The sequence below is a fragment of the Tundrisphaera macrotermitis genome (assembly GCF_051175315.1).
Classification (GTDB): Bacteria; Planctomycetota; Planctomycetia; order Isosphaerales; family Isosphaeraceae; genus Tundrisphaera.
Window position 1 is genome coordinate 859,070 of record NZ_CP195100.1, and the last position, 230,686, is coordinate 1,089,755.

192 protein-coding genes and 1 tRNA gene (2 of these 193 cut by a window edge) are annotated in these 230,686 nt (G+C 69.3%); 99 read left to right on the forward strand and 94 right to left on the reverse strand.

All coding sequences use genetic code 11. From position 1 onward, the window contains the following. The 3 genes in view from TA3x_RS03775 to TA3x_RS03785 are tightly spaced (at most 35 nt apart) and all read right to left on the reverse strand, a layout consistent with a single transcriptional unit that may run on beyond the window. On the reverse strand, positions 1-100 hold the start of the coding sequence (locus TA3x_RS03775; protein ID WP_435018770.1) for a rhodanese-like domain-containing protein. The gene continues 233 nt to the left of window position 1, outside the view; only the first 100 of its 333 coding nucleotides appear in the window; its start codon is at positions 98-100; its stop codon lies off the left edge, out of view. After that, entirely contained in the window at positions 97-1,599 is a 1,503-nt protein-coding gene (locus TA3x_RS03780) for a PQQ-dependent sugar dehydrogenase (RefSeq protein WP_435018771.1), read from the reverse strand. The genes TA3x_RS03775 and TA3x_RS03780 overlap by 4 nt, the downstream gene beginning before the upstream one ends. Before the next feature lie 35 nt (positions 1,600-1,634). Next, a complete protein-coding gene (locus TA3x_RS03785) occupies positions 1,635-4,391 on the reverse strand; it encodes a PA14 domain-containing protein (protein ID WP_435018772.1) in 2,757 nt (918 codons plus the stop codon). Between the two features lie 259 nt (positions 4,392-4,650). On the opposite strand from TA3x_RS03785, the gene TA3x_RS03790 reads away from it, so the two are divergent. From TA3x_RS03790 to TA3x_RS03815, 6 genes are all read left to right on the forward strand, one after another. Further along, positions 4,651-5,574 carry an NAD(P)-dependent oxidoreductase gene (locus TA3x_RS03790; protein ID WP_435018773.1) on the forward strand — a complete coding sequence of 308 codons (924 nt, stop codon included), beginning with the start codon at positions 4,651-4,653 and terminating at the stop codon, positions 5,572-5,574. Positions 5,575-5,605: 31 nt separating this feature from the next. Beyond that, positions 5,606-6,025, forward strand: coding sequence for a response regulator (locus tag TA3x_RS03795; protein WP_435018774.1), 420 nt, complete (start codon positions 5,606-5,608; stop codon positions 6,023-6,025). A 148-nt stretch (positions 6,026-6,173) separates the two neighbouring features. Then, positions 6,174-7,697: an ascorbate-dependent monooxygenase gene (locus TA3x_RS03800; RefSeq protein WP_435018775.1), complete on the forward strand. Its 1,524-nt coding sequence runs from the start codon at positions 6,174-6,176 to the stop codon at positions 7,695-7,697. A gap of 173 nt (positions 7,698-7,870) precedes the next feature. After that, positions 7,871-8,269 carry a BlaI/MecI/CopY family transcriptional regulator gene (locus TA3x_RS03805; protein ID WP_435018776.1) on the forward strand — a complete coding sequence of 133 codons (399 nt, stop codon included), beginning with the start codon at positions 7,871-7,873 and terminating at the stop codon, positions 8,267-8,269. A 51-nt stretch (positions 8,270-8,320) separates the two neighbouring features. Next, a complete protein-coding gene (locus TA3x_RS03810) occupies positions 8,321-9,430 on the forward strand; it encodes a M56 family metallopeptidase (protein WP_435018777.1) in 1,110 nt (369 codons plus the stop codon). Between the two features lie 78 nt (positions 9,431-9,508). Then, on the forward strand, positions 9,509-11,662 hold the full coding sequence (locus tag TA3x_RS03815; protein ID WP_435018778.1) for a HEAT repeat domain-containing protein: 2,154 nt from the start codon (positions 9,509-9,511) through the stop codon (positions 11,660-11,662). 102 nt (positions 11,663-11,764) lie between these two features. Here the strand turns inward: TA3x_RS03815 and TA3x_RS03820 are convergent, their stop codons facing one another. Then, a complete protein-coding gene (locus TA3x_RS03820; RefSeq protein ID WP_435018779.1) occupies positions 11,765-13,327 on the reverse strand; it encodes a hypothetical protein in 1,563 nt (520 codons plus the stop codon). A gap of 80 nt (positions 13,328-13,407) precedes the next feature. On the opposite strand from TA3x_RS03820, the gene TA3x_RS03825 reads away from it, so the two are divergent. The 5 genes from TA3x_RS03825 (at position 13,408) to accC (ending at position 18,243) form a co-directional block, all read left to right on the forward strand. After that, on the forward strand, positions 13,408-13,722 hold the full coding sequence (locus TA3x_RS03825; protein ID WP_435018780.1) for a hypothetical protein: 315 nt from the start codon (positions 13,408-13,410) through the stop codon (positions 13,720-13,722). Between the two features lie 140 nt (positions 13,723-13,862). Beyond that, positions 13,863-14,957: a TPM domain-containing protein gene (locus TA3x_RS03830; RefSeq protein ID WP_435018781.1), complete on the forward strand. Its 1,095-nt coding sequence runs from the start codon at positions 13,863-13,865 to the stop codon at positions 14,955-14,957. A gap of 106 nt (positions 14,958-15,063) precedes the next feature. After that, complete coding sequence (locus tag TA3x_RS03835) at positions 15,064-16,161, forward strand: M24 family metallopeptidase (RefSeq protein ID WP_435018782.1); 1,098 nt, start codon at positions 15,064-15,066, stop codon at positions 16,159-16,161. 132 nt (positions 16,162-16,293) lie between these two features. After that, positions 16,294-16,797 (forward strand): acetyl-CoA carboxylase biotin carboxyl carrier protein, encoded by a 504-nt coding sequence (gene accB, locus TA3x_RS03840; RefSeq protein WP_435018783.1) that lies wholly within the window; start codon positions 16,294-16,296, stop codon positions 16,795-16,797. A gap of 93 nt (positions 16,798-16,890) precedes the next feature. Next, the gene (gene accC / locus TA3x_RS03845; protein ID WP_435018784.1) at positions 16,891-18,243 is read left to right on the forward strand and encodes an acetyl-CoA carboxylase biotin carboxylase subunit; all 1,353 of its coding nucleotides are present in this window, start codon (positions 16,891-16,893) and stop codon (positions 18,241-18,243) included. Between the two features lie 127 nt (positions 18,244-18,370). On the opposite strand, the gene TA3x_RS03850 is transcribed toward accC, so the two are convergent. Next, positions 18,371-18,946, reverse strand: a complete 576-nt coding sequence (locus TA3x_RS03850) for a PEP-CTERM sorting domain-containing protein (protein WP_435018785.1) — start codon at positions 18,944-18,946, stop codon at positions 18,371-18,373. A gap of 412 nt (positions 18,947-19,358) precedes the next feature. Then, a complete protein-coding gene (locus TA3x_RS03855; protein ID WP_435018786.1) occupies positions 19,359-19,922 on the reverse strand; it encodes a PEP-CTERM sorting domain-containing protein in 564 nt (187 codons plus the stop codon). A 700-nt stretch (positions 19,923-20,622) separates the two neighbouring features. Between TA3x_RS03855 and lipB the strand changes: the two genes are divergently transcribed. The 5 genes from lipB (at position 20,623) to TA3x_RS03880 (ending at position 26,566) form a co-directional block, all read left to right on the forward strand. Continuing rightward, on the forward strand, positions 20,623-21,351 hold the full coding sequence (gene lipB / locus TA3x_RS03860) for a lipoyl(octanoyl) transferase LipB (protein ID WP_435018787.1): 729 nt from the start codon (positions 20,623-20,625) through the stop codon (positions 21,349-21,351). After that, complete coding sequence (gene lipA / locus TA3x_RS03865; protein ID WP_435018788.1) at positions 21,326-22,249, forward strand: lipoyl synthase; 924 nt, start codon at positions 21,326-21,328, stop codon at positions 22,247-22,249. Before lipB ends, lipA begins: the two co-directional genes overlap by 26 nt. Before the next feature lie 107 nt (positions 22,250-22,356). Beyond that, the gene (leuC, locus tag TA3x_RS03870) at positions 22,357-23,769 is read left to right on the forward strand and encodes a 3-isopropylmalate dehydratase large subunit (RefSeq protein ID WP_435018789.1); all 1,413 of its coding nucleotides are present in this window, start codon (positions 22,357-22,359) and stop codon (positions 23,767-23,769) included. A gap of 4 nt (positions 23,770-23,773) precedes the next feature. Further along, positions 23,774-24,439: a 3-isopropylmalate dehydratase small subunit gene (gene leuD / locus TA3x_RS03875; protein WP_435018790.1), complete on the forward strand. Its 666-nt coding sequence runs from the start codon at positions 23,774-23,776 to the stop codon at positions 24,437-24,439. A gap of 114 nt (positions 24,440-24,553) precedes the next feature. Further along, positions 24,554-26,566: a DNA/RNA helicase domain-containing protein gene (locus tag TA3x_RS03880; RefSeq protein ID WP_435018791.1), complete on the forward strand. Its 2,013-nt coding sequence runs from the start codon at positions 24,554-24,556 to the stop codon at positions 26,564-26,566. A gap of 5 nt (positions 26,567-26,571) precedes the next feature. Here TA3x_RS03880 and TA3x_RS03885 read toward each other — a convergent pair. The 7 genes from TA3x_RS03885 to pdxH all read right to left on the reverse strand — a co-directional run bounded on the left by TA3x_RS03885 (position 26,572) and on the right by pdxH (position 31,536). Next, a tRNA-Gln gene (locus TA3x_RS03885) sits at positions 26,572-26,642 on the reverse strand. 50 nt (positions 26,643-26,692) lie between these two features. After that, positions 26,693-27,370 carry a redox-sensing transcriptional repressor Rex gene (locus tag TA3x_RS03890; protein WP_435018792.1) on the reverse strand — a complete coding sequence of 226 codons (678 nt, stop codon included), beginning with the start codon at positions 27,368-27,370 and terminating at the stop codon, positions 26,693-26,695. A 70-nt stretch (positions 27,371-27,440) separates the two neighbouring features. After that, positions 27,441-28,577, reverse strand: a complete 1,137-nt coding sequence (gene ribD / locus TA3x_RS03895; protein ID WP_435018793.1) for a bifunctional diaminohydroxyphosphoribosylaminopyrimidine deaminase/5-amino-6-(5-phosphoribosylamino)uracil reductase RibD — start codon at positions 28,575-28,577, stop codon at positions 27,441-27,443. Between the two features lie 11 nt (positions 28,578-28,588). Then, complete coding sequence (locus tag TA3x_RS03900) at positions 28,589-29,596, reverse strand: hypothetical protein (protein ID WP_435018794.1); 1,008 nt, start codon at positions 29,594-29,596, stop codon at positions 28,589-28,591. Between the two features lie 52 nt (positions 29,597-29,648). Next, positions 29,649-30,146, reverse strand: coding sequence for an anti-sigma factor family protein (locus tag TA3x_RS03905; protein ID WP_435018795.1), 498 nt, complete (start codon positions 30,144-30,146; stop codon positions 29,649-29,651). A 44-nt stretch (positions 30,147-30,190) separates the two neighbouring features. Next, on the reverse strand, positions 30,191-30,733 hold the full coding sequence (locus TA3x_RS03910) for a hypothetical protein (protein ID WP_435018796.1): 543 nt from the start codon (positions 30,731-30,733) through the stop codon (positions 30,191-30,193). Positions 30,734-30,897: 164 nt separating this feature from the next. After that, positions 30,898-31,536 (reverse strand): pyridoxamine 5'-phosphate oxidase, encoded by a 639-nt coding sequence (pdxH, locus tag TA3x_RS03915; RefSeq protein WP_435018797.1) that lies wholly within the window; start codon positions 31,534-31,536, stop codon positions 30,898-30,900. 144 nt (positions 31,537-31,680) lie between these two features. On the opposite strand from pdxH, the gene TA3x_RS03920 reads away from it, so the two are divergent. From TA3x_RS03920 to TA3x_RS03930, 3 genes are all read left to right on the forward strand, one after another. After that, positions 31,681-32,625, forward strand: a complete 945-nt coding sequence (locus TA3x_RS03920) for a sugar phosphate isomerase/epimerase family protein (protein ID WP_435018798.1) — start codon at positions 31,681-31,683, stop codon at positions 32,623-32,625. A 466-nt stretch (positions 32,626-33,091) separates the two neighbouring features. Next, positions 33,092-34,114, forward strand: coding sequence for a DUF1559 domain-containing protein (locus tag TA3x_RS03925; protein WP_435018799.1), 1,023 nt, complete (start codon positions 33,092-33,094; stop codon positions 34,112-34,114). 157 nt (positions 34,115-34,271) lie between these two features. Beyond that, positions 34,272-34,649, forward strand: coding sequence for a hypothetical protein (locus TA3x_RS03930; RefSeq protein WP_435018800.1), 378 nt, complete (start codon positions 34,272-34,274; stop codon positions 34,647-34,649). Between the two features lie 98 nt (positions 34,650-34,747). Here the strand turns inward: TA3x_RS03930 and TA3x_RS03935 are convergent, their stop codons facing one another. The 6 genes from TA3x_RS03935 to TA3x_RS03960 form a co-directional block, all read right to left on the reverse strand. Then, complete coding sequence (locus tag TA3x_RS03935) at positions 34,748-36,046, reverse strand: DUF1501 domain-containing protein (protein WP_435018801.1); 1,299 nt, start codon at positions 36,044-36,046, stop codon at positions 34,748-34,750. A gap of 46 nt (positions 36,047-36,092) precedes the next feature. Continuing rightward, the gene (locus tag TA3x_RS03940; protein WP_435018802.1) at positions 36,093-38,744 is read right to left on the reverse strand and encodes a DUF1549 and DUF1553 domain-containing protein; all 2,652 of its coding nucleotides are present in this window, start codon (positions 38,742-38,744) and stop codon (positions 36,093-36,095) included. After that, entirely contained in the window at positions 38,741-39,340 is a 600-nt protein-coding gene (locus tag TA3x_RS03945; RefSeq protein ID WP_435018803.1) for a hypothetical protein, read from the reverse strand. The genes TA3x_RS03940 and TA3x_RS03945 overlap by 4 nt, the downstream gene beginning before the upstream one ends. Before the next feature lie 3 nt (positions 39,341-39,343). Then, positions 39,344-39,847 (reverse strand): hypothetical protein, encoded by a 504-nt coding sequence (locus TA3x_RS03950; protein ID WP_435018804.1) that lies wholly within the window; start codon positions 39,845-39,847, stop codon positions 39,344-39,346. A gap of 4 nt (positions 39,848-39,851) precedes the next feature. Next, complete coding sequence (locus TA3x_RS03955) at positions 39,852-40,403, reverse strand: RNA polymerase sigma factor (RefSeq protein ID WP_435018805.1); 552 nt, start codon at positions 40,401-40,403, stop codon at positions 39,852-39,854. A 102-nt stretch (positions 40,404-40,505) separates the two neighbouring features. Beyond that, a complete protein-coding gene (locus TA3x_RS03960) occupies positions 40,506-41,777 on the reverse strand; it encodes an SGNH/GDSL hydrolase family protein (RefSeq protein WP_435018806.1) in 1,272 nt (423 codons plus the stop codon). 183 nt (positions 41,778-41,960) lie between these two features. On the opposite strand from TA3x_RS03960, the gene TA3x_RS03965 reads away from it, so the two are divergent. Further along, a complete protein-coding gene (locus tag TA3x_RS03965) occupies positions 41,961-42,599 on the forward strand; it encodes a PHP domain-containing protein (RefSeq protein WP_435018807.1) in 639 nt (212 codons plus the stop codon). A 27-nt stretch (positions 42,600-42,626) separates the two neighbouring features. Here TA3x_RS03965 and TA3x_RS03970 read toward each other — a convergent pair whose 3' ends face one another. The 10 genes from TA3x_RS03970 to aroE form a co-directional block, all read right to left on the reverse strand. Continuing rightward, entirely contained in the window at positions 42,627-43,913 is a 1,287-nt protein-coding gene (locus TA3x_RS03970; protein WP_435018808.1) for a rhomboid family intramembrane serine protease, read from the reverse strand. Then, positions 43,906-44,505, reverse strand: coding sequence for a DUF1802 family protein (locus TA3x_RS03975; protein ID WP_435018809.1), 600 nt, complete (start codon positions 44,503-44,505; stop codon positions 43,906-43,908). The genes TA3x_RS03970 and TA3x_RS03975 overlap by 8 nt, the downstream gene beginning before the upstream one ends. After that, positions 44,502-45,500, reverse strand: coding sequence for an NAD(P)H-dependent glycerol-3-phosphate dehydrogenase (locus tag TA3x_RS03980; protein WP_435018810.1), 999 nt, complete (start codon positions 45,498-45,500; stop codon positions 44,502-44,504). Before TA3x_RS03980 ends, TA3x_RS03975 begins: the two co-directional genes overlap by 4 nt. A gap of 36 nt (positions 45,501-45,536) precedes the next feature. Further along, entirely contained in the window at positions 45,537-46,220 is a 684-nt protein-coding gene (locus TA3x_RS03985) for an HAD family hydrolase (RefSeq protein ID WP_435018811.1), read from the reverse strand. Between the two features lie 89 nt (positions 46,221-46,309). Continuing rightward, positions 46,310-47,245: a hypothetical protein gene (locus TA3x_RS03990; protein WP_435018812.1), complete on the reverse strand. Its 936-nt coding sequence runs from the start codon at positions 47,243-47,245 to the stop codon at positions 46,310-46,312. Between the two features lie 342 nt (positions 47,246-47,587). Further along, complete coding sequence (locus TA3x_RS03995; RefSeq protein WP_435018813.1) at positions 47,588-48,178, reverse strand: hypothetical protein; 591 nt, start codon at positions 48,176-48,178, stop codon at positions 47,588-47,590. Between the two features lie 52 nt (positions 48,179-48,230). Continuing rightward, a complete protein-coding gene (locus tag TA3x_RS04000) occupies positions 48,231-48,614 on the reverse strand; it encodes a lipopolysaccharide assembly protein LapA domain-containing protein (protein ID WP_435018814.1) in 384 nt (127 codons plus the stop codon). Between the two features lie 58 nt (positions 48,615-48,672). Beyond that, positions 48,673-49,608: a prepilin peptidase gene (locus TA3x_RS04005; protein WP_435018815.1), complete on the reverse strand. Its 936-nt coding sequence runs from the start codon at positions 49,606-49,608 to the stop codon at positions 48,673-48,675. Then, positions 49,605-50,174, reverse strand: coding sequence for a shikimate kinase (locus tag TA3x_RS04010; protein ID WP_435018816.1), 570 nt, complete (start codon positions 50,172-50,174; stop codon positions 49,605-49,607). Before TA3x_RS04010 ends, TA3x_RS04005 begins: the two co-directional genes overlap by 4 nt. Beyond that, positions 50,171-51,667: a shikimate dehydrogenase gene (aroE, locus tag TA3x_RS04015; protein ID WP_435018817.1), complete on the reverse strand. Its 1,497-nt coding sequence runs from the start codon at positions 51,665-51,667 to the stop codon at positions 50,171-50,173. The genes TA3x_RS04010 and aroE overlap by 4 nt, the downstream gene beginning before the upstream one ends. Before the next feature lie 249 nt (positions 51,668-51,916). Here aroE and TA3x_RS04020 point away from each other — a divergent pair, with 249 nt between their 5' ends. Together TA3x_RS04020 and TA3x_RS04025 are read left to right on the forward strand one after the other, a co-directional pair. Then, the gene (locus TA3x_RS04020; RefSeq protein ID WP_435018818.1) at positions 51,917-52,201 is read left to right on the forward strand and encodes a hypothetical protein; all 285 of its coding nucleotides are present in this window, start codon (positions 51,917-51,919) and stop codon (positions 52,199-52,201) included. Then, positions 52,198-52,797 (forward strand): dCTP deaminase, encoded by a 600-nt coding sequence (locus tag TA3x_RS04025; RefSeq protein ID WP_435018819.1) that lies wholly within the window; start codon positions 52,198-52,200, stop codon positions 52,795-52,797. The genes TA3x_RS04020 and TA3x_RS04025 overlap by 4 nt, the downstream gene beginning before the upstream one ends. Before the next feature lie 5 nt (positions 52,798-52,802). On the opposite strand, the gene TA3x_RS04030 is transcribed toward TA3x_RS04025, so the two are convergent. Then, entirely contained in the window at positions 52,803-53,186 is a 384-nt protein-coding gene (locus TA3x_RS04030; RefSeq protein WP_435018820.1) for a hypothetical protein, read from the reverse strand. A 27-nt stretch (positions 53,187-53,213) separates the two neighbouring features. Further along, positions 53,214-55,214: a DNA mismatch repair endonuclease MutL gene (gene mutL, locus TA3x_RS04035; protein WP_435018821.1), complete on the reverse strand. Its 2,001-nt coding sequence runs from the start codon at positions 55,212-55,214 to the stop codon at positions 53,214-53,216. A 122-nt stretch (positions 55,215-55,336) separates the two neighbouring features. On the opposite strand from mutL, the gene TA3x_RS04040 reads away from it, so the two are divergent. Together TA3x_RS04040 and TA3x_RS04045 are read left to right on the forward strand one after the other, a co-directional pair. After that, positions 55,337-55,639 (forward strand): Rieske (2Fe-2S) protein, encoded by a 303-nt coding sequence (locus TA3x_RS04040; RefSeq protein WP_435018822.1) that lies wholly within the window; start codon positions 55,337-55,339, stop codon positions 55,637-55,639. A gap of 62 nt (positions 55,640-55,701) precedes the next feature. Further along, positions 55,702-56,037 (forward strand): hypothetical protein, encoded by a 336-nt coding sequence (locus TA3x_RS04045; RefSeq protein ID WP_435018823.1) that lies wholly within the window; start codon positions 55,702-55,704, stop codon positions 56,035-56,037. Between the two features lie 24 nt (positions 56,038-56,061). On the opposite strand, the gene TA3x_RS04050 is transcribed toward TA3x_RS04045, so the two are convergent. Further along, positions 56,062-56,949 (reverse strand): MBL fold metallo-hydrolase, encoded by an 888-nt coding sequence (locus tag TA3x_RS04050; protein WP_435022283.1) that lies wholly within the window; start codon positions 56,947-56,949, stop codon positions 56,062-56,064. 107 nt (positions 56,950-57,056) lie between these two features. On the opposite strand from TA3x_RS04050, the gene TA3x_RS04055 reads away from it, so the two are divergent. From TA3x_RS04055 to TA3x_RS04065, 3 genes are all read left to right on the forward strand, one after another. Beyond that, the gene (locus tag TA3x_RS04055; RefSeq protein ID WP_435018824.1) at positions 57,057-58,163 is read left to right on the forward strand and encodes a PfkB family carbohydrate kinase; all 1,107 of its coding nucleotides are present in this window, start codon (positions 57,057-57,059) and stop codon (positions 58,161-58,163) included. A gap of 89 nt (positions 58,164-58,252) precedes the next feature. After that, positions 58,253-58,939 (forward strand): hypothetical protein, encoded by a 687-nt coding sequence (locus TA3x_RS04060; protein WP_435018825.1) that lies wholly within the window; start codon positions 58,253-58,255, stop codon positions 58,937-58,939. After that, positions 58,917-60,155, forward strand: coding sequence for a hypothetical protein (locus TA3x_RS04065; RefSeq protein ID WP_435018826.1), 1,239 nt, complete (start codon positions 58,917-58,919; stop codon positions 60,153-60,155). The genes TA3x_RS04060 and TA3x_RS04065 overlap by 23 nt, the downstream gene beginning before the upstream one ends. Before the next feature lie 210 nt (positions 60,156-60,365). Here the strand turns inward: TA3x_RS04065 and TA3x_RS04070 are convergent, their stop codons facing one another. Both TA3x_RS04070 and dusB read right to left on the reverse strand, forming a co-directional pair. After that, the gene (locus tag TA3x_RS04070) at positions 60,366-60,863 is read right to left on the reverse strand and encodes a hypothetical protein (RefSeq protein WP_435018827.1); all 498 of its coding nucleotides are present in this window, start codon (positions 60,861-60,863) and stop codon (positions 60,366-60,368) included. Positions 60,864-60,905: 42 nt separating this feature from the next. Beyond that, complete coding sequence (gene dusB, locus TA3x_RS04075; RefSeq protein WP_435018828.1) at positions 60,906-62,000, reverse strand: tRNA dihydrouridine synthase DusB; 1,095 nt, start codon at positions 61,998-62,000, stop codon at positions 60,906-60,908. A gap of 83 nt (positions 62,001-62,083) precedes the next feature. On the opposite strand from dusB, the gene TA3x_RS04080 reads away from it, so the two are divergent. Continuing rightward, positions 62,084-63,283, forward strand: coding sequence for a class I SAM-dependent methyltransferase (locus tag TA3x_RS04080; RefSeq protein WP_435018829.1), 1,200 nt, complete (start codon positions 62,084-62,086; stop codon positions 63,281-63,283). Positions 63,284-63,392: 109 nt separating this feature from the next. Further along, complete coding sequence (locus tag TA3x_RS04085) at positions 63,393-64,430, forward strand: LLM class flavin-dependent oxidoreductase (protein WP_435018830.1); 1,038 nt, start codon at positions 63,393-63,395, stop codon at positions 64,428-64,430. Here the strand turns inward: TA3x_RS04085 and TA3x_RS04090 are convergent. Together TA3x_RS04090 and TA3x_RS04095 are read right to left on the reverse strand one after the other, a co-directional pair. Beyond that, entirely contained in the window at positions 64,388-66,034 is a 1,647-nt protein-coding gene (locus TA3x_RS04090; protein ID WP_435018831.1) for a serine/threonine-protein kinase, read from the reverse strand. The two genes, TA3x_RS04085 and TA3x_RS04090, sit on opposite strands and share 43 nt — an antisense overlap. An 89-nt stretch (positions 66,035-66,123) precedes the next feature. Continuing rightward, positions 66,124-69,138, reverse strand: coding sequence for a sigma 54-interacting transcriptional regulator (locus TA3x_RS04095; RefSeq protein WP_435018832.1), 3,015 nt, complete (start codon positions 69,136-69,138; stop codon positions 66,124-66,126). Positions 69,139-69,609: 471 nt separating this feature from the next. Between TA3x_RS04095 and TA3x_RS04100 the strand changes: the two genes are divergently transcribed. The 4 genes from TA3x_RS04100 (at position 69,610) to TA3x_RS04115 (ending at position 75,728) form a co-directional block, all read left to right on the forward strand. Beyond that, a complete protein-coding gene (locus TA3x_RS04100) occupies positions 69,610-70,470 on the forward strand; it encodes an alpha/beta fold hydrolase (protein WP_435018833.1) in 861 nt (286 codons plus the stop codon). Between the two features lie 94 nt (positions 70,471-70,564). After that, a complete protein-coding gene (locus TA3x_RS04105; protein WP_435018834.1) occupies positions 70,565-71,950 on the forward strand; it encodes a 3' terminal RNA ribose 2'-O-methyltransferase Hen1 in 1,386 nt (461 codons plus the stop codon). After that, entirely contained in the window at positions 71,947-74,514 is a 2,568-nt protein-coding gene (locus TA3x_RS04110; protein ID WP_435018835.1) for a polynucleotide kinase-phosphatase, read from the forward strand. The genes TA3x_RS04105 and TA3x_RS04110 overlap by 4 nt, the downstream gene beginning before the upstream one ends. A 194-nt stretch (positions 74,515-74,708) precedes the next feature. Beyond that, complete coding sequence (locus TA3x_RS04115) at positions 74,709-75,728, forward strand: DUF1559 domain-containing protein (protein ID WP_435018836.1); 1,020 nt, start codon at positions 74,709-74,711, stop codon at positions 75,726-75,728. 86 nt (positions 75,729-75,814) lie between these two features. On the opposite strand, the gene TA3x_RS04120 is transcribed toward TA3x_RS04115, so the two are convergent. Next, entirely contained in the window at positions 75,815-76,213 is a 399-nt protein-coding gene (locus TA3x_RS04120) for a hypothetical protein (RefSeq protein WP_435018837.1), read from the reverse strand. Positions 76,214-76,612: 399 nt separating this feature from the next. Here TA3x_RS04120 and TA3x_RS04125 point away from each other — a divergent pair, with 399 nt between their 5' ends. Further along, positions 76,613-77,680, forward strand: a complete 1,068-nt coding sequence (locus TA3x_RS04125; protein WP_435018838.1) for a DUF1559 domain-containing protein — start codon at positions 76,613-76,615, stop codon at positions 77,678-77,680. A gap of 94 nt (positions 77,681-77,774) precedes the next feature. On the opposite strand, the gene TA3x_RS04130 is transcribed toward TA3x_RS04125, so the two are convergent. The 3 genes from TA3x_RS04130 to TA3x_RS04140 form a co-directional block, all read right to left on the reverse strand. Next, on the reverse strand, positions 77,775-78,179 hold the full coding sequence (locus TA3x_RS04130) for a hypothetical protein (RefSeq protein WP_435018839.1): 405 nt from the start codon (positions 78,177-78,179) through the stop codon (positions 77,775-77,777). Between the two features lie 385 nt (positions 78,180-78,564). Then, positions 78,565-80,730 (reverse strand): glycogen debranching protein GlgX, encoded by a 2,166-nt coding sequence (gene glgX / locus TA3x_RS04135; protein WP_435018840.1) that lies wholly within the window; start codon positions 80,728-80,730, stop codon positions 78,565-78,567. A 127-nt stretch (positions 80,731-80,857) separates the two neighbouring features. After that, positions 80,858-81,841 carry a PmoA family protein gene (locus TA3x_RS04140; RefSeq protein ID WP_435018841.1) on the reverse strand — a complete coding sequence of 328 codons (984 nt, stop codon included), beginning with the start codon at positions 81,839-81,841 and terminating at the stop codon, positions 80,858-80,860. 246 nt (positions 81,842-82,087) lie between these two features. Here TA3x_RS04140 and TA3x_RS04145 point away from each other — a divergent pair, with 246 nt between their 5' ends. Continuing rightward, positions 82,088-83,242 carry an aldose epimerase family protein gene (locus TA3x_RS04145; protein WP_435018842.1) on the forward strand — a complete coding sequence of 385 codons (1,155 nt, stop codon included), beginning with the start codon at positions 82,088-82,090 and terminating at the stop codon, positions 83,240-83,242. 38 nt (positions 83,243-83,280) lie between these two features. After that, the gene (locus TA3x_RS04150; protein WP_435018843.1) at positions 83,281-84,195 is read left to right on the forward strand and encodes an alpha/beta hydrolase; all 915 of its coding nucleotides are present in this window, start codon (positions 83,281-83,283) and stop codon (positions 84,193-84,195) included. Between the two features lie 118 nt (positions 84,196-84,313). Here TA3x_RS04150 and TA3x_RS04155 read toward each other — a convergent pair whose 3' ends face one another. Then, on the reverse strand, positions 84,314-85,702 hold the full coding sequence (locus TA3x_RS04155; RefSeq protein ID WP_435018844.1) for a DUF1552 domain-containing protein: 1,389 nt from the start codon (positions 85,700-85,702) through the stop codon (positions 84,314-84,316). Then, positions 85,699-88,089, reverse strand: a complete 2,391-nt coding sequence (locus TA3x_RS04160; RefSeq protein ID WP_435018845.1) for a DUF1592 domain-containing protein — start codon at positions 88,087-88,089, stop codon at positions 85,699-85,701. Before TA3x_RS04160 ends, TA3x_RS04155 begins: the two co-directional genes overlap by 4 nt. 290 nt (positions 88,090-88,379) lie before the next feature. Between TA3x_RS04160 and TA3x_RS04165 the strand changes: the two genes are divergently transcribed. From TA3x_RS04165 to TA3x_RS04180, 4 genes are all read left to right on the forward strand, one after another. Next, positions 88,380-88,763, forward strand: coding sequence for a hypothetical protein (locus TA3x_RS04165; RefSeq protein ID WP_435018846.1), 384 nt, complete (start codon positions 88,380-88,382; stop codon positions 88,761-88,763). Positions 88,764-88,824: 61 nt separating this feature from the next. Continuing rightward, positions 88,825-89,751, forward strand: coding sequence for a DUF1559 domain-containing protein (locus TA3x_RS04170; RefSeq protein ID WP_435018847.1), 927 nt, complete (start codon positions 88,825-88,827; stop codon positions 89,749-89,751). Beyond that, positions 89,748-90,026 (forward strand): PepSY domain-containing protein, encoded by a 279-nt coding sequence (locus TA3x_RS04175; RefSeq protein ID WP_435018848.1) that lies wholly within the window; start codon positions 89,748-89,750, stop codon positions 90,024-90,026. Before TA3x_RS04170 ends, TA3x_RS04175 begins: the two co-directional genes overlap by 4 nt. Positions 90,027-90,196: 170 nt before the next feature. Further along, complete coding sequence (locus TA3x_RS04180) at positions 90,197-91,396, forward strand: hypothetical protein (RefSeq protein WP_435018849.1); 1,200 nt, start codon at positions 90,197-90,199, stop codon at positions 91,394-91,396. Positions 91,397-91,423: 27 nt separating this feature from the next. Here TA3x_RS04180 and TA3x_RS04185 read toward each other — a convergent pair whose 3' ends face one another. Both TA3x_RS04185 and TA3x_RS04190 read right to left on the reverse strand, forming a co-directional pair. Further along, entirely contained in the window at positions 91,424-91,588 is a 165-nt protein-coding gene (locus TA3x_RS04185; RefSeq protein ID WP_435018850.1) for a hypothetical protein, read from the reverse strand. Positions 91,589-91,643: 55 nt separating this feature from the next. Next, a complete protein-coding gene (locus TA3x_RS04190; RefSeq protein WP_435018851.1) occupies positions 91,644-92,765 on the reverse strand; it encodes a DUF1559 domain-containing protein in 1,122 nt (373 codons plus the stop codon). 441 nt (positions 92,766-93,206) lie between these two features. Between TA3x_RS04190 and TA3x_RS04195 the strand changes: the two genes are divergently transcribed. Together TA3x_RS04195 and rdgB are read left to right on the forward strand one after the other, a co-directional pair. Further along, complete coding sequence (locus TA3x_RS04195; RefSeq protein WP_435018852.1) at positions 93,207-94,370, forward strand: hypothetical protein; 1,164 nt, start codon at positions 93,207-93,209, stop codon at positions 94,368-94,370. A 38-nt stretch (positions 94,371-94,408) separates the two neighbouring features. After that, entirely contained in the window at positions 94,409-95,062 is a 654-nt protein-coding gene (gene rdgB / locus TA3x_RS04200) for an RdgB/HAM1 family non-canonical purine NTP pyrophosphatase (RefSeq protein ID WP_435018853.1), read from the forward strand. A 121-nt stretch (positions 95,063-95,183) separates the two neighbouring features. Here the strand turns inward: rdgB and TA3x_RS04205 are convergent, their stop codons facing one another. After that, positions 95,184-97,439 carry a hypothetical protein gene (locus TA3x_RS04205; RefSeq protein WP_435018854.1) on the reverse strand — a complete coding sequence of 752 codons (2,256 nt, stop codon included), beginning with the start codon at positions 97,437-97,439 and terminating at the stop codon, positions 95,184-95,186. Positions 97,440-97,806: 367 nt separating this feature from the next. Here TA3x_RS04205 and TA3x_RS04210 point away from each other — a divergent pair, with 367 nt between their 5' ends. After that, positions 97,807-99,135: a Gfo/Idh/MocA family protein gene (locus TA3x_RS04210; RefSeq protein WP_435018855.1), complete on the forward strand. Its 1,329-nt coding sequence runs from the start codon at positions 97,807-97,809 to the stop codon at positions 99,133-99,135. A 41-nt stretch (positions 99,136-99,176) separates the two neighbouring features. On the opposite strand, the gene TA3x_RS04215 is transcribed toward TA3x_RS04210, so the two are convergent. Continuing rightward, on the reverse strand, positions 99,177-100,073 hold the full coding sequence (locus TA3x_RS04215; RefSeq protein WP_435018856.1) for a YfaP family protein: 897 nt from the start codon (positions 100,071-100,073) through the stop codon (positions 99,177-99,179). Between the two features lie 194 nt (positions 100,074-100,267). On the opposite strand from TA3x_RS04215, the gene larB reads away from it, so the two are divergent. The 3 genes from larB to TA3x_RS04230 all read left to right on the forward strand — a co-directional run bounded on the left by larB (position 100,268) and on the right by TA3x_RS04230 (position 102,584). Further along, positions 100,268-101,098: a nickel pincer cofactor biosynthesis protein LarB gene (larB, locus tag TA3x_RS04220; protein WP_435018857.1), complete on the forward strand. Its 831-nt coding sequence runs from the start codon at positions 100,268-100,270 to the stop codon at positions 101,096-101,098. Beyond that, positions 101,088-101,960, forward strand: coding sequence for an NAD(P)H-hydrate dehydratase (locus TA3x_RS04225; protein ID WP_435018858.1), 873 nt, complete (start codon positions 101,088-101,090; stop codon positions 101,958-101,960). The genes larB and TA3x_RS04225 overlap by 11 nt, the downstream gene beginning before the upstream one ends. Before the next feature lie 162 nt (positions 101,961-102,122). Continuing rightward, on the forward strand, positions 102,123-102,584 hold the full coding sequence (locus tag TA3x_RS04230; protein WP_435018859.1) for a hypothetical protein: 462 nt from the start codon (positions 102,123-102,125) through the stop codon (positions 102,582-102,584). Positions 102,585-102,611: 27 nt separating this feature from the next. On the opposite strand, the gene argJ is transcribed toward TA3x_RS04230, so the two are convergent. Next, entirely contained in the window at positions 102,612-103,811 is a 1,200-nt protein-coding gene (gene argJ / locus TA3x_RS04235) for a bifunctional glutamate N-acetyltransferase/amino-acid acetyltransferase ArgJ (RefSeq protein WP_435018860.1), read from the reverse strand. 239 nt (positions 103,812-104,050) lie between these two features. On the opposite strand from argJ, the gene TA3x_RS04240 reads away from it, so the two are divergent. Together TA3x_RS04240 and TA3x_RS04245 are read left to right on the forward strand one after the other, a co-directional pair. Continuing rightward, on the forward strand, positions 104,051-104,260 hold the full coding sequence (locus tag TA3x_RS04240) for a hypothetical protein (RefSeq protein ID WP_435018861.1): 210 nt from the start codon (positions 104,051-104,053) through the stop codon (positions 104,258-104,260). A 236-nt stretch (positions 104,261-104,496) separates the two neighbouring features. Continuing rightward, positions 104,497-104,913, forward strand: a complete 417-nt coding sequence (locus TA3x_RS04245; RefSeq protein ID WP_435018862.1) for an HU family DNA-binding protein — start codon at positions 104,497-104,499, stop codon at positions 104,911-104,913. A 79-nt stretch (positions 104,914-104,992) separates the two neighbouring features. Here TA3x_RS04245 and TA3x_RS04250 read toward each other — a convergent pair whose 3' ends face one another. The 3 genes from TA3x_RS04250 to TA3x_RS04260 form a co-directional block, all read right to left on the reverse strand. Beyond that, positions 104,993-106,714, reverse strand: coding sequence for a M3 family oligoendopeptidase (locus TA3x_RS04250; RefSeq protein ID WP_435018863.1), 1,722 nt, complete (start codon positions 106,712-106,714; stop codon positions 104,993-104,995). A gap of 125 nt (positions 106,715-106,839) precedes the next feature. Beyond that, complete coding sequence (locus TA3x_RS04255) at positions 106,840-107,451, reverse strand: hypothetical protein (RefSeq protein WP_435018864.1); 612 nt, start codon at positions 107,449-107,451, stop codon at positions 106,840-106,842. Positions 107,452-107,533: 82 nt separating this feature from the next. Further along, positions 107,534-107,833 carry a hypothetical protein gene (locus tag TA3x_RS04260; protein ID WP_435018865.1) on the reverse strand — a complete coding sequence of 100 codons (300 nt, stop codon included), beginning with the start codon at positions 107,831-107,833 and terminating at the stop codon, positions 107,534-107,536. A 143-nt stretch (positions 107,834-107,976) separates the two neighbouring features. Between TA3x_RS04260 and TA3x_RS04265 the strand changes: the two genes are divergently transcribed. Beyond that, positions 107,977-108,450 carry a hypothetical protein gene (locus TA3x_RS04265; protein WP_435018866.1) on the forward strand — a complete coding sequence of 158 codons (474 nt, stop codon included), beginning with the start codon at positions 107,977-107,979 and terminating at the stop codon, positions 108,448-108,450. A 59-nt stretch (positions 108,451-108,509) separates the two neighbouring features. Beyond that, complete coding sequence (locus tag TA3x_RS04270) at positions 108,510-109,361, forward strand: phytanoyl-CoA dioxygenase family protein (RefSeq protein ID WP_435018867.1); 852 nt, start codon at positions 108,510-108,512, stop codon at positions 109,359-109,361. Between the two features lie 76 nt (positions 109,362-109,437). On the opposite strand, the gene TA3x_RS04275 is transcribed toward TA3x_RS04270, so the two are convergent. From TA3x_RS04275 to TA3x_RS04290, 4 genes are all read right to left on the reverse strand, one after another. Further along, a complete protein-coding gene (locus tag TA3x_RS04275; RefSeq protein WP_435018868.1) occupies positions 109,438-109,776 on the reverse strand; it encodes a hypothetical protein in 339 nt (112 codons plus the stop codon). Then, positions 109,773-110,156: a HEPN domain-containing protein gene (locus TA3x_RS04280; RefSeq protein WP_435022285.1), complete on the reverse strand. Its 384-nt coding sequence runs from the start codon at positions 110,154-110,156 to the stop codon at positions 109,773-109,775. The genes TA3x_RS04275 and TA3x_RS04280 overlap by 4 nt, the downstream gene beginning before the upstream one ends. Positions 110,157-110,360: 204 nt before the next feature. Further along, positions 110,361-110,903 (reverse strand): cysteine hydrolase family protein, encoded by a 543-nt coding sequence (locus TA3x_RS04285; protein ID WP_435022287.1) that lies wholly within the window; start codon positions 110,901-110,903, stop codon positions 110,361-110,363. Positions 110,904-111,030: 127 nt separating this feature from the next. Next, on the reverse strand, positions 111,031-111,735 hold the full coding sequence (locus TA3x_RS04290; RefSeq protein WP_435018869.1) for a hypothetical protein: 705 nt from the start codon (positions 111,733-111,735) through the stop codon (positions 111,031-111,033). A 297-nt stretch (positions 111,736-112,032) separates the two neighbouring features. Between TA3x_RS04290 and TA3x_RS04295 the strand changes: the two genes are divergently transcribed. Continuing rightward, a complete protein-coding gene (locus TA3x_RS04295) occupies positions 112,033-113,124 on the forward strand; it encodes a hypothetical protein (RefSeq protein WP_435018870.1) in 1,092 nt (363 codons plus the stop codon). A 160-nt stretch (positions 113,125-113,284) separates the two neighbouring features. On the opposite strand, the gene TA3x_RS04300 is transcribed toward TA3x_RS04295, so the two are convergent. After that, positions 113,285-113,530 (reverse strand): hypothetical protein, encoded by a 246-nt coding sequence (locus TA3x_RS04300; RefSeq protein WP_435018871.1) that lies wholly within the window; start codon positions 113,528-113,530, stop codon positions 113,285-113,287. A gap of 155 nt (positions 113,531-113,685) precedes the next feature. Between TA3x_RS04300 and rsmG the strand changes: the two genes are divergently transcribed. Beyond that, positions 113,686-115,146, forward strand: a complete 1,461-nt coding sequence (gene rsmG / locus TA3x_RS04305; RefSeq protein WP_435018872.1) for a 16S rRNA (guanine(527)-N(7))-methyltransferase RsmG — start codon at positions 113,686-113,688, stop codon at positions 115,144-115,146. Positions 115,147-115,163: 17 nt separating this feature from the next. Here rsmG and TA3x_RS04310 read toward each other — a convergent pair whose 3' ends face one another. After that, positions 115,164-115,673, reverse strand: coding sequence for a MogA/MoaB family molybdenum cofactor biosynthesis protein (locus TA3x_RS04310; protein WP_435018873.1), 510 nt, complete (start codon positions 115,671-115,673; stop codon positions 115,164-115,166). 150 nt (positions 115,674-115,823) lie between these two features. On the opposite strand from TA3x_RS04310, the gene TA3x_RS04315 reads away from it, so the two are divergent. Together TA3x_RS04315 and TA3x_RS04320 are read left to right on the forward strand one after the other, a co-directional pair. Continuing rightward, positions 115,824-117,185: a HEAT repeat domain-containing protein gene (locus tag TA3x_RS04315; protein WP_435018874.1), complete on the forward strand. Its 1,362-nt coding sequence runs from the start codon at positions 115,824-115,826 to the stop codon at positions 117,183-117,185. Positions 117,186-117,199: 14 nt separating this feature from the next. Then, a complete protein-coding gene (locus TA3x_RS04320) occupies positions 117,200-118,213 on the forward strand; it encodes a uracil-DNA glycosylase (RefSeq protein ID WP_435018875.1) in 1,014 nt (337 codons plus the stop codon). A 4-nt stretch (positions 118,214-118,217) separates the two neighbouring features. Here the strand turns inward: TA3x_RS04320 and TA3x_RS04325 are convergent, their stop codons facing one another. The 3 genes from TA3x_RS04325 to TA3x_RS04335 form a co-directional block, all read right to left on the reverse strand. Continuing rightward, positions 118,218-119,738, reverse strand: coding sequence for a protein kinase domain-containing protein (locus tag TA3x_RS04325; RefSeq protein ID WP_435018876.1), 1,521 nt, complete (start codon positions 119,736-119,738; stop codon positions 118,218-118,220). 276 nt (positions 119,739-120,014) lie between these two features. Further along, positions 120,015-120,449, reverse strand: a complete 435-nt coding sequence (locus TA3x_RS04330) for an RNA recognition motif domain-containing protein (protein ID WP_435018877.1) — start codon at positions 120,447-120,449, stop codon at positions 120,015-120,017. Positions 120,450-120,609: 160 nt separating this feature from the next. Further along, on the reverse strand, positions 120,610-121,839 hold the full coding sequence (locus tag TA3x_RS04335; RefSeq protein WP_435018878.1) for an ArnT family glycosyltransferase: 1,230 nt from the start codon (positions 121,837-121,839) through the stop codon (positions 120,610-120,612). Between the two features lie 179 nt (positions 121,840-122,018). Here TA3x_RS04335 and TA3x_RS04340 point away from each other — a divergent pair, with 179 nt between their 5' ends. Continuing rightward, positions 122,019-123,041: a hydroxyacid dehydrogenase gene (locus TA3x_RS04340; protein WP_435018879.1), complete on the forward strand. Its 1,023-nt coding sequence runs from the start codon at positions 122,019-122,021 to the stop codon at positions 123,039-123,041. Between the two features lie 6 nt (positions 123,042-123,047). On the opposite strand, the gene TA3x_RS04345 is transcribed toward TA3x_RS04340, so the two are convergent. Both TA3x_RS04345 and TA3x_RS04350 read right to left on the reverse strand, forming a co-directional pair. Beyond that, positions 123,048-125,363: a DUF4159 domain-containing protein gene (locus TA3x_RS04345; RefSeq protein ID WP_435018880.1), complete on the reverse strand. Its 2,316-nt coding sequence runs from the start codon at positions 125,361-125,363 to the stop codon at positions 123,048-123,050. Between the two features lie 84 nt (positions 125,364-125,447). Beyond that, entirely contained in the window at positions 125,448-126,569 is a 1,122-nt protein-coding gene (locus tag TA3x_RS04350) for a hypothetical protein (protein WP_435018881.1), read from the reverse strand. A gap of 780 nt (positions 126,570-127,349) precedes the next feature. Here TA3x_RS04350 and TA3x_RS04355 point away from each other — a divergent pair. From TA3x_RS04355 to TA3x_RS04375, 5 genes are all read left to right on the forward strand, one after another. Beyond that, positions 127,350-128,387: an AAA family ATPase gene (locus TA3x_RS04355; RefSeq protein ID WP_435018882.1), complete on the forward strand. Its 1,038-nt coding sequence runs from the start codon at positions 127,350-127,352 to the stop codon at positions 128,385-128,387. A 48-nt stretch (positions 128,388-128,435) separates the two neighbouring features. Further along, complete coding sequence (locus TA3x_RS04360) at positions 128,436-129,335, forward strand: DUF58 domain-containing protein (protein ID WP_435018883.1); 900 nt, start codon at positions 128,436-128,438, stop codon at positions 129,333-129,335. 97 nt (positions 129,336-129,432) lie between these two features. Beyond that, positions 129,433-131,619, forward strand: a complete 2,187-nt coding sequence (locus TA3x_RS04365; RefSeq protein ID WP_435018884.1) for a BatA domain-containing protein — start codon at positions 129,433-129,435, stop codon at positions 131,617-131,619. A gap of 39 nt (positions 131,620-131,658) precedes the next feature. Next, complete coding sequence (locus tag TA3x_RS04370) at positions 131,659-133,878, forward strand: glutamine amidotransferase (RefSeq protein WP_435018885.1); 2,220 nt, start codon at positions 131,659-131,661, stop codon at positions 133,876-133,878. 285 nt (positions 133,879-134,163) lie between these two features. Continuing rightward, positions 134,164-134,910, forward strand: coding sequence for an Npun_F0296 family exosortase-dependent surface protein (locus TA3x_RS04375; RefSeq protein ID WP_435018886.1), 747 nt, complete (start codon positions 134,164-134,166; stop codon positions 134,908-134,910). Positions 134,911-134,994: 84 nt separating this feature from the next. Here TA3x_RS04375 and nadB read toward each other — a convergent pair whose 3' ends face one another. Further along, complete coding sequence (gene nadB, locus TA3x_RS04380) at positions 134,995-136,659, reverse strand: L-aspartate oxidase (protein ID WP_435018887.1); 1,665 nt, start codon at positions 136,657-136,659, stop codon at positions 134,995-134,997. An 86-nt stretch (positions 136,660-136,745) separates the two neighbouring features. Further along, on the reverse strand, positions 136,746-137,222 hold the full coding sequence (locus tag TA3x_RS04385; RefSeq protein WP_435018888.1) for a hypothetical protein: 477 nt from the start codon (positions 137,220-137,222) through the stop codon (positions 136,746-136,748). An 87-nt stretch (positions 137,223-137,309) separates the two neighbouring features. Here TA3x_RS04385 and TA3x_RS04390 point away from each other — a divergent pair, with 87 nt between their 5' ends. Further along, on the forward strand, positions 137,310-140,288 hold the full coding sequence (locus tag TA3x_RS04390) for a hypothetical protein (protein WP_435018889.1): 2,979 nt from the start codon (positions 137,310-137,312) through the stop codon (positions 140,286-140,288). Between the two features lie 45 nt (positions 140,289-140,333). Beyond that, entirely contained in the window at positions 140,334-141,977 is a 1,644-nt protein-coding gene (locus TA3x_RS04395; RefSeq protein WP_435018890.1) for a hypothetical protein, read from the forward strand. Between the two features lie 427 nt (positions 141,978-142,404). Here the strand turns inward: TA3x_RS04395 and TA3x_RS04400 are convergent, their stop codons facing one another. The 4 genes from TA3x_RS04400 to TA3x_RS04415 all read right to left on the reverse strand — a co-directional run bounded on the left by TA3x_RS04400 (position 142,405) and on the right by TA3x_RS04415 (position 146,404). After that, on the reverse strand, positions 142,405-142,848 hold the full coding sequence (locus TA3x_RS04400; protein WP_435018891.1) for a hypothetical protein: 444 nt from the start codon (positions 142,846-142,848) through the stop codon (positions 142,405-142,407). A gap of 95 nt (positions 142,849-142,943) precedes the next feature. Beyond that, the gene (locus TA3x_RS04405; protein WP_435018892.1) at positions 142,944-143,990 is read right to left on the reverse strand and encodes a DUF1559 domain-containing protein; all 1,047 of its coding nucleotides are present in this window, start codon (positions 143,988-143,990) and stop codon (positions 142,944-142,946) included. A gap of 337 nt (positions 143,991-144,327) precedes the next feature. After that, positions 144,328-145,176, reverse strand: a complete 849-nt coding sequence (locus TA3x_RS04410) for an IS5 family transposase (RefSeq protein ID WP_435022289.1) — start codon at positions 145,174-145,176, stop codon at positions 144,328-144,330. Between the two features lie 130 nt (positions 145,177-145,306). After that, positions 145,307-146,404, reverse strand: coding sequence for a sugar-binding protein (locus tag TA3x_RS04415; protein WP_435018893.1), 1,098 nt, complete (start codon positions 146,402-146,404; stop codon positions 145,307-145,309). 187 nt (positions 146,405-146,591) lie between these two features. Here TA3x_RS04415 and TA3x_RS04420 point away from each other — a divergent pair, with 187 nt between their 5' ends. Next, positions 146,592-147,446, forward strand: a complete 855-nt coding sequence (locus TA3x_RS04420) for a sugar phosphate isomerase/epimerase family protein (RefSeq protein WP_435018894.1) — start codon at positions 146,592-146,594, stop codon at positions 147,444-147,446. A 6-nt stretch (positions 147,447-147,452) separates the two neighbouring features. Beyond that, entirely contained in the window at positions 147,453-148,337 is an 885-nt protein-coding gene (locus tag TA3x_RS04425) for a UbiA family prenyltransferase (protein ID WP_435018895.1), read from the forward strand. On the opposite strand, the gene TA3x_RS04430 is transcribed toward TA3x_RS04425, so the two are convergent. Continuing rightward, a complete protein-coding gene (locus TA3x_RS04430; RefSeq protein WP_435018896.1) occupies positions 148,325-149,155 on the reverse strand; it encodes a TatD family hydrolase in 831 nt (276 codons plus the stop codon). The two genes, TA3x_RS04425 and TA3x_RS04430, sit on opposite strands and share 13 nt — an antisense overlap. Before the next feature lie 260 nt (positions 149,156-149,415). Further along, complete coding sequence (locus tag TA3x_RS04435) at positions 149,416-152,019, reverse strand: hybrid sensor histidine kinase/response regulator (protein WP_435018897.1); 2,604 nt, start codon at positions 152,017-152,019, stop codon at positions 149,416-149,418. A 322-nt stretch (positions 152,020-152,341) separates the two neighbouring features. Here TA3x_RS04435 and TA3x_RS04440 point away from each other — a divergent pair, with 322 nt between their 5' ends. Beyond that, positions 152,342-152,818 carry a DUF4385 domain-containing protein gene (locus TA3x_RS04440; protein WP_435018898.1) on the forward strand — a complete coding sequence of 159 codons (477 nt, stop codon included), beginning with the start codon at positions 152,342-152,344 and terminating at the stop codon, positions 152,816-152,818. 207 nt (positions 152,819-153,025) lie between these two features. Here TA3x_RS04440 and TA3x_RS04445 read toward each other — a convergent pair whose 3' ends face one another. Next, complete coding sequence (locus tag TA3x_RS04445) at positions 153,026-153,310, reverse strand: hypothetical protein (protein WP_435018899.1); 285 nt, start codon at positions 153,308-153,310, stop codon at positions 153,026-153,028. 406 nt (positions 153,311-153,716) lie between these two features. On the opposite strand from TA3x_RS04445, the gene TA3x_RS04450 reads away from it, so the two are divergent. Beyond that, the gene (locus tag TA3x_RS04450) at positions 153,717-154,934 is read left to right on the forward strand and encodes a carboxypeptidase regulatory-like domain-containing protein (RefSeq protein ID WP_435018900.1); all 1,218 of its coding nucleotides are present in this window, start codon (positions 153,717-153,719) and stop codon (positions 154,932-154,934) included. Positions 154,935-154,981: 47 nt separating this feature from the next. Continuing rightward, positions 154,982-156,196 (forward strand): glycosyltransferase family 4 protein, encoded by a 1,215-nt coding sequence (locus TA3x_RS04455; RefSeq protein ID WP_435018901.1) that lies wholly within the window; start codon positions 154,982-154,984, stop codon positions 156,194-156,196. A 55-nt stretch (positions 156,197-156,251) separates the two neighbouring features. Here TA3x_RS04455 and TA3x_RS04460 read toward each other — a convergent pair whose 3' ends face one another. After that, positions 156,252-157,235, reverse strand: coding sequence for a DUF1559 domain-containing protein (locus TA3x_RS04460; RefSeq protein WP_435018902.1), 984 nt, complete (start codon positions 157,233-157,235; stop codon positions 156,252-156,254). A gap of 66 nt (positions 157,236-157,301) precedes the next feature. Continuing rightward, positions 157,302-157,745, reverse strand: coding sequence for a hypothetical protein (locus TA3x_RS04465; RefSeq protein ID WP_435018903.1), 444 nt, complete (start codon positions 157,743-157,745; stop codon positions 157,302-157,304). A 237-nt stretch (positions 157,746-157,982) separates the two neighbouring features. Here TA3x_RS04465 and TA3x_RS04470 point away from each other — a divergent pair, with 237 nt between their 5' ends. Next, complete coding sequence (locus TA3x_RS04470; protein ID WP_435018904.1) at positions 157,983-158,837, forward strand: esterase/lipase family protein; 855 nt, start codon at positions 157,983-157,985, stop codon at positions 158,835-158,837. 10 nt (positions 158,838-158,847) lie between these two features. Here TA3x_RS04470 and TA3x_RS04475 read toward each other — a convergent pair whose 3' ends face one another. Both TA3x_RS04475 and TA3x_RS04480 read right to left on the reverse strand, forming a co-directional pair. Continuing rightward, entirely contained in the window at positions 158,848-160,173 is a 1,326-nt protein-coding gene (locus TA3x_RS04475) for a dicarboxylate/amino acid:cation symporter (RefSeq protein WP_435018905.1), read from the reverse strand. A 147-nt stretch (positions 160,174-160,320) separates the two neighbouring features. Beyond that, positions 160,321-161,253 (reverse strand): nucleoside hydrolase, encoded by a 933-nt coding sequence (locus TA3x_RS04480; RefSeq protein WP_435018906.1) that lies wholly within the window; start codon positions 161,251-161,253, stop codon positions 160,321-160,323. 209 nt (positions 161,254-161,462) lie between these two features. Between TA3x_RS04480 and TA3x_RS04485 the strand changes: the two genes are divergently transcribed. Beyond that, positions 161,463-162,725 carry a type II secretion system F family protein gene (locus TA3x_RS04485; RefSeq protein ID WP_435018907.1) on the forward strand — a complete coding sequence of 421 codons (1,263 nt, stop codon included), beginning with the start codon at positions 161,463-161,465 and terminating at the stop codon, positions 162,723-162,725. On the opposite strand, the gene TA3x_RS04490 is transcribed toward TA3x_RS04485, so the two are convergent. The 4 genes from TA3x_RS04490 to TA3x_RS04505 form a co-directional block, all read right to left on the reverse strand. Beyond that, positions 162,700-164,058 carry an MFS transporter gene (locus tag TA3x_RS04490; protein ID WP_435018908.1) on the reverse strand — a complete coding sequence of 453 codons (1,359 nt, stop codon included), beginning with the start codon at positions 164,056-164,058 and terminating at the stop codon, positions 162,700-162,702. The genes TA3x_RS04485 and TA3x_RS04490 overlap by 26 nt on opposite strands. Positions 164,059-164,080: 22 nt before the next feature. After that, the gene (locus TA3x_RS04495; RefSeq protein WP_435018909.1) at positions 164,081-165,613 is read right to left on the reverse strand and encodes a purine-cytosine permease-like transporter; all 1,533 of its coding nucleotides are present in this window, start codon (positions 165,611-165,613) and stop codon (positions 164,081-164,083) included. 82 nt (positions 165,614-165,695) lie between these two features. Then, positions 165,696-167,312: an MFS transporter gene (locus TA3x_RS04500; protein WP_435018910.1), complete on the reverse strand. Its 1,617-nt coding sequence runs from the start codon at positions 167,310-167,312 to the stop codon at positions 165,696-165,698. A gap of 134 nt (positions 167,313-167,446) precedes the next feature. Continuing rightward, positions 167,447-168,586 carry an acyl-CoA dehydrogenase family protein gene (locus tag TA3x_RS04505; protein WP_435018911.1) on the reverse strand — a complete coding sequence of 380 codons (1,140 nt, stop codon included), beginning with the start codon at positions 168,584-168,586 and terminating at the stop codon, positions 167,447-167,449. Positions 168,587-168,796: 210 nt separating this feature from the next. On the opposite strand from TA3x_RS04505, the gene TA3x_RS04510 reads away from it, so the two are divergent. Continuing rightward, positions 168,797-169,192: a hypothetical protein gene (locus TA3x_RS04510; protein ID WP_435018912.1), complete on the forward strand. Its 396-nt coding sequence runs from the start codon at positions 168,797-168,799 to the stop codon at positions 169,190-169,192. A 69-nt stretch (positions 169,193-169,261) separates the two neighbouring features. Here TA3x_RS04510 and TA3x_RS04515 read toward each other — a convergent pair whose 3' ends face one another. Further along, on the reverse strand, positions 169,262-169,984 hold the full coding sequence (locus TA3x_RS04515) for a polysaccharide biosynthesis/export family protein (RefSeq protein WP_435018913.1): 723 nt from the start codon (positions 169,982-169,984) through the stop codon (positions 169,262-169,264). A 272-nt stretch (positions 169,985-170,256) separates the two neighbouring features. Here TA3x_RS04515 and TA3x_RS04520 point away from each other — a divergent pair, with 272 nt between their 5' ends. Beyond that, positions 170,257-170,508, forward strand: a complete 252-nt coding sequence (locus TA3x_RS04520; RefSeq protein WP_435018914.1) for an acyl carrier protein — start codon at positions 170,257-170,259, stop codon at positions 170,506-170,508. Between the two features lie 133 nt (positions 170,509-170,641). After that, positions 170,642-173,671 (forward strand): tetratricopeptide repeat protein, encoded by a 3,030-nt coding sequence (locus TA3x_RS04525; RefSeq protein WP_435018915.1) that lies wholly within the window; start codon positions 170,642-170,644, stop codon positions 173,669-173,671. Between the two features lie 21 nt (positions 173,672-173,692). Here TA3x_RS04525 and TA3x_RS04530 read toward each other — a convergent pair whose 3' ends face one another. From TA3x_RS04530 to TA3x_RS04540, 3 genes are read right to left on the reverse strand one after another with little or no spacing between them, the layout of a single operon-like run. Further along, entirely contained in the window at positions 173,693-175,279 is a 1,587-nt protein-coding gene (locus tag TA3x_RS04530; RefSeq protein ID WP_435018916.1) for a GH3 family domain-containing protein, read from the reverse strand. Then, entirely contained in the window at positions 175,279-175,857 is a 579-nt protein-coding gene (olsG, locus tag TA3x_RS04535) for an ornithine lipid N-methyltransferase (RefSeq protein ID WP_435018917.1), read from the reverse strand. The genes TA3x_RS04530 and olsG overlap by 1 nt, the downstream gene beginning before the upstream one ends. Positions 175,858-175,876: 19 nt before the next feature. Then, complete coding sequence (locus TA3x_RS04540; protein WP_435018918.1) at positions 175,877-176,752, reverse strand: alpha/beta fold hydrolase; 876 nt, start codon at positions 176,750-176,752, stop codon at positions 175,877-175,879. Positions 176,753-177,047: 295 nt separating this feature from the next. Between TA3x_RS04540 and TA3x_RS04545 the strand changes: the two genes are divergently transcribed. Both TA3x_RS04545 and TA3x_RS04550 read left to right on the forward strand, forming a co-directional pair. Beyond that, entirely contained in the window at positions 177,048-178,061 is a 1,014-nt protein-coding gene (locus TA3x_RS04545) for a TIGR01777 family oxidoreductase (protein ID WP_435018919.1), read from the forward strand. A 1-nt stretch (position 178,062) separates the two neighbouring features. After that, positions 178,063-179,262 (forward strand): pyridoxal phosphate-dependent aminotransferase, encoded by a 1,200-nt coding sequence (locus TA3x_RS04550; RefSeq protein ID WP_435018920.1) that lies wholly within the window; start codon positions 178,063-178,065, stop codon positions 179,260-179,262. A 9-nt stretch (positions 179,263-179,271) separates the two neighbouring features. Here the strand turns inward: TA3x_RS04550 and TA3x_RS04555 are convergent, their stop codons facing one another. The 5 genes from TA3x_RS04555 to TA3x_RS04575 form a co-directional block, all read right to left on the reverse strand. Continuing rightward, positions 179,272-180,552, reverse strand: coding sequence for a serine/threonine-protein kinase (locus TA3x_RS04555; RefSeq protein WP_435018921.1), 1,281 nt, complete (start codon positions 180,550-180,552; stop codon positions 179,272-179,274). Positions 180,553-180,747: 195 nt separating this feature from the next. Beyond that, positions 180,748-181,056, reverse strand: a complete 309-nt coding sequence (locus tag TA3x_RS04560; protein ID WP_435018922.1) for a hypothetical protein — start codon at positions 181,054-181,056, stop codon at positions 180,748-180,750. 66 nt (positions 181,057-181,122) lie between these two features. Continuing rightward, a complete protein-coding gene (locus tag TA3x_RS04565) occupies positions 181,123-181,482 on the reverse strand; it encodes a hypothetical protein (RefSeq protein ID WP_435018923.1) in 360 nt (119 codons plus the stop codon). A gap of 11 nt (positions 181,483-181,493) precedes the next feature. Next, on the reverse strand, positions 181,494-182,393 hold the full coding sequence (locus TA3x_RS04570; RefSeq protein ID WP_435018924.1) for a hypothetical protein: 900 nt from the start codon (positions 182,391-182,393) through the stop codon (positions 181,494-181,496). Further along, positions 182,390-182,797: a hypothetical protein gene (locus tag TA3x_RS04575; RefSeq protein ID WP_435018925.1), complete on the reverse strand. Its 408-nt coding sequence runs from the start codon at positions 182,795-182,797 to the stop codon at positions 182,390-182,392. The genes TA3x_RS04570 and TA3x_RS04575 overlap by 4 nt, the downstream gene beginning before the upstream one ends. A gap of 503 nt (positions 182,798-183,300) precedes the next feature. On the opposite strand from TA3x_RS04575, the gene TA3x_RS04580 reads away from it, so the two are divergent. Beyond that, entirely contained in the window at positions 183,301-184,203 is a 903-nt protein-coding gene (locus tag TA3x_RS04580) for an HAD family hydrolase (RefSeq protein ID WP_435018926.1), read from the forward strand. A gap of 75 nt (positions 184,204-184,278) precedes the next feature. Next, on the forward strand, positions 184,279-185,742 hold the full coding sequence (gene gnd, locus TA3x_RS04585) for a decarboxylating NADP(+)-dependent phosphogluconate dehydrogenase (RefSeq protein ID WP_435018927.1): 1,464 nt from the start codon (positions 184,279-184,281) through the stop codon (positions 185,740-185,742). Here the strand turns inward: gnd and TA3x_RS04590 are convergent. After that, a complete protein-coding gene (locus tag TA3x_RS04590; RefSeq protein WP_435018928.1) occupies positions 185,730-186,839 on the reverse strand; it encodes an acyltransferase family protein in 1,110 nt (369 codons plus the stop codon). The two genes, gnd and TA3x_RS04590, sit on opposite strands and share 13 nt — an antisense overlap. Positions 186,840-187,034: 195 nt before the next feature. Here TA3x_RS04590 and TA3x_RS04595 point away from each other — a divergent pair, with 195 nt between their 5' ends. The 7 genes from TA3x_RS04595 to TA3x_RS04625 all read left to right on the forward strand — a co-directional run bounded on the left by TA3x_RS04595 (position 187,035) and on the right by TA3x_RS04625 (position 206,870). After that, positions 187,035-188,471, forward strand: a complete 1,437-nt coding sequence (locus TA3x_RS04595; RefSeq protein ID WP_435018929.1) for a serine/threonine protein kinase — start codon at positions 187,035-187,037, stop codon at positions 188,469-188,471. Between the two features lie 19 nt (positions 188,472-188,490). Then, on the forward strand, positions 188,491-188,961 hold the full coding sequence (locus TA3x_RS04600; protein WP_435018930.1) for a hypothetical protein: 471 nt from the start codon (positions 188,491-188,493) through the stop codon (positions 188,959-188,961). Between the two features lie 323 nt (positions 188,962-189,284). Continuing rightward, positions 189,285-190,121 (forward strand): DUF1559 domain-containing protein, encoded by an 837-nt coding sequence (locus TA3x_RS04605; RefSeq protein WP_435018931.1) that lies wholly within the window; start codon positions 189,285-189,287, stop codon positions 190,119-190,121. 143 nt (positions 190,122-190,264) lie between these two features. Then, positions 190,265-190,894, forward strand: coding sequence for an HAD family hydrolase (locus TA3x_RS04610; RefSeq protein ID WP_435018932.1), 630 nt, complete (start codon positions 190,265-190,267; stop codon positions 190,892-190,894). Positions 190,895-191,636: 742 nt separating this feature from the next. Then, positions 191,637-202,763: an Ig-like domain-containing protein gene (locus tag TA3x_RS04615; RefSeq protein ID WP_435018933.1), complete on the forward strand. Its 11,127-nt coding sequence runs from the start codon at positions 191,637-191,639 to the stop codon at positions 202,761-202,763. A 218-nt stretch (positions 202,764-202,981) separates the two neighbouring features. Then, entirely contained in the window at positions 202,982-205,450 is a 2,469-nt protein-coding gene (locus tag TA3x_RS04620) for a DUF1549 domain-containing protein (protein ID WP_435018934.1), read from the forward strand. A gap of 25 nt (positions 205,451-205,475) precedes the next feature. Next, positions 205,476-206,870, forward strand: a complete 1,395-nt coding sequence (locus tag TA3x_RS04625; protein ID WP_435018935.1) for a DUF1501 domain-containing protein — start codon at positions 205,476-205,478, stop codon at positions 206,868-206,870. On the opposite strand, the gene TA3x_RS04630 is transcribed toward TA3x_RS04625, so the two are convergent. Then, positions 206,859-207,113 carry a hypothetical protein gene (locus TA3x_RS04630; RefSeq protein WP_435018936.1) on the reverse strand — a complete coding sequence of 85 codons (255 nt, stop codon included), beginning with the start codon at positions 207,111-207,113 and terminating at the stop codon, positions 206,859-206,861. The genes TA3x_RS04625 and TA3x_RS04630 overlap by 12 nt on opposite strands. A gap of 95 nt (positions 207,114-207,208) precedes the next feature. Between TA3x_RS04630 and TA3x_RS04635 the strand changes: the two genes are divergently transcribed. Then, on the forward strand, positions 207,209-207,520 hold the full coding sequence (locus TA3x_RS04635) for a DUF971 domain-containing protein (protein WP_435018937.1): 312 nt from the start codon (positions 207,209-207,211) through the stop codon (positions 207,518-207,520). Positions 207,521-207,549: 29 nt separating this feature from the next. Here TA3x_RS04635 and TA3x_RS04640 read toward each other — a convergent pair whose 3' ends face one another. Next, positions 207,550-208,203, reverse strand: a complete 654-nt coding sequence (locus TA3x_RS04640) for a hypothetical protein (RefSeq protein ID WP_435018938.1) — start codon at positions 208,201-208,203, stop codon at positions 207,550-207,552. 144 nt (positions 208,204-208,347) lie between these two features. On the opposite strand from TA3x_RS04640, the gene TA3x_RS04645 reads away from it, so the two are divergent. Then, complete coding sequence (locus tag TA3x_RS04645; protein WP_435018939.1) at positions 208,348-209,355, forward strand: glycosyltransferase family 2 protein; 1,008 nt, start codon at positions 208,348-208,350, stop codon at positions 209,353-209,355. Here the strand turns inward: TA3x_RS04645 and TA3x_RS04650 are convergent. Continuing rightward, entirely contained in the window at positions 209,324-209,872 is a 549-nt protein-coding gene (locus TA3x_RS04650) for a Uma2 family endonuclease (protein ID WP_435018940.1), read from the reverse strand. The genes TA3x_RS04645 and TA3x_RS04650 overlap by 32 nt on opposite strands. 215 nt (positions 209,873-210,087) lie before the next feature. Here TA3x_RS04650 and TA3x_RS04655 point away from each other — a divergent pair, with 215 nt between their 5' ends. Beyond that, a complete protein-coding gene (locus TA3x_RS04655) occupies positions 210,088-212,010 on the forward strand; it encodes a YgiQ family radical SAM protein (protein ID WP_435022291.1) in 1,923 nt (640 codons plus the stop codon). 482 nt (positions 212,011-212,492) lie between these two features. Here the strand turns inward: TA3x_RS04655 and TA3x_RS04660 are convergent, their stop codons facing one another. Further along, positions 212,493-214,154, reverse strand: coding sequence for a glycosyltransferase family 39 protein (locus TA3x_RS04660; protein WP_435018941.1), 1,662 nt, complete (start codon positions 214,152-214,154; stop codon positions 212,493-212,495). Between the two features lie 1,010 nt (positions 214,155-215,164). Here TA3x_RS04660 and TA3x_RS04665 point away from each other — a divergent pair. The 4 genes from TA3x_RS04665 to TA3x_RS04680 all read left to right on the forward strand — a co-directional run bounded on the left by TA3x_RS04665 (position 215,165) and on the right by TA3x_RS04680 (position 219,051). After that, positions 215,165-216,517, forward strand: a complete 1,353-nt coding sequence (locus tag TA3x_RS04665; protein WP_435018942.1) for an RsmB/NOP family class I SAM-dependent RNA methyltransferase — start codon at positions 215,165-215,167, stop codon at positions 216,515-216,517. Positions 216,518-216,580: 63 nt separating this feature from the next. Then, entirely contained in the window at positions 216,581-217,123 is a 543-nt protein-coding gene (locus TA3x_RS04670) for an RNA polymerase sigma factor (protein WP_435018943.1), read from the forward strand. Then, the gene (locus tag TA3x_RS04675; protein WP_435018944.1) at positions 217,120-217,791 is read left to right on the forward strand and encodes a hypothetical protein; all 672 of its coding nucleotides are present in this window, start codon (positions 217,120-217,122) and stop codon (positions 217,789-217,791) included. The genes TA3x_RS04670 and TA3x_RS04675 overlap by 4 nt, the downstream gene beginning before the upstream one ends. Positions 217,792-217,839: 48 nt before the next feature. After that, positions 217,840-219,051: a PDZ domain-containing protein gene (locus TA3x_RS04680; protein ID WP_435018945.1), complete on the forward strand. Its 1,212-nt coding sequence runs from the start codon at positions 217,840-217,842 to the stop codon at positions 219,049-219,051. Positions 219,052-219,067: 16 nt separating this feature from the next. On the opposite strand, the gene TA3x_RS04685 is transcribed toward TA3x_RS04680, so the two are convergent. Continuing rightward, complete coding sequence (locus TA3x_RS04685) at positions 219,068-220,657, reverse strand: amidophosphoribosyltransferase (RefSeq protein WP_435018946.1); 1,590 nt, start codon at positions 220,655-220,657, stop codon at positions 219,068-219,070. A 260-nt stretch (positions 220,658-220,917) separates the two neighbouring features. Between TA3x_RS04685 and proB the strand changes: the two genes are divergently transcribed. After that, entirely contained in the window at positions 220,918-222,054 is a 1,137-nt protein-coding gene (gene proB / locus TA3x_RS04690) for a glutamate 5-kinase (protein ID WP_435018947.1), read from the forward strand. A 10-nt stretch (positions 222,055-222,064) separates the two neighbouring features. Here proB and TA3x_RS04695 read toward each other — a convergent pair whose 3' ends face one another. Beyond that, complete coding sequence (locus TA3x_RS04695) at positions 222,065-223,390, reverse strand: hypothetical protein (protein WP_435018948.1); 1,326 nt, start codon at positions 223,388-223,390, stop codon at positions 222,065-222,067. A 585-nt stretch (positions 223,391-223,975) separates the two neighbouring features. Between TA3x_RS04695 and TA3x_RS04700 the strand changes: the two genes are divergently transcribed. The 8 genes from TA3x_RS04700 to TA3x_RS04735 all read left to right on the forward strand — a co-directional run. Next, a complete protein-coding gene (locus TA3x_RS04700) occupies positions 223,976-224,755 on the forward strand; it encodes a hypothetical protein (protein WP_435018949.1) in 780 nt (259 codons plus the stop codon). A gap of 234 nt (positions 224,756-224,989) precedes the next feature. Next, entirely contained in the window at positions 224,990-225,406 is a 417-nt protein-coding gene (locus TA3x_RS04705; RefSeq protein ID WP_435018950.1) for an NADH-quinone oxidoreductase subunit A, read from the forward strand. Between the two features lie 65 nt (positions 225,407-225,471). Then, positions 225,472-226,110: an NADH-quinone oxidoreductase subunit B gene (locus tag TA3x_RS04710; protein WP_435022293.1), complete on the forward strand. Its 639-nt coding sequence runs from the start codon at positions 225,472-225,474 to the stop codon at positions 226,108-226,110. Positions 226,111-226,161: 51 nt separating this feature from the next. Continuing rightward, positions 226,162-226,695 carry an NADH-quinone oxidoreductase subunit C gene (locus tag TA3x_RS04715; RefSeq protein ID WP_435018951.1) on the forward strand — a complete coding sequence of 178 codons (534 nt, stop codon included), beginning with the start codon at positions 226,162-226,164 and terminating at the stop codon, positions 226,693-226,695. A gap of 61 nt (positions 226,696-226,756) precedes the next feature. Beyond that, a complete protein-coding gene (gene nuoD / locus TA3x_RS04720; RefSeq protein WP_435018952.1) occupies positions 226,757-227,977 on the forward strand; it encodes an NADH dehydrogenase (quinone) subunit D in 1,221 nt (406 codons plus the stop codon). A gap of 60 nt (positions 227,978-228,037) precedes the next feature. Further along, positions 228,038-228,592: an NAD(P)H-dependent oxidoreductase subunit E gene (locus TA3x_RS04725; RefSeq protein WP_435018953.1), complete on the forward strand. Its 555-nt coding sequence runs from the start codon at positions 228,038-228,040 to the stop codon at positions 228,590-228,592. Positions 228,593-228,679: 87 nt separating this feature from the next. After that, positions 228,680-230,074 carry an NADH-quinone oxidoreductase subunit NuoF gene (gene nuoF / locus TA3x_RS04730; protein ID WP_435018954.1) on the forward strand — a complete coding sequence of 465 codons (1,395 nt, stop codon included), beginning with the start codon at positions 228,680-228,682 and terminating at the stop codon, positions 230,072-230,074. 106 nt (positions 230,075-230,180) lie between these two features. Further along, a protein-coding gene (locus tag TA3x_RS04735; RefSeq protein WP_435018955.1) for a molybdopterin-dependent oxidoreductase crosses the window boundary here: on the forward strand, positions 230,181-230,686 show its 5' end (the start). It continues 1,279 nt past the right edge of the window; 506 of the gene's 1,785 nt are visible here — the first part of the coding sequence; its start codon is at positions 230,181-230,183; the stop codon falls past the right edge of the window.

A 230,686-nucleotide genomic window follows, 5' to 3' on the forward strand; every position in this document is an offset into this window, starting at 1 on the left:
GTTTGATCGAGCAGTAGGCCCGCTCGTCGTCCTCGCGGACGTCCAGGAGCGCCAGCCGGGCGCCCTCGTCGAGCCGGGCTTTCAATTCGGTCGGTGTCATCGGCCCACTTCCGGAGCTTCGGGGATGGTGTTGGCGGTATAGTACGCTTCGGGGTGGAGCAGCGGGCGGCCGTCGGCCGATCGGACCCCGTCCAGGTTGAGCGTGTGGACGTGCCCCTTCTGGAGCGGGCCCACCACCAGCCGGACGGATCGGCCATCTTCGGAGACCGTCGCACGCTCGACCTTCGGGGCGGTCGGGTCGACTTCGGGGCTGCCGTAGGCGGACTGGTAGATGTAGGTGTGGGTCGTCGCCGCGTAGGACGCCGGGTCGCCGGCCGTCTTCGGGTCGACCGGCTCGGTGAAGCGAAGGTCGAACCCGTCGGGCCGGATCCGGATGTCCAGGATCTCGAACGGGGTCTTCCCGGTCCAGACCACCCGTTCGAGCCCGAACGTCCGCCCTCCGCGCGAGCCCCATCCCCGGTTGGTCTCGCCCACGATCATCGACCCATCCGGGGCGAACAGCAAGGGCAGGCAGCCCGAGGCGAACCCCTTGCGGAACGGGATGCACGCCCCCTGATACCGGCCGCCGACCACCTCCAGCGGCACCCGCATCACGAAGCTCGACGCCTGGTCGCCGACGAACATCTGGCCGGCGAACGGGCCGAACTTGCCCCCGGTCTCGTCGCAGGCGATGCCGCTGGCCGACTGGCCCATCTTGGGGTACGGGAAATAGACGGCCGGCGGGACCAGTTCCGGGATGCGGGCGGCCTCGATGGCCATCCGGCTGCCGCTCTTCGGTTCCGCCGGGGCGGGTCCGAGGTTGCCGGCCGCGTCGTACCAGCGATTGCCGGCGGGGTGGCCCTGGAACGATCCCGGCTTGAGGTGCTTCAGGCTGCACGCCCCGTTCCACGGCCCCTGGTTGTCGGTCATGAACATGTCGCCGGCGGCGTTCATCCCCATCCCGCCCGGCGACCGGATGCCGCCGCAGGTCGGGGTCAGCTTGCCGTCGGGGCCGATCCGCAGGGCCCAGCCGCGATACAGGTTCTTGCTGCTGAACGACCCGGTCAGGCAGAGCGTCGCCCAGAGGTTGCCCTCCCGGTCGAACTTCGAGCCGAAGGCGTATTCGTGATAGTCGCCGTCAATCCCCCAGCCGTCGGCCACGGTTTCGAAGCGGTCGGCCACGCCGTCGCCGTCCTCGTCCTTGATCCGGGTGATCTCGCCGCGCTGGGTGGCATAGAGCCAGCCGTCGCGGTGGGCCAGGCCCAGGACCTCGTGGAGCCCGTGGGCGAACCGGACGATCTTCGCCTCCCGGGCCGGGTCGGGGCTGAGGGCATTCTCGACCAGGTAGATCTCGCCCCGGCGGGTCGACACGGCGAGCTTGCCGTCGGGCATCCACTCCAGGGCACCGACCTCCAGGGCCATCCCGGCCGGCGGCTCGAAGGTGAGGATCCGGTAGTAGTCCTCCTCCGCGGGCGGGGCCGCCCCTTCGGCGTGCTGACCCCAAGGGATGGCGATGAGGCAGAGGATCAGCCAACCGGCCGACGCCCGGGTGCGGATCATGGGGAGGGTTCCTCGCTTGCTCGGGTGTCGGTCCATCACCAGGCGAACTCCTCGACGATCCGGGTCCGGACGCCGCCCGGCCCGATCGGCACGATCAACTCGGCCTTGCCGCCCGATGCCCGGACGACGGGGGCGGCATCGGCGACGATCCGGAGCTTCCACTCGCCGTCGATCGCGAACCAGCCGTCGCCCGCGGGCTCGATCTTTCCCGCGACCGCCGCCCGGAAGGCCAGCCCCTCGGCCCGGGGTCCGGCCACGTCGATGGTCCGGCGGAGGGTCGGGGATCCGCCCCCGGGGGCGGGCTCGGGGTGGTCCTCGATCGCGGCCCCGGCGACCTCATAGAGGAACACCGGCCGCTTGCCCCCGGCCAACCGATAGCCCCGGAAGCGGTCGCCGGGCCCCGGCGCCCCGGGCCACGGATCGGCCGGGCCGGCGAGTCGGGCGAAGCCAGGTCCGTCGCCGAGGGAAAGGACATCGTCGCCCAGCGGGGGCTCGAACCCCTCGCCGCGCCCGGTCCAGTGCCGGGAGGCGTCGATGAACCCGCCGCGCCAGATCAGGGCCAGCCGGAGTGCCTGGGCGTCGAAGGCGAGGTTGGCCTTCTCGGGATAGCCGACGCCGATGGCCCGGGGCCCTGCCCCCTGGATGAAGTTGCGATAGAGGATCGGCTCGGACACCGCGATCAGGGGCATCGGGTTGCGGCCGATCCCGGCGGGGACCTCGGCCTTCGGGCCGTCGGAGAGGTAGGTCCAGATCGCCTCGACTTGCTTCGCCGGGTCGCCGTCCAGGACCGATTCGAGGGTGCTCTTGCCGTCGGGGAACGACGTGGGCATCCGCGTCCCCGGGCGGAACCGCTGGGGGTCGATGACATACGGGGCGAACCACTCGCGGCGGAGCCTCGCGGTCATCCGCGTCATGTCGATCGCCTGGATCCCGCTCGCCTCGATCCCCTTGAAGGTGTGGCAACTGCCGCAGCTAAAGCCGGTGTTTCCCACCAGGGACCGTCCGATCGCCCGGGCCTTCCGGGGGGTGACGCCGAGGTCGACCGCCGCGACCGGCGGGAGGGCGTCGGCGGCCTCGAACAGCCCGGCGAGGTGGCCGACGTTCGCGGCCCCGAACCGGGGCATCCGGGTGAGCATGTAGGGGCGGTCCTTGGCCCCTTCGGCGAGGATCTGCGCGAGCCAGGCCGCGGTGAGCTTCCCCCCCACGCCGTCCAGGCCGGGCGGGATCCGCCCCTCGTCCCCCATCTCGGTCTGCGTGGTCTGGAACGCGGGGTTCAGGGCCTCCTCGACGCCGCCCCGGCCGTCGCGGCGATGGCAGGCGTAGCAGTTGGCGGCGAGCATCGTCGAGGCGATCCGCTCCGGGCCGGTGGGCTGTGCGGCCGGGTCCGAAGACAGGGCGATCGCCGATCTCAATGCCTCCCGCTGGCCCGCGTCGAGGTGGAACGCCGGGACGGAGGCGGGAGGCTCGTCGGCCAGGCAGCCGGCCTCGGGCCGGAGCCGGGACAGGGGGGTCGCCGGGGGGCGGGCCTCGATTATCGGCGACTCATCCATGCGGAGGGCATGGCACGAGGCACATCCGAGCGATGCGAACGCGGCCCGGCCCCGGGTCGCCCGTTCGGGATCGACCACGAATCGGGGTGGCGCCGGCCGGGCGGGGGCATCCGGGGCGGATCCCTCGGGCGGCAGCAGCAGCGGGCCGAGGGGCTGGCGGGGCATCCCCGGCCCCTCGATCTCGGCCTCGAACTCGACCTGGCCGCCGCCATCGAAGTAGGTGGCGACCAGCGTGTTGCGGCCCGGCTTCATCCGGGTGATCCCGGTCGCCTCGGAGGTCGGGTGGATCCCGTCATTGTCGAAGACCTTGGTGCCGTTCAGGGTGATCCGCGAGCCGTCGTCGGACCGGAACCGGAAGGTGTAGTCCCCTTCCCGGAGGATCTCCAGGATCCCCTCGAATCGGAGGGCGAAGTTGTTGCGACGCCGGGCCACGTCGATGTCGAAGCCGGACGCCATGCCCGAGGCGACGGGCGTGAGGGCGTCGAAGTCCGGGAGGTTGGTCCAGGACCCCTCGTAATAGCGGTAGGCCACGTTGGGGGACGAAGCCACCTGGACATCCTTGAGCAGATAGGCGGCGATCCCGGTCGCCTCGTCCGGGGTCAGCCCCAGGCCGGGCATCCGCCCCGACGGCCGGACCGCCAGCGGGTCGCGGAGGAACGCGGACAGGGACGCGACGGTGTACTTGGCGGCCGGGTCGCCGAGCGGCACGATCCCCCGGGCTTCGGTCGCCTTCCCCTCGCGAGGCCCGTGGCAGGCGACGCAGCCGACCCGGGCGTAGGTCCCCCGGCCGGACCGGACCGCCGCCCGCGACGGGGGCGTGTCCGTCACCTTGCCGGTCCCGGCCAGGAAGTGGACGAGGTCCTCGACGACGGCCTGCCGCCCCGGTTCGGGAAGGCCGGCCACCAGGTCGGGCATCGTGGTTCCCGGCCTGGTCGCGTGCGGGGCGGCGAGGAACTGCCGGAGATGCTCGACCCGGACCCGAGATCCGACACGGTCGAGGATCGGGGCCTGCTTCCGGCCCGCCGCGTCGGCCCCGGGTCCCTGGTGGCATGACGTGCAGTTCAGCTCGCCCAGCAGCAATCGCCCGGCCGCGACCGGGCCCGGCCCCGGGGCGCTCCCGGTGTGGAACCGCTCATATCCCGCCACAACCGGGCGTTGGGGCAGGCTTTCGGCCCGGGCGCGGGCCGCCAGGGTGAGGCCGAGGGCGAGGAGCAAGGCCGGACGGCGGATCGCGTCTGACATTCCCGGCGGTCTCCGACTCGGGGGAGAGGATTGGCCGCTCGGCCCTCGAACCGGGCCGGTCGACCGGATATGGTATCGCGACCGGGAGGCGCCGTGTCCGTCTATTTTTGGCGACGGTCGCACGCAATTTGCTGGACCTCCCTTGTCATCCCCCGGTCGCCGCGGGAGACTTCACGATCGAGCCTCCCCAATTCCACGCCGGGAATGGGACGGTCGTGGGGTGCGAAGCGGCATCCGAACAACCGAGGTAGTCAACGCGATGCAGAATTTCGTCCCCGGCACGACCAAGGTCGGCTGGATCGGCACCGGGGTCATGGGATCGTCGATGTGCGGTCACCTGATGGCGGCGGGATACCCCGCGACCGTCTACAACCGCTCGCGCCCGCGGCTCGAAGCCCTGGTGGCCAAGGGGGCGTCCGAGGCCAAATCGCCCCGGGCCGTCGCCGAGGCGTCCGACGTGATCTTCACGATCGTCGGCTACCCCGCCGACGTCCGCCAGGTGATCCTGGGCGAGGACGGCGCCCTGGCCGGGGCGAAGCCGGGCAGCGTCCTGGTGGACATGACCACCAGCGAGCCCGAGCTGGCCCGCGAGATCTTCGAGGCGGCCAGGGCCAAGGGGGTCCACGCCGTCGATGCGCCGGTCTCCGGCGGCGACGTCGGGGCCAAGGAAGCCCGGCTGTCGATCATGATCGGCGGCGAGCCCGAGGTCGTCTCGGCCCTCCAGCCGCTGTTCGAATGCATGGGCAAGACGATCATCCACCAGGGCCCCGCCGGCTCGGGCCAGCACACCAAGATGGTCAACCAGATCCTGATCGCCACCGGGATGATCGGCGTCTGCGAGGCCCTGCTCTACGGCGCCAAGGCGGGCCTGGACCTCGACACGGTGCTCAAGAGCGTCGGCAGCGGCGCCGCCGGGTCGTGGAGCCTGAACAACCTCGGCCCGAGGATGATCGCCAACAACTTCGACCCCGGCTTCTTCGTCGAGCATTTCCTCAAGGACATGGGGATCGCCCTGGCCGAGTCCCGGCGGATGAACCTCTCCCTGCCCGGCCTGGCCCTGGCCGAGCAGCTCTACCGGGCCGTCGCGGCCCAGGGGCACGCCCGTAAGGGGACGCATGCCCTGATGCTCGCCCTGTCGCAGCTGTCCGCGACCGACTGGTCGCAATTCGCACGGACACCCTAAGTACTGGCCACGCAGCCGATCGGCAACGCCCATGAGTACCCCCCAGCCCCCGGACCCGGCCCCCGGCCGCCCGAGCATCCTCCTCGTCGACGATCACGCCGCCGGTCGGGTGGCCCTGGCCCGGATGCTGACCGCTCATGGGTTCGCCGTGACGGACGTCGAGGATGGCACCTCGGCGTTCGCGCTGCTCAGGGACGGCCCGCCCCCGGATTACCTGCTGACCGACCTCCGGCTCCCCGATTTCGACGGCCGCGAGGTCATCTCCGCCGCACGCCTCCTCCATCCCACGCCCCGGATCGCCCTGATGACCGGCTGGGACGTGGATCCCGACGAGCGGGACCGCCTCGGCATCGACTGGGTCTTCCTCAAGCCGCTGGACATCGGCCAGATCGTCGCCAACTTCCGCGAGAAGGCCCCGCACCCGGCCGACCGGCGATCCGAGGCCGGTTGATCGGCCGGGGCCGACCCGGGGCCCAGGCCCGGATTTCTGGAACCGGCGGGAGGCCGCCGCGGGTAGTGTGGGCGAGGGCGGGTCGGCGGGACGCGATCGGGCGATCCTGCATCGACCCCCTCACCCGGCCCGACCCGCGAGGTTTTCGATGAGGATGTGCGTCGCCGCCTTGACTGTGATCTTGCCGGGCCTCCTCACGCCGGACGCCGGCGCGGCGGCACCGACCTATGCCAGGGAGGTCGCGCCGATCCTCTGGAAGAACTGCGCCGGGTGCCACCGGCCAGGCGAGGTGGGCCCGTTCTCGCTGCTGACCTACCCGGATGCCGCCAAGCGGGCGGACTTCCTCAAGCAGATCACCGCCGAGCGGGCGATGCCCCCCTGGAAGCCCGAGCCGGGCTTCGGCGAGTTCCACGACGTCCGCCGCCTGACCGACGGCGAGATCGCGACGATCGCCGCCTGGGCCGATGCCGGCGCCCCCGAGGGGAACCCCGCCGACCTGCCCACCCCGCCGACATTCCCCGACGGCTGGCAACTGGGGACGCCCGACCTCGTCCTGGAGATGTCCGAACCGTTCGAGGTGCCGGCCGGCGGCCGCGACGTCCAGCGTTGCTTCGTGATCCCGATCCCGACCGACTCCGACCGCACGGTCGCCGCCGTCGAGTTCCGGCCGGGCAACGCCCGCGTGGTCCATCACGCCATCTTCTATCTCGACAGCAACGGCGCCGCCCGGCGTAAGGACGAGGCCGAGCCGGGGCCGGGCTACAAGGCCTTCGGCGGGCCGGGCATCATCCCCACCGGCGGGCTGGGCGGCTGGGCCCCCGGCGCGATGGTTCGGCGCCTGCCCGAGGGCACCGGCAAATACCTCCGCAAGGGGAGCGACCTCGTCCTCCAGGTCCACTACCACCCGGACGGCAAGCCCGAACTCGACCGCTCGACCGTCGGGATCTACTTCACCAGGGAGCCGGCCCGCACCATCGTCGGCGGCCTCGCCGTCCGGAGCCGGGGGATCAACATCCCGGCCGGGGCGAAGGAGCACAAGGTCCACGCCGAGAGCCAGCCCTTGCCGGTGCCCGTCTCGGTGATCGGCCTGTTCCCCCACATGCACAACCTCGGCCGCGAGATGAAGGTGGTCGCCGAGGTCCCCGGCGCCGATCCGATCCCCCTGATCTGGATCAAGGACTGGGACTTCAACTGGCAGGGCCAGTACCAGTACGTCGAGCCGGTCCGCCTGCCCCGCGGGACCGTCATCAAGCTCGACGCGGTCTACGACAACTCCGAGGGGAATCCCAAGAACCCGTCGAGCCCCCCGATCGCGGTCCATTGGGGCGAGCAGACCACCGACGAGATGTGCCTCCTCGGCATCCAGGTCACGGCCGACACCCCGGCCGACCTCCGCAAGATCGTCGCCTCCGCTGCCGGCCGCCTGGGGGCGATCCTGGTCGGCGGGCCTCCCCTCGGCGGCGACGAGAAACCAGGGGCGAAGGGGGACAAGAACGGCCTGCCCGACCTCGGCCCGGGGTTCCCGATCCCCGAACGGTATCGGGCGATCCTGGGCCGGTTCGACAGCAACAACGACGACCTGATCTCGTCCGCCGAGATCGACGCCATGCCCGAGCCCATCAAACAACGCGTGGTCCAGGCCCTCAAGTCGGTCCTGCCCGGCTCGGACTGACCGGCCCCGCCCGCAACCCGGCCCGATCCGCCGCCCCCGCGGCCGCCCCATCGGCGATCGCGGGGGCGGTCCCATTTCGACCGATCGGGAAAAACGTCGCATTGGATTTGATTGCTATCTACGGGTCGAGTAGTATGATCGAAGCCGTAGGAGCTAACCCCGGGGGTTCAACCATGTCCGACGTCACGCCGACGGGCCGCGAGCTGGAGGCATTGAAGGTCCTCTGGGGCCGGGAGAAGGCCACCGTCCGCGAGGTCTATGACGCGCTCCGCCCGAGCGACGGGGAACTGGCCTACACGACTGTGCTGAGCCTGTTGCAGACGATGGAGCAGAAGGGTCTGGTCGGGCACGAATCGGCCGGCAAGGCTTATCGCTACTTCCCCCGGGCCCAGCGCGACGGCGTGTTCCGCCGGATGGCGGGGGCTTTCCTCGATCAGGTCTTCGACGGCGCCCTGGGCGAATACGTGGCCCGGGCCCTCCAGTCGCGCCGGCCCAGCCCGGAGGAACTCGACGAGCTAGAACGGATGATCGCCGAGGCCAGGCGGCAGGCCCGGGGCGAGACCGACTCATAATCATTCGCCGCCGCGTGGCTCGACCGGAAACTGCCGAGTGGGGGCACACCGATGACAGGGGCGATCGGGGCGTGGTTGGGCGGGATCTATCTGGTCGCGACGGCGGTCCTGATCGCGACGTGGGCGGCGATGCGGGCCCTCCGACAGCCGGCGCGTCGCCTGTTCGTGGCGAGGTGCGGGGCCGTCGCGCTGGCCGGGCTGGTCCTCGCCTCCGCGGTCGCGGCCCTCCCGATGCGAGATCGCGCCGGGCGGGACGGGTTGCGGCCCGTCCTGGCCGCGTCGGATCGGCGTCCAGCCCCGGCGTCGATCTCCGCGGCGGTTTCTTGCTCCCGGCCCGCCCCGGCATCGGACCGGGCGATTTCGGGTTGCGAGGTCCCCCCGGCCGTAGATCCGCCCGGAGATTCCGGATCCCTGGCCGGTGCGGTCGTGGTGGCCTTCCTGATCGGTTCCGGGGTGACGGGCCTGTGGTTGCTCGGGGGGGCCTGGGCGGCGTGGCGATTCGTGGCCCGGACGATCGAGGCCCCCGGATCGCTGCGGGACCAGCTGGCGGGCGTGGTGGGGCCGGGTCGGCGTGTCCCGGCGCTGCGGGTCGGGCCGGCGAGCGGCCAGCCGTTCGCGATCGGGGCCTTCCGACCCACGATCGTCCTGCCGGGCCGGTTCGCGGGCGGGGTCGGGCCGGATCGCCGGGTCGAGGCCGCGCTGAGGCACGAATGGGCCCACATCGGCAACGGAGACCTCGCGCTCCTGGCCCTGCTCCGGTGGCTCATGCCCGTGCTGTTCGCCCACCCGGCCTACTGGTGGCTCCGCCGTCGGGTCCGGGCCGACCAGGAGGCGATGGCCGACGCCGTGGCCGTGCGGGGCTGCGATCGCGTGGGCTATGCGGAGGCCCTGCTGGCCTGGGCCCGGTCCGCGTCCCCCGGTGCCTGCCGGGCCTGCGCCGGCTCCCTGGGGTTGTGGGATCGGCCCGGCGAGCTTCGCGAGCGGGTCGCCCTGATCCTGGACGCGGGCCACCCGGTGGAGATCCGATCCCCGCTCCGCTGGCGGCTCCTGGTCGCCTCGGCCGCCTCGGCCGGTGGCCTCGCGCTGGCCGGGTTCGCGATGCCGGCCGAGGCTCCCGCGCCCCCGCCTGCCGATTCCCTGGTGCTTTGCTGCCCGTCGTGATCCCGATCAGGCCCTGGCCCCGAAGCTCGCACCGTCCGTCCGACGATTGACCCCGATCCCCGACGAGGAGTCCCGACCATGAACCGGATGAGTCGCCGATCCCGCACGTCCCCAGCGAATCGGGCCGCATGGCGGGCGGCGCTGGCCGCCGTGTTCTGCCTGGCCCCGGCCGTGGCGTCTCCCGCCATCGCGGCCGACCCGAGGACCGTGTCCCGGCCGGCGGTCCTCGACCTGGAGGCGGCCGTCTCCCAGGCGGAGTTGATCCTGGCGGTGCGGCTGGCGGACGTGACCGAGACCCGCATCGTCCACGGGGGGCAGGTCGAGGAGGTGACCGAGCAGTACCGGCTCGAACCGGTCCGGGTCCTCAAGGGGATCTTCGCCCGCGAGTCCCTGCTGATGACCGGCGCCGACCTGGGCGTCTACCGGTTCGCCGAGAAGGCCGACGCCCTCCAACGCGGGCAGATGCTGCTCGTCTTCCTGGAGCGGAGGAACGGCTCCCAACTCGTCAACTGCAACACGGCCGCCACGTTGGGCCAGTCGATCCCGAGGCTCGGCGGGGCCGATGATCCCCTCCTCTCGGCCGTCGATGTCCTGATCGCGGCGGCCCAGCGGCGCGACCGGGCCGAGCGAATCGCCCTGCTCCGCGACGGCCTGAAGACGGCGACGGGACGCGACGCCGTCCCCCTGATGCTGGCCCTGCAACGGCGGGCCCTGGTGGCGGCGCAGACGCCGGGGACCGTGGCGACGATCCTCCCCCGCCTGCAAGAAGGATCGCCCGTGGTCCGCGAGATCGCCGCCCGGACGATCGCGGTCCTCCTCGATGCCGACGACCGGGGCCGGGCCACCCGGGCGCCGGGGCCCGCCGGCGAGCGGCCCGAGGATCGGGACGACGTGCGCATTGAAGCGGTCGGGGCCCTGGCGACGGCCCTGGCGACGTCCGGGGACGACTACCGGTCCCGGGTGGCGATCCTCGACGCCATCGGTGCGGCGGGTCCGGCCGCGGCGGAGGTCGCGCCGGCCGCGGCCGCCCTAAGATCTGACCGGCCGGCGGCGACCTTCGCCGAGAGGGCGGCGCTCCTCCGGGCCGTGGGGCGGGTCGGCCTCCGGGATCAGGCCGAGAGGGTGGCGAAAATCCTCCAGGATCTGCCCCTGGACGCCCCGGCGGAGTACGAGGCCGCCGCCGCCGAGTCGTTGATTCGCCTGGGGAGCCGGCCCGGGAAGGACGCCGACCTGCTCACCGACCGGCTCCAGAGGAAGTCCGAGGCCGGGCTCAGGATCGCGGCCGACATCGCCCGGCTCGATCGGCTCCCCCGGATGCTCCTGACCCACCCCATCGAGTTCCCGGCGGTCGATGCCCTCCTCAAGGCCTTCGCTCGGCCCCTGGACTATCAGGAGCAGCTCGCCTTCGCGACCGCCGCGCGGAACGTCGCGGATGCCAGGCTGGTCCCGGCGTTGGGCACCCTGCTGGCCCCCGGCAAACCCCAGGTGCGCCACGAGGCGATCGAGGCCCTGCGGCGGATCGACACGGATGAGGCGGCCAGCGTGCTCTGGCCGCACCTGGACGAGGAGCCCAACGTGGCGAGGAAGCTCGAACTGATCGCCTTCCTCGGCCGGCACGGCTTCAAGGACCGCTATCCGGTCGCCATCGAGCACCTGTCCCAGCCCACGCTCCGCGACCTCGCCGTCGAGGCCCTCGCCGCGCTCGGCGACCCTCGGGCGATCCCCGAGTTGAGGCGGATCTGGGCGACCAGCCATGACCTGGCCTGGAATGCCGCCGCGATCCGGGGGCTGGCCCGGCTCGGCCAGGCCGACATCATCCCCCGCCTCCTGGAAATCGCCGCCAACCCGGCGGACCCGCTCGCCGAATCGGCCCTGATCGGGCTGGGCGACCTGGGCGCCCCCCGGGCGCTGGCCCTGGTCCGCGATGGTCTGGCCTCACGGAGCGATGCCATCGCGATCGCCTCGGCGCGGGCCGCGACGAAGCTGCTCGCCCGACCGGACCCCGGCGCGGACCCCATCCGCGACCGCCTGGCCGCGCTGCTCGCCGACCCGATGGCCTCGAACCAGGCCCGCGTCGCGGCCCTGTCCGCCCTGGCCACGCTCGATGATCCGAGGCTCGGCCCCGCGCTCGCGGCCGCGGTCCGCGACGTGTCACTCGAAGGGACGGACCTCGGGGCGCGGATCGAGGCGGAACTGGGGAAGCGAACCGGACGGCCCGGCCCGGAGCGTTGAGGGTCATGTCCCGGCCGCCGGCCGCCCGGGATCGACGAAAACGGCCCGCCCGCCCCAGTTGCGGGGAGAGCGGGCCGTGTGATCCGATCGCGGGGGCGGAGGTCAGGGCGTGCCGTTCCGCTGCTTGATCATGAGTTCGAGCAGCTTGGGGTCGACCTTGGTCCGGGGCGCCTTGCCGTCTTCCGCGGCCGGATTCTTGGGCGGGTAGCGCGGCAGATTCATGCCGGGCAACTGGGTCGAGTCCTCGGTGGGGGCGACCAGCACCGTACGCTCGTCGACCTTGGTGGCGGTCGTCGGGACCACGGCGGGGGCGGCGGCCATCGCCGGGTTCGAGCCCTGCGGAGGCGGTGCCTGGCGGTTGGCGTTCGCCTGCTTCTGGGCGGCCTGGACGGCCGGGGGGAGTGCGCCCCCGGCCGCGAACGGGACCTGGAACTCCGAGTCGGGCACCCCGCCCGAATAATCCTTATTGATCCGGTAATTGTCGCCCGGCAGGTAGCCCGGCGGCGGGTTGAACACGGCGTTCGGGTCGGCGGTCGGGGTCCCGGGCAGGGGCGGGAAGCCATCGCCCCGGGGGACCGGGACGACCGGGGTCAGCGGCATCCCCGGGGCGGCCGGGCGATTCTGGCGATCGGCGGCGAAGCCGTCCTGCGGCGGGGCCGCCGGCTGCGGGCCGGCATATCCGGCCTGCGCGACCGATTCGCCGGGGACCGGTGCCGGCCTGAGGGCCCGGACCCAGAACTCCAGCTTCCGGTAGTCGTAGTCGTTCGGCCCCTTGAAGATGGCGTTCTTGCTGTTGCCGTGGGGCACCAGCCCGGCCGAGAGCAGTGAGCTACGCGGCAGGTCATCGGGGTTGACCAGCTGGAGCGTGGCGTCCAGGTTGGCCCGGGCCACGTCGGGGTTCATGTCCCGTCGCCCCTTGGCCACCACCAGCTGGAAGCTGCCCTGGTACCGCTCGTTGTGGCAGCCGGCGCAGCGATTCTGGAGGATCGGGTGGATCTGCTGGGTGAAGTCTCGCGCCCGCGAGACCGCCTGGGCGGTGGGCAGGTCGAAGATCACCGGAGGGGCGTTGCTGCTGCCGAAGTCCCTCCGCAGCCGCTTGATGGCGGCCTGGTTGAGCGGGGCGGGCTCCCCCCCCTCCGGCATGCTGCCGCTCGTGCGCCGGACCTCGGGATCGACCGGCGACGGCCGATCGGCGGCGGCCGCCATGCTATATTGCATCCGGATCGCGTCGGTGTGGCCCGGGCTCAGCTCCAGGATCGCGGCGATCTGCTCCTTGGCCCGATCGGTCAGGCCCTCGGTCAGGCACCACCTCGCCAGCTTCATCCGCTCGTCCTCGTCGCGCTCGGCGAGGCGTGAGAGGCGGTATTGATAGAGTTCCTCGATCGATCCGGCGGCCTTCTCGACCACGACGGACGGGTAGGCGATCGGGACGCCCTGGTCCTTCAGGATGTAAGTCAAGCCCGCGGCATCGCGCGTGATCGCCCCGCGGACGACCTTGCCGTTGGTCAGCAACATGACCGAGAATTTCGACGGCTCGGGGGCCGCCTGTGACGACGAGGGAGCCTGGGGGGCGGGTCCGCCCTGGCCCATGACGACGGGAGTCGTCAGCCAGAACAGCCCGGACGCGGCCAGGCCGACGAGGATCGGTTGGGTTTGGGTTGACATGGTGGCGGGACCTTAGTCCCGGGCCTACAATCCGTCAAGGCGAACCACCCCGCGGCCTCCTTCGTAGTTGCGGGGGTGACATGCTCCCGATCGGAGTGGACGCGATCATGGATCCCACCGAGACCCCTGGCAGCCTGTCCGGCCTGATCGGCCAGGTCGTCGTCCTCGACCTGAAGGCCAATTATGTCTGCCTGGGGACGCTGGCCGGGGTCGACGCCCTGTTCTATGAATTGACCGACGCGGACTTCCACGACTTCCGCGACAGCCTGGCCACCCGCGAGGTCTATGTGTTCGACTCGGCCCGGCTGGGGATCCGGAGGAACCGGGCCCGCGTCCTGGTCCTCCGCGATGAAGTCGTGGCGGTCACGCGATTCGCCGACATCTCAGAAAGTTAGGGCGATTCTCCGGGCCTGGCACGCCGCATGCCGGCTTGAAGACTAGCCCTCAATAAACTCCCGCGCCGGCCGAATCCCTGTTTGGGGTCGTCTGGCCCGGATCCAGAGAACCGACCTGGCCTCACCGAGGTGCCCAAGCCATGAGACGTTCCCGCTGGTTGCTCGCCTTGCCCGCCTTCTTGATCGCGACCTCGGGAGCGTCGTTCGCGTCCGAGATCCGCGATAAGGCCGGGATGTTCGCCCCCGACGTGGTCAACAAGGCCCAGGCGGACCTCGACCGGATCGAGCGCGAATATCAGGTGCCGGTCACGATCGAGACCGTCGAATCCCTCGGCGGCAAGGAGATCCTCGCCGTGCTGAGGCAGCACGCCGAGGCCTCCAATTCCCGGGGGATCTACGCCCTGATCGCTCGCCGAGAGCACAAGACGCAGATCGCGGCCCACCCGTCCATCAGCAAATTCCTGACGCCCCCGCGCCTGGGGGGGGTGGTCGGTTCGATCGATGATCAGTTTCGCAAGGGGAATTTCGACGTCGGTTTGACCGCCGGCGTGGCCAAGCTCGACGCGACGCTCGCCGAGGCCCGCGCCGATGCCGGCGGCTCGCTGAAGCCGGCACCCGCGCCCGCTCGTCGCGCGGCGGAGGCCCCCGTCCCGGCCCGTCGACCCGCAGCACGCACTTCAACCTGGGGGGGTGGATCCTTGCTCAAGATTGTCCTCATGATCCTGGCGGGCCTCCTGGTCTTCCGGGTCATCGGCGGCCTGTTCTCGGCGGCCCGTGGCGGTGGTTACGGCGGAGGCCCGGGTTATGGCGGAGGCCCCGGACGCATGGGCGGCCCCGGCTACGGCGGGCCCGGTTATGGCGGAGGCCCCGGCTACGGCGGCGGCGGTGGCGGGTTCATGTCCAGCCTGTTCGGCGGCATCGGCGGAGCCATGGCCGGCAACTGGCTCTATGACCGTCTCAATGGGGGCGGGCATCACCAGGGCGGCTACACGGACCAGGCCGGCTATGGCGCGAACCCCGAGCCCGGCGTCCCCGACACATCGGCCGGAGGCTGGGATCAGGCGACCGGTGTGGGCGATGATTGGGGCTCCGCCAATGCGGCCGACGCCGGCGGTGACTGGGGCACGGCCGGTGGCGGCGACTGGGGCGGCGGCGGCGGTGGCGACTGGGGTGGCGGCGCCGGCGACGCGGGTGGCGACTGGGGCGGCGGCTCCGACAACGGCGGTAGCTGGTAATCGACTCCCGGCACCATTCCGGTAGAATCGGCCGCGACCATCCCACGGGGGGTGGCCGCGGCCTCTTTGTTCCCCGATCCCGGTTCGACCCAGGGCGTAATCATCTATGCGACGCACGGAAAGCCGGCTGGAAGACCTGCGTCGGATGATGGTCGGCGATGGGCTGGATGCCCTGGTCGTCTCCTCCGAGACCAATGTCCGCTACCTGACCGGGTTCCGTGGGGAACAGACGGCGCTGCTCGTCACGCCCGAACGTGCCCTGATGATCTCGGATGCGAAGTACACCGCGCAGCTCGCCGCGGATTGCCCCGAGTTGGAGGCGCACATCCGGCCGATCGGCCAGTCGGTCTTCGGGGGCATCGGCGAGGTCGTTTCTGGCTTCGGTGCGCACCGGGTCGGGTTCGAGCCCGCCTCGACGACCGTGGCCCAGTTCGAGGTCTTGAAGGCCCGGGGCGGGCCGGCCGAGTGGATCCCGTACGGCGGCCGGGTCGAGGCCTTGCGGGCGATCAAGGATGCCGGGGAGATCGAGGAGATTCGCCGGGCCATCGACCAGGCGGAACGGGCCTTCCTCCTGCTCCGCGAAGGGCTTCGGGTCGAGGATTCGGAGAAGGATGCGGCCGACTCGCTGGAGGCCCATCTCCGCCGCTGCGGGGCGTCCTACGCCAGCTTCGCGCCGATCGTCGCGGTCGGGGCCCATGCCGCCCTGCCCCATGCCAAGCCCCGGCCCGAGGCCAGGATCGGCGACGCGGATTTCACCCTGGTGGACTGGGGGGCGTCGCACGGGCCCTACAAAAGCGACTTGACGAGGATGGTAGTCACAGGTAAGGTCACTCCCAAGTTCGAACGGGTTTACCGGACGGTCCTGGCCGCCCAGGAGCGGGCCATCGCCGCTCTCAGGCCGGGCGTGACCGCCGGGGAGGTCGACCGGGTCGCCCGTTCGACCATCGAGGAGGCGGGATTCGGGCCGTTCTTCACCCACGGGTTGGGCCATGGGGTGGGCATGGAGATCCATGAAGACCCCTTCTTCCGCCGCGACAACCCGCTCCTGCTCCGAGCGGGGATGGTCGTCACGATCGAGCCGGGGGTCTATCTGCCCGATTGGGGCGGGGTTCGGATCGAGGACGACGTGCTAATCACGCCCGATGGGACGGAAATCCTGACCCACGCCGCCAGGACGCTCGAATCGACCATCCTTTCGCTTTGATCCGAACCCGACCGTATTGAACCTCACGGATTGGGTCCCGCATCGCCGCGGTCGCCCGGTGGCGCCCCTCCCGCCCCGCGAAGACGCGACGGTCCCCAATCCTCCCGACGTCCGTTCGAAAGGCGTGCAGGTATGCCGGAGCCGGAGAAGACCGAGGAAGCCCCCAAGACGCCGGACGTCCGGGCGATCCAGCACCTCGTCAAGCTGATGAAGCGCTATGACCTGACGGCCATCGACCTGGTCGAGGGGCCGACCAAGATCCGGCTCCGCCGCCAAGGCGCCGGGTCGCCGGTCGTCTATGCGGCCCAGCCGGCCGCCCCCCAGCCGATCGCCGCCGCGCCGGCCGCCGCTGCGACGCCCGCCCCGGCGGCAGGGGCGACCCCGCCGGCCCCCGTCGGCGTGGTGATCGAGAGCCCGATGGTGGGGACCTTCTACTCCTCAAGCTCTCCCGACGCCGCCCCGTTCGTCACGGTGGGGACCTCGGTCCACCCCGAGGCGACCGTCTGCGTCATCGAGGCGATGAAGGTGTTCACCGACATCCCGGCCCGGGTCGCCGGCACGATCACCGAAATCCTGGTGAAGAACGGCCAGCCGGTCGAGTTCGGCCAGCCGATGTTCCGCGTCAACCCCGCCTAACCACCGGATGCGGGGTGGGGCCGGGGGCATGGGCCATCCCGCTCGCTCGACGGCCGCCTGGCCCCGCGTCCCGAGTCTTCCCGGGAACCGTCGATGTTTGAGCGCATCCTGGTGGCCAATCGCGGCGAGATCGCGCTGCGGATCATCCGCGCGTGCAAGGAGTTGGGGATCCAGGCGGTCGCCGTCTACTCGCAGGCGGATCGCGATGCCCCCTACCTTCAGCTTGCCGATCGCGCGATCTGCATCGGCAAGGGCGTCAGCTCCGACAGCTATCTGAACATCCCCCGCCTGATCGCCGCGGCCGAGGTCGCCGACGTCCAGGCGATCCACCCCGGATATGGCTTCCTGAGCGAGAACCCCTCGTTCGCCGAGATCTGCCGGAGCTGCAACTTCGAGTTCATCGGGCCGCCCCACGACGCCATCCGCCGGATGGGGCTGAAGACCGAGGCCAAGATCGTCGCCAACGCCGCCAACGTCCCGTGCGTGCCCGGGTCCGACGGCCCGGTCGGGGACGATTCGGAGGCCCTGAGCCTGGCCCGCGCCATCGGCTTCCCGGTCCTGATCAAGGCGGCCGCCGGCGGCGGCGGCAAGGGCATGCGGGTCTGCCGCGACGAATCGACGCTGGTCGCCTCGCTCCGGGCGGCCCGCTCTGAGGCGGAGTCGGCGTTCAAGAATCCGAGCGTCTACCTCGAGAAATTCATCGACCGCCCGAGGCATGTCGAGGTCCAGATCCTCGCCGATGCCCACGGCCACGTCGTCCACTGCTGGGACCGCGACTGCTCGCTCCAGCGCCGGCACCAGAAGCTCGTCGAGGAAGGGCCCGCCCCCACCCTCCCGCTCGACGTGCGGGTCCGCCTGGGCGAGGCGGCCGTCCGCCTGGCCCTGGCCGTCGGCTATGTCAATGCGGGGACCTGCGAGTTCCTGGTCGACTCCGACAACAACTTCTATTTCATCGAGGTCAATGCCCGCATCCAGGTCGAGCATCCGGTCACGGAGTCGATCACGGGCATCGACCTGGTCAAGCAGCAGATCCGGATCGCCGCCGGCGAGCCCCTGCCCTTCACCCAGGCGGATATCCATTCGACCGGGCACTCGTTCGAGTGTCGGATCAACTCCGAAGATCCCGACAACGACTTCCGGCCCTCGCCGGGGCGCATCACCCGGCTCAACGTACCGGGCGGGCCCGGAGTCCGGTGGGATTCCCATGTCCAGGCGGGCTACTCCGTCCCGCCCAACTACGATTCGCTGGTCGGCAAGCTCATCGTTCATGCCCCGACCCGGGACGAGGCGATGTCCACGATGCGTCGGGCCCTGGATGAGCTGGTGATCGAGGGGATCCAGACCACGATCCCGCTGCATCGCCGGATCTTCCGCAACCGCGACTTCATCGAGGGACGCGTCGATACTACCTGGGTCGAGCGTGTCCTGATGCCCCCCAAGGCCTGAGCCGCGCGGGGATCGGTGGACATCGGTTCGAGCAGGGCGGAATCAGAGACGCCCCGACCTCGCCAGGTAGGCGGGGCCGGGGCGTCTTTCATTGGCGAGGTGTCCGCAAGTGCGGTGGCGACCGGTCTTACTTCGCGGCGCGACGGCGTCGGGCCGTCACCAGCCCGAGGGTGCCCAGGCCGAGGCCGACCATCGCGATCGAGGCCGGCTCGGGGACCACGTTCGGAGAGATAGCGAAGCTGATGTTGCCCGCGGTCACGCTGCCGGCCTGCGAGCCCGCCGAAGGCGGGGCGTAGGAGATGGTGCCGATCGAGAGGGGGGCGGCGCCGGTCAGGTTGGTGACGGTGCCCGTGAACGAGCTGAGGGCCCCATTGACGGTGAAGGTGCCGGTCAGCGTGCCGGACAGGGAGCCGGGGGTCGAGCCCGAGCCGGTGATCGTGAAGTTCTGGCTCAGGGTGACGGTGCCGGAGCCCGACCCCGAGAGGTTCGGCAGGCCGACGTTGATGACATTGAACGTCTGGGGGAAGCCGGCGACGACTGTCTGGGACGCGGCGGCGGTCGCGAAGGTGAACGTGGACCCGCCGAGGGGGGTATACTGCGCCACGGACGGGTCGCTCAGGGTCAGTTGGTAGTCGGCCTTGGCCTCGCCGAACGAGAAGAAGGCGGTGACGGCGAAGGCGAAGAACAGGGACTTCTTGCTCATCGGGATGCATCCTCTCAAGGGGGGAAGCTCCTGGCCATCCGGCGGAACGAGCCAGTAAGCGGATCGCGCCTTCTCATGCCAAACCCACGGAACGGAGCTGGTCATAAGAAAGCAAAAGCAATCCTTTCGCATCAGCCGAAGCGAATGTAGCAACGATTAAGCGTGCGTGGATAGAGTGTTGATAAATTTCATCATCCCGGCCCGATTCGTCTTGACTATCGTGTCAAGGTGCTAACGAATTAATGAGGTTGATTTGCATGAGGATGTCTATTTGTTCTATGGTGTCGGGCACGCTTCCATGGCGATCTCCGGCCGCTTCGAACGAAAAAACCCCGACCTCGCAGGGAGCGAGGTCGGGGCTTCGTGAGCCATCGCCGGCCCTGGAGGGCCGGTGGACTCCGCGGAGATCAGCTTAGTTGGCGCGGCGGCGGCGGAGGGCCAGGCCACCGACGCTGGCCAGGCCGAGGCCGACCATCGCGACCGAGGCGGGCTCGGGGACGGCGGTCGGGGTGATGATGAAGCTGACGTTGCCCGAGGTGGCCGAGCCGATCGTCGAGCCGGCCGAGGGGGCGGCGTAGCTGATGCCGCTGACCGTGAACCCGGTGCCGACCAGGTTGGTGAAGCTGCCCGAGAACGAGCTGAGGGCGCCGCTGACGGTGAAGGTGCCGGTCAGCGTGCCGGTCAGGGAGCCGGGGGTGGAGCCCGAGCCGACGATCGAGAAGGTCTCGCTCAGGGTGACGGTGCCGCCGCCGGCACCGGTGGCGCTGGGCAGGGCGACGTTGATGACGTTGAACGTCTGGGCGACGCTACCCGTCTGGGTCGCGGAGGGGATCGCGAAGTCGAACCTGGAACCGCCGGCGGGGGTGAAGGTCGTCGGGTTCAGGCCGCTCAGGGTGAGCGTGTAGTCGGCCTTGGCCACGCCGGTGAACGACAGGCAGGCGAGGGCAGCGGCAGCGAGGAAGGAGCGCTTGAGCATCGAGTCGAATCCTCTCATGGTTGTGCCGAACCGCCGAGCTAGGCACTCCCATCGCATGGAACTAAGTCACTGGGCTACGAACACCGCGATCCTGAATCCGGTCCGATCGCAATTCGGCGATATTGCGAGTCATCCCAGATTCGCATCTGATAGCATGATGTCGCGGAGACCCCGCGATCGAGAGGCTAAAGTAGCAGAATGAAGACGGATTGCAACGATGATGTCGGAAAGTGACAACGTCCGAGGTGACTTCTCGCATCGAACGCAAGGGCCAAGTTTCCCATTTCCCGAAAACCAGGGAATGCTGACAAACTGGGCATGGTGCATCCTCGCGAGAAAAAAGAGAAGGCTTCGGTGGGACGACGATTCGCCATCTGTAGAACAGGCGGCGGAATGCGTAGAATGAGAGAAGCCTTCAGCTCGACATCGCTCCATCGGTCGAGCGGTAGTATGACATAGTGCCCAAATCGAGTGCAAGCATAACCGACGGTTACGTTCACAATTGCCAACATTGATCATCGATCCGGCGCAAATCAATAACCTTGCAAGATTGACCGGTCTGCAATCCAAGGGCGGCAGGGGTCGGTCGGCCGGGGTCGGACCCCTTGTCGTCCCGTCGTGCCGACCTGTACATTGATGGAGGGCGGTGCATCGCCCGGGTCGCGCCCCGCAGCGGTGAAGAAAGGGAGATCGGACCGCGATGAATTCGACCCCGCCATTGGAGATTTACCTGCTCGGGCGGGTCGATTTCGATGAGATCCAGCAACTCCAACGCCGCCTGGTCTACGATCTGGGCGATGGGGAGAGTCGGGGTGGCGTCCTGATCTTATGCGAACACTCCCCGGTCATTAGTGTTGGGAGATCGGGCAGTCGTGCCCATATTCTGGTCGACGACGACGAATTGCGGTCGCTGCGCCTCCCCGTCCGTTGGGTCAATCGCGGCGGTGGGTGCCAGCTCCATGCCCCGGGCCAGCTTGCGGGCTACCTGGTCCTGCCCCTGGGCCAGCGGGATCTCCTGCTCCAGGGTTATCTGGATGGGTTGGAGCGCGTCCTGATCGAGGTCCTGGGGGAGTTCGATCTCCGAGGGTCGACCCGCCCCGGCGTCCCGGGGGTCTTCATCGACCAGGCCCGGGTCGCGTCGATCGGCGTGGCGGTGAAACGCTCGATCGCCTATCATGGATTCACGCTGAACGTGTCCACGTTCCTGGGGCCGTTCGGGCTGCTCCGCGACCCGTCCGCGGACGGGCCGATCCGCCAGACCTCGATGGAGTCGCGTCGCCAGCGGCCGACGCCGATGGCGAAGGTCCGCGAGGCGGTGATCCGCCGCGTCGAGTCGGTGTTCGGCCTGGAACGGCACCACCTGTATACGCACCATCCTTCGATCCGCCGGAAGGTCGGCTCTCATGACTTCGCTCCGAGTCTTGGATGATGCCCCCGGCCTGCCGATCCTGGGCGCCGACGAAGTGGCCGCCGCCCCCCGGAAGCGGCTCCCGCCCTGGCTCAAGCGGCCGATCCCGGCCGCCGGCGGGACCTACTTCACCAAGGATCTGATCGGCGAGCTCGGGCTGGAAACGATCTGCGAGAGCGGCAAGTGCCCGAATCGATCGGAGTGCTGGACCCGCCGCACGGCCACGTTCATGGTCCTGGGCGAGACCTGCACCCGCCCGTGCGGCTTCTGCGCCGTGAAGCGGGGCAAGCCCGAGGCCGTGGCCGAGGATGAGCCGGACCGCCTGGCCGAGGCCTGCGCCCGGCTGGGCCTGAAGCACGTCGTGATCACGTCGGTCACCCGCGACGACCTGCCCGACGGCGGGGCGGATCATTTCCGCCGCTGCATCCTGGCGGTTCGAGAGCGGACCGGCGCGACCATCGAGGTCCTCACGCCCGACTTCGACGGCAACACCGAGGCCATCGACATCGTCCTGTCCGGCGAGCCCGAGGTCTTCAACCACAACATGGAGACCGTGGCCCGGCTCCAGCAGTACGTCCGGCGCAAGAGCCAGTATGCCGTCAGCCTCGCCGTCCTGGGCCACGCCAAGAAATCGGCCCCCCGCATCAAGACCAAGAGCGGCCTGATGCTCGGGCTGGGGGAGACGACCGAGGAGATCCTGGAGACCCTGGCCGACCTCCGCGCCGTGGGCTGCGACTTCCTCACGCTCGGCCAGTACCTCCAGCCCTCCGGCCGGCACCTGCCCGTGGTCCGCTACCTCCCCCCGGAGGAGTTCGACGAACTCGGGCGGATGGCCCGCGCCCTCGGCTTCCTCGAAGTCGCCTCCGCCCCGTTCGTCCGGTCCAGCTACCACGCCGACGAGATGGCGGCGCACGCCTGACCCGATCCCCGGCTATCGCCGGGGCCCCGCCACGAACTCGCCTCGCCCGTCCCCTGTCCGACCCGCACACCGAACGCTGCCGCGTCGCCTCGCCAGGAGAACCGTCCGTGCCCGAGACCCTGTTCGAGAAAGTCTGGAACCGACACGTCGTCAAGGCCACGGACGAGGCCACTCTCCTCTATATTGACCGGCACCTGGTCCACGAGGTCACCAGCCCCCAGGCGTTCGACGGCCTCCGCCTCGCGGGCCGGAAGGTGCGGCGGCCCGACCTGACGTTCGCCACGGTCGACCACAACGTGCCGACCGAGAATCAACTCCAGATCCACGAGCCGATGTCCCGGCGCCAGGTCGAGACCCTGCGGGCCAACTGCAAGGAGTTCGGCGTCCCCCTCTATGACATCAAGAGCGGTCGCCAGGGCATCGTCCACGTGATCGGCCCCGAGTTGGGGATCACCCTGCCGGGCAACACGATAGTCTGCGGCGATAGTCACACCAGCACCCATGGCGCGTTCGGCGCCCTGGCCTTCGGCATCGGCACCAGCGAGGTCGAGCACGTCCTGGCCACCCAGACCCTGGCCCAGGGACGCCGGCCCAAGTCGTTCGGCATCGAGGTGACCGGCAAGCTCGCCCCGGGGCTGGAGCCCAAGGACATCATCCTGGCGATCATCCGGGCCATCGGCACCGGCGGCGGCACCGGGACGGTCCTCGAATACTACGGCCCGGCCATCGAGGCCCTCTCGATGGAAGGCCGGATGACCATCTGCAACATGTCGATCGAGGCCGGGGCCCGCGCCGGGCTGATCGCCCCCGACGACGTGACCATCGACTATTTGACCAAGGTCGACCGCCCGTTCGCCCCCAAGGGCAAGGCCCTGGAAGCGGCCATCCGCGACTGGAAGACCTTGAAGACCGACGACCCGTCGGCCTTCGATCGCCACATCACGATCGACGCCGGGTCGATCGTCCCGCAGGTCACCTGGGGGACCACCCCCGCCATGACGATCGACGTCACCGGCACGGTGCCCGACCCCGATCAGGTCCCGTTCGCCAGCGCCGAGGACGCCCGCCGGGCCCTGGCCTACATGGGCCTGAAGCCCGGCACGCCGGTCACGGACATCGCCGTGGATGTCGTCTTCATCGGCTCGTGCACCAACGGGCGGATCGAGGACCTGCGCATCGCCGCCAACGTGCTCAAGGGGCGGAAGGTCGCCCCCAGCGTCCGGGCTCTGATCGTGCCGGGCAGCGAGCAGGTCCGCCACCAGGCCGAGGCCGAGGGGCTCGACCGGGTCTTCCGCGAGGCCGGCGCCGAGTGGCGCGAGGCCGGTTGCAGCATGTGCCTGGCCATGAACCCCGACAAGCTCACCCCCGAGCAGCGTTCGGCCAGCACCAGCAATCGCAACTTCGAAGGCCGGCAGGGCCCCGGCGGGCGGACCCACCTGGTCAGCCCGGCCATGGCCGCCGCCGCCGCCGTCGCGGGCCACTTCGTCGATGTCCGCCAGATGATGCCGCAGGGAGCCTGATCCGATGCAAGCGTTCACCGTCCACCGCGGCAAGGCCGTCGTCCTCGACTGGACCGACGTCAACACCGACCTCATCATCCCGGCCCGCTACCTCAAGCGGGTCGAGCGGGTCGGCTATGGCCCCCTGCTCTTCGCCGACAAGCGCTACGTGGCCGGTGGCTCGCCCCAGCCCGATAACCCCGAATTCCATGGGGCCCTCGACCCCGAGTTCCCCCTCAACAAGCCGGAGGCCCAGGGGGCCACGATCCTGGTCGTCGGGCGCAACTTCGGCTGCGGGTCGAGCCGCGAGCACGCCGTGTGGGCCGTGGCCCAGGCTGGCTTCCGCGCCCTGATCGCCCCCGGCAAGGGGGAAGGGTTCGCGGACATCTTCGAGGGGAATGCCTACGGCAACGGCCTGGTCCCCCTGGAAGTGCCCGAGAGCGAATGGGCCGAGATCGCCGAGGCCGTCCGCGCCGGGGCCGAGCTGACCTTCGACCTCCACGACCTTCGCCTCACCGTCCACCCGGCCGGCGGCGGCTCCGGGAAGTCCTACGCGATCGACATCCCCGAAGACCAGCGGCATCGCCTTCTGCACGGCCTCGACGCCATCGCCGAGACCCTCCTGGATGAGCCCGCGATCCGGGCCCACGAGGAGAACGCCCCGATCTGGATCACGCCCCAGCCGGCCTGATCGGGTCCGCGTGGCGGATGAAAACCCGGCCCGATCCCATCGGACTCCCCTTGGTCCGGTGGGATCGGCGTCGTCGTGCGATCGGGCTGCATCGTCCGGGGACCGGGGGACGCGATGCCCGCCTACTATCGCCGGACGATCCTTGACTTCCTCGCCGACGACGAGGATCGGATCCTGGGCCGGCTCACGGATGCGCACGCCGGAGCCGGATTCCATCAGCAACGGCACGCCCAGACCGCGGCCTGGCGGGTCGAGATCGGCCTGCTCAAGGCCTGCGTCGGCCGGATCCTCGCCGATCCCGACGCGGCGACCTGGCAGATCCTACTGGAGTACCCGATCCCGAGGCGCGGCCGGCGGATCGACGCCGTGCTCGTCGCCGGGGGCGTCCTGATCGTCCTCGAATTCAAGTGCGGGGCGAAGGATTACGCCCGGGACGCCATCGTGCAGGTGGAGGACTATGCCCTCGACCTCGCCGACTTCCACGCGGAAAGCTCGGGCCGGCCGATCGTGCCGGTGCTGGTCGCGACGAAGGCGGGCGACGCGCCGGCGCCGGACGGGCCGGCGGTCGGATGGGTCAAGCCGACCTGGCGAGCCAATGCCTCGGACCTCGATGCGAAGGTCCGGTCGTGTGTCGAGCGTTATGGGGCGACCGACCGAGGGCCCATCGATCCGGCGCTCTGGGATCGGAGTGCCTACGCGCCGACGCCCACGATCATCGAGGCGGCCCAGGCGTTGTATGCCGGCCAGAACGTGCGGGAGATCTCCCGCAACCAGTCCGGGATCGAGAACCTGACGCGGACCACCGACGCGGTGATCGCCGCGATCGAGGAGGCTCGGGTCGGGCACCGCAAGCGGATCTGCTTCATCACGGGGGTGCCCGGCGCGGGGAAGACCCTCGCGGGGCTGAACATCGTCCACAATGGTGGCCTGCACCAGGGAGACCTGGGCGTCTTCCTCTCGGGGAACGTGCCGCTGGTGCGGATCCTGAACGAAGCGCTGGCTCGGGACGCGGCGCATAGGCTCGGCCAGACGCTTCAGCAGTCTCGCCGTCAGGTTGCGACGTTCATTCAGAACGTCCATCGGTTTATCGACGCCTATTTCGCCGATCCGGGCCGGGTGCCGGTCGATCGGGTGGTCGTCTTCGACGAGGCGCAGCGAGCCTGGGATGCCGCCCAATCGGCGAGGAAGTTCAACCGCCCCTTCTCCGAGCCCGAGATCCTGCTGGAAGTCATGGATCGGCACCCGGATTGGGCCCTGGTGGTCGCGCTCGTCGGCGGCGGGCAGGAGATCAACCGGGGCGAAGCAGGACTTTCGGAATGGGGGAGGGCCATCGCGGACCGATTCCGCCATTGGGACGTCCACGTGTCGCCGGAACTCAAGTCTGGGACCCACGCGACCGGCGCCTGCCTGTTCCCCGAGGTGCCCGACGGGGTCGCCATCACCGAGGACCGGTCGCTCCACCTGAGCGTGAATCTCAGATCCTACCGGGCGGAGGTCCTCTCGGAGTTCGTCGACGCCGTCCTGCGGCCCGACCCCGATCGGGCGCGAGAACTGGCGGCCCGCCTCGACGCGTTCCCGATCGCCTGGACCCGGGATCTCGCCCGAGCCCGGTCATGGCTCCGGGAACGCCGGCGGGGCTCCCGGCGCATCGGCCTGGTGGCGAGCAGCGGCGCGAGGCGGCTCCGGGCCCACGGGCTCGACGTCACGGCGGAACTCGACGTCGAAGCCTGGTTCCTGAACGAGGCGACGGACGTCCGCTCGTCGCATGTCCTGGAAGTCCCGGCGACCGAGTTCGGGATCCAGGGCCTGGAACTCGACTGGACCGGGGTCTGCTGGGGCGGCGACCTCACCCCCGAGTCGGGCGGCTGGGCGTGCCGCTCCTTCCGGGGCACCCGCTGGCGGCAGGTCCGCGATGCCGGGACGCGGCAGCATGTCGTGAACAAGTACCGGGTCCTGCTCACCCGGGCCCGGGAGGGGATGGTCATCTGGGTCCCGCCGGGCGACCCCGACGACCCGACGCGGCCCCCGTCCATCGGCGATGCCGTCGCCGATCACCTGAAGCGATGCGGGATCCCGACCCTGGATGAAGGCGGCGATCGGGCTGGTTTGAGGGGGGACGGATCGTGAGAGGATTACCCGGCCAGGATTCGAACCTGGAAAGACAGGACCAAAACCTGTCGTGATACCGTTTCACCACCGGGTAGGCGGGGTCCGCGAGGATCTCCTGCATTCTAGCGGCCATCGGCGGGATCATCAACCGAAGAACGAGAGGCCGCCGCCCTGGGTCGCCTGGATCTTATAGGCCAGGTGTTCGAGCTGCACGCTCAGGTCGACTGCAACGACACTGACGGCGGGCGGGACGTTCAGGGGCATCGGGGCGAAATTGAGGATCCCCAGGACCCCGCAGGCCACCAGCTGATCGGCCACGCCCTGGGCCGACTCGGCCGGGACGCTGAGGATGGCCAGGCTGATGTGGCGGGACCGGATGGTCTCGGCCAGCGCGTCGGTCGACTGGACCTCGATGCCGTCGAACGTCTGGCCGACCTTGTGCGCGTCGTTGTCGAACAGGGCGACGATCTGGAACCCGCGGTGGCGGAAGCCCCGGTACTTGAGGAGGGCCCGGCCCAGGTTGCCCAGGCCGATCAGGGCCAGGGGCCAATCCCGGTCGATCCCCAGGATGCGCCTGAGGGTGGCGATCAACTCCTCGATCCGATAGCCGATGCCGGGATGGCCGAACTGGCCGAAGAAGGCGAGATCCTTGCGGACCTGCGCGTCATTGATCGAGAGGGCCGCGCCGAGGCGATTGCTCGAGATCGTGGTCTGGCCCTCCCGCTGGAGGGCCTCCAGTTGCCGGAGATACAGGCTGACCCGGCCCACGACGGCCTTGGGAGCCATTTTCTCTCCCGAATGCTCGCGTCGAGATTCCCCCACGCGCTGAACACTCCGGGGCCATGGGGCGGGTAAAATGCGGCACGCCTGACTATCTAACGCATGATATCACTTAGTCTTGCGGATCGTCAAGCTCGATGGCCGATCGCCAGGGCCGTGGAAGCACCCCCCGAAGCCGCAGGTCCCCGTCGATCTCGCTCCATTCCCGCTCCTCGACCGCCAGGGCATCGGACATGGCGGCCACGCCGAGCCCCCGGGCGGGCCCGAAGTCGTGCGAGCCCCCTTCGATCTTGGGGGCGATGAAGACGTCGATCGCGTCGACTTCCCCGGCGTCCAGGAAGGCCCCCAGGACCTTCCCCCCGCCCTCGACCAGGATGTTGGTCAGGCCGCGACCGCCCATGATTTCGAGCAGGGGGCCGATCGGGACCGGGCCTTCACCCGGGAAACGGAGGATTTCGCAGCCGAGGGACTCGATGATCCGGAGGCGACCGGCCGGGGCGCGATCGGTCACGGCCAGCCAGACCGGGATGTCGCGCGCGGAGCGGGCCAGGCGGCCATCGAGGGGGAGCCGGGCCTCGCCGTCGAGGATCACCCGGATCGGGGTGCGCGGGCCGGCGGGGCGTGCGGTCAGTTCCGGATCGTCGGCCAGGACCGTGCCGATGCCGGCGACGATCGCGTCCATCCGGCCGCGGACCTCGTGGACCAGGGCGCGGGACCGGGAGCCCGAGATCCATCGGCTATGGCCGGAGGCGGCCGCCGTCCGGCCATCGAGGGTCATCGCCCACTTGGCGGTCACGTAGGGGCGGCCGGTCGCCAGGCGTTTCAAATAGGGGGCGTTGAGCCGGACGGCGGCGAGCCGCTCGACGCCCACCGCGACCTCGATTCCGGCCTCGCGGAGTTCGCGGAACCCCCACCCGGCCACCCTGGAGAACGGGTCGCGCATCGCCGCGACCACGCGGGCGACGCCCGAGGCGATCACGGCCCGGGTGCAGGGCGGGGTCTTCCCGTGGTGGCAGCAAGGTTCCAGGGTGACATAGAGGGTCGCCCCGGCCGCGGCCTCCCCCGCATGCCCCAGGGCGACGACCTCGGCATGCGGACCGCCGAACCGCTCGTGATGGCCGACGCCCACCGCCACGCCGTCCCGCACCACCACGGCGCCGACCATGGGGTTGGGCTCGACGGCCCCTCGGCCCCGGGCCGCTTCGGCCAGGGCCCGGCGCATCCAGTAGTGGTCCGTATCGAGGCTCATGGCTGGTCCCGTCAGAGCGGAACCGGGGTGCCGGTTCGGGGTGCGGTGCCGGGCCGAGGGGTCGGCTTCGCCGTGCCGGGGGTATTCGAGGCCGGCGCCTTGGCCGGCATCTCGCGCGGGAAGGGATAGATCAGGCGATACAGGATCGTCATGTAGGCCCGCGCATCGTCGGGGGCGAGCGGGTCGGTCATCGCCAGGAGCCAGGGGGGGCAGGACGCCTGGAACCGCTGGAGATGATCCCCGTCCACGGGCCGCGGCCGATGCTCGGGATCCTCGAAATAGAGGAATTCGGCGAGCGGCTGCGAGGGCCGCTTCGGCGATGCATCCGGACCCTCGGCCGGCTGGTCGATCGCCCCGACCAGGGACTTGAGGGCCGGATCGGCCTCGATTCGCGTCCGTCCGATCCGGTCGAGTTCGGGAGGTCTAGGCAGCGGGGCGATCTTGGCCCGATCGGCCTCGGCACGGAGGGCGGCCAGGAGCTTGCCGCCCCGGAGCGTCGCGAGATCTTTGCGGCGCTCGGGCGTCAGCGAGTTCCAGGCCTGGAGCAGGAAGGCCATCTCATAGGGCCCGATCTGGCCCAACTCGCCGAGCCGGAGGCCCGACAGCTTCGGGCCCTCGGGCTCGTCGCGGGCGGATTTCTCTCGAATCTTGCGGGCCAGGGCCAGGCGAGCCTCCGGGGATCCGGCGGCCCGGAGCGATTGGCGTTGTTCCTCGGTCAGTCCGTTGAGCCAGAGGTGGTAGCGGCGCATCAGGGCCAGATACCGCGCCTGATCGATCTGATCGCGCCGGGACAGCTCGCGGTCGAGGCGTCGAATCGAGGCCTTCTCGCCGGCATCCAGTCGATCGAACTCGGCGAGGTTCTCGGCGAGTGCCGCCCTCCGCTCGCGCGGCATCGCTTCGAGCCGACGGTAGACCTCGGCCTCATCGCCGCGCACGGGGCCGCAGGCCAGGGAGAGCCAGGCGGCGACCAGGATAGGCCGGGCGGTCGCCAGACGGCGAGATCGCGGGCGGTCGAGCATCGGGGGGGAGGCTCCAACGGATCGCGGGCCGAGACCGGGCCGGCCCGCCGGCTCAGTTTGCATCCTGGTTGAAATCCGGATCCCGGTCGAGCAATTCGAGGAATTCGATCGAGCCGGCGTCCCGCAACTCGTCGAGATTCTCGGCGATCGAGAGGTCGCGGGCGAGGCGGGCGGTGGGATTGGGCCAGGCGAACAGGACGGCGGAATAGCCCACCCCGAACAGGGCGGCCCCGGCCAGGAGCAGGGCCAGGACCATGCCCACGCGGCGGGCCAGGCCGGAGGCGGCCGAGGCGATCCGATCCCCCCGACCCGACGCCAGGTCGGCGATCGACAGGGTCCGCTCGGTGAAATCCTCCGAAGCCTGGGGGCGATGCAGGAGGTCGAGCATCTCCCAGGTCTTCTGGAGCGCGTCCAGCTCCCGTCGGGCGGTCATGCTCTGGGTCAACTTGGTGGCGATGACCCGGGAATCGGCGTCGTCCAACTCCCCGTCGAGGTAAGCGACCAGGTTGGATCGCTCCTCGGAGGAAAGCCGTTGGTGATCCGGAACCATGCGACCTCCACCCCCGCATCACCGCCCTCGGGCCGGGCCGAGATTCAACGGCCCACCATCCCCGGGCTGCCGGTCGGCACCGACGCGCCCGCGAATCCGCCCTGCGCCATGTTGCCGCGACCCCGGACCACCGCGACGTTGGCGTTCCGGCTCTGGCCGGATCGAAGAGTCGGGTGGTAGGTGCCGACCCGATTGTACCGGGAGGCCGCGTTCGTCGTCACGCCGCGACCGTTGAGATTCCCGCCATGGCGGGCCGCCTGGAACGTCGTGCTGCCCGGGCGGCGGGTCCCGCCGCTGGTGCCGGAAAGGAAGTCGGTATCCATATCGAATCGGTTGAACCCCGCGCCGGCGGGATCGAACATGTCGGATCGATTGGTGGAGGCGTAGGATTGGCGGGCCGCCGTGATGGCGTTGATCGTCGCCTCCGGGCCTGCCTGCATCGATTGGGCCTGCTGGCGCGGCAGGTAGAAGCCGTAATACAGGAAGAAGGGGTCGTTCACGTTCGTGAACGGGACCTGGGCGCGAGCCTCGGGACCCAGGGCCGAGAAGCCCAGGGCGAGAGTCAGGCCGATGAAGAGACGTCGCATGGTCGACAAGCCTCCGTGAATGAAGCGACCGCGACGGGGCCAGGCATCGGGGTCGAAGGTCGGCCTCCGACGATTGCCCCATCGGTCAAACCTGTAACTATACCTCGCACTCGGGGCGAGGCAAGCGAGGCTGCGACGGATCAACATCGGGCCGCCCCCGGATCTCAGGGGGCGAGTCGCTCGATCTTCCAGGCCCCGGCCGGGTCGCGGCGATAGATCACCCGGTCGTGGAGCCGGCTCCGGCGACCCTGCCAGAACTCGATCGAGGTCGGGATGACGCGATAGCCGCCCCAGTGGGGCGGGCGGGGGATCTGATCCTCCGGGAATCGCCCGATGACCGCCTCCATCTCCGCTTCGAGGTGGGCCCGGCCCGGGACGACCTCGCTCTGCCGGGAAACCCATGCGCCCCGCTTCGAGCCGACCGGCCGGCCCCGGAAGTAGTCGTCGGACTCGGCGGTCGAGACCCGTTCGACCCGACCTTCGACGCGGACCTGGCGCTCCAGCGGCTGCCAGAAGAACACCAGGGCGGCGAGCGGGTTGGCGTCGAGTTCTTTGCCCTTGCGCCCGTCGTAGTTCGTGAAGAAGACGAAGCCCCGATCGTCGGCGCCGCGGAGCAGGACGATCCGCGCCGAGGGGATGCCGTCGGCGCTGGCGGTGGCCACCGTCATGGCGTGCGGCTCGGGGATCTCGGCCTCGCTGGCCTGGTCGAGCCACGCCTGGAACTGGCGGATCGGGTCGCGGTCGACGTCGCGTTCGTCGAGGCGGGCCTTGGTGTATTCCTGTCGCGCGTCGGTCGGCGTCATGGCGGCGGTTCCTGGCCTCGAAGGGGCGGCGAACCCTGATTTTATCATGAGGGGGCCGGGGCGTGGAGTCGGCCCAGCCCTCGCGATACGATCGTGGCCCGGCATGTACCGGGCGGTTCGGCGGGGTCGATGGGGGGCGGGATCGTGGAACGGTCACTCAGCAGGCGGGGATGGATGGCGGCCGGCGCGGGGATGGTCGGGGTCGCGGCGGCGGGCGGTCCCGCGCGGGTCATGGCCGCCGAGAGGCCGCCGGGCGAGCCCTTCGGGTATTGCCTGAACACCAGCACGATCCAGGGCCAGGCCGTCCCCCTGATGGAGGAGATCGCGATCGCCGCCGAGGCGGGCTACGACGGCATCGAGCCCTGGATCCGCGAGATCGACAAGCACGTCCAGTCGGGCGGGTCGCTGGCGGACGTCGGCAAGAAGGCCCGGGATCTCGGGCTGTCGATCGAGGATGCCATCGGCTTCTTCGACTGGGCCGGGGACGATGACGCCCGCCGCGCGAAAGGGTTGGAGGAGGCCCGGCGGAACATGGAGATGGCCCGGGCCATCGGCTGCACGCGGATCGCCGCCCCGCCGTTCGGCGTGACCGATCGCACCGACCTCGACCTGCGCCGGGTCGCCGAACGCTACCGGGCGCTCGCGAAGCTCGGCGCCGAATTCGGGGTGACGCCGCTCGTCGAGGTCTGGGGCTTCTCCAAACCCCTGGGCCAGCTCGGCGACGCCGCGATGGTGGCGGTCGGGTCGGGAGTCCCCGGCGCGGCGATCCTGCCCGACGTCTATCACCTCCGCAAGGGAGGAACAGAGGTGGGCGGACTCGGCCTGCTCCGGGGCTCGGCCATCGGGATCTTCCACATGAACGACTATCCGGACACGCCCATCGGCACGCTGACCGACGGCGATCGGGTCTATCCCGGCGATGGCATCGCCCCGCTCGGCCGGATTCTCCGCACCTTGAGGGAGGTCGGCTACCAGGGCATGCTCTCGCTCGAACTGTTCAACAAAACCTACTGGAAACGGGACGCCCGCGAGGTGGCCAGGACCGGGCTCGCCCGGATGAGAGCGGCGGTGAACTCCGCGTTCGCCTGACTTCGTTGGTACGCTGTTGTTTTTTCGCGACATGAGGTCCGGATGGCCGCCGGGAGGCTGGCGGCCCTCTGACCCATCTTGCCAATCGGAGTGGTGTCCGGAGCGACCCATCCTAAGTCTCGATTGGAATGAAATTTCGATGAAAGTCGTCGTGCCGATTCGGTCGGTGCGAAACGCTTGGAAGCCGACATGGATGCTGGCGAGATGTGTCAAATCTGCGAGACACCGAACGTAGGGAAGTTCTCGGGCTGAGCTTGCAGGTTCGTGCCCCGCTGGGCGAGTCTGGAGAAGCCAGGAGCCTACCCCGTCCGCGGGATTGCCCTCCCGGCGAAGAGTCGACCATCCATCACACTTCCTTCCCGATGGCTCGCACTCGACCGGCGTGTCCCCTCGCGCCGTCTCTTTCCGCCCACGCACGTCGTCATCCATTTCGCTCGAAACCGTCCGTTTCGACAGGAGCTCCCTCATGCGCAGCTCGCGATCCTCTCGCGGCTTCACTCTCATCGAGTTGCTGGTGGTCATCGCCATCATCGCGGTCCTGATCGCCTTGCTGCTGCCCGCCGTCCAGGCCGCGCGTGAGGCCGCCCGGCGGAGCCAGTGCGTCAACAACCTCAAGCAACTCGGGTTGGCCCTGCAGAATTACAACGACACGGTCCAGTCCCTCCCGACCAGCAGCCGTGGCTGGTGGGGGCAGTATCCCATGATGCTCCCGTACATGGAGCAGACGCCGCTGTTCAACGCGATCAACTTCAGCGTCAACGAGAACCTCAACGGCCGCACCATCAGCGGCGGCTCGCTGAACGGCACCGTGCACCAGACCACGCTGAACGTGCTCAACTGCCCTTCGGACATCGACCGGCTGACCAACATCCAGGGCCACCACAACTACGCGGGCAACTGCGGGTCCAGCTCCAACGCCTACTACGGGGCGACCATCTACGACGGGCCGTTCAGCAACCACCGCGGCGGGGGCGGCGAGGAGACGGGCAAGCCGAGCCAGTTCCGCGACATCATCGACGGGCTGAGCAACACGGTCGCCTTCAGCGAGCGGGTCAAGGGCTTGGGCGCCAACAACCCGGGGAACCGCGACCTGCTCAAGCCGGCGGCCACCTTCGTGGCGGTGAACATGAACGACGGCAGCGAGGCGTCGCGCACCCCGGCGGGCGGCAATGCCATCTGCAAGGGCGCACCGATGACCCCGACCGCGACCCTCGCCCCGGGCGATGCCAGCGGGATGTTCTGGACCAACGGGGCCCCCTGCACCAACCTCTACAACCACGTCATGACGCCCAACAGCTGGAGCTGCGCGACGTCGAACACGTGGAATGACTGGTCCGCCGCCACGGCGTCGAGCCGCCACTCAGGCGGCGTCAACTGCGCCATGCTGGACGGCTCGGTCAAGTTCATCAAGAACACCGTCGCCCCGGCCACCTGGTGGGCTCTGGGCACCCAGGCCGGTGCCGAGATCATCTCTAGCGACTCGTACTGATCCGGATGCCCGATCGGCCGCCCGCCGCGCCCGATCGCGCGGTGGGCGGGCCCGCGACGTTCCGTGACCCACCTTCGGCAATTCGAAGATCCCCCCGGGCCCGGCCGATCTCGGCCCGCCCGGCGGTCGGATCATTCAAGGCGATCCAGCGGAGCCCATGATGCGGACTCGGGACAGGGGACTGATTTTTCTGGCGACGGCGGCCGTCCTGGCGTCGACCTGGGGGTGCGGCGATGGGACGCCATCGGTCTCGTCGTCGAACGAGAAGGTCAAGGTCAAGGGGGTCGTCACCCTCAAGGGCAAGCCACTCGATCGGGGCACGATCCTCTTCGATCCGGCCAACGTCAACCGCCGGGACGCCCCGGCGGCGAACCTGGAGATCGGCAAGGACGGGACCTACAGCGGCGAGACCCTGGCCGGCGAGAACTCGATCATCGTCAACAACCCGACCATCGCGAAATCGCCCGCCCTCTCGGCCAATCGCACGGTGAAGACGCTGGATTCGGGCGAAAACACCGTCAACATCGAGCTGTAGGCGGCCCCGAAGCGAAACCCAGGTGAGAACGACGAAGGCCCGACCCATCGGCAATTGCGGATGGGCCGGGCCTCGTCGATCGTCCTGGCGGGAACCGCTCAGGCGAACAGTTCGGGGATGACCTTGCCGTTGCGGACGATGGCGATCGGCCGGCCGGACGTGGTCTTGTATTCCTTCTGAACGTCGATGCCGAGGGCGTGGTAGAACGACGCGGCCACGTCGTCCGGGGCGATCCCGTCGCCGGAGGCCGGGCCCATCGCCTTCGCGTCGCTGGCGCCGACGACCTGGCCGCCGGTGATCCCGCCGCCGCCCATCAGGACGCACATGGCCCGCGGGAAGTGGTCGCGGCCGGCTCGGGGGTTGATCTTGGGGGTCCGGCCGAACTCGCCGGTCACGAAGACCGCCGTGGTCTCCAGGATGCCCTTCTGCTCCAGGGCGTGGAACAGGCCGGAGAGGGCGGAATCGAGGTCGGGCAGGAGCTTCGTCTTGAGCCGGTCGAAGACCGACTCGTGGGTATCCCACCCGCCGCTGGACAGCGTGACGAACCGGACGCCCGACTCGATCAGGCGGGCCGCCAGCAGGCAGCTCTGGCCGATCGGGCTGGGGCCGAACGGCTCGACGATCGCGGGCGACTCCTTGGCGATGTCGAACGCGTTGCGGGACCGGGGGGAGCTGATGATGTCGTAGGCCCTCTGGGAGAAGCGGTCGAGGCCGTGGACCAGGTCGCTCTTCTCCTCGAAGCCCTGGAACGTCCGGTCGAGCTTCTTGAGCAGGTCGCGGCGCTTCTCGACCTCCTCGACGGTCAGGCCGTTGCGGAGCGTGATCCCGCGCACCGAGAACGGGACGCCCGCCTTGGGGGCCACCGCCGTGCTGAACGGGGCATACTCCACGCCGAGGTAGCCGGCCGTCTGCGGGGTGTCCGGGATCGCCACGAAAGGGGGCAGGTCGGGCGGGCCCCCCTTCTCCTTGGAGACGACCGGGCCGTAGCCGGGGAACTCCAGCGAGGGGATCGGCCGGTTCCCCGTGTTCATGTACTTGGTGCCGAACTCGTGCGCCGCCAGGCTGTGACTCACGCCCCGGAGGATCGCGAACTTGTCGGCGCACTTCGCCAGCTTGGGCAGGTGCTCGGAGATCTGGATGCCCGGGACATTGGTGTCGATCGGGTTGAACTCGCCCCGGAACTCGGACGGGGCGTCGGGCTTGAGGTCGAACGTGTCGATGTGCGACGGCCCGCCGCCCAGGTTGATGAAGATGGCGGAGGTCGCCTTGCCCGGCCGGACCGCCCCGGCCTCGGCCATCCGGAGGAATCCGGGCAGGGATAGCCCGGTCGCCCCCAGGACCCCGAGCCGGAGGAAGTCGCGCCGCCGCACGCCGTCGCAATACTGGTTCATGGACATGAGTCATCTCCCCTTCGAGAAGGATGCGATTCGTTCGGGCGGCGGATCAGTGGTTGGTCACGAATTCCTTGGTGTTCAGCAGGGCCCAGAGCACGTCGCGGAGCCCCCGGGCGGGGTCGGCCGCCCCGGCGATGTGGGCGTCGGCGGTGGCCGCTTCCTCGGGGGTCGGCGGCCGGCTCAGGGTGCGGAGGTAGGCCTCGCGGGCCCAGGCTGCCCGGGTGGCCTCGGACACCTTGGGCTTCGCCGCCGCGTTGTCGCGCGGCTCGCCCTTCCTCTCCCGCATCTCGTCGAGCCGGGCTTGCAGGACCTCGGCCCGCTTCGCCTTGCCCTCGGCGCGGAACTCCTTGATTTTCGTCTCGATCTCCCGGGCCGCCAGGTCGGCCCGATTCATCGGGGCGTTCGCCCCCGGGCGGGAGCCTCGGGCCAGCCCGGCGACCCAGCCGTCGCCGCGATCGATCCGGCTCCACAACTCGTTGTCGTTCTGGAGGAAGATCGACTGGAGCAGGTTGGGTTCGTTTGAGCGGTTACAGTCGCAGTTGGTCTCGCGGGTCGAGCCGCCGAAGACCCGGGCGGCGTAGTCGATCGCATTTTTCCCCTTGCCGGCGACCGAGCGGGATCCGATGGCGCGGCCCTCGATGTTGGTGGCCGCGGCGGCCAGGGCGGACTCGCCGGCGGTCGCCTGGGTCATGGCGTCGATCACGACCTCGGCCGGCATCCGGCGGATCACCGAGCGGCTGAAGTTGCGCTCATCGAGCGTGTTGGTCTCGTTGGCGTGCCAGCTCCGCTGATAGGCCTGGGAGTTGGCGATCTCGCGGTGGAGCCACTTCATGTCGAAACCGTGATCGACGAAGCCGTCGGCCAGGTAGTCGAGCAGCGGGGCGTTGCTGGGGGGATTGGCCAGGTTCATGTCGTCGGGCGGGTTGACGATCCCGGTGCCGAAGTAGGTCGCCCAGACCCGGTTGACGAAGGCGCGGGCGAAGTACGGGTTGTCCTTGCGGCGGAGCCACTCCATCAGCAGTTGGCGGGGGTCGCCGGCCCCGGCCAGCGAGACCTCGTCGCCGCCCAGCACCCGGGCCGAGACCACCCGGCCGGCCGGCACGTTCTTCTTGTTGATCTTGGCGGGGTCGACCGGGCGATTGGGCCGGCCGGCGATCGGGGCCACGAACACCTCGGTGAAGGGGACGACCTTCCCCTCGCCCGCCAGTTCCAGCAGCTTTCTCTGGCGCTGGCCGCCCATCAGCTTGTCGAGGCCCAGTTCCTCGGCCATCTCGCGGGTCTTCTGGCGGCCGTCGGGGGCGACGCCGTAGCCGACCGCCGTGAAGAAGTTGCCGAACTGGGTGAAGTCGTCCTGGGTCCACTGGTCGAACGGGTGCTTGTGGCACTGGGCGCATTCGAGCCGGACGCCCAGGAAGGCATAGCTCACGCCGATGGTCCGGTCCTCGGGCTTGCGGAAGTTGGTCCGCTCCCAGTAGTGGGCCATCGTCTCGCGGGCGGCGTAGTCGGCGGGATCCTTGTCGCGATAGTAGCTGGAGGTCTCGCGGACGAAGTCCTCGAAGCTCTGCTTGGGGTCGGTGCGGCTGGTGGCCAGGATCATGCCGGCGGCCAGGCGATCATAGGGGAGGTTGTCGCCGATCTTGCGGGCGAGCCAGCGATACCAGTCGTCGGAGAACTTCACCGGGCTGAAGTTGTTGATGATCGTCTTGGAGGTGTTGCCGGTGAAGTCGCCGATCTTGGTCGCCCACCACGCGGCGTAGGTCGGGCGGGCGAGCAGCTCGTCGATCTTGGCGGCCCTTTTCTCGGTCGAGGGGTCGGACAGGAACGACTCGACCTCGTCGGGCGTGGGCAGGGTGCCGGTCATGTCCAGGCTGACGCGGCGGAGGAATTCGGCGTCGGTGCAGAGGTCCGACGGGACGATCCCCAGCTTGCGGAGCTTGGCCACGATCAGCTCGTCGACCCTGGTGGCGGTCGCCACGGCCGGGTAGCGGTCGCCGACCTTGTCGGACACGGCCCGGAGGACCGGCACGGCGGCCACGCCGTTGTCGTAGAAGGCGACGACGTGGGTGTCGCCGGGGCCGACCGAGGTCATCACACCATTCTCGTCGACCTCGGCGATCGACTCGTCGTTGGTGCGGAACCGCGAGATGCAGGTCACGTCCTCGCTGGATCCGTCTTCCCAGTGGGCCACCACGCGGAGCGGCACCTTCTGGCCGGCCTTCTCGAAGACGACCTCGGCGGGGGTCACTTCCAGATGGTCGAACTGGGACGCCTTCTCCACGCCCTTGGCGCCGGACTCGATCCAGCGGGCGAGCAGGCGGTACTGCCAGCTCCCCTCTTCGAGCCGCTTGCCCCCCTTGTGGGGGATGCCCAGGGTCGCCTTCTGGAGGATCTTGCTCCCCTCCGGATCGTCGAGGCTGACGCGATCCGAATCCTTCTTGAGCAGGGTGTCGTGGTCGGCCTTGAAGTCGTAGCCGAACAGGGAGAGCCGCAGCCCCCCCTGCCCCTGGAACGAGCCGTGGCAGGACCGCGTGTTGCAGCCCACCCGGCCCATCAGGGGCAGGACGTGGCGCTGGAAGTCGGGATCTTCGGTCCCCTTGTCGTTGGCGTATCGCTCGGACACGGGGGCCAGAAGCTCGCCCCCGAAGGCCGGGAGCGGCAGGAGCAGGAGCAGCGGGCCGAAGATGGCGAGGCGACGGGTCATCGACGATTCCCCCCGGGGGCGGGTGCCTTGGCGGACGGGACGGGGGCGGCATTGCCCTCGGCCCCTTTCTTGGCGCGTTGGATCTTCTTCCTGGGCAGGGCGGCGCGGTAGCGGGCTTCCAGCGTGGCGTCGCGGTCGGACTCCAGCCGCTCCAGGTTGCGGCGGTGGTTGCGGGCGGCGGCCTCGGCCTGCTCGATCTCGAACCGTTGCAGGCGGATCTCGACGTCCAGCCCATCGGCGATCGCCTCGCGGAGCTTCGCCTCCGCCTCGGAGGACGGCTCGCCGGCCAGCCGGGCGGACAGCAATTCGACCCGGGTCCGGGCCTTCCAGGCGTCGAGCAGGAGCGGGTAGCGTGGGGCGTTGCGCTTCTGAAGCTCGACGAGGCGGTCGCGGGCCGGTGCCAGATCGCGGATCGCCTTGCGGTACTCCTTGGCGTTCATCGGCTTGAGGGCTTGCAGGAGCTTGGCCAGCTCGGGCTGGTGCTCGCCGACGAACGCGAGCACGTCGGCCTCGCGCTCCAGCCCGTCCTCCGCCCCCACGCCGGTCGCGGCGGGGACCAGGAGGCAGAAGGCCACGAGGGGGGCGGCGAGCTTCATGGCTCAATCCTCCTGCGAGAGTGATTCGGTGGGGTCGGCCGTGCCGTCGCCCGAGGCGGCGATCAGCAGCCACGAGGGGGGGGCGGCCGATGTCTCGACCTCCGCGTCGGCCGGCTCGGCGACGACGGCGAGCAGTTCCGCGTCGATCGGGCCGGGCTCGCGTCCCCCGCGCAGGTCCGACCAGGCCTGGACGATCTCGGCGATCGGGGGCCGATCCGGGGCCGGCGCCGGGGCGGGACGCAGTGCGATGAGCGAGGCCCCGACCAGTCCGGCCGCGGCGGCCAGGCCGGCCAGGCGGCGGGTCGGGAGGCGGAGGGGAGACGGGCGCGAGGCGGCCGTGGGGGCCATCGCCACGACCTGGGCCATCCCGATCGCCCCGGCGACGGCCTCGCGGGCCGATTGGTCCCGATCCAGGCGATCTTCGAAGGCGGCCCGCCCGGCGTCGTCCATCTCGTCGGAGACGTAGAGGAAGGCCAGCCAGTCCAGGTCATCGATTGCGGGCCGCATGGATTCAGGCTCCGGGGCTCATGGTTCGCTTCAACTTCTCCAGGGCCCGCCGCATCCGGGTCAGGACCGTCCCCAGGGGGAGGCCGAACTCTCCGGCGATCTCGGCGAACGTCTTGTCCTCGTACATCCGGGCCCAGACCACCTTCCGTTGTTCCTCGGGGAGGGCGTCCAGGGCGTCCCGGACCCGGGCGACCGTCTCGCCCTGGATCAGCGGATGGTCGGGGCCCGACTGGTCCGGGGGGCGGAGCCCCGCCAGCCGGAGCCGCCCCCGGTCGCGCGAGGCATCCTTCCGCCGGGCCGCCAGGGCCTCGTGATAGGCGACCCGGAACACCCACCCCTTGAAGGTCTCGGCCCGGGCCAGGTGTCCCGCCTCGGCGGCCTTCAGGTAGGTCGTTTGGACCAGGTCGTCGGCCAGGGCCGGGTCGCGGACCACGCCCAGGACGAACCGCCGAAGCTCATCGCCGTGGGCCTGGTGGAACGCGGCCATCCGCGAAGGGCCATCGCCCGCCGCCGCGTCGGCCTGCTCCTGCCCGGCGATCGCCTCCCGTTCCGCCATCGGCGACCCACCTTTCCCACCATCTACGATGCGCGGGGGGGCCGGATTATTTCGCGGGCCATCGGCCACGGGGAGGAAGAGGCTCCCCGTGGCTCGTTCGGCTCAGCCCTTCGGCTTGAGCGTGAAGGTGTGGGGCCTGGGCTGGGCGGCGGCACGCTGATCGTCGACGATCGCCGACTCCAGCCTGTCGAGGCCCCGGAGCGCCTCGCCGAGCCGGGGATCCTTGATGTCCTGGTTGGGCACCTCGACCTGCCTCCAGCGGAGGTTGTGCAGCGCCGAGTGCCGGAGCGTCAGATTGTGGACGTCGGCCGCCTGGCGGGCCATCGGCGTGGGCAGCGTCGCGAGGTTCACGCCCTGGGCCAGGGCCGCCCCGGTGAAGGTGCCGACGGGCGCGCCGTCGATGGACAGGGTGTATTCCTTGGCTCCATCCCAGCCCTTGACCTGGACGATCTGCCGGTCGAGGGCCTCGACGATGTCGGACGACTGGACGGCCAGCGCGGTGGCCGGGTCCTTGAGGTCGATCGGGAACGGGAGCGCCTCGTCCTTCTGGGTCCAGCGCAGGCCATCCCCTTCGGCGGCGAGGTCCGTGACGACCGTGTTGTTCGCCTGGACGTCGGCGGGGGCTCCCGGCTTCGCCTCGATCGTCACGGTCGACACGACGGCCGGGGCGTTCCACGCCTTGAGCAGGGCGGCGGCCATCAGCAACTGGCCGCCGAGGCCGGGGTGGACCCGGTCCGGGTTGAGCTTCTCGGCCCCCTTGGGGTCGCTGGCGAACGCCTTCTTGGTCGCCTCGACGACCGGGGCGTTCAGGTCGGCCACGCCGGCCCCTTCCTTCTCGGCCAGCTTCGCCACGAAGTCGCCGTAGCGGACCAGGACCTGGTTGTAGCCCCCCTCGAACTTCGGCTCTCGGGTCACGTCATCGAACGGCGAAGGCCGGATCAGGGTCAGCCGGACGCCCGGCAGGTCGGCCTTGAGCTTCTCGACAATGTGTTCATAGCCCTTGGCGTAGGTATTGAAGATCTCGTCGCGGAACTGCTGGTAGCTCGCGTCGTTCATCCCGAGCATGACGGTGACCACGGTCGGCTTGTAGGCCACCACGTCCCGATTCAGCCGGAGGTCGATCGGGCCTCCTAACCCGCCGCCGACGCGGTCGCCGCCCCATCCCGAGTGGATGAACGACACGTCGGATTTGGGGAACCGGGTCACGACGAAGGTCTCGGCGAACGTCGTGTAGAGCCTCTGATCGGTGATGCTGTCGCCGTAGAACACGACGCGGTCGCCGGGCTTGATGGCGAACGGCTTCGGGCCGTCCTCGGCGGCGGCCAGGGTCGGCCAGGCCAGGGCCGAAAGGACGGCGAGGTGGGCGAGTCTCATGCGGATCTCCGGGTTGTCGATGCGGGGTGGTTCGGCAGGAACGTCGATGATAGGGGGGCGGGGTGCCGGTTCCAAGCGGCGAATGGCCCGGCGGGATCACTTGCGGTTGACCTCGACAATCCCGGGCGGATCGACTTAGTCTGGATCCCTCGGACGACCCCCCACCCCGCGAGCTGCCCCGTCATGGCGAAGATCGACCACCACCTCCACACCACCCGCCACTCGCCCGACAGCATCATCGAGCCCGAGGTCCTGATCCGGAGGGCCCGCGAAGCCGGGCTGGACGGGGTCGTGATCACGGAGCACGACCGCCAGTGGGCGCCGGACGAGCTGGCGGACCTGGCCGCGCGGGCCGAGGGGCTGGTCGTGCTGTCCGGCGTGGAGGTCTCGGCCCGCGAGGGGCACTTCCTGGTCTACGGGCTGCCCGACACCCGGGACGTCGGCCCGGGGATCGGGCTCGCGGAACTCCTCGCGGTGGTCCGCCGCCACGAGGCGGCGATCGTCGCGGCCCACCCGTTCCGCTGGGATCAGGACTTCGCGGGGATCGTCTCCGCCCACGGCCCGGCCTTCGATGCCGTGGAACTGGCGAGCAACAACGTGTCGGTGGAGACGCGGCGCAAGGCCGAAGAATTGCTCCGGGCCATCCCCATGGGGACGACCGGATCCAGCGATGGGCACGAGCCCGACGCGATCGGCTGCTACTACACCGAGTTCCCGGGGCCGATCCGGACCATGGCCGAGTTCGTGGCCGCGATCCGCCATCAGACCGGCCGCCCGCGCCATCGCGCCGGGGCCTGGCAGGCGTGCGGCCCGATCGACTGAGCGATCCGGTCCGATTTGACGGCCCGGTCAGGGCTGCTGCAGGCCGGCCCTGAGCCGGGCATTCTCGCTCGCCGATCGCTCGTTGTCGTCGCTGAGGGCTCGGATCACCGCGCCCGCCGACGTGGCGAAGTCGAAGGTCTCGGCGTAGGTCGGGGGGGATTGGAGCGACCGGCGTCCCAGCTCGCGGAGGCGGGCGAACTCGCCGGCGACGTCCGGCCCCCACAGGTCGATCGGGATGCTCTCCAGCAGGGGGAGCATCTTCGCCATCGCCGCGTGGTCCTCGACGGCCTGCCTGGCCTCTTCCCCGGGGTCTTCGCCCGGCGATGGGGCCGTGGGCGGGATGCCGAACCAGTCGCGGATCGCCCACTCATCCAGGGGTTCCGGTCCCGCCCGCAGCGCATCCCGGGCGTAGAGCTGGGAGAAGTTGGGCAGCAGAGGCAAGACCGTCTGCTCCGCCTGGAGCCGACCGGTGACCGCTTCGATCCTCCGGTTCAGCCGGATCTCGGCGAACGCGTCGCGGGCCTGCGCCGTCGCGCACCAGGCGACCAGTGCGATGCTTCCCGCCCAGGCGGCCCGGCGGAACCATCGCGCCTCGACGAGCCGGAGCAAGGGCCGATGGACGAAGCCGAGCAGGATGCCGACGATGGCCCCGCCGGCATGGCCATAATTGTCGATGTACTGGGGCAGGAACGCGCCCAGCAGCGCCGTGGCGATCAGCAGAATCGCCATCTGGTCGCGGAGGTAGGAGCCCATCCGGGTGCGGGACCGCCACCCGACCACCAGGATCAGGCCCATCAGGCCGAGCAAAATCGTCGAACCGCCCAGGCTCTGGGCGTTGACCCCGCCGCCGGGCGGCCCGCCGAAGAGTTGATGGACGGCGTTGGGCCAGAGTCGGGCGACCGCGGACCCCTCGATCGCCGGGCGGATCGAGACCATCCCCTGCCGCATCAGGCCGCTGAGCAGATTTCCCAGCCCGCCGATGGCCAGACACGCCGCCAGGAACGGGCCCGACCGATACCACGGCTCGATCAGGCGGCCCAGTTGCACGAGGCCCAGCAGGTTCAGGCCCAGGTGGATCAGGCTGCCGTGGAGGAACGTCGCGGTCAGGGCACGCCAGACCTCGCCCCGGCGGATCTCCCCCCAGGATTGGGCCCCGAAGTAATGGCTGGCCTCCCCGCCGACCGGCCAGGGGCCGAGCAGGGAGCTGGGCGGGGCGTGGCCCCACTGCGCCTGGAACAGGTGCATCGCCACGAAGACCACGACCCAGGAGCCGGCCAGCGCCATCGTGGCGGGGCACTCGCGAAGGTCATCCACCACGGGACACCGTCGATCCCAGGGGCGGGTCCAGCAGGGATCTCAGCCGGCCCAGCCGCTCGGCCGAGGCCCGGTCGTCCAGGACGGCGACCAGCCCGGCGGTCGAGGGCGGGTCCTCCAACGGGACCCAGGTCTTGCAACCCAGGTGGGCCGGGGTCACGGCGACGGTCGCGGGCTCGGGCCGGCGATAGGCCCGGACGGCCAGCGCCCAGAGGCCCGGCCTGCGGTAGTGGAACCGGCCGAGGATCGTCGACTCGGTCCAGTCGTGGAACGGCTCCAGTTCGGCCAGCTGCTCGATCCGCTCGACCCGCCCGACCCATTCGACCACCGCCAGGGTGTCGATGGCCACCGACGCCGGGTCGGGCGCGTGGCGCGGCCGGGCGGGGGTGCGGAGCCCCTGCTCGGCCTCGTGGACGTGGGTCGGGTAGAGCCAGAAGGCCGGATGCTCGGGCAGGAAGCCGCCCGGCCCCTCGGACACGCCCCCTTTTCGGAGGATCAGCGATTGGCGTCCCTCGGCCAGGGCGTCGCAGACCCCGGCCCACTCCTTGAAGGCGATCGCGCAGGCTCCGGGCAAAGGCGAGGCGGCGGTCACGACGGCCACTCCTCCTTGGGGTAGCGGTCCAGCAGGTCGACCACGGCGGTCTGGGGCGGCTTGCCTTCGAACAGGATGGCGTGGAGCTCGTCGGTGATCGGCATCACCACTCCCCGTTGACGCGCCCAGAGGTGGACGTTCCGCGTCGTGGGGACGCCCTCGGCGACGTTGGCCGATCCGGCGAGGATCTCGCCCAGGGACAGGCCCCGCCCCAGCCCTTCGCCCACCGCGCGGTTGCGGCCGAACGGGCTGTAGCAGGTGGTCACCAGGTCGCCGACCCCGGCCAGGCCGTAGAACGTCGATTCCCGGGCCCCCTGGTCGACGGCGAATCGGGTCATCTCGACCAGGCCCCGCGTCAGCAGGGCCGCCTTGGCATTATCGCCGAACCGGAGCCCGTCGCAAATCCCCGCGGCGATCCCCAGGATGTTTTTCAGGGCCCCGGCCAACTCCACGCCGATGGCGTCGGGGTTGGTGTAGACCCGGAGGGCGTCCCGGTTCAGGGCGTCGCGGACCTGGACGTTGAGCGCCGCGTCGGGGCCGGCCACGACGACCGAGGCGGGCAGGCCCCGCGCCAACTCCTCGGCATGGCTCGGGCCGCTCAGGATGGAGACGGGCCGGGGGCCGAGCGCCTCGGCGATGATCTGGCTGGGCCGGGCCAGGGTCTCGTTCTCGATCCCCTTGATCACGCTGAGCACGGGGACGCCCCCCGGCACGCGCTCCCGGAGGTCGGTCATCCTGGCGCGGAGATAGGCCGAGGGGATCGCCGCGACCAGCAGGTCGGCGCAGGCCGAGGCGTCGCAGGCGTTGGGGGTGATGCCGACCTCGGGCGGGATCTCCACGCCCGGCAGGTGCCGGTCGTTGCGGCGGGTCCGGGCCATCTCCGAGGCCCGATCCGGGTCGCGTGCCCAGACCTGGACCGCGAGCCCGGCCCGGGCGAACAGGATCGCCAGGGCCGTGCCCATCCCACCCGCACCCAGGATCGCAACCCGTTTCATGATGCGTCCATCCGTCGTGAGCCGCGGGAGCGTCGATCAGCCGCGAGCCCGGAGCTCGCGGGCCAGGGCGTCGGCATCGATGCCGGCCAGGGTATCGACCACCCGATCGGCCCCGGCCTCGCGCAAGGCCTGGGCATCGGTCGTGGTCGTCACGCCGATGGCGAGCATCCCGGCCGCCTTGGCCGCGCGGATGCCGACCGGGGCGTCCTCGAAGACCACCGTCCGGGCCGGGTCGACCCCCGCCCGGCTGGCGGCGAGCAGGAAGACCTCGGGGTCGGGCTTGCCCCGGCGGATGTCCTCCAGGGCCGCGATCGCCGCGAAACGCCCCGAGAGCCCGGATTCGGCCACGGTCAATTCGAGGTTGGCCCGGGTCGCGCTCGACCCGATCGCCAGCAGGACACCGGCCCGGGTCAGCCCGTCGATGAGGTCGCGGACGCCGTCCATCAGGGCGATCTGGCCGGTCGCCAGCTCGCGATAGTGGACCTCCTTGAGGTCGCCGTAGCGGGCGATGTCGGACTCGGCGGCCTCCTCCCCCAGGAGCTTGCGGAAGATGCTGGGGTTGGTCATCCCGAAGGTCTCGCGGACGAAGTCGGCGGTGATCGGGAGCTTTTCCCGCCGGCCCAGCTCGACCCAGGATTGCTGGTGCAGGTCGAGCGAATCGACCAGGACGCCGTCATGGTCGAAGATGGCCAGCACGGGAGGCTCGGAGGTCGGCGGCACGGTCGATGGTCCTTCGCGGGGCCTCGCGCCGGGTGACGGGCCGGCTTCGGGGCCGGGATTATACCAGGTCGGCCGGGCGGAAGGGAGCCTCACGACGCGGGATGGGGCCGCCAGTCGCCGTGGGCGAGTTGGATCGCGATCAGGAGGGGCCCCTGGGCGGGGGCCGCGTCCCTGGCCTGTGCGCGCAGCCGATCCGCCTCGGCCCGGGCCTTCCTGGCCTCCAGCCCCATCGAGAGCCCGAGGACCAGCGACGGGACGATCGTGCCGACCGCCGCGGCCACGGCCCAGAACCAGGACCGGCCGATCGCGTGGGTGTTGGCGGCCGGCGTGTTCAGGCCGCCCAGCCGGGCCAGGTCGATCTCCGCCGCGACGGGCCTGGCCTGCTCCGCCTCCGACTCCAGGATCCGCGTCCGGACGGCGACCCGCTCGGCCGCCAGGCCGCGGAGGTCGACCTCATCGAGGTGAGGGTCCAGGGCCCCCTCGGCCTTCCGCTCCGCGTACCCCCTCCAGGTGCGTTCGATTTCGTCGGACCGCGCCCGAAGCTCGACGAGGCGGATCCCCGCCTGATTGCGGACCTCCGCCTCCGAGGCCAGGATCGCGCTGGCTCGGCGGCGGCCGATCGATGCGGCCACGGCCTCGACGATCCGGGGGGCCTGATCGGGCGTGCCCCGCGCCGACAGCCGGATCAGGGACATCGCGGGGATGGGCTCGACCCGCAGGGCGTCCCGGAACCAGGGGATGTCCCCCAGCGCCGGATCCTCGGCGGCCCCGTTCATCACGTCGTCGGACGCGACCAGATGGGCCAGGGTGACCAGGGACTCGGCCGATTCGCCGGGCTGGGCGGCCACCTTCAGGAGGAGCGACGACTCGTAGGTCGACATGGCCAGCACGTAGGCCGTGGACAGGATGACCCCGACCAGCAGGAGGGACCAGGTCATCACCTCCAGCCCGCGATGGCGGAGGGTCCGCAGGAGCAGGCCCGCGGTTGCGGGGCGCCGGCCCCGGATCGTCGTTCGCCTCGTCATGGGCATCTGGCCCCCGAAGCCTGGTCCTTCCGAAGATCCGTCCCGACGCCGCAGCGGCCCGGACCGATCTTATCGCGGCGATCGCCACGGCGGAAGGGGCTCGGGCCGGGGGGTCAGCGGGGGCCCATTGATTCCGGAGTTCTGGGCTCCGGGTGGCTGTGGTTGGCTTGCCAACCACGGCGCCGACGAGCCCGCCCGGCGATCGATGGCCGGCGTCGATGATCCCTGGCCCGGTGCCGCGATGGCCATCATCCCAGGATCGCGTCGCCGGCGCCGTGGTTGGCAAGCCAACCACAGCCACCCAGGACCGCCGGACCAAAGGCCAAATGAGAAGGCATAACCTCAGCGGACCCGGGCGGTCGAGGCGGCCTTGCCCCGGGCGACGGGCAGCCACCGGCCGTCCTCCGGCTCGTCGCGTCGTCCCTGGGGGCCGAGGTCGCGCTCGCGGTCCCGATCCCGATCGCCGCGACGGGTCGGGGGGCCGAGGTCGAGGATGTCCTCGGAGGGCCGACTGGTCGATGGCCGGGGTATCGAGGCGGCGGGCGGCTGGCGGCGCCGGGAGTTGTTGATCGTCTTGACCGGCGGCGGGATGTCGTCATCGAGCGACGACCGCGACGCCCGGCCCAGGGCGGTGGTGTCCCCCCCCTGGCGGGTGATCAGCTCCTTGGCGTCATCGAGGCGGGCGGCCATCTCGCCGTTGGCGGCCTCCTCCTGGACCAGGCGATCCTCGATCCGGGTGTTCTCCGCCTTCAGCTGGGCGATCTCCCGCCGCAGGGTCTGGTTGTCGCCTTCGAGCTGGGCCACGCTGGTCTTCAGGGTGCCCATCATCCCCTGCCTCGACGCGATCGGGCCGGGGTTGGCGCAGCCGCCCAGGACGAGCAAGATGCCCAGGACGGCGCCGAGGTTGAGCAGGCGGGCAGGAGGGGTCGCCATGTTCAGAGCCATCCTCGGGTCGGATCGAGACGAGACGGGGCGTCGGACTCGGTCAAGGCCACGGGTTGTTGTGATGGAGACCGTCGCCGGTCTTGGCCGCATAATCGGGCGGAGGCAGGTCGTCGACCGGCGTCGGCTTCCCGTCCTCGGGCGGAGGCAGGTCGGGCTCGGCGCGGGCGTGGCGGATCGCCAGGACGACCGCGAAGACCAGGGCCGTCGCCACCGAGCCGACCAGGGCACTCAGCAGGATCACCAGCCCGGTCGTGCTCCGCAGGTTGCCCAGGCCGAACGGGAAGGCGATCGTCACCTGCTCGTTGTTGGTCAGGACGAACCAGAGGATCAGCCCCAGGACCACGGCCAGCGCCACGATCCGGCGATAGATCCAGAGGTTGCGGATCAGGGAGCGGCGACGTCGTCGATAATAGGGAGAGCCCACGACCGTCCTCCGTCCGTCGATCCGCCCGACCTTCGATCCGTCGCGGGACCGGCCCGCCTCAACTCACTTCTCGGCCCATCAGGGTCCAGAATAGCATGGAAAATTCGGTGAAGTAGAATTTCAGCGCCAGGGGCCAGATCCAGATCCAGGAATACATCAGGGCCAGGGCCGCCATGCTCAGGTAAGGACCGAACGGAAGTTCTCGATCCGACTGGAGATAGGGGCGTCCCCGCAGGCGTTTGCCCAGGTAGACCGTCAATTTGGCCAGCGCCGGGACCAGCCCGAAGAACGGGGCGAGGAAGAAGGTGACGATCGCCGCCTGCCAGCCCATGTAGACGCCGATCATGGCGAGGATGTGGATATCGCCGGCCCCCATCGCCTCGCGGCGGAACACGATCCCCCCCACGACCCGCACGACCCCGATGAGCAGGCCCCCGACCAGCATTCCATAAACGCCGGCCCAGGCCCCCCCCTGCCAGGTGGTCGCCGCATTCGGCACGGGCCGGACTTCCGGGAAGATCGCCCCGATTGCCAGCCCGAGCACGATCCCGAGATTCGTCACCGAGGCCGGCACGATCGTGAGATCGGCATCGATGAACGTGACCGTGACCAGGAACGAGATCAGGAGCAGGTGGTAGAACACCTTGGCCAGCAGCAGCCCGTCGTCGCGGATGTACCCCCGGGGCAGGACGGCCTCGACCAGATAGGCCCCGACGAACAGGAGCCCGACCAGCAGCTCGATGGCCGGGTAGCGGGCCGGGATCGGGGTGCGGCAGGTCCGGCACGACCCGCCCAGGAACAGCCAGCCGAGGATCGGGATGTTGTCCCGGGCCTCGATCTCCGCCAGGCAGATCGGGCAGTGCGACCCGGGCCAGATCACGCTCTTTTCCCACGGGATGCGGTAGATGCAGACGTTCAGGAAGCTGCCCACCACGGTCCCGATCAGGAACAGGCCCACGACATAGATCAGGTGGATCTGCCAGAGGTAGTTCACCGCCCCTCGCTCCCTTCGGTGTCGGCCCGACGCCACGCCTCGATCACGGCGTCGGCCACCTGGTCGGCGGTCTTGCGCACCGTGTCGATCGCCCGGTCGGCCGTCTCATCATAGAGGGGCGTCCGCGCGGCCAGGACCTCGGCGATCTCGCCCAGGGTGCCCGAGGCCGTCAGCGCCGGGCGGTCGGCCACGCCGTGCCGGCCCGAGCGGAGCCGCCGGGCCAGGGTCTCGGGGTCGGCGGTGAGCCAGGCCACGAAGCCGAACCCCTTGAGGATCTCCCGGTTGGCCGGGGCCAGGATCGCCCCGCCCCCGGTCGCCAGGATGCCCCCGGCGTGGGAGGTCGCCAGGTCGGCCAGGATGCGGGACTCCCACTCGCGGAACGCCGGCTCCCCCTGCTCCTCGAAGATCCGCCGGATGGTGAGCCCGGCGCGGGCCTCGACCGCCTGGTCGGCGTCGACGAACGGCCGGCCGGTCCGCGCCGCGACGATCCGCCCGACCGACGTCTTGCCGGTCCCGCGATAGCCGATCAGGGCCAGCCCCCCCCGCCTCGGCAGGTCGGCGGTCATTGGCGGATCGGCCCGAGCTTGCGCCGGACGACCTGGCGCATCAGCTCCTCGGGGGCCTCCTGCCCGGTGTAGAGCCGGAACTGGTGGGCCGCCTGGCGGATGAACATCTCGACGCCGGTCACGGTGCGGCAGCCCCGCTCGCGGGCGAGCTTCAGGAACATGGTGTTCTCGGGGTGGTAGACCGTGTCCATGACCACGGTGCCGTCGCGGAAGCCGGCCGGGGGCATCGGCGTGCTGTCGACGTCGGGGTGCATGCCGACCGGGGTGCAGTTGACGATCACGTCGGGCAGGAGGCCGGCCCGCATGGCCCAGCTGGTGGACCGGCAGCCGACGGCCTCGGCCAGCTTCAGGGCCTTCTCGTCGTTGCGGTTGACGATGGTCACGCCCGCGTCGCGCCGGGCCAGCCCGAAGGCGATCGGCCGGGCCACGCCGCCGGCGCCCAGGATCAGCACCTGCTTGCCCGCCAGGGGGCTGGGGGCCCCCTCCTCGCCCGAGGTCTCGTAGGCCGATTCGAGCGCATCCAGGGCCGCGCGGTAGTCGGTGTTGTAGCCGACCCTCGTCCCGTCCGGCTTGGGGATCACGGTGTTGCAGGCCCCGGTCCTCTCGACGGCGCCGTCGGCCTGGTTCAGCAGGGGGATCACGTCCTCCTTGTGGGGGATCGTGACGCTGAACCCCTTGATCCCGACCCAGGACAGGGCCTCGAACGATTCCTTCAGCTTGCCGGCCGGCATCAGGATCGGCACCAGCACCTTGTTCAGGCCGAGCTGGCGGAACGCGGCGTTGTGGATCGCCGGGCTGAGGCTATGGCCGATCGGGTCGCCGATCACCGCGTAGACCTCGGTGTCCTTGTCGACCTGGTCGTAGAGGTAGTCGCGCTTCAGGGCGTCGTAGCCGATCATCCCCGGGGCGAAGTTGCGGTCGGGGTTGAAGTTGGCGTAGGTGAACGGGGCGCCATACTTCCGGTTCAGGACGCGGGTGAAGGTGCCGGCCTCGCCCATGGCGATGGCGATGGTGGGCGTCTCCATCTCCGAGGCGACCTGGAGCATCCGCGTGGCGTCGGCCAGGTTGTGGGCGCGGCAGGCGATCTTGACGATGTCCGCGTCCATCTCCTCGCACTGCTCGGCGATCGACTTGATGTCGTCGGGCACCTGCTTGAGGTTGTGGTAGCTGACGATCCGCTTGGTCTTGCCGAACCGGCGGACCTGCTGGGCGATGTCCATCTCCAGGTCGACGTAGTCGACCCCGGCGACGATCGCCTCGCGGATCAGCCGTTGCCGCTTGTCCTCGGGCCCGCGCCACAGGCCGCCGTCGGCCCCCCGGCGGACCGTGAACAGGAACGGAGTCGGCCGGCTCGCCAGGATCCGCTTGAGGTCCGGGTCGCGGCGCAGGCAATCGACCCGCAGCTCGACCAGCTCGACGCCGCCCTCGGCGGCCTGCTTCCACTCTTCGGCGAGCGCGGCGTGCCGCCCCCGCCCCAGGATTGCACAGATCATCGGACCACCCCAACCCTCGACAGCATACCGACCCCCGCGACCGGGACGAAGTCGGCAACCTCGCCGGCCCGACCGTCGCCGATTGTAAGCCCCCCGGCCGGGCTCGCGAAAGGGGGAGATGGCCGGCCCCGCGATTCGCTCATGGCACCCGGCTTGCCTGGCCGATCCTCCGAGAATCCCTTGCCCGCCCGCGAGGGGCCGTGATAGTGTACACTCATCAAGGCCGCCCACGACGAATGGAGGTGACTCATGGCCCTCGTCGCCTGCGAGATCTCGGACGGCCTGCGTGCCTCCGAGGCGACCGTGGCCGTGCGCGAGGTGGTCGGCGACCGCCAGTACCTCCGGGTCGAGCGCGACTTCCTGACCGAGGACGCCGGCCGCTACTACCTGTCGGTCGCCCTGATCCAGATGGACCCGACCGGTGCATCGGCCCTGATCGAATTGCCCCAGGAGGCCGATTCGGGCACGTCCCGCCTCTGGGTACCGGCCTCCGACCTCCGGCAGAAACGCTCGGCGGAACCGGTGGCGTCATGATCCTGTCGGACCGGGAGATCCGCGCCGCGATCGCCCGGGGCGCCCTGCGGATCTCCCCCCTGCCCGCCATCGATTCCCCCCGCTGGTCGAGCACCGCCGTGGACCTCGCCCTCGACGCCGAGATCCGCCAGTGGTCCCCGCCCGCCGACGGCCCCCGGCTGGTGATCGAGCCCGGCCGCCGCGACTTCAGCTTCACCAAGGTGGCCGAGTCCCACTGCCAGACCTTCTCGTGCGAGCCCCCGGTCGGCTACCTGCTCACCCCCTCGGCGTTCATCCTGGGCTGGACCATCGAGAAGATCAAACTGCCCTATGCGTCCCGCCTCGCCGCGCGGGTCGAGGGCAAGAGCAGCCTGGCCCGGCTGGGCGTGGGCGTCCACGTCACCGCCCCCACCATCCACGCCGGCTTCGGCGACAAGTCCGACGACCCCGCCTACCCCGGCACCCCGATCCAGCTCGAAATCTGGAACGCCGGCCCCCTGCCGATCCGCCTGGTCAAGGGGCTGCGGATCTGCCAGCTGATCGTCGAGGAAGTCCACGGCACCCCGGACATCGGCTACACCGGCATCTTCGCCGAGCAGGGCCCGCGGGGGTCCTGAGCCGCTCAGACCATCTTCCACCAGGACAGGTCGCGCAGGGCCTCCGCCGTCAGGATGGTCGAGAGCGTCGTGCCGACGATGAACAGGAGCCAGCCGACCGCCCGGCTCGGCAGGCCGATCAGGATGGCATACGCGTGGACCACCGGCGCGGTGGAGAAGCAGACGTTCGCCGCGAACGCCAGGACGATCACCTCCGGCTTCCAGAGCGAGGCCGACATCCCCATCCCGGCCAGGATCAGCACCTCCGCGACCAGGATCGCGTTGTAGGCCACCCGAAGCTTCTCCCAGAACAGGAATAGCTCCAGTGACGGTCGGCTTCCCGAACGGGCCGGGGCCATCGAGGAGGGGGCCGCGTAGGGATTGTCCGGAGTCATCGTTTCGGGCGTCATGGTCGGGCCTCGGGGGGCGGCGTTCGATCAGATCCGCCCGAACTGGCGTTCCAGCTCGGTCTTGCTGAAGACCAGGGCCGTGGGGCGGCCGTGGGGGCAGTGGTGCGAGTCGCCGACGAGGTGGCGGCGTTCCAGCAGGGCGGTGATCTCGTCGGGGGCGAGCTTCTGGTTGGCCTTCACGGCGGCCTTGCAGGCGATCATGCTCAGGACGTCTTCGAGCATGGCGTCGGGCGTGGGCGGGATCGGCCGGGAGCGGAAGTGGTCGGCGAGGTCGCGGATCAGCCGCTCGGGCGGGACGCCGGGGAGCATCGCCGGGGTGGAGCTGACCAGGATCGTGTCGCCGCCGAACGGCTCGACCTCGATGCCGAGTTTTGCCAGGGCGTCGCGACGCTCCAGGATCGCCGCCGCCTCGGGGGCGCCCATCTCGATCGGCTCGGGCACCAGGAGGCGCTGGGACTCGACCCCGCCGCGCTCGATCCGGGCCCGCAACTCCTCGTAGAGGATCCGCTCGTGGAGGGCGTGCTGGTCGATCACGACCATGCCGTCGGAGGTCTCGGCGATCAGGTAGGTGTCGTGGACCTGGATGGCCCGCACTGGCAGGTCGTCGGCCACGGCCTCCCGCGTCCCGGCCTCGGGGCGGAACCCGGCCAGGGGCGGGGCACCGGCGGCCGGCGGGGGCATTGGGTTCGTTTGGAATTCCGCGCCGGGGGGCGTTGGGTTCGTTTGGGATCCCGCGCCGGGGGGCGGTGCGAACTCGTCGAAGTCCAGGCTCGGCGGCGGGGCCGGGGCCGAGGGGGGCGGCGGTCCGTAGGTCGAGGCGTAGTTGGACGCCGTCCGGGACCAGTCGGGCGAGGCGGCCGGGGGGCCGCCGGCATAGCCGGGCGTCGGGAAGTTCTGGAAGGTCGAGGGGGTCGACGGGGTGAACCAGGAGGCGACGTCCTGCCGCTCCGACGGCCGCTCGGCCAGGGCGAATTCGGGGGCGCCGGGCCGGCTTGGGTTCGTTTGGGATTCCGCCGGGACCTGGAGCCGGGAATGCAAGTCGCTGGACAGGAAGGTCTGGCGGAGGGTCGCGAGCAACTGGCTGTAGATCTTCTGGCCGTCGCGGAACCGGACCTCGACCTTGGTCGGGTGGACGTTGACGTCGACCTCGTCGGGCGGGACGTCCAGGTGCAGGAATGCCACCGGCGACCGGCCCACCATCAAGAGGCCCCGGAACGCCTCGGACAGGGCGTGGCCGAGCGAGCGGTCCCGGACGTAGCGGCCGGAGATGAACAGGAACTGCCCCTTGTTCGACGACCGGCTCTGCGACGGGTGGCCGACGTAGCCCCACAGGTGGGTCCGGTCGAACTGGCTTTCCACCCAGAGCAGCGAGTCCGACAATTCGCGTCCGAAGAAGACGCCGATCCGGTCCTTCACGCCGGTCACGGCGGGCAGGTCGTGGAGGACCTTGCCGCCCGACCGGTAGGTGAGGTGGACGGTCGGGTGGGCCAGGGCGATCCGGGTGAACATCTCGATGACGTGCCCGGCCTCGGTCGAGTCGCTCTTGAGGTAGGTGCGCCGGACCGGCGTGTTGTGGAACAGGTGGCGGACCTCGATGACCGTGCCCACCGCGCAGCCGCACGGCTTGATCGGCGCGGCGACCCCGGCGTTGATCGACAATTCCGACCCCGCCTCGGCGTCGGCCGTGCGGGTCTGGCAGCAGACCTTGGACACCTCGGCGATCGCCGCCAATGCCTCGCCCCGGAACCCCAGCGTGCGGATCCGGAACAGGTCGTCGGCCTCGACCAGCTTGCTGGTCGCGTGCGGGGTGAAAGCCAGAGGCAGGTCCTCGGGCGACATCCCCTTGCCGTCGTCGGCCACCCGGATCAGGTCCTTGCCGCCGCGCTCGACCGTGACGTCGACCCGGGTCGCCCCGGCGTCGATGGCGTTCTCCAGCAACTCCTTGAGCACGCTCGCCGGCCGCTCCACGACCTCGCCCGCCGCGATCTGGTTGATCACCGACGCCGGCAATTGTCGGATGATCCCCATCGGCCCCCCTTCGATCGATCTCGCCGAGAAAAAACAGACCCACCGCCGTCCCCACCTCGCCCCGACTGGGGTCCCCCTATAATATCATCGCAAAGCCCGAGGGTCTGGGGAGTCCGCGACCGATGGGACGATTCGTCGACGCCTGCGACGCCGGCGAGGTCGCCGACGGCCGCGGCCACGCCTTCATTCTAGAGGGGCTGTCCATCGCCATCTTCCGCGATGGCGACCGCCTCCACGCCCTCCAGGGCACCTGCCCCCACGCGGGCGGATCGATGGGCGGGGGATGGGTCGAGGACGGCGAGGCCGTCTGCCCGCTCCACCGCTGGCGGTTCAAGCTCGCCTCCGGTCGCTGCACCACCGGCGGCGGGTCGCTCCACCGATTCCGCTGCGAGGTCCGCGACGGGCGGGTGTGGGTCGAGGTATGATCCCCGGTGCTTCGGCCGTGCCGTGATTTTCGCCTCGCTCACTTTCGCCGGGGAGTGCCGCCATGAAAGCCGTGATCCTCCAGGATGCCGACGGGGCCCATCTCTCCTTCGTCCTGTTCAGCCCGGGCCTCGGCGCGGACTCGGGGGACTGCGTGTTCATGGCCGTCCCCGGCCAAGTTGAGAGTTTCGGCACCCCGGTGTTCGAGGACATCTATCAGCGTCGCCAGGCCGGCGAGAGCACCTGGGAAGTGACCCATCGCGAGCCGATCGCGGCGCTCATCCGGACCCCCGGCATCCCGGCCGAGCTGTTCATCGAGCTGGGCGAGCCCGGCCAGTGGGGCACCGGCGTCGGGACGGCCCGGCAGGTGCTTGGGAAGGCGGCCCTGGCCCATAAGTGACCGGCCGGGGTCGCGTCGGGCCGGTCAGAGCCAGATCTTGAGCCGCCGCCTGAGGTTGTCGGGCAGCCGCTTCTCCACGATCCGCTGGATCTGCTCCGGGTGGAGGCGGGTGCTGAAGTGCGAGGCGATGACCCAGTCGTTCTGGAACCGGTCCGCGCGGGCGAGGATGTCGTCGAGGTGGGTGTGGCCGTACTTGTGGATCTTCTCCGGCCGTTCCTGGGGGGCGACGAAGGTCATCTCCAGGATCAGGATCTCGGCGCGGTAGATGTCCGGGTGGGCGTCGATGCCCGGCGGGGCGGTGTCGCCCAGGTAGGCCACCTTGGGCACGCGGATCTCGCCCGACACCTCGACGCCCGACATCCGGAGGTCGCGGATCGCCAGGTCGTCGCCGATCAGGTGCTGGTACTCCGGCTTGAGCTTGCGGCGACGCTCGTAGACCAGGAAGCCGACCGACGGGATCGTGTGCTTGGTGGCGAACACCGTGGCCACCAGCTCGCGCGAGATCGACAGCTCATCGCCCGGCTTCACCCCGACCAGCTTCGCCGGCAGGCGGCCCCGGTCGAGCTTCTGGAAGGCGCGGAGGAGTTGTTCCACCGCCTCGACCCCCTCGGCCGGGAGGTAGATGGTGGGCGGCTCCATCTTCATCATCCGGCGGCGGGCGACGTAGACGGGCAGCGCGGCGATGTGGTCCAGGTGGGTGTGCGACACGAACCAGGTGGGGGTGGCCATGAACGACCAGGGCTGGGCGCCCAGGTCGAACCCGATCTTGAGTTCGGGGACCCGCCAGTAGGTCTGCACCGCGGCGCGCGAGTAGCCTTCCACGGTCAGGCCGTTGTGCTCCATGGTCCGCACCGGGGCATTGTCGACCGGGTGGTCGAGCGAATCCACGGTCGTGTCCATCCCCATGTCCATGTCCGACGCCAACCCCGCCTCCCGTCTCGATTTCGTCCCCGTGCGCCCGACCCGGCCGATCCGCGATTATCCCCGGAACGGCCGCCGATCACCAGTGGAACCCCCCCATGCCCCGGACATCCCCCAGGACGCTCGTGTTCGGGCCGGCCTACCTCGATCGCGTCCTCCGGGTCGATATTCCGCTCGTCGACCCGTCCCGGGGCGAGCCCCCGCTCGACGGCAGCGTCGACGGTGCCTGGGCCGAACCCGGCGACGGGCTGACCCTCCGCGATCCGGCCGGCGGCCAGATCACCGTCGAACTCCCGGCCGATTGGCCCGGCCCGACCGGGACGATCGCCCTGGGCCGGCCGTTGTCTTCCGTCCAGGGGGATTGGACCCGGGAAGTCATCGGGCGATCCTGGGGCGACGATCTGGGCGGGATGGGGGCCGGCTACGCGTCGGCGCTGGGCGGGACCCTGATCCATGCCCTCGGCCCGGAAGCCGACCCCGTCGGCCGCTCGATCGAGGGCTTGCTGGCCTCGTCCGGGATCACGCATCGCCCGATCCGCGTCGCGGGACACGGGGCCGACTGGACCCTGCTGATCAGCGGGGGGGCGACCGGCGACAAGCTGCCGATCGGCTTCCGGGGCTGCCACGCGGCCGTCGATTCCTTGGGCTCCTGGAAGGATGAGCCGTGCGAGGTCCGGGTGGCCGCCGCGCTGCCCAACCGCCTCATCGCCGAGGCGCTGGCCGGCCCGGCCGAGGTCCGGGTGTTCGCCCCGTCGCTGCGGAACATGCTCGACCGCGACCCGCCGGTCCTCGCCTTCGCGGACCACGTCGACCTGCTGGCCTGCAACCGCGCCGAGTGGGAATCGCTCGACGACCGCGAGCAGGTCGCCTGGCGGATCCCGGTCCTCGTCGTGACCGACGGCGCGGACGGGGCGACGGTCCGGTTCACCACGCCCGAGGGGGAGGCGGGCCGGGTCCGGGTTCCGACCTTCCCCCGTGACCGCCCCCCGCGCGACACCAACCGCGCCGGCGAGGCGTTCGCCTCCACCTTCCTCCTCCACCTCCGGGACCACGGCTGGACGCCGGGCGTGGCCGAGATCGACCTGATGCGAGAGGCCACGGCGCGGGCCTCGGCGGCGTCGGCCCTGGTGATCGACCGCGAGGGGTTCGGCTTCCCATCGGGCGACGAGATCGATGCGGCCCTCCGCGCCGGCCGGGTGGACTGAAGGCGATGACGGCTGGCAACCCCGGGCGATCCGATGTAGTGTGGCTGCTTCGTGCGACGGGCCGGCCACGCGGTCGAGGGATGACTTCCATGAGGTTCGGGCACAAGCTGTGGGTGGTCATCGCGGTGGTCGTCGGCCTGGCCGCCTCGGCGCGCTGGACGCTGAGGGCCCAGGAGCGAGGCAACCGCGCGGGCCGTCCCCGCCCCGAGGCCGCCGCCCGGCCGGCCCCGGCCTCGGTCCAGGATGCCCTGATCCAGCCGTTCGACTTCCCGTTCGCCGAGCCGATCGCCCTGGTCGACGCCTGCACGGCGATCGGCCGGGCCCTGAACGTCGCCGTCGCGATCGACCAGGCGGCCCTGGATCGCCAGGAGATCGGCGACGACGAGGCGGTGAAGCTCGACCTCAAGGGGGTCCGGCTCAAGGTCGGGCTCAAGCTCCTGCTCGACCCGCTCCGCCTCACCTATCGCGTCGTCCCCGAGGACAACCTCCTGATCGTGACCGACGCCGAGGGCTCCGAGGACCCCGCCGCGCAGGCGCTGGTCGAACTTAAGGCGATGCACAAGGAGATCCACGACCTCCAGGACGCCGTGGACGACCTCCGGTCCCTGGTGGAGGAGGAACTCGGATTCGGGCCCGAGGAGGAGGGGGACGGCACCAGTTTCGTCTCCCATCGTGCCCCGCGTCGGCCCCAACCCCTGCGCCGCCCGGCCCGGTCGGGATCGGCGCCGAACCGCGACCCCAGGCCCCATCGCGATGCCGCCACCCCAGGCCGTTAGCCCGGTCAATCCAAGTAGCCCGGTCCGGAAGGTCTCCCGCTCCCGGGGCGAGCGGACCCCCTGGGGCTGGGGCCGCTGGCTCGCCGACCCCCGGGGGATGGTCCTGGTGGCCCTGGGCTCGGCCCTGGTCTTCGGCGGCGGGCGCCGGTGGCTCATGGCGATCCGGTCCCGGCGGGCGATCGCCGCGATCGCCGCCCCGAGGCCGACCCCGGAGGAGGTCGAGGCCGCCGCCGACCACGGCCGCGCCGGCCTGATGGACCTGTTCCGCCTGCTCGGCACGTCCGATGATCCCGCGATCCGCGATGCCGCCGGCCATGCCCTGGCCGCCCTCTGGAAACGGGATGACCTGATCGCCGAGGAGGAGAAGGCCCTGGTGCGCCGGGGCTTCGACGTGGCCTGGCGGGCCCGCAAGCGCTACCCCCGGGGGCTGAAGGCACCGATCCCGGTCGGGGTGGCCTACGGCGTGCCGTTCCTCCGCCCCGACCGCGCCGAGGTCGGCCCCGACGACCTCTCCTGGTCGCACCGGATCACCGGCGCCGAGAGGGCCGGCCTGGAAGTCCCTTCCTCGCCGATCGCCGGCCCCGGCTCGTTCACGTTCGCGATCGACCCCGGCGACTTCCCCGCCAACGGCCCGCACCGTCTGGTCCTCCACGCCCGGGTGCACGCCGCCGGGCCGACCTCGTCGTGGGACCTCGACCTGCCGCAGATGCCGTTCACCTTCGAGTTCGACCCCCGGCTGGCGGTCGACGCCCTGTTCGCCCTGCCCGACGAGGTCGAGGCGGCGCGGATCGCCTCGGCGGTCCGCCTGGTCTCGCCCGTCGCATCGGAGGACGAGGCCGGCCCGACCTATCTCGACCTCGGCCCCGATCTGGTCCTCCGCGACCCTCCCGTGCTGGAGGTCGCCACCCCCCTGCCCCGCGACCTGGCCCACGCCGTCGCGATCGAATTCGAGGGTGTCCCCGGCCGGTTCCGCGCCGGGTCGGTGGTCGCGAGCGGGCCTGGTGCGAGCGCATCCTCGGCCCCGGGCCGGCTCCGGATCCCCCTCGGCCCGATCATCGGCATCCCGGCCGACGCCTTCGACCGGCCCGGCGAGATCCGCCTCCGCGCCCACCTGACCGCCGACGCCGACCTCGGCTGGGCCGACCCCGACGTCCGGTCGCTCTGGCCCGGGACGATTACCACCGACTGGACGACGGCCCGGGCCATCCGCAGGTGATCGCCGCGAGACCTGATATCACACGGACCGGCCGACCCCCGAACCGAGAGCATTTGAGGGTTGAGCGTCGAGGTTTGACCTTTGAGTCGATGACCGATGAGTGTTGAAGCGACATCGGCACCAAGAAAAGGTGGCGGCCCATTCGGCCGCCGGAGCGGCTTACGACCGCCCTCGCCCCCGCCCCGAAGGGCCGACCGGCCGTGTGTGCGATCAACGAGCCAGGTCGAGCACCGCCGTAGGGAGCTCGACCCGCGTCGTGTTGTTGTAGTGCGTCAGGAGATCTTGGATGGCATCGATCTCCGACTCCAGGCGTCGGATTCGTTCCAGGGTGTCGGGCTTGGTGAATGCCGCCTCGAAGCGATATTCCGCCCCTCCGTATCCGGGTTCGACGCCGTGCTTCGTGTTGAGCCCCTGGAACATCTGGACGAGGGCCTTTTTCTCGGCCAGTCTCAGGATGTCGCGATAGATCGGGATGTTCCCTTCCTGGATCGTCGCCTTGACGATGACCATCGCCTCCTGGAGCGTGAGGAGGCGGTCATACTCGGCGTGGACGTCGAGCGAGGTCCCCGCCTCGTTCCGGCCGGCCAGGACGCTGTTGTATGTCTCGATGTTCGAGCGAGCCTGCGACAGACGGCCGGCCAGGCGATTCTTGATCGCGAGTGCCTTGGCCAGCGTGACGGACTCGGCGGTACCCGCCCCTGTGGTCATCGAAATCTCCCCAAGTGGTTTCGGCCGAGAGCAGGGTGCCGATCACCATTTGTCGATCGGCCCGGCCGGCACCGGGATCTTGGGCTCGAAGTGGCCGGGGATCGGCGAGGCCGGGCCGGACGAGCGGATCGAGGCGACGGTCTCGTCGAACAGGGTGACGCTCGACAGGTTGATCAGGCGGTGATACAGCTCCTTGGGCGGGCGGATCGAGTGGCTGTACCACTTGATGATCTTGCGGAACTGGAAGCAGGCGTTGCGGTCGCCCCGGCGGTCGACCAGCCGGTGGAAGTGGTCGGACATGGTGTCGACCCGTTCCTCGAAGGTCGGCTCGGGCCCGGGGTGGCCGTGCTGGGCCCAGTGCTGCAACTGGCGGAACAGGAACGGGTTGGACAGGGCCCCCCGGCCGATCGACACCGCCGCGCAGCCGGTCTCGCGGAACATTCCCTCAACATCGGCCAGGGTCCGCAGGTCGCCGTTGCCCACCACCGGGATCGACTCGACCGCATCGACCACCGCGCGGATGCCGTCGCGGTTGACCCCGCCCTTGAAGCCCTGCTCGCGGGTCCGCCCGTGGATGATGACCGCCTTGGCCCCGACCTTCTCGAACGAACGCGCCAGCGCCGGGGCCGACAGGTTGGCGTCGTCCCAGCCGAGCCGCATCTTGACCGTGACCGGCACGGGCACGGCGTCCACCACGCCGGCGACCAACTCGGTCGCGGAGTCGGCCTGGCACATCAGGGCCGAGCCGCCCCCCGTCTTGACCACCTTGTTGACCGGGCAGCCCATGTTGATGTCGACCAGGGTCGCCCCCTGGTCCACGACCCACCGAGCGGCCCGGCGCATCTCCTCGACGACGTGGCCGTAGATCTGGATCGCGATCGGGCGGTCCTCGGGGCAGGTCTCGGCCAACTCGAACGACCGGGGCCGCTTCTCCAGGATCGCGCGGGCGTTCACGAGGTCGGTCGTGGCCATGCCCAGCCCGCCGCGCTCGCGCACGGTGAGGCGGAACGCCAGGCTGGTGTAGCCCGCCAAAGGGGCGAGGAAGAACCGCGTCGGGATCGGCACGCCGCCGATCGACAGGGGCTCGCCGACGATCGGCGGGGGGGCGGGGTGTGCGGGGTCGGGTCGGTCGAGCAAGGTCGGCCCCTTGAATTCGGACAGGGTCTGGGTTGATCATTCTACCGTCCCGACGCCCCGATCCGCGAGAGATCCCGCCCCCGATGCGCACCCCCGCCGATGCCGGGCCCGAAGCCCTCGTGCTCACCACCGACGCCGGCCTCGCCCTGCTGGCCGAGGTCGCCGACGTGCCCCGCCCCGCCCCGGCCGACCTGGCCCGGTGGCGGAAGCGGGCCGAGCCCGAACTGGTCGCGGCGGCGCTGCGGATCGCCGAGGGCCGCCGCAAGGCCCGGGGCAAGTTCTCGCGGGCCGACCGGATCTGGCCCGAGGCCGTCGCCGTCGAGCAGGCGACCGCCGAGCCGGTGGCGAGGCACAAGGCCCTCCGCTTCGCCCGGATCCCCGACGCCCCGGTGGCCGACCTCTGCTGCGGGATCGGCGGCGACGCCGTGGCCCTGGCCGCGACGAATGCGGTGGTCGCGGTCGACCTGGATCCAGGCATGACCCGGCGGACGGTCTGGAATGCCGGCGTCTACGGCGTCGGAGATCGCGTCCAAGCCGAATGTTCGCGAGCCGAGACGTTCCCGGTCGCTCCGGCTTCCCTCGTCCACATCGACCCGGATCGCCGAGTCGGTTCGAAAGGGCGGGCCCGCGAGGTCCGGGATTACGTCCCCTCGACCGATTTCCTCCTCGGACTGGCCGGGCGGGTCCGGGGCGGCGCGATCAAGCTCGGGCCGGCGAGCGACTTCGAGACGATCGGCCTGGGGCACGAGTTGGAACTGGTGAGCCTGGGCGGCGAGTGCAAGGAGGCGACCGTCTGGTTCGGCGACTTGGCCGAGCCCGGCGTCGGCATCCGCGCCACCCACCTGCCATCGGGGGCGACCTGGACCGACCGCGACGGGCCGGCGTCGGCCCCGCGCCGCACGGCCCCGCTCGACGCCTGGGTCTTCGATCCCGACCCCGCGCTCTCGCGCTCGGGACTGCTCGACGGCTACGTCGCCTCGGTGGGCCTGGCTCGGGTGGGCTTCGGTGTGGACCTCCTCACCGGGCCGGGGCCGGTCGACTCCCCCTGGCTGGCGGGCTTCGCCGTGGTCGAGTCGTACCCGCTCGACATCAAGACCCTCCGCCGGGTGGTCGCGACCCGGGGCCTGGGGCCCCTGGAGATCAAGACGAAGGGGGTCGAGCTGCTGCCCGAGGCGGTGCGCCGCCAGCTCCGCCCCGAGGGCCCGAACCCGGCGACCTTGATCCTTTTAGGCGGCCGGGACATCCCCTCGCGGGCGATCCTGGCGGCCCGCCCCCCGGCCTGATCGCCGGGGTGGCCCGAGTTGCCCGGAGGGTCCGGCGTCCCTACCATTCGTGGGTGATCCCCGGCAGGGTGCGGGATCGTCGATCTGAACCCCAGGGCGGGCGGGACTCATGGCACCATCGACCGGATTCTCGATCCTCGACCTCTCGCCGATCCGCGAGGGGGGCACGGCGGCCGAGGCGCTGGCCAACTCGCTCGACCTGGCCCGGCACGCGGATCGGTGGGGCTATGACCGCTACTGGGTGGCCGAGCACCACAACATCCCGGGCATCGCCAGCGCCGCGACCTCCGTGGTGATCGGCCACATCGCGGGAGGCACGAAGCGGATCCGGGTCGGGTCGGGCGGGATCATGCTGCCCAACCACGCGCCGCTGGTGATCGCCGAGCAGTTCGGCACGCTGGAGTCGCTCTATCCCGGGCGGATCGACCTGGGGGTGGGCCGGGCGCCCGGGGGCGACCAGCAGACGGCCCTGGCGCTGCGGCGAACCTTGCGGGGCGGCGACACGTTCCCCCAGGACCTCGAAGAACTCCGGTCCTACTTCCGGCCGGCCGAACCGGGCCAGGCGGTGCGGGCGGTCCCGGGCGAGGGGCTCGACGTGCCGATCTGGCTGCTGGGGTCGAGCGACTTCAGCGCCCGTTTGGCCGCCGAGGAGGGACTGCCCTTCGCCTTCGCCTCCCACTTCGCCCCGGACTACCTGTTCGCCGCCCTGCGGATCTACCGCGACACCTTCCGCCCTTCCGCGTCGCTCGACCGGCCCCGGGTGATGGTCGGCGTCAACGCCTTCGCCGCCGACACCGAGCGCGAGGCGCACCGGCTGTTCACGTCGCTCCAGCAGGCATTCCTCAACCTGATCCGGGGCAAGCCCGGCCCGCTGAAGTCGCCGGTCGACGGGATGAACGGCCGCTGGTCCCCCGCCGAGCGTGCCCACGTCGAGCGGATGACCCGGATCACCGTGGTCGGCTCGGCCGACGCGGTCCGGTCCGGGCTGGAGGCGATCCTGGAAGCCACGGGCGCCGATGAGCTGATGCTGACCGGGCCGATCTACGACCACGCCGCGCGGCTGCGGTCGTTCGAGATCCTGGCCGGGGTCCGCGAGGACATGCGTCAACCCCGGCCCGAGCCGGCCGATTGCGTGCCGCTGGGCTGAGGGCCGGCCGGGAGGGTGGCCCGGTGTGTCGAGGTGAGCAGGTAAGCCATGTAGGCCAGCCAGAGCACGAACAGGGACAGGATGGTTATGGTGCCGACGCGGAAGCCGAACTCGGCCCCCTTCTGGGCGCCGTGGGTGGGTTTCCCCTGGAGCACGCCCACGATCGCCCCCACGCCGCCGCCGACCAGGGCCAGGCAGAGCGCCAGGGGGGCGACCAGCAGCGACGAGAACAGGAAGACCGTGACGATGGCGATGCTGGCGGCGCCGATCATGGCCGCGACCCAGCGGTTGCGGCGGCCCCACCTCCAGAGGCGGCGTCCCATCGGCTCGCGATAGGCCGACACCGGCTCTCCGGCCAGCCAGCGCTCGACCTCGTCGGCCAGCGTCCCCGCCGTCTGGTAGCGGTGGGCGGGCTTGAGCGCCATCGCCTTGAGGCAGATCGCTTCGAGCGAGCGCGAGGCATCCCGGCGGATCTCGCGGGGCCTGGGGAACTGCCCGCGTCGGACATCCGCGAGGATCTGCTCCAGGTCCTTCCCCTCGAACGGGGCCCGGCCGGTGAGCAGGCTGTAGAGAGTGGCGCCCAGGCTGTAGACGTCGCTGGTCGGCCCCACCTCGGCGGTCCTGCCCGTCGCCTGCTCGGGGCTCATGTAGGCCGGGGTCCCCATCGGCGATCCCGACTGGGTGAGCGACGGGTCGACCGGGCCGGCCCCGCCCATCGTCTTGCCCAGCCCCCAGTCGACCACGATCGCCTCGCCGAAACGCCCGAGCATGATGTTGGCGGGCTTGATGTCGCGGTGGATCACCCCCCGGGCGTGGGCGAAGTGGATCGTGTTGCAGACGTCCACGAACCGGCCGAGCAGGCGGCGGAGTTCGAGCGATCGCGCGCCCGGGTCGGGGTTCGCCCGGTCCTCCGAATGGAACGCGACCAGGGCCTCCTTGAAGGTCGTCCCGTCGATGAACCGCATCGTGTAGAACGGGCGGCCGCCGGGATGGCAGCCCAGGGTATAGATCGGGACGATCCCCGGGTGTTCCAGGCTGCCGGTGATCCGGGCCTCGCGGACGAATCGGGAGCGGGAGTCGGCGTCGTCGGCGTACCGGGGCTGGATCTCCTTCAACGCCACGTCGCGCCCCAGGGACTCGTCGCGGGCCAGGAAGACCTCGCCCAGCCCGCCCCGGGCGTGGAGCTTCAGCGAGTGGAACCGGGAGGAGGCCGCCGGATCGCGGGACGGGTGCGGCTCGGCGACGGTCGCCAGGCTATCGATCGCCGTCAGGTTCGACAGGCCGAGGAGGTCGATCGTGGAGCGGAGGGTCGGGTCGAGGGCCCGCTCGTGGAGCGGCCCGAGGGCGTCCTCCGGGTTCAGCGAGAGGAGCGCCTCGCGGGTCCCGCCCTGGAGCAGCGCCAGGCGATCGGCCAGGTCTTGCAGCATCTCCAGCGACGGGGCCGAGACGAGGGTCGACTCCACCAGGAGGCCTGCGAACGATCGGCCCGGCTGCTGGGACCAGGCGTTGTACGCGGAGATCAGGGCGTCCTGGCGGGCCAGCCCCAGCCGGAGGGCGAGCACGCCCAGCAGGAGCGCCGCCTCTCCGTCGCCTCGTGTGTTCATGGGGGGACGTGTCCGGTTGACCTGGTCGCGAGCCGAGCCCGGGATCGATGCGATCGCCAGGAGTTTAACACGCCCCGGGGCGTTCGGGCTCACGCCGGATCGGCCAGCCCGTGCTTCTTGAGCTTGCTGAAGAAGGTGGACCGGGGCAGCCCGAGCAGGCGGGCCGCCTCGCTCTTGTTGCCCCGGGCCTCGTCCAGCGCATCGATCAGTCGATGACGCTCATAGGCGTCGGCCTCGGGATCCGAGGGGGCCAGCCCGACCCCGGGGCCGGTGGGCGAGGCGGGACGCGGGAGGATCGAGGGGCGCCCGGGCCGTCGCGACGGCTTCAGGGCCCGGACGGCGACCCGCCTTCGGCCCGGCTCGCGGACCTCCAGGGGGAGGTCGTCCAGGGTCAGGGCCGGGCCGTCGGCCAGGACCACGGCCCGCTCGATCACGTTCTCCAGCTCGCGGATGTTGCCCGGCCAGTCGTAGGCCAGCAGGGCCTCGACCGCGTCGTCGTCGATGTGGCCCACCGCCCGGTTCGCCTTCTCGGCGTGGCGGGCGAGGAAGTGCACCGCCAGCTCGAACAGGTCTTCCTTCCGCTCGCGGAGCGACGGGGTGCGGATGCTGATCACGTTGAGCCGGTAGTACAGGTCCTCGCGGAACCGCCCGGCGCGGATCAGGGCTTCGAGGTCCTGGTGGGTCGCCGCCAGGATCCGGACGTCCACGGCCATCGTCTGCGACGAGCCGACCCGCTCGAAGGCCATCTCCTGGAGGACGCGGAGCAGTTTGGTCTGCACCTCCAGGTTGATGTCGCCGATCTCGTCCAGGAACAGGGTCCCGCCGTGGGCCTGTTCGAAGCGTCCCACGCGGTCGCGATCGGCGCCGGTGAAGGCCCCCTTCACGTGGCCGAACAGCTCGCTTTCCAGCAGCCCCTGGGACAGGGCCGCGCAGTGGACCTGGACGAACGGGCGGCTGGCGCGGGGGCTGGCGGCGTGGATCGCCTGGGCCAAAAGTTCCTTGCCCGTGCCGCTCTCCCCCCGGATCAGGACCGCCGACGGGCTGGCGGCGACCTTGCGGGCGACGTCGAGCATCCGCCGCACGGCCGGCCCCGACCCCCGGATTTCGTCGAATACCCCCGGGTCGGACTCTGCGATCGATCGCTGCGCGTTGCCCTGGCCGCGCTCGGAGGTGAGCTGCTCCTGGAGGACCAGGATCCTCCGCCTCTGCTCGGCGATCTTGTCGACCTTGTCGCGCAGCTCCAGGTTGAGCCGCTCCAGGGTCTGCTGGATGCCCGCCGAGTGCAGCGCCAGCATCGCGACCGAGCTGAGGGCGCGCAGGAAGGCGATCTCCTCGTCCTCGTAGGGCATGCCGCTCCGCTTGGGGCCGAGGATCATCACCCCGGCCAGCCCGCCGTCGGATTCGAGGGCACGGGCCAGCTCGCCGCCGAGCGCGATCATGGTGTCGGCGGCCGGGTCGGACGCCGCCAGGCCCATCGTGTCGGGGACGCGCAAGGTCGGCTCGCGCCCGAGGCGGGCGATCAGCGGGTTGTCCAGGGCCAGGACGCGGTCGTCGGGCTCGGGGCCGTGCCAGGCCGCCAGGCGGAAGCCGCCCCGGGCCTCGTCGGCCAGGTAGATCGTCCCCCACTCGACCCGGAGGACCTCGGCGGCCGCCTCCAGGAGCCTCTGGCCCAGCGCCGAGCGGTCGACCAGGCTGCCGACGGCGAGGTTCATCTTCTCCATCGCCTGGTCGAACTTCCCCTTCTCCCGGTGGAACCGGCGGTCGATGGCCCTCTGGAAACGGTCCCGGGTCGCCCCGGAGAGGATCAGGATCGCCAGGGCCACGCCTCCGGCCGCGGCCGCCATCGGCCCGCTCGACGCATTGGTGAGCAGGTTCTTCTGGATCAGGAGCGTCGTGCCGACCAGCACGGCCGAATAAAGGAGGCCGACCGAAAGGGTGACGAAGACGTAGACCTTGCCACGGTTGTAGATCTCCTCCGCCCGCATCAGCTGATAGCGGGTGATGCTCAGGGCGTAGGCCGACGTATACAGCAAAGACACGACGTACATCGGCCATGCGGCGCTGGACTGGCCGAGCCGGGCCGGGTCGTTCCAGGCGGCCCAGAGCAGGTAGCCGATCGGGAGGGTGCCCAGGAGCGATGCGAGCAGGATCCACAGGGACTGGTTCCGCTCCGCCTGGTTGGCCGCCGCGCGATAGCTGGCCCGCAGGCAGGCGATGCAGGCCGCGAAAATCCCCAGCGCCAGGCCGATGTAGCCGATCGCCAGCACCTTGATCCATCCCAGGGCCGCGACCATGGTCGCGTCCGAACCCGGGACGTTGCGGAGCAGGCTCACCGCGTACATGAACCCCCAGATGACCGCCGTGTAGAGGCCCGGGATCCCGTACAGGCAGGAGAGGACCGCCCGGCGATGGGCCATGAAGGTCGGGTTGACGCGGGGGAAGACCAGGTAGAAGTGGAGGCTCACCACCGGGACGAAGATCGCGAAGGCCGCGAACAGGTAGATCAGGATCGGCTCGACCACCACCTCGGCCCAGTGATAGCCCCCCATGTAGGCGCCCACGGTCACGATGCAGAGCCAGAAGAAGAGCCGGGCCGACTCGTCGCGCGGCCTTTTCCAGTAGACGCGGGTGCCGACCGCCAGGATCACCATCTCCTGGAGCAGCCAGAGCAATGACCAGCCGTACTGCCTCCAGGGGCGATAGCGGACCGTCGCCGTCGAGGATTTCACATCGCCCGAAGGCGTCCGCCAACTGACCGAGATCTGCGCCCCGGGCCGGTCGCGGATCCTCCGCATCGCCTCGACGTAATCGGGGTAATGGACGATGGGCCTGCCGTCGATCCGGACGAGTTCATCGCCCACGCCTGGGCGAGCGGGGGTCCACTCGTAATCATCCGGCACCGCCTCCCGGACCACGGTCCCGATCACGCAGTTGAGGCCGAGATCCCCGGTCCACGCGACGACCCAGGACACCCACAGAGAATAGGCGACCGGGACCAACGCCAGCATCGCCAGGACGATCGAGCGCGACCAGGCTCTCGGATGATCCGGCCGCGTGCGGATCGGGCGAGGAAATCCCACGCCGGACGGATTGTTCTGGGCCATTCCGGATCCTGCTCTGGCAGTGGCTTCATCCCGATGCTGTCGAGTGTCTCTAGCTTATCGCTTCGGCGCCGAAAAACAATGAATCGACGATCTGCATCGGCGCCGACAATCGATAGCTCGAAGTTTGACAGGCTTATGAAACCCCGGATCCGCAAACTGGCCGGGAAAAGTGCGAAACCTGCAAATTGCCCTACCTAACATTGGTTTCGGCCACAACAGCGTTTGCGTTGCATGAAGAGTCTCCTAAAGGGCTATCGAAACCCCCCTATGTACCCCATCTCAACGCGTTCGGCGCCGATTGCCGTCGGTGTCGAAAACCCTTGTCAGCTTTGTCGCCAGTGGCTGTGATCATCGACAAAGGAATTCTTGTCCGCTTCCGTGCCGGGTACGGGGTGTGCCTTAGGACAATCCCCACACGACCTGGATTCTGGATACATGCGACGGCCCCTGGATGGTCATTGGGGAGGAACGATGCGGATCGCTGATCAGAGGCGGGCAGCCTGGTTGATGTCCGATGCCGCTTTCGAGGGGAATCGTCATCAGGTCCGCGTCGATGGGGCCTGGCTGGATGTGGTGGAGATGGGCGAGGGGGACCCGATCGTCCTGGCCCCCGGCCTGGCGGGCGGATGGAAGCTGCTGATCCCCTTGGCCCGGGTGCTGTCCCGCTGGCATCGGGTGATCCTCTTCAACTATCGCGATGAGCACGACACCCTCACGGCTCGCCCGGCGGAGAGCCTGGGCGATTATGTCCGCGACCTCAACGCGGTGATCGGGGCGATGCGGCTCGAACGGCCGACGGTGTTCGGCGTCTCGTTCGGCGCCGCGGTGGCCCTGGAGTACGCCATCGAGTTCCCCCAACGTTGCGGGGCATTGATCCTGTCGGGGGTCGAGGCCAGGTTCCGGACGACGATGGGCTCGACGGTCGCCCGCCGCGTCCTGGAACGGTTCCCCCTGCCGATCGACAACCCGTTCGTCAATCAGTTCTTCAACCTCCTTCATGCCGGGAAGCCGGCCCCGGGCCCCCTGCCCCGGTTCGTGATCGAGCGATGCTGGGAGACCAACCAGGCGATCATGGCCCGCCGCCTTTCGCTGCTCGACGGGTTCGACGTCTCCGAGCGGCTCTGGAACCTCGACCAGCCGACGATGATCCTGGCCGGCAGCCGCGACGTGATCGTCCCGCATGCCCGCCAGAAGGCGCTGGCCTCCCTGATCCCCGACTGCCGGTTCGAGACGCTGGACGCGGCCGGCCACATCGGCTTCCTGACCCATGCGGCCGACGTGGCCCAGCACGTCGAGCGGCTGCACCACGCCTTCCGCCCGTCGTTCACCTGAGGTCGGGCCGGCCCGGGCCGGGGCGCCCGGCGAACCCGCGAGGCCCGGGCGACGTCCGATCGGAGATGTCCCCCGCGTCCGACTGGGCCCGCCCATGCTGCTCACGATCTCGACGGTCGCCGCCGAGGCGACCGACCTCGGCTATCTGCTCCACAAGCACCCCGACCGGCTCTACGAGCGCGACCTCGGCTTCGGGGTCGCCCGGGTCTTCTTCCCCGAGGCGGGGGCGACGCGATGCACCGCGGCGCTGGCCGTCGAGGTGGATGCGGTGGGGCTGGCCCGGGGATCGATGCGGGACGACGGCTACGTGACCGATCGGCCCTACGTCGCCGGCAGCCTGCTGAGCGTCGCGATGGGCCGGACGTTCCGGTCGGCCCTGGCGGGCCGGACCCCGGAGCGGCCGGATCGCGTCGATGAAGCCATGCCTTTGGAGGCGACCCTGTCGGCGGTCCACTCGCCCGGGGGCGAGGCCGCGATCCGCCGGGCCTTCGAGTCGTTGGGCTATGAAGTCGAATGCCGGTGGCAGCCGGTCGACCCCCGGTTCCCCGAATGGGGCGACCCCCGCGTGGCCACCGTCACGCTGCGGGGGACGAAGACGGTCCGCGACCTGCTGCGCCACATCTATATCCTGGCCCCCGTGGTCGACGGCTCGAAGCACTACCACGTCGGTCTCGACGAGGTGGACAAGCTGATCCGCCACGGGTCGGGCTGGCTCGCCGATCACCCTCACAAGGATTGGGTGGTCCGCCGCTACCTCCGGTTCAAGGCGGCGCTCGCGCGCAAGGCCCTGTCCGCGCTGGTCGTGGAGCAGGCCGAGGCCGACGTGGCGGCGGAGGCCGAGGAGGAGACCCTCGAAACGCCGGTCCGGCTCAACGACCAACGCCACGCCGCCGTCCTGGCCGCACTCCGCGACCCGGAGGCCGCGATCCGGTCGGTCGTGGACCTGGGTTGCGGCGAGGGGAAGATGCTGATCGACCTGGCCCGCGACGCCCGATTCGACCGGATCCTCGGGATCGACGTCTCGGGGCAGGCCCTGGAGCGGGCCGAGACGCGCATCGAGCGCCAGCACCTGCCGGCGCACCGGCGGGGGGCCCTGACGCTGGCGCAGGGATCATTGGTGTATCGCGACGACCGGCTCCGCGGGTTCGACGCCGCGACTTTGGTCGAGGTGATCGAGCACGTCGACCCCGGCCGCCTGCCGGCCCTGGCCCGCGCCGTGTTCGGCCACGCCCGGCCCAGGCGGGTGGTCGTCACCACGCCCAACGCCGAGTACAACGTGACCTGGGAGAGCCTGCCCGCCGGCAAGTTCCGCCACCGCGACCACCGCTTCGAGTGGACCCGCGCCGAGTTCCGCGACTGGGCGGCCCGAGTGGCCGGCGATCACGGCTATGCCGTCCGCTTCCTGCCCGTCGGCCCGGTCGATGAGGCGGTGGGGTCGCCCACGCAGATGGCCCTGTTCGATCGCGAGGCCCGCGCATGACCCCGTTCCACATCAACCTGCCCGACCCCTCGCTGGTGGTGCTGGTCGGGGCGTCGGGCTCGGGCAAGTCCACGTTCGCCGCCCGCCACTTCCGGCCGACCGAGGTGATCTCGTCGGACCGCTGCCGGGGGATGGTCTGCGACGACGAGAACGAGCAGGGCGTCAACGAGCAGGCGTTCAGCGTGGTCCACGCGATCGCGCGGGCGCGGCTGGCGCTGGGCAAGCTCGCGGTGATCGACGCGACCAACGTCCAGGAGTCGGCCCGCGCCTCCCTGATCGAGCTGGCGCACCAGGCGGACCTGTTCGCCGTGGCGGTGGTGCTCGACGTCTCGGTGCGGACCTGCGAGGACCGCAACGCCGCCCGCGCCGATCGCCAGTTCGGCCGCCACTTGATCCGGGGCCATGCCGACCAGCTCCGCCGGTCGCTCCGCAACCTCCGCCGCGAGGGGTTCAAGCAGTCCTGGATCCTGCGGGAAGACCTGATCGACGCGGTCGAGTTCCACCGCCGCCCGCTCTGGACCGATCGCCGCGGCGAGATGGGGCCGTTCGACATCGTCGGCGACGTGCACGGCTGCATGGACGAGCTGCGCGAGCTGATGGCGCGTCTGGGCTACGTCCCGGACGCGGACGGGCTCCCGGCGCATCCCGAGGGGCGTCGCCTCATCTTCGTCGGCGACCTGGTCGATCGCGGGCCGGACTCGGTGGGAGTGCTCGAACTGGCCCGCCGGATGGTCGCCGCCGGGACGGCGTTGTGCGTGCCGGGGAACCACGACGAGAAGCTGCTCAAGAAGCTCCGCGGGAAGGAGGTCCGGATCGCCCACGGGCTGGCCGAGACCCTGGCGCAGATCGAGGCCCTCCCGGAAGACGAACGCACCCGGTTCGAGGCCGACGCGCGGGCGTTCCTGGATAGCCTGGTCTCCCACTACGTCCTCGACGGCGGCAAGCTGGTGGTCGCCCACGCCGGGATGAAGGCCGAGTATCAGGGGCGGTCGTCGAGCCGGGTCCGGTCGTTCGCCCTGTACGGGGAGACCACGGGCGAGACCGACGAGTTCGGCCTCCCGGTCCGGCATCGCTGGGCCCAGGATTATCGCGGCAAGCCGCTGGTGGTCTTCGGCCACACCCCGGTGCCCGAGCCCGACCGGCTCAACCACACGGTCAACATCGATACCGGGTGCGTCTTCGGCGGGGCGTTGACGGCGCTCCGCTATCCCGAGGATGAGCTGGTCTCGGTCCCGGCTCGCCGCGCCTACGCCGAGTCGTCGCGGCCGTTCCTCTCCCCGGATCGGCTCCCGGCCGACGGCCCGGCCCCCCGGCCCAACGACGATGTCCTGCGGATCGAGGACGTGGCCGGCAAGCGGATCGTCCACACCCGGCTGATGGGGAACCTGACGATCCGCGCCGAGCAGTCGGCCCCGGCGCTGGAGGTGCTGACCCGGTTCGCCGCCGACCCGCGCTGGCTGGTCTACCTGCCGCCGACGATGGCGCCGAGCCCGACGGCACCATCCGGCCCCTATCTGGAGCATCCCTCGGGCGCCTTCGCCCAGTTCCGCCACGACGGCGTCCCGGTGGTCTCTTGCCAGGAGAAGCACATGGGGTCGCGGGCCGTGGTCGTGGTCCTGCGCGACCCGGCCGTGGCCGTCGCTCGTTTCCGGTTCGAGGGGCCGGCCCCGGGGGTCGTCCTGACCCGGACCGGCCGCCGATTCTTCGACGACGAGGCGGTCGAGGCGACGTTCCTCGCCCGGGTGGCCGCCGCGATGGAGGACTCCGGGCTCTGGGACGAGCTGGACGCCGACTGGGCGGTGCTGGACGCCGAGGTGATGCCCTGGAATGCCAAGGCGGGGGGCCTGCTCCGCGACCAGTACGCGCCGGTCGGTGCCGCCGCGCGGGCCGACACGGGCCTGCTTGCCGAACTGATCGGCCGTGCCGCCGCGCGCGGCGTGGAACTGGGCGATCTCGCCGCCCGGACCGAGGCCCGCGCTGCCGAGGTGGCCGGGTATGTCGAGGCGTATGGCCGGTACTGCTGGCCGACCTCGGGCCTGGACGGGCTCAAGCTGGCGCCGTTCCACCTGCTCGCCGCCGGCTCCCGCACGTTCTTCGATCGCGACCACGCCTGGCACATGACCCTACTGGCCCGGCTGGCCGGGGGCGATCCCGACCTGATCGTGGCCACCCCCGCCCGGGTGGTCAACATGCTCGACGAGGCGGACCAGGAGGCGGCGATCGCCTGGTGGGAGGGGCGGACCGAGGCCGGCATGGAAGGGATGGTCGTCAAGCCGCTCGACTTCGTGGCCAGGGGGCCGAATGGCCTCACCCAGCCGGCGGTGAAGGTCCGGGGCCGGTCCTATCTGCGGATCATCTACGGCCCCGAGTACGCCCTGCCCGGGAACCTCGACCGTCTCCGCGCCCGGGGCCTGGGGCGGAAGCGGTCCCTGGCCCTCCGCGAGTTCGCGCTCGGGGTCGAGGCCCTGGAGCGTTTCGCCCGGGGAGAGCCGCTCTATCGGATCCATGAGTGCGTGGCCGGGATCCTGGCGCTGGAGGCCGAGCCGGTCGACCCGCGCCTCTGAGCCGGGACGGTCGGGAGGCCGGGCCAGGGCGCGTGGCGATCCCGCGACGCTCCGCACATTTTTGCATTGATTCATCCCCCCGATCTTTCATATCCTGGAGATGCAATTCCGCGGGAAATCATCGAATTCTCCTCAGGCAAGTGAGCTTTTCAATGCCCGAAATGAAGGGAAATGCGCAGCGCGCCAGGGGCGTCGTGCGACGAGGCTTCACGCTGATCGAGCTGCTGGTGGTGATCGCCATCATCGCCGTGCTGATCGCCCTGCTGCTGCCGGCGGTCCAGGCCGCGCGCGAGGCCGCTCGCCGCAGCCAGTGCGTCAACAACCTCAAGCAGTTCGGGATCGCCCTCCACAACTACCACGACACGGTCGGGTGCATCCCGCTCGGGTCCTCCGATTTCATCAACAGTTGCATGCAGTTTTCGCCCCATGTGATGCTGCTCCCGCAACTGGAGCAGGCGAACGTCTTCAATTCCTTCAACTTCTCGCTGGGCCTCGCTGGCGCCTGCCCGGAGCGTCCTTCGAACTCCACGTCCCACCGCATCGCGATCAACGTCTTCAATTGCCCGTCCGACGTCGACCGGCTGGTGAACCTCGAAGGGCATGTGAGCTATTGTGCCAACTGGGGCTCGAAGCCGCTCCGCTACTCGACGTCGCCCAGCGGGCCGTTCGCCACGGCCGCGAATGCGAACAACACCTACGGGATCACCCGCCCGATCAGCTTCGCCTCGATCCTCGACGGGACGAGCAACACGGCTGCCTTCAGCGAGCGGGTCAAGGGGATCGGCGAGGGCCGCGTCCTGAGCGCGGCGAATACCCGCGACCCGAACCGTCCGACCTCGCTCCCGATGACGCTGGCGGCCACCTCCGATGCGGACACCAGCCCCCAGCTCTACTACACGGCCTGCCTGGCCTTGAACCCCGACACCGCCGCGTTGAACCCCGGCGTCGTCGGCGGCTGCTGGGGCCAGACGCTCAAGGGCGACACCTGCTACAACCACACCATGACGCCCAACGGCAATAGCTGCGTCTACGGGGCGCCGGACGGCAACCACCAGCAGGGGGCTTTGACGGCCTCCAGCCGCCACTCGGGCGGGGTCAACGTCTGCTTCGTCGACGGCTCGGTCCGGTTCATCAAGAGCACCATCGCCCGTCAGACCTGGTGGGCCGTCGGCACCCACGCCGGCGCCGAGGTCATTTCGGCCGACGCCCTTTGATCGATCCGCCGAGTCTCTCTGATGCGGAAGATTCAGGCCGTCGCCGGCTCCATGATCGGAGCTGGCGACGGCCTTTTCTTTTCCCGTCAGGGGTTGTTCAACTCGATGTCGTAGGTCGAATCGCCCGACGGGGCGGAGTACGAATAGCTGCGGGTCATCACGGATTGGTCTTTTTTCGAGACCGTCGGGACGTCGAAGCTGACCACATTCTCCCCATACAGGGTCTTGATGGTGTAGGTCCCATCCGGGCCGATGTCGGCCCCGACCGGCTTGGCGTCGCGGCGGTTGATGTTGCCCGGGTCGAACTGGATCTTGCCGCCCTTCACGGGCTCACCCTTGTACTTGACGACGCCGTGGACCGTCACCTCCGTGCTCGAGCCGGAGACCGAGGGGGGGGATCCCCCGCCGCACCCCGACAGGACCAGCGAAGCGGCCATCCACAGGCCCAAGGTCAGACGGCCGAAGCCCTTCGCGCATCGTTGCATGCAAGTCTCTCCGAGGTGTCGAAGGTTGATCTCGTCGATCGATGTCCGGGCCAAGGTTCGCAGATCGATCGGAGATCCGCAACCGAGGAATCCACCTGGATTTGAAGGCGGCGAGCACGGACATCGCGGCGCGACCCGAATCGCGTCCTCCGCCCGGATCCTCGCGCCGCCGGTGGTGTCAACCCGGCCGGGGCGTTCCCCGGGGCCGGGCGTGTTCGCGTCGGGATGCGCGGGATCACGGCCAATGGATGCTGATTCGTGAGGGAGGCAAGACGGGGGAGGAACTCGGAATTTTCAGGGTGCAGTCCATTGAAAATATGGCATCGTTCCATATAGAGTGACTCAACTCCCTTTTCTCGCCATTCTCCATCCGATCGAGGATTTCTCATGACCCTTCTCATGGGTGCTCGCAGTCGCGCGAGCCGACCGATTCGACGTGGATTCACGCTGATCGAGCTGCTGGTGGTCATCGCCATCATCGCCGTGCTGATCGCCCTGCTGCTGCCCGCCGTGCAGGCCGCCCGCGAGGCCGCCCGCCGCAGCCAGTGCGTCAACAACCTCAAGCAGTTGGGCATCGCGCTGCACAACTATCATGATGCCCTGGGCTGCATCCCGCAGGGCGTCACCAACATGATCAATGGTTGCAATCAGTACTCGGTCCTGGCGATGATCCTGCCCCAGATCGAGCAGACTAACATCTACAACGCCTTCAATTTCCAGGTCGCGACCAACGGCGCCTGCTTCTCGACGGATGGGCCGAACACGACGGCCCAGCGGATGACGATCAACGTCTACAATTGCCCGTCCGACGTCGACCGGCTCACGAACGTCGAGGGCCACCATAACTACGCCGGGAACTGGGGCTCCAAGCCCTTCCGCTACTCGTCGAACCCGAGCGGCCCGATGGTCTGCGACTATCGCAGCGCCACGATCGGCGTGGCGAAGCCGAGGACCCTGGCCAACGCCCTGGACGGCACCAGCAACACGGCCGCCTTCAGCGAGCGGGTCAAGGGGATCGGCAATGGCGGGGCGCTCCAGCAGAGGATGGCCGTCGACCCCAACAAGCCGTCGTCCGCCCCCTATGTGCTCGCCCGGACCACCGATTCCGACACCGGCCCCCAGCTCTACTACGCGGGCTGCAACGCGATCAACCCGCAGACCGCGACCGTGGAATCGGTCGGCATCCCGGGCGGGGCTTGGTGGCAGCACCTGATGGGCGACGGCGGGTACAACCACGTCATGCCGCCCAACGCCATCTCCTGCGTCTATGGCAGCCTGGATAACAGCAATGGCGACAACAATCATCCGATGGGGGCGCTGACGGCCTCCAGCCGCCATCCCGGCGGCGTCAACGTCTGCATGCTGGACGGGTCGGTCCGGTTCGTGAAGGGCACCGTCAACTACCAGACGTGGTGGGCCGTGGGCACGATGGCCGGCGCCGAGGTGATCTCCTCGGATGCATACTGATCGGCCGACCGATCGAAACACCTGATGAGACGGGGCCCGCCCGAGTCCAAGGTGACTCGGGCGGGCCCTTCGTTTTGGGGTCGGTCGTCGATCCTTACTTGTTGCCCAGGTCGATGTCGTAGGTCGATTCCCCGGCGGGGGCGTCGTAGAGCAACGTCGTGGACATGGCGCTCATGTCCTTCTGGACGTTCGCCGGCAGGTCCTTGAAGGTGACCCGGTTCTCGCCGATCAGGGTCTTGACCGTGAACTTGCCTTCCTTGTCGATCGGCCCGTTGACGCCCTTGGCGTCGCGGCGGTTGATGTTGGCCGGGTCGAACTGGACGATGCCGGAGGTCACCGGCTGGCCCTTGTACTTCACGGTGCCATGGACGGTCACCTCGGTGTTCGACCCGGAGACGGAGGGGGGCGCCCCGCCGCCATCGCATCCGGCCAGGGCCAGCAGGGCCGCGAACGGCAGGATTCGGGCCGAACGACACAGGCGAGTCGCGATGCTTCTCATGTCAGCCACTCCAGAAAAGGCCGTCGAATGCCCCGGGCCGCCGGCCGTCGGCGTCACCGACCGCGTGCCGCGTCCCGGAACGCAACCGAAGAATGTAATAGGGTTTGAACTCGTCTCATGTTAAGAATTCGGGCCCTCGTTGGCCATGAGCTTCCGGACAAATCGAAGGATTCATCCGGCGCAGGCCGCCGGGTCTCCGGGTGCATCTCGTCGCCGCGGCCTCGCCATTTCCTCTCCCCGCCCGGCCCCGGGTCGGCCGGCTGGGATGTGGTGCGTCGGGATGTGCCGAGCCGGGGCTCTGGATCCGCGGAAGCTGGCATGACAAGGCCCGCGGCCCCCCGATCGCTCGGGGGACGCGGGCCTCTTCGTCCGGCCGGGAGGGCGATCAATCCTTGGTCAGGATGGCCTGGCTCTGGGCGGCGGACAGGGCTTCGCCGGCCTTCTCGTGCCGCTCGCGGAGGCGGAACAGGGCGACCGTGCGGCCCTGGAGGGCATAGGGCTTCTCGCCGTCATGGAAGCTGGCCTCGGCCTCGGCATCGGCCGTGTCGAAGAGCATTTCCCAGTGGCGGGAGTCGTCGGGCGCGGGCAGGGTGAAGTCGATCGCCTCGTCGTGGGCGTTGAGCAGGATCACCAGCGTCTCGCCGACGATCCGGTCGCCTTCCTCGTCCACCTCGTCGATCCGATCGCCGGCCAGCCGGATCCCGACGCACTTGACGAAGCCGGCGTTCCATCCCGCCTCGTCCATCTCCTCGCCCGACGGGGCCAGCCAGGTGATGTCCTTGACCCCCTTGATCGGGCGGCCCTTGAAGAACCGACGGCGCTGGAAGACCGGCTGGGTGTGCCGGATCCGGATCACCTTGGCCACGAAGTCGAGGAACTTCTGCTGGTTCTCGTTGAGGTCCCAGTCGAACCAGGTCAGGTCGTTGTCCTGGCAATAGGCGTTGTTGCTGCCGCTCTGGCTGTGGCTCAGCTCGTCGCCGGCGCAGATCATCGGCACGCCCTGGGAGAGCAGCAGGGTGGCGATCAGGTTCCGCTTCTGACGCTCGCGGAGGTCGTTGATGGCCGGGTCGTCGGTCGGCCCCTCGACGCCGCAATTCCAGCTCCGGTTGTCGTCGGCGCCGTCGCGGTTCTCCTCGCCGTTGGCCTCGTTGTGCTTCTCGTTGTAGCTCACGAGGTCCTGGAGGGTGAACCCGTCGTGGCAGGTGATGAAGTTGATCGACGCGTAGGGCTTGCGGCCGTCGTCCTGGTAGAGGTCGCTGGAGCCGCTGAACCGGGTGGCGAACTCGTTGATCTCGCCGCCCTCCCCCTTCCAGAAGCTTCGGACGCAATCGCGGTACTTGCCGTTCCACTCGGTCCAGAGGACCGGGAAATTGCCGACCTGATAGCCGCCGGGGCCGACGTCCCAGGGCTCGGCGATCAGCTTGACCTGCGAGATCGTCGGGTCCTGGTGGATGATGTCGAAGAACGTCCCCAGGCGGTCGATCTCGTGCAGCTCGCGGGCGAGCGTGCTGGCCAGGTCGAACCGGAACCCGTCGACGTGCATCTCCTCCACCCAGTAGCGGAGGCTGTCCATGATCAGCTGGAGCACGCGGGGGTGCGACATGTTGGGGACGTTGCCGCAGCCGGTGAAGTCCATGTAGAACCGGGGATCTTCGGGCGACAGCATGTAGTAGGCGGCGTTGTCGATCCCCCGCATCGACAGGGTCGGCCCCTTCTGGTTCCCCTCGGCGGTGTGGTTGTAGACGACGTCGAGGATGACCTCGATCCCGGCCGCGTGGAGGGCCTTGACCATCGTCTTGAATTCGCGGACGGGGTCGTCCTGCGCATAACGATAGTTGGGCGCCAGGAAGCCCAGCGTGTTGTAGCCCCAGTAATTGACCAGCCCCTTCTCTTCGAGGTGGCTGTCGTCCAGGTGGTAGTGGACCGGCAGCAGCTCGATGGCGGTCACGCCCAGCTTCTTGAGGTGCTCGATCGAGGCTTCCGAAGCGATCGCGGCATAGGTGCCGCGGATCTTCTCGGGGATGCCCGGGTTCTTCTTGGTGAACCCCTTGACGTGCGCCTCGTAAATTACCGTCTTGTGCCAGGCGGTGTTGGGGTGGCGGTCGTCGCCCCAGTCGAACGCCGGGTCGATGACCCGGGCCAGCGGGGCGAAGGCCGCGCCATCGTCCTCGTTCCGGGACAGGTCCTCGGCCTCGTCGTCGAAGTTGTAGCCGAACAGGGACTTGTCCCACTTGACGTCGCGGCCGATGGCCTTGGCGTAGGGGTCCAGGAGCACCTTGCTCGGGTTGAAGCGGTGGCCGTTGACCGGGTCGAACGGGCCGTGCACCCGGTAGCCATAGAGCTGGCCGGGCCTGATGTCGGGGAGGTAGACGTGCCAGACCCGGTCGGTCTGCTCGGGCATGACGATCTTGCGGGACTCGACCTTAGCGTCGGGCGAGTCGAACAGGCACAGCTCGACCTTGGTGGCGTTCTCTGAGAACAGGGCGAAGTTGACGCCCCGGCCGTCCCAGGTGGCGCCCAGGGGATTCGGATGACCCGGCTTCGTCTTCATCAAGGACCTTTGGGGGAGGGAGTTTGCGAGCCTGGGCGGGGGAAATTGGGACGCATCTCGCCGCCGCGAACGGGGCGGGGGCGGGCGGACGTCGGGGATCCGTCAAAGCAATTGCGGTGCCGGGATGTCACTTCGCGGGAAGGTCGACGATCGGCTCCGCGGCGAACGCCTTCCAGTGCCGATCGACGGCCTCGGGAGCGGGCACGCCGGCATGGACCAGCAGCCCGTAGCGGAGGCGGAGCGGGGACTCGCGCGTGATCGTGATGGCGTCGTCCATGGTCAGGCTCGCCCCCATCCAGCCGTCCCCCCGGACGTGGAACGCCGTCGGGTGGTGGGGATTCGCCGGGTGGTCCAGGAGGGTGATCCCCTCGGCCACCCCGTTGGCGATCGGCCCGGAATAGTCGAGCCAGCGGGCCCGGGTCCGGAAGGCGTTGTTGGGGCCCTTCTCCCCCTCCTGCCCTTCCGAGTTGCGGATCCGCCCCCCGCCGTCGTTGATCCCGATGGTCTTGGCCATCCGCACCCCGATCAGGCCGAACGGGGTCTTCCCCAGGACGGCCGGCTCGGCCCCCGGCGTGAACTGGGCATCGATCAGCAGGAGCCACTGCCCCTGATCCAGGGGCCGCACCGTGATCCCGCGCCGCTCGGTCATCAGGACGCGGCCCTCCTTGCCGACCCAGTCGGCCTCGGCGACGATCCTGGCGGCGTCGTCGGAGTCGTCGAACCGGATGATCTTGCGGTGGACGACCCGCCCTGCCCCGGTGTCGAGCCAGAAGTTCTCCCCATTGAGGTCGTTGTGGGCCAGCCACACCGAGTTGTGGTGACTATGACCCTCCGGGTCGTGGGGGTGGCCCATCCGGGTCAGCGACCGGCCCGCCGGCCCGTTCAGGGGGAACAGGAACGGCCGTTCCAGATTCGGGCCGAAGTGGAAGACGGTCAGCTCGACCCCGTCGCGGCGGATCGACGCCCGATCGCCGTCCAGGGGGATCACCTGCATCCGAGGGACGGGCTTCGCCGCCGGCAGGTCGGCCTGGGCCGGTGACGATTGGGGCAGGATCAGGGAGCAGGCGGCCAGGAGGAGGAGTCCGGAGGGGCGCAGGGCTGGGGATCGCATGGTTCGGGCCCTCGGGTCGAACGTGATGGGTGGGCTGTCGGCGATGACCAGGCTACTGACGCCCCGGCCGGGAGGCCAGGCACCTCTCGGGGCCGTGGGGCGGCCCGAATCGGCGGGTTTTTGGCCCAGGTCGTTGAAGCGGGGGCCGGTCCGGGCCATGCTAGGGGGCAACCGCCGGGACCGGCCTTCGCCCGCGAGGGGGCGAGGGCATCGCGGCCCGCCCCCCGATCATCGAGGCCCCTCCCCATGCGGAATCGCGTCGCATTGCTGCTCCTCGCCGCCCCGATCCTCTTCGCGTCGCCGGCCTCCTGGGCCGCGCAGAAGGAGAAGGAAAAGGAGGCGGCCAAGCCCCAGGGTCGATCGAGGGTCGAGACTATGGAATTCGGGAAGATGCCGGACGGCACTCCGGTCGAGCAATACACCCTGACCAACGGCAAGGTCACCGCCAAGGTCATCACCCTGGGCGGGATCGTCACCGAGCTGATCGTCCCCGACCGCGACGGCAGGCCCGGCGACGTGGTCCTGGGCTTCGACAAGCTCGAAAGCTACATCGCCCCCCACCCCTATTTCGGGGCGATCGTCGGCCGGGTGGCGAACCGGGTCGCCAAGGGCAAGTTCACGCTCGACGGCAAGGAATATTCCCTCGCCGTGAACAACGGGCCGAACTCGCTGCACGGCGGCAAGAAGGGCTTCGACAAGGTCGTGTGGAAGGCCAAGGACACGACGGGGCCGGATGGCCCGGCGATCACCCTGTCCTACACCAGCCCCGATGGCGAGGAAGGCTACCCCGGCAACCTCTCGGTCACGGTCACATACACCGTGACCGAGGACAACGCCCTGAAGATCGACTACACCGCCACCACCGACAAGCCCACGCCGGTCAACCTGACCAACCACAGCTACTTCAACCTGGACGGGCCGGCCTCGGGCAAGATCCTCGACCACAAGGTCCAGCTCTTCGCCGACGAGTACACGCCCGTCGACGCGGAGATGATCCCCACCGGCAAGCTCGAATCGGTCAAGCAGACCCCGCTGGACTTCACCACCACGATGCCGGTGGGCGCCCGCTTCGGCGACCTCCACACCGACCCCGTCGGCTACGATCACAACTTCGTCCTGAAGGGCGAGGGCCTGAAGCCGGCCGCTCGCGTCATGTCGGACAAGTCCGGCCGGGTGCTGGAAGTCTCCACCACCGAGCCGGGCATCCAGTTCTACACGGGCAACTTCCTGGACGGCTCGGTCACGGGCAAGAAGGGGGTCGTCTACGCCAAGAACCAGGCCTTCTGCCTGGAGGCCCAGCACTACCCCGACTCGGTCAACCACCCGGACTTCCCGTCGACGATCCTCAAGCCGGGCGAGACCTACAAGCAGACGACCATCTACAAGTTCTCCACCCGCTGATCGCCATCCAAGAACTCCCCTCCCGGAGATCGAATCGCATGCCCGCCCGCCACACCGTCCCGATCCTCGCCGCCCTGCTTTCGGCGAGCCTGGCCTTCGCGTCCCAGGGCGCGAACGCCGCCGAACCGCAGGTCATCCCCCTCTGGCCGGGCCAGGCCCCGGGCGAGGCGGGCCCCCTCTCCGCCGAGGAAGGGGATGCCCCCGACCGGCCCAAGGATGGGAAGCTGGTCCAGCGCCGGCAGAACGTGAGCGTGCCCACCCTGACCGTGTACGCCCCGGCCAGGGATAAGGCCAACGGCACGGCCGTGATCATCGCGCCGGGCGGCGGCTACTCGATCCTGGCCTGGGACCTGGAAGGGACCGAGGTCGCCGAATGGCTCAACTCGCTGGGCGTCACGGCGTTCGTCCTCAAGTACCGCGTCCCCAAACGCGCCGATGACCCGGGGAACAGCCTCCCGTTCATGGACGCCCAGCGCGCCGTGCGGCTGGTCCGGGCCATGGCCGGCCAATGGGGTCTCAAACCCGATCGGATCGGCATCCTCGGCTTCTCGGCGGGCGGCAACCTCGCGGCCAAGGTGGCCACCCAGTACGAGGCCAAGAGCTATCCCCAGGTTGATGTACGCGACGAGGGGGACGCCCGGCCCGACTTCGCGGTCCTGATCTATCCCGCCTACCTGGTCGAGAAGGCCGAGCCGACCCGGCTTGTCAAGGATGTCCCCGTCACCGCCAAAACGCCCCCCATGTTCCTGGCCCACGCCGCCAACGACCCGATCTCCCCGGACGGCAGCATCGCCCTGTTCCGGGCCCTGAACGCCGCCAAGGTCCCCGCCGAACTGCACGTCTACGTCAGCGGAGGCCACGGCTACGGCCTGCGTCCCTCCGAGCACGCCGTCACCACCTGGCCCGCCCGCGCCGCGGACTGGCTCAAGGCCCGGGGGCTGCTGACGAAGTAAGCCACTCGGATTTGCCCGGTCGCAGAACCACCCAGGTCACGCAGCGTTTCCCGGAGAGCCGGGACCGGTGCGTGTTCTGGGTGGTGTCGATAGACGATGGTGGCTCAGCAGCCCGCGATCAGATCAGGTCCAGCCGGCCGGTCGAGTCGCCGAAGCGGGGTTCGTCGCGGACGCCGACGCGGTCGAGCATGCCCAGGAAGAGGTTGGACATCGGCTGGGAGTTCAGCTTGAGGAAGCGGCCGGGGTTGAGCGAGCCGCCGCCGCCGCCGGCGAGGATCACGGGCAGGTTGTCGTGGTTGTGGCGGTTGCCGTCGCCGTTGCCGCAGCCGTAGACGATCATCGAGTTGTGGAGGATCGACTTGCCGTCGACGTCCTTGGTCCGGTCCAGCTTCTGGAGGAACCGGGCGAAGGCTTCCATGTAGAACAGGTCGATCTTGGCGTACTTGTCGAGCGCATCCGGCTTGTTCTGGTGGTGCGACAGCGAGTGGTGGCCTTCGGGGATGCCGATCTCGGGGAAGGCGCGGTTGCTGCCGTCGTGGGCCAGGATCATGGTCGCGATCCGGGTCGAGTCGGTCTGGAAGGCCAGCACCAGCATGTCGGCCATGAGGTCGATGTGGTCGCGGTGGGACGACGGGATGCCCGAGGGGGTGGGCATGGCGGGGTCGGGGCCGTCGCCGAACTTCTCGGCCTGCTCGATCCGCCGCTCGATCTCGCGGACGCCGGTCAGGTACTCGTCGAGCTTCTGCTTGTCGCGCCCGCCGAGCGCCGCGTGGACCCTTGTGGCGTCGTCCATCACGAAGTCGAGGATCGACTTCTGCTGCTCGCGTCGGATCGCCAGGTTTCGCTTCCGCTCCCCCTGGGCGCCCGCGCCGAAGAGGCGTTCGAAGACCAGGCGGGGGTTGCTCTCGGGAGCGACCGGGGTCGTGGGCGTGCGCCACGAGATGTTGTAGTCGTAGGCGCAGGAGTACCCGGTGTCGCACGGGCCCGACTTGCGGACGCCGTCGCAGGTCAATTCCAGCGAGGGGAACCGGGTCAGGTGGCCGATCTTGCGGGCCGCGAGCTGGTCAACCGAGACGCCGGCGTGGATGTCGGCGCCGGAGGTCTTCTTGACCCGGACCCCGGTCAGGAAGGTGCTGCTGGCCCGGGCGTGGTCGCCGCCGCCGTCCTTGCCGGCCGTCGCATTCAGGTGGTCGAGCCCGCCGACGACCTGGACCTGGCCCTTGAGCCCTTCCAGGGGGGCCATCGTCTTGTTGAGCGAGAAGCCGCCGTCCTTGCCCGGCCACCAGGTATCCTGCCGGACGCCGTTGGCGAAGTACAGGAACGCCATCCGCAGCGGGGCGCCGGTGGCGGTTACGCCCAGCCCGGGGCCCGCCCCGCCGGCCATGGCCGCCGTCGCGGCGCGGGGCAGGAAGGTGTCCAGGGCCGGCAAGGCCACCGCGGCGCCCAGGCCCCGGAGGAACCGGCGACGGCTGGCCAGGTCGTTACGATCGGGTCCGTTCGGCGTCATCGGTTCAGCCCTCGGGCGGCGGTGGGTGGTTGGGTGGGGATGGCGGCGGACTTCGCGGCGGAGCCCTTGGCGACGCCGGTCGAGGCCGGCGTGCGGCGCTTCTGGAACGGGGCCGATTCGATCACGCCCATCAGCAGGGCGGAGAACTTGCCGTCGTTCGCCTTGAGGCGGGCCACGATCGCGTCGAGCGTCTCGATATCATAATAGTCGAGGCCCCGGCCCAGGGCATAGGTCAGCAGTTTCTCGGCCAGGCAATGGTAGAACTCGTCGCGGTGCTTGTCCTTGAGGATCGCCTTCAGCTCGCGGATGTCCTTGAACTCGCTGCCGTCCAGCAGCTTGCCGGCCGCGTCGATCGGCTTGCCCCGCTCGGTCGTGCGGTACATGCCCAGGGCGTTGAAGTTCTCCAGGGCCAGCCCCAACGGGTCCATCCGGTTGTGGCACGACGAGCAGAGCGGATCCTTGCGGTGGACCTCCATCGCCTCGCGGACCGTCGGCTCGCGGCCCCTCATGTCGCGGAAGGCGTCTTCCAGCGACGGGATGTCGGGCGGGGGGGGCGGCGTGGGCGTGCCCAGGAAGTTCTCCAGGATGAACTGCCCGCGCTTCACCGGCGAGGTCCGGGTCGGGTTGGAGGTGACCATCAGCACCCCGGCCTGGGTCAGCAATCCGCCCCGGGGGCTGTCCTTGGGCAGCGTCACCTTGCGGAAGTCGCGGCCCTCCACGCCCGGGATCTCGTAGTGCTTGGCGAGAGTCTCGTTGAGGTAGGTGTAGTCGCTGTCGATCAACTCGACGAGGTTGCGGTCCTCGCGGATGATCCCGCCGACGTATTGTTCGGTCTCGCGGCGCATCAGCCGCTTGAGTTCGTTGACCTCGCCGTCCTCCCGCTTGGGCAGGTTCTCGCGGCGGGTGATCACCTTCTGCTGGATCGGGAAGTGCTCGAAGTCGCGGACCTGGAGCCACTGGCCGGCGAAGTCTGTGACCAGGGCCTCGGACTTCGGGTCGGCCAGCATTCGCTTGACTTGCGCGGCCTGGTTCGCCCGGAGCTTGCCCTGCGAGGCCAGGCGGATCAGCTCGTCGTCGGGCATGGTCGACCACAGGAAGTAGGACAGCCGCGAGGCCAGCGCGAACTCGTCGACGGGCGAGGAGACCTGCCCCGGGGCCGGCGGCGGCGAGGTTTCGAGCCGGAACAGGAAGCGGGGTGAGGCCAGGACGGCGACCATCGCCCGGCCGATCCCCTGCTCCACCGTCCGATCCGGGAGCTTGTACCCCTCCTCGGCGATCTTCACCAGGCGGTCGATGGTCATCGCATCGACGGGCCGGCGGTAGGCCTTCCCGACGAACTTGCTGAGCACCTCGCGGGCGTAGGTCCGCCGGAGGGTGTCGGTCCGGGGGTCGTCGCGGTCGAAGAAGCGTTCGAAGTTCTTGGGCCGGACCCACTCCTCCAGCCCGGGGCCCCCCTTCACCGTGACGGCGCCCAGCCGGGCGAACACCGGTTGCTGGGAGGGCTCCTTGGTGGGCAGCGGCGTGACCGACATCGTCAGGATATTCGGGCCCGAGCGGAGCCGGACGTCGAACTCGTGGTGGACCTTCTTGTTCGCGTTCCAGCCATAATCGGCGCCCGACAGTTCCTTGCCGTCGACGGCGAACGCGACGCGGGCCCGGGCCGGGTCGAAGTCGAACGCGCCATGGACGCTGAAGTCGAGGGTCAGGTGGTAGGTGCCGGACTTGGGGACCGCCAGGCGATATTCCACGGCGGAGGGCTTGGTGAAGGCCAGAAAGTCGCCGCTGCTGCGCCCCTCGCGGGCTTTGAACTCCTTGCCGGAGATCGACCGGACCTTCTCCACCTTCTTGCCCGACGCCGGCACCGCCTCGGCCACGATCGTCTCGGCGGCCAGCATGTATTTTTCGAGCAGCAGCGGGGAGACCGTCAGCACCTCGCCGATGTTGTCGAACCCGTAGCCGTTGTCGTCGACAGGGAACTCCTCGTCGGCCCGGAAGTCGATGCCCATCAGGTCGCGGATCGTGTTGCGGTACTCGACCCGGTTGAGCCGCCGGAGCGTGACGCGGCCGGGGTCGGGGTTCCTGGGGTCGAGCCCGAAGGCCCCCCGCTTGATCCACGCCTCCAGGTGCGCCTTCTCCTCGGCCGAGGGCTGATCCTTGCCCGGGGGCGGCATCAGGCCGGCGCGGACGTTCTTGAGGACCGAGAGCCACAAGTCCTTGCGGGCCAGCAGGTCCTGGTCGGTGGCGAAGTCGTCGAGGACGACGCCTCCCTTCTTGCTCCCGTTGCCGTGGCACGCGTAGCAGCGATCGGCCAGGATCGGCTCGATCTCGGAGCGGAATTGTTCCGCGGCGCGATCGGCGGCCCGGACGCCCGCCCCCCAGGCGATCACCGTCAAGATCGTCGCTAACCAACCGGGCCAGGCCCATCGGCGAGGATTCACTTCCATAAACGGTTTCATCCCAAGGTGCGCACGGAGGAGGGAGGAGGCGGGGCGGAGGGCGGGACGGCCCGGAGTAACCCATCATCATCATACCGATGCGGGCCCGGGGCCTGTCCAGTTCAATCGTCCTGCGCGGTCCCGTGCATCTACGAAATTCGGAGCACGACGGTTCGCTCGGATTTCGGAACGAACCCGCACGGCTTGACCGGCGACGGCCCATTCTCCTACAAGAGAATGGGTTGGCGGCAGGATCCGGGGCCGAGGGGCGAAGCGACGTGTTCCGCGTGATGTCCCTGCTCAGCCTGATCGCCTGCCTGGCCGGGACGCCCTTGCGGCAGGCCGAGGCCGCCCACGACCTGGCCCGCTCGATCGACGAGCTGGGCGAAGGGGCCCTCGTCGAGGAGGTCGACGGGGGCGTCGGCGACGACGCGAACGTCGCCTTGAAGGCTTGCATTTCCGAAGCCCCGACCGCCGACCTCGGCGGGCCGGGAGGTTGGGCCCTGGCGATCCCGCCTGACTTCGGCGTCGCCGGGACGGCCCGGGCCGGCGCCGTCGAGGTCGTACCTCGTACCCCTGCCGATCAGGGGGATCGGCTCGCCTGGTCGCGGCGTTTCCGGTGTTGAGTCGGGACTGACACTCGTTCCGAGTCCGTCAGCCTCCCCATCCCTTCACCGGAGATCCCCCATGCCCCGAGCCGCCCCGTCGCGCGCGTGCCGCGCCTTCACGCTCATCGAATTGCTGGTCGTCATCGCCATCATCGCCATCCTGGTCGGGCTGCTCCTGCCGGCCGTGCAGGGGGCCCGCGAGGCGGCCCGGCGTGCCCAATGCACCAACAACCTCAAGCAGATCGGGCTCGCCCTGGCCTCTTATGAGTCGGGCACGAAGGTACTGCCCCCGGGCTACCTGTCCGGGTTCGACGCCGCGGGGGTCGATACCGGTCCCGGCTGGGGTTGGGCCTCGATGATGCTCCCCCAGATCGAGCAGACGCCCCTGTTCGCCGCGATCAACTTCAACCTCGGGGTGGAATCCGCCGCGAACCGCACCGCGCGATCGCCCCGGATCGCCGCGTTCCTCTGCCCATCGGGCACGGTCCGGCCCGCCTGGGGGGCGTATTCCCGCGACGACAGCGGCAAGCCGACCGGTCTGATCTGCGAGGTCGCGCCCGGCAACTATGTCGGCGTGGCCGGCACCAGCGACCCCGGGGTCGACGGGGACGGGCTGTTCTTCCGCAACAGCGTGATCGCGCTGCGGGACATCGCCGATGGCACGTCGCAGACGATCGCCGTGGGGGAACGGTCGCACCGGCTGGGCGAGGCCACCTGGACCGGCTCGGTCACCGGCGCCGTGCTGTTCCCGCAGGACGACGACGGCGTGGGCTACCCGCGTGCCGAGGGGAGCCCGGGGATGATCCTCGGCCACGTCGGCGGACGCTTCGGCCCCGGAGACCCCCGGGGCGAGGTCAATCAGTTCTACGGCCTCCACCCGAGCGGCGGGGCCCACTTCTCGTTCGCGGACGGCCACGTCGCCTACCTCCGTTCCACGATGAGCATCAAGACCATCCGGGCCCTCGCAACGCGGGCTTCGGGCGAGGTCATCTCGGGAGATCTATGATGCGCGCCGTCCTCCAATCCTTCGTGATCGCCGCCGGCCTTGCCCTCTGCGGCTGCGGGGGCACGCCGATGAGCGACCCGATCGTGCCCCTGGATCAGGTACCGGCCCCGATCCTGACCAAGGCCCGCGAGGCCCTGCCCGGCTACACTTTCGACACCGCCTATCTGATGAACATCGATGGCAAGGCCGCTTACGAGATCCGGGGCAAGAACAAGCAGGGCAAGGTCCGGGAGGTGGAAATCGCCTCCGACGGGACGGTCCTGGGGATCGAGTGATGGGGCGGTTTGGTCAAGGATTCCGAAGGGGATGACGATACCGGTTGGGAGGGTCCTATCGATTCGGCCCGAAGCCGGTCCGAAGCCCGAGACGAACCGAAGGCCAAGCCATGCCGGTCATCCCAGGTCGAACCGATTCGCCTCGACCGGGCCCATGTGCCCGGTCGATCGTGGCGATTCTCTGCCTGGCCTCCGCCGGATGCGTGGGGCCGGCGGCCGTCCGGTCGACGCGGTTGCGGTACAACGAGGTGATCCGCGCGACCAACGACGAGCAGCTCCTGACCAACCTGGTCCGGCTCCGCTACGCCGACTCGCCGGTGTTCATCGACCTGCCCAACATCACCAGCCAGTTCGAGGTGTCCGGCACGGGCAACTACAACGGGGGCTACGGCCTCCAGTTCCCGGGCCGGACCAGCCTGGGGACGGGCGAGATCACCATCCGGGATACCCCGACCCTGAGCTATCACCCGCGCCAGGGGCGGGAGATCGCCAAGGCGCTGCTGGATCCCCTGTCGGCCGACCTCCTGAGCGTGGTGAACGCCGGCGCGCGGCTCGACCAGCTGTTCTGGCTGGCCCTGAACGACATCAACGACGTCCAGAACGCGGCGCAGGCCACGGTGCTGATCCCGCGCGTGCCCGACCGGAACGATCGGTTCCGCCGCGGCATCCAGCTCCTGGCCGAGATCGACGATCGCGGGGGCGCCGAGATCGGCTTCGCCACCAGCGAGGAGGGCGACGAGACCTCCGACCCGATCCCGATCGAACAGGTCGGGGCGCAGGACCTGATGGGCGCGGCCAAGGATGGCTACGTCTTCCGGGCTCGGGGCGACCGGATGGCCTTGCTCAAGCGAGACCGGCAGCTGACCCTCAAGATCCGGGCCCCGTTCCGGGACTCGCCGGAGATGGCCGAGCTCGCCGAGATCTTCAACCTCACGCCCGGCTTGGGCCGCTACAAGATCAAGTCGGAGCTGCAACCCGGGGCCGAAAGCTCGCCGCTGGAGGCGTTGCCGGTCGAGGACACGATCTACCTGAACCTCCGCTCGGTGCTCCAGATCATGACCTTCCTGTCCAAGGGGGTCTGCGTCCCGGAGGAGCACGCCCGCGACGGCACCGCCCCGATGACCCCGGACATCGACGGCCGCCCGTTCGACTGGACCTCGGTCACGGCGGGCCAGTTCTTCGTCGCCTCGCAGAAGCGACGCCCCGCCGACGCCGAGGTGGCCATCCAGTACCGTGGCTACTGGTTCTACATCCCCCGCCAGGACGTCAATTCGCGGTCGGTCCTGGCCGTCCTGGAGATCATCTTCTCACTCCAGGAGTCGGACGAGAAGGCCGCGGGCCCGGTGCTGACCCTGCCCACGGGGGGCTGAGCCGGCGCCAGGCCCGACGGCCGCGACTCATTTGGCCTTGGCCTTGGGATCCGGGCCCATGTCGGGCGTGGGGTTGACGGGGACCTGATTGGCGTCCGAGGGGATGCCCGATTCGATCCCGGTGGCCGGGCCGCACCCGGCGACCGGGGCGAGGGCGGTGAGGACGATCAGGCCGAGCAGGAGGCGTTGCATCGCGTGGGCTCCGGGGTCGTAGGGATGTCCTGGAAGGGTGGAGGCGTGGCCCGGCTCAGTAGGCGTCGGCGCTGATAACTTCGCCGCCGTTCCGGGTGCCCAGGCCCCACCAGGTCTGCTGCGAGACCGTGTCCTTGATGAATTTCACCGAACCGTCGGCCATGCACATGTTCACGCCGCCGGGGTGGTTGCTCGTCGGCGGGACGATGCCCAATGCCCCGCCGAGCCCGGCGCCATAGGTCCCCTTGCCGGAGCCCTGGTCGCAAGAGATCGAGTTGGGGGTGCCGTGGTGATTGTAGCGGTTGAACGCGAGGGCCCAGGGATGGGCGATGATCCAGATCTGCCCGTTCCGATAGGATGAGACGGAGGCGGTGCTGGCCGGCAGGGCCTTGCACGCGGCCACCGCGGCGATGGCGGCCGCCGTGTTGCCCGTGTTCAGGGTCGCCGCCGAGACGGTGAAGGGGAACATCGCCCGCTTCCCGTTGGCCCTGTCCCCCAGGAGGACGGACGGGTTGCCGGTGACCCCGATGAGCTTCTCGCTGAACATCCCGGTGTTGCTCGTCCCGTCGGTCACCGCCTCGATGCCGATCGCCGAGGTCTGGACGACGGTATCGCCCCAGTTCGGGCTGATGATCGTCCCGGACATCGACGAGATGGCGGCCGGGCCGCCGAAGTTGCCCGCGTAGCTGAGTGCAGCATAGGGGGGCTGGGGACGGCCGCTGGCGCTGTCGGAAGGGCAGAGCAGCGAGGCGATCTGGTTGTAGGAGACGGTCGAATTGGTGGCCGTGGATCCGGCGCCGTCGATGTACGTGAAGCAGAAATTCCAGGCGTTGTAGACCGGCATCTGCTCCAGGAACGGCAGGATCCCGATCGTCCAGCCGAACGTGTAGGAGTTGGCGCCGTTGGCCTGGACGCCGGTGGACGTCTTCTGGTTCGTGGCCGCGGGATACATGTCCCCGAGCGGGAAGACGTTGTTCTGCGAGATGTAGTTGTGGGCGGCCAGTCCCAGCTGCTTCAGGTTGTTGGTGCACTGGGCCCGGCGGGCGGCCTCGCGCGCCGCCTGCACGGCCGGCAGCAGCAGGGCGATCAGGACCGCGATGATCGCGATCACCACCAGCAGTTCGATCAGGGTGAACCCGCGGCGACCCGGCCGCGAGTCGATTCGTGACGATCTCATGTCTTCACTCAAAATAATGTGGACCTATTTCTGTGTAACTCCGGGGGGGGGATGGTGTAGCCTGGTCCTCGGTGGGTCCCGCTTGCGCGGTGGAGGACGAAGATGATCGCTATGTGGGGATGGAGATGATCTCATCATAGCCAGATCACCCCGGGCGGTTCAACAATCTGTCCCGGTCGGTTGAGGATTCGATGAATTCGTTCGTTGAGATTTCGCAGCGCGGCCGGCCCCGGATCGGGCGTCGAATGCGAACCCGGCCCTCCGGCCCGGATGGTGGGCTGGCGGGGCGGAATCGGGCTGGGCACGTTTTCGGCGATTTGCTAATGTCCGGCCCTCGCGTCGCCGACGCGTGGGACCACGATGGGACCGCGCCGCGACCGGATTGATTCGATGGACGGGATGAGGATCATCCCGCGAACCCGACAAGGATGGGGGATCGCCATGAGAACGCGAATCGCTTTCGCCTCGGCCATCGTCGCCGCCGGCTCGCTGATGCCCGCCGCCGCCCACGGGCAGCTTTCCGGGCTGCTGTCCGGCCGCAAGGCCGCCGCCCCGGCGGCCGCCCCCGCCGCGGCCCCTGCCCCCGCCGCGGCGCCCCGGTCCGATAAGCAGGTCTTCAAGGCGAACGACGAGATCCCCGCCCCGTCGGTGGACGAGGACGACAAGCTGGCGGTGCCCCTGCCCACCGTGCCGATCGAGCCCTACCTGCTGACCAAGGACGCCGGGCCGTTCATGGTCCTGGCCTATACCTTCCGCGGCCCCGACGCCCCGCGCAAGGCGCTGGCGGTCGTCCTGGAACTGCGGACCAAGCACAACCTGCCGGCCTACGTGCTGCTGTCCAAGGACTTCCCGGGGCGGAGCAACATCCGCAACGTCCCGCCCACGGCGCCGCTGGCGCAGAAGGTGCCGGCCGTCGGCATGCCCGAGGCCATCCGCACCCTGGACGAGGCCGCCGTCATGGTCGGCAACGAGAAGACGGTGAAGGATTCGACCGAGCTGATGAAGAAGGTCAAGGGGCTCCGCCTCGCCTGCTTCCAGGGCGGATCGCGCCACAACCCGTTCCGCCAGGGCCGCGAGCTGTCGCGGGCGATCCGCACCACCAACCCGTTCGTCCCGGCCGAGCTGCTGTTCGCCCAGAAGCCCGACGTGATGCTGGGCCAGATGAACGGCGGCCCGAACACCATCCTGAACTGCCCGGGGCGGTACTCGCTCCAGATCGCCGAATTCACCGGCCGGTCGACCATGGACCCGGAGCACGCCGATTGGTTCAAGAATAACCTCGCGCTCAAGAAGAGCCCGCTTCAGACCGCCGCCGACGACGCCGAGGAACTCGCCGCGGTCCTGAACAAGGACGCCGAGGTCCAGAAGGCGGGCGCCCGGGCCTATGTCTACCACGACCGCTTCGCCAGCCGGGTCATGATCGGCGCCTTCCAGAGCCCGACCGACCCCGCCGCCAGGCAGGTCCACGGCCACATCCTGCGGATCGCCACCGACCTGAACAATCGGGGCGTGACCAAAGCGTTCATCGTGCCGGCCACCAACCTGACCGACCTCGCGCCGATCAAGTCGTCGATCCAGCAGGGCAGCTCGATGCGGGCCAACTGAGGCCCGATCGCACCCCGCACCGCCCGGACCACCCGCCCATGAGCCGCACCGACGAGATCCCCCTGGTCCTCGCCACGAGGAATCGCAAGAAGGGCCGCGAGCTGGCCCAGCTGGTCGCGCCGCCGTGGGAGGCCAACCCGCGGCTGGCGCGCCTCGACGTCCGGACCCTGGACGATCGCCCCGACCTCCCCGACGTGGTCGAGGACGCCGACACCTTCGCCGGCAACGCCCGCAAGAAGGCGTCGGAGATCGCCCGGGCCCTCGGCCTGTGGGCCCTGGCCGACGATTCGGGGCTGGCCGTCGACGCCCTCGGCGGCGCACCGGGGGTCTACTCGGCCCGGTATGCCGGCGAGCCGGCCGACGATGAGCGGAACAACGACAAGCTGCTGGCCGCCCTGGATGGCGTGCCCGACGACCGGCGGGGCGCCGCGTTCCATTGCGTGCTGGCCCTGGCCGACCCGGCCGGGTCGATCGTCCTGGAAGCCTCCGGGGCCTGCCGGGGGCGGATCATCGCCGAGAGGCGGGGCCCGGGCGGGTTCGGTTACGACCCCCTGTTCCTGATCCCCGAGTATCACAGGACGTTCGGCGAGCTGGGCGCGCTGGCCAAGCACCAGCTCAGCCACCGCGCCCGGGCGTTCGCCCGGCTCCGCCCGGCCCTCGACCGCCTGATCGCGTCGGGCGCGATGGGCTGACCCGGCCGGCGGCCCGGCTTCGAAAAAGGGAACGGCCGCCCCTCATCCGTTGAAGGGCGGCCGGTTCGGTTTGGAGGCATGGATCCCGGCTCATCCTCGAGCCGTTTCGACGGTCCGGGGCTCAGCGGAACATGCGGCCGAGCAGCGGGTGGCGGGCGTCGGCGGTCCCCATGGGGATCATCGGCGTCTGCGGGGCGGCCAGGACCGTCTGCGGGGTCGGCTGGACGCCCTGGGCCGAGGCCATCACGACCGGGACCCGGACGCAGACCTCGACGGGCACCTGGCGGACGATGGTGCGGGGCTCGCAGACCGTCTTGCACTCGGTGACGCGGCGGGTGACCGTGACCGGCTCGCAGATGGTTGTCGTGACCGGCACCTGGCGGCAGACCGTCTCGCAGACCTTCTTGACGCACTGGATCGTCTGCATCTCGCAGACCGTCTCGGGCACGCACCGGGTGCGGACCTCGCTGACCGTCTCGCACACCGTCTCGCAGACCTTCTTGACGCACGGCTCATAGACCATGCGGCAGGTGGAGACGGGGACCTGGCAGGTCTTGGTCTCGCTCACGATCCGGCAGGTGGTGACGGGGACCTGCTTGACGCACTGCTCGCTGACCATCCGGCAGGTGGTGAAGGGGACCCGCTTGAAGGCGGTCTCCTTGACCATCCGGGTGACCGTGCAGGGCACCTGCTTGACGGCGGTTTCCTTGACCATCCGGGTGACGGTGTAGGGGACCTGCTTGAAGGCGGTCTCCTTCACCATGTCGGTGACCACGTAGGGCTCCTGGCGGCACTGGGTCCGGTTGACCATCCGGGTGACGGTGGTCGGGACCTGGCGGGTCGCCTGGCGGGGCTGCATCGTGCAGAACGTGTAGGGCACGCTCTTGGTGCAGGTCTCCTGGACCATCCGGCAGGTGGTCACCGGGACCATCTTGACCTGCTCCGAGGTGACCATCTCGCAGACCGTGTCGGCGACCTGCTTGACGTGGGTCTCCTGGACCATCCGGCAGGTGGTGATCGGGACCTGCTTGACGCACTCCTGCTGCACCATCCGGCAGGTGGTCACCGGGATCTGCTTGGTGACCGTGTAGGGCACCTTGCGGCAGACGGTGGTCGGGACCGACTTGGTGACCGTCTGCTTCTCGTAGACCGTCTCGGCGACGTTCTCGATCACGGCTTCCTTGACCCACTTCTTCTCGCAAACGTAGGTGCCGGGGCACTGGTAGACGCACCCGTCCTTGCAGATGGTCTTGCCCGGGACGTAGACCTGCTGGGTGACCCAGCGGCCCTTCTCCTTGCAGACCTGCTTGCAGACCGTCCGGGGGACGCAGATCGTCTCGGTGACTTCCTGGCAGGAGGTCTCGGTGACCGTGCGGTAGCAGGTCTCCGTCACCGTCTGGTAGGTCGTCTCCTGGATCGGCTTGCAGACCGTGTAGCGGCACTCGCGGATCGAGGTCTCCTGGACCGGGCGGCAGGTCGTGTAGGGCACGTCCCGCATGACCGTCCGGCGGACCGGGGTCTGCACCGTGTAGCGGCATTCCTTCATCACGGTCTCGCGGACCGGGCGGCTCACCGTGTAGGCGACCTGCTTGTAGGCGCACTGCTTGACCGGCACCATCTGGGTGTAGGTCTCGCACTGCATGACCGTCTGCTGGACCGGGACCTGCACCGTGTAGGGGACGCTGCGGTAGGCGGTCCGCTGGACCGGCCTGCAGACCGTGTAGCACACGTTCTTGTAGGCCGTCTCGGACACCGGGCGGCAGACCGTGTACGGGACGGTCTTCAGGATCGTCTCGGACACCGGGCGGCAGACCGTGTAGGCGACGTCCTTGTAGGAGGTCTCCTTGACCGGGCGATTCACGGTGTAGACGTGGGTACGGATCGAGGTCTCCTTGACCGGGCGGTTCACCTGGTAGGAGCGGGTCTCGAAGTGGGTCTCACGCACCGGGCGGGCCACGGTGTAGGTCACGTCCTTCCAGATCGTCCGCGATACCGGCCGGTTGACCGTGTATTGCTCCTGACGCATCACCGTCCGGTAGGTCGGCTTCTGGACCGTGTACGGGACCTCGCGGATGCGATTCTCGGCCACCGTCTTGACCGTGGTGATGGTCTTGGGCTGGAGGATCGTCTCGCAGATCTCCCGCTCATAGGTGACGGGCCTGGACTCGTAGATGGTCTCGCACACCTGACGCATGACCGTCTGGCGCTGGAGTTGATATTGAACCGGCGGGTCGCAAGCCTGCGACGAGGGGAGGACCTGATGCGAGGCACCGCCAGCATAGCTGGCCGCCTCCGCCGGAGTTGCGGTCGCCAACAGGCCCGCGACGCAGGCCATGAGCGCGACCGAGAGAAGTTTTCGCATTGTCAGACGCTCCACGACAACACTCCCGACCGTCATCCTTCTGTTGGACCCATGCGGCAAGCTCCGCTCGCCTTCGGGGCCCCCAAACACTGTGGTAATCGTTCGGCCTTCTCCGACCCGGAGCTTCAGGGTCTTTCTCCAAATTGCCTAGCAAACCAAAGTCGCCAGGAGTTGCCTCTTGCCCACATGTTACGCCCGTTACATCCTGCCCCTAAACCTTCACGCGACCCGCAAGGATTACGGTATCGGCGAGATCGCGATAACCCTTATATTTACCGGCTTTACGGCCTCCTCCGCGTCGGCTGGTCCGCTTGCGAGGGCGGATCGTAGGGGCTAAGCTGATGGTTCACCGCCAGTCCTAACCCACCAGGAGTGCCACCCCATGACCAACCCCGCACCGATCTCCCGCCGTGGCTTCCTGGGCACGTCCGCCGCGGCCACGGCCGGCCTCGCGGCCGGCACCTTCGCCAGGGCCGCCGGGGCCAATGACCGACTGAATGTCGCCGTGGTCGGCGTCGGCGTCCGCGGAGCCCAGCTCCTTAACCCCCTGCTCGGCTGGTCGAGCAAGAACGAGCACAACGTCCGCGTGACGCGGATCGGCGAGATCTACACCAAGAGGCTCGACCGGGGCCTCGGCCTGGTCGAGAAGGCCGGGGGCAAGGCCGAGGGAGCCCGCGACTATCGCCAGATCCTCGACGACAAGGATGTCGACCTCGTGGTCGTCGCCACCCCCGACCACTGGCACCACAAGATCGCCTCGGAGGCGCTCCGCGCCGGCAAGCACGTCTACTGCGAGAAGCCGATGTGCCACACGATCGACCAGGCCAAGGACCTGGTCAAGGTCGTCGCGGAGACCGGCAAGAAGCTGCAAGTCGGCGTCCAGGGGACCAGCCTGGGCGTGGCCGACAAGATCCGCGAGCACATCCAGCAGAACGGCATCGGCAAGGTCGTCCTGGCCCAGTCCAGCCTGACCCGCAACAATACCGCCGGCCAGTGGCGCGACTATGGCGAGTACGACGTCGACGCCAAGCCCGGCCCGGACCTCGACTGGGACCAGTTCCTCGGCCACAAGTACGGCCTGGCCCCGAAGCGCGACTGGCACGCCCCGCGCTACTTCCAGTTCCGCTGCTACTGGGACTACTCCGGCGGCGTCGCCACCGACCTGTTCTTCCACCAGATGTCGTTCCTGGCCAAGGCGATGGGCGTCGGACTGCCCAAGCAGGTGGTCTCGGCCGGCGGGATCTACTGCTTCGGCAAGGACTCGACCACGCCCCAGGGCTTCCCGGACGACCGCGAGAACCCCGACCTGTTCAACATGTTCATCGACTACCCCGACGGGCCGACCGTCACCCTGCTCGGCTCGCAGGTCAATGACACGGCGCTGACCGAGCTGATCGGCGGCCACGACGCCACCATCGTCGTCGACCGCAAGACCGACTCCGCCAAGGTCATCCCCCAGGCCTCGATCGGCCGGCTCAAGGAGACGATCACCCTGAAGGGCGAGGGCGCCGCCAGCGAGCGCAACCACTTCCTCAACCTGTTCGCCGCGATCCGCGACGGCGCCACGCTCAACTGCCCGGTCGAACTCGGGTACAAGGTCAACGTGGCCATCGCGATGGGCGTCATGGCCTACCGCCAGCGCACCGCGATCGCCTGGGACCCCAAGACCGAAACCGCGATCCCCGCCCACACCCTCGCCAGCGAGGCCTGATCGCTCCGGGGGTCGGGGGAATCCCCCCGATCCCCATCAATTCACTTCGAAGAGTCCTCCGACGAGGCCGGCCCGACCTTGAGCGTGTAGGTTTGGCTGCGTCCGAACGGCTTGTTGAGCTTCCCGCTCTCGATGGTGGTCTTGCCGCCGTGCTTGATCCGGACCTTCCATCGGGTCGGGGTGGGGACGCCTCTGTTGCCGCCGTAGTAGTGGACGTGCCAGCGATACTCGCCGGGCGGGCCGGGGCCGGGCGCGGCGACGCCGTCGGGGGAGCTGATCAGCCAGTAGATGTTCTCGGGGCCGTAGCCGTCGACGTTGTCGACGTCGAGTTCGCCGCCGAGCCGGCCCTTGCGGGAGTTCCAGTAGATCTCCGAGCCGCCCGGCTCGAAGACGTGGAGGTCGAGGTCGGCCACCGAATCCCAAAGGAGGGTGAACTGGGGGTCGCCCACCTTGACCGCGACGCCCCGGATATTCTCGCCACCGTTGCCGAACCGGGCTAGGCCGAAGCCGTCCCCCTGCCCCGCGCCGGGGTTGTCCGACTTGCCGGTGAAGCCGGCCATCGGGTCCGGCGTGATGTCGGACGCCTTCAATGAAGTGATCGAGGTGTCCGGGCTGCTGGACAGCTCGGGCGGGGGCAAGGGCGTATCGAGCCCGCCCAGGCTGGACATCCCATATTCGGAGCCCAGCTCGGTGCCGGCCAGCCGGGTATCGAAGGTCTTGACGCCGGTCGGGGGCGGGGTGAAGTACCAGAGCCCCAGGATCAGCAGGAGCAGCGCATGCGCCGCGATCGACCAGCCCCACCCCTGCCACTCCCAGGGGGAGATCCGGCGGACGTCGTCCTCGACCTCGGGCGAGGTCCGGACTCGGACCAGGGGCCTTTTCGGACGCCCCACCGGGACGCCCTTGGGCGCGGATGGGTTCCCCGGCTGGATGGCCATCGAGATCTCCCCGCGAAATGGACCGGACCGATCCTCAGGCATCACACATCCCCTTGCAAATTTCTTACCACACTCTTGATACGCATCGGAAGGGCGGAGCGATCGGTTGCGATCTTTGTCGCGACGGGGTACAACTTTGGGGCGAGGGGTGGCAAGGTCGCGGGGATTCCCCGCGCAGCGAGGGGCGCCGGCCGATGGATGCTTTCGAGTTGACGCGGTTGTTCGAGGCGGTCCGCCTCGGGGAGATCTCCCCGGATCAGGCCGCCCGGAAGGTGCAGACGGCGCCCATCGAAGAGGCCGGCGATTTCGCCGCGGTCGATCTCCATCGCGCCGTCCGCTGCGGCTCGCCCGAGGTGATCTTCGGCCAGGGCAAGACGACCGAGCAGATCGTCCGGATCCTGGAGACCCTGGTCCGCCACGAACGCGGCGGGCTCGTCACCCGGGTCGACCCCGAGGTCGGCGCCCAGCTCCGCCGGGCCTTCCCCACCGGCGAATACCACCCGCTGGGCCGGACCTTCCGGATCAAGGGGGACGCGGACCCGGGCCCCAAGCTGGGCAAGGTCGTGGTGGTGACGGCCGGGACCAGCGACCTGCCCGTGGCCGAGGAGGCCCGGGTCTCCGCCGAGGCCTGGAATGTCGAGGTCGGCCTGATCGCCGACGTCGGCGTCGCCGGGATCCATCGCCTGCTCCGCCGCCTGCCCGACCTGGAAGGGGCGGATTGCCTGGTGGTGGTCGCCGGCATGGAAGGGGCCCTGCCCTCCGCCGTGGGCGGGCTGACCGACTGCCCGGTCATCGCCGTGCCCACCAGCGTCGGCTACGGCGCCAGCTTCGGGGGCATCGCCGCCCTGCTCGGCATGCTGAATAGTTGTGCTTCCAACGTGGTCGTGGTGAACATCGACGCGGGGTTCAACGGGGGACACATCGCCGGGCTGATCGCGCGACGGGCCGGCCAGGCCCGCGCGGGGGCGGCATCGGCGAAGGCGGATCGCCCCGCCCCGGGAGAAAGAACTGAACATGGCGCTTGAGCGGATCGAGAAACTTCCCCGGCTGGCCGAGCGGCCGGCGGACGCCCACAAGGGGATGTTCGGGACCGTGTTGGCCCTGGCCGGGGGCCGCGGTTCGGCCGGGGCCGCCGCCCTGCTCGGCGCCGGGGCCCTGCGCTCGGGCGCGGGCCTGGTGCGGGTCGCCTGCCCGGAAGAAGTGCAGCCCACGGTGGCCAGCTTCGAACCGTCCTACATGACCTACCCGGTCCCCAACGACCCCGAGGGGCTCGCCTGCCTGGCCGGCTCCCGCAAGGTCCTCGAACGGTTCCTGCCCCAGGCCGACGTCCTGGCGATGGGACCCGGGCTGGGCCAGTCGGCCGACCTCCGCGAGCTGGTCCGCTGGGTGGTCGAGTCGGTCGAGATCCCCACGGTCCTGGACGCCGATGCCATCAATAACCTGGCCGGGCAGACCGAGGTCCTGGGCAAGCTCAGGCGGCCGATCATCATCACCCCCCACCCGGGCGAGTTCTCGCGCCTGACCGGCCGGCCCACCGCCGAGATCCAGGCCGACCGCGAGACCCACGCCTCGGCGATGGCCCAGCACGCCGACGGCCTGATCGTCGTCCTCAAGGGGACCCAGACGATCGTGACCGACGGACGCCGGATCTACGTCAACACCACCGGCAACCCCGGGATGGCCACCGGCGGGGCGGGCGACGTCCTGACCGGGGTGATCTCCGCCCTGATCGGCCAGGACCTGTCGCCGTTCGACGCCGCGTGCCTGGGGGTCTACGCCCACGGCCTGGCCGGCGACATCGCCCGCGACAACAACGGCACGGTCGGCCTGATCGCCGGCGACATCGTCGACGCCCTGGCCGATGCTTTCCAGCATCTCGCCCCCTGAGCGATCGGCCCCGACGCGCGTCCGGGCAGGCTGGCCTGTCCGGATGTGTCAAATTCGGGTAGACTGGGCCGTCGCGCCGCTCGGGAGACGACGTCGCCAGCCACGAAGGAGGTCGGGGTGCCATCGCACGACAATTCGCCGTCTGCCTCATGGACCTACCGCATGGAGGTCTCTCCCACCGGCCAGCCGGCCTCACCGGTCCCGCCCGGCACCAACGACCCCGTCGCCCTGCTCCACGCCCTGGTGACGCTCCAGTCGCAGACCCTGGACACCCAGCGGCAGATCCTCGACGCCCAGCGCCAGCAGCTCGAACTGGCCCGCGAGGCGGCCCAGTTCAACCGCGACCAGAGGGCCCGCCAGGTGGCCGAGCTGGAACGGTGGCAGCAGGGCCATGAGGGCGTCCTCGACCATTGCCGGGACTCCCTGGGCCAGCTCGAACAGGTCCACGCCGCCCTCATGGGCGAGCTGGCGACCTACGTCGACGAGAACCACGAGAACCTCGTGGAGGGCGACTTCGCCCTGAGCGACTTCGTCGACCGCTTCGGCCCCCGCCTGGCCCATCTCAACACGATGCTCGCGGTGCTCCGCCCGCTGGCGGCCGCCTCCCGCAAGCCCGAGGCCTGACGCCCCGGGCGCGGGCCGTCTTGCCGGTCAGGTCGTGTAGTCGGCGTTGAGCCGGACGTACTCGGCGGTCAGGTCGCAGGTCCAGAACCGGATCTTGCCGTCGCCGTGGGTCAGCACGAGCCGGATGTGGGTCTCGCGCTCGGCACGGAGGTCGGCCGAGACCTTGGCGGCGTCGAAGGCCTGGGGCACGCCCGCCTCATAGAGCAGGACGCCGTTGAGCCAGAGCGACAGCTCGCGCTCCTCGAAGACGACCCCGGAGTAGCCGGCGGCCGAGACGATGCGACCCCAGTTCGGGTCGGCGCCGTGGATGGCGGTCTTCACCAGGGGGCTGTCGGCGACCGCCCGCGCGATGGTCCGGGCCTCGTCGCGGCTGCGCGCCCCTTCCACGTCGATGGTGATCCGGTGGGTCGCCCCCTCGCCGTCGTCGGGGATCATCCGCGCCAGGTCCATGCACGCCGACCGGACCATCCCGGCGAACTCCGCCAGGTCCGGCCCGGCCAGCCGGCCGGCGCGGCGGCCGTTGGCCAGGATCAGCACCGTGTCGTTGGTGCTGGTGTGCCCCTCCACCGAGATGCAGTTGAACGACTCCTCGACGGCATCGCGGAGGATCCGCTGGAGGTCGTCCGGCGCCACCTCGGCATCGGTGAGGAAGAAGCCGAGCATCGTGGCCATCCGGGGACCGATCATCGCGGCCCCCTTGGCCAGGCCCAGCAGGGTCACCGGGCGGCCGCCGATGTCCCGGGCCATCGAGACGACCTTGGGCCGGGTGTCGGTGGTCAGGATCGCCAGCGAGGCGTCGCGGAAGCCCGACGGGTCGGCGGTGGTCGAGCCGATGGCGGCGGCCACCCCGGCCTTGACCCGATCCATCGGCAGCTGGTGTCCGATCACGCCCGTGGATGCGACGAGGACCTGCTCCGGGCGGCAGCCGAGGTGCCGGGCGGCCTCCTCGGCGGTGGCGCGGGCCGAGGCCTCCCCCTGGGCGCCGGTGGCGGCGTTGGCGTTGCCGGCGTTGACCACCACCGCCCGCACGTCCGCGGACGGCACGAGCGCCCGGTCCCACAGCACGGGGGCGGCCGCGACCCGGTTGGTGGTGAAGGTCCCCGCGGCGGCGCACGGCCCGTCGGCCACCAGCACCGCCAGGTCGAGGCCGCCCGAGGGCTTGATCCCCGCCCGGACGGCCGAGGCGCTGAAGCCGGGGGGGATCGTCGGGTCGTCGGTTGCGCTCATGTCTGCGGGCCTCGGGTCGGGTCGGGTCGGGGATCGGGGGTTGGCGTGCGCCTCGGTCATGATACGGATTCGCTGCGTCCGGGCAAGGTTCGCCGCTGCGCTGGCGGGAAATCGCGGCCCTTGCCGGCGAGACGCCCCAGGGTCGCCGAATTGGGACTAGGGTTCTGACGCGAGACGATCACGACACGGCGACACCCGGGCCCGCCCGACGAGGGGCCGGCCCGGCGGGGGCGAGAACCATGCGGATTCCGGGGCGGACCAGCAGCCCGACGATCCTGCTGAGGATCACCGACGGGAGCGTGCACATGCATCGTTCGTTCGATGACTTCAAGGAGGCCCAGCGCAGCGCCGAGGCATTCGCCGGGGCGGGCTTCGCGGTGGCGATGATCTCGGCCACGGGCCGCTTCCTCCAGGCCTTCGAGCCGAAGCCGTCGCGCGCCATGGTGTGAGGAAGTGCGGAAAAGCCCGAGTTTTCCGGGGGTTTTCGGGCGGGCGGCGTTGCGGATGGCGGAAAAACCGGGCATTATCGCCAAGAACCGGGCCGAGCCGCGATTTTTCCTGTATGTTTCCCGCGTCTCCGTCGAAAAACTCGGCAGGAACCTCGGTATTCGGCCCCGTCGGGGCGGCCGGAACCGTCGGGTTCACCGAGCATCATGCGACCCCTCATAAGGAGGGAACCAGACCCATGGCCAAGAAAGCCGCCCCCAAGCCAGCCGAAGCGAAGCCCGAGCCGAAGGCCCCCGAGGCCAAGGCCGCCCCGAAGAAGGGGGCCAAGGCCGCCCCCGCCCCCGCCCCCCCCAAGAAGGCCGCCACCAAGGTCGAGATCTTCACCCGCCTGTCGGAGCGCACCGGCATCCCCAAGAAGGACATCTCCAGCGTCTTCGACGCGATGGGCGAGGAGATCGCCAAGGACCTGGGCAAGAAGGGACCCGGCCTGTTCGTGATCCCCGGCCTGCTGAAGCTCAAGCTCGTCCGCAAGGAGGCGACCAAGGAGAAGCAGGGGATCAACCCGTTCACCAAGGAGCCGATGACGGTCAAGGCCAAGCCGGCCCGCAACGTCGTCAAGGCCGTCCCGCTCAAGGCGCTCAAGGACATCGTCTGAGCCCGTCGAGCGAACCAGCCCCGGCCGCCGGGGCGGGGGCCCTCCCCCCGCCCCGGATCGCCTGACCTGCCGCCCCGATTCAGGGGCCGAGCTGATCCAGCTCCGCGCCGATGGCCGCCATCAGGGGGGCCAGGCTCTTCTCGGTGAATTCGAACCTCGCCCCGGCCGCCTCGAACAGCTCGGGCAGGGGTTTCGCCCCGCCGATCGCCAGCGCCCGGCGATAGGCCGCCACCGCCGCGACGCGGTCCTTCAGGCTCGCCATCCAGACCTGCAACGCCCCGAGCTGGGCGATCCCGTACTCGATGTAATAGAACGGGTAGAGGAAGATGTGCAACTGGCGATGCCAGCCGTTGGCGCGGGCCTCCTCGTAGCCCGACCAGTCCACATCACCGCCGAACCGGTCCAGCAGGGCGTTCCAGGCCGCCCGGCGCTCGTCGCGGGTGTGGCCGGGGTGGTCGTAGACCCAGTGCTGGAAGGCGTCCACCGTGGCGATCCAGGGCAGGATCGTGACGATCCCCTCCAGGAGCTGGCGGTAGGAGCGGTTGGCGTCCTCCTCGGCGTAGAACATCGCCAGGTTGCGGGCCCCCAGCAGTTCCATCGACATCGAGGCGACCTCGCAGAACTCGATCGGGCTCTCGCGATACGCGGCCAGCGGCTCGCCCCGGCTGGCCAGCGCGTGGAAGGCGTGCCCCCCCTCGTGGAGCAGGGTCCGCACGTCGCCGTCGACGCCCACCGCGTTCATGAAGATGAACGGGAGGCGGTCGTCCTCCAGGGTCGTCTGATACCCGCCCGGGGCCTTCCCCTTGCGGTTGGCCAGGTCCAGCAGCCCGTGTTCGCGGAGGTAGGCGAACTGCCCGCCCAGCTCGGGGTCGACGTCCGAGAAGATCGCCTCGGCCCCGACGGCCAGGGCATCGACCTCGGCGAACGGGCGGAGCGGCGGCCGGCCCAGGGGGTCCACGGACAGGTCCCAGGGGCGGAGCCGGTCCACGCCGAGCGCCTTCCGGCGGTCGTCCTGGATCTTCCGGGCCAGGGGGACGACCACCTTCTCGATGGCATCCTGGAACGCCACCGCCTCGGCCACGCCGTAGTCGAACCGCTCGCGGACGCGATAGGCGTAGGGGACGAAGCCGGGGAAGCCGGCCTCCCGCGCGATCTCCTGCCGCAGGGCGATCATCCGGTCGAACAGGTCATCCAGGGTGTCGCGATCGACGAGCCGGCGGGCCGCGACCAGTTCCCAGGCGGACTGGCGCAGGGCCCGGTCGGTCTCCTCCAGGAACGGCGACATCTGCGACGGGGTGCGCTCCTGCCCCTGGAAGGTGACCGTCATCGCCCCGACGACCTTCTGATACTGCTGTTCCAGCTCGGCCAGCTCGGTCTCGCGGGGGATGTTGGCCTCGCGGAACAGGGTCCGCCGGTTCTCCTGGGCGCGGTCGAAGACGTGGAAGCGGTCCTTCGGCAGACCCGCCCGGTGCGGCGAGTCGAGGTAGCGGGAGCGCAGCTCGTTCTGGATCGGCTTGAGGAGCGGCTCGATGTCGCGGACGAAGGCGAGGTAGGCGGCCTCGCGGTCGGGGTCGTCGGTCTGGCAGGTCATGGCGACGTAGCGCCGGACCCCTTCCTGCGACACGGCCCCGTTCAACTCGCCGAGGTCGAACAGCCAGGCTTCGAGGTCCTCGGTCGAATCGATCGGCCGCTCCAGGAGGCGGCGATACCAGGGCTCGATCTGGTCCCAGGTCTTGAATTCGGCGTCGGCCGCGAGCCAGCGATGCGGGAAGACTTCGGGCACATAGGTGGCGGCGGGCATGGCGATGGTCCTGGTGGCGGATCGTGGTCGCCCCGATCCCTCGGGCGGCCCCCACCCTACCGCGACGGCCCTCGGTCTGGCCAGCCGGATCGCCGCGACCCGGCCGCCTCGCCCGGGCCGATCGCTCATCGGCCCTCGACGATGGCGTTGAAGACCAGGACCGCGAACCCGAGCCCGAGCAGGATCAGCAGGGCGACCAGCAGGACCGACCCGCCCAGGGCGGCGATCGAGGCGACTTCGAGCGCCTGGGCGGCCCGCCCGTCCCGATTCTCCGACCGCCGGCGGTACGACGACGACAGCCGGTTCAGGACGATCGCGCCGGCGATCATCGAGACGACCAGGACCAACGAGGCGACGACCAGCAGGCCGACCTCGACGGGAGATCCGCGCGACGCGCTGAGGAGATAGCGGAAATAGCCGAACATCGCCGCGGCGCAGAGGTTGAGCCCGAGCAGGTGGCCGGTCTTCCACCTGACCTTCTGGGGCTTCACCCGCGTGACCAGGCTCCGGTGCCAGTCCCGATCCTTGGCCGACAGGGCGGCCACGTTCAGGCGGGTGTTCGGCTTCGGGGGCGGGGGGCCGGACAGCGGGCCCACCCAGGTGATCCCATCCCCCTGGGACGCGGCGTGCCGACGCCGGCCGGCGCCATGTCCCGGCGGCCCGGCCGGCTCATCCCGGCCCGATCCGGGCTGTGGCCCGCTCTCCAGCCATTCGATCTCGTCGCCCGTAGCATCCACGCGACTCCCCTCCCTGGAGGCCAGCCGTACGACGTCGCATCGAAAGGAGTCGCGGGTCCGACCCTCGCCCGCCGGCCCCGGCTCAGGGGACCGCCCAGTCCACGCCGAGGGCCGCGGCGAAGAACAGCCCGACGATCAGCGCGGATCCCACCGCCAGGACCACGGCGGTGGCGACCGCGGCCTCCAGGTGGGCGGCCACGCCCCGGGCCTCGCCCAGCGCGGCCACGGTCTGGAACAGGGCCAGGCTGATAGTCAGCCCGGCCGCCGTGATCGCGGCGCCGGCGACGAAGACGATCACCGCGACGCGCCCGACCTCATCCCGGGCAATGCCCATGACGACCCCGAGGACCAGCACCAGGAAGACCCACGTCGCCAGCCGCATCGACCCTCCCCGACGACCGACCGCCCCGACCGGGGCACGATCTCCGATGGGTCCGATTATCGGCGACCCAACCGGCCGCGTCCATCAGGAATCCGCGCCGATCCCCGCGATTTGCGTCCCGGGAGGCGGGTGCGGTAGGATCCATGCACGACGATGCCACGCCCGCCGATCTCCGCCCGGAAAGGTCCACCGCCTTGGCCTCGCCCAGCTCGCGCCCCTCGGACCCGGAATTCGACCCGCCGATGATCGCCTGGCCCGCCGAATCGGAGCTGGAACGGTTCCGCAAGGTGGTCGTCAACCCGTTCCTGGCGGTGCTGGGGCTGGTCGCCTGGGTCCTGGGGATGCGGGCCGTCTCCTCCGAATGGCGGCCGTCGCTGGCCGTCCTGGGCACGTCGTTGCTGGCGGGGATGCCCTACCTGATCCACTATCACTGCCTCGACTGCGGCCGGACCGGCGTCCTGCTCCGGTGCAAGTGGCACGCCTGCTCGGGGGTGGTGGCCCGGTGGCGGATGGCCCGGCGCGTCCGGTTCGGCTGGCCCCGGCCGCGCACCCAGGTGCTCGTGTGGACCTGCCTGCTCGTGTCGGCCGCGGTCTTGATCGGGATCGCCGGACTCTGAATGATGGGTCCGATCCCATCGCGCCGAACCCGACCCCGATCCGAACCCGGAGCACCGCCATGCGTCCCGGCCCCCTCTCGCCCGACCAGCTGGCCCGGTATGAACGCGACGGCTACCTGCTCGTCCCCGCCCTGTTCGACGCCGACGAGGCGTCGCTCCTGGTCCGATCGGCCCGCGAGGACCGGGCGCTCGACCAGCACTCGTTCGGCAGGGCCGACGGCGAGGGGGGCCGGGTCCGGCTCTCGCTCTGGAACCACCCCGGCGACGGCATCTACGGGATGTTCGCCCGCTGCCGCCGGGTGGTCGACGCCTGCGAGCAGATCCTCGACGACGAGGTCTACCACTACCATTCCAAGATGATCATGAAAGACGCCCTGGTGGGCGGGGCCTGGGCCTGGCACCAGGACTACGGGTACTGGTACCAGAACGGCGTCCTGTTCCCCGACCTCGTCAGCGTGTTCATCGCGGCCGACCCCTGCACCCGCCAGAACGGCTGCCTGCAGGTCATCCCCGGCTCGCACCGGCTGGGCCGGATCGAGCACGTCCTGACCGGCGACCAAGCCGGCGCCGACGCCGAGCGAGTCGAGCACGTCCTGACGCGCCTGCCCCTGGTCCACGTCGAGATGAACCCCGGCGACGCCCTGTTCTTCCACCCCAACACCCTGCACCGCTCCGACCGCAACGCCTCGCCCGACCCTCGCTGGAGCCTGATCTGCTGCTACAACGCCCGGCACAACGACCCCTACAAGGACTCCCACCACCCCCGCTACACGCCCCTGGACAAGGTCGACGACGCCCAGATCCGCGAGGTCGGCATCAAGCGCTTCGCCGATGACTCCGCCGACGTCGCCTGGCTCGACCCCGCCGAGGACACCAGCGGCCAATCCCTGGCCGCCGGCAAGCAGGAGTAGGCCGGGTCTGGACCCAGCGATGGAATTGGCGATGAGATCGGAGCTGGGTCCGGACGAAGCAAACGTCACCGACGTTTTACAGCATCGAAGGGCTCGGGTCGTCGAATTCGGCGTTGAGCATGAATTCGCGGAAGGTTTCGGGGCGTTTGTCCAGTTCCGAAGGTGCGAAGCAGAAGATCGTCACGATGTCGCGCTGGATCGTTTCGGGCAGGTGGGCGATCTGAGCCTCCACCTGTAAGTCACGCTCATCGCGGGGCACGCCCTCGAATCGAGGGTCGATGACCCGGACCCGGATCGAGGCGGCGTTATAACGATACGAATCCACCTGATCGAAGTGTTGCCTCAGAAGCCCCTCGACCTGACGCGTCTCTTCCGTCCGTTTCGCTTCCCAGGCAGGGTGGATGGCGATCGTCATCGGATTTGTCCTCCAACCCATTCGCAGATTGACTTCGCGGTCTTGAGGAGAGCCCGCGTTTCTCCGGTATCAAGTCGCCCGGTTTCGTATCGGAGACTCGTGTCCCAATCGAATCGCCTCATCCGTCCCGCCAGTTCGGGCGTGAGCGTGATGCCGAGTTCTCGCAGCCTGCCGAGAAGGACTTCCTTGCGGTGCGCCGCGATCCCTCGCGTCAGTCGATAAAGGGTCTCCGGTCGGTCGGCCTCGGGCGTCTTTTCCAGGATGAGTGCCTTGAGGGCACACTCTACGGCATATCCACCGATGTATTGAGCTTCCAGGTTGATCCGTAGCGTCTCGAAGATCGCTTCGGCCGCGGAAAGCCGTTGGAGTGCGGCCTTCAGGAAATCCCGGGCGTTCGCAGGTTGCCTCGCAGACTCGCCAGTCGACCGATCGACCCGCCCTCCCGATTCTCACCGATGGGGGATTTGATGGCAATCCGCGGGCCCGATCGCGGCAGTCCGGCGTCGCCGATCCGGCCCGAAACGCCTACCGTAGAAAATCGGGCGGCGGGCCCGCAGGCCATCGGGTAGCCGGCCTGCCCCCAGTCAGAGTCCTCCCAGCCAGGTCGAGGTCGGCAGAACTTCGCTCAAAAGCATCTGCTGGGCGCAGAGGATGGATCGGTGCAGTTCCTCCGCCGTCACCGCGCCGGCCGAATTCGAGAGCGGCAACGTCCCGGTGGCGTCGCTGAGGAACTCCACGCCGAAGCCCCGGTGGACGGCCTCGCGCGCGGTCGTGTCGCAGCACATGTGCGTCATGTAGCCGGCGATCGTGACGGTGTCGATGCCCTGCTCCCTCAGCCAGGCTTCGAGCGGGGTGTTGGTGAAGCTGCCGGGCAACGTCTTCTCGACCAGGAAGTCCCGGGGCCGGGCGGCCACCTCGGGATGCAGTTCCCAGCCGGGGGTGCCCTTCTGGAAGAACGGCTTGTCGGGCTGCGGGAAGTGGTGCTGCACCACGACCGTCGGGATCCGACCCGCGGCGGCGTCCATCACCTTGAGGATCTGGTCGAGGTGGCCCGCCGGGTGGGTGATCGGCAGGGCGCCGGTGAAGTACTCGTTCTGCACGTCGATGACCAGCAGCGCTCGGCCCATCATCCCTCTCCTTGAAACGGCGTCCGGCCCGCCGGTTCTCGCCGGCGGTGGCCAGTCTATCCTTCGGTGCTCGCGCGGTGAAGTGGCGATCGGGCCGCGGATTTCCGCGCGAGGAGGCCCGGGAGGATCACTCCGGGATCCGGCACAGGCCGCACCTGCGGTAGGGGATCCGCTCGGGGGGGACGATCTCGATCGGGAGGTGGGAGAGACCCAGCCGGGGGAAGAGCGCCTCGGCGCCGGTGCCCTCCTGCGGGAAGGGGCTGCGGAGGTGGACCTCCCGGGCGATGTGGCGCGAGGCGGGCTTGCCGATGCGGATCAGCGGATAGTTGTCGCGGCCGAACTCGGGGTCGACCGCGGCGACGGCGTGGATGCAGTCGCTGATCGTCAGGTCCAGGCGCGTGCTGATGGCCCGATATTCGATCGCCCCGCTCTCCAGGGACGACCGGACGGCGAGCGAGCGGTCATACCCCCTGCGGCCGATCTCGAAGGGCCCCCAGGCCGTGATCGACTCCCCCTGGGCCGTGACCGCGGCGATCGAGGCCTCCAGGTCGAGGTTGACGCCCGGCTCGGGCCGGGCCGCCCAGACCCGCACCTCCAGCGTGGCGGGCAGCCAGCTGATCGTATGCACCTCGGCCGGGTCGGTCGCCGGATTCCCCTCCCCGGCCACCCGGACGAAGGTCGCCCAGGTATGGGTGTATCGCAGGCGTTTGGGTTGCGACTGCGAACCGAAGATGATCACGAAATAGCGTTCGCCGCCGCGGGCCGCCGAGGCCGCCCAGGACATGCCGATCGCCAGGATCAGCGCCGCCCGCATCGCCCGAGGCCCGATCATGTTCGCAGCTCCGTCCGCCAATCCGAGCCGTCGCCGGGGGCCACGCCCGGATCCTCGCCCCCGCGAGTATGCCCGATCCCCCGGCCCCCGGCGGATCTTCTCCCCCCCTGGGAGGGGATTTCGATCGGCCTTTGCGATCCATCCCGATCGTAGCGTGGGCCCGGCCCCGAAGATTCCGCCGACCCCGGCCGGGCAAAATCCCGGCCGATCGGGAAAAACTCGGCTTAAGGACGTTCGACGCAACGATAGTGTAGGCGCGTCCATTCGTCGCGTCGCCACACCGATCGAGCCCCCATCATGGCCGTCAGCCAGAAACAACTCGAAGCGAACCGAAACAACGCGCGCCGGAGCACCGGCCCGAAGACGCCCGAGGGGCGGGCCCGATCGCGTGCCAACGCCTTGAAGCACGGCTTCTGTTCCGAGGTGGTCCAGGTCCCCGAGGATGCGGAGGCGGTCCGGGCCCGGGCCGGCCTCTACCTCCAGTCGCTCAAGCCGCAGAACTACTTCCACGCCTGGGTCGTCGAGGAGGTCGCGGTGCTGACGATCCGGATCGACCGGATCGGACGAGTCGAACGCCGCGAGCGCGACCGGATCTCGCTCCGGGCCGAACGGTTCTGGGACGACGATCGCCGGGCCGAGGCCGAGGCCCTGGGGGCCCGGATCGCGGACGACCCGGCCCACGTCGGCAACACCCTGCGCGCGACCCTGCATGGCTGCGAGTGGCTGATGACGCGATGGGCCCTGCTGGCCCGCGAGGCCGATCGCGAGGGCGGATGGGACGCCTCCCACACCGCGATGGCGTTCGACCTGCTCGGCGCTCCTCGATCGTTCCGACGCGGCCGGCCGGGCGAGACGATCGGCCTGGATGGCCGCGTGGAGGGGACGCCCCCGACGCCCGGGGATCTCGCCCGACAGCAGGTCGCACTGCTCCAGGAACGGATGGCCGAGGTGGCCGACGCCGACCAGCTCGACCGGGCCATGGCCGAGGCCGACCTCGGCGAACTGGCCCAGGGCGGCACGCCGGAGCTGCGCCGGCTCCGCCGTTACGAAACGACCCTGTACCGGCGGCTCCGCTGGTGCATGGACCAGCTCCAGAAGGTCCCCGGCTTCCTCCGGCCCCACCCCGACCTCGAAACCTACCTCCAGGCCGGGCCCGAAGTTGAATCGGAACCAGGACCGGAGCCGGTGCCGGCGGCCCCCACCACCGAAGTTCCCGCCGCCGAAGCCATCCCGCCAGCCCCAGATTCCTCGGTGCCCAAGCCGGAACCGGCCCCGCCCGGCATCACCCCGGTGCCCACGCCCCGGGCACGGCGTCGCGACCCACGCGTCCTGCTGGCCGAGGCGAGGAAGGAAGCGAGACGCGCCGGCGAGTCCCGAAGATCCGCCTGACGCCGGGCGGTGACGTTCGACTCATCCCGTCCCGATCGGGCCCGGCCCCGTCGCGCCCTCGCTCCGGAGACGCGAACAGGACCACCCCCGGCGGGCCGCAGCCCGAGGGGAATGGCCCCGGTTCGTCGGATCTCGAAGGTTCCGATTCGTCAGCCTCGGTTCACTTGCCGAACATCTTGGCCACGATGAAGATCACGATCGCGCCCATGATCCCGCCGCCGAACAGCATGTAGAGGATGGAGTACTGGATCGCGCCCACCAGGAACGGCATCTGTTCGATCGCGGCCATGGCTTTCACCCGCTTCTCAGGTCGTTTCGCTTTCGCCCACCGGTACACACCGATTCGAGCAACGATGTGAGTCCCAGAAGCAAAGCCCATGCCGCCTTTCTCGCGGCGAGCATTCATTCGCCAAATTCCCGGCCTTGCCCGGTTTACGACCGGCGGCGGAACGAAGCCATCCGGCGATCCCGGGAGGAACCGATCGGCGAACCTTGGCCCTTGGCGGGCCACGGTTTATGATGGGAGGCTCACTGGTCCCTTCCCGCTTGCGAGAGATCGACATGGCTCCCAATCGTTCATCCCTGGAAGCCATCCTGAGGGGATGCGGCATCAACCTCGGCCCGGATCAGGTGGACGCCCTGTGGGCCTACCACCGGATGCTCCGCGAGGCCAACGCCGACCTCAACCTGACCCGGATCCACAACTTCGAGAACATGGTCCTCAAGCATTATGTGGATAGCCTGCTGGTGCTCAAACATGCCAGCCTGCCTTCGCCCCTGGTGGACATGGGGTCGGGGCCGGGGCTGCCGGGCATCCCGCTCAAGATCGCCCGGCCCGGCGTGCAGATGATCCTGGCCGAGCCCAGGGGAGCCCGCGCGACCTTCCTGGAGACGGTCCGCGATCGCCTGAAGCTGGACGGGGTCGAGGTCTACGCCGGCAAGGTCGGGCCCAAGTTCCCGCACCGGGTCCGGGGGGTCATCACCCGCGCCGTGGCGTCGATCCCCGAGACCCTGGACCGGGTGGCCGAGTGCCTGGAGCCGGGCGGCCGGATGCTCCTGATGAAGGGGCCGGACTGCGACGACGAGATCAAGGAGGCCCGCCGGACCCACGGCGAGGCGTTCCGGCTGGTGTCCGACCACGCCTACCGCATCCCCGGCACCGAGCACGAGCGGCGGCTGGTGGTCTACGAGAGGCTCGACGCCCCGGCCCCCACGTCCTTCGTCGCGCCCGAAAAGGCCCACGACGGCCCGACCCGCGAGCTGGCCAGCGTCGCCAACCCGACCTTCAAGATGATGCAGGACCTCCTGTCGGCCAGGGGGATCCGCAAGCACGGCCGGGCCCTGGTCTCCGGCGCCCGGGTGGTGGCCGAGGTGGTCCAGCGGTTCCCGGGCCGGATCGAGGGCTGGCTGACCGTGGCCGACGGCCCGCCGCCCCCGCCGATCGTGACCCCCGACCGGCCGATCTGGTTCCGCCTGTCCGAGCCTTTGTTCAAGGAGCTGGACGCGGCCGGCACGCGGTCGCCGCTGCTGCTGGTCAAGGTCCCCAAGATGGCGGATTGGGCCGACGCCGCCCCCTGGCCCGACGGCTGCACCCTGTTCGTCCCGTTCCAGGACCCGGAGAACGTCGGCGCCGTGATCCGCTCGGCGGCGGCCTTCGGCGCGGCCCGGGTCGTCCTGCTCCGCGAGGCGGCCCACCCGTTCCACCCCAAGGCGGCCCGGGCCGCCGGCACGGCGCTGTTCCAGGTCCCGCTGGAACAGGGGCCGTCGATCCACGACCTCGCCGCAGCGTCGGCCCCGATCTTCAGCCTGGCCACCGACGGCCCGGAGGTCGGCGCGGCCCCCTTCCCCGACCGCTTCGGGCTGGTCGTGGGGGTCGAGGGGCCGGGACTGCCCGAACACCTCCGGTCCGGCCCGACCCTGTGCGTCCCGATGGAGCCCGGGGTCGAGTCGCTCAACGCCGCCACCGCCGCAGCCATCTCCCTCTACGCCTGGCGGCAAGCCCGGACCAAGGGGGTCGAATGAAACACCGGGGCGGTGCGTCAGTGCTTGCGGGCCTCGCGGACGATGTGGGCCAGTTCCGGCAGGATCACCCGGGTCATCGCCGTGCGGACCGCCGCCGTCGAGCCCGGCATGGTCAGGACCACGACCTCGCCCATCAGCCCCCCCGTGGCCCGGCTCAGCAGGCACGCCGTCCCGATCTCCTCGTAGCTCAGCATCCGGAACAATTCCCCGTAGCCCGGGAGGTGTTTGGTCAACAGCGCGGACACGGTTTCATACGTCTGATCCCGTGCGGAGATCCCCGTCCCCCCCGTCATCAGCACGGCATGGACCTCGGATGGATCGTATCCCCGCAGGAGCGTCCGCATCGCTTCGGGCTCGTCCGGGACGATGGCCCGGCCGACGATCGCGTGGCCGGCCGCCTCGGCCAGGCTCGCCGCGAGGTCGCCCGAGGTGTCGGTCGCGGTGGTCCGGGTATCGGAGACCGTGACCACGGCGATGCGAAGCGCGTGCGGGCCCTCGGAACGATGCTGCTCGACCGTCGTGCTCATCGCAATCCCCCCTGGCCCGGCCCGCATCGAGGGCCCGGCTTGCCCGGTTTGCCAAATGGACTCGGCGATTGTCGGGCGTCTTCCCCGATCCTTACAATCGAGGATTGGGTCGTCACGTTCGCGACACAACCACCCGAAAGGACCACCTCCATGCCCCTCGCCATCTTCCCGAGGTCATCGCCGATCGCCAAGGGGCTGCTCGCGCTCCTGGCGGTCGTCCCGGCCGCCGAGGCCCGGGCCGATCGGATCTCATTGCGGGGCGGCGGCGAGATCAAGGGGAAGGTGGTGCCCGACCCGGCCCGCAAGGGCATGGTCCAGCTGATCGGGTTCCAGGGCAAGCCGCTCGAATTCCGCCGGGAGCAGATCGCCCGCGTCGTCCCCGAGCCCAGCGTCCTGGACGAGTATGCGACCCTCCGGGCCCAGCCCCGCACCACGCCCCAGGAGGAATATGACCTGGGGGTCTGGTGCGAGGAACACAAGCTCGCCGACCTGGCCCGGGCCCACTTCGAGGAGGTCATCCGCCAGGACGGCGAGTTCGGCCAGGCCCGCGCCAAGCTCGGCCATGTCTTCTCGGACGGCCGGTGGCTCGACCACGACGCCCAGCGCATGGCCGAAGGGCTGGTCAAATACCAGGGCCACTGGCTCACGGTCGAGGAGAAGGAGAAGCGCGAGGCCCAGGCGGCGTTCTCGACCGAGGCCCGGAGCTGGTCGAAGCGGATCGGCAAGATGCTCGACACCTATCGCCGGGGCCCCGAGGACCGCAGCCGCGACGCCGAGGCGGCCCTCCTGGCGATCCGCGAGGTCGCCGCCGTCGGCCCGATCGCGCGGGGCCTGGGCAACGACCCCGAGCCCGAGGTCCGCGGCCTGGCCGCCCGCGTCCTGGGGGAGATCCCCGGCCCCGAGGCGTCTCGGGCCCTGGTCTCCCGGCTGCTTGCCGAGGCCGACGAGCCGACCCGCCGGGCCATCATGGCCGAGCTGGCCCGCCGCGAGCCCGACGAGGTCCTGCCCGGCCTGGCCCGGGCCCTCCAGTCCAACCAGACCGAGGTCATCAACCGGGCGGCCTGGGCCCTGGCCGGCCTGAACGCGGTCGCCCTGGTGCCCCGACTGGTGCCGGCGCTGATCTCGGTCGAATATCAGACGGTGATGGTCCCCGATCCCACCGTCGGCAGCGGCCCGGCCCCGTCCGGCTTCTACGTCGGCGGAGGGCCGTCGATCCCGATCACCACGCCGGCGGTCGTCGGCAGCGGATCGGTCGCGTTCGGGGCCAGCTCGATCCCCGCCAGCGCCCTGGGAGGCTTCGGTGTCAATCTGGGCGGCGGAGGCGTGGGCGGGCCGCGACCGATGCTGCCGAAGCTGGTCCCGTATGAGCGGAGGAACGTCGAGGTGCTGTCCGCCCTGGTGAAACTGACCGGGCAGGACTTCGGCTACAACATCCCGGGCTGGAAGCGGTGGGTCGCCACCTCCTTCCGCAACCCGGCCGCGGTGGCCGATCGCCACGTCCCCCAACCCTGAAAGGCCCGGATAAAGTGAGCAGCGCCATCATGGAGGATGAGGGGAACATCGAGGTCGATCGCGCCGAGGAGCGGACGCGGCTGATCCGGATCGCCCGGCAACGGCTGGAGTCCCTGGCCCGCTCGGGGCTGGATCGTCTCGCCCTGCCGGCGCCGCTCGGCCGTCCCGCGTCGTTGGCCTCGGTCGCCCAGCCGGGGGCCCAGCCCGCCCGGCCCATGCCCGCCGCCCCGGCGTCCCGGCCCGCGCCCGCAGCGCCCGCCACGCCCGCGCCGCGACCCGTCGCCGCCAGCCCCGCGGAGCCTCCGTCGATCCGGATGCCGGCGGGGGCGCCGGCCGCCTCCGCCCCGGCGGCCCCCCGGGGGGCCCTGCCCTCGACGCCCCCGGCCGCGACCGGCTCCCTGTTCGACGAGCCTGCGCTGGAGCCGGCCGTCCCGGCCGAGGATCGCGCCGGCCTGCTGGCGACGCTGGCCCGGGAGGTCTCCGGGTGCGTCCGCTGCCCGCACCTGGCGGCGTCGCGGACCCAGACGGTCTTCGGGGAGGGCTCGGCCACCGCCCGCCTGATGTTCGTCGGGGAAGCCCCCGGCGCCGACGAGGACGCCTCCGGCCGGCCCTTCGTCGGCCGATCCGGGGCCCTGCTCACGGACATGATCACCAAGGGGATGGGCCTGACCCGCGAGGAGGTCTACATCGCCAACATCCTGAAATCACGCCCCCCGGAGAACCGCAACCCGCTGCCCGAAGAGATCGCGAACTGCCTGCCCTACCTGGAACGCCAGATCCAGATCGTCCGCCCGGAGTTCATCTGCCTGCTGGGCAAGATCGCCGCGTCGACCCTGCTGGAGACGGCGCTGCCGATCAGCCGCCTGCGCGGCAAGTGGCACCGCTACCGGGGGATTCCCACGATCGTGACGTACCACCCGTCCTACCTGCTCCGCAACCCGGCCGGCAAGAAGGACGCCTGGGCGGACCTCCAGGCGCTGATGCTGGCGATGGGCGTCAAGCCGCCCGATCGCAAGAAGGGGGGCTGATCGATCAGGCGATCGGGACGAGTTTCTGGATCGCGTCCTGGATCTGCTTCATCTTCAGGGGTTTGGGGAGGACGACCAGGCGCTTGTTGGTGGGCAGGCGCTTGGCCAGGAAGTGCTGCCGGGGCCCGAGCAGCACCACGGCGGACAGGTCGTGGCCATCCTCGCGGGCCTTCTCGTGGATCGACAGGAAGGCGTCGAGCGCCTCCGGCCCCAGGCCGTCGGCGTCGAAGACCACCCCGTCGGTCGGGTTCTCGCGGAAGCGTTCGACCGCCAGCTCGGGGCTGGACACGATCAGGACCCGGTAGCCCATCCGGGTCAGGTACTTCCTCAGGGCGTCCTGGACTTCCGACTGGGCCTCGACGCAGAGCAGCCGCTTGACCTCGCCCCCGAGTTCGCCGGCGTCCTCGGGGCCGTGGACCTCGTCCACATGCTCCACGGCCGCGGCGGCGGCCGGGGCGGCGGATCCCGGTCCGGGCATCGATCGCTTCGCCTGGCCCCCATGGGACTTGGCGGCCAGCTGTTCCAGGTAGTCGTCGAGGTCCGAGACGACCTGTTCCATCGTCTGATAGCGAGCCTTCAGGTCCACCTTCATCATCTTCTCGATGATCCTGCTGAGCCCTTCGTCGGGAGCATGCCTTTGATCGCTGAGCGGCTTGATCGTGTTGATGCCCCGCTTGAGCATCTTCTTGAGCGGGTCGTTGGTCTCGACCTCGGGCATCGGCAGGACGCCGGTGATCATCTGGTAGAACACGCAGCCGAGGAAGAAGATGTCCGACCGCTTGTCCCCCTTGGGGCTGCCGCAGGTCCGCTCCAGGGCCGAGTAGTCGACGGTCCGCTGGCCGTGGGCGGCGGCCATCTTCTTCTCCTCGCCCTCGATGGTCGCGAGGCCGAAGTCGACGAGCTTGGCCTCGCCGCTCGACGAGATCAGGATGTTGCTCGCCTTCAGGTCGCGGTGGGTCACGCCCTTGTCGAGCGAGAAGGCCAGCCCCTTGGCCAGGCCCATCATCAGCGGCAGGGCCTCTTCCGGGGTCAACCGGCCCCGGATGCGGAGGAAGTCGCGAAGGTTCGACCCTTCGACGAATTCCATGATCATGTAGTACTTCTTGTCCTGCTCACCATACTCGTACGTCTGGACGATGTTGGGATGGACCAGGCGCATGCCCGATTCCGCCTCCTGGTTGAAGCGGGCGATCGCCGCCGGGTCCGCGACGAAGCGCTGCCGGAGGACCTTGATGGCCACCGACTGATTCCCGGCCATCTTCCGCCCGCGATAGACCCGGGCGAAGGTCCCCTCGGCGATGTGGAACAGCACCTTGCAGCCGCCGAAGATGAACCCGGACAGGTCCCCCTTCTTGAACTTCTCGACCTGCCAGGCCGTCAGGAGATCCCGGCGGAGCAGGACCCGCGTGACCGCCTCGATGCTGCCGTCCTCGGCATCGGCCCGGACGGCCTTGGCCTGGTCGCGGCTGATCAGGCCGATCAAGGAGGCTTGTTCGAGCAGCGTCTGGGCGTCGATCTCGTGCATCGAAGGCGGTTCCTCGTCCGGAGGGCCGAGGCGGACTCGCCGACCCTCATCATCGATCGCTCTTGGGGAATCTTCCCGAGTGTACCAGGCCGATCGGCGAGGGACTATCGTCGTGCCCGCGACGCGTCGCAGATCCTGGGACATCGGGCGGCCCGGAAATGCGATGAGGCCGACCTTTCGGGCCGGCCTCACATCGGTTGGGTTGTCATCGGATTCGGGCCGGGATCGGCCTGGAATGGTCGAGGCCGCCGGATCGACGGCGGCCCCGGATTCGGATCAATAACGGCCGCCGCCGCCGCCGTAGCCGCCGCCACCGCCGTAGCCGCCGCCGCTGCCACCCCGGCCGCCGCTGCCACCCCGGCCGCCGCCGCCGCCGTAGCCGCCGCCACCGCCGTAGCCGCCACCACCGCCGCCGCCGTAGCCGCCGCCACCGCCGCCGTAGCCGCCTCCGCCGCGGTTATCGCGCGGCTCGCGGGGACGAGCTTCGTTGACGGTCAGGTTGCGACCGTGGAAATCCTGGCCATTCAGGGCATTCGCCGCCTCATCGCCGCCATCGGCCATCTCGACGAAGCCGAACCCCTTGGATCGGTTCGTGTCGCGGTCGATGATGATCTGCGCCGAGAGGACTTCACCGAACTCGCTGAACAGCTCGACCAGGTTGTCTTCCGTCGTGTCGTAGGTCAGATTGCCGACATAGAGCTTCTTGGCCACTGTCTTACCTCTGCGAAAAGAAGCGTTCTGGCGAGGCTAGCGTCCTGAAACGGCTAAGGGGAACCCGCCGAGAGCGGCTGTCTTTTAGCCTACCGAATCTCCCCGATTTGCAAAGCAGGAAAATCCCGATTTTGTGCAATTTTTTGGCGTCGCCCGCACCTCATTCGGCCTCGTCTCGGCGCCCGGGCCGGGCCCATCCGGCGGCGATCAGGGCGATCGCCGGGACGATCGGAGACCTCATCCGCAGGTCGGTCCAGTATAAAATATGAACGATCGAGAGGGCCACGATCACGCAGGCGGCCGCGGCGGCAGGCCAGCGGCGGACTCCCGGCCGGAGCAGTCCCACCGCCAGCGCCGCCCAGAGGGGGACGGTCCATGCCGCCGTCGCCAGCCGGACTGCGGTCGAATAAACAGATCCCGACGGGGCGATCCCCCAGAAACGTCCGAGCCGGGCCAGCGAGGCCCGGGCGAAGGTGCCCGGCCGCTCGCGGATCAGCCGACGAACGTCCGCCGCGATCCGACGATCGGCCTCGGGCTCGGGGAGGCCGGCGACCGGCCGGGTCAATTCCTCCTGCCATCGGGCGAGGCTCTCCCCCGACCAGACCGCCCCGGGCGGGCCGTCGAGGATCTCGCGGTAGTAGACCGGATTGTTCGCCAGGGCCAGGGTGTATCCGCCGTGCGTGGTGGTCCAGACCGGCTCGCCGAAGATCCGGGCATTCCGGATTGCCCACGGAGTCAGCGTGAGGATTGTGGCCAGGGCGATCAGCCCGGATCGGGCCGCCCGCGTCGGCCACGCCCCGGGCCCGCAGATCAGGGCCGCCCCGGCCGTCAATCCGGCGCCCGGCAGCAAGCTCGGCCGGCAAAGGGCGGCGAGGCCGAACCCGATCCCCCCCGCGATCGCCCCCCGGGGGCCCCGGAGCGTCAGCAGGAACAGCGTCAGCGCGACGAGGAAGGCGGCCAGGGTCTCGGTCATCACCGAGCGGGCCTGGAGGGCCAGCACCGGATCGAACGCGACGACCGCCGCCGCGGCCAGCGACCGGCCGAACGACAGGCCCCACCGCCTCGCCGTCGCACCGGCCAGCACGATGGTCATGGCGGCCAGGATCAGCTGGAAGGCGGCGACGCCCGCGAGCAGGTGTTTCCCCTCGAAGGCCGCCGCCAGCGGGGCCAGCAGGATCGGATAGAGCGGGGGGCGATAGGCGGTCGGCCGGCCCCCGAAGCTCAGCCCGTCGCCGCCGGCCAGCGAGCGGGCCAGCGGGAGGTAATTGTCGGGATCGTCGAGGCGGCCGCCCCCCGCGACGATCAGGGCCAGGCGGATCAGGACCCCCCCGGAGACGATCAGGGCCAGGGGCCATGGTCCTTGGCGGTTCGGGGCGGAGGTGTCGGACATGGGTGGAGATTCGATCGCGGGCTCCGGTCCGATGGGGCGACGCCCCGACGCCGCCGGCCGTACCGCGACGCGGCCCGATATGCTAACCTGAGCCCGTCCGGCCCGCGAGGCGCCGGGTCGTCGAATCCTCGCGGAAATCCCCCACAACTCCCCCGATCCCCGACAGGCGAAGGCGTACCATGCCCGACCGGCCGATCATCTTCTCGCTGACCACGATGAACGAAGTGGGCATGTCGATGCTCCGCGATGCGGGCGAACTGAGGATGGCCTCGTCGCTGGAGCCGGCCGTGCTCCACCGCGAGATCGTCGATGCCGACGCCCTGGTGATCCGCACGGCGGGGACGATCGACGCGGCCCTGATGGACTGCGCCCCCCGGCTCCGGGTGATCGGCCGCCACGGCGTCGGCTACGACCAGGTGGACGTGCCGGCCGCCACCGAGCGCGGCATCCAGGTCGTTTATACGCCCGGGGCCAACACCCAGGGGGTGGCCGAGCACGTCTTCGCCATGATGATCGGCGTCTCCAAGTATTTCCCGGCCCAGACCCGGGCCCTGGCCGAAGGCCGGTACAACGAGCGGACCAAGCGGATCGGCCGCGACATCGCCGGCAAGACGCTGGGGATCGTCGGCTTCGGCCGGATCGGCAAAAGGGTCGGGGCGATCGCCCATGCCGGGTTCGGCATGAAGGTCCTCTACAGCGACGTGATCGACATCCCCGAGGATGCGGTGGCCGCCGCCGGGGCCCGCCGCGTTTCCTTCGACGAACTGCTCGCCCTGTCCGACTACGTCACGCTCCACGTCCCCCTCGACGCCAGCACGCGGAGGATGATCGACGCGAAGGCCCTCGCGAAGATCAAGCCGGGGGCGGTGCTGATCAACACCTGCCGGGGGCCCGTGACCGACGAGGCGGCGGTGGCCGAAGCCCTCGCGAACAAGACCCTGTTCGGCTACGCGGCCGACGTCTACGACGTGGAGCCGCCCCCCGCCGACCACCCCCTGATCAACCATCCCGAGTTCAACACGATCCTCACCCCGCACAGCGCGGCGCAGTCGGCCGAAAGCCTGTGGAACATGGCCCACGAGGTCGCGACCGACGTGGTCGGCGTCCTGGAAGGTCGGCCGCCGATCAATCCGGTCAACGACCCGGCCGCCGTCGCCGACGCCCGGCAGCGATTGGGCAAGCCCCCCCTCTCCGGAAAGTGAGCGGCCTCAGGGCAAGGTGGAGTAGATCACGATGTTCGCGGCGATCCGCATCGCGCTCTCGTAGGCGTACCCCTTGCAGTCGAGGCCCTGGTGGCGTTCGAGGGAACATCCGATGTCGTACTTGGAGTAGATGACCGCCCATCGGCCGTTGATCTTGATCCCTTCGAGCAGGGGCAAGTCCTGGCCCCCGCCCGCCGCCTGGGTGTAGCGGACATCCTTGAGGTCGTAGTGGATCTTGGCCGTGTACAACTCGTCGTCGCGGGGGATCGGCACCAGGGGGGCGTTCGGCAGGAGCTCGGCGACGAAACGGCGGAACGAGGCATCGAAGGCCGGGCTCCCGCAAGCGGCGTCGGCGAACAGGAGGCCGCCCCCAGGGTCGAGGTGGCGCCGGATCGCGGCGAGGTCGGCCTGGGGGAAGGACATCGCGGCCCGTCCGTGGAGGTAGATCAGGGGATAGTGGACCAGGTTGGGATCGCTCGGGAACAATTCCTTATGGTTGATGACCACGTCGATCTTGAGCTTGTCGCGGAGGGTCGTCGTCAGGTTGGGGACGGCCAGCGGGGCGATGTTCCAGTCCCCGGCGTGCCGGAGCTTGGCGATCCGGAGGGCCCCCCGCCTGGGAGCCTCGGCCCGGAAATCCTTCGCCTCGGGGGTCGAGAGCTTGTCGGCGGGGAGTTCTCGCCCGGTCGCGTAATCGACCACGTTCTGGCCGACCCGAAGTGAGCGGTTGACGCGGGGCAGGTCGGGCGAGGTCTCGATCTGATTCCAGTCGCAGGAGAGGTCGTCCGGGGAATAGATGACCACCGTCCGGCAGCCATGCTCGATCCCCCAGAGGGCGTGGTCGCCGGGGCTGAGCGGCCACTTGGAACGCCAGACGGAGTGGTCTTCGGCCAGCGGGCGGAGATCGTATTCGGGCTCCGGGAACAGTTCCTTCATCAGGGCCCGGAACCCCCGGTCGAACTCCTTCCGGCCGCAGCAGGCATCCGCGAAGAGGAAGCCCCCCTGCTCCACATATTCGCGGAGAAGCTTCTTGGAACGATCGTCGAACTCCGGGAACTCGTGGCCGTTGAGGAAAGCGATGGGCGCCTGGAGCATGTCCTCGACCCGGGACGAGCCGGGGTCGACGATCTGCCAGGTGACCAGGTGGTTCCAGTCCCGCGAGATCGCCCCGACCAGGTTGCGGACGTCGTCGCCGTCGTTGTTCCAGTCGTTGCCGGGCCCATGCCGGAGCTTGTTGACCAGGACGGGCGCCCGCCCCTTGGCCAGGAACAGGAGCGCGAAACTCGTGGATATGACCGGGAACTTCTCGTACTGGGCTCCCTTCCAGGAGCCGTCCAGCTTGTCCTGGTCGTGGACCAACTCCTCGGCCCCTTCGCGGTACCAGTCGTGGTTGCCGAAGTAGCGGACGCCGCTCAGCCGGCCGGCGCGTTCGAGGCCGTACAGGTAATAATATTTCCACTGCTGGCCGGCGCCATAGTTCTGGCCGACTCCGAAGTGGGTGGCCATCCAGTTGATGCCGTTCTGGAGGGCGGGGTCGGCGTCCCCCCGGCCGCAGTCGATGACGTCGCGATCCCCGTCCAGCCGTTCGAGGCCGCGGAATCGCTTGAGGCCCGAGATGACGAGGCTGGACAGCCCTGCGCAGGTCATGCTGGCGGTCGCCCGGCCGATCAGGTCGTTGCCGAACCCCCCCTCGGGCGGGTAGTAGGGCCACCCGCCGTCGCGGAGCTGGTAGCGCTGCCAGTATTCCCGGGCCAGCGTCCAGACTTCGGGCTTGACCTTGACCCCCACGTCCGCGGCGGCGTTCAGCCCGAGCAGCGCGTACTGGGTGTTGGAGTTGTCCCCCTGGGTCAGCTTCGTGGATCGGTAGCTCCACGTCCCCGGCCATTGGGGGTGGTCGCCCACGCGGATCTGGGCCCCCTGGAGCCAGTCGACGTTGGCCTGGATCCGGTTGATGTCCTGCTTCGGCGTGGCCGCGGCGAAGACCATCGTCTGGAGGGCGATCGAGTAGACCCGGTCGAGCTGGCCGGGGTCGAAGCGGCGGATGTAGTCCAGGGCCCGGGCGATCGCGGGGGAGTCGGCCGGCTCGCCCGCGGTCAGCAGGGCCAGCGTCGCGAGGCAGGTCGTGCCGATCCTGGTCTCGACCTCGACCTCCGGCCAGGAGCCGTCCTCGAGCTGGGCCTTGAGCAGGAAGCGGACCCCGCCCCGGATCGCGCGCTCGACCTCCGGCCCGGTGACGGCGGCGCACGCCCGGGATGGTTCGGGGATCAGATTGAGGATCATCGCGAGGATCAGGGCCGGGACCATCAACGTCGGTCGGGACATCGTCGCTCGCCTCGGGTTCGATGGGCGGGGCATGGCCACGGACCATTCATTGTGGGCCATCCCCCGCCGTCCCGACAAGTCGATTCACCCCCCGGGCTGCCCCGGCGTCCGCCCGGCGATCGAGATCGGCCCCGTCTCGGGGACCAGCCCGAGCCCGGTCGGGAGGCGAACCGGCCTCGCATGTTCGGCGTCCGAGCCCAGCATGACCGACAGATAACGCCCGTCGCTGGAGAACGCCGTGGTCGTGGGCTGCAATTCCCCATCCAGGGTCCGGACGGCCTTCGCTGCGAGCGACGGGGGGACTCCGGCCGAAGCCTCGCGGATCACGCCGACACGGGCTCTCCAGGCCGAGGTCTCCGCCTCGTGGATGAGGAAGGAGGCGGCCAGCCGCCCGTCGGGCAGGGTCGTGATCGCGGGGCTGTGCTCGTCCTGATCGCCGGCATCCCCGTCGATCAGGGGGCCGGCGGCCAGGACCGTGCTGCCGGCCGGGTCCAACTTGAGCCACCAGATCTGGGTGCGGGTGAATTCCTGACGACCTTCGGCGTCGATCAGGCGGCGACGGAGCGTCACCAGGGGGAAGCTCGCCATCCGGGGGTCGTCGGACCACCGGACCTCGGTCAGGAACGGCTCGCCCTCGCCGGGAGGCCGGCAACCCCAGGTGATCCGATGGGGCTTCGGCTCGATCTCGGATCGCATCCGATCCCCCTCGAAGTCGAACTCATACAGGTGGCCGTTGCCCGCGACGTACAGGACCCGGGCCCTGGTCCCCGGATACCAGGCCGGCGGGGCGATCGGCATCACGTCGGTCGAGACGCGGTCGAGGAGCCGGCCATCGGGGTAGCTGTAGCGTGCGAGGCCGAAATCGAGGCTGGTGGACAGGGGCCCCGGGCTCGAACGCACCGAGAACCGGCCCACGATCTGGGACTGTCCCCGCCGGTCGACCCAGGGAGCACGGCTCGACGTCTCCACCAGATCCCCCGAAGCCATCGTCATCGTCTTGATCCGGCCGGAATCGACATCGAACCACTGGGAGTCACGGGAGATGTTCTTCAAATAGTAACCATTCAACTGGATCACGCCGGGGGCGCTCCTCGTCCGGGTGTCCGAGGTCTGGCGATCCACGCGGGACAGGCTCACGGCGAACATGGTCGCGGCGATGGACAGGAGGGCGGTGAGGCGGATCAGCGACGAGAAAGAGAAAGTCATGATCATCCCTAGAGAATTCGGCCCTGATCCCCTTATCCGCTTCATGGCGGGCCTCGCCGGATCGCCAGGATCCGGGGTCGGCGGGAGGATTACCGGTTCGGTCCATCCGAGTGCGAAACCAAAGGCTCGCGGATCCGGATTCTCATCCGGGAGAGACCGTCCGGGAGGGCGGGAACGGGAGGACAACGGGACCAACAGAGTGAAGGCGGGCCGGCCGCTCGGGCGGCCGGTGCTGGGGGGGGCGGTCAGATCGGCTCATCCTGGGGCGGCGAACGTGAGGCGTTCGTCCCCTTCGACTCAAGACATGATCGGAGGCGAGACGTTGCATAGTGCAACGCGATTAAGCGGGCCTGCTCACGATGTTGACTAGAGCAATCCTAGGACCATGCACCGACAAAATCAACGATTTCCCGTGCCGGCAACCCGGGCGGATCTGTGGATTCGAGTCTATCTCCCTAGAATTCAATGTCTTGTGTCTCGTTATCAGTTTGGAGAGGACTGTTTCTTGCCAACAGCTTCTCGGCCAGGCTGCATGGATTATCGATAAGGGCGATTTGCTGCTGCTCTAAAATTGGGCAGTTGATGCCCATATGGAGGGATAGATCACCTGGCGGGCGACTTGAATACTCCCGTGTCGGGTCCTTACAATGGACCGAGACGTCATCTCGCTGCTGGTCCGGTGGGCGGAGCCACGCCACACGATGGGGCCTTCGCCCGAATCCCGCGGCGCGAAACCTGTTCGGACCCGGCATCAACCTTACCCGCGGGTCGGATCACGCGATGTCCACAGCCGGCGACCGGATCACCCAACTCCTCGACGAATTCCGGGTCTCGCGCGACGCGCTGACCGTTGAGCTGAACAAGGTCGTGATCGGCCAGAAGGAGGTCGTCGAGCAGATCTTGGCCGCCATCTTCACCCGGGGGCACGTCCTGCTGGTGGGCGTCCCGGGACTGGCCAAGACGCTGATGGTCAGCTCGCTGGCCAAGATCCTCGACGTCGGCTTCAAGCGGATCCAGTTCACCCCCGACCTGATGCCCTCGGACATCACCGGGACCAATGTCCTCGAAGAGCCCGAGGCCGGCCGGCGGAGCTTCCGGTTCGTCCCGGGCCCGATCTTCTCCAACATCATCCTGGCCGACGAGATCAACCGGACCCCGCCCAAGACCCAGGCGGCCCTGCTCCAGGCGATGCAGGAGCGCGAGGTCACGGTGGGCCAGGAGACCCTCCACCTGCCCGACCCCTTCTTCGTGATCGCCACCCAGAACCCGATCGAGCAGGAGGGGACCTATCCCCTGCCCGAGGCCCAGCTCGACCGCTTCATGTTCGATATCCGGGTCGGCTATCCCTCCTATGATGAGGAGAAGAAGATCCTGTCGGCGACCACCAAGGGGGAGACGGCCGATCTCAAGAAGATCCTCTCCGGTCGCGCGATCATGAACCTCCAGAAGCTGGTCACGTCGGTGCCGATCTCCGACTATGCCGTCGACTACGTCACGCGGATCGTCCGGGCCACCCGCCCGACCGACGAGAAGTCCCCCAAGTTCATCAAGGAGCTGGTGGACGTCGGCGCCGGCCCCCGCGCCGGGCAAAACCTGATCCTGGGCGGCAAGGCGATGGCGGCGATGGACGGGCGATTCAGCGTCTCCCTGGACGACATCCGCAAGGTCGCCGTCCCGGTCCTCCGCCACCGGATCGCCACCAACTTCCAGGCCCAGGCCGAGGGTCAGACCACCGAGAGCCTGGTCCAGCGCCTGTTGACCGAGATCCGCGAGCCCGACGTCCCCAAGTACGAGCGTCGCGGCGGTGCCGCCGGCTGATCCTTTCGAGAACTCGACCGAACCTTAGCCCACGAGAAGGTCCGACCCTTGGCCAATCCCGCCGAGAAGTACCTGAAGCCCGAGGTGATCCGCCAGGTGTCGCGGCTCGACCTGCGGGCCAAGTTCATCGTCGAGGGGTTCATCTCGGGGCTGCACGCCAGCCCGTTCCAGGGGTTCTCGGTCGAGTTCTCGGAACACCGCAAGTACACGGCCGGGGACAACATCGCCGACATCGACTGGGCGGTGTTCGCCAAGACCGACCGATTCTACATCAAGAAGTTCCAGGCCGAGACCAACCTCACCGGCTACCTGGTGATGGACCTCTCGGCCTCGATGGGCTACACCTACCGCCAGGAGCTGACCAAGTTCGAATATGGGGTGAGCCTCGCCGCGGCGCTGGGCTATCTGATGATCCACCAGCAAGATCCGGTCGGGCTGATCGCCTTCGACCAGGAGGTCCGCCAGAGCCTGGCTCCCAAGAGCAAGCGGACGCAGTTGGGCAACATCCTCTCGCTCCTGGCGAAGCTCGCCCCGACCGGCGAGACCGCGATCGGCAAGAGCTTGATGCAGGTGGCGGGCATGCTCCGGCATCGCAGCCTGGTCATGCTGTTCAGCGACCTGCTCGGCGACGTCGACGTGACGTACCGGGCCCTGCACCGGCTCCGCCACGCCGGCCACGACGTGATCGTCTTCCACGTGCTGGACGAGGCCGAGGCGATGTTCCCGTTCAACGGGATGGTCGAGTTGGAGGACAACGAGACCGGCGAACTGCTCCAGGTCGACGCCGACGCCGTCCGGGCCGACTACGTGGAGGCCGTCGCAGGCTTCCAGGCGGGGTTCCGCAAGGAGTGCGCGGGGGCGAGGATCGACTACGTGCCGGTCCACACCGGGATGCCGTTCGACAAGGCCCTGATGGGTTATCTCCATAGCCGGCAGGCCCGAGGCTGAATCCTCGGGGCCGGGCCGTGCCAACCGGCCGGCCCCGGCGTAGAATGGTTTCCGGCTCGCGAAATCCCTGGATTGGTCGATCGCGCAAGGGAGGCTCATGGACATCTCGCTGCTGCACGCGGGCCTCGCCGCCGGCGCGGGGCTGGCCGCCGTGCCGGTCATCCTCCACCTGATGATGAAGCAGAAGCCCAAGCGTGTGATCTTCCCGGCGCTCCGCCTGATCCAGGAAAGGCACAAGCGGTCCAAGAAGAAACTCAGGATCAAGAACTGGCTGCTCCTGCTCGCCCGGATGATGCTCCTGGCCCTCATGGCCCTGGCCCTGGCCCGGCCCACGCTCCATTCCGAGGTCCCCCTGGGGGATCAGGAAGTGCCGACGGCCCTGGCCCTGGTCTTCGACACCAGCCAGTCGATGGAGTACACCGAGCGCGGCAAGAACCGGCTGGCCGAGGCCAAGGCCCTCGCCGGGGAGATCCTCAAGAAGTCGACCGACGACAGCGAAGTCTACGTGATCGACTCGGCCGAGCCGTTCAAGCCGGCCCCGCTCTCCCCCGGCGCGGCGAGGAAGCGGGTCGATGCCCTGGCCCTCCGGCCCGCCAACCGGGTGCTCAACGAGGCGGTCATCCAGGCCAACGCGGCGGTCGCCGCCAGCAACCTGTCCCGTCGCGAGGTCTACGTCCTCACCGACCTGGCCCGATCGGCCTGGGACCTGTCCTCGACCCGGACCGCCGAGGAACTGGCCCGGCCCCGCAAGAGCAAGATCCTGGTCAGCACCTATGTCCTCCAACTCTCGCCCAAGGACGTGCGGGATGTCGCCGTCGTCTCGGCCGAGCCGGCGCCCGGCGGCGCCGCGGAGGGCGAGCCGATCGAGATCCGGGCCAAGGTCCGTTCCTCGGGCCCCAAGACCTCCCGGGTCGTCGAACTCTGGCTCGACGGCGCGAAGCGCGACCAGAAGAACGTCGAGATCCCCGCCAACGGCGAGGTCGAGGCGATGTTCCTGACCCCGCCCAAGCTCGCCCCGGGCCTGCACCAGGGTTCGATCAAGATCGGGGTCGGCGGGACCGACAACCTGCCGTTCGACGACGTCCGATACTTCTCCTTCGCGCTCCGCCCGGCCCTGGACCTGCTGGTCGTCTCCGACTACGCCCGCGACCCCGCCCGGCCCGACGACGACGCCGTCTTCGTCCAGCGGGCCCTGTCCCCGGAAGGGGCGGATTCCGCTTTCAGGGCCGTCCGCGAGACGACCCGCCAGTTCCAGGCCCGGACCCGGCTGACCACCAGGGACTTCGCCGGCATCTTCCTGCTCAACGTCGAAACCCTCCAGCCGGCCGACTGGAGCCGGCTGGCCGCTTACGTCCGCGAGGGGGGCGGCCTGGTGGTCGCGCCGGGCAACCGGTCGCGGCCGGACAGCTACAACAACGCGGTGGCCGCCGGCCTGCTCCCCGCGACGCTCGACGCCCCCAAGGTCCCCGCCGAGAAGACCACCACGTTCGCCAAGGCCGACCTCGAACACCCCCTGTTCAACCGATACGCCAAGCTGATCGACTCGGAGCTGGGCCTGACCCCGGTCTACCGCTACTGGAAGCTCAAGCAGGTCTCGGAGTCCGCCCGGGTCCTGCTCCGCTACGCCGGCGGCGACCCCGCCCTGCTGGAGCGGACCTTCAAGGGGACGAAGACGGGCCACGTCCTGCTCTGGACGACGCCGCTCTCGCGCCGGGTCGACCGGGCCGATCCGGCGGCCTGGAACGAGTTCCCGATCCCGGCTTCGTGGGGATTCGTGGGCGTGATGCTCGAAACCGCCCCCTACCTGGCCGGGACGGTCGGCGAGACGCTCAACTACGAGGCCGGCCAGGACGTCGTGCTGCCGATCGATCCCGGCCGCCGGTCGACCAACTACACGGTCCAGGGGCCCGACCCCAAGGTCACGGATCGCCTCGCGCCGCCGGCCACGTCCGACGACTTGCTGATCCCGTCACCGGCTTCGCTGGGCCAGTGGGCCGTGGAGGGCAAGGCCCCCGACGGCACCCCGGTCCGGATGGGGTTCAGCGTCAACGCCCCCCAGGCCGAGAGCCAGGTCGTCGCCCTGAAGCCCGGCGAACTGGATGCCGCGTTCGGGGGGAAGGAATTCTACAAGGTCGCCGACAACGCCCAGGGCCTACGCGACGCCCAGGCCAGCGGGCGGGTCGGAACCGAGATCTTCCCCATCCTGATGTTCCTGATCCTCCTGCTGGTGACGGCCGAGAATGTGCTGGCGAACAAGTTCCACCGCGAGGCGGTCGCCGCCTGACCGCGAACCGGTCGGCCCGACCTCGGAAGGATCGGCGCGATGTCCTACAGCCTGAGACCGATCGGCTCCTGGCCCCTGGTGGCGGTGCTGGCCATCGCCGTGATGGGGGTGACGCTCTGGATCTACCGCCAGAAGCTCCGGACCTCCTCGGGCCGGTGGCGGTGGGTCGCGCTCGCGCTCCGGGTCGCGGCCGTCCTGCTCTGCATCCTCGCGGCGCTCCGGCCTTCGCTGCTGATCGACCAGAAGATGAAGGACGCCAGCGTCGTCCTCCTGCTGATCGACTCCAGCGGCAGCATGATCATCGCCGACGAGGCCGGCGGCAAGACCCGGTGGGCCGCCGCCCGCGAGGCCCTGGACTCGGCCAAGAAGGCCCTGGACGGCCGGCCCAACAAGGAGTTGCTCGAAGTCAAGGTGCTCCGGTTCGACAAGGAGTTGCGCGACGACCGGCCCGACGACGTCAAGCCACCCGACGGCCGCCAGACCGAACTCGGCTCGGTCATGCTCAAGGCCGCCAAGGATCAGCAGGGCAAGCGGGTCTCCTCGATGGTGGTGATCGGCGACGGGGCCTCCAACGGGGGGATCTCCCCGCTGGTCGCGGCCCAGCAGCTCAAGGGGCAGGTCCCGGTCGTCACCGTGGGGGTGGGCCAGGCGAATGCCGGAAAGGAGTCGCCGGACATCGCCGCGCGCGACCTCGTGGCCGGGCCGACCGTCTTCGTCAAGAATCAGCCGGAGATCAGCGGGACGCTCGCGGTTCGGGGGTTCGCCGACCAGCCGATCGAGGTCGAGCTGCTGGCCGAGGGGGAATCCCGGCCCGTGGCCACCAAGACCATCAAGGTGCCCGAGGGCGCCCAGGCCGTCACCGTCTCCGGGTTCAAGTACATCCCGACCACCGTCGGCGAGAAGCGGCTGACGCTCCGGGTCAAGCCCCGGCCCAACGAGCTGGTGGCCACCAACAACGAGATCAGCACCTACCTGGATGTCCTGAAGGGGGGGCTCAAGGTCCTCTACATCCAGGGCCCGGGCTTCTCCTGGGAGCCGAAGTATCTCGTCCGCGGCCTCGACGCCGCCCGCGAGATCCACGCCGACCTCCGTGTGCTCCGCGAGCCGGCCCGGGGCGACAAAAGCCTGATCGAGGATGCCGAGTTCGCGCCCGGCCAGTACGACGTCTACGTCCTGAGCAACCTCCCGGCCGACCACCTGACCCGGAGGCAGATCGCCCTGCTGGCGGGGGCCGTGGACAAGGGGGCCGGGCTCATCATGCTGGGCGGAGACCGCAGCTTCGGCCCCGGGGGCTGGGGCAACACCGAGATCGGCCGCCTCCTGCCGGTCCAGGTCAGCGGCAGCGACGGCCAGATCGACCCGGGCGACGACGGCCTCAAGGTCGTCCCCGACGCCCTGGGCCTGGAAAACTACGTCCTCCGGCTCGCCCCCACCCCGGCGGAAAACGCCCGCGTCTGGGCGGCCCTGCCCCCCATCACCGGCGCCAATCGCTTCGGCCCGCCCCGAGCGGGGGCCTTCGTGCTGGCCAAGGCGGGCCGCGACCCGCTGATGATCGCCCAAGATGCCGCCGGCAAGGGTCGGGTCATCGCCTTCGGCGGCGAGACCTGGCCCTGGGCCCGCGCGACCGACGAGGGCCGCGTGGCCCACGCCAAGTTCTGGAGGCAGGCGATCCTCTGGCTGGCCCGCAAGGAGGATGCGGGGGAAAGCCGGGTGGACCTCAAGCTCGACGCCCGCCGCGTCTCGGCCGGGCAGAAGCTCGACCTGACCGCCTCCGCCCGCGACGCCCGCAACGAGCCGATCCCCGACGCCCAGTTCGAGTCCACCGTGACCCGGCTCTCCGCCTCCGGCCAGCCTGAGGGGAAGCCCGAGGCGGTGCCCTTCTACCTCCAGGGGGACGACGCAAAGGGGGCCTACTTCGCCGGCGGGCAGCCGGGCGAGTACCTCGTCGAGGTCAAGGGCACCCGGGGCGGCCAGCCCATCGGCTCGGCCTCGGCCCGATTCATGGTCTACCAGGACGACCGGGAGTTGGAGAACCCCGCCGCCGACCCCGCCCTGCTCCGCCAGATCGCCGAGATCACCGGCGGCGCTTCGCTCCGCGCCGAGGAGTTGGAGAAGCACCTCAAGGACCTCGGCCCCGAGGCGGCCGAGAGCGTCCATCAGACCGAGCATCGGCTCTGGGACAACTGGACCTTCTTCCTGATCTACGCCGGACTGCTCTGCGCCGAGTGGGGTCTCCGCAAGGCCAAGGGCTGGGTCTGACCGGTGCGGCCCCGACCGACGATCGAGGAGGCGGTCGCGATCCCGGGACTTAGGTCGGAGCCCGGGTCGATCCGAACGGAGGCCGGCGCGGGGGGAGAAAATCCGCGGACCGCCCGATTGTCTCCGGAAAAGTGACATAGGGTTGATTGTGCACCGGGACTCGGCCCCTGGCCTCCCGGGAGGCGATCGCGGACTGGATCCGATGGAGGGGAATCACCTCCACGGGCCGGGCGGCCGCCGCTCGCACCGACGGATCAATCCATCGATCAGAGTGAGGAACACTTGATGACGTTCTTGTCGCGAGCCCGCCGAGTTGCCGTGATCCTGGGTTTCGGGTCGATCCTGGCCGCCAGCGAGGCTCGCGCCGGCTTCGTCGTGACCGCGGAGGCGGCCGGCGTCCAAAATTCCCAACTTTCCGGGGTGGTCACCGAATCGTTCGACAAGATCGCGACCGGCAAGTACACCAGCCTCACCACGGCGGTCGGCACGATCACCTCGCCGGGCCTGTCGGTCATCGCGGCCGACGCTTATGGGGGCGCCGGCGGCTCGGGTCGCTATGCCGCGATCGGGGCCCAGAGCGGGACCCTGACGGCCACCCTGACCCTGCTCAACCCTCAGTCGTACTTCGGCTTCTGGTGGTCCGCGGCCGATCCCAACAACCTGATCGACTTCCTCTCGCAGGGGAAGGTGGTCGCCAGTTTCGATCCGAGCAAGGCCCTGGGCAGCCTGGGCAATAGCTATTTCAGGAACCCCAACAATACCGCGAACGCGGGCGAGAAGTACGCTTACCTGAACATCTACGGGACCGACGGTTCGACCTTCGACCAGATCCGATTCACCAACCTGACGGCGGGCAGCGGCTACGAGACCGACAACTGGAGCATCCGCTCGGCACCCGTCACCACCGCCTATTCCGGGGCAACCCTCAACGGTGCCGTCGTCGGGGCCGTGCCCGAGCCGAGCAGCCTGGCCCTGGTCGCTTCAGGGTTGGCGGGCCTGGTCGGCCTTCGCCTCCGCCGGAAGGCCGCCTGATCGTCCCGCATGAGCGAGCACAAATCGATTCCCGCCCCGGGCCCGGTCGCCCCTTCGACCGGGCCCGATGACGTTTCGAAGGGTTCAGCCGCGGCTCAGCACCCCGTCGGCATCCGCCCGTTCGGCGACGAATGGGGGGCGATGGAAGGCCAGGTGGCGGGCCCATGCGGAATCGGTGGCAGGGAAGTCGCGTCGGGTGTGGACCCCTCGCGACTCCTCGCGCCCATCGGCGGCGGCGATCATGAGCCGCGCCACGGTGAGCATGTTCTGTAGCGTCCATCCGTCGGGGCCGTCGAAGGTCTGGTCCAGGGCATAGCGGCACCAGAAATCGACCTGCTCGGCCGCCTCGGACAGGCCCCGGGCATCGCGGGTGATCCCGACCGATCGCCACATCAGGGCGCGGAGCGATTCCCGGATATCGGCCAGATCCAGGGGGCTCCGCGCCGGGCCGGGACCGGACTGGGCCGAGATGGGCGGGACTTCCAGGCGGGCGGGGTCGGCCTTTCCCAGAGTCCGGGCGATGTCCTCGGCGGCCCTCGCGCCGTGGACCAGCCCTTCGAGCAGGCTATTGGAGGCCAGGCGGTTGGCCCCGTGGAGCCCGGAACTGGTGACCTCGCCGGCCGCCCAGAGGCCGGGCAGGTCGGTCCGGCCGTCCTTGTCGATGGTCACCCCCCCGATCATGTAATGGGCACCGGGCCGGACCGGGATCGGATCGCGGGTGATGTCGAGGTCGAACCCCCGGCACAGGGCGGCGATGCCCGGGAACCGAGCGCGGACGTAGTCCGGGTCGAGATGCGAGAGGTCGAGGTAGACGTTGGGATGCTGGGTCTTCGCCATCCGGTCGACGATCGCCCGCGAGACGTCGTCGCGCGGGGCGAGCTCGGCGTCGGGGTGGTACTCGGGCATGAACCGGACGCCGGCCCGATCGCGGAGGTAGGCCCCTTCCCCCCGCAGCGCCTCGGTCAGGAGGTGGCGCGACGACCCGGCGATGTAGAGCACGGTTGGGTGGAACTGCATGAACTCCATGTCGCGCAGCTCGGCCCCGGCGCGATAGGCGAGGGCGTGGCCGTCGGCGGTGGCGATCCCCGGGTTGGTCGTCTCCCGGAAGAGTTGCCCCGCCCCCCCGGTGGCCAGCACCGTCGCTCGGGCCCAGATCAGGGTCGGACCCCGGCGGCGGTCCCAGACCAGGGCACCCCGGCACATCCCATCGTGGGTCAGCAGGTCGATCGTGAAGCTGTTCTGCCAGATCCGAACATTCGGCCGGGCCCGCGCCTTCTGGATTACGGCCCGCATCAGCTCGATCCCGGTGGCGTCGCCCAGGGCGTGGACGATCCGGGCGTGCGAGTGTCCGCCCTCGCGGGTGAGGGCCACCTGGCCGTCCCTCTGGTCGAACGCGGTCCCCCAGGCGATCAGCTCGTTGATCCGCCCGGGGGCCTCGCGGACCACCAGCTCGACCGTCTCCGGATCGCACAGGCCCTTGCCCGCGGCGAGGGTATCCGCGATGTGGTCCTCGAAGTGGTCTTCGGGATCGAGGACTCCCGCGATCCCTCCCTGCGCATAGGTGCTGTTGCTCTCCCTGACCTCATCCTTGGTCACCACCAGGACGCGGTGCGAGTCCGGCACCCCGAGCGCCGCCCGGAGGCCGGCCACGCCGCCCCCGACGATCAGGACGTCGACGAAGTGGTGAGGTAGGTCGCGCGGATCGAAATCGATCAGATAACGGCGGGGGAGGACGAGCGGCTGGATCATCGGATGCGACCGCCCGGGGACGGATCTCCGTGGGATCGGGGCGGCGCCGCGGCCTGGGCCCGGCCGCCGCCCCGGAGGGTTCGTTTTCAACGATTCGAGGACGGCGGCGATGCGGACGCCGGGGGCGAGGCCGCGTCGAGGCTCTGGCGATAGGCCTTGACGTGGCGTTCCAGGCCGGGGGGCGGGCTCGACCTCCGCCCCTGGACGTTTCCGGTCAGGTCGTCCTGGGGGAGCGATGACCCCGACCGGTCGTTGCGATTGCTGACCGTGGCGGAGGTCCGGAATTCGGGGGCCTTCCGATTCGGGTCGATAACTTTCTCCTGGCCCGGGCTCACCTTGATCTCGCGACCGGGCCCGATGGGCTCGGCCTGCTCCCTCTTGGTGAACTTCTTGACGAACTGCTCGGCCTCCTCCTTCGTCATGCCGGTCTGCCGCTCGAGGTCCGGGGTGAACTTGTCCTCCCGGATCAGGTCCTGGATCTTGCGGATGACCAGGGGACTCCCCGAGTCGGGGGCGATGGACGGCTCGGGATTCGCCGGCGGTCCCTCCTGGACCGGCGGCAACGCCTCGGCCCGATCTTTGCCCGCCGCTCCCGACGAAGCCCCTCCCCGCCCCCCCGCCCCGGTGGGAACACCCTGCTGACCCTGACCTTGGCCTTGCTGGCCCTGTCCCTGCTGGCCCTTCATTTCCTGGCCGTTCTGTCCCTGCTGACCCTGGCCTTGCTGGCCCTGGCCTTGGCCCTGCTGACCCTGGCCTTGCTGACCTTGGCCCTGCTGTCCCTGCTGACCCTGTCCTTGCTGACCCTGTCCCTGCTGGCCCTGGCCCTGCTGACCCTGACCCTGCTGGCCTTGGCCCTGCTGGCCCTGGCCCTGCTGACCCTGGCCTTGCTGACCTTGGCCCTGCTGTCCCTGCTGACCCTGTCCTTGCTGACCCTGTCCCTGCTGACCCTGGCCCTGCTGACCCTGGCCTTGCTGACCTTGGCCCTGCTGTCCCTGCTGACCCTGGCCTTGCTGGCCCTGGCCCTGCTGACCCTGGCCCTGCTGACCCTGACCCTGCTGGCCTTGGCCCTGCTGGCCCTGGCCCTGCTGACCTTGGCCCTGCTGACCCTGGCCCTGCTGACCCTGGCCCTGCTGACCCTGTCCTTGCTGACCTTGGCCCTGCTGGCCCTGCTGACCCTGGCCCTGCTGACCCTGTCCTTGCTGACCCTGTCCCTGCTGGCCCTGGCCCTGCTGACCCTGACCCTGCTGGCCTTGGCCCTGCTGACCCTGGCCTTGCTGACCTTGGCCCTGCTGGCCCTGCTGACCCTGGCCCTGCTGACCCTGTCCTTGCTGACCCTGTCCCTGCTGGCCCTGGCCCTGCTGACCCTGGCCTTGCTGACCTTGGCCCTGCTGGCCCTGCTGACCCTGGCCCTGCTGACCCTGTCCTTGCTGACCCTGTCCCTGCTGGCCCTGGCCCTGCTGACCCTGGCCTTGCTGACCTTGGCCCTGCTGTCCCTGCTGACCCTGTCCTTGCTGACCCTGTCCCTGCTGACCCTGGCCCTGCTGACCCTGGCCCTGCTGACCCTGGCCCTGCTGACCCTGGCCTTGCTGGCCCTGGCCCTGCTGACCCTGGCCCTGCTGACCCTGACCCTGCTGGCCTTGGCCCTGCTGGCCCTGGCCCTGCTGACCTTGGCCCTGCTGACCCTGGCCCTGCTGGCCCTGGCCCTGCTGGCCCTGGCCCTGCTGACCCTGGCCTTGCTGGCCCTGTCCCTGCTGTCCCTTCATTTCCTGGCCGTTCTGTCCCTGCTGACCCTGTCCTTGCTGGCCTTGGCCCTGCTGTCCCTGCTGACCCTGTCCTTGCTGACCCTGTCCCTGCTGGCCCTGACCCTGCTGACCCTGTCCCTGCTGACCCTGGCCTTGCTGACCTTGGCCCTGCTGGCCCTTCATTTCCTGGCCGTTCTGTCCCTGCTGACCCTGGCCCTGCTGACCTTGGCCCTGCTGGCCCTTCATTTCCTGGCCGTTCTGTCCCTGCTGACCCTGTCCTTGCTGACCCTGGCCTTGCTGACCCTGGCCCTGCTGACCTTGGCCCTGCTGACCCTGGCCCTGCTGACCCTGGCCTTGCTGACCTTGGCCCTGCTGGCCCTGCTGACCCTGTCCCTGCTGACCCTGTCCTTGCTGACCCTGTCCCTGCTGGCCCTGGCCCTGCTGACCCTGACCCTGCTGGCCCTGACCCTGCTGACCCTGTCCCTGCTGACCCTGGCCTTGCTGACCTTGGCCCTGCTGGCCCTTCATTTCCTGGCCGTTCTGTCCCTGCTGACCCTGGCCTTGCTGACCTTGGCCCTGCTGTCCCTTCATTTCCTGGCCGTTCTGTCCCTGCTGACCCTGTCCTTGCTGACCCTGGCCTTGCTGACCCTGGCCCTGCTGACCCTGACCCTGCTGGCCTTGGCCCTGCTGGCCCTGGCCCTGCTGACCTTGGCCCTGCTGGCCCTTCATTTCCTGGCCGTTCTGTCCCTGCTGACCCTGTCCTTGCTGACCTTGGCCCTGCTGTCCCTGCTGACCCTGGCCTTGCTGGCCCTGGCCCTGCTGACCCTGGCCCTGCTGACCCTGACCCTGCTGGCCTTGGCCCTGCTGGCCCTGGCCCTGCTGACCTTGGCCCTGCTGACCCTGGCCCTGCTGACCCTGGCCTTGCTGACCTTGGCCCTGCTGGCCCTGCTGACCCTGGCCCTGCTGACCCTGTCCTTGCTGACCCTGTCCCTGCTGGCCCTGGCCCTGCTGACCCTGACCCTGCTGGCCTTGGCCTTGCTGACCTTGGCCCTGCTGGCCCTGGCCCTGCTGACCCTGGCCTTGCTGACCTTGGCCTTGCTGACCTTGGCCCTGCTGGCCCTTCATTTCCTGGCCGTTCTGTCCCTGCTGACCCTGGCCTTGCTGACCTTGGCCCTGCTGTCCCTTCATTTCCTGGCCGTTCTGTCCCTGCTGACCCTGTCCTTGCTGGCCTTGGCCCTGCTGTCCCTGCTGACCCTGTCCTTGCTGACCCTGTCCCTGCTGGCCCTGACCCTGCTGACCCTGTCCCTGCTGACCCTGGCCTTGCTGACCTTGGCCCTGCTGGCCCTTCATTTCCTGGCCGTTCTGTCCCTGCTGACCCTGGCCCTGCTGACCTTGGCCCTGCTGGCCCTTCATTTCCTGGCCGTTCTGTCCCTGCTGACCCTGTCCTTGCTGACCCTGTCCTTGCTGACCTTGGCCCTGCTGACCCTGGCCCTGCTGACCCTGGCCTTGCTGACCTTGGCCCTGCTGGCCCTGGCCCTGCTGACCCTGGCCTTGCTGACCTTGGCCTTGCTGACCTTGGCCCTGCTGGCCCTTCATTTCCTGGCCGTTCTGTCCCTGCTGACCCTGGCCTTGCTGACCTTGGCCCTGCTGTCCCTTCATTTCCTGGCCGTTCTGTCCCTGCTGACCCTGGGGTTCGTTGGCGGCCTCGGAGTTGGGCTGGGCATCGGGCCCGGTGGGGTTGGGCTTGGAGATGTCGGGCGGACGAGATTGATTCTTGTTTTGCGGGGGAGCGGCGGCTCCGGGGTTGCGCGAGGGATCGTCCTTCCGCGTCGCGTCGTTCACGCCGGGCGGGTTCGATCCGTCCTGGTTGGGATTCCGATCGGGTGAGCTCCCCGAGGGGGGCTGCTGGCCGACGCGATCGCCCGGATTGGGTTGGTTTCGGTTTTCGCCCGGGTTGGCCTGATTCCGATCGAGGATCTGATTCAGCCTTTCCAGCTTGCGGAGGTCTTCGGGGGTCAGATCGTCCCGGCCGCGAGCGGGCTGATCCGCGCCGGCTCGGCGATCGTCGGGCTGGGGGGCGGGGTCGTTGCGGGCGAGGAGTCGGTCGTCATCCTTGGGCTTGTCCTCGCCTCGCTCGCCGCGATCCTTCTCGGCCTGCTGGGCCGGTGCGTTGGGGTCGCGGGGGGGCTGGGCCTCCTCGGCGGCGGGGGGGGGCGGATTCTCCTTGCGGGCCTGCTCGTCGAGCTTGGCGAGCTGCTCCGGAGGAGCGGGCTCGGTGATCTCGATGATCTGCTTCTCGGTCTGGGCGCTGTTGGATCGCGGCTCCTTGTTGTCGCGGGCCACCAGCATGTATTCGACCTGGGTCCCCGGCTTCAACTTCAGGCCGGCCAGGTCGATCTCCTCGGTCATGGCGATCTTTCGTTCCGGCTTCTTGTCTTCCCAGAGGTCGCGGGAGATCAGCGGCTCGCTCCCCTGGGCGACGCTCAGGATGAGCGACTTCACGCCAAAGTCGTCGACCGCCTCGATCACCAGCGGCACCCGGGCGTTGCTGGGCATCTTGATGCGGGGCGCGGGGGAGACGAACCGGACGCCGGGGATCTGGTCGCGGGTCGCGTGGATGTCGTACAGGACCGGGTCGGGATTGATCTGGCCGCCCGTCGTCTGGAACTTGATCGTGTAGGAGCCGTCCGACTCGACGCGGAATCGGCCCGAGAGCCGGTGGGGATCCTCGCCGCTCACCGACATGGCGACGGTGCGCTGCTTGCCGAAGTCGAGGTGGCCCGACTGGGCCGGCTGGTTGGTCCGGGCGTGGACCGTGATCATCGTCCCTTCGATGGCATCGACCACGCCGCCTTCCACGCCGAGCCGATCGGGCACGCCGGTGTAGGGCGGGAACTTGTAGTCGAGCGTCACCCCGGTGACCATCGGCGCGGGCAGGACATGAATCCGATATCGGCGCGACTCGGCGTCGCCGCCGGCGATGTAGTACAGGGTGTCCTGCTGGATGTTCCGGATCGACGTCTTCCACTCGTCGTAGGGGTTCGGCCCCGGTGCGAACTCCTGCTCGGCGAAGAAGCCGCCTTCATCGACGCTCGACCGCAGGACGACCTTCTCGGGGCGGACCCCCTGGACCTCGACCGAGAACGGGACGTTGGTCCCGGCCACGACGTTGATCAACTCGGGGTCGTCGCCGGGCTTGATCGCCACGAACCGGGTGTTGGTGGGGCGCACCACGTCGGCCAGGAAGGCCCGCTTGGCCGAGTCCACGATGCTCTTGGGCGCGACCACCATGTACAGGCTGACCAGGACGACGAGCCCCAGCAGGGCGTAGAACGTCCGGAGCACCCGGCCCTGATTGACGACCCCGTGGAGTTCGACCTTGGTCAGGTCCCCCACCGCCTTCGCCTCGACCGCACGCAAGGTCCGCTTGGGCAGCTCGTCGCGGTGCTTGCGGAGTTCGAGATAACTGATGAGGCTGTTCTTGAAGGCAGGGTCCAGATCCTCGATCGTCTTGGCGGCGTAGAGCCCGTTCACCCTCTGAATCGACGGGCGGATGATGCGGTAGTAGGAGAATAGGGCCGCACCCGCCAGCCCGCCGAACAGGATGATCTGCCGCGACCAGATCGGCAGGCCGATCGCGTGGTCGAGCACGACTTCCAGGAACAAGACGGCCAGGGTCACCGTGGCCAGCAGGAGCGCGGCGCCCAGGACGTCGGTCTTCTTGATCTCCGCCTGGGTCCGGCCGAGTCGGTAATCGATGTATTGCTCGAAGTCCAGCCTCTTGCCGTGCGTCTGCGTGCCCAGGGCCATGGCGCGTGCTCCTCCGGCGGACGATCGACGATCAGATGAGACCCATTATACGCCCTCCGCAACCCGAGGGCACAACCACTCTGACGAATGACAGGGGCCTTCGCCGCCCGATGGGTGGCGAAGGCCCCTGTTGTGGTCGCTGCGGATCGTCGTCGGATCGGGCCGCCGGGCCCGCTCATGGCCGATGCCGGGTTCAGTCGGTCAACTCGAAGTCGAAGGTATTCGACCCGCTCACGACCTTCGCCTTCAACCCGGAGGTGTCGGGCTTCTCGTACTTCTGCGGGGTGAGGATCTTCTTGGGGACGGGCTTGGTGGGGACGTAGTCGAGGACCGGCTCGTCGTGGGAGTAGACGGTGACCGCGTAATCCCCGAGCATCGCCCCGTCGCCGGGATCCTGGGTCTGGAGGGTGTAGGAGCCGTCCGGCTGGATCTCGGCGGTGGCGTTCCGGCCCTCCGGCGAGGCGGGCAGGAAGGTGACCGTCCCCTTGGGGACGGGATTCCCCTTGTATGTCACCTTGCCAGAAACCCGCGCCATCTCCGGCCCGGACGATCCGCAGGCGAAGGCGGCCAGGGTCGCAGCGGCCACGGCCAGCAGGCGGGCCCGGCGAAGTGCCTTCGACGTGAAGTCGGAAATCATCGGATTCGCATCCCGAAAAAGAAGAGGGCTCGGGCGAGGATCGCCCGCCGATGCGGATGCGATCGCCCGCCGGAGCCCGATGAAGACTCCAACAATCAATAGGCGTCGCTCGAGATCACCTCGCCCAGGTTCCGGGTGCTCAGGGCCTGGTAGGTCGCCATGTTGATCGTGGACTTGATGAACTTCACCGAGCCGTCGCACATCACGAAGTTGCCGCCGCCGGGGTGCTGGCTCCGGAAGCTATACCACAGATACCAGTTCCCGGTGGCGCTGGCCCCGGCCGTGCTGGCGCTGCCGTTGCCGGTGATCACGAACCCGGGGGCGATGTAGTTGAGCGGCAGGGCGGTCGAGCCGACGGTCTGGTTGGCCTCCACCCAGGCATTCCACTTGGTCACCCGCATGAGCTGCTCGCCGGCCATGAGGGTGTTGGAGGTGCCGTCGACGATCTCCGAGATGCGGACGCCCGGGCACTCCCGCCAGAAGATCCCGCTGCCGGTCGGCGGGGGCGGGGGGACGGTCGCCCCGCCGGTCGGGTCGCCGAGCTGGGCACCGCGGCAGTTGTACCCCTGGGTCGCGTTGAACGTGGAGACGCCGGCCGCCGGGCAGCTCGAGCAATTCAGGCAGTTGTCGCCGACGTTCCCGACGTACGAAGTCCCGGCCGCCGAGGCACCGTCGTTGATCTCGTCGGCGTTCTCCAGGTCCCTGGGCCGGCTGCTGTCCGAGGGGCAGAGCAGCGTGTTGAGCACGGTGTCGCGGACGGTCGTGTTCTGCATGCCGAGCTTCTCGGTCGTCTTCCAGCCGGCGTTCGACGTCCCCCACATAAAGTTGAAGTTCACCGAATTGTACAGGGCCTGCTGCTCCATCTGCGGGAGCACGAAGACGATCCAGCTCGAGTTGTTCCAGACGTAGTTGGCGGTCGAGTAGTTCGGATGCAGATAGAGGTTGGATGGGAATGTATCCGAGATGCTGTGATAATTGTGGCAGGCCATCCCGAGTTGCTTCATGTTGTTGACGCACTGGGCGCGTCGGGCGGCCTCGCGCGCCGCCTGCACGGCCGGCAGCAGCAGGGCGATCAGGACGGCGATGATCGCGATCACCACCAGCAGCTCGATCAGCGTGAATCCTCGTGCACGACGCACCATGTCGGCCTCCTGGGCCTGAGTCGGATGATTCGGAAGACGTTGACGAAGAGCGGAGGCACTCGCGCGATCATCCGTCCCAGGAAAGGGGCGATGAGATGGCGACGACCAGCGAATGCGTTCTTTGGGGGAGATCCTTCATGCAAGTTATCGATGACGCTCTGCCTTGACAATGATCGTTTTTCGAATTTTATGTACGGCTGCGCATTCACTTGAATGAGACTCCGCACGCTTGCATCCTTCAATCGGGGCTATGCATTTCACGCGCCAGGAACGGACGTGCCGAAACTTTGGTTCGATCGGCCGAAATGAAGTTGTCCTGCTGCCGATTCGAGCAAGATTAGGGCGTGTCTGGCAATAGTGCCTTCAGCAACCGTTCAAGCATCGCCAGCTTGACCATCGCCTCGAAGTTCTCCGCCAGCTTCTCGAACCGCGTCGCAACCCGCCGCCGATCCTTCAGCCACCCGATGCAACGCTCCACCACGTTGCGACGGCGATACGACGCCTTGTCGAACCCCCGGACCCGCCTCTCATTGGACTTGGTCGGGATCACCGAGGCGATCCCCCGGCGACGGTTGGATCGGCGGATCTTCCGCGAGCTATAGCCCTTGTCGCCGGCCAACTTCCTGGGCCGGCTCCGGGGTCGGCCCCTCCGGCCGGGCACGCGTACCCGGCCCATTACCGCCTCGAACTGGGTCGCCTCGTGCCGCTGGCCGGCGGTCACCGTCACCGCCATCGGGAGGCCCTTGCCGTCGCAGATCAGGTGGATCTTCGAACCGAAGCCGCCGCGAGAGCGGCCCAACGCGTGGTCGGCCGGCTCGGCGGCCGTCCCGTGGGTCGGCGAGGCACCGGCGGCGTCGCGGCTCGCCCGGATCGAGGAGCCGTCGATGCAGAACAGGTCCCAGTCGATCTTGCCGGCGGCGTCGAGCCGCACATGCAGGGCCTCGAGCAGCCGGGCCCAGGTCCCGTCCTTGGCCCAGCGGTTGAACCGCTCGTAGACGGTCTGCCATGGGCCGTAGGTTGGCCTGGGCAGGTCACGCCAGGGGGAGCCGGTGTGGAGGATCCAGAGGATGCCGTCGATCACCCGGCGGTGCCCCTTCCAGGGGTGGCCGGGCCGGGCGTTGGTGGGCAGGAGCGGCTCGATGGCGGCGTAATGCTCGTCGGAGAGGGCGTGTCGGAGTTGAGCCAAGGTCGTGAGGGTGCTGGTGGGGTGATCCGTCCACTCCAATCGTATGGGCCGAGGCTATTGCCAGACACGCCCTAGGCCGGGAGGCGCACGTGGTTGCCTCCCTTCGATGACCGCCCCGGCGACCCAGCGATCAGCGACCCGGCATGATCCCTTCGTGGACCAGCCGGGGGGCGATGGTGGCGACGGTGGACCCCGCCGGATCCAGGATCCGGGCCGTCGCGAGGAACGTCCCCGGCGCGAAGTCGTCGATCGGCCACGACGCCACGGCGCGGGCGAATTTGAGGCCCTCGGGCCCGAATCGCTCGATCGTGGCCGGGATTGTGCGCACAATCCCCCCGTCGAGGCCGTGGATGCGGATCTCGACCGGACCGACCGCGCCCACCTGCGTCGGCGGGATCGCCACCACGGCGCGGGATCGGGCCCGCTCCGGCTGGACCCACGGGGTCTCGACCCACATCGGATACAGCGAGGCCTGGACCGCGGGCGTGGACTCCGTGGCCAAAGCCTGCCGCAACGACGGAACCAGCTTCACCTTCGCCTGCGAGGCCGGCTGCTGGACCGAGAGGGGAGAGCCGTAGGCGAACGTCCGGTCGACCCGGGCGGCGCCATCGCTGAAGCACAATTCCGCATCGAGCGACAGGACCGCCCCCGGCACGGCGGAGAACCCCGGGAAGTTGGCCCAGGGGAGCTTGAACTCCAGGTCGTAGGACGAGTCAGTCGCGGTGGCCGCGACCTCGACCCCCTTCAGCTCCGGATTCCCGGAGGCCGTGCCCTTGCGCACCGACCACCGAGGGCCGATCTTGTCCTTATCGAAGGCGGTGAAGTACATGTGGACCGCGCCGGGCGACCACTCCTTGCCGCGGAACGCGTCGTCGGGCCGGGCGTCGATGTAGAATTCGACCGCGTCGCCATTGAACAGGCCGCCGATCGGGCTGGGGTTGGCCTGCTTCTTGTCGAGCGAGCGGAGGCCGATGTACAGCGCCTCGTCGTCCCACTGGTAGAAGAACTGCGAGGCCCGGTTGGCCGGATCCTTGTGGTTGTAAGCGATCGGGGTGCAGAACGCCCGCGACCACTCGTCGAGCTTGCCGTCGACCGCGATCTTGCCCTCGGCCCGGGTCACGAAGCCCCGGACCCCGGCCGTCCGGGCATGCGGCTGATCCTCGGCCGCGACCGCGGCCCCGCCCAGGGCCAGACACATCGCCAGCCCCGCACCGATCGCCTTGCGCATGGTGGTACTCGATCTTTTCCAAGGAAGGGGATTCGTCCTCCTCGCCGGGGACGTCGCCGGATGCTACGGGGCGCCGGCGGGCGACGCAACCGGGCGACGCCCGCGGGTTGACCGGGGCCGGGCCCGCGCCATAATGGGGCGAACGGCCTACCGCGCCGGCCCAACCCCACCCGCGACGAGATCCCCGATGCGCCTCGCCTTCAGCACCAACGCCTACATGAAGTTCCCGTTCGAGGAGGCGGCGGCGCGGATCGCGGCCCTGGGCTACGACGGTCTGGAACTGATGGCCGACGTCCCGCACGCCTGGCCGATGGGCCTGCTGGAAGGCCCCAAGAAGTCGATCCTGGCCGCGATGGAGGCGAACCGCCTGACGTTCTCCAACGTCAACGCCTTCATGATGAATGCGATCAACGACCACCGCCATCCCTACCTGCACCCCTCGTTCATCGAACCCGACGCCGGCTATCGCCGGGTCCGGATCGACCACACGAGGCGGGCGATCGACCTGTGCGCCGAGTTGGGGGCCCCGCACATCACGACCGAGCCGGGCGGGCCCTTGCCCGAGGGGATGTCGCGGCAGGCGGCCATCGACCTGTTCGTCGAGGCGCTCAAGCCGCTGGCGGAGCATGCCGACAAGCGTGGAGTGCTGCTGCTGATCGAGCCCGAACCGCACCTGCTGGTCGAGACCACCGACCAGTACCTCGAAGTGGCCGACCGGGTCAATGCCCCGTCGATCGGGCTGAACTTCGACGTCGGCCACGCCTTCTGCGTCTCCGAGGACCTGCCCCGGTCGATCGCCAGGCTGGCGCCGCACACGCGCCACTATCACTTCGAAGACATCGCCGCGACCCGGGTCCATCACCACATGGTCCCCGGCACGGGGGCGATCGACTTCCCGGGCGTGGTCGAGGCGATCCGGGCGACCGGCTACGACGGCTGGATCACGGTCGAGCTGTACCCCAACATCGACGACCCCGACGCCGCCGCGAGGGGTGCGATGGAGCATCTCCGCCCCCTGCTCTCCGCGGCCCCGGTGTCCTGACGGCCCATGGCGATCAAGCCTTATCTCCAACTGGTCCGGCTGCCCAACCTGTTCACGGCCGCCGCCGACCCCCTGGCCGGCTGGCTCCTGACGCGCGGCGGCTTCGACGAGCCGGCCCGCTGGGGCCCGCTGGTGGCGGCCTCGGTGCTCATCTACGCCGGCGGCATCGTCCTCAACGACGTGTTCGACCACGACATCGACCTGCGGGAACGGCCCGAACGACCACTCCCGTCGGGCCAGGTCTCGCGAGGGTTGGCCGCCGCGTTCGGCTGGGGGACCCTGCTACTCGGGATCCTGGCCGCGTTCGGTTCGGGGTCGGCGACCAGCGGGATCGTCGCGGCCGGGCTGGTCGCCTGCGTCCTGGCCTATGACGGCGGGATGAAGCGGACGCCCCTCGGCCCGCAGTTCATGGGGGCGTGCCGAGGGTTGAGCTTCCTGCTGGGGATGAGCCAGGCGCCCGACCTCGGCGGCCCGGCCGGCTGGCTGATCGCGGCGTCGTTGATGGTGTTCGTCGCCGGTGTCACCTGGATCAGCCGATCCGAGGTCGAGACAGGCCAGACCCGCGGGCTGGTCGGCGGGCTCGTCCTGCAAAACCTGGCATTCGCCGGGCTGACGGCCGCATTCGTGATGGCCCGCGCCTCGGAGATCACCCTCGCGGTGGGCCTGGCGGTCCTGACGCTGGTCGGCCTGGTCGTCGACCGGGCCGGGCTCCGAGCGTATCGCGATCCGGTCCCGGCCACGTTCCAGAAGGCGGTCAAGACGGGCGTCCTGTCGCTGGTCTGGATCGACGTGGCGGCGGTCATGGCGGCGCGAGGGCCGGCATATGCCCTGGCCGTCGCGCTGCTCTGGGTGCCCGCCTTCCTGATCGGCCGCCGGCTCTACTCGACCTGAGCGGCCTGGGCGCGGGGCGTGAACGAGAACCGCGGGCACTGGCGGAAGAACGCCAGGGGGTTCTCGTAGACGACCTTGCGGATGGTCGCCTCGGCGTGGCCCCGCGACCGCATCTCGAAGATGAACTCTGGGACCGCCAGGGGGTCGCTGTGGCCCCAGTCCCCGGCCGAGTTCACCATGATGCGGTCGGTCCCGTACATCTCGATCATGTCCGCGGCGCGGGCCGGGGTGCACTTGGTGATCGGGTACAGGGTCATCCCGACCCAGTGCCCGGCATCCAGCGCCACGCGGATGGTGTGCTCCTCGACGTGGTCGATGCAGACCCGTTCAGGGGCGATCTTCGGCTCGCCCCGGATCATGTCCAGGATCATCCTCGTCCCCTGGTACTTGTCCGCCAGGTGGGGCGTGTGGACCAGGACCATCTCCCCGAGCTTCGCCGCCAGGTCCAGGTGTTCCAGGAACACCGTCGCCTCGTTCTTGGTGTTCTTGTTCAGCCCGATCTCGCCGATCCCCAGCACGTTGGGCCGGTCGATGAACTCGGGGATCATGGCGATCACCTGCCGCGACAACTCGACGTTCTCGGCTTCCTTGGCGTTGATGCACAGCCAGGTGCAATGCTCGATCCCATAGAGCATCGAGCGGTCACGCTCGTGCTTGACGAGCTGCCGGAAGTAGTCGCGGAACCCTTCGGGACCCGAGCGGTCGAACCCCGCCCAGAAGGCCGGCTCGCCGATCAATTCGCAGCCCGCCATCGCCATCCGCTTGTAGTCGTCGGTCGTCCGCGACACCATGTGGATATGGGGGTCGATGTAATTCATATGATGCTATGCCTCGCAGGCCATTTGTTGTTATGCATCCGGCATCGAAGATCATGCCGAGATCCATTCCGGCCCGTCGGATTCTCCCGAGTGCGAATGGATTCGCCGCCCGACCTATCATTCGCCAGGTTAGCATAACGGTGACGGGCCCGGAATCCTCCGCGAGGTGGGGAGGGGGCAGCGAGGCACGCCGGGATCCGGCTCCCGATCGCCGCCGATCCTGCTCGCCCCGGCCCGGCCCCTCCGGTGGATCTTCCGCTTCAGGTCCTCAGCTCGGCCAGCATCTTCTCCAGGTCCGGGAAGTCGACCGGCTTCACCAGGTGCCCGTCGCATCCCGCCTCCTTGGACCGCTTGCGGTCCCCCTCCTGCCCCCACCCCGTCAGGGCGATGATCGTGATCGACTCGCCCCAGGGCTGTTCCCGGATCTGGCGCGTCGCCTCGTACCCGTTGAGCACCGGCATGCCGATATCCATCAGCACCACATCGGGGCGATATTCGCGGGCCGCCTCCACCGCCTGCTGGCCGTCGAACGCGGTGCGGACCTCGTGGCCGGCCATCTTCAGCAGGCGGGCCAGGCTGACCGCCCCGTCCCGGCTGTCGTCCACCACGAGGATGCGGTAGCCCGCCCGCCTGGGCGACGCCGGCTCGGTCGCGGCCCGGCCCCGATGCCCGGAGAGGACCGGGAGGGTGACGGTGAACGTGGTGCCTCCGCCATCGCTGACGACGGCGACCGTGCCGCCGTGCATCTCGGTCAGCCCCTTGACCAGGGCCAGGCCGATGCCGAGGCCGCCGGTCGTCCGCTCGATCGACCGGTTCACCTGGCTGAACATGTCGAAGATCTTCGGCAACTCCGCCTCGGGGATGCCGATGCCCGTGTCTCGCACCGAGACGGAGACGACATCACCCTGGGGCTTGGCGCCGAGCCAGATCTTGCCCCCTCGGTGCGTGTACTTGGCGCTGTTCGTCAGCAGGTTGGAGAACACCTGGGCCAGTCGCGTCAGGTCCGCGTCGAGATCGATCGGCGTGACGGGGAGGGACACGGTCAGCTCGTGGCCGGCGGCGTCGATCATCGGCCGGGCGGTCTCGACCGCGCTGGCGATCACCTCGGCGAGGGTCACACTGACCCGGCGCAGCTCCATCTTGTGCCGGTTGATCCGCGAGACGTCCAGGAGGTCGTCGATGAGTCGGACCATGTGCGTGAGCTGCCGGTCCATCATGCCCAACGCCCAGCCCGACGAGGCGTCCCCGCCCGCGAGCTTGAGCGCCTGCAAGCCGTTGCGGATGGGAGCCAGGGGATTCCTCAGTTCGTGGGCCAGCAGCGCGATGAATTCGTCCTTCTTCCGGTCGGACTCCCGCAGTTCCTCCTCGGCCCTCTTCCTCTCGGTCACGTCCTGCACCACGCCGTGCATCCGCACCAGGTTGCCGGCCGCGTCATAGAGCCCGCGACCGCGGGCGGCCACCCAGACGGGGCGGTCGGCCAGGCGGTATTCGATGTTGTAGTCGGTCTTCTCGGCCACCGCCCGCGCCGCCGCCTCGCGTGCGCGCTCGCGGTCGTCGGGGTGGATCATCCTCCGACCTTCCTCGCGGCCGTGCGGCACCCCCGGCGGCGTCCCGTACAACTCGGCGGCGCGGGCGGATGTGGTCATCCGGTCCGTGGCCGGGTCCCACTCCCACGTCCCCAGACCGCCCGCGTCCAGGGCGAGCCTCAGCTTCTCGGCCAGCCGGGCCGCCTCGGCCTCGGCCCGCTTCCGCTCGGTGACGTCGGCCGCCACGCCGAACAGGCGGACCCCCCCGCCGGGCTGGTCGAAGACCGTGTCGCCCCGCTCCTCGATCCAGATCACCCGGCCGTCGGACGGGCGGATCAGCCGGTAGTCGATGTGGTAGCCGCCCCGGCGCTCGATCGCGTCGCGGTACGTCGCCTCGTACGCCGCCACATCGTCGGGGTGGACCAACGCCAGGCCCTGGTCGATGCCGGTCAGCCCCACGCCGGGGGGCAGGCCGAACACGTCGGCGGCCGTCTCGGAGACCCGCAGCCTCCGGTCGGCCGGGGTCCACTCCCACGCCACCATCCGGGCCGCGGCCAGGGCGGTGCGGAGCCGCTCCTCGCTGGCCTTCAGGGCCAGCTCGGCCTCTTTGCTCGCGGTGACGTCGGAGAACAGGGCGGCCACGCGCCCCTGCTCGGGCCGGCCGACCCGGAAGGCATAGACCTCGATCCAACGCCCCAGCGCCTCGCCGTAGCGGGTCACGCGGATCGGTTCGCCGGTGGTGGCGACCCGTCCGTAGATCTCGAACCAGTGCCGATCCTGATCGGGCAGGAATTCGCGGATGGTCCGCCCGACCGCGTCCTTCAGCCCCGTATGCCGCTCGAACGCGGGGTTGTACTCGACGAAGCGGTAGTCGATGGCTACGCCCGCGTCGTCGAAGATCATGTCGAAGGTGCAGAACCCCTCGTCGATCGAATCGAGCAGGGTGCGATACTTGCCCTCGGAACGGCGTAGCGCCTCCTCGGCGAGGCGGCGTTCGGTCACGTCGATCATCGCGCCGAAGAGATGCGTGGCCGTCTCCCCCGACGCATCGAACGACGCCCGGCCCGCCGATTCGATCCATCGCGGCGAGCCGTCCGGGCCGATCAGGCGGAATTCGAAGCGATATCGACCGTCGCCATCGGGGGCGGCCGCCCGCTCGATCTCGCGCTCGACACGCGCCCGGTCTTGGGGGTGGATCAGGCCCAGATGCTCTGCGAGCGTCGCATTCTCCCCCGGCGCGCGGCGCAGCATCGCCAGGGCCTGGTCGCCCCACTCGAACCGGCCGGCCCGCAGGTCGAGGACGTAGTCGCCAATCCTGGCGGCCTCAATGGCGAGCAATCGGCGCCGCTCGCCCCGTTTCGCGGCGTCCGAATTCGCCGGGGAGTCCGGTACCGGTAGTTTGCCCGGAGGGCGGGGATCTTCTCGATCGTTCACCCTATCACCGTTCTTGCCTCAGACCATTCGGCGATCCATCGTCAAGGACTGGGTTACCCATTTTACCGGCGAGGCGGGCAGCGCGGCAGGTAGGGCCGCCAAGAATTGCGGCGTCCGAACATGGTGACCCAAAGGTCGAGGCGGACTCTCGGGCCGATCTCGGCATCAACCGCTTCATCTCATCAGGTGCCACGCCCGGCCCGGGACTTGCTCCTGATGTATCGACATGGATACGCCCAGCTACCTGAACTTCGACAAGACGAAATATGCCTGGAAGCCCGACGTCGACTACCGGGAGCACCCGGAACTGTATCGGGTCGGCAAGGGGGAACAGGGCGTCTTGATCTGCGAGCCTTACAAGGGTGAGCTCGTCCCCTTGTGGCGGTTCAAGACGCCCGAGATCGCCGCCGTGTCCAGCCGGGCGATCTATAAGATGTTCCTGGCCTATCTGCATCGGGGCGACTTCGTCGGCGCGGACATGGCCCGCAAGTTCCTTCAGATGGGCTTCACCCGCGCCCGCCGCTACACGAACTACAAGGGCGGCCGGAAGTACGACCCCGTGGACAAGCGGCAGCTCGAAAAAGGGACGGGCGACCCGGTGAAGGCGGCCTCGGCCCAGATCTTCTTCGACGCCTGGAAGAAGGCCGAGGCCAAGCCCGCCTATGCGAAGTTGAAGGCGGAATGGAAGGAAAGGTATGGGTGACCGGCGATCGCGGCAGGCTACCGGCTCGGCCCGGGGCGGCGCATGCGGATAGGAAAGGACGCGGCCCGGGACGTCGGCGGGCCGAGAGTGACGAGCCGGGAGAGCCAGGATTCGAGCAGCATGCCGATCTCCGGCCGACTGCCGGCAGGCATCGCCGGGGACCACCGCTCAGGCCCCCGACGGCCTGACCTTCGGCCGTGGCGTCCGTCAGCCCTGGCGCCTGCTGGCCAGGCCCGTCGCTTCCATCCAACCCGGGTCGTAGTCGAGCGAGAACAGTCGCTGGACCGTCTCGGCGCGGCCGGGACCGGGCTCCAGGAGGGCCTCGATCGCCTGGCGAAGCTGGCCGATGCGGCGGTCCGGGGGAGAGTCGCCGGAATGGGTCGGTGCCCGGTCCAGGCGATCGAGCGCCGCGGCGAGTTCGAGGATCTTGCCACGCGTTTCCAGGAAGTCGCGATTGAGCACCGCGGCGACGTCGCGGGGAGTCGTCGGCATGGCCTCACTCCGTCGGATGCGGCGGGGAACGAACGGTTCGGACTGAGTCGAAGTTTCTAGAATATGCCATCGTCGGCGGGAGTGCCAGGGGGAGTCGGTCCGGGCCGATCCCGCCGCGACCGACCGCCCGGCCCGGCCGATCAGCCGAAATTCTTGAGACGTTTTGGACGTATCCCTGGAATTGTGCAATGATTGTCGGGATTGTAGCGGCAGTAGGCCGGGTGCCCCCGGCGATCGGGACGTCTTGGTTCGCCTTTTGCCCGTAGTGGAGATGTCACCGGGGCCTGACCTGGTGACGATCGGTCGTGAGTTCTGGTATTGTCGGTAAGATAGGGGAATCGGATTGTGCGGGCTTGGCCGAGTCCGGCATCGATTCCGAGGGTTTCTCCGAGGAGATTGACCGACCATGAGATTCCGCCCCGTGTCGCAGGCCTTGATCGCGGGCACGCTCCTCTTCCTGCCGAGTTCGGCCCGGTCCGACGTCATCTATGAGACGGACTACCTCTCCTCGGGGTCGGTCCTCCTGCCGACCTCGACGGTCGTGTCGAGCTCCTACCTGCTGCCGACGACGACGACCAGCTACCTGTCGCCGACTTCCTATGTGCTGCCCACGTCTTATGTGGCGACCTCGAGCGTGTTCGCCCCGGACATCCTCGACCAGACGTCCTACGTGCGGACCTATCGATCCTCGGTGCTTCGTCCGCGCCGGTTCGTGGAGAAGACGTCGTACATCGTCTCCCCGCGCTACGCGCTGGCGCCGACCTCGTACGTCGTGCCCACGACCACCGTCGTGTCGCCGACCAGCTATGTCCTCCCGACCCGCTACGTGTCGTCGACGATCGTCCCGACGTCCTACGTGGTCGGTTCGCCGCTGATCGCGACCTCGCTGGCCTCGTCGTCCCCGTGCGAGGAGACGTCGGCCCCGCTCACGCCCACGCTCACGCCCACGCCCACCTCGACGACGCGGAACGAGGCACCCCGGCCCCTGCCCCCGGTCGCCCCGGCCGAGCGTCAGCCGTCGGGGGTCATGCAGAGCACTCCATCGAACGAGAGCCACGAACCCGCCGTGGCCGAGCCCCCGATGACCTCGAGCGGCGCCACCCCCACGAATCGTTCGACCGTACCTGTTCCGGCCGCCCCCACGACCCCGCTCGATCCGGGCCCGGCGAAGCCGACCGGCACGCCGCCGGAACCGGACTTCCCCGAGATCCCCAAGCCCGGCGAGAGCGGCCCCAGCACCTCGCTGCCCCAGGACAACTCGCTGCCCGAGCGGCGCGACTCCTACAAGTCGATCTATTCGAGCCCGAACCGGCCCGACTTCCGGCCCCCGGTCCAGTCGCGCAACGTCCTGCGGGGCCGGGTCATGGCGTTCGATACCGGCAAGCCGGAGGAGGGCGTCACCGTCTACCTGACCAGCCGCACCGGCGCCTTCTCGGACCGGACCACGCAGACCGATGCCGATGGCCACTTCGCCGTGACCCTGCCCGACGGCGACTGGGCCGTGAAGGTCCGGATGCCGAGCGGAAATGTCCGGAGCGTGGGGAGCGACGACGTCACGGCCAGCGCCGGGCGGATCATGGACGCCGCCGGGCGCGGGGTCAGCGAGTTCGTCATCACCCGTTGATCGCCGGCAGGCCGGCACGAAACTCTTCCTCGCGGGGCGGGCCTTCGATGCCCGCCCCGCTCGATAAACCGGCCGGGGCGGGCGGCACGATCATGGCGGACGGATCGGCACCGCTGCGGATCTGCTATGTCCTGAGCCATTTCCACCCCCATGCCAGCGGTGCCGAGCGCCAGGCCCTGGCCCAGGGCCGGGAACTGGCCCGACGGGGGCACTCGGTGCGGGTCGTGACCCGATCCATCGAGGGGCAGCCGGACGACGACGCCATCGACGGGGTGCGGATCCACCGGTGGGTCCGCACCTCATCGCTCGGCCCCCTGTTCGGGATCTCGTTCGTCGCCGGCGTGGTCCGGGCTCTGAGGCGGCTCCGCCCCCATTACGACCTGATCCATACCCATCAGGGGTTGTGGGAGTCGATCGCCACCGGCGCGGGGCGGCCGCTGCTGGGCGGGGCGCCCGTCCTGATCCAGCCCGCCAGCTCGGGCTATTTCGGCGAGGCCGAGGAGATGGCCCGGACCAAGGGGTTTCCCTGGCTCCGCCGGCTCGCGGTCGGGCACACCGCCTATGCGGCGATCTCCGCCGACATCGAACGCCAGTGGCTCGCGCTCGGGGTGCCGCCCGATCGGATGATCCGGACCGCCAGCGGGGTCGATAGCCAGCACTTCCGCCCCGGGCGGGCCTCCCCGGAGGTCGAGTCCCGGCTCCCGGTCGGCCCTCGCGTGGTATTCACCGGGCGCCTCCACCCCCAGAAGAACCTGGATCTCCTGCTCGACATCTGGCCCGAGGTCGTGGCCCGCACCGGCGCGGCCTTGATCCTGGTCGGGGACGGCCCCGAGCGCGACCGGCTCGTCGAACGGTCCCGGTCCCCGGAGATGGCCGGCCGGGTCCACTTCGCCGGACCCTCGGCCGACCCCGCCGAGATCCTCCGCGCCTCCGACGTCTTCGTCCTGCCCAGCGTGGCCGAGGGGATGAGCAACTCGCTCCTGGAGGCGATGGCGACCGGCCTGCCCTGCCTGGCCTCGGCGATCGGGGGCAACACCGACCTGCTCGCTGAGGGCCGATCCGGCCTCCTGATCCCGCCCGACGATCGCGACGCGTGGGCCTCGAACCTGGTCGAGGTCCTGGGCGACCCCGCCCTGAGGGGCCGCCTGGGTACGGCTGCCAGGGCGCGGATCGATGCCGAGTTCGCCCTGACCGCCGTGGTCGACCGCTACGAGGCGATCTATCGACGGATGCTATCGGGCCTCCCGATCATCGGCGCATGACGCGGCCCGATCCCGGGGGATCGGGCCGCGATCCGGGCCCCTGGTCGGCCCGGGTTCAGTAGGAATCCGCCCCCTGGATCTCGCCGCCGCCCCGGGTCACGAGGCCCGCGAAGATCCGCATCGAGATCGTCTCCTTGAGGAACTTCACCGAGCCGTCGCCGAACAGGAAGTTCGCCCCGCCGGGGTGGAACGCGAACGCTTCCCCCGAGCCTTCGGAGAGGTAATAGGGATAGGTGATCGACGGCGTGGGTCCCTGATCCTGGCCGTTGGTGCAGTTCATCGGGCAGGGCCCGGGCGTGTTGTTCCCGCCCAGGTCCGAACCGTCGATGCTGAAGTCGCTCGCCGGCCGGCTCCAGCCGCCCCCGTTGGAATAATGGGCCGAGCCGTCGTTCACGGTTCGCCCGCCCCGGCGATAGACGATCGGCCGGCCCGCCGATTCGGCGATGGCGATCGTGTTGGACAGCCCATCGGTCACGTCGGCCAGCCGGGGACTCTCATTCTTGGGCATCATGCCCGGCCCGGAGACCGAGGCCCACGAGCCGGAGACGACGCGGGGATCCACCGAGATGACCACGCCGTAGTCCGTGGGCGCGGCCACCGTGGGCGTCCAGGTGGCCGCCTGGGCATCGCCGTCGAGCCGCTTCGGATCGGCGGGGCTGGAGGGGCAGAGCAGGTTGTTGACGTTGGCCCGCACCACCGTCGAGTTCTCCGGGAGGCTCCAGTTCACCGACTGGTTGTAGGCGTTGTACAGGACCGTTTGCTCGATGTACGGGAGCATGAAGGTCAGGGCGGCGACGCGGGGCGCCGTGGTGGCCCCGCCCGCCCTTACGCTGGAGGGCAAGACGCTCCGGGCGTTCTCGAAATTGTGGATAGCCAGCCCGAGTTGCTTGAGATTGTTCACGCACTGGGTCCTGCGGGCCGCCTCGCGAGCCGCCTGGACCGCTGGCAGCAGCAGGGCGATCAGCACGGCGATGATGGCGATGACGACCAGCAGCTCGATCAGCGTGAAACCCCGACGGGAGGCGCGACGACGGATCATGGACGGAACTCCTGAAATCTGGGGGGAAAGGTCGCCGGTCGGCGTCGTGCCGGGGGCGGTCCCGCGTTACTTGGTGATCTCGAACGGCTTCAGGTCGTTGGCCGCCTGCGCGACCGTCACCTTCAGCGGAGTCTTGGCGGGATCGCTGTACTTGGCGGGGATCACGTTCGGGCCCGACTGCAATTCCTTGTTGACCACGATCGGGCGATTCCACTGCACCGTGACGGCGTACTCCCCGGCGGGCGCGCCGTCGTTGTTCTCGTAGGTGGTCAGTTGGAACGAACCATCCGACTTGACCGGGGCGGTCGGCAACGTTGCATCGGTGCCCGCGGCGGCCGGGTGGAAGACCACGAATCCGCCCGAGGCGGGAGCCCCTTTGAAGAACACCTTCCCCTGCACCGCATAGACCTTCGTCCGAGCGTCCTGGGAACACCCGGGCACGCTCAGCAACGCCGCTACCGACAGGGAGATCCAACCCGTCACGGAGGCCGACCCGCGCCACGATCTCATGATTCTCTCCACTCGGAGACAGGCAAAATTCGGCCTGCAAAACGGGCCAAAATCACGTTGCCATCAATGTCGGTCATGATTGTCGAGATTGATCGGTTTTTCAATCTCAAGTTGACCAGTTTTATCGGATTTGTCGGGTTGTCAATTTTCTCTCAAGATCGTCGTGGGTTTCGTCGCGACGACGGGTGGATGACTTGCCTATTTCCCTCCATGGCCTATCCTTCCCCAAGAGATGCCATGCAGAAGGCGCGGTCGAACCACCCCACGATGCCACCCGAACTATCCCGCCCGACGCCTCGCCTGGCCGCCCCGATCGTCATGGCCCATGGCCTGTTCGGGTTCCGCAGGATCGGCCTCGGCCCCCTGACCCTGGCCTGGTATTTCCGAGGGATCCCGGAAGCGTTGCGGGCCGCGGGCAACCGGGTCCTGGTGACGCGGGTCCACCCGACGGCGGGGGTCGCCCGCAGGTCGCGGAAGCTCGGCGAGCAGATCCGCGAGGCCTTCCCCGACGAGCCGGTGCACCTGATCGGCCACAGCATGGGGGGGCTGGACGCCCGTGCGTTGGTGGCCGACCCGTGGTGGCAAGGCCGCATCCTCAGCCTGACCACGATCGCAACGCCCCACCTCGGCTCGGCCCTCGCCGACTTCGCCAAGCTCCGGGTCGGGCGGATCTATTCGGTCCTGGAACGCCTGGGCATCGACCACGCCGGGTTCATGGACGTGACCCCGGCGGCCGCCCGGGATTTCAACCGGCGCACGGCCGCCCCGCGCGGACTGCCGACATTCAGCGTGGCCGGCGACCCCGACCCGTCCGACGTCTGCTGGCCGCTGCGCCGGCTCCACGCCGCGCTCTGCGAGTTGGAAGGGCACAATGATGGGCTGGTCTCGGTCGGGTCGGCGAACGCCTTCGGCGAACCGTTGCCGACCTGGCCGGTCGATCACCTCCGCCAGATGAACTGGTTCCCGGCGGACGGCGGGACGCTCCCCTTCCCCAGCGTGGCCCGGTATTACGGGGAGGTCCTGGCCCACCTGGCCACCCTGCCCTGCGAGGCCGACCGTCTCGCCGAGTTCGCCTCGCGCGAGACGGCCTGAACCGACGCGGCTAGACGATCTCGGCGACCGGCTCGGCCACGGCGTCGGTCGTTGCCGTCCGATCCAGCAGGATCGCCACCGTCATGTCCCCGAGGACGTTGGACGAGGTCCGGCACCGGTCCAGGAACCAGTCGACCGTGAGCAGCAGCGGGATCTGCTCCGACGGGAGGTTCACGGCCGCGAAGATCAGGGGCAGGGTGACGAACCCGCCCGACGGGATGCAGCCGGCGCCGATGCTGGCGATCACGGTCGTCAGGACCACCACGAGCTGCTCGGTCAGGCCCAGGTTCCGCCCCAGCGCCTGGGCCATGAACAGGACCACCGCCGCCTGGTAGAGCGCCGTGCCGTCGTTGTTGAAATTCGTCCCGACGCAGGCCGCGAGCTGGCTCGACTGGCGCGACACCCCGAGCGGCCCCATCAGGGCGCGGAGGGTGTAGGCCATCGTGGCCCCGGTGCTGGCCGTGCTGAACGAAGTCGCCATCACGTTGGCGGCCCCCTTGATGAACCGGATCGGGGACATCCCGCCGAACACGGCCAGCTGGATCAGATACCAGATCACCTGGCAGGCCAGGCCGCCCAGCACCACGGCGATGAACCAGATCAGCGACTGGAAGATGCCGAACCCGTACCTCATGATGTTGGCGGCGACGACCCCGAACACGGCCAGGGGGACCAGGGCGACGATCCAGAGCAGGACCCGCATCAGCAGCTCGAAGCTCACGACCACCAGGTCGATCGCCACCTGGTAGGTCGTCTCGCCCCGGGCGCGTTGCTCGTCGCGGATCTTGGCCAGGCCGATCCCCAGGGCCAGGGTCACGATGACCAGCTGGGCCAGGTGATTCCGCACGAAGGCATCGCCGATGCTCTCGGGGACCAGCTCGAACAGGAGCTTGGTCACCCCCTGGGGGCCGGGCTTCGCCGCCGCCCCGGCCGATGGAGCGGCCGAGGCGATCTCGGCCAGTTTGGCGCCGACCCCGGGATGGATCAGATTGGACAGCACCAGGCCGATGGTGATCGCGGCGATGGTGTTGACGAAGTAATAGAACATCATCAGCGCGCCCTGCCGGCCGCGGATGTCGTTGGTCACCAGGGCGCTCAGGATCGCCATCACCACCAGCGGGGTGGCAATCGCCTTCAGGGCCCGGATGATCAGGTTGGGGGCCAGGTCGAGCGTCGCCGGGACGTCGATCCCCGCGATCGTCTTCGGGGCGAAATATCCGAACGGGATGGCCAGCAAGGCCGCCGCGATCACCCAGACATAGAGCGGGATCCCGCCGGGGCGGCTCTCGGGCTCGTCGGCCACGCCGGCCGGGGCCTCGTAATCGGCATGCGCCATCGCAGCTCCAAACAACATCGAGGACGGGAGGAAGGGTTCAGATCCGGGTCGGAGTCGGTGGGAGAGGGGACCTCGTCGGACGCGAGGGGCGGCGATCGCCGGCCTCGTCCGCTCGATCTTAACAGTCGATGGCGGTCGGGGATAGGGTCAATCCTCCCGTCGCCCGGCCCGGATCCGGGCGGCCAGGTCGGCCCATAAGGCGTCGGCGTCGATCGCCGTGACCCAGCGGATCTCGCCGGCCGGCCGGGAATGGTCGAACGAGAGGTCGGCGTTCAGGCGGGGTCGCGGGCGAGTCTCGGCCGTGGCCAGGCCGAGCAAGATGGCCGTCGTGACCTCGTCCCAGATCGGCCAGGTCGTCGCCGACCCGGTCTCGGATTCGGCGAGCTTGCCGCTCCGGGCGAGCCACGCTTCCAATTCCCGGACCAGGGCGGGACCCGGCTCGGGGCCATCGGCCAGCAGGCGACGAGCGCGATCCGGGGTCATCGCCAGAGCCTTCCGGGTCAGGGCGGAATCCCCGACCACGATCGGGATCGAGGATTCCAGAAGCGTCCTCCAGGCGTCGGGGTCATTCTTGACGTTCCAGACGTCACCGCCAATGTCCCATTCGTTGAACCCCATCGCCACGATGGTGACCCGGTCGGCCCACGCGGGGTCGATGCGGAGGGCCGAAGCGACGTCGGTGGCCGCGCCCAGGACGATCACCGTGAGCCGGTCGGCGGGGGTTCGGCCGCGGGCCTGCTCCAGAAGGAAGTCGACGCCCGGATTCGACGCGGTCGCCTCCTTGCTGAAGAGCGGCCGGTTCGACCCGGCCAGGACCGGGGGGCGTCGGCCTTCCGGGAGTCGGGCGAGCCATTCCCGGGCGATCCGGGCGGCCCCCTCGGCCGCCGGGGCGGGCAGCGACGGGGAGTGCGTGGTGACGATCCCCTTCAGGTCAATCCCGGGCAAGAGGGCCAGGTGGACCAGAGCCCACTGGTCATCCACCTCGGCCCCGATGTCCGTGGTCAGGACGACCGGCCGCCGCGCGGGCGGCCCCTGCCCCACGACTCCGGCGATCAGGGCGATGGCGATCGGCATGTTCATCGGCGACTCTCCCAGGGGATTCGGCTCGGACCGGCCCGTCGCTCAGGATACTCGATCGGGGCGGGGCGCCGGCAACGGCCGGCCCTGGGGCCGACCCGCCCGGCCCTGGGGTCGCGACCGATTGCCCTGGGGACCGGGATCGCCGATGATTGTCCGAGGTAGCGTGACGTTGACCGAAGGTCGATCGCCGAAGGCGAAAAGGAGCGATGATGAGCCGAGACGACGACCAGGAGCCCCGCCCGCCTCGCCGCCCCGGGCCGCGGCCCCGTCCCGTCGAGGAGGCCGTCGGCGGGGGCAGCAGCACGTTCCGGCCCAGCCCGATCCCCGCCGGGGCCGCCCGGAAGAAGCGGGAAGAACGCACCCCCGCCCCGGTCACGGGCGGCCCGAACTGGTTCGAGCGGATCTTCTACGGGCAGGTGAGCACGGCCCACCTCGCTATGTTCTGCCGCCAGTTCGCCTCGTACCAGGATTCGGGGGTCGACCTGGTCCGGTCGCTGGCGAGCATGGAAACCCAGTTCGCCCGATCGGCCCTGGGGCCGGTCATCCGCCGCCTGCGGCTGGCGGTCTCGGGGGGCGATCCCCTGTCGGAGGCGATGGCCAACGAACCCCAGGCCTTCGACTCCCTCTGCCTGAGCATGATGACCGTGGCCGAGGCCCGGGGCGGGATCCCCGAGACCCTCCGGCGGCTGGCCAACCACTACGATGCCCGGCTCCGGCTGATCCGACAGGCCCGGTCCGCACTGATCTATCCGGCCTGCGTCCTGGCGGTCGCCTTCGGCGTCGTGCTGCTCCTCGCCATCTTCGTGCTCCCCAAGTTCGCCGACCTCCTCGCCGACATGACCCGGGGGGGCCAGGCCAATTTGCCCCTGCCCAGCCGTGTGCTCATGGGCTTCAGCGCGTTCGTCACGTCGCACGGTTGGTGGTCGATCCCGCTCGCCACGGCGGTGTTCTTATTCGCGGCGTTCCGCTGGTACAGGACGTCTTCGGGGAGGGCGACGCTCGACCGATTGAGCCTGTACGTCCCCGTCCTGGGGTCGCTCCGCAGGAAGATCGACACCAGCCGATTCGCGCGGACGCTCGGCTCCTTGCTGGGGGCGGGGGTCGACATCGGCTCATCGCTCGACCTGACGGCCAGGGTTCTCCACCTGGGACCATTCCGCGAGGCGGTCGCCTCGATGAGGTCACAGGTCCTCCACGGCGCCGAGCTGTCGGAGGCGTTGGCCGCGACCCGGCAGTTCGGCCCCGACGTGATCGCCATCGTCGGTTCGGGTGAGGAGTCGGGCCGCCTGCCCGAGTCGCTCGATAAGCTGGCGGATGATTACGAGGATCAGGTCAACTACACGGTCAAGAATCTCGGGCAACTGGTCCAGCCCGTGATCGTCATCACCATGGCCGGGGTCGTCCTGTTCATCATCCTGGCGATCATCCTGCCTTACATCCAGATCATCACGTCGGCGGCGGGAGGTGGCTGACCGGGTCATCCCTGCGCTGGGCGAGGAACCCCGTGGCGATCGCGACCGCCGCGGCCACCGCGCTCAGGAGGGCGGCGAGCCGCAACACCGGCTCGACGCCCACCTGCGCGGCCAGCCCACCCGACCACAGGGCGCCGAGCGGGACCGAGGCCGAGAAGATGATCATCCAGATGCCCATGATCCGGCCGCGTAGCTCGTCGGGGATGGACGTCTGGATCAGGGTCTGTGTCGAGGAATAGAACATGACCCCGCCGAACCCGGCCCCCATCATGCAAAACGCCCCGATCGCCAGCCGTATCACCTCGCCGCCGTGCCCGCCGGGGGACTTGGGCAAGGCCGACGAGGCGGCGAGGAAGGCCGAGAACACCAGCAAGCCGGCCGGGATCAGCCGTTCCTTGCGGGCCAACCCGCCCAGCGAGGCGACCACCAGCGCCCCGCAAGTGGCACCGACCCCCGCGGCCGCCAGCAGGACGCTATAGCCCCGGGCCCCGGTCCCCACGACGACGCGGGCATAGGCCGGCATCAGCGCCGAGTAGCCCATCCCGCAGACCCCGAACACGGCCATCAGCGTGAATAACCCACGCACCCGGCGGTCGCGGCCGAGATAGGCGATCCCGCCCAGCAGGTTCCCCGCGTCCCCCTCCGCATGGGCCGCTTGCGGACGCTCTCGCGCCCGGATCGACAGCAAGGCGGCGATCGCGGCCAGGTAGCTCGCCCCGTTGAGCCCGAAGCACCAGGCCCCGCCCAGGGTTTCGAAGCAGAGCCCCGCCAGGGCCGGGCCGATGACCCGCGATGCGTTGAACAGACCGTTGTTCAGGGCGATGGCATTCATCAGCGAGGCCCGTCCGACGATCCCGTACAGGAACACCTGGCGGGCGGGCATCTCGAAGGTGATCAGCACCCGGGCCAGGGCCACGACCACCGCCAAGGGCGCGATCGAGACCCGTTCGACACCGAAGGCCACCAGGGCCGCCAGGGCGAAGGCCAGGGCCATCTGGCCGATCTGGGTCGAGAGGATCAGCGCCTTGGGGGCGACCCGATCGGCCAGGGCTCCGGCGAAGAGGCCGACGGCCAGGCCCGGGAGCAAGCTCGCCGCCTGGACCTGCCCGAGGGCCATCTCCGACCGGGTCACCTCGTAGACGATCCAGCCGACGGCGGCATCCTGGAGCCATGTGCCGATCAGGCTGATCCCCTGACCGATGTAGAAGCGGCGATAATCGGGGATCGCCAGCGCGGCGAAGGTCGCCGTTCGGGCGCGAGGCGGGGCGGTGAGGTCGGGCATGGAACTCCGGGTCGGCCGGGGGAGCGGGTCGGGCGGTCCAGACCCTCTCATGATCGGAGGTCCGCCGGCCCCGTCAAGTCGCCTCGGCGATCCCCTTCTCCGGGTCGGTCTTCCGCGTCAGGTCACGCCCGGATTCCAGGCCGAGGCCGGCCAGGATTTCATAGGCCAGGAAGGCCACGACGAACGCCCACACGCTGGCGGGCTGGAATCGCGCCAGGGGGGCATGGCCGATGCCCCGGCCGATCAGCGGGAGGAGGCCGACGGCCAGCCCGAGCCCCCAGGCGATCAGGCCCGGCGGGTTGATCCCCCGCCTCGGGCCGGGCCAGTTGCCGCCGTGGCGGCGATAGTCGGCGGCCATCGCCCCGGCCACCGGGGCGAACGCCGCGCCCAATGCCCCGAAGACGGCGTCGATCCGGTCGTACCAACCTCCCACGATCAGGAACCAGGCGGCCGAGGCGCCGATGATCGTCCAGGACAGGCGACTGAGCCCCGGGGCGATCGCCTTGAAGCGGTGGCCGAAATCGAACGCGGCATAGCAGGCCGGGGCCAGCGAGGCCAGGCCGAAGATGAGCAGCATGAGGCACGCCAGGCGGCGGTCGAAGCCGCCGGCCAGGACCTCGCGGAACGTGTACGGCGGGACGGCCAGCGGGGCTTCCGAAGGCCGGGCCATCGCGAGGCCCTGTGCCGTCTGCTCTTCGAGGTGCGAGTCCCCCTGCCCAGGGGCCGGTACCGCCGCGATCGGGCGTTCGGACAGGCCGCCGCGATAGCCGGCCACGGACAGCAGGCCCAGGGTGGCGATCAGGACCGGCGCCAGCCCGACGCCGAACCAGCCCCCCATGCGAACGTCCCGGGGCCCCAGGCTGGCGGAGCCCCAATCGGCGGCGGTCACGCCGGCCATCGCTGTGAAGGCGAAGATGGCCTGGATCACCAGCAGGAAGGCCCGCAAGCCGGCTTCCGTCCCGGCCACCGCCTCGCCGGTCAGGCCGTCGAAGCCGATCGGCCGGTAGGTCCCCAACCCGCCCAGCATCGCCAGCATCACCGCTGAGAGGAGGACGGCCGGGAAGATCGGGAAGACCTGCATCAACGCGGCGATCCAGCGGACGAACCAGCCCCCGACCAGCCCCACGGTGATGCACCAGAACAGGGCCGTGGCCAGGAACAGCGGGGATTGGAGCGTCATGCCGCCGACCTGGGTCGGCCGCAGGACGCGCGGGTCGAGGAACTGGCCGAGGGCGAGCCCCTGGAAGGTGAGCTCGACCGCATAACCGGTCGCCACCGCGAACCACACGACCTGCGCGATCCCGCTCAGCAGGCCGGGCACCAGCCTGGCCCCGGAGTTGCCGAATGTCGAGGTGCTGACCACCGCCAGCGGCCGGCCCGTCTGCTGGCCCCACATCGCCGGCACGCGGAACAGGAGCAGATAGCCCAGCGGGCCGGCCGCCAGGGCCCCCAGCAACGACCAGCCCAGGCCGGCCGCGGGGAGGGTGCGCCGGCCGATCTGATCGAAGAACGCGATCCAGAGGAACAGGCCGATGTAGACAGGGGCGAGCCCGGTCTGCCAGGGCTTGGACTCGACCGGCACGACCTCTTTGGGCGGGTGGGACATGATGGCGATCTTCCCGGGAACGACGCGGGCGATCGCCCCATCGGGATGGGGGATCGCCCGCGAGTCGGCGGCTTCGGTCAGGTTACAGGTCGGCCGGGCCCACCGCCCCGCCGGTCATCAACAGGGCTTCTTCCTTCTCGGAGATCAGGATCTGGGGCTTGTAGCCGCCCTTGGTCCGGAAGTAGCCGATCAGGATCAGGTAGCAGACCAGCATGATGCACGGCAGGATCGAGACGACGGCCAGGGCGTTCTTGCGGGCCCCATCCTTGATCTCATTGACGAGCTTCTTCGGCTCGGCCGGCAGGGCATCCACCTTCTTGGTGTCGAGGGCCTTGTACTTGCCGAAGACGCTGAACTTCGGCGTGTTGTCGATCACCTGGGCATGCAGGGCCGGCTCGCGGGCGAGCAGGTCGATGTCGGTCTTGGAGTCCTGGATCGAACCGAGGAAGGGAGCCCCGAGGACGCCGACGGCGAGCATCCCGACACCGCCCAGCGTGTTGAGCGTCAAGGCACCGCCCTTGGGGAACTGCTCGGCGGCCACGCCCAGCATGGTCGGCCAGAAGAACGACTTGCCGAACCCGTACAGGGTGGCCGCGGCCAGGATCGACAGGCCGGACGCCTTGGACAGGCTGAACAGGCCGATGGCGGCGATCGCGGCGCTCACCGACAGCAGGCCCAGCGGCGAGAGCTTGTGGACGATCGGCCCAGCGAAGAACCGGAGGATGAGCATGATCAGCGAGGTGTAGACGAGCACCCAGGCCCCGGAGATCCCCAGCCCTTCCTGCATGGCCGGCTCCATCAGGGAGCTCATCCAGCTATCCGTGCCCAACTCGGTGGTGGCCAGCGGGATCATGATGATCATGAGGAACAGGAACATCGGCTGGCCGGGCGCGAATCCGACGTAGGCCCCGTAGGCGATGGTCAGCACCGCCCAGATCGCGAGTTGGATCATATCAGGCCAGGCGAAGACCGTGCCCAACTGGCGGACGATCAGCCCGACGATGAGCGCGGCGCCGAGCACGCCGACCTCGCGGCACATCGACTTGAACGAGACGCCGGCCGTCACCCGCTCGCTGACCGGGAACTTCCGCCCGAGCATCAGGACGGCATAGCCGACCGCCGGCAGGAACAGCAACGCGACCTTGTATCTCCAGTCGAACGAGCCCATCGACAGCGCGATGAGCCCGCCCAGCACCAGCCCGCCCGGCCAGCCAGCATGGAGCATGTTCAGGTATTTGGTCTTCTCGCGGGGGAACAGGTTCGCCACGACGGGGTTGGCCACGGCCTCGACCGTGCCGTTGCCCAGCGCGACGATGAACGTCCCGGCGTACAGGAGCCAGAACGCCTTCTCGGGATCGCCGCCCGCCAGTTGCGGGGTCATGATCGTGAGGATGGCCGAGCCGACGTGGCAGAGGAAGGCGAAGGCCATCGCCGTGCCGTAGCCGATCTTGTCGATGATCAGGCTGAACAGGACGATGCTGATCGAGAACGGCCAGAGCCCGACGCCGAAAATGTCCCCCTTCTGCGTCTCGTTCAGGTTGAACTGGCGGCCCCAGTCGTCGATGATCTGCGTCCGGACCACGAAGCCGAACGCCGTGGCGACGATCGACATGAAGCAGGCCCAGAACAGGAGCGTATCGTTCCGGCTGGGTGGCTTGACGGCCGCGTCGCCGAAATCTTCCCGGTAATTCGGATCCATCTGAGCCGGTCCCTTTGCCTGGAGAGAAGAAGACGGGGGCCGATCGCATCGGATCGGGCCGTCCAGTCTTAACCGAGCGGTTAGGCCGATGCCAGGGGGCAGCGTCGCAAGTTCTCCGGGCCGACCGGGACCGCCTAAAGGCCCAACTCTCGGGCGATGATGTTGCGCTGGATGTCGTTGGTGCCGGAGTAGATCAGGCTGCCCACGCTGTCGCGGAGGTCGCGCTCGATGCCGGTCTCGGTGACGTAGCCCGACGCCCCGAAGACCTGCACGGCGTCCAGGCTGTTCTGGACGAAGCATTCGGAGACGTGGAGCTTGGCCAGCGCGGCCTCCATGGCGGCGTCCTTTCCCTCGGCCTTCAGCCGCCCGATCGCGCGGACCAGGGGCCGGCAGGTTTCCAATCGGAGCTTCATCGCCACGATCCGGTGGGCGACCGCCTGGAACTTGCCGATCGGCTGGCCGAACTGCTTGCGGGTCCGGGCGTGGTGGATGCAGCGGTCCAGCTGCCTTTGCATTGTCCCCAGGCTGGCGGCCAGGATCGCGCCGCGTTCCCATTCCATCGACTCGTTGAAGATCGAGGCGCCGCGCCCCTCGCGGCCGAGCCGGGCCGAGTCGGGCAGGAAGCAATCCTCGAAGGCCAGTTCCCCCATCGGCACGGTGCGGACGCCGAGCTTGGGGATTTCCCGCACGACGCGGAAGCCGGGGGTGTCGCGCGGGACCAGGAAGGCGGTGATACCCAGCACGCCCCGATCGGGGTCGGTGGCGGCGTAGCAGGCGAACAGGTCGGCCACCGGGCCGCTGGTGACCCAGGTCTTGCGGCCGTTGAGGAGGTAGCCCCCCTCGACCCGCTCGGCGCGGGAGGTCATGGAGAAGATGTCCGACCCGGCCCCCGGCTCGCTGGCCCCGTTGGCCCCGACCAGGGTGCCGTCGCACAGGCCGGGCAGATATCGGCGCTTCTGGTCGTCGGTGCCGTGCCGGAGGATCGGAATCGAGACGGTCCACATCGACGCGTTCATGGCGAAGATCAGGCCATTGTCCGGGCAACCCCGGCCCAGCCCCTCCATCGCGTCGATCGTCTCGGGCAGGCCGAGGCCCCGGCCGCCATAATCGGCGGGGATCGGCAGGCCCTGGATTCCGAACCGGGCGCACCGCCGCCAGCCCTCGCGCCAGAACTCGCGACGCTCGTCGCGGCCGATGATGTCCGCATCCTCGACCAACTCGGCCCGGGCGAACGCGAGCGCGGCGTCGTGCCATCCGTCCCTGGGGGTATCCATCGCCGTCTCCGACCGCTCCTCGTGGCTCGAACTCGCTCCGACCGGAGATCGTATCCCCCCGCCCGGCCCCGGTCCACCCGATCCGCCATCGGGGGATGGACCGTAGGGCTTGCAAGATCCACAATAGAAGGACGGTCCCCTCCCCCCCCGACCCCGACGCCGAGGCGACTCCGATGAACGATCCGGGCCGACGCAAGACGATCTGGAGACGTGCGGCCCGCCCCGCCGCCTACGGCTGGGCCGCGCCCACCACGGCGGTCGGCCTGGTGGTGGGGCGCGCTGACTCTCGCGACCGGCGGCCGGGCCCAGCGCAGGCGAGGGGCGATCGAGTTCCACGGCGGGTTCGCCCGCTGGATGCTGGAACACCGCACGGTCCGAGCCTCGGCGATGACGCTCGGCCACGTCATCCTGGGGCGCGACGTCCGGTGCCTGGACAGTTGCCGCGACCACGAGCAGGCCCACGTCCGCCAGGTCGAACGCTGGGGCATCCTGTTCCTGCCGGCCTACGTCCTGGCGAGCGCCTGGGCCCGGGCCCGGGGGCGGCATTACTATCTCGACAACTGGTTCGAGGTGGACGCCCGCCGGGCCTGCGGCGATCGCTTCTGAGCCGGGGCGCAAGGGGACGCCCGGCCCATCGGGATCCGATGAACCGGGCGGGTTTTGATTCGTCCTCGATCAGCCGCCGAACAGCGATCCGAGCAGCCCAGGCTGCTTGCCGCCGGGGACGACCAGGCGATCGCCGGGGAAGATCTGATAGTTGGTCATGGTGTCCCCGCGCTCCTTGATCCCCTTCCAGTCGATCTTGAGGATCTGATCGGCGCCGGTGTGCGGATGGGGGCGGACCAGGTAGGCCTTCTCGGGCATGCTGTTGGTCCGGAGGCCGGCCGCCAGGATCGCATCCAGGACGTTCTCGTTGCCGACGACCGGGAACCGGCCCTGGGTGGTGACCGACCCGACCACGTAATAGAACTTGCTCTGGCCGCCGTTGATCAGGCGCACCGAGACCTCGATCGGGTCGCGGACCTTGCGGCGTTCGGCCAGGGGTTCCAGGTGCTGGGCGATCTTCATCTCGGCCTGGGCCAGCGTCAGCCCCGCGACGTAGACGTCGCCGACGAAGCCGAGGTCGATCACGCCGTCGGCCTGGACCGTGACGGTCGTGAGCAGGACCTCCAGCGACGACGGCCGGACGGAGACCTCGATCTCGTCGGGCGGCTCGATCACGTAGGGGGGCATCGACACCATCTCCAGCTCCTTGGGCTGGTGGGGGTCGACGATGCCGGGCTGGGGCTCGTGCCTGGCCCTGACCATCCCGCAGCCCGCCATCGCCCAGGCGACGCCGATCAGGGCGACTGCCCCGATCAGGCGGCGTCCGCGGGCCGAAACCATCCGTGAAGTCATCGGCCTGTATCCTCAAGAGCGCCTGGCGGGTGTCATCCTCATTCCCCGGCCCGGGCGGCGGGAGGCCCGATGGCCACCGCGCCCATACCTGGCTTTGATCGGCCGATCCGCATGCGAGCCTTGATCCTAAAAGTCCGATTGACCCGATCCGGCCCTCGGGAGTATCGTCACGCGCCCCGATCCCCGGGGTTTCGCCGCCCGCCACGGAAGGCGGGGCCGAGATCCCGCCCGCGCCCGGGACGGGCCAGCCGGCCGCAACAGGGAGGTTACCGATGGATGAGATCCGCCACGCCGTCCACGCCTACATCCTCGATCACTTCCTGCCCGGCGAGGATCCGGAGGAGCTGACCGACCAGACCCCGCTGATCACCGGCGGGATCCTCGACTCGATCCGCACGCTGAAGCTCGTCGTCTTCCTCGAAGACCGCTTCGGCATCACCGTCGATGCGCACGAGGCCGGCGTCGACAACCTCGACTCGGTCGGCCAGATCGCCGAGCTGATCGCGAGCAAGAAGGCCGCCTGAGCCCACCGCCGCCGCCGATGCCTTTTCGAGACGGCCGAAGAACTGTTTATCTTTCCCTCGCCTCCCTCGGTATCGTGGAGGGCCATCGGCGCCAGGCCGATCCCCCCCCACGAAATCCCGAAGGGCAGCCGCGATGTCCGAGCCAGCCTCCCCCCGTCCCGATCCGTCCCCGTCGACCCCGCGGCGGTCGAATCCAGCCCGAGGCATCCTGATCGCCGTCGCGGCGCTGGGCATCTGCGCCTTCGCGGGCAGGAGCATCTACCAGCAGGCCCGGGAAATCTGGCCATCGCCCCCGCCCGCCGCCCCGCCGGTCCAGGCCCAACGGTCCCTCCTGGCCGACGGCTCCCTGGACCTCGCCGGTTCCAAGTTGCTTCCCGAGCACACCAGCCGGCTCGTGATCGGCAAGGATGGCGGCCATGCGGTCGTGTCGGTCGGCAGGTGCCGCTACAATCCGGCCTCGGATGAATCCCAGGGGCGACAGCTCCTGGAGAACGAGATGTTCCGCCAGGCCGTCCTGATGGCCGCGCGCGACGGCCTGGGCGCGATCGTCCGCGACGAGATCATCGGCGACGAGATTGCCTCGCCCGAGGGGGCCCGGATCCTGGAAATCCATTACCGGTTGCCGTCGTACCGGCGTGCCCACCTGTCGATCCGGGAAGGGGACAAGATCCTCTGGGGCCGAATCTTCACTGTCGGGACCCCGTCCCCGCCCCTGTTGACCCCGCTGGTCACCACGCTCGACGAGCTGGCCCGAGGCCCGTTGAAGGAGGCGTTGGCCAAGATCGGTGTGCCGGCCAAGCGGGCCGCGGCCCGGCCCTCCGGGGCGGCCGCGGAGGCGATCGAGGCCGACCTCGGCCGGATGTCGTTCGCCTCGCAGTTCTCGGCCTTGCGGTCCCTGCATGAAGCCTCGCGGGTCGAGGGGGAATCCCCCGAGCGGCTCGCCGCGCTCGCCCGGGGCTATGCCAACCTCGGCCTCCTGACCACGCACCACTGGAGCCCCACGCACCGGGCCTACGAGGCTCGCTCGCTCCTCTACGCCGAGCGGCTGAATGCCATCCGGCCCGGCGAGCCGCTGTCGCTCTGGACTCGGGGCTATGCCCGTGGCCTCGTCGGCCTGCATCGGTTCGCCCTCGAAGACCTGAAGCTGGCCGAGGAGAAGCGCAAGGCGTTGCCGGAGCCTCGGAGGCCGATCCCGCCCGACTGGGTCGACCTGATCGACCGGCGGGTCCGGTTCGACGTCGAGGGGCTGCTGGCCGCCTGCCAGGACCCGAAGCTCGCGCCGCTCGCCTCGGTCCTCGCGGCCATGACCGTCGAACACTCCCGGGCCCAGGCGCAAACGCTCCGGGTCACGCTCGCCGCCCAGCAGGCCAGCCCCGACAACCTCTGGATCATGGATGCGTCGTCCAACATCGGCAAGCTGGGGCACCTCCACCTCGCCACGGTCCAGGGGATGAACCTGACCAGCCTGGTCGTCCCGCGCGACTTGAAGCGGGTCGCCGGGCTGCCCGACTCGGTCGCGAAGGCCCTCGACGGCTCGGAGGGGGAGGTCGCCGTCCTCAAGGCGATGGCCGAGGCCGGCGCCCCGGGCCGGGACGCGGGCGAACCGTCGTGGTCGGCGCTGGCGAAGATGGGCCGGGAGGCCCGGTTCGCCCCGGTGGCCCGACGGGTCAACTTCATGGTCAGCATGTGGAACGTCCCGGTGGACGAGCTGCTGGAGCAGGTGCGTCCGCTCGTCTCCGACCACACGTTCTGGCCGTTGCTCGAACTCTACGCATCGGACATCCCGCCCCGGGACCGGGCCCAACTCGTCGCGGCCATCCAGGCGATCCCCGCCGAGGAGATCGAGGCGACCGAAACCCTGCTCTATCGCACCCTCCTGCGGGTCAATCAGAAAGTCGGCATGGATTGCTTCCGTGAAATGATGGGACACCCGGACCAGATCGAGCGGGACTACGCCACCGTCGCCACCCAGAGCCGCCCGACCGACGCCCAGAACCACGCCAGGGCGTTGAACTTCATCAGCCCCTACTCCCCCCTGGGGGCCGCCCTGCTGGTGGAATCGTCGGCCAGCTCTCTCGACGAGGATTGGAACGCCGACCCGATGGCCCGGCATGCCCGGCACCCCGAATACCTGGCCGCCCGGGGTGTCCGACTGGCCGCCGAGAAGAAGACCGCCGAGGCGGAGGCGATGCTCCGCACCGCGATCGAACTCTCGCCGGATCGATCCACCTACCGGGCCCTGGCTTCCGCCTTCAAGGAGGCCGGGAAGATGGACGAGTGGCAGGCCACGCTCGACAAGTTCCTGGAAGAAGAAAGCACCGGCCTCGACCACGCTCAGGTCCAGGTCGAGCTGGCCAATCACTTCATGGAGCAGAAAGACTGGGACAAGGCGCTGCCCTATGCCGAGGCCGCCGCAGAGACCTGGGCCGGTTGGGCGATGGCGTGCGCGATCCGTTGCCACGAAGGCCGCAAGGACTGGGAGAAGGCCGAGCTCTGGGCCCGCCGGTTGTCCGAACGCTATGACAACTCGTCGGCCGCCTGGTTCAACTTCTGCTGGCGGAGCGGTCGCGGAGACATCATCGCAGCCGGCGACCTGATGGCCCAGCACGTCCTGGCGGACCCCGACAACGCCGGGCCCGGCGAACTCGACCTTCTGGCCACGTATTTCCTCCTGCTCAAGGAGCCCGGCCGGGCCAGGGATGCCTACGAGACGCTGCTCAAGGGGCTCGGCGACGGCGAGGACGATCGCGCCTACCGGGCCATCACCTCGATCAAGCTCGCCACGCTGGCCGACGAACTCGGTGATGCCCCCGGCCGCGATCGGGCGTTGGAGGTGGCCGTGGAGAACATGGTCGGGAAGGCGCCCCTATTCACCGCGATCACCCGGTCAATCCAGGCGGGCCTCCAGGCCCCGGCCGGCACGCCGCTCGACCTCACGGCGATCGACCAGGCCCTGGACGAAATGGCCGTGGATGATTCCGGCCTCGTGGCGCGGGCCAACATCAGCTTCGCCGTCGGCCGCTTCGCCGAGATGCACGGGCGCAAGCAGGAGGCGCTCAAGTACTTCGGCTACTGCACGCAACCCTCCACACCGAACCGCCCGCTCGCCCTGGCCGCGTTGCGGGATCGGGGCGTGAAGGTCGGGCCCGACGGGGAACTTTGACGCCACGGGCCGGGGGCGGGATCAGATCCCGCCTTCGGACAGTTCCCGATCGATCCCGTCGCCGGCGCGGAGCAGCCCGACCAGCTCCGCCGTCAGCGTGCCGGAGTTGTCCATGCGCGGGACCTTGTGCTGGCCGCCGAGCTTGCCGCGGGACCGCATCCAGTCGTCGAAGCCCCCCGGCCGGGCCACCGTGAGCGCCGGCAACGGCAGGCCGATCCCCTCGGCGCGGTGGGCGAGATAGTCGGCATTGCGCCGGGAGAGGTCGGCGTCGAGCAACCGGCGGAACTCGGCCAGATCGTCGGGCGGCCGGAGGAACTCGACGACGAAGTGGTGATGGCCCAGGGCCCCCCGAAAGACCGGGCCGACGTGCCACTCGCGGACCGCCGCCCCGGTCGCCGCGGCGGCCTCGGCGATCGCCCCCTCGACCTCCTCGCTGATCAGGTGCTCGCCGAACGCCGACAGGGTGTAGCGGGTCCGCCCGGTGAAGGTCAGGAGCGGCGGCCGGGTCGACTCGAACCGGATCGTGTCCCCGATGATGTGCCCCCACATCCCGGCGCAGGTGGAGACCACGATGGCGTAGTTGACGCCCACCTGGACGTTGCCCAGCCAGTGCCGCGTGGGCCGGGGCGAATCCAGCTCGTCGACCGGCACGAACTCGTAGAACAGGCCGTGGTCATACATCAGGCGGAGGAGGCCCGAGTCGGGGTCGCCGAAGGCGATGAACCCTTCGGAGCAGGGATACGTCTCCTGGAGCCGGATTTTCGGGCTGCCCAGGATCTCGTCGAACGACTTCCGATAGGGGTCGAACTTGACCCCGCCGTGGACGACCACCTCCAGGGCCGGCCAGACCTCCGCGACGGTCGACTTCCCGGTCCGTTCCAGGACGCGGCCGAACAGGGCCAGCAGCCAGCTCGGGACGCCGCCGATCAGGGTGATCGGCTCGCCGATGCTCCGCTCGGCCAGCGCCGCGAGCTTGCGGTCCCAGTCGGATTCCAGAGCCAGTTCGAGCGGCGGGTACGAATACGGGCGGAGCCAGTCGCCGGCCTCCGCCGCGGCGATCCCGCTGAGGTCCCCCTGGCGGATGCCGGGCGCGGGGGTTTCCAGGTCGGTCGAACCGCCCAGGAGGAACAGCTTGCCCCGGAACAGCCGGGAGTCCGGCCGGGCGGCGAGATGGTAGGCCACCATCGTCTTGGCCGCCCGGCGATTGGAGGCCACCATCTCCCACGAGACCGGGATGTACTTGGTCGCCCCCTGGGTCGTCCCGCTGGTCAGCGCCAGGTATGGGATCCGGCCCGGCCAGGTCAGGTTATCGAACCGGGGGTAGCCGTCGCGGAGGTAGTCGGCCCAGAGCGTTTCATAGGTCCGCAGCGGGACGCGGGCCTGGAACTCGGCGACGTTGCGGATCGAGTCGAAGCCGTGATCCCGGCCGAACCGGGTGCCGCGGGCGGTCCGGACGAGCCGGGCCAGGGCCTTCTCCTGGACGGCGACCGGGTCGGCAAACCCCAGCCCCCGGGTCCGGCGTCGGGCATAGGCGTGGAAGCCGTGATTGACGGCCATCCGCACCAGGGCGGCCCCGGTCACCAGTCCCAGGGGGGAAATCGCTCCCATCAGTCCACGCCCTTCGGCCGCCGGCAATAATAGGCACCGGCCGGAGGGAAGTTGCGGGGCTCGAAGACGAACCGCACTTCCTCGAAATACCGGCGATAGAGCCCCTGATAGACCAGGGCCAGCTCGGTGATCTGGTTGTACGTCCCCTCCGGGGCGAGCACCCGGCCGACCACGCGGAACAGGTCCCGCTGGAGATCGGCGGGGAATGATGGCACCGGCAGGCCGGAGATCACGTGATCGACCCGGTCGATCCCCCGTTCGGCGAGCATGGCCGCCAGGTCGCGCACGTCGCCTTCGATCACCTCGAAGTCGGCCCGGTCGGCGAACCGTTCGCGGAGCAGACGGGCGAAGTCGGGGTCGCGCTCCAGGACCAGGACCTTGCAGCCGGGCCGGGCCTTCGCGGCGATCGCGCGGGTGATCGGCCCGGTCCCGGCGCCGAGTTCGACGATCACCTTGGCCCGGTCCCAGTCGACGTTGCCGACCGTGGCCCGCGAGAGCCATCGGCTGCTCGGGGCCAGGCTGGCGATCTTGGTCCCGTGGCGGAGGAACTTGCCGCAGAACAGGAGGAGGTCATTCATCGTCGGCTCGCCGTTCGGGTCAGGGACGATGGAGGCCGAACGCGATCCGGACCGGGTGGGCGTCCTTCTGGTGCAGTCGGGCCGGGTCGAGCATCGGCGGGATCTGCCGGAGCCGATCGCGGAGGAAGTGCGTGACCAGCTTGTTGACCAGCCGCGACTTCTCGATCTGCGGGGCGTGGCCGCACTTGGGGATCACCACCTGGCGGGCCTTGAGCATCCGGTCCGCCGCGCCGATCGAGCCGGGCACGTCGGAGATCACCCGATCGTCGGCGCCCCAGATCAGCAAGGTCGGGTGCGGGACCTGATCGAGCAGCCCCGCCACCGAATGGCCGACCGTGCCCCGGAGCGTGCGGAGGACCCCCTTCTTCCACCGCCGGCTCTGGAACTTCGCCTCGATCGCCCCGACCAGCGAGTGGGTGGCGAAGTGCGAGCGGTGGAACACCGACTTGACCAGCGAGTCGTACTGGCTGCGGCGGACCCCTTCCATCATCGGCAGGTGCTCGTCGCCGCAGAAACCGGACGGGCAGAGGAGCACCAGCTTCGAAACCAGCTTCGGGTGGCGTGCGGCCAGGGTCACGCAGATCTGGCCGCCCAGGCTCGACCCGACGAGATGATACGGCGGCCTCTGGACGAACTCGTCGAGGTAGGTCGCCAGGCGATCGGCCAGGTAGTCGACCGTCACCTCGCCGCCGGCGTCGATGTGGCGATGGAGCGAGTCGCCGTCGTAGACCAGGATCTCCGGCACCTTGACGTCGAAGTGCCGGCCCCAGGCCCGCCGGTTGGCGAACCAGCTCTCCGACTGCTCGGCGAGCCCGTTGACCAGGATGAGGGGCGCGGGCCTCTTGTAGGCGTGGATGCGATTGATGTCGAACAGGTCGCGCACTTTGGGATTCATCGTGGCCAGGACTCCCGGTGCCCGAGATCACCCCGAGGCGTTGCGACCGGGGAGGCTTCCGGCCGCGGCCGGGGCGGAAGGCCCGCGCGACCGTCTCGGCCTGCCCGTCGTCGCCCGCCTCGCCGGGGGACTACCAGGATAGCACCCGCCCCGCCTCGATCCAACCGAATGTCCCCGGGTTCATCCGAACTTCATCGGAGTCGCGGCAGGGCTTCGCGCGACTTGACGGTCGGCCTCGCGGCGTCCAAGATGGTCGGGGATCGTCCGTTTCGTCTCGGGTTCGGGGTCTTCTTCCATGCGAGTTTTCGTCACCGGCGGGACCGGGATGATCGGCCGCCACCTGGTGGCGAAGTTGAAGGATCGGGGCGATCAGCCGGTGATCCTGACCCGCCGATCCGACGAGGCCCGACGCGACCCCGACTGGCGCGGGCTCACGGTCATCCCGGGCGACCCGGGGCAGGCCGGGCCCTGGCAGCGCGAGGTCGACGGCTGCGACGCGGTGGTCAACCTGGCGGGGCAGCCCGTCTTCGGCGGACGCTGGGACGCCGGGCGCAAGGCCCAGATCCGCGACAGCCGGGTCCACGCGGCCGACCACATCGTCGAGGCGCTGGCCCGGGCCAGCAGCCGCCCCTCGGCGTTCATCCAGGGCTCGGCGATCGGATATTACGGGATGGCCCCGGGCGACGACCCGTCCACCGAGGAGAGCCCGTCCGGGACCGACTTCCTGGCGGTCGTCTGCCGGGAGTTGGAGGATGCCGCCCGGCCCGCCGAGGCGCTCGGCGTCCGCCTGGCGACGATCCGCACCGGGATCGTCCTGGAGAAGGGGCAAGGTTCGCTCAAGGTGATGACCCCCATCTTCCGCTGGCTCCCGGGCGGGGCCGCGCCGGTCGGCGGGGGCGAAGGCGGTCTGCTCGGGCTCGGCAAGGGCCAGCAGTGGATGAGCTGGATCCACATCGAGGACATCGTCGGCCTGTTCCTGCTCGCCCTCGACGGCCCGGAAGTTCTCGGGCCGATCAACGGCACGGCGCCGAACCCGGTCCGCAACGTCGACTTCTCGAAGGCCCTGGCGAAGGCCCTGCACCGGCCGTTCCTCAAGTATGGCCCGCCCGACGCCGCGCTGCGGCTCCTGTTCGGGGAGGTGGCCGACGTGATCGTCAAGGGACGCAAGGTGGTGCCGGCCCGGGCCGGATCGCTGGGCTATCGGTTCCGGTTCCCCGAACTGGCCGGGGCCCTGGACGACATCTTCGCGCGGCGCAAGCCGGGGCGGACGGCCACGCCGCGGCCGGCCGTCGCCGGGGCGGGGCACTGACATGGCCAACCTGTCGCGCGACCACAACGACCCGTCCAGCATCCGCCGCCGATTCGGGCTCGGGGCCGACGCGCCGCTGCTGGACTTCTCTTCCAACCTCAACCCGCTCGGCCCGCCCACGGCGGCGCTCGAAGCGGCCCGCGCCGCCGTGGATCGGGTCGGGATCCGGGCCGATCGCGACTGCCCCCGGCTCGTCGATCGGATCGCCGAGGAGCATGGCGTCCCCGCCGACCGGGTGATCGTGGGGGCCGGGGCGTCCGAACTGATCGGGCTGATCGGCCAGTCGCTCCGCGAGGTCCTCGCCCTTCATGCCCAGTCCCTGGGCGATCCCGGCCGGGCGCTGTCGCACCAGGTCGACCCGACCGACGCGGCCTATCGCCGGGTGGCGAGGCTCAACGAAATGCGGGCGCAGGTCTGGGGGACGCACGTCCTGGGCTGGGCCCAGGATGTGCTGCCGCGCGGGGCCGCCGGGATCTTCTGGACCGGGCATCCCAACAACCCGACCGGCCGGGCCTGGGATCGCGCGACCCTGGAAGCGTTTGTGGCCGAGTCGCTGGCCCTGCTCACGGTCGTGGACGAGACCTCGCTCCCGTTCCTGGCCGATGCCGCGGACCGGACCCTGATCCCGGTCGCCGCGGAGCGGGAAAACGTCATGGTCCTCCGGTCGTTCACCAGGGCCTTCGCCCTGCCCGGCCTCCGGGTCGGGTATGCGATCGCCCCGCCCGACATGGTGACGCGGCTCCGCCAGTACCAGGAAGCCTGGACCGTCTCCGCCCCGGCCGAGGCCGCCGCGCTGGCGGCGCTCGACGATCGGGCCTACCAGGAGCGGACCGTCGAACTGGTGGGCCGCGAGGCCGAGCGGCTCGCCGATCGGCTCTGGGACATCCCCGGGCTGCGCCCCGCCTGGCCGGACCGGATCCGCCCGGATCGGGCCCCGGGCCTGGCCAACTTCCTGCTCGTCAGCCTGGCCCAGACCGACTGGACCTCGATCCAGCTCCAGGAAGCCCTCGCCCGCCGCGGCCTGCTGGTCCGCGAATGCTCCGACTTCCCCGGCCTCGAAGTCGGCGCCTTGCTGACCGGGCCGGACCAGCTCGTGGCCACCCAGGGTCACCTGCGGATCGGCGTCCGGATGCCCGACGACAACGGCCGGCTGGCGGACGCCCTGGCCGAACTCCTCGCCTCGGGGCCCCCCATCGGTTGAAGCCTGAGATCAGCCGTTCAAGAGCATCCCGACGCCCAAGCCCAGACCGAAGCAGGCGATGGCACCGCCCAGCAAGGTCGCCAGCGCGAGCCCGGGGCGGTCCTCGGCCATCGCGGCGAGCGGGGCGAACCAGCCGGGGTAATTGGGGCGGACCACGACCGGTTCCGGCGGTGCCGGGGCATCGGCGGGAGGCGGCGGGGGCGGCGTCGGGGCCTCGGCCGGCTTCGACCGGGTCGAGGGCGACTTTCGGGGCCGGATCAAGGCCTGGAGGGCTTCGGCGGCGGCGCCGGCGGTCTGGAATCGCTCGGCCGGCTTGTTCGCCAGCATCTTGTCGAGCACCGCGACCACCGAGGCCGGCAGGTCGGGGCGGACCTCGGTGATCGGGACGTGCGAGCCGCTGATCCGGTTGCCAAGACGCTCGATCGGCGTCTTGCCGGGGAAGGCCTGGCGGCCCGAGAGCATGTGATAGAGGGTGCAGCCCAGGCTGAAGATGTCGCTCCGACCGTCCACGTCGCGCCCGCAGGCCTGCTCGGGCGACATGTAGTCGACGGTCCCCACGGTCATACCGTCGGCGGTGGCGAAGGTGGCCTGCGAGTCCGCCTCCATCAGGACGCCCAGCCCCAGGTCGAGCACCTTGACCTGCTTCTCGTCGTTGACCAGCAGGTTCGATGGCTTGACGTCGCGATGCACGATCCCCTGCGTGTGGGCATGGTCCAGCCCCAGGGCGGCCTGGGCCGCGAAGCTCACGGCATCGACGGGCGTGAGCGTCCCCTCCTTGAGCTTCTGCCCCAGGCTCAGGCCGGTGGCGTACTCCATCACGATATAGAGGATGCCGTTGGACTGATCGGCATCGTAAGCGCGGACGACGTTGGGATGGTCGAGCCGGCCCACCAGCTTCATCTCGCGCTGGAACCGCGCGATGGCACGGTCATTCGTGACGATCTCCGGCGCGATCACCTTGAGAGCCACGACGCGGCCCATGAGCTGGTGATGGGCCTTGTAGACCCGGCCCATCGACCCCGATCCGAGCCGGTCGAGGATGGCGTACCGGCCCACGAGGAGGCCGTGCGACTTGCCCTGGAGGAACCGGCGGAGCTGATAATCGGTCAGGATCCCTTCGCGGACCAACCGGGCGCCGAGTTCCTTGGATTCCGAGGGATATTCGCCCGAGGCGATGCGGGCCCGGATGTCGACGAGCTGGCGGTCGGTCAGGACCCCGGAGTTGCGGATGATCGTGGGCAGGTCGGCGGGCACGGACTCGACCGGGTTCGGCTTGTCGGAAGTCGCCACGGCATTCCCCCAGGCTCATTCATGGATGGCGATTCCGGCCGCGATCCCCGGTCGACTGCCATCGTCGACCTCGGATTCTCTCCCTGGGCGCCCATGATACGCCATCGGGCCCGACCGATTCACGCCCAATCCGAAAACGATGGCGACCCATCGTCCCGACCCGGGCGGGTGCGGGGCGATGGGCCGCCCGCCCGGTCAGGCCGTGGTGTCGATCACCGTGGCCGGCCGGACGACTTCGGGTTGCGTCGGCCCCTGGTTCTGGCGGCGGAGGAGGTCCAGGATCAGGGTCAGGATGGCCGAGGCGAGCCCCGCCACGGCCGGGTTGGGGAAGACCACGCTGGCATGGTCGACGACCAGTTGGAGGCCGCCGATCGCGAACGTCAGGATCGCGCCGGAGCCGACGGCGGAGACGATCGCGCGGAACAACTCCTCGGGGACAATCAGCCCCTTGCGGGACCCATCGACCTTGGCGAAAAACGAGAGAAATGTCTTCAAGGCTTTCATGCGGGAGTCTTTCGGAAATCTAGGGCGATCGGTCGCGGACCCCGCCCGCCGCGACGCGCGGCGGGGTCAGGGGATCCGGCGGTACGGGTTGGGGACGCCGCCGCGGTTGCGAGCCTCGACCCAGCCCCGGAGGAAGGACGGGTCGGGGTGCTCCCAGGTCTGGCCCCAGGCATCGGCGAGCCGATGCATGGCGGGCGGTGCCGGGGCCGGCGGCGCGGGCGTCGGCTTGACTTCGGGGGCCGGGGCGGCGGGGCCCTCGGGCGGGCCCGACGGGGTATCATCGGCCTCATCCGACCCCGATGGGTCGGCGCCGGGACGGTCGGGGACGATGATCGGTGCCGGTGCGGGGGCCGGTGCGGGCGGTTCGTCGAGGAAACCGGCATAGGTCCAGGGGCCGAGCAATGCCGATGCGATGAACGGGATCAAGGCGAGCCTCCTCAGGCGAAGCCGGCATAGGTCCAGCGTTGGGGGATGGCCTGGCTGGGGTAACCATCGAAGTTCGAAAGGGCCCAGGAGTCGCGAGCCCCGAGCATCGAGGCGACGACGTGGCGGTCGGCCCAGAAGGTGTTGGACGGCTGGTCGAGGGCGAGCGGGCCGCTGGGGACGTTCGGCCCCCACGACTGGAAGATGCAGGCCCCCGGGCGCCGGCCGGCCCGGACCCCGACGATCAGCATGCAGTGGGCCCAGGTCCCGCGCGGCGAGCAGAAGCCGTCGGCGTCCCGCTGGAGCGTGAAGCCCTGGTTGGAGCAGACGGGGACCGGGTAGCCGTTGGCCAGCGCGTCCTCCAACTCCTCGTAGGTCTGGACCAGCGCGACGGCCTTGACCTGGTGCTCCGGGGCCTTGGACCTGATCGCCGCGGGGACGCCCCGCGCCCCCCAGTCCTTGGCCCTCTTGCCGTCGTAGGGCCCGACCACGGCGCGGCCCACGGTGCCGATGGTGCTGACGGCCCGGGCCGCCCACGCCCCGACGGCCCCGTCCGAGTACGAGCCGCGCTGACCGCCGATGTCGACCCGCGCCATGCCGTAGACCGCCTCGGTCGCGGTCGGCTCGAAGCGTTCGGCCCGCCGGCCCAGGGCGATCTGGACGGCGGCCAGCAGGTCGATCCCGTGGCCGAATCCGTGGCTCACGCAGTCGCCGATCGTCTGCGCCGGGTAGTCGATGTAGGCGTCCCGATTGACCTCCTTGAACGCCTTGTACAGCAGGATGTCCCGCTCGGACCCCGACCCGCTCAGGTGCGGGGCCGCCTGCTTGAACAGGGGCCGGCGCATGGTGGAAAGCTGGCGGTCGACCTCGTCCGGCGCGGGGATCCAGCCGCAGAGGTTGGCGATGGGCATCATCGGCCTCCCTTCAGGCCGCGGGCGAAGCCTCGCCACAGGCGGGCGACGTCGGCCCGGGCGGTGGCATCCCGGGGCTCCTCCCCTTCGGGCAGGACCCGCGCGAACGCGGGCGCCACCTTCTCGGTGAAGGTCTTGACCCGGGCCGCCTTGAACGCGGACTGGAGGGTGGCCTGGGCCTCGCCCATGCTCTTGCCCCCTTCGATGGCCGAGGCCGCCGCCTCCCAGCCATCGGCCAGGGCCGGGGCCAGGGTCGGGGCGTAGTCCCGCCCCAGGGCGGCGCCGTCGACGGCCGCCGGCAAGGCCGGGGCGGCGTGACGGTCCTTGATGAAGTGGTCGTAGCCGACGATCCCGATCAGGACGACGATCAGGATCGAGTTCATGGAGTCGCGGACGATCTGACGCATGGTCGCTCCCCCGATCAGGATCCGATCCCGGAGATGGCCATGCGGGGGGCGCCGGTCGCCCACCCCGTCGGGAACGCCTGGGAGCCCGGGCCCATCCGCCCGGGCGCGAGGTGATGGACGGCGGGCCCGTTCGGGCCGGAGGCCGCGGCCTTCGTGTTGAAGCCGGACATTACGCGGAAAAGCGCCACGAATATTCCCCTTAAGCAGCGGTCCAAATGGTGTCGTTCAATGGGTCTCGATCTCCGCCCGGCGGGCCCGAGCCACGATTCGCCCGCCGTTCGTCGGATACATTCAAGATTTCGGGGGGGGCTTAAACACACTTTTTCGCCGGATCGCTCATTTTGCTCGAAATAGGGTCCTGGACATGGCCCGTCGAGATGACTAGGATCTCGGGTTCGCCGCGCGACGACCCTCGATCCGACCGGGCGGAGGCATGCCAGCCGTGAGGACGGACGGCCGCCCCGCCGCCCTGGGCGAGGCGCCGGCGACCAGGGGATGCCTCGATGACGTCGACTTCGGCCGCCGATCAACCGATGGGACCGGCCCCGGGCCGCGAGGGGCGGGATTTCTTCATCGGCATCGACAGCGACGGGTGCGTCTTCGACACGATGGGCGTGAAGCACAAGGAATGCTTCATCCCCGAGTTCATCGAGCACTTCGGCCTCCATCCGGTCGCCGACCACGCCCGCGAGGCGGCCGAGTTCGCCAACCTGCTCTCCAAGTGGCGCGGGATCAACCGATTCCACGGCTACCTGATGGTCCTGGAACTCCTCGCCGAGCATCCCGGCGTCGCCGGCTCCGGCTTCGAGGTCCCGAAGGCCGAAGGGTTGAAGGCCTGGCTCGAACGCGAGCGGAAGCCGGGCAATCCCACGCTGGCCGCCGAGGTGGCCCGCACCGGCGACCCCGACCTGGCCCTCACCCTGCGGTGGAGCGAGGCGGTCAACCGCTCGATCGAGCGGACCGTCCGCGACGTCCCCCCCTTCCCCCTGGTCCGCGAGTGCCTGGGGCGGATGGCCGGGCGGGCCGAGGTCGTCGTGATCTCGTCGACCCCCGGCGAGGCGCTCGACCGGGAGTGGGAGCAGCACGACCTCCGCAAGTATGTCGCCAGGATCGCCGGCCAGGAGCAGGGGGCCAAGGTCGAGGTGCTGGCCGCCGCGTCCCGCGGCTTCGACCGGTCGAAGGTCCTGATGATGGGCGACGCCCCCGGCGACCATCAGGCCGCCCTCAAGAACGGGGCCCTGTTCTACCCGATCGAGCCGGGCCATGAGGCCGAGTCGTGGCGACGCCTGCACGACGAGGCCCTGCCCCGGTTCTTCGACGGCACCTATGCCGGGGCCTACATGGACGAGCAGGTCCGGCGGTTCGAGGCCGGCCTGCCCGACACACCCCCCTGGAAGCGATCGTGAGGGGCCGCCCGATCACCTCGGTCCCGCGTGTCCCCTGTCTCCCCCCTCTTCGAATGGAATGATCGAGCAAAAGCGATGGCACAATCGACCGCCGACATCGGCCTGATCGGCCTGGCCGTGATGGGTGAGAACCTCGTCCTCAACATGGAGAGCCACGGCTATACCGTGGCCGTCTTCAATCGGACCACCTCCAAGGTCGACGACTTCGTCAACGGCCGGGGCAAGGGCAAGAAGCTGGTCGGCTGCCACACCGTGGAAGAGCTGGTCTCCTCGCTCAAGTCGCCCCGCAAGATCATGATCATGGTCAAGGCCGGCGCCCCCGTTGACGCCGTGATCGACGAGCTGACCCCGCTCCTCGACCCCGGCGACATCCTGATCGACGGCGGCAACACCCACTATCCCGACACCACCCGCCGCACCAAGGCCCTGAAGGAGAAGGGCCTCCTGTTCGTCGGCACCGGCGTGTCGGGCGGCGAGGAAGGCGCCCTCAAGGGCCCGTCGATCATGCCCGGCGGAAATCCCGAGGCCTGGCCGGCGGTGAAGCCGATCTTCCAGGCGATCGCCGCCAAGGTCGCCGACGGCACCCCCTGCTGCGACTGGGTCGGCGATGAAGGGGCCGGCCACTACGTCAAGATGGTCCACAACGGCATCGAGTACGGCGACATCCAGCTGATCTGCGAGGCCTACCACCTCATGAAGTCGGTCCTGGGCCTGGAAGCCCCGGAACTGCACGAGGTGTTCGCCCGCTGGAACACCGGCGCCCTGGACAGCTACCTGATCGAGATCACCCGCGACATCTTCGGCTACAAGGACGAGGAAACCGGCCAGCCGATGGTCGACCTGATCCTCGACACCGCCGGCCAGAAGGGGACCGGCAAGTGGACGGTGACCTCGGCGCTCGACCTGGGCGTCTCGCTCACCCTGATCGCCGAGGCGGTCTTCGCCCGCTGCCTGTCCGCCCTGAAGGATGAGCGCGTCGCCGCCGAGAAGGTCCTCTCCGGGCCCGTCGCCTCGTCCTATCAGGGCGACAAGAAGGCCCTGATCGACGACATCGAGATGGCCCTCTACGCCAGCAAGATCATCTCCTACGCCCAGGGCTATGCCCTGATGGACGGGATGGCCAAGGACTCGGGCTGGAAGATCAACAACGGGGCCGTCGCCCTGATGTGGCGGGGCGGCTGCATCATCCGCAGCGCCTTCCTCGGCAAGATCAAGGAGGCCTTCGACCGCGACGGGGCCCTCAAGAACCTCCTGCTCGACCCCTACTTCACCGGCGAGATCAACCGCGCCCAGGCCGGATGGCGCCGGGTGATCGCCGCCGCGGCCACCCAGGGCATCCCCGTGCCGGCCATGTCCTCGGCCCTGGCCTACTTCGACGGCTATCGCACCGGCCGCCTGCCTGCCAACCTGCTCCAGGCCCAGCGCGACTTCTTCGGCGCCCACACCTACGAGCGGACCGACAAGCCCCGCGGCGAGTTCTTCCACACCAACTGGACCGGCCGGGGCGGCACCACGGCCTCGACGACCTACAACGTCTGATATCGCATCGACTTCGGACGCCCGCCCCCGGTCGGAACGACCCGGTCGGGGGCGGGGTCCGGCTCGCTCCCGCGATACCGGAATCGGTCCTTGAGCCCCAGGATCGGCCGTTCGAAGTATCGCCAGGAGAGGCCGGCGGCGGCGAGGCTGGCCGCGAAGGCCGCCAGCTTGACGAGATTGGTCCCGGCCAGGCTCGATGGATGGGCGGCCTCGATGGCGAACGCCATGATCACCGCATGGAAGAGATAAAGGCCGTAGCTGATCTGCCCCAGGTAGATCATCCCGGGCGACCGGAGCGGGCGGAGCCAGGCCCGTCCGGCCTGGAGCACCGTCGCCCCCACCAGCCCGAAGCAGAACAGGTTCAAGATCGGCAGCTTCCAGGGGATGAGCAGCCCCGGAGTGGTCCAGCGGAGCCGCGCCAGGACGTACCCGGCGACCAAAAATCCCAAAGATCCCAGGCAGGCCGAGGTCAGGAGCGGCAGCAGCCAACGCCGACGCCCGGCCGACGCGTCGGGGGCCACGCCCAGGCCGGCAAGCAGCCCGCCGTAGGCGAATCCGTCGCATTGGCTCAGGAGCAGCCACGGCGGATGCCAGATCCTCCGCGCCAGGATCGGAACGGCGATGAAGGCGAGGCACAACGGGACGATCCGCCTCCGTCCCGCCAGGCCGACCAGGGCGGGCCAGAAGAGATAAAACTGTTCCTCGATGGCCAGCGTCCAGGTATGTTCGAGGGGGAGGTCGAGATCCGGCCTCGGCCCTTCCGCGTATCCCCAAACATTCTGAGTGAACGTAAGGTAGTAAGGGAGGGCATCCAGCCGGTGCCGGTCGCTGATGGCCATGTTGAATGCGATGGATGCGAGGATCGTCGCATAGTAGATCGGCCAGATCCGAAGGCAGCGCCTGGCCTGGAATGACGCGAGGAATCTCAAAGAGGGCGGGTGGGCGAGCAGGATCGACGTGATCAGGTAGCCGGAGAGGACGAAGAACAGGTAAACCGTGGGCCAACCCAGGGCGAACGTCGTATTCCAGTAATGGAACAGCACGATCACCAGGGCCGCGAGCCCTCGGAGCCCGTCGAGTTCGGGGAGTCGTTTCATCGATCAAGCTCGGGGGGGTGATGGCAATCCATCCGGAGAGTCAATCGGAATGGATGGATGAGTTGCGACAACCCTGCCCGATCATGCGAACTTTCCGACCGATCGCTTGACAGAATTCCACGATCGCGAACACTTAGCCAGACTGTCGACGCCGGATCCGAGGCCCGGCGTCCCCTCCCCGTCGAGGATCGCGCGTTGAACGCCGACCCACCCAGCCGCGATGCCGCCGATCACGACGACGTGGGGCCCTCCCCTGCGCGACGGGCCGAGGCCTACTCGGCCACGACGGAGGAACTCCCCGTCATCGAACTCGCGTCGGGCGGGGTCACCGTCGACGCCGAGTCCACGATCACGCTCCGGGGCGACGAGGAGGAGCGCGAGCCGGACCACGGATTCCCCCAGGTCGACGACCTCACCGATCGGACCCTGGGCCAGTACCGGATGGGCCCGGTGATCGGCCACGGTTCGATGGGCCGGGTCTATCAGGCGGAGCACCTGACCCTGTGCCGCCCGTGCGCCATCAAGGTGCTGAACCCCGGCTTGCTCTCGCGCCAGCCGCAGGTCCGGGAGCAGTTCTGGGCCGAGGCCCGGTTCGTCGCCAACCTGGTCCATCCCCACGTCGTGACGGTCCACAACCTGGGCAGCGACCGGGACTACCACTACATCGAGATGGAGTATGTGGCCGGCGGGATCAGCCTGCGGGAGACCTTGATCCGCGAGGGGCCGCTGGAGCCGGTGCGGGCCTCGACGCTGATCTACCAGGTCGTCCAGGCGCTGGGGGCCGCCCACCAGTCCGGGCTGGTCCACCGCGACGTCAAGCCGGCCAATGTGCTGCTGACCCGGGACGGCCAGGCCAAGCTCGCCGACTTCGGGCTGGTCCGTCGGCACAGCGATCCCGAGCTGGCCAACGCCAAGGTCGCCGGGACGCCGACCTTCATGGCCCCCGAGCTGTTCAACGGCAACCCGGCCACGCCGCAGTCGGACATCTATGCCCTGGGCGTGATGTTCTACTACCTCCTCTCGGCCCGGCTCCCGTTCGCGGCCGACCGGATCGGCCGGCTGATCCACTTCCACCGCAGCAAGCCGCTGCCCGATATCCAGAAGGTGGCTCCCACCGTCAGCGACGAACTGGTCGCGGTGATCCAGCGCTGCATGGCCAAGAAGCCGGCCGACCGCTACGCCTCGGCGACCGAACTCGGCGACGAGCTGGAGTCGATCATCGCCCATCTCCGCGACACGGAGAGCCTGCTGAACGAGGCCGTGGAGGGGCTCGACTGCTTCGTCCAGGGGGGCCGCGACCACTTCCGGATCCTGTTCCGCCTGCCCAACAACCGGATGCAGGAGGTCTACCTCGAAGTCGGCCAGAATCGGCACGACGAGCGGGTGCTCACGGTGTTCTCGGTCTGCTGCCCGGCCGAGCCGCGCCACTACGAGTTCGCGCTCCGGCTCAACAACGAGATGACCTACGGCGGGCTATCGATCCGGGTGGTCAACAATCAGCCGATGTTCGTGATGACCCGGACCTTCCCGCGCGGCCATGTCCACCCGGCCGACGTCCGCTCGGCGCTGGTGGACATCGCCCGGCGGAGCGACTGGGTCGAGCAGCAATTGACGCACGCCGACGTCTACTGAATCGGGGAGTCCCGCCGCCATGCCGCCGGTCCAACCTCAAGCCGAAGCGGCGAGCCTGATCGTCGGCGGCATCGTCCTGGCCATCGCCGGGCTCCTGGCCTGGCGCGAGCACCGCGACCGCCGGCACCGCGCCCCCGACCCATCCCCCGAGGATGCCCGCCACTTCCGCGCCCAGGATCTCCGCCGTGGGGCCGGGGTGATCATCATGGTCGTCCTGGCGATCGGCCTCGTCGTCGGCACGCGGGTCGACCCGCGACAAAGCCTCCAGTCCAGGCAAATGTTCATCGCCACCTGGCTGGTCGTCTCCCTCCTGATCCTCGGCCTCCTGGCGCTGGCCCTGTTCGATTGGATCGCCCTGCGTATCTATGCCGGGCGGGTCCGGCGGGCGATCAGCCGCGAACGGGTCGCCATCCTCACGGATGAACTCCAGAGGCGACGCGCCTCGGGCGGCAACGGTCGCGCCCACGGGCCGGTCGACGACCTGCTCTGAGCCGACGGTCGCGGACCCCGACCCGGCCTGGCTGGGTTTGTTTCGGGCCGTTCGCCCCCGCTTCGTCGGGGCCGGCCCGGCTGTTAAGATGGACTGTGCCAGGGCGAGCCGTTCGCCAGCGAACCGGGTTCCCGCCCGCCCTCGAAGCGGGTCAACCGACCGAACGAAGCCAACGAACCGGACCGATCGCCATGCTGCGCACCCGCCCGAATCCTGATCCCCACTTTCGTCGTTCTCCGGTCATGGGCCAGGGTTGGTCAATCGATGCATCGCCCCGGCCTCGGGGATTGCGACGGGCCGGGGTCAGCGTGGTCGAGGTGGTCGTGATCGTCGCTCTGGCCGGGTTCCTGCTGGCCGTCGTCCTGATGGCACTGCCGCGAGGGCGCGAGACCGCCCGGCTGGCCGGATGCTCGAAGAATCTCTCCCAGATCGGGGTGGCCCTCCAGCTCTATCATCAGGCCCAGGGCTCTTGGCCGACGGTCCCGAGCTTGGGGGAAGGACGGGGCGATGCCCCGGTGGCGGCACTCCTGGACGGCCTTCATCTCCCGGACCTGGTCGGCCTGGTGGATCCCCTGCAACCCCCCAAGCCGTCCCAGGCCCCCGCACGCGGAAAGCCCGTCCCGGGCCTGACCTGCCCTAGCGATCCCGGCGCCGTGGCCGCACGCCCGGCACCGACCAGCTATCGGGCCACGACCGGCGATACCCCGAGCGGCCAGCATGGCCCCTTCGAACCGGGGCGGGGCTCGAAATCGTCCGAGGTCGAGGAGGGGGATGGCCTCTCCTACACGGCCGGATTCGCCGAGCGGCTGGTCGGCAATGGGCAGGATGCGCCGGGGACCATGAACTATGCCGTCGTCCCCGGGCCGATCGGCCCCGACGGCTGCCCCGAAGGATCCCCGGGATCGTGGCGAGGGGACGCGGGGACTTCCTGGTCGGATGCCGGGTGGAAGTCGACTCTGTACAATCATGTCCTCCCCCCCAACGCGCCACGCTCCTGCCTGGCCGAGGACGACCAGACGGCGGCGATCGGGGCGTCGAGCGGGCACCTCAACCGGATCAACGTCCTTTACCTGGATGGCTCCGTGCGCGGCGTCACACCCTCGATCGACCTCAATATCTGGCGAGGAATGGCGACGATGCGAACCCCGGCGGCCCGTTGACGCGGCCCTGCTCGGTCGGGCGGGAATCTCAGCCTCCCGCCCCACGCGGGTCGGCCCGGTCGAAGCTTCCCGGATGACCCCGCGACATGGTACCCCGGGACATTCAGCGCAATCCCGATCGACTGCTACTTCGGAGCGTCCCCATGAGTCGGCCGGCCTTGATCTTCGACTTCGGCAATGTCGTGGCCCACTTCGATTACCTCAAGGCGGCTTCCACGCTCGGCCGATCGCTGGGCCTCTCCGGCGAAACGGTGCTGGATCGCCTCCGGCCCCGGGGCTTCTCCGACCAGCTCAAAGCCTACGAGAGCGGGAAGATGTCCGCCGAGGAATTTTCTCGGGTCGTGTCGGGGATGATCGGCCTGGAGATCTCCCACGAGGATTTCGCGACGGCCTGGGCCGATATCTTCCGGCTCAACGAGTCAATCGCCCCCCTGCTCGCCGACCTCAAGGCGGGCGGGTACACGCTGGTGCTGGGCTCGAACACCAATGACCTGCACGCGGCGCACTTCCGCCGGCAGTTCGCCGAGCACCTGGCCCACTTCGACCGGCTGGTCCTCTCCTACGAGATCGGGCACATCAAGCCCTCGCCCGATTTCTACCTCGCGTGCGCCGAGGCCGCGAAGGCCGATCCCGGTGATTGCATCTTCATCGATGACCTGCCCGAGAACGTCGAAGGGGCGATCGGGGCCGGGCTGATCGGGTTGCTTTATCGCGACACCCAGATGCTGATCGCCGACCTTACCGCCCGCGGGGTGGCCGTCGCCCCCCGATAGGCCGCCCGATCGGCCACGAATTCCATCATCGAACTCTTGTCATTTCAACTCATCAATCGGCAGAATATCAGGCCGACTCGCCCGACGATTTCTACTCATTCCAACCGGAACCTGCACAATCCAACGACCCGTACGTTCATGCGCGACCCTTTCAGGGTGTCTCGCCGCGCGATCGGCGACAGTCCGCGCATCCGCGCCACGCCTTCGATGGTTTGGCCCGTCGGTTTTTGACATCCCCGGCCGGCGGGACAAACTCAAAAGATCCGCATGCCAGATCGACCCACATCCCGGCACGTTGCTTCCCGGCATCTAACTACCCAATCTTCGCAGATTCGCAACGAATTTGCCTTGACAGTGGATTTTGGCGAAGTGATGATTGGCTGAGTGCATGTATCCACTCACTTTTCCTCACGGTCACCGAATCCATCCGGCGTGGTTGAACTTCGGGAGGTAAAACGTCGATGGAAATCGCGATGAGGGTTTACGGAAACAGGGCAAGACACGGAGGTTGGGTTTCCGGGGAAGACCAGCGGGATGGACTGGTAGGGTATCGACGGTTATGCGGCGGTGAGTGGCGAGGGTCGGCCCGTCCGACCTGAGGCGCCCCCCTGAATCAATCAGTGACGACCAGGCACACCGAATTTCGAGCGTTTCACCGCCTTGCCCCGATGCCGGGGCGTCGTGGGCCGACCAGCCGGCGCGGGGCGATGGAGCATCCAAGGCTTACCGGGGGAGTTTGTCGATGGCTAGCTTCAATGGCAACGGACGCAACGACGGATCGAGGCGGCGTCCCGGTGATCCGCGGCGGAACCGGGTGGGCAAGCCGAGCGTCGAGTCGCTCGAACAGCGTCGGATGCTCGACGGATCGTCGAATGTGATCTGGCGCGCCACCTCGACCGATGTCTTCGATCCCAAGAACGGCCCTCTGGCCAACTTCGGCTCGGATCTGGTGAAGGTCTACTCGGACTTTTATCAGTACTCCCAGAACGGCTCGCAAGGCGCGTTCAAGTCGAAGCTCGCGGACCAGATCATGGTCTCGGGGTCCAACGTCAAGCTGGACGTCCGGGGGACCGGCGATTTCATCTCCTTCAAGGCCGCCGCCTTGACCCTGGGCATGAACGTCACGGCCGAGAACGTCCCCACGAAGACGCTGGAAGGGTGGTTCCCGATCGCCCAGCTGCCGTCGCTGGCGGTCCAGGCCCAGGTCGTCTCCGGCACCGCGATCCCCCGGCCGACCCTGCGGTCCGTCGGCACCGCCAACAATCAGGGAGAGCAGGTCCTCCAGGCCGACACGGCCAAGAACGCCTTCGGCCTGACCGGTGCCGGGGTCAAGATTGGCGTGCTGTCGGATAGCGTCAACCATTATCAGGTGACTCCGAGCTCGCCGCGGGGGTTGGCCGCGTCGATCGCCACGGGCGACCTCCCCACGAACGTCCAGGTCCTCAATGACCTCCCGCCCGACCCCGATACGGGCGAACTGACCGGCTCCGACGAAGGTCGGGCGATGCTGGAGCAGATCTACGACATCGCCCCGGGGGCGTCGCTGGCCTTCGCCACCGCGTTCACCGGCCCGCTCGGCTATGCCGCCAACATCCGCGCCCTGGCCGCCGCCGGCGCCACGGTGATCGTCGACGACGTCGGCTATGACACCGAGCCCTTCTTCCAGGACGGCCCGATCGTCGACGCGATCAACTCGGTGACCGCCGGTGGTGCGACCTACCTGACCGCCGCCGGGAACTCGGCCGATGGCGGCTACCTGTCGCAGTTCCGGGGCGTCAGCGCCACGGTCGGGTCGATCGGAGCCGGCCGGTTCATGAACTTCGACGGCACCGGGGCGTCCACGCAGACGCTCCTGCCGATCTCGATCAGCCGAGGCACGAGCATCACGTTCCAGTTCGCCCAGCCGTTCGGCGGGGTGACCTCGAACCTCGATTTCTTCATCCTCGACGCCAGCGGAGCCGTCGTCTTCTCGGGCACCAACAACAACGTCGCCACCCAGGCGCCGATGGAGAATCTCCGCGGCCTCGCGCCCGGCAACTACAGCGTCGCGGTCCAGGTGGTCTCCGGGCCCGACCCCTCGAACATCATGTTCGCCTCGCTCCCGGGCGGGGTCAGCGTCTCGCACTCCTTCGGCTCGGCCGGCCAGACGTTCTACCCGGCCGCGGTCGGGCACAGCTCGACGCCGAATGCCATCAGCGTCGGTGCGGTCCCCTGGTTCAACGCCCCGCCGTATTTCGTCGGCCCGATCTTCAACGAGCCGTTCAGCTCGACCGGCCCGACCCTCCGCCTGTTCAATTTTGACGGGACGGCGGCGACCCCGACCTATCAGCTCAAGCCCGACGTCTCCGCGCCGGACGGGGTGAACACCAGCTTCTTCTCGCCGGATTCGGACATCAACACGACGACCCCACCGTTCGCGACCTTCCCGACCTTCCCCGGCCAGCCGTCGATCATCCACCCGACCCGGCCGACGGCCACCAACCTCGACCCGGACACGCTGCCCAACTTCTTCGGGACCTCCTCGGCCGCGCCGAACCTGGCCGCCGTGGTCGCCCTGATGAAGCAGCAGACCCCGTCGCTCACCCCGACGCAGATCGTCAACGTCCTTCGGACCACGGCCACCCCGATGAACGGGCAGAGCCCCGGGACCTGGGATGTCCAGGCGGGCTACGGCCTGGCCAACGCGGTGGCGGCCATCGCCGCCGTCTCGCAGGCCTCGGTCGCCTCGGTCGTGCCGGGCAACAACGCGACGATCACCACGGCCCCCAGCGTCATCACGGTCACGTTCACCAAGCCGGTGAACTTCGCCACGATCACGCCGGATGACCTGAAGGTCTTCGGCCCCAACGGGGCGATCGTCACGACCGGGGCCCCGATCCCCGTCGGCGACCCGAACTTCCCGACCGTGGTCCAGTTCCCGATCACGATCACCCCGGCCCCGGGCCAGATCGCCAACGGGACCTACGCGATCTCGATCGCCACCGGCGCGATCATCGCCGCTGACGGCACCCCGGTCCAGCGGGCCGACCAGTTCTTCAACCTCCAGCAGACGGCCACGCCCCGGGTCACCAACACCACGATCAACGGGCGGGTGGTCACGGTCCAGTTCAGCGGGCCGCTCAACCCCGCGTCGGTCACCCCCGGCAACGCCTTCATCCTCAGGGCCGGCGGGATCAACGGGCCGTTCAACAACCCGAACAACCAGGTGGTCAGCATCCTGCCGGGTGCGACCCAGATCTACAACCCGGCCACGTTCCAGCTGGTCTTCAACCTCAACGGGGTCGACCAGTCGTTGCTGCCCTCGGACCACTACGCCATCGTGGTCACACAGGGCGTGACGGATGCCGTAGGCAACCCGCTGAACGGGGCGTTCAACGGCGTCTTCCCGTCGGGCCTGACCCCGGCGGTCCCCTCCACCTTCCTCCAGGACCTCGGCAACGTCTTCGTCCAGCCCCCGTCGTTCGCCAACGTCGGGCTGACCGCGCTGACCGACTCGGGGGTCAAGGGGGACCAGAACACCAACAACCCCCGGCCCGGCATCACCGGCCAGGTCCTCTCCTCGTTCCCGGGCACCGTGGCCGGGGTGACCGTCTACATCCAGTTCAGCGGGATCATCCACGCCGGCACGCCGAGCGGGACCTTCAACCTGGCGGCCAACCCGAACGGGCGCGGGATCGTCGGCTCGTTCGACGCGGTGGCCGTGACCGACGCCAACGGCCTGTTCACGATCGACTACCCGCCCGGGGTGGCCGAGCTGCCCGAAGGGCTGAACCGCTACCGGCTGGTGGCCGTCGCCCCGCCCGACGTCCCGGGCTTCGAGGGCCTGTCCGCGTCGTTCGACGCCGCCTTCCGCCTCGACCGGACCCGTCCCTACATCGGCGCTGTCCCGGGCGTGCAGGTCAGCTCGATCCCGCAGAACTCGCAGATCAACAGCCTGACGACGATCGACCTCCAGGTCATCGACCCGGTCAATCCCCAGTCGCAGGGCAGCCCGTTCGCGGTCAACACCCAGCTGTCGCTCTCCGCGCTCGACCTGGTCGCCGCGACGACCACCTCGAACTACGCCCTGACGCAGATCGTGCCCAACGGCCAGGGCGGTTACAGCCAGGTCGACCGGTCGAGCTTCATCGCCTCGGCGACGTTCACCTCGACCAACGCCCGGGTCTTCTCCTACGACCCGTACAAGGGTTTCATCACCCTGAGCTTCCGGACCGGCCTCCAGGCCGGCCAGTACGTCCTGACGGTCAAGAGCGCGGCCACGACCTTCGGCGGGATCCAGGACGCCGCCGGGAACCCGCTGAGCAACGAGACCTCGGGGATCGCCCAGGACTTCACCCTCGGCTTCAACATCCAGCCGACCCCGGCCTACGTCACCGGGTTCAACGCGTTCAGCCCCGATGGCAACGGCGGTGCCGTGGTCACCGGCCCCCGCGCCTTCTATGAGGTCCCCGCGGCGAACGAGGTGCCCCGGGCCCCGTCCGCCCCGGTCGGTTTCACGATCGACTTCTCCAACACCCTGCTGCTCAACAACCCGGACGGGTCGTTCGTCAACTATAACAACCTCGTCCGGCTGGTCCGCTCGGCGAACTCCGCGACGTCGGCCGCCGACGGCGACTTCGGCGACCTGGGCTTCACCGACTCCAACGGCTTCACCCGCGTCCTCGGCAGCGGTGCGGTCCGGGTGGACCTGGTCAACTCGGTCCCCGGCGCCCTGCCCGGCCAGTACGGCTACCTGAACCGCCTGCTCGTCTCGCTGAACCAGACCGACCTGCCCCCGGACTACTACCGCCTCTACATCCCCAACGACGCGCAGGCCGGCACGGCGATCGTGGATGTCTTCGGCAACCAGATCGACGGCGAGTTCCTCGGCTACCAGGATGCCACCGGCAAGTTCGTCAACCTGATGCCCACCGGCCAGCTCCGGGGCAGCGGGGCCGCCGAGCAGCCGTCGCTGACCGGCGACGGGGTCCAGGGCGGGGCGTTCACGACCGGCTTCATCGTCGTGCCCAACGGGAACGTCATCTACGCCCGGCCGGACTACGTGGATGATCCGTTCATCGACAGCGACGACCCCGACGGCAGCCTGGCCAAGCCCTTCGCGGCCCTGGCCCCCGAGGCCGTCGGCAGCGACGCCAACGGCAACGACCTGAACAACATCGCCAACTTCGGGCCCCGGTTCAACCCGGCCCTGGACCGCAACAACAACGGCCGCTTCGACCGGTCGGCCCTGTTCGCGGCCCAGCAGGCGTCGCTGGGGCGTCCGGTCTCGTCCACGGACACCTCGTTGAACCCCGGCCCGGTGGTGGTCAGCCTCCTGCCGGCCCTGCCCCAGCGCAACCCGATCACCGGCGTGGTCTCGCAGCAGACCTTCGTGATGCAGGCCCCCGCCGGGTCGGACCCGATCGCCAACGACGCCAGCACCTCGGTGCCGGCCCTGACGACCCTGGTCTTCCAGGCCGGCTCGACCCTGAAGATGCTCAACGCCTCCCTGTTCGTCCAGAACCAGGGCAGCGCGTTGCAGATCCTCGGCGGGCCGAACCCGAACCAGCGGGTCACCATCACGTCCTACAAGGACGACTCCGTCGGCGGCGACACCAACCGCGACGGGACGGACTCGGTCCCCGCGCCGGGCGACTTCGGCGGCATCGTCTTCCGGAACTTCACCCAGCAGAACCGGATCTCGACCTTCACCGGGCAGATCCCGACCACCGGGGTCGCCCTGGCCGACAACCGGCTCAAGGGGATCTCCGGCAGCTCCACCGCCTACGCGCTCGGCGACGCCCTGTCCGGGTCCGACGACGTGATGTCGATCCTCTCGTTCATGAACGAGGCCTTCGGCGGCGGGGCTGTGCCCGCCACCAACGGCACCCGCTATGACGGCGTCACGCTGTACAACAGCCGCCCGGCCATCGTCAACTCGTCGATCTCCCAGATCGGCGGCGTCGGAGCCCTCCAGGCCCCGATCTCGGGCGACCTCGACTCGTTCCGCGAGGACTACATCGGCCGCGGCCCGCTGATCCGCAACGACACGTTCGTCGCCAACGGGCTGAACGGCATCTACGTCCGGGCCGAGCTGAACGGCGTGGCCCGGCTCTCCAACGCCATCGCCAACCGGACCTCGACCCCCGAGGTCACCTTCGACGACCCGTATCCCTACCTGCTGCTGTCCCGCCTCGAGGTGGGCACCCAGTTCCAGGTCGAGACCGGCGGCGGGTTCACCTCGATCGCCAACCGCCTCAACGTCCAGCCGGGCATGATGGTCAAGTTCCAGCGGGGGGCCGCCATCCAGGTGGTCAACACGCTGGGCAGCCTGAACGTGGGCGAGCGGACCTACATCCGCGGGTTCGACCTCGACAACTCCTACGGCCCCTTCCTCGCCGACGGCGTGACCCGGAACCAGGACTTCGTCCCCAACAAGGTGGGCGACGCCAAGGTCCTGTTCACCTCGCTGTATGACGACGTGGCGACCACCAGCTACTTCGACCCGGTCACCCAGCTCACCACGACCATCGTGGCCGCGCTGGCCAGCCTGATCGGCGGGTCGGGGCCCCTCCAGCCCACGGCCACCGTCGTCAACGACCTGGCCCGATGGGGCGGCATCAGCGTCGTCTCCGGGGCGGTGGCGGTGATCGACGAGGCCCAGTTCCGCTACGGCGGCGGCTCGATCAACAACGCGAACGGCACCGGCGTCGTCCAGGCCCTGGAGCTGGCGTACAACAACGGCCAGGGTGCCAACGTCTCGGTCACCAACAACGACTTCAGCTACAACGCCGACGTCCCGATCAACATCCAGCCCAACGGGCTGTTCGCCGGCGACATGCAGCGTCCGCTCCAGTCCGGGGCGCCGTTCATCCACGGCAACGTCTTCGTCGGCAACGGCCTGAACGGCGTGGGCGTGGCCAACACGGGGAACCTGCCCCGCCAGGCGACCAACCTCAACACCGACTCGGTGTGGACCGGCTCGGACTTCACCTACATCCTCCGGCAGACCATCAACCTCGACGGCGGCATCCTCCCCGCCCCGTCGACGACCCAGCTGGTCGCCGAGCCGACCCCGGTGGTGTCCCTCACCCTCCAGTCCACGCCGGCCGGCACGGTCCTGGCCGACGGCACCACCGTCGACCTCCCCGGCGTCCCCCTGATCATCAAGGCGCTCGGTGCCGCCCCCGGCATCGACTCCTCGGGCAACGGCAACTCCGGGGCGAACGTCGAATCCCTCGGCGGTGCCGGGTTCATGGTCGGCGTCGACAACCTGCTCGATCCGCCCGCCGACCCGTTGGTCGACACCGGGGCCTTCAGCCAGATCCGGATCGTCGGGATCGGGGCCAATCAGACCCTGGGCCAGGCCCGGGTGCCGGTGATCATCACCTCGGTCCACGACTCCACGGTCGGGACCACCGTCCGCAACGTGGTGATGAACCAGGTCATCCCCAACGACACGACCCCCCCGGCGGCCGGCGACGGCGGCCTGATCTACTTCGGCGGCAACTCGCTGACCGACTACAACATGCAGGACGTCCGCGACGGCAACGTCATCGACAATGCCGACATCCGCTACATGTCGCGGATCGAGCAGCAGGGCGGCGGCATCATCTACGTCGGCGACACCAACGTCGACAACAGCTTCACCAACCTCGACAACGTCTACAACCAGAAGCTCGGCCTCAACACCGCCGGCCTGGGCATCGGCTTCTTGACCCAGTACAACACGGCCAAGAAGCTGACGATCTCGAACTCGAACCTGGATAGCTTCCGCGACTTCGCGTTCGTGGCCCATCCCGGCGGCGATATCCTGTACGCGCTCGGCGGCTCCACCGGCATCGCCCGGGCCGGTGGGGTCCGGGGCGAGCCGACCCACACCTACCTCTACAACAACACGTTCTCGAACATGCCGACCCAGACGGCGGTCCAGTTCGTGTCGGAGAACCAGGGCGATGACGTGCCGTCGCGGCAGAGCCCGGCGATGGCCGTCGTGTTGAACAACACGTTCTACAACGTCGGCACGGGCATCCGCGCCACCTCGGGGAACTTCACCGTCAACAACCCCAACGCCAAGATCTCGCTCCTGGCGATGAACAACATCTTCTCGACGATCGGGGTCAACAACCAGGGCGCGGGCGGCTCGGCGATCATCGCCGAGGGGCAGGCGGGCCAGAACTTCACCCGGGTGTTCAGCGACGCCCAGTACAACCTGTTCTTCAACGTCTTCAACAACAACTATGTGACCGGCAACACCGGCATGCCGAACAACCAGCCGGTGTTCGGCGACCCGCTGTTCCGCAACGCCGGGGCCCGGGACTTCAACCTGCTGCCCGGGTCGGCGGCGATCGACGCGTCCCGCAGCGAAATCGGGCCGATCAGCTACGGCGACATGCTGTATCCGACGGTCACCCAGGACCCCGCCAACCCCAACGCCACGCCGATCCGCAACCAGATCGGCAGCATCAACCCGAACGGCGGCAGCGGCGGTGCCCCGCTCCCGCAGAACATCGTGACGCTCCCGGGCTTTCCGATCCGGGGCTTCCTCGACCAGTTCGTCGCCTCGGCCCGGGGGTCCGCCGGTTCGACCGCCCTGCCGAATGCCCAGAACGCCGCGACCAACTTCTACACGCCGGTCACCGGCGAACGCGACATCCTGGGCAACCTCCGCGTGAAGTCGCCCACCGCGACCACTCCCCCGGGGTTCGGCAGCCGCCCGTACTTCGACATCGGTGCGTACGAGTACATCGTCCAGAATCCCCCGGTGGTGGTCGGCGTCGCCGCGGCCTCGGCCAGCGGCGTCAGCAACCTCTACAGCGTCGGCGGGATTGCCGGGTCCAGCTCGGCCCCGACCACCGTGGCCGTCGCCTTCAACCAGCAGCTCAACCCCGCGACGCTGAACTCGCTGACGGTGCTCCTGCTCGCCTCGGGCGGCGACGGGATCTTCGGCAACGGCAACAGCTCGGCGGACACGGCGATCAGCCTCCAGGGCCGCCTGGCCTTCGACACCAGCAGCAAGAACCTGGTGATCAACACCGCCGGGATCATCACCAGCAATGACGTCTACCGGATCGTCCTGAAGGGCACCGGGTCGCAGGTGATCCGCAACACCGACGGGACGGTGCTGGACGGCGAGAACCTGGACAGCAACGGCAACCAGAGGGCCCTCCCCTCCGGCGACCAGTTCCCCGGCGGGGACTTCCAGGTCACCTTCGCCCTGGACACCAACAGCCCGCAGGTCGTGGGCGGGTCGTTCCGCCTGTCGCCCAACAGCGACACCAGCGGCGGCCGTTCGGTGACCCGGATCACCCAGCCCACCTTCATCGGCACGGTGACCGACATCTTCCCGCCGGTGAACGCCCAGGCCGGGCTCAACGTCTTCATCGACATCTCGACCAGGGGCGACGGGAACTTCGACCTGATCGCCGCGGGCACCGGGACGACCGCCGCCGACGGCAGCTTCTCGGTGACGCTGAACTCGCCGCTGCCCAACACCCCGCTGAACGTCGGGCCCGACGGGATCCAGGGGACCAACGACGACGCCTACTCGCTGGCCCGCCTCCGGGTGGTCGACCAGTCGGGCAACGCCTCCAACCTGGTCACCGACCCCCTCTCGTCCTTCCTGGCCAAGGGGGCCGTCGCCCGGCTGATCGTCGACACCGTCTCGCCGCACATCACCGCGATCAGCCCGACGGCCAACTCGGTGGCCACGGTGGATGCCAGCGGCCGGGTCATCGTGACCGTCACGTTCGACAAGAACATCGACCTCACGACCCTCACCAACAACTCGATCCAGGTGATCCGCTCCGGCGGCGACGGATCCTTCACCGACGGCAATGAGGTGGCGCTGGCGATCGACCCCAGCAACTTCGTCGTCACCAACCTGTTCACCCCCTCCGGGGCCCAGACGATCCAGTTCCCGCTGGCCGGCCAGCTGGCCAACGACATCTACCAGATCACGTTCTTCGGGACCGGGGCCAACCCGATCACCGACATCGCCAAGAACCCGCTGGCCCCCGCGGGGACCAACACCCCCGGCAACGTCGTGAACGGGCCGATCACGATCACCTCGCCGGTCCTGGCCAACAACATCTTCGTGGACGCCAACGCGACCGGCCTCACGCCGGACGGGTCCCGGGCCAACCCGTACCCGACGATCACGGCCGGCCTGGCCGCCGCGGTGATCGGGGACCAGGTCCTGGTCCTGCCGGGGACGTATCGCGAGAACGTCTTCCTCAAGGCCGGCGTCCGGCTGCTGTCGGCCGACATCAGCAGCACGGACGACAACTACATCCCGGGGGCCGCCCAGCAAACGCTGATCTACGGCTCCTCCAGCACCGGCTCGACCTTCGGGGCGGTGACGGTGACCGCGGCCAACCTGACCACGGTCGCCGGGATCGACACCGAGATCTCCGGCTTCTCGATCATCACCCCGCTGATCGGCAACTCGGTGACCGGGTTCATCGACACGACGTCCTTCGGGGTCTTCGTCCTCGACTCCGACGTCCTGATCGACAACAACTACATCATCAACGCCGGCACCGGCATCGGCGTCACGATGAGCGGCACCGGGTCGGCGACGCCCCGGATCCAGAGCAACGGGATCATCGGGAACATCAACGGCGTGGTGATCTCCGGGTCGGCCAACGCCACCTCGCCGGTGGAGGTCTTCAACAACACCTTCGCCGTCAACACGATCGGCCTGGTCAACGCCTCGAACTTCCCGGGCACCCAGGCCCAGGTCTTCAACAACATCTTCTACTCCAACCACGACCTGACGGCGGCCCGCAACGGGACGGGCATCCAGTCCTTCTCCGCCAACTCGCTGTCGCTCCGCAACAACCTGTTCCAGGGGAACGGCCGCAGCCAGGCCCTCTCCACCGACGACGTCCTGGGCGTGTTCGACTCCTTCGACCCGGGCTCGCTGGGCGCCACCCCGGGCCTGCTCGGGAACTTCGTCGGCAACGCCGGATTCGTCGCGGCCCGCGACCCCCGGCCCAACGGCGACACCCCGGCGGTCTTCTTCCTGGACGGCAACTATGACCTGACCCTCCAGTCGGCCGCGATCGACTCGGCCCTCGACTCGTTCGCCCCGGCGACCGACTTCCTGAACCGCGGGCGGGTCCGGATCCCGGGCCGCGGGTTCTTCGGCTCGGGCCCGGCCGACATCGGTGCCTTCGAGTTCCGGGGCACCAACGGCATCGCCGCCGGCGGCCAGCTCCTCCGCGTCGTCACGACGTCGCTCTCCGCCGACGGCACCGCCGTCGCGAACAGCTTCATCGCCGCCAACGAGGTCCCGACCTTCATCGACGTGGACATCTCCAGCAACGTCGACCCGTCGTCCGTCCAGGCCTCCGACCTCGTCCTCTCCGGCGACGGCCTGAGCAGCGTCAACCCGGCCCGAGCCACCTCGATGAGCTGGATCGACGGCCACACCGTCCGGTTCTTCCTCACCGGCGGGTTCAACACCTCCGGCACGGTGAAGGTCAACATCGCCGCCGGGTCGATCACCGACCGGATGGGCCGGGGCATCGCGGCGTTCTCCAACGCGTTCCAGATCGGGTCGGCCAGCACCGTGGGCAACGGCGGCACGCCGACCAACCCCGGCACCGCCCCGGTCCTGACCCCGATCTTCCAGCCCCAGTCGCCGACCAACGGCAAGGGGGCGAAGGCCCAGGCCAAGGCCGCCGCCAAGGCCAAGGCCGCCGCCGCCGCCAAGGCCAAGGCCCAGGCCAAGGCCCAGGCCAAGGCCGCCGCGAAGGCGAAGGCCCAGGCCAAGGCCAAGGCGAAGGCCCAGGCTAAGGCCGCCGCCAAGGCCGCCGCCAAGGCGAAGGCCGCCGCCAAGGCCCTGGCCCGCAAGAACGCCAAGGCCGGGACCCTGAACGGCTGACCCACCGCCAGGAATGAGACGGCCCCGGATCGCTCCGGGGCCGGTCTCGACGATGCAACATCGCGGACGGACGGCCCTCCCCGGGCCGCCCGTCCGTTTCTTTTGGCCGGCCCGGGCCCGGGGATGTGCAGGCTTGACCCCGCCCTCGCGGCCGCCCTACGATGGGACCCATCCCGGCATCCCACCCCGCCCCGAAACCTGCCAACCCGGGGGCCGCCTTGCCCGCCTCAATCGCGACACTCCGGGCGATCGCCCGGCTGGCCGGCCTCGCCGCCCCGATCGCCATCGGCCATGCGGCCGAGCCCCCCCGGTTGCAGGCCTTCCCCGCCGCGATCCGGCTGGATGGGGCGTCCGATCGGGCGCAGATTTCCGTCTCGATCGCCTCGGGCGACGGCACCACGCGCGACGTCTCTTCGTCGGCCCGCCTCACGATCTCCCCTCCGGATGTCGCCTCGGCCTCCGGCTCCGGCCTGATCACGCCCCGCGCCGACGGCCGGGCCGAGATCCGCGTCGAGGCGGACGGGCTCGCGACGACGATCCCGGTCGAGGTCCGCCGGGCCGGGGTGGAGAGGGCCCCCAGCTATCGGCTCGACGTCCTGCCCCTGCTCTCGCGGGCGGGCTGCAACGCCGGGGCCTGCCACGGGAACATCCACGGCAAGGGCGGGTTCCGCCTCAGCCTCCGGGGCGACGACCCCGAATTCGATCTCCTCGCCATGACCCGCGACGGGTTCGGCCGCCGGGCCGACCTGATCGACCCGGCGCGGAGCCTCCTGGTCCGCAAGCCGACCGGGCAGGATCCCCACGAGGGGGGCGTCCGCTTCGCGCCCGGGAGCCCGGAAGCCGCCGCCCTGCTCGGCTGGATCGGCCGGGGGGCCCGCGACGACCGGGAGGACGCCCCCCGCCTGGTCCGGCTCGATGTCGAGCCGTCGGCCAGGATCCTCCCATTCCCCTCGCTCCGGCAGCAACTGGTCGTCCTGGCCACCTTCTCCGACGGCTCGCGGCGGGATGTCACCCATCAGGCCTCGTTCGACGTCAACGACCCGGCGCAGGTCGCGGTCGGCCCGGACGGGGTCGTCGAGGCCCGCAGGCCGATCGAGGCGACCGTCGCGGTCCGCTTCCTCGACGGCCGGGGGGTGAGCCGGCTCGCCTTCCTGCCCGACCGGCAGACGCCCTCGGAGTTCGGACCTGAGCCGACCAACCCGGTGGACGTCGCGGTGTTCGCCAAGCTCCGGGCCCACAAGATCCGCCCGTCCGAGCCGGCCGGCGACGCGACCTTCCTCCGCCGCGCCTCGCTCGACCTGCTGGGGATCCTGCCCACCGCCGACGAGGCCCGCGCCTTCCTGGCCGACGCCGATCCCGACAAGCGGGTCAAGCTCGTCGACCGGCTCCTGGCCCGGCCCGAGTTCGCCGACTTCTGGGCTCTGAAGTGGGCCGACCTACTCCGCAACGAGGATCGGACGATGGGGCCCAAGGGCCTCTGGACCTTCCAGCGCTGGCTCCGCGACCAGATCGCCGCCGACGTCCCGCTCGATACGTTCGCCCGAAGCCTGGTTTCGACCACGGGCTCGACGCTGGGGAAGCCGCCGGCCAGCTTCCACCGGACGAACCGGGACCCGATGGCCGCGGCCGAGACGTTCGGCCAGGTCTTCCTGGGCGTCCGCCTCCAGTGCGCCAGGTGCCACAACCATCCCCACGACCGCTGGACCCAGGACGATTACTACGGGCTGGCCGCCTATTTCGGCAACGTCAAGCGGAAACAGATCAACAACTTCCGCCGCGACGAGAACGACAAGCATGAGATCAACGGCAACGAGATCGTCTACCTCTCGGGCCGTCCCGAGATCGCCCACCCCCGCACCGGCCGGATGCTCCCCCCGAAGCCGCCCGGGGGCGAGCGGCCCGATCTGGTCGACGACGACGGACTCTCCGCCCTCGCCGACTGGCTGGCCGAGGACAACCCCCAGTTCGCCCGCAACATGGCCAACCGGGCCTGGTTCCACCTCATGGGCCGGGGCATCGTCGATCCGGTCGACGACTTTCGCGAATCGAACCCACCGTCCAACCCCGCCCTGCTGGACCTCCTCGCCGAACGATTCCGGGCCGACGGATACCGCCTCAAGCCCCTGATCGCCCTGATCATGACGTCGCGGACCTATGCCCTCGACGCCCGCCCCAACGATTCGAACGCCGACGACGAGGCGAACTTCTCCCATGCCACGGTGCGGATCCTGCCCGCCGAGGTCCTGCTGGATGCGATCGGCCGGGTCCTGGAGCGTCCGGAGGTGTTCGCAGGGCTCCCGCCCGGCACCCGAGCCGTCCAGCGGCCCGGGGTCAAGGCGGAGGGGCCGTTCCTCAAGGTCTTCGGCAAGCCCGACCGCCTGCTGGCCTGCGAGTGCGAGCGGTCGGAATCGACCACCCTGGCCCAGGCGTTCCAGCTCATCAACGGCGATGCGGTCCGCGTCAAGCTGGCCGCCGAGGACAATCGCATCGGGCGGCTGATCGGATCGGGGGCCACGGACGCGGCGATCCTCGACGAGCTCACCCTCGCGGCCCTCGGCCACGGCCCCGACGCCACCCGCCAGGCCGCGCTCCTGGACCACGTCGCCCGCGCCCCCGACCGCCGCAAGGGCTGGGAAGACGTGGCCTGGGCGATCCTCAACAGCAAAGAATTCCTGCTCCGTCACTGATGGATGATCCAGGGGGGCCGGGCCGATGTCCTACGCTTGCGACGACTTCCACTCGACCCGCCGGGCCGGGCGCCGGTCCCTGCTCAAGGCGGGCGCCGCCGGGTTCTTCGGGCTCAACCTTCCCAGCGTCCTCCGCGCCGAGGGGGTGGGGTCGAGGCCGACGCTGAAGCCTCGGGTGAAGTCGATCATCTTCCTCCACCAGTTCGGCGGACCGTCCCACATCGACACGTTCGACATGAAGCCGGGCGCCCCGGACCAGATCCGGGGCGAGTTCAAGCCGATCCAGTCGAGCCTGCCCGGCGTCCCCATCGTGGAACACCTGCCCCGGTTCTCGAAGGTGCTCCACCGCTTCGCCCAGATCCGCTCGGTCCACCACCGGATGGGCAACCACAACTCGGCCACCTACTACAGCCTCACCGGCCACGCCCCGCCCGTGGACGACATCCGGCTCCGCGACTCGCAGGAGCTTTATCCGATGTACGGAAGCATCGCGGCGCGGTTCCGGCCATCCGACGATCCCTCGATCCCGTCCAGCGTGGCCTTCCCCCACATCCTCCGCGACGGCAGCGTGACCCCCGGCCAGGGGGCCAGCTTCCTGGGCAAGACCTACGACCCCTTCTTCATCGGCGAGGACCCCGCGCGAGCCAACTTCCGGCTCCCCGAGTTGACCCTGCCCGCCGACACGCCGCTGGCCCGGCTCGACGACCGCCGCGGCCTCATGAAGTTGATCGATGAGCAGGGGGACCTGGGCTGGTCGCCGACCGCCCGGGGGATCGACGCCTTCTACGATCGCGCCCTGTCGATGCTGGCCTCGCCCAAGGTCCGGGCCGCGTTCGACCTGTCGCGCGAGCCCGCCGCGCTCCGCGACGCCTACGGCCGGACGACCTACGGCCAGAGTTGCCTGCTGGCCCGCCGGTTGGTCGAGGCCGGGGTCCGGTTCGTAACCGTCTATTACGCCAACAACATCGGCCAGAAGGAGTCCGGCGGCTGGGACACCCACGGCGAGAACTTCCGCAAGCTCCGCGACCGGCTCCTGCCCGCCACCGACCAGACCACCCCCACGTTCATCGAGGACATGGCCGCGCGGGGCCTCCTGGACGAGACCCTGATCGTCTGGATGGGCGAGTTCGGCCGATCCCCCAAGGTCACCAATACCCAGCAGTTCGGGCCCGACGGCCGCGACCACTGGCCCAAGTGCTACACCGCCCTGATGGCCGGCGGCGGCGTCACCCCGGGGGCCATCTACGGGTCGAGCGATCGGATCGGCGCGTTCCCCGCCTCCGACCCGGTCTCGCCCGACGACATCGCGGCCACGATGTTCTGGGCCCTGGGCATCGACCCCGAGACCGAGGTGATCGACGCCCTCGGCCGGCCGTTGCCGATCGCCTCGGGCAAGCCGATCGCCCGCCTATTCGGCTGACTCCGGGCCGGAGTTCACCGCCCCCGGCCGATCCACGACGGAGAGGCCGGCCTTCTTGAATCGGCTGAGCAGCACCGGCCAGTTCTTGGCCAGGCTCTGCGCGGCCATCGTGTGCCGGCACTCGATCGTCTCGCGATCATAACGGCCGATCACCCGGACCCCGCCGGGCGTCCCGAGCACGGCCCGGCGCACCGCGTTGACGCTCGCGGCCTTCACATAGAAGCGTTCGGCCCTCTCCATCATCGACCCCCGATCTCGGCCCCCGTTCCGCCCGGGGCCGGCTTGTGCTAGTCTCGAACCGACGAACCAGCAAACCCCGGGCCCGACGATTCCGACCCATGATCGACCCGCCGACCAATATCCGCGCCCATCAGGCCGAGCAGTCCCTGGAACTGGCCTGGCCCGATGGCCGCGTCGACCGCCTGGGCTATCGCCACCTCCGCGGCGAATGCCCCTGCGCCACCTGCAAGGACGAGTGGACCGGCGAACGCATCCTCGACCCCGCCTCGGTCGCCGCCGACCTCAAGCTCGAAGGCATGGAACCCGTCGGCAGCTACGCCGTCAAGTTCCGCTGGAGCGACGGCCACGGCTCGGGCCTCTACACCTGGGAGACCCTCCGCCTGATCGCCGACCAAACGACCGGAGCTTGATCGGAGGACATGCGCACCTCCCGACAGGTTCACCGCAAGTCGACCGGTCCCTGGGAAGCTGGCGGTGCGGCTGCCCCACGCCGGCCGACTCCCCAGTCGACCGGTCGCCCTGCCCGCAGTTCCATCCGCAGGGCTCGGATCTCCCGTCGGAGCGACGCCAAACGTTCGAGCATGACCGCTCCCGGATCGATGAGGGATTCGTCGCACCCGGAACTCGTGACCTCGATGTATCCCGCCGGCTCGATCGTGTAGACCAGTCCCAATTGGCTCAGGGCGATTGCGAACGTCTTCCCCAGCGGGAGCCCGTCCAACTCGATCGTGATCTCGGACTGCATCGTTTTATCTTCATCCCGGAGCCCCTGCGGATTGACATAGACGGGGATGCCCTTCGGGAATCGCGCCGAATCCTTGGTGGACTCGCGCACGAACTTGATGATGTTCTCCAAGGAGGTGCCATCGCCGAATCGGACCTCGACAACATCCTGAAGCTTGACCCAGACCCGGGTCGCTTCGAGGCTCATGGTGGGCGAAACAACTCGCGTTTCGGGGCCAAGATCCTCGTCGGCGATCGTCCTGACCCCGCCCTGAACGGGATCGGAACCGAATTCCCCATCCGTCTCGATCCGTTGGGCTTGCAATCGTGGTCGCGTCCCGGACGACGCGACGATCAGGACGACGATCACCAGCCCTAGTGCTCGGAAAGGCGTTAGACGCATGGAATGACCCTCGAAGTTATCCCGCAATGCCCCGGGCGATCGACGCCATGCACGTGGTGAACCGCCAGTCTAGCGCCCCGAACAGGAACCAGCACTTCGAAATCACGAATCATGCCCGAAACGTCTCGAATCACCGTCGCCCTCCCGACGTTCAACGGCTCCCGCCATCTCCGCGAGGCCCTGTCCGGCATCCTCGGACAGGATCGGGTCGATTTCGAGCTGATCGTCGCCGATGATCGCTCCGAGGACGACACTCTTTCCATCGTCCGCGAGATGGCCGGCGATCGGGCCCGGATCTCGGTCAACTCCGAGCGGCTCGGCCTGGCCGGCAACTGGAATCGGTGCGTCTCGCTGAGCCAGACCCCGCTGGTGGCGATCTTCCATCAGGACGACGTGATGCGATCGGGCCACGTGGCCGCCCATCTCGGGGCGTTCGCCGACGATCCGACGGTCGGGCTGATCGCCTCGGCGGCCGACGTGATCGACGAGGCGGGGCGGGACGTCCCGGCGACGGTCGTCGGTCGCGGGGGCTGCGGCCCGGCCGATCGACGGTTCGGCCCCGGGGCGTTCCTCGCGGAACTGGCCGCGGAGAACCCGCTCCGATGCTCGGGTGTCACGGTGGCGCGGGCGGTCCACGAGGCGGTCGGCGGGTTCGACCCGTCCTACCGATACGTCGTCGACTGGGATTTCTGGATCCGGGTCGCCCGGACCCATCCTGTCACCTGGCTGGCCGCACCCACGGTCGCCATCCGCTGGCACTCGGCCAGCGAAACCCATCGGTTCCGGGGCGGGACGGCCGACCTGGACGAAACCGTCCGGCTGCTCGATGCCTTCGCGGCCGATTTTGCCCACTTCCCCGAGGCCCGAGGCCGCGCCGACCGGCGACTGGCCCGAGCCTTCCTCAACCGGGCCTACACGGCGAGCAAGGCCGGCGATCACGGATTGGCGCGGCGATGCCTGTCCCGCTCGATCAGGCTCGATCCGAGAACCCTCGGGGTGATCGCCTCCGATCCGAAACTCGCCGCCCGATTGGTCGGTTCGCTGATCCGACACGGCCATCGTTCGGACGTAGAGCAAGAATCTGCGATCAGCCGAACAGCGACGCCACCGGGCAGGTGAACCCGGGCAGGATGTCCTCTCCACTCAGGACATCCCCGGACCGGAGGTGACCCCCGGTCCCATCCCCCCGGATCACTCGGACGACTCGCGCTCGCGGGTAGACGACCCAGACCATCGGGATGCCCGCCGACAGGTAATCCATGACCTTGTGTTCCAGGTCTTCCGCCAGATCTTTCGGGGAGATGATCTCGAAAACGAGATCCGGGGCCACCCGGCCATGGCCCTCGGAGAACCCGTTTGGCAGACGTTCGAGGCGGGTGAACGAGCCGTCGGGGATGCGGACTTTCTTCGGGTCATCGGGAAAGATCTGGTAGCTGCCCTGGGCGCCGTTGACCCATCCGAGCCGGTTGGGCACCACGTGCTGCATCAAATAAAAGAGGAGCAGGGAGGCGATCCCGTCGGATTTCTGGCCCATGGGTCGCTCCACCAGTTCGCCTTCGACGAGTTCTGGCATGGGCCGGTCGCGGATCGCCAGGAGGTCTTCGGGGGTGATCTCGGGGGGTGAGATGGTCGCCATCGGTCGGACCTCTGTTGCCGAGGGGTGTAGGATACGGTGATAATAACCGTTTGGAGTTGATCCGTCCTCCGAGATGCCGGCACCGCATGAACACCGCCCCGCCCGCCACCCCCTGCTCGACCCGGAACGCCGGTGCGAACGTCGCCCCGACGCAGCTCCCGGTGTTGCCCCTGGTGACGCTGCCGCTGCCGCCCCTGCCCGCCACCCGGGCGGAGATGGAGCGGCGGGGCTGGGATGCCGTCGACGTGGTCCTGGTGTCCGGGGACGCCTACGTCGATCACCCGGCGTTCGCCATGGGGATCCTGGGCCGGGTGCTGGAGGCGGCCGGGTTCCGGGTGGCGATCCTGAGCCAGCCCGATTGGAAGAGCGCCGAGGCGTGGAAGACGTTCGGCCGGCCTCGCCTGTTCTTCGGCGTGAGCGCCGGGAACATGGACAGCATGATCAACCATTACACGGCCAACAAGAAGGTCCGCAACGACGACGCCTATAGCCCCGGGGCCAAGATCGGCCTCCGCCCCGACCGCGCCACCATGCCCTATTGCCAGAGGGCCCGCGAGGCGTATCCCGGCGTCCCGGTGATCGCCGGAGGCGTCGAGGCCAGCCTCCGCCGCCTGGCCCACTACGACTACTGGAGCGACACGGTCAAGCGGTCGATCCTGCTCGACTCCAAGGCCGACCTCGTCGTCTTCGGCATGGGGGAGCAGCCGATCGTCGAGATCGCGAAGCGGTTGAAGGCCGGCGAGACGGTCCGCGACCTCCGCGACATGCGCGGCGTGGCCTACGCCCTGGGGGCCAAGGAAACCCCGCCGGCCGATGCCCTGGTCCTCCCGTCGTTCGAGGACGTGAAGACGGACAAGCGGAAGTTCGCCCAGGCCACGCGGACCATCCACCAGGAAACCAACCCGCTCAACGCCCGGACCCTGGTCCAGTTCCACGACCGCCAGGCCGTGGTGGTCAACCCGCCCGGGCTGCCGATCAGCCAGGACGACATGGACCGGGTCTACGGCCTGCCGTTCACCCGACGGCCGCACCCGATGTACGGCAACGAGCGGATCCCGGCCTTCGAGACGGTCAAGGATTCGGTCACGATCATGCGGGGCTGCTTCGGCGGCTGCACCTTCTGCTCGATCACGGCCCACCAGGGGCGGATCATCCAGTCGCGGTCCAAGGAGTCGATCCTCGGCGAATTGCAGCGCATGGGGCAGGACGCCAGCTTCTCGGGCGTGGTCTCGGACATCGGCGGGCCGACCGCCAACATGTACCAGATGCGCTGCACCCGGCCGGAGGTCGAGGCCAAGTGCAAGCGGCTGTCGTGCGTCCACCCCACGGTCTGCAAGCTGCTGGGCACCGATCACGGCCCCCTGGTCGAGCTGATGCGTGAGAGCCGCGAGGTCCCAGGCGTCCGCAAGGTGCTGGTCGCCTCGGGCATCCGGATGGACCTGGCCCAGAAGTCGCCCGAGTACATGAGCGAGCTGGCCACCCACCACGTCGGCGGTCACCTCAAGGTCGCCCCCGAGCACACCGACCCGGACGTCCTCCGCCGGATGAAGAAGCCCGACGTCGAGGATTACGCCGGGTTCGCCGAGGCGTTCCGCGAGGCCAGCGATAAGGCGGGCAAGCCCAAGCAGTCGCTCGTCCCCTACTTCATCGCCTCGCACCCGGGCAGCGACCTCGACGCGATGATCGACCTCGCCGTGTTCCTCAAGCGGAACGGCTACCGGCCGGATCAGGTCCAGGACTTCATCCCGGCCCCGTTCGACATCGCCACCTGCATGTACTACACGGGGATCGACCCGTTCACCGGCGAGGAAGTCTTCACCGCCAAGCACCTCCGCGACCGCAAGCTCCAGCGGGCCCTGCTCCAGTTCTTCAAGCCGGAGAACTACTTTGAGGTCCGCGAGGCGCTGCAGAAGGCCGGGCGGCAGGACTTGATCGGCTCGGGCTGTGATTGCCTCATCCCCGCCCAACCGCCCAGGGTCGCCTTGCGTGCCAGGATGGAGAAGGCGAATAACGCGCTGGGCGCGGGGAAGTATGTCCACCAGATCGACGCCCATGAGACGCCGAAATCCGCCAGCATTGGCTATCGCCCGGGGCGAAAAACGGCTCGAAACCGGACCGGTCAGAAGAAGGGCCGCTGAACTCGCGACTTCGAGAGAGCGTCTAGGGTGGGGGGGCGTCGATCCGCGGTCCGCAGGCCGATGGTGACCGGCGAAGGTGGTAGCGCCGAGGACGTCGTTCGCCAGCGAACATGCCCAGCAGGGATGGCGTTGGCGATCGCACGGAAACGCTTCACGGCCCCTTCGACAGATCGCCCAGGATGGGCCGAGGGGCTGTGAAGAGGTCGGGTCGGCGCGAATCCTCGACGGACTGGACGCTCCCCGCCTCGTCGAGAAGATCGCGGCTGGTGACCCTCGGGCCGGTCGAGAGGCGGGCGCGATCATGTGGGATGAGGTGACTCGCCCGGGGCATGATCGCTGGCGGATGGCTTTGTCGCAACCAGCATCCCGCCCCCAGGCGACGATCTAGAAGAAGGTGGCCGAGAAGCGGTCGGGCCTTCTCGGCTCGACGAGGCGGTGGTCCATGCTCGATGCGAAGCGTGGGGCGATGTCAGGCGACGTCTTCACGGCTTGGGCTGCTGATCCAGGTCGTAGACGAGCATGCAATCGCCGATGATGTCGTCGGGCTCTCGTTGTCGGAGCGCCGCAAATCGATCGTTCGCCTCATATGCCCCCGCGATCAGGACAGGACTGGCGATGATGAGGCCCTGGGTCGGCAAGGGAGCGTCGTCGAGAAGCGTCACACGCTTGTCGAGGTAATATTCGACCAATCGGCCCACTTCTTGCCCGTCCATCGCCGCGATGCCGAAGTACGCGAGGGTGACCGGGCGGGAACCGGTCGGGTGCGTGTCGAGCCAGGTGCGGACCTGCTTGAGGGACTGCGACCAATCCACGTTGCTATCGGAGATGGCTAGATACGCTTTCTCCCTCGGGATATTGATATAGCCGATGTAATTCGGGTGGTAGGACAGGGAGTGCAATGCGGTCGCGAGGGCGGCCCCGCAGCAGGCCATCTTCCAGAAACGTCCCGAGGCCGATGCACAACGCGACACCAACATGATCAGAAAGATGTAGCACGGAAAAGCATGGCGAAAGCCAATACTGAATCGCGAACTCATCAGGAATAATCCCCATGCGATCGCCGGTAGGGCCAGGCCCCACTCGGCCCACTTCGGCGGTATCGTGCGAACCGAGATCGCGGCGAGGATCATGAGGAACCAGATCCCGATCGGGACCTTATAGAGGGCGACGGCAGGCAGGTAATACCACCAACCGGTGCTCTTTTCGCCGAACAGATAGGCCGGATGGCCATCCTTGCCATGAGACGTGGCGATGATGATCGATGAAAGATAAAGCCCGGCGGGTAGTCGCGACTCCAGGATGCGCCTCAACTCCGGCCGGTTGCTCCCCGCCCGGGAGGCATCATCCATGGCAAAATACAGGGGTGGGGTGCGATCGAAGAGCAGGAAGGCCCACAGAAAAAACGCCCCCGAAACCCCCGCCAATGCGAGCAGGCGTAGGCGTCCGGAGTGCGACATCTCCGAGCCCGGGGGGATTTCCGCACGCGAGAGCCGGGGGCGGACCAACCACTGGAGCGCGGCGGTCAGCAGGATGACGAAGGGGAGGATGATGGCCGTGTGCTTGATCAGGACCGCCAACGCGGCGCCGGCCCCCAGGCCGATGGCTCGTCCCCGCGTCGGGTTCTCCGTGAACTTCCAGGAGAGGTAGCTCGCGAGGAGGATGGCCTCCATCCCCAGGATGTCCAGCGACGGGACCGGCACATGTGCTGCCAGATTCGGCTCGAAGGTCAATAATACCATCACGAACCAGGCCGACCGCAGCCCATAGAGTTGTCGGCACCAATGAAACGCGAGCGCGACCGAGAGACAGAAAAGGATCGATTTCCACACCGCGAAGATCTGGGCGAACGCCTCCAGGGAGATCGGCTTGCCATCTCCCGCGTACTCCGACGGCGGATAACCCTTATATAAATTGACCAGATAGACCGGAAAGGCGATGATCGCCTCACCCAATGGTGGATCGTTCAGGACGAAATTCTTGGCCGGGATCGTGCCCGTCCAGAATCCGAGCCCCCGGCGAATATGGTAGCGGTCGTCGTAGGATTCGCTGTGGGAGGATGCGATCAAAAGTGAGCGGGGTACGACGACCGCGGCGGAGATGAGGAAGGCGAACCAGGCTCGCTTGAAGATTTCGGAATTTGACACGGCGGTTTGATCTCGGATGGGAGGTGTAACGCAAGTGGCCATTCGAATGTGATCGACAAGTCTCGCCGCTCAAGCCTTGAGATCGCTTTCCGATCGCCCGTCCAGTAAGGGTGAACGGTGTTCCGGCGCATCCGATCGCACCATCCGACCGAGCATAGGTTTGGTTTCTCGCCACGGTCGGCAAAATCCCATAATTTACGGTGCTCGTCCCGCGCTGTCCAGGCTGCGGCCCTCAATGCCACGCCTGGAATTCGTCCCAGAGCCTTGTTCGTGCTGCGGCCTCCGGATATCCTGATCTTTATAGGAAGGGCCGGCGACAACATCGCGTGCATCCGTCATACGGGAATCGACCCGACCAACTCCAAGAGCATCTACCCACCGGGCATCTCCTGGGCGACACGCACCGGCGCGACCTGCCCTGGTCCAGCGGGCCATGGAACAATCCCGGGGGCCGCGAGTCGTTGCAGGGGGCCGGGTGGCAGGACCTGATCGGATCCGGGGGCGCCGTCCAGGCCCCTGCCAATTCGCCCGAGGGGGCGATGCGGGACCGGATGGATGAAGCGAACGAGAGCTTTTTCAACGGCCGCAACGTCAACACTTTCCCGTCCCGAACGAAGCCAAACCCGACCGGCGGCGAGGCCTGCCCGGCCGGACCTCGGCAACCATCCTGCTACAGGCCACATCGATAGGCCACGGGCCGACGGCCCCGCCCTCCCGGGGCGAAACGAACCCAACGACCGTCCGATTCGAGAATCGCGCATCCGACCATGAAGCCACGCCGTCCGTCCCGCCCTCCCGGATCCAAGCCCTCGCCGCGTTCCCGGCCCGGCGCCGGCCCCAAGTCGAAGGCCCGCCCGGGCTCGGGGCCGGACCTCCGCCCGTTCGGCGGCCACCCCGGCCCTCCGCCGTCGACCCGGCCCGGATACAAGCCCCGGCCGGTCGAGCGTGGGCCCGCGGGGGGACCCCCGGCCCACAAGTATCCCGGTTCGCGTGGCCCCGGACCCACTCCGATGCAGCGTCGGGGCCCGGCCCCGGTCCAAACCGAGGCCCGGGCGGTCGCGCACGTGGTCTCGCCCGAGTTCCTGGCCCGGGCCACGGTCGAGATCGCCACGAAGATCGAACGCGCCGTCCTGACCGACGAGCGGCGGGCCGACCGCGCCCTGGCGTGGGAACTCCGCAATCGCCGCGACCTCTCCGCCCCCGACCATCGGTTCGTCAGCCGGGCGGTCTTCGCCCTGTTCCGCTGGCGGGGCTGGGTCGACACGATCCATGAGGAGCGGATCGAGACGCGTCTGCTCCTGTCCTGCCTGCTCGACTTCACCTCGGTCCACCCGGTCTGCCGGGTCTGGGCCAAGAAGATCGGGCGCGACCCGGGCCGGCTCCTGGCGCTGGGGGATGCGCCGAACTGGACGGCGCGGGGCGAGGGCTGGAAGCGGCTGAACGAGGGGCGGCCGGTCGTGGCCGATCCCTGGAAGCTGTTCCCGGACTGGCTCCGCCAGCACCTGCCTCTGCCCCCGGGCGGCGGGTCGCCCAAGATGAAGTACCTGGAACTGCTCAACTCGCTCCAGACCCGCCCACCGCTCTGGGTCCGCGCCCAGGGCGTCGACGAGGCGGCGACCTGGAAGGAGCTGAACGAGACCGGCATCAAGCCCTGGGTTCATCGCAAGTTGACCCGCGCCGCCAAGATCGACGCCGAGTCCGATGTCCACCACCTGCCCGCCTTCGAGCGCGGCGACCTGGAGATCCAGGACCTCGCCTCGCAGGCGGTCGCGATGATTTGCGACCCCGACCCGGGCGACCGCTGGTGGGATGCCTGCACCGGCGCGGGCGGCAAGGCCCTGCACCTGGCGGCGCTCATGAAGGGCAAGGGCCTGGTGGTGGCGACCGACGTCCACGAGGCGAAGCTCAAGGAGACGGTCCGGCGCGCCCGCCGGAGCCCATTCCGCAACATCACCACCAAGGTCTGGGACGGCAAGCACGTCGTCGGCAAGGCGGGCAAGTACGACGGGGTGCTGGTCGATGCCCCCTGCTCCGCCATCGGCACCTGGCGACGGAACCCCGACGCCCGCTGGACCATCGACCCCGGCGCCATCGGCCGTTTGGCCGAGACCCAGGCCCATGCCCTGCGGATCGGGGCCAACGGGGTCCGGAAGGGCGGGACTCTGGTCTTTTCGGTCTGCACCCTGACCGTGGAGGAGACCCAGGGGGTCGTCCGGGGCTTCCTCGCCGATCGCCCGGAATTTCAGCTCGACCCGTTCCCGCACCCGATCAGCGGCGTGCCGACCGACGGCACCCTGCAGATCTGGCCGCAGGAGTCGGACACCGACGCCATGTTCATCGCCCGGATGATCCGCAAGGGCTGAGACTCCGGGAAATTCCCCGGATGGGCTGCAAGCCAGGGCGGTCGGCGGCAACTTCTCGTTGTCATGAAGACCCCGACCGCCCCACCGACCGACTGGACCTCCGCCCTCGATCAGCATGAACGCTGGCTCCGGACGGTCGTGGCCGCCCGGCTCGGCGAACGCCAGGCGGTCGATGAGGTGATGCAGGAGGTCTCGCTCGCGCTCTGCGAGACCCGGACGACCCCGGCCCAGACCGACAACCCGGCCGGTTGGCTCTATCGCCTCGCGATCCGCAAGGCGCTCCTCTACCGACGCGCCTGCGGGCGGCGGGCCAAGCTCGTGGATCGCTACGCGGGCCGGGTCCGGATCGTCGAGGGCGGCGAGCGCGACCCGCTCGCCTGGCTCCTGGCCGAGGAGCGGATGATGCTGGTGCGCGAGGCATTGACCCGGCTCCCGGGCCGAGATGCCGAGATCCTGCTGCTGAAATACACCGAAGGTTGGTCGTGCCGCGAACTGGCCGAAGCACTGGGCCAGACCGAGGCGGCGATCGTCTCCCGACTCCACCGGGCGCGAGGCCGGCTCCGCGATGCTTTGGCCGGTTCGAACGTGATCGAGGTCAGACCATGAGGCTTCCTGGCGACGAATTGACCCTCCAGATCGACCGCCTCGTCGATGGCGAACTGGGCGAGGCCGAACGGCGGGCCCTGCTGCTCCGGCTGGAATCCGATCCCGACGGCTGGCGCCGGTGCGCCCTGGCCTTCCTCGAAGACCAGGCGTTCCGATCGGTCCTGGGCGGCCCGGCCTCGCCGATTCCCCTGGTCCGGCCAGTGGCCTCGCATCGGCGGCCCCGACGCGCCGCCATCCTCCTCGGCCGGCTCTCCCTCGCGGCCGGGGTGATCGCCGCGACGTTCGCGGCCGGGTTTCACCTCGGCGGGACCGAACGCGGTCGCGACCCGATCGCCATGGCCCAGGCGGAGTTGCCCGAATCCCCGGCCCCGGAGGAGGAGGACGATGACGCCATCAAGGAGGTGGGATGGGCCCTCGTGGGCGGCGAGGCGGCGGGCGGCGATCCCGGCTATCGGGTGCCGATCCTGGCGGGCTCGGGCCTGGACGAGCAGTGGCTGCAATCCCGGCCCTCGACGGTCCCGGATTACATCCGCGCCCAGTGGGAGCGCGAGGGTTATCAGGTCGCCGAGCGGCGTCGGCTGATGTCGCTCAACCTCGACGACGGGCGCAAATTGGCCATCCCGATGGCCAACGTGGAGCTGGAATATGTCGGCCAGGACGCTTACTAGGCACCTTGCCGGTGGGCGGGCCGACGCACTCGCGAAGGAGATCGACGCATGTTGACCCCGATCACGGCATCATGGCTGCTCGCCATCGCCTGCGGATTGTTCGTCCCTGCCTGGGCCATGGGCCAGGAATCGAGCGAGGGTGGAAAGAAGGTCCCCCCGGATCTGGCCGCCAAGGTCGCAGCGGCCCGCCAGAATGCGGACGAGGCGAGGGCCAAACACGCGGCGGAAGTCCGGGTGTTCTCCGCTCGGGCTCAGGCTGAGTCGGCAAGGAAGAATGCTGAACTGGCCCGCGACGCCGCCCGGCTCCGGTGGGTTGTCAACGCCCGGGGCCGGTCCGGGGTCGAACTGGCCGAGATCAGCGAGGCGATCCGGTCGCAGATCGGGTTGGCCGAAGGCCAGGGCGTGGTGGTCGTTGCCGTCAACCCGGAGAGTCCAGCGGACAAGTCAGGGTTGAAGCCGAATGACCTCCTGCTGGCCATCGACGATCAGCCATTGGCCGGAGTTTCCTCGGCCAGGGACCTGATCGACAGGAAGCTCGGCAAACCGGCGAAGGTCAAGATCATCCGCGGGGGCAAGGAAGAAGTGATCGCCCTCAAGACCGAATCCGGGGAGAAGCCGAACGCCTCCGATCCGGTCCGCATCATCATGAGGAAGCACGAACCGACCAGCTCCTACTGGATCGGCGTCCCGGTCTCGCCGGTCGACGCGACCCTGCGGTCGCACCTCACCGAGTTGCCGGGCGATGCCGGGTTGATCGTCAACGAGGTGATGAAGGACAGCCCGGCCGCGAAGGCCGGCCTGGCCAAGAACGACGTGCTGATCGCCATCGGCGGCAAGCCCTTGACCAGCCCCGACGTGTTGATGAGCCAGGTCCTGGAGTCCGAAGGCAAGGCACTTTCGCTCGAATACCTGCGTGGCGGCAAGAAGGCGACCGTCTCGATCACGCCCGAGAAGCGTGAGGTCACAGCGGCCGAGATTAAAGGCAATTATCTGTTCCAATTCGAGGGTCGCCCGGGTTATCCCCGGATCATGATCGGCCCGGATGGGACAGCTCGATTCCCTGAAATCGATGCAAAAGCGATGACCATCGAGATTGACGAGGCCGTCAAGGGCCTGAACGCCAAGATTGCGGGCGTGGGATCGGCGAAGAGCCTCGACTCGGCCATCAAGGATCTGACGGCCAAGGTCGAGGAAATTCGCAAGGCCGTCGAGGAGATCAAGAAGACGACCGAGGAGTTGAAGCGGCCGGATCGGGAGTGATCCGGCCGGTCTTCCTTCAGATGTCGAAGGCCCGACGCGGGGCGTGGCCGTCGCCGCCGACGGCGACGGCCTCGACGGCGTCGATCTGGTAAAGATGCTCGCCGGCCGGGGTCGGGTACTGGCCGGTGACGCAGGCCCGGCAGAGCCGGTCGGAGGAGAGCCCCACCGACCGGGCGATGGCATCGACGGGGAGATAGCGGAGGCTATCGGCACCGAGTTCCTTCGCCATCCGCTGCTGGGCCTCCTCCGAGACGCCGCCGTCGGGCATGTCGGAGAACCGGGGGGCGAACAACTCGTCCCGGGTCGACATGTCGATCCCGTAGAAGCACGGGGCGATGATCGGCGGGCAGGCGACGCGGAGGTGGATCTCCCTCGCCCCTCCCCGGTCGCGGATCTCGTGGACCAGGGCCCGCATCGTCGTCGAGCGGACGATGCTGTCCTCGACCAGCAGGACCCGCTTGCCGGACAGGACCTCGGGCAGCGGGGTGTACTTGAGGCGGGCCTTGGCGGCGCGGTCGGCGGTCCCTTCGATGAAGGTCCGGCCGACGTAGCGGTTCCGCATCAGCCCCTCGACCGAGGGCAGGCCCAACTCGAAGGCCATCGCGTCGGCGGCCCCCTTGGCGGTGTCCGGCACGGGGACCACGATCGTCCCGGCGTCGCGGGGCACGTCTTCCAGCCGGGCCAGTTCCTTGCCCAACGCCGCGCGGCTCAGGTAGACCGAGCGGTCATCCAGGGTGCTGGCGACATTGGCGAAGTAGATCCACTCGAAGAAGCAGTGGGCGTGTTTCGGCGCGGGGGCGAACCGCTCGTACCGGACGCCGTCGGCGTTGGCCACGGCGAGCATCCCCGGCTCCAGCGACCGGATCCCCTGGAATCCGAGATTGGCCAGGGGGACGCTCTCGCTCGCGGCGGCGAACAGGGGGCCGTCCTCGGCCACGCAGAGCGGGTGGAACCCGAGCGGGTCGCGGGCGACGACCAGGTCGCCGGTCGCGGTCAGGAGGACGACGTTGTAGGCCCCGTCGAACCGTTCCGCGAGGTTGCCGAAGACGCTCACCCAGTCGATGTTCGGCCCCTGATCCTGCAACTCGTAGCTCAGCGAGTGCATCAGGATCTCGGTGTCGGTGTCCCGCTTGAGGTGGTAATCCCCCTTGGCCAGCAGGTCGCGCCGCAGCTCGTGGTAATTGGTCAACTGGCCATTGAAGGCGAAGGCGAACCACTTCCCCTTGCGGCCATGCTCGCGTTCGAAGGGCTGGGCCAGGCTGCGATCGTCGCCGCCGCAGGTGGCGTACCGGACGTGGCCGATCGCCGCCGGGCCGTCCTGCCCGCGCATGATCGCCTCGAACTTCGGCTTGTGGTTGAGCCGAAATCCCTCGGCGACGGTGCCGAGTTCCTTGTGCGTCTTGATCAATGCCCGGCGATTGGGATTGAAGCTGGACATGCCCGAGGCGAGCTGCCCCCGGTTCTGCATGTCGAGCAACATCCGGGGCACCAGTCGGGCGACGCTGTTGGGTTCGCCGGCAATCGGTGCGAGGCGAGAGGTGGCGTGACCGCGGGCATGGTGGTGATAAACCGCAGCCACGCCGCACTCGTGGAACATTTCGCCCATGATCTTCGGTCGGACCCCGGTAAGGACACCCGGCTGGCAATGCCGGGACTGGGATGTGAGACCACGAGACGCACGGCCGTGGAGGGGGGTTCGGCTAGGAGGAATCGCACGGTCAACTATAATGTCGTCACTCCCTACCGACAACCTTCACGGACGAAGTCTTGGTCCGGGACGCTTCGGAGAGTCGCGGGAATGCATCGCGCCCCGGCGTCGCCCCGGATCCGATTCCGTAGGGCATTCCTCGAAAGGTCGATCCGCCGATGGCTCGCGATCTGGTCCGTGATGACGTGGTGCTCGGGGCCCGCACCTGGGTGGTCAAGGTGGGCTCCAGCGTCCTGACCGGCCCCGATGGCACGCTCGACCCGGAGAGGATCGGCCATCTCGCCGAACAGATCAGCGCCATCTCCGCGACCGGAAGGCGGGTGGCCCTGGTCAGTTCCGGAGCCGTCGCGGCCGGGATCGGCCAGCTCGGCCTGGCCCGCCGGCCCGACAACCTCCGCCAGCTCCAGGCCGCCGCCGCCGTCGGCCAGTCGTTCCTGATCCGCGCGTACGACGAGGGGTTCCGCCGGCACGGCCGCCATGCCGCCCAGCTCCTCCTGACGCACGAGGACTTCGACAGCCGGGCCCGCTACCTCAACATGCGGAACACCCTGACCGCGTTGTTCGAATACGACGCCGTGCCGGTGATCAACGAGAATGACACGATCAGCGTCGACGAGATCAAGTTCGGCGACAACGACAAGCTCGCGGCCATGGTCGCCAACCTGCTCCAGGCCCCCCTCCTGGTGATCCTGAGCGTGGTCGACGGCCTCTGCCGCTCCGACCCCGGCGCCTCCGGGATGGGCGAAGTCGTCCCGCTGGTCGCCAATCTCGACGAGGCCCTCGGCCTGGCCGGTGACAGCAAGAGCAGCCTGGGCACCGGTGGGATGCGGAGCAAGCTCCAGGCGGCGGGGCTGGTCACCCGGGCCGGCGGCTCGGTCATCATCGCCTCGGGCAAGAAGCCCGAACCGCTCACCCGGATCCTGAACGGCGAGGCTGTCGGGACCCTGTTCCTGGCCAAGGGGCAGACCCAGGGGGCACGCAAACGCTGGATCGGCCTGACGGCTCGGCCCAAGGGCCACATCGTCGTCGATGCCGGCGCCCGCCAGGCGTTGGAATCCGGGCTCAAGAGCCTCCTGTCCATCGGCGTGATCGACGTCGTGGGCGATTTCGAGAAGGGGGACGTCATCAGCGTCCGCGACCTGGAAGGGGCCGAGTTCGCCCGGGGCCTGACCAACTTCGCCGCCCCGGACGCCCGGCAGGTCCGCGGGCTCCGGACCGATCAGGCCCGACAGGTCCTCGGGGCCACCCTCTACGCCGAGGTGATCCACAAGGACAACCTCGTCCTGACCGTGTGACCTGGCCCGATCAGGGCATGGCGATCGAGCGGAACTCGAAGGGGACGGCGGTCCGGGCCAGGTGGATCTCGTGGAACCGGATCGAGTCCGGTCGGGGAGATCCCGGGGCGGCCAGGGCGATCGTCGTGCGGGATACCTCGCCGTCGAACGAGGTGCGGGTGGGGAACCAGGGGAGGACCCCGCCCCGCTCGTCCAGGATCTCGATTCGCTCCGGGCTCGGCCCGGCGCGGAAGGGGCCGCCATCGCCCGTTGGCTCGCCGGAACCGGGGAGGTTCCGGATCGCCAGGTCGATCTCGCACGGACGATCCGCCGTCGCCGGCCGCACGGCTTCCACCGTGCAGGTCCCCCGGTCGTCTCGGAACGACCGGCCGACGGCTCGGCCCAGCGGGATGGCCGTCGCCCCGGCCTTGCGGGCCGTGACCACGACCGGGACCTCGCCGCGGAGTACCCCGATCTGCTCGGCTTTGGCATCGGGCCGGGACAGGTCGACCCGGAGATGGAGCGACGGCGACGAACTCACCCCGAGATAGCCCGAAGAGCGGAGCGTCTCCGACACCCCGGTGGGCGCCAGGAGGGAGTTGCCCCGATCGTCCACCGCCTGGGTGATCCGCACCGGCCCGTCCTGGGCCACCTTCAGCCTGGGCTCAGCCGCGACGATGACCTGGAGGTAGAACTGGCGGCGGGCCTGGGCATCCACGGTCGCCGCCCGGCGGGATCCGGACGGTCTCGCGTTCCGGGTCAGCGGCAAATCGCTCTGGAAATGGATGCTGGCCAGCTGGACACGGAACGGCCCGCTGTCCGACGTCAGCCCGGGATCCACGGCGGCGCCGAGCCGCAGCGGGAATGCCGCGTCGCCCAGCCCCGGGCGGCCGACCTCCGCCGGGTCGTGGCGGATCCGGCCGGCGGAGCAGAGCAGGTCGATCGCCGTCCAGAACGGGACCGGGCCGTTGGAGCGGCAATCCACCCGGGACTCCCTCCAGGCCGGATCGTCGGCCGACACCATGACCAGGTTGAGCCTGGCCTGGGCATTGACCGACGCGATCGCCTCGGCGAGCGGTATATCTTCGAAGTCGAGCCCGATCATCGTCGGGAGCGTCAGCGACCCCGCTTCGATCCGTCTGAGGATCTCCGCCGAGCGGGCCCGGACCTCGGGGTCGGTCGATCCCGCTGCGACCCGAAGGGCGGGGACGGCCGCCGGCCCGAGCTTCACCAACGCCGCCCCGGCGGCCTCGCGCCGGGCATAACGACTCGAACCGAGGTCTTCGACGAGCGAGGCGGTTTCGGCGGGAACTCCAGCCGACAGGATCACGACCATCGCCAAGGGCACGATGTACATCGAGGCACTCCGATGAGGGGCGAGGTCGGCTGCCGGGGAGAGGATCGGCCCGGTGCCCCGCTCCAATCCTCGAATCATAACCCATCGATCCACCCGGTCCATCGCGAAACGTCGCGATTCACGCATGATCGGATCGGGGTCGAATTTCTCCACCGCGAACCGGATGCCGGTGCTGGCTTGGCCCCACGATCGAGTCGACCGCCCGGGACCGATCTCAGAGATCCGGCTTGCAGACTTCCTTTCCCAACTCCTTGCCCCGGTTCAATCTCGCATCACGGGCGTCGGTGAGCGCCGCACTCAGAACGGATGTTCCGCATCTCGAAGAGAGATGAGGTGTCGGGAGACTCCAGCTGGAGGGATGATCGTCATATAGTTGTAGAAAGGGTCGAATTCCGCCGGGCAAGAACTCCCGAGGAAATTCCCTGAGAGCCACAAGCGGGCGTGGTACGCTCATCCTTGAGACCGATCGCTCAAGGGGTCTCCGGCACCGGACCTGCATCTTGCGGATGGATGGAGCTTTCCATCGTCGAGACCGGCCCTGCGGAAATCGGATGGCGGTTGGTGGCTCCTACATGGGGGGATCAGATGAAACGGATCATTGGCCGAAACGCCTGGCTCATGATGGGCTGGTTCGCGCTGGGGTCTTTGCCCGCCCTGAGCTTCGGGCAAGGCAACGTATTCAATCCCTATGGAAACTCGGGCTATCCCGACTACCGGGAGTTCGCCATCCCGATGTACTCGAATAACCCCGCCCTGCCCGGGCAGGCCAGGATCCAGGCCATGCCCCTGGGAGAGCGACCGATCTCGCGGGCGAATCAATTCGAACAATACTTCGATCGCTTCGATGAGCCGGCGGAGCCCGGCGTCAAGCGGGGTGCGTCCGCGCCCGGGGTCCCCTACTATCGGACGTTCCGCCAGTACGATGAGCAGTACAATCGTGTCTACAAGCCGAACAACACCAAGGCCGATCAGGAGTTCGCGGCCCGCGCGAAGCGTCGCGAGCAGGCTTACGCCGAGGCCCTGAAGGAGGCCGATCCGGCCAAGCGTGCCCGGTTGCTCCGCCAGATCGACCAGGACTCCCTGACGGCACCCCGGCCCAAGGCCGCGAGCCGCGGCACCGCCAATGCCAAATCGGCCTCGAACAAGGCGGCAACCCCCAGGGTTGCGGACGCGCCGGCGACCGGCGATACGGCCCCGCCACCCCCACCCCCACCCGCGTCCTCGTCCGCGCCGGCAGGTGAGGTCCCCTACCCGATCGGAATCGGGCGGTCCCCATCCGGGTCGGCCCCCGCACCCAGGCCGAGCCGCCCACGTACCTCGACCCCTTCTCCCGCCCCGGCCGCACCGGTCCCCGACCCGCGTTGAGCCGCGGAAATGTCCTGCCCCTTTGACGGAGGCCCCCGTCCGCTATACAATCAGCCCCGGGACATGAAGCCGGCCGAAAGAACGACTCGGCCCCCGGTTGTGACCCGAAGACCTGGGCTTATCATCGCCTCGCCCGAGAGGCGTATCCATCCCGGCCTGAGCCGGGATCTTTTTGGTCCGACTTTGTGAAACTCTTCACAAAGCGGTCGTTTCGCTCTTGCGGACCCGGCACTCATGGGAACGGAATTCACGCCGATCTTCCTGTTCATCCTGGTCGCCATCTTCACGGCGGCCAGCATGCTGGGGCTGAGCGCCATCCTCGGGCCCCGGAAGACCACCAAGGTCAAGCAGATGCCGTACGAGTCGGGGATGGACCCGATCGGCGATGCCCGGCAACGGTTCGACATCCGCTACTACCTGGTGGCGATCGTCTTCCTCCTGTTCGACGTGGAGCTTCTGTTCCTCTATCCCTGGGCGGTCGGCTTCTGGGGCCTGAACAGCCCGGACGCGTTGGCCATGGCCGGCGGCGCGGCCTCGGGCATCCCGGCCGAGTTCCGCGGGCTGGTCTTCGGCGAGATCCTGGTGTTCATCGCCGTGCTGGCCGCCGCGTTCGCTTATGCCTGGAAAAAAGGGGTGTTCGAATGGCGTTAGGAATTCCCACGGTCGGCGGCCCGGGCACTCCGGCCGCCAACCCGACCGGATCGGTCCCCGGGCTCATGCCCAAGGGGGCGATCGAGGTCCCCGAGAACGCGATCCTCACCTCGCTCGACCAGGTGGTGAACTACTGCCGCAAGAACAGCCTGTGGCCGATGCCCTTCGCCACGGCCTGCTGCGGGATCGAGCTGATGGCGGTCGGCGCCAGCCGGTTCGACCTCGCCCGGTTCGGCGCCGAGGTGATGCGGTTCAGCCCCCGGCAGTGCGACCTGATGATCATCGCCGGCCGGATCGCCATGAAGATGATGCCGGTCCTCCAGCGGATCTGGCTCCAGATGCCCGAGCCGAAGTGGTGCATCAGCATGGGGGCCTGTGCCTCGACCGGCGGGATCTTCGACACCTACGCGGTGGTCCAGGGCGCCGACCGCTTCATGCCCGTCGATGTCTACATCCCCGGATGCCCGCCGCGCCCCGAGCAGATCCTCCGGGCGGTGATGGACCTCCAGGCCAAGATCCAGAAGGGCGGGACCCTCGCGGGGAACAACGGCCTGCCCGAGCTGATGGAACGCGAGCGGATGATCCAGGAGAAGGCCCACCTCCGCCCCGGGCTGGCCACCGCCAGCGAGCGCGGCGACGAGGATCGGTTCGGCTATCGCCTCCCCGGCGGGATCTCCCTGGTCGGCGGCGACGAGACCAAGTGAACGTGACCGGCGGCGAGAACCGAACCGGGCGAGCATGACGAGGGACGCAACGTGACCGAGGCCGCGACGACCACCGATCCCCACGCCAAGACCATGGCCATCCTGTCGCGCCTCCTGGGCGACGGCGTGGCGACGGCGACGTTCCGGGACAACCTGCGGATCTACGTCCCCGCCGATCGCCTGATCGAGGTCCTGCGGACGCTCCGCGACGAGGGGGGCTTCGGGCTCCTCTCCGAGGTGGGCGGTGCCGACTACCTCGGCTATCCCGAGCGGCCGGCCGGATCGCCCCGATTCGAGGTCCATTACGTCCTCCTGAACTACGACACGACCGAGCGGGTGATCCTCAAGGTCGGGGTCGACGACCCCAACCCGACGATCCCCTCGGCCGTGCCGCTCTGGCTCGGGGCCGACTGGATGGAACGCGAAGTCTTCGACATGTACGGGATCCGGTTCGAGGGACACCCCGACCTCCGGCGGATCCTCATGCCCGAGGAGTTCACCGCCTATCCGCTCCGCAAGGATTATCCCCTCCGAGGCCGCGGCGAACGGCACAACTTCCCGCGCCTGACCCGCGACGAATCCTGAACCCCGCCTTGATCGACGATCGAACACTGGACGAAGCGCCGCCCACGCAGGTGAAACGACCATGCCGGCCAATCTGCTCGACGACCCCGAAATCGACGTTGAACCGAGCCAGTTCCACTGGACGCTCAACTTCGGCCCGCAACACCCGGCGACCCACACGACCCTCCGCCTGATCCTGGAACTGGACGGCGAGCGGATCGTCAAGGCGACCCCGGACATCGGGTATCTCCACTCGGGGTTCGAAAAACTCGGCGAACACCTGAACTTCAATCAGTACGTCACGATCGCCGACCGCAAGAACTACATCAGCCCGCCGTTGAACGAAGTGGCCTGGCACCACGCCGTGGAGAAACTCCTCGACGTCGAGCTGACCAAGCGTTGCCAGTACATCCGCGTCATCATCGGCGAACTCGCCCGGATCAGCGACCACCTGCTCTGCGTCGGGGCTGCGGCGCTGGACCTGGGTGCATTCACGGCGTTCCTGTTCTGCTTCAATCAGCGTGAGCTGATCTACGACGTCTACGAGGAGATGTCGGGCTATCGCTTCCATCCGGGCTACACCCGGGTCGGCGGCGTGCTCCACGACTTCAACGACCGCGTCATCAACCGGATCCGCACGGTCCTGAACAGCCTGCCCAAGGCCCTCGCGGATACCGAGAAGCTGGTCCTCCGCAACCGGATCTTCCTGGATCGCGTCCGGGGCGTCGGCGTCCTGACCAAGCAGGATGCGATCAGCCTCTGCTGCACCGGGCCGATCGCCCGGGCCAGCGGCGTGACCTACGACCTCCGCAAGGACGAGCCGTACCTCGCCTACAACGAGTTCGATTTCGAGGTCCCCTACGCCACCGAAGGGGACAGCTACGCCCGGTTCCAGGTTCGCCTCGAAGAGATCCGCCAGAGCATCCGGATCGTCACCCAGGCGCTGGAAAATCTGCCGGGTGGCCCGGTGAATGCCCCGATCGCCGAGAAGTTCCCCCTGCCCGACAAGGGGACCGTCTACAACAGCATGGAAGGGCTGATCCAGCATTTCGAGCTGATCATGCCCAACCGTGGGGTCGCCTCGCCGGTCAACGAGGTCTACGCCGCGATCGAGAGTTCCAACGGCGAGCTGGGCTACTACCTGGTCGCCGACGGTAGCCAGACCGCGTGGCGGACCCGGACCAGGCCGCCCTCGTTCATCCATTTCCAGGTGTTCCCGCACATCATCAAGGATCACCTGATCGCCGACATCGTGGCCATCCTGGGTAGCCTGAACATCATCGCCGCCGAGCTGGATCGCTGAGCCGGGGGCGCAATTTCTGCCCAGGCATGATCCGATCCGGGAATCGAGGGAATCCGACCGATGGCCGCCGAAGCGACGACTCCGATGCTCTCCGATGCGATCCGGGACAAGATCCGGTCGTACATCCCCCGCTATCCGAGCAAGAAGGCGGTGACGCTCCCGGCGATGCACATCGTCCACGAGCACCTGCGGTGCGTCCCGTTCAAGGCGATGGCCGAGATCGCCGAGATCCTGGAGATCACCCCCGCCGAAGTCCATGACACCATGAGCTTCTACGGGTTCTTCCCTCAGGCCCCCATCGGCGACGTCCGGGTCTGGATCTGCCGCTCGATCTCGTGCATGCTCACGGGCGGCGAGGAGATGCTGGAGCACGCCTGCAGCCGATTGGGCGTCCGGTCCGGGCAGACGACCCCCGACGGCAAGGTTACGGTCGAATTCGCCGAGTGCCTGGGGATCTGCGACTTCGCCCCGGCGGCCCTGGCCGATGACGGTCGGATCTTCGGCCCGCTCACCCCGGAGAAGGTCGACGCCATGATCGAAGAGGTCCGCCGCGGACCCGTCGACCCCACGCAACTCGCCCCGGTGGGCCACCCGGCCGCGGCCCGGAAATCATGAACGAACTTCTCATCATCGCTCGGCTCCGCCCGGCCCGAGATCGCACGCGTCGGTTGATCGTCCTCGACGCCCGTGGAGGCTGCGAACATGGCCCAGTTTGAGCCCGTCCTGACCCGGAACTGGGCCGTCCCCGACGCCCACACCCTCCCCGTCTACGAGTCGCGCGGCGGCTACCAGGCGTCCCGCAAGGCTTTGACCGAATTGGACCCCGACAAGGTGGTCCAGATCGTCAAGGATTCGGAGCTGCGCGGCCGCGGCGGGGCCGGCTTCCCCTGCGGCCTGAAGTGGAGTTTCCTCCCGAAAGATCGGGTGGAAACCCTCATGTGCATCAATGGCGACGAGAGCGAGCCGGCGACCTTCAATAATCGCCTGCTCATGGAACTGGACCCGCACCAGTTCCTCGAAGGCATCCTCATCGGCTGCTTCGCGACCAAGGCGACCACCGCTTACATCTACGTCCGGTTCGAGTACATCCACGCCTTCCACGTCCTGGAACGGGCGATCGCCGAGGCCCGCGCGGCCGGGCATCTGGGCAAGAACATCTACGGGTCGGGCTTCGACCTGGAGATCTACGTCCACCGGGGCGCCGGGGCCTACATCTGCGGCGAGGAGACGGGGCTGATCGAGAGCCTCGAAGGCAAGCGGGGCTGGCCCCGGATCAAGCCGCCCTTCCCAGCCATCGAAGGTGCGTTCCGCAAGCCGACGGTCGTCAACAACGTCGAGACCCTGGCCTGCGTCCCGCACATCATCGAGCGGGGGGCCGACTGGTTCAAGTCGATCGGCACGCCCAAGAGCTACGGCCCCAAGCTGTACTGCGTCTCCGGCCACGTCAACAAGCAGGTCTGCGTCGAGCTGCCCCTGGGCGTGACGACCCGCGAGTTGATCGAGGAACATGCCGGCGGGATCTGGAAGGGCCGCAAGGCCAAGGCCGCCGTCCCGGGCGGGATCAGCATGGGCGTCATGTCGGCCGACGAGTTCGACGTCAAGCTCGACTTCGAGGACATCCGCAAGACCGGCTGCCTCGGCCTGGGCACCGCCGCCCTGACGGTCATGGACGAGACGACCAGCATGGTCGACTACCTCTACAATGTCGAGCGATTCTTCGCCCACGAGAGCTGCGGCCAGTGCACCCCGTGCCGCGAGGGGACGGGCTGGATCTACAAGACGCTCAAGCGGATCAAGGCGGGCGGCGGCCGGGTCGAGGACTGGGACATCATGCTCCAGATGGCCAACAACCTCGGCCTGACCCCGGGCACCACGATCTGCGGTCTCGCCGACGGGGCCGCCTGGCCGATCAAGAACGTCCTGACCAAGTTCCGCCCCGAGTTCGACGCCTACATCCGGGACCACCAGGCCAAGCCCGGCATGGTCACCCCGCTGCAGCGTTCGATCGCGGCCGGCGTCCCGGCGGATCCGACGAACACCTCGTTGCAGATCCTGCCGAGCCCGAGCGGCGCCCTGCGTTCGCCGCACGCGTCCTGACACGTATCTGAACGATCGGTTGGAATTTCCTCCTCGCCCGCTGGCCGGACCCCGGCCGGACCCCAACGGCCGGGCTTGGATGTCGGAGCCCCTCGAAGGAATCCCGATGGCGACCATCATCATCAACGGCCAGGAACACACGCTCCCCGAGGGCGAGAAGCTCAACGCCATCCAGGCCGCGAAGCGGGTCGGGGTCGACATCCCCTACTACTGCTGGCACCCCGCCCTCTCCGTGGTGGCCAACTGCCGGATGTGCGAGGTCGAGGTCGGGTCCAAGGATCCGAAGACCGGCGAGATCAAGATGATCCCCAAGCTCGTCCCCGGGTGCCAGACCCCGGCCAAGGACGGGACCGTGGTCGTCACCGACAGCCCCAAGGTCAAGGAGCATCAGCGGATGATCATGGAGTATCTCCTGATCAACCATCCGCTCGATTGCCCCGTCTGCGACCAGGCCGGGATGTGCGGCCTCCAGGATTATAGCTTCGAGTATGGCCAGTCGAACCACCGGTTCGTCGAGGAGCGGGTCGTCAACCCGCGCAAGGATGTCTCCGACCTGATCCAGCTGAATCAGGACCGGTGCATCATGTGCACCCGGTGCGTCCGGTTCACTCG

Bases quoted from the DNA above. Each gene is read 5' to 3' on its own strand.
- TA3x_RS03945 (WP_435018803.1), bottom strand. From the start codon at position 39,340: ATGAAGCTCGCCGCCCCCCTCGTGGCCTTCTGCCTCCTGGTCCCCGCC.
- TA3x_RS04610 (WP_435018932.1), top strand. From the start codon at position 190,265: ATGAGTCGGCCGGCCTTGATCTTCGACTTCGGCAATGTCGTGGCCCAC.
- TA3x_RS04495 (WP_435018909.1), bottom strand. From the start codon at position 165,613: ATGTCCCACCCGCCCAAAGAGGTCGTGCCGGTCGAGTCCAAGCCCTGG.
- TA3x_RS04650 (WP_435018940.1), bottom strand. From the start codon at position 209,872: ATGGCGACCATCTCACCCCCCGAGATCACCCCCGAAGACCTCCTGGCG.
- TA3x_RS04055 (WP_435018824.1), top strand. From the start codon at position 57,057: ATGCCCCGGACATCCCCCAGGACGCTCGTGTTCGGGCCGGCCTACCTC.
- TA3x_RS04230 (WP_435018859.1), top strand. From the start codon at position 102,123: ATGGAGGTCTCTCCCACCGGCCAGCCGGCCTCACCGGTCCCGCCCGGC.
- larB (WP_435018857.1), top strand. From the start codon at position 100,268: ATGGATGCTTTCGAGTTGACGCGGTTGTTCGAGGCGGTCCGCCTCGGG.
- TA3x_RS03880 (WP_435018791.1), top strand. From the start codon at position 24,554: ATGCCCGCCTACTATCGCCGGACGATCCTTGACTTCCTCGCCGACGAC.
- TA3x_RS04475 (WP_435018905.1), bottom strand. From the start codon at position 160,173: ATGGCGCATGCCGATTACGAGGCCCCGGCCGGCGTGGCCGACGAGCCC.
- TA3x_RS03990 (WP_435018812.1), bottom strand. From the start codon at position 47,245: ATGACGAGGCGAACGACGATCCGGGGCCGGCGCCCCGCAACCGCGGGC.
- rdgB (WP_435018853.1), top strand. From the start codon at position 94,409: ATGAGCCGCACCGACGAGATCCCCCTGGTCCTCGCCACGAGGAATCGC.
- TA3x_RS04040 (WP_435018822.1), top strand. From the start codon at position 55,337: ATGGGACGATTCGTCGACGCCTGCGACGCCGGCGAGGTCGCCGACGGC.
- TA3x_RS04365 (WP_435018884.1), top strand. From the start codon at position 129,433: ATGGACATCTCGCTGCTGCACGCGGGCCTCGCCGCCGGCGCGGGGCTG.
- ribD (WP_435018793.1), bottom strand. From the start codon at position 28,577: ATGAGCCTCGATACGGACCACTACTGGATGCGCCGGGCCCTGGCCGAA.
- TA3x_RS03785 (WP_435018772.1), bottom strand. From the start codon at position 4,391: ATGTCAGACGCGATCCGCCGTCCGGCCTTGCTCCTCGCCCTCGGCCTC.
- TA3x_RS03830 (WP_435018781.1), top strand. From the start codon at position 13,863: ATGAGACGTTCCCGCTGGTTGCTCGCCTTGCCCGCCTTCTTGATCGCG.
- TA3x_RS03850 (WP_435018785.1), bottom strand. From the start codon at position 18,946: ATGAGCAAGAAGTCCCTGTTCTTCGCCTTCGCCGTCACCGCCTTCTTC.
- TA3x_RS03965 (WP_435018807.1), top strand. From the start codon at position 41,961: ATGGCGAAGATCGACCACCACCTCCACACCACCCGCCACTCGCCCGAC.
- TA3x_RS04630 (WP_435018936.1), bottom strand. From the start codon at position 207,113: ATGATGGAGAGGGCCGAACGCTTCTATGTGAAGGCCGCGAGCGTCAAC.
- TA3x_RS04265 (WP_435018866.1), top strand. From the start codon at position 107,977: ATGCACGACGATGCCACGCCCGCCGATCTCCGCCCGGAAAGGTCCACC.
- TA3x_RS03910 (WP_435018796.1), bottom strand. From the start codon at position 30,733: ATGCGACGTCTCTTCATCGGCCTGACTCTCGCCCTGGGCTTCTCGGCC.
- TA3x_RS04120 (WP_435018837.1), bottom strand. From the start codon at position 76,213: ATGCAACGATGCGCGAAGGGCTTCGGCCGTCTGACCTTGGGCCTGTGG.
- nuoF (WP_435018954.1), top strand. From the start codon at position 228,680: ATGGCCCAGTTTGAGCCCGTCCTGACCCGGAACTGGGCCGTCCCCGAC.
- nadB (WP_435018887.1), bottom strand. From the start codon at position 136,659: ATGATCCAGCCGCTCGTCCTCCCCCGCCGTTATCTGATCGATTTCGAT.
- lipB (WP_435018787.1), top strand. From the start codon at position 20,623: ATGAATTCGACCCCGCCATTGGAGATTTACCTGCTCGGGCGGGTCGAT.
- TA3x_RS04725 (WP_435018953.1), top strand. From the start codon at position 228,038: ATGGCCGCCGAAGCGACGACTCCGATGCTCTCCGATGCGATCCGGGAC.
- TA3x_RS04350 (WP_435018881.1), bottom strand. From the start codon at position 126,569: ATGACTTTCTCTTTCTCGTCGCTGATCCGCCTCACCGCCCTCCTGTCC.
- TA3x_RS04480 (WP_435018906.1), bottom strand. From the start codon at position 161,253: ATGAACATGCCGATCGCCATCGCCCTGATCGCCGGAGTCGTGGGGCAG.
- TA3x_RS03795 (WP_435018774.1), top strand. From the start codon at position 5,606: ATGAGTACCCCCCAGCCCCCGGACCCGGCCCCCGGCCGCCCGAGCATC.
- TA3x_RS04090 (WP_435018831.1), bottom strand. From the start codon at position 66,034: ATGAACACACGAGGCGACGGAGAGGCGGCGCTCCTGCTGGGCGTGCTC.
- TA3x_RS04695 (WP_435018948.1), bottom strand. From the start codon at position 223,390: ATGTACATCGTGCCCTTGGCGATGGTCGTGATCCTGTCGGCTGGAGTT.
- TA3x_RS04525 (WP_435018915.1), top strand. From the start codon at position 170,642: ATGTCCGAGCCAGCCTCCCCCCGTCCCGATCCGTCCCCGTCGACCCCG.
- glgX (WP_435018840.1), bottom strand. From the start codon at position 80,730: ATGAAGACGAAGCCGGGTCATCCGAATCCCCTGGGCGCCACCTGGGAC.
- TA3x_RS04215 (WP_435018856.1), bottom strand. From the start codon at position 100,073: ATGGCCATCCAGCCGGGGAACCCATCCGCGCCCAAGGGCGTCCCGGTG.
- TA3x_RS04345 (WP_435018880.1), bottom strand. From the start codon at position 125,363: ATGTCCCGACCGACGTTGATGGTCCCGGCCCTGATCCTCGCGATGATC.
- TA3x_RS04400 (WP_435018891.1), bottom strand. From the start codon at position 142,848: ATGATTTCCGACTTCACGTCGAAGGCACTTCGCCGGGCCCGCCTGCTG.
- TA3x_RS04710 (WP_435022293.1), top strand. From the start codon at position 225,472: ATGCCCAAGGGGGCGATCGAGGTCCCCGAGAACGCGATCCTCACCTCG.
- TA3x_RS04010 (WP_435018816.1), bottom strand. From the start codon at position 50,174: ATGACCGCCGACCTGCCGAGGCGGGGGGGGCTGGCCCTGATCGGCTAT.
- TA3x_RS04530 (WP_435018916.1), bottom strand. From the start codon at position 175,279: ATGGGAGCGATTTCCCCCCTGGGACTGGTGACCGGGGCCGCCCTGGTG.
- TA3x_RS04425 (WP_435018895.1), top strand. From the start codon at position 147,453: ATGGCGATCAAGCCTTATCTCCAACTGGTCCGGCTGCCCAACCTGTTC.
- TA3x_RS04420 (WP_435018894.1), top strand. From the start codon at position 146,592: ATGCGCCTCGCCTTCAGCACCAACGCCTACATGAAGTTCCCGTTCGAG.
- TA3x_RS04275 (WP_435018868.1), bottom strand. From the start codon at position 109,776: ATGACGATCGCCATCCACCCTGCCTGGGAAGCGAAACGGACGGAAGAG.
- TA3x_RS04455 (WP_435018901.1), top strand. From the start codon at position 154,982: ATGCCCGCCCCGCTCGATAAACCGGCCGGGGCGGGCGGCACGATCATG.
- TA3x_RS04185 (WP_435018850.1), bottom strand. From the start codon at position 91,588: ATGCAACGCCTCCTGCTCGGCCTGATCGTCCTCACCGCCCTCGCCCCG.
- TA3x_RS04430 (WP_435018896.1), bottom strand. From the start codon at position 149,155: ATGAATTACATCGACCCCCATATCCACATGGTGTCGCGGACGACCGAC.
- TA3x_RS04315 (WP_435018874.1), top strand. From the start codon at position 115,824: ATGCCCCTCGCCATCTTCCCGAGGTCATCGCCGATCGCCAAGGGGCTG.
- TA3x_RS04245 (WP_435018862.1), top strand. From the start codon at position 104,497: ATGGCCAAGAAAGCCGCCCCCAAGCCAGCCGAAGCGAAGCCCGAGCCG.
- TA3x_RS04295 (WP_435018870.1), top strand. From the start codon at position 112,033: ATGGCCGTCAGCCAGAAACAACTCGAAGCGAACCGAAACAACGCGCGC.
- TA3x_RS04270 (WP_435018867.1), top strand. From the start codon at position 108,510: ATGCGTCCCGGCCCCCTCTCGCCCGACCAGCTGGCCCGGTATGAACGC.
- TA3x_RS04670 (WP_435018943.1), top strand. From the start codon at position 216,581: ATGAAGACCCCGACCGCCCCACCGACCGACTGGACCTCCGCCCTCGAT.
- TA3x_RS04155 (WP_435018844.1), bottom strand. From the start codon at position 85,702: ATGACGCCGAACGGACCCGATCGTAACGACCTGGCCAGCCGTCGCCGG.
- TA3x_RS04645 (WP_435018939.1), top strand. From the start codon at position 208,348: ATGCCCGAAACGTCTCGAATCACCGTCGCCCTCCCGACGTTCAACGGC.
- TA3x_RS03930 (WP_435018800.1), top strand. From the start codon at position 34,272: ATGATGCGGACTCGGGACAGGGGACTGATTTTTCTGGCGACGGCGGCC.
- TA3x_RS03790 (WP_435018773.1), top strand. From the start codon at position 4,651: ATGCAGAATTTCGTCCCCGGCACGACCAAGGTCGGCTGGATCGGCACC.
- TA3x_RS04300 (WP_435018871.1), bottom strand. From the start codon at position 113,530: ATGAATGCTCGCCGCGAGAAAGGCGGCATGGGCTTTGCTTCTGGGACT.
- TA3x_RS03900 (WP_435018794.1), bottom strand. From the start codon at position 29,596: ATGCTCGACCGCCCGCGATCTCGCCGTCTGGCGACCGCCCGGCCTATC.
- TA3x_RS03810 (WP_435018777.1), top strand. From the start codon at position 8,321: ATGACAGGGGCGATCGGGGCGTGGTTGGGCGGGATCTATCTGGTCGCG.
- TA3x_RS04515 (WP_435018913.1), bottom strand. From the start codon at position 169,984: ATGACTTCACGGATGGTTTCGGCCCGCGGACGCCGCCTGATCGGGGCA.
- TA3x_RS04440 (WP_435018898.1), top strand. From the start codon at position 152,342: ATGGATACGCCCAGCTACCTGAACTTCGACAAGACGAAATATGCCTGG.
- TA3x_RS04130 (WP_435018839.1), bottom strand. From the start codon at position 78,179: ATGAGAAGCATCGCGACTCGCCTGTGTCGTTCGGCCCGAATCCTGCCG.
- TA3x_RS04150 (WP_435018843.1), top strand. From the start codon at position 83,281: ATGCCCGCCCGCCACACCGTCCCGATCCTCGCCGCCCTGCTTTCGGCG.
- TA3x_RS04240 (WP_435018861.1), top strand. From the start codon at position 104,051: ATGCGGATTCCGGGGCGGACCAGCAGCCCGACGATCCTGCTGAGGATC.
- TA3x_RS04575 (WP_435018925.1), bottom strand. From the start codon at position 182,797: ATGCGTCAGATCGTCCGCGACTCCATGAACTCGATCCTGATCGTCGTC.
- TA3x_RS04635 (WP_435018937.1), top strand. From the start codon at position 207,209: ATGATCGACCCGCCGACCAATATCCGCGCCCATCAGGCCGAGCAGTCC.
- TA3x_RS04085 (WP_435018830.1), top strand. From the start codon at position 63,393: ATGGCACCATCGACCGGATTCTCGATCCTCGACCTCTCGCCGATCCGC.
- TA3x_RS03905 (WP_435018795.1), bottom strand. From the start codon at position 30,146: ATGGTTCCGGATCACCAACGGCTTTCCTCCGAGGAGCGATCCAACCTG.
- TA3x_RS04335 (WP_435018878.1), bottom strand. From the start codon at position 121,839: ATGTCCGACACCTCCGCCCCGAACCGCCAAGGACCATGGCCCCTGGCC.
- TA3x_RS04550 (WP_435018920.1), top strand. From the start codon at position 178,063: ATGGCCAACCTGTCGCGCGACCACAACGACCCGTCCAGCATCCGCCGC.
- TA3x_RS04405 (WP_435018892.1), bottom strand. From the start codon at position 143,990: ATGGTGCGTCGTGCACGAGGATTCACGCTGATCGAGCTGCTGGTGGTG.
- TA3x_RS04465 (WP_435018903.1), bottom strand. From the start codon at position 157,745: ATGAGATCGTGGCGCGGGTCGGCCTCCGTGACGGGTTGGATCTCCCTG.
- TA3x_RS04500 (WP_435018910.1), bottom strand. From the start codon at position 167,312: ATGGATCCGAATTACCGGGAAGATTTCGGCGACGCGGCCGTCAAGCCA.
- lipA (WP_435018788.1), top strand. From the start codon at position 21,326: ATGACTTCGCTCCGAGTCTTGGATGATGCCCCCGGCCTGCCGATCCTG.
- TA3x_RS03805 (WP_435018776.1), top strand. From the start codon at position 7,871: ATGTCCGACGTCACGCCGACGGGCCGCGAGCTGGAGGCATTGAAGGTC.
- TA3x_RS03955 (WP_435018805.1), bottom strand. From the start codon at position 40,403: ATGGCGGAACGGGAGGCGATCGCCGGGCAGGAGCAGGCCGACGCGGCG.
- TA3x_RS04060 (WP_435018825.1), top strand. From the start codon at position 58,253: ATGAGGTTCGGGCACAAGCTGTGGGTGGTCATCGCGGTGGTCGTCGGC.
- TA3x_RS04080 (WP_435018829.1), top strand. From the start codon at position 62,084: ATGCGCACCCCCGCCGATGCCGGGCCCGAAGCCCTCGTGCTCACCACC.
- mutL (WP_435018821.1), bottom strand. From the start codon at position 55,214: ATGGGGATCATCCGACAATTGCCGGCGTCGGTGATCAACCAGATCGCG.
- TA3x_RS04190 (WP_435018851.1), bottom strand. From the start codon at position 92,765: ATGAGATCGTCACGAATCGACTCGCGGCCGGGTCGCCGCGGGTTCACC.
- TA3x_RS03925 (WP_435018799.1), top strand. From the start codon at position 33,092: ATGCGCAGCTCGCGATCCTCTCGCGGCTTCACTCTCATCGAGTTGCTG.
- TA3x_RS04110 (WP_435018835.1), top strand. From the start codon at position 71,947: ATGACCCCGTTCCACATCAACCTGCCCGACCCCTCGCTGGTGGTGCTG.
- TA3x_RS04665 (WP_435018942.1), top strand. From the start codon at position 215,165: ATGCAGCGTCGGGGCCCGGCCCCGGTCCAAACCGAGGCCCGGGCGGTC.
- TA3x_RS04415 (WP_435018893.1), bottom strand. From the start codon at position 146,404: ATGCGCAAGGCGATCGGTGCGGGGCTGGCGATGTGTCTGGCCCTGGGC.
- TA3x_RS04560 (WP_435018922.1), bottom strand. From the start codon at position 181,056: ATGAAAGCCTTGAAGACATTTCTCTCGTTTTTCGCCAAGGTCGATGGG.
- TA3x_RS04490 (WP_435018908.1), bottom strand. From the start codon at position 164,058: ATGAGAGGGTCTGGACCGCCCGACCCGCTCCCCCGGCCGACCCGGAGT.
- TA3x_RS03825 (WP_435018780.1), top strand. From the start codon at position 13,408: ATGCTCCCGATCGGAGTGGACGCGATCATGGATCCCACCGAGACCCCT.
- TA3x_RS04355 (WP_435018882.1), top strand. From the start codon at position 127,350: ATGTCCACAGCCGGCGACCGGATCACCCAACTCCTCGACGAATTCCGG.
- TA3x_RS04570 (WP_435018924.1), bottom strand. From the start codon at position 182,393: ATGATGCCCATCGCCAACCTCTGCGGCTGGATCCCCGCGCCGGACGAG.
- TA3x_RS04375 (WP_435018886.1), top strand. From the start codon at position 134,164: ATGACGTTCTTGTCGCGAGCCCGCCGAGTTGCCGTGATCCTGGGTTTC.
- TA3x_RS04590 (WP_435018928.1), bottom strand. From the start codon at position 186,839: ATGAAACGACTCCCCGAACTCGACGGGCTCCGAGGGCTCGCGGCCCTG.
- TA3x_RS04030 (WP_435018820.1), bottom strand. From the start codon at position 53,186: ATGACGCCCGAAACGATGACTCCGGACAATCCCTACGCGGCCCCCTCC.
- TA3x_RS03960 (WP_435018806.1), bottom strand. From the start codon at position 41,777: ATGAGACTCGCCCACCTCGCCGTCCTTTCGGCCCTGGCCTGGCCGACC.
- TA3x_RS04625 (WP_435018935.1), top strand. From the start codon at position 205,476: ATGTCCTACGCTTGCGACGACTTCCACTCGACCCGCCGGGCCGGGCGC.
- proB (WP_435018947.1), top strand. From the start codon at position 220,918: ATGGCTCGCGATCTGGTCCGTGATGACGTGGTGCTCGGGGCCCGCACC.
- TA3x_RS04125 (WP_435018838.1), top strand. From the start codon at position 76,613: ATGGGTGCTCGCAGTCGCGCGAGCCGACCGATTCGACGTGGATTCACG.
- TA3x_RS04470 (WP_435018904.1), top strand. From the start codon at position 157,983: ATGCAGAAGGCGCGGTCGAACCACCCCACGATGCCACCCGAACTATCC.
- TA3x_RS04225 (WP_435018858.1), top strand. From the start codon at position 101,088: ATGGCGCTTGAGCGGATCGAGAAACTTCCCCGGCTGGCCGAGCGGCCG.
- TA3x_RS03820 (WP_435018779.1), bottom strand. From the start codon at position 13,327: ATGTCAACCCAAACCCAACCGATCCTCGTCGGCCTGGCCGCGTCCGGG.
- TA3x_RS04600 (WP_435018930.1), top strand. From the start codon at position 188,491: ATGCCGCCGGTCCAACCTCAAGCCGAAGCGGCGAGCCTGATCGTCGGC.
- TA3x_RS04675 (WP_435018944.1), top strand. From the start codon at position 217,120: ATGAGGCTTCCTGGCGACGAATTGACCCTCCAGATCGACCGCCTCGTC.
- TA3x_RS03780 (WP_435018771.1), bottom strand. From the start codon at position 1,599: ATGATCCGCACCCGGGCGTCGGCCGGTTGGCTGATCCTCTGCCTCATC.
- TA3x_RS04210 (WP_435018855.1), top strand. From the start codon at position 97,807: ATGACCAACCCCGCACCGATCTCCCGCCGTGGCTTCCTGGGCACGTCC.
- TA3x_RS04145 (WP_435018842.1), top strand. From the start codon at position 82,088: ATGCGGAATCGCGTCGCATTGCTGCTCCTCGCCGCCCCGATCCTCTTC.
- TA3x_RS04485 (WP_435018907.1), top strand. From the start codon at position 161,463: ATGAGCCGAGACGACGACCAGGAGCCCCGCCCGCCTCGCCGCCCCGGG.
- TA3x_RS03980 (WP_435018810.1), bottom strand. From the start codon at position 45,500: ATGAAACGGGTTGCGATCCTGGGTGCGGGTGGGATGGGCACGGCCCTG.
- TA3x_RS04065 (WP_435018826.1), top strand. From the start codon at position 58,917: ATGCCGCCACCCCAGGCCGTTAGCCCGGTCAATCCAAGTAGCCCGGTC.
- TA3x_RS04460 (WP_435018902.1), bottom strand. From the start codon at position 157,235: ATGATCCGTCGTCGCGCCTCCCGTCGGGGTTTCACGCTGATCGAGCTG.
- TA3x_RS04655 (WP_435022291.1), top strand. From the start codon at position 210,088: ATGGAGCGGCGGGGCTGGGATGCCGTCGACGTGGTCCTGGTGTCCGGG.
- accB (WP_435018783.1), top strand. From the start codon at position 16,294: ATGCCGGAGCCGGAGAAGACCGAGGAAGCCCCCAAGACGCCGGACGTC.
- TA3x_RS04020 (WP_435018818.1), top strand. From the start codon at position 51,917: ATGGCCCTCGTCGCCTGCGAGATCTCGGACGGCCTGCGTGCCTCCGAG.
- TA3x_RS03800 (WP_435018775.1), top strand. From the start codon at position 6,174: ATGAGGATGTGCGTCGCCGCCTTGACTGTGATCTTGCCGGGCCTCCTC.
- TA3x_RS04580 (WP_435018926.1), top strand. From the start codon at position 183,301: ATGACGTCGACTTCGGCCGCCGATCAACCGATGGGACCGGCCCCGGGC.
- rsmG (WP_435018872.1), top strand. From the start codon at position 113,686: ATGGCTCCCAATCGTTCATCCCTGGAAGCCATCCTGAGGGGATGCGGC.
- TA3x_RS04140 (WP_435018841.1), bottom strand. From the start codon at position 81,841: ATGCGATCCCCAGCCCTGCGCCCCTCCGGACTCCTCCTCCTGGCCGCC.
- TA3x_RS04685 (WP_435018946.1), bottom strand. From the start codon at position 220,657: ATGGGCGAAATGTTCCACGAGTGCGGCGTGGCTGCGGTTTATCACCAC.
- TA3x_RS03950 (WP_435018804.1), bottom strand. From the start codon at position 39,847: ATGCGGCCCGCAATCGATGACCTGGACTGGCTGGCCTTCCTCTACGTC.
- TA3x_RS04325 (WP_435018876.1), bottom strand. From the start codon at position 119,738: ATGCACGAGATCGACGCCCAGACGCTGCTCGAACAAGCCTCCTTGATC.
- TA3x_RS04290 (WP_435018869.1), bottom strand. From the start codon at position 111,735: ATGATCGGGCCTCGGGCGATGCGGGCGGCGCTGATCCTGGCGATCGGC.
- TA3x_RS04170 (WP_435018847.1), top strand. From the start codon at position 88,825: ATGCCCCGAGCCGCCCCGTCGCGCGCGTGCCGCGCCTTCACGCTCATC.
- TA3x_RS03855 (WP_435018786.1), bottom strand. From the start codon at position 19,922: ATGCTCAAGCGCTCCTTCCTCGCTGCCGCTGCCCTCGCCTGCCTGTCG.
- TA3x_RS04260 (WP_435018865.1), bottom strand. From the start codon at position 107,833: ATGCGGCTGGCGACGTGGGTCTTCCTGGTGCTGGTCCTCGGGGTCGTC.
- accC (WP_435018784.1), top strand. From the start codon at position 16,891: ATGTTTGAGCGCATCCTGGTGGCCAATCGCGGCGAGATCGCGCTGCGG.
- pdxH (WP_435018797.1), bottom strand. From the start codon at position 31,536: ATGACGCCGACCGACGCGCGACAGGAATACACCAAGGCCCGCCTCGAC.
- TA3x_RS04540 (WP_435018918.1), bottom strand. From the start codon at position 176,752: ATGAATCCCAAAGTGCGCGACCTGTTCGACATCAATCGCATCCACGCC.
- TA3x_RS04340 (WP_435018879.1), top strand. From the start codon at position 122,019: ATGCCCGACCGGCCGATCATCTTCTCGCTGACCACGATGAACGAAGTG.
- leuD (WP_435018790.1), top strand. From the start codon at position 23,774: ATGCAAGCGTTCACCGTCCACCGCGGCAAGGCCGTCGTCCTCGACTGG.
- TA3x_RS04445 (WP_435018899.1), bottom strand. From the start codon at position 153,310: ATGCCGACGACTCCCCGCGACGTCGCCGCGGTGCTCAATCGCGACTTC.
- TA3x_RS04095 (WP_435018832.1), bottom strand. From the start codon at position 69,138: ATGGCCCAGAACAATCCGTCCGGCGTGGGATTTCCTCGCCCGATCCGC.
- aroE (WP_435018817.1), bottom strand. From the start codon at position 51,667: ATGATCTGTGCAATCCTGGGGCGGGGGCGGCACGCCGCGCTCGCCGAA.
- TA3x_RS04680 (WP_435018945.1), top strand. From the start codon at position 217,840: ATGTTGACCCCGATCACGGCATCATGGCTGCTCGCCATCGCCTGCGGA.
- TA3x_RS04450 (WP_435018900.1), top strand. From the start codon at position 153,717: ATGAGATTCCGCCCCGTGTCGCAGGCCTTGATCGCGGGCACGCTCCTC.
- TA3x_RS04195 (WP_435018852.1), top strand. From the start codon at position 93,207: ATGAGAACGCGAATCGCTTTCGCCTCGGCCATCGTCGCCGCCGGCTCG.
- TA3x_RS03835 (WP_435018782.1), top strand. From the start codon at position 15,064: ATGCGACGCACGGAAAGCCGGCTGGAAGACCTGCGTCGGATGATGGTC.
- TA3x_RS04105 (WP_435018834.1), top strand. From the start codon at position 70,565: ATGCTGCTCACGATCTCGACGGTCGCCGCCGAGGCGACCGACCTCGGC.
- TA3x_RS04520 (WP_435018914.1), top strand. From the start codon at position 170,257: ATGGATGAGATCCGCCACGCCGTCCACGCCTACATCCTCGATCACTTC.
- TA3x_RS04175 (WP_435018848.1), top strand. From the start codon at position 89,748: ATGATGCGCGCCGTCCTCCAATCCTTCGTGATCGCCGCCGGCCTTGCC.
- TA3x_RS04505 (WP_435018911.1), bottom strand. From the start codon at position 168,586: ATGGATACCCCCAGGGACGGATGGCACGACGCCGCGCTCGCGTTCGCC.
- TA3x_RS04045 (WP_435018823.1), top strand. From the start codon at position 55,702: ATGAAAGCCGTGATCCTCCAGGATGCCGACGGGGCCCATCTCTCCTTC.
- nuoD (WP_435018952.1), top strand. From the start codon at position 226,757: ATGCCGGCCAATCTGCTCGACGACCCCGAAATCGACGTTGAACCGAGC.
- argJ (WP_435018860.1), bottom strand. From the start codon at position 103,811: ATGAGCGCAACCGACGACCCGACGATCCCCCCCGGCTTCAGCGCCTCG.
- TA3x_RS04285 (WP_435022287.1), bottom strand. From the start codon at position 110,903: ATGGGCCGAGCGCTGCTGGTCATCGACGTGCAGAACGAGTACTTCACC.
- TA3x_RS04705 (WP_435018950.1), top strand. From the start codon at position 224,990: ATGGGAACGGAATTCACGCCGATCTTCCTGTTCATCCTGGTCGCCATC.
- TA3x_RS03940 (WP_435018802.1), bottom strand. From the start codon at position 38,744: ATGACCCGTCGCCTCGCCATCTTCGGCCCGCTGCTCCTGCTCCTGCCG.
- gnd (WP_435018927.1), top strand. From the start codon at position 184,279: ATGGCACAATCGACCGCCGACATCGGCCTGATCGGCCTGGCCGTGATG.
- TA3x_RS04025 (WP_435018819.1), top strand. From the start codon at position 52,198: ATGATCCTGTCGGACCGGGAGATCCGCGCCGCGATCGCCCGGGGCGCC.
- TA3x_RS04070 (WP_435018827.1), bottom strand. From the start codon at position 60,863: ATGACCACAGGGGCGGGTACCGCCGAGTCCGTCACGCTGGCCAAGGCA.
- TA3x_RS04545 (WP_435018919.1), top strand. From the start codon at position 177,048: ATGCGAGTTTTCGTCACCGGCGGGACCGGGATGATCGGCCGCCACCTG.
- TA3x_RS04615 (WP_435018933.1), top strand. From the start codon at position 191,637: ATGGCTAGCTTCAATGGCAACGGACGCAACGACGGATCGAGGCGGCGT.
- TA3x_RS04370 (WP_435018885.1), top strand. From the start codon at position 131,659: ATGTCCTACAGCCTGAGACCGATCGGCTCCTGGCCCCTGGTGGCGGTG.
- TA3x_RS03995 (WP_435018813.1), bottom strand. From the start codon at position 48,178: ATGGCGACCCCTCCTGCCCGCCTGCTCAACCTCGGCGCCGTCCTGGGC.
- TA3x_RS04700 (WP_435018949.1), top strand. From the start codon at position 223,976: ATGAAACGGATCATTGGCCGAAACGCCTGGCTCATGATGGGCTGGTTC.
- TA3x_RS04050 (WP_435022283.1), bottom strand. From the start codon at position 56,949: ATGGACATGGGGATGGACACGACCGTGGATTCGCTCGACCACCCGGTC.
- TA3x_RS03815 (WP_435018778.1), top strand. From the start codon at position 9,509: ATGAACCGGATGAGTCGCCGATCCCGCACGTCCCCAGCGAATCGGGCC.
- TA3x_RS04250 (WP_435018863.1), bottom strand. From the start codon at position 106,714: ATGCCCGCCGCCACCTATGTGCCCGAAGTCTTCCCGCATCGCTGGCTC.
- TA3x_RS04310 (WP_435018873.1), bottom strand. From the start codon at position 115,673: ATGAGCACGACGGTCGAGCAGCATCGTTCCGAGGGCCCGCACGCGCTT.
- TA3x_RS03935 (WP_435018801.1), bottom strand. From the start codon at position 36,046: ATGTCCATGAACCAGTATTGCGACGGCGTGCGGCGGCGCGACTTCCTC.
- olsG (WP_435018917.1), bottom strand. From the start codon at position 175,857: ATGAATGACCTCCTCCTGTTCTGCGGCAAGTTCCTCCGCCACGGGACC.
- TA3x_RS04100 (WP_435018833.1), top strand. From the start codon at position 69,610: ATGCGGATCGCTGATCAGAGGCGGGCAGCCTGGTTGATGTCCGATGCC.